The following is a 230686-nucleotide window of genomic DNA, read 5'->3' on the forward strand; positions in this document are numbered from 1 at the left end:
GACTACTTTATCATCTGCACCACTCCAAACATTCACATTGGTGATGAGCACATAAGTATCTTCCTTTTTCTTTTCTTGTGCCAAAAGGCTTGTTGCCATGACAAAACAACTCAGAAGTGTAAGTAATTGAACTTGTCTTAAAGCTTTCATTTTATGGGTTAAAATTAAATATGTGTATTTGAGTTATGGTTTATTCTGTTTTCTGATTTGACTGCGCTTCACCTTCTATCCAAGCTATAAATAGTTTGAACCCTAAAGACAATACAATTGCACCTGTAAATAGCCCCAAGAAACCTGATAATATAAAGCCCCCAATCGCTCCTAAGAAAATGATGAGCATGGGCACAGGAGCCCCTTTTCCTAAAAAGATAGGTTTTAAAACATTATCTGAAAGTGTGGCTATAAATATGATGACAGTCCAGATTGTAGCATAAGTAGCTGTTTGGGTAGAGAATAAATAGATGATTACCCCTAAAGCGACCAATCCAGGACCAATTTGAATGATACTGAGAATAAGACAGACCAATGCCCAAAGCCCTGCAAAAGGAATTTTAGCAAATAAGAAAATGACGCCGAGTAAGGTAGATTGAATAAACGCGACACCTATAATTCCTTTGGTGACATTTCCGATCGTAACTTCCGCTAGTCTAGTAAACTCTTCACTTTGCTTTTCCCCCACTAGCTTTCCAAAGAATTTTTGGGTAAAACTTTGCGTCCCTTTAGTAGCTAACAAACCTCCAGCTATCACAATAGAGATGATAAAAAGCAATACACTTTTCCCTACTCCCAAAGCCTGATTCAGCATCCATTTCCCTAAAGCAGCCAATTGATCTTCGTACTTTTTAAGGACTGCATCTAAGTTTTCGTGTCCATCCAACCACAACTTATATAAGTCCTTTCCTACAAGAGGCCAATCTGCTATACTTTCTTGTGGAGGAGGCAAATGAAGTGATTTGTCTTGTAGTGCTTGCCCTAACACCTTAAAGCTTTCTACTAAAGAACTCACTAAAAAAAAGGACGGAATAATAAGTATCGCGATAAAAAAAAGGACCAACAGCGTCGCACTCAATTTATTACTTGCACCAAGCTTCTTCTGAAACAAGTGATAAATCGGAGCTATGGCCACCGCTATGATAATCCCCCAAATAACTGCCGTTGAAAAGGGAAGTAAAATAAGTAAGCACCATATCAATAACAGAAAGAGTACTCCTACTCTTAAACTAACCTCAATCGTAAGTTTTGTGATTTCATTGATCTTCTGATCCTCCATAGCTGTAACCGTTTATCTCAGTATAAATTTTGAGATTCGTATTTAGCTTTCTGACTGAAATTTTCAATAATTCTTACACTCGAAATAAATCAATAGAAATAGAGTGATTAAACACTATCCAAATAAGTCACTTACCTAAATAGTTGATAACTACACCTCCTTTGCTTACTTTGGCGATACTTAAGGTAAATATGAAATGAATAAATTAACAACACAGCACAATTACATCAGTGCTCTTACTCCTTTGAGAGGTATTGCGGCACTATGGGTCGTTATATTCCATATTGATGTATCGATTTATTACCGAGACCTTGGAGCTTTGGTCTCTAGAGATGCTACAGGCATTTTATCAAAAGGTTATCTATGGGTTGATTTTTTCTTCCTTCTAAGCGGTTTTATCATTTGCCATGTTTATGGTCAGAAATTGATCGAGAATTGGAATTTCAAGACAATCAAATCCTTCTTATGGAGTCGATTTAGTCGGCTTTATCCTCTCCACTTTTTCACCTTAGTCATCCTTATCATTGGTGTTTGGATAACGCCAAAGTACTTTCCTAATGTGATTGATGGGAGTTGGGTCACCTACTTTTCGCCTCAAGCCTTGCCTATCCAATTTAGTATGATCAATGCCATGAACCTTTATCATTTCCTTTCTTGGAATATGCCTTCGTGGTCTATTGGAGCAGAATGGTGGACCTATACAATTGCGGTTTTCATCATCCCCTTGCTTTATCGAAAAAATACAAGAATCATTCTTCTATCGTCAATACTTGCGATTATAGCTCTTGGTAGTTTGGTCTATTTACATCCTAATCAGAATTTAGATATAACTTGGGATTATGGCTTTTTGAGATGTCTATTTGAATTTATCATTGGTATTAATATTTATCAGTTTTATCAAAAGGAACTAGGAAAAGCTATTCTAAAACTAGACTTTATTATCCCTCTTCTTTTTGTACTGATCATACTTACTTTCCACTATCAATTACCCGATCTGATCAACATTCCAATTTTCATCTTACTGATTTTAGCTGCGGCTTATAACCAGAGAAAAGTACGAGCTATATTGGAACGCCCTGTCTTTAGGTTCTTAGGAGATATCTCATACTCTATGTATCTGGTACATGGAATCTGGTTCTTTGTCTTTTGGTTTATTTTTCCACACTGGAAACAAGCGGAAAACATAAATACCCTTTCGATACCTCAAAGGTTAATTTATACACTATTGTTTTTGAGTCTTACCATTCTTTCTTCAGCATTTACCTATTACTTCATTGAAATCAAAGCAAGAAAAAAATTGAGAAGAATGTATTGATAAATAAAAAAGCGACCTCCTTTACGGGAAGTCGCTTTATATATTTTATAGAAGTTATAATTATCTTCTTTCTCTTTGCTTATCTTTTGCTTTCGTTGTCTTTAAAACATCTTTGATGTCTTTACGGATATTATCCTCATAAGCAACAATCCAAGCATCTTTCACCCCCATTTCTCTCATATACTTCTTGAAAGCATCTGCTTCTTCATAATCTCTGAAGTTAGCGATTGTGTATTTCTTTACACCATCTTTATCTTCAACCCAGAAACTTCCTTGATCTTGGTATTTTGAAAGGTTTTTATTTCTGAAAGCACCTACTTGCACTTTATAAACGATACCTGTATCCCAGTTATCTCCAGCAGAAACAGAAGCTTTTGCCTCATCTTGTGCCTTTGCTAACTTAGCTCTAAGATCAGATAAATCAGAATCTTTAGATTTAACTTGAGTCTCTAGTTGAGAGTTCTTTTTCTCAAGATTAGAAATCTCAGACTTTAAGCCAGAAACTTGTCCTTTCAAGCTGTTAAGCTCTTCAGTCATATCTCTCAACTTAAGTGGGTCCATTGATTTCAATTTCTTCTTCCACTTTTTAATTTCTGCTTTTTTCTCTTTTTTGGATTGAGAGTAAGCTGTCGTCGAAGTAAAAGCAACCCCAACAAATAGAGTCAAAACAATTAGTATATGTTTCATGGTTCTAGTTATTTTCTAATTTTATAACTGAAAATATAGTGTATTCTTTATGAAAAATATAATTATTGAAATAATTATTCCTTGTCTTCCTTGACATAGCTAAAAAAATAACGAACAGACATCCATTATCATATCTAATAAGGTAAGTATTTCCAAAAAGGAAAAGGCCAGTTTATCTAGCCTTCTCAGCTTCCTTATCCTCTTCTTCCTTAATGAAATTACCTTTTAAGACATATTGTTCAAGCCATGAATTTGTAATCTCTCCCTTGATATATTTCTCAATCATCAAACGAGCGATAGGCGCTGCCCAAGTACCTCCAAAACCTGCATTCTCAACATAAACTGCAATTGCAATCTTAGGGTTATCAGCAGGTGCAAAAGCCATAAAAATGGAATGGTCTTCTCCATGAGGGTTTTGTGCTGTACCTGTTTTACCAGCTACTTTTATATCTGACATATAAGCCAATCGAGCGGTACCAATTTCTGGTACTTTAGACATCGCTCTAGCGATATAATCTATATAATCTGATTGTACCGATACTTTTTTCTTTTCTTTAAAACGGTCTAATACCTCATTTTCCTCTCCAATTCCTTTGATCAAATGAGGAGTATAATAATAACCTCTATTGGCAATAATTGCCCCTAAATTGGCTAATTGTAAAGGGGCTGAAAGAATCTCTCCTTGCCCAATACTGATAGAATAGACATTACTAATTTTCCACAGGTCATGTTTATATGCTCTCGTATAGAAGTCAGGACCAGGTACTAAACCTGCCTTTTCATAAGGTAAGTCGATTCCCAATCGTGTTCCTAACCCGAATTCATTGACATAAGACTTCCATTTATCTAAACCAAAATGTAAGTCTTCTTTCCAACCTTCTTTTTCATCTTGTAATACAATTTTACGCATGGCCTTGTAGTACCACGGATTACAAGAATGAATGATAGAACCTCCAACTGTAAGCGGTGATGGGTGATGGTGACATCCTACTCTTTCTCCTGAACATGGTAACCTTGTGTAGACAGTATCAATTACACCTTCTTGCAAGCCCATCATTGCCATAATGGTCTTGAAAGTTGACCCAGGAGGATACATAGACTGCATCGATCTATCAAAAAGTGGCTTATTCGTATCTCTAAGCAGCTTTACATAATTTCTGGATACCTTCTTTCCCTTTCCTGTCAAAAGATTAGGGTCATAAGTCGGTGCAGAAATCATCGTTAAGACTTCTCCTGTAGCAGGTTCAATAGCCACAACAGCTCCTTTTTTGTTCTGCATCAGAAGTTCGCCATATTTCTGAAGGTCAAGGTCTATGGTTGAGGTAAGATTCTGCCCAACAACAGGAAGAGTATCTAAAGCACCATCCATGTACTTCCCTTTTTCAAGCCCTTTTACATTGGTAATGACGTGCTTCACTCCTCGCTGTCCTCTAAGGTATTCTTCGTAATATTTTTCAAGACCATTTTTACCAATCATATCTCCCGAATGGTAATAGCCTGTTGTATCTTTATCTAAGAATGCTCTATCCACCTCTTTTACATAGCCCAGTACATTCGCCAAGTTCGTGTGAGGATACTCTCTGATGGTACGAGGTACTCCGTATAAACCTTTATAACGAAGAAGTTTATCCGCCATTAAAGCATATTCATCTTTGTTTAAGTGCGGAATAAATACGGTAGGTCTGTAATACGGACTAGCACTTTTGAGCATCTTACGAAGCTCTTCATTACTTTCAATATTGAGCAACTTACGGAATGCTAAAGTATCATCAATTTCCAACTGATTTCTAACCACCATTAGGTCAAAAACAGGCGTGTTATTGACCAATATCTGACCATTTCTGTCAAAAATAAGGCCTCTAGGCGGGTGGACTACTTTCTTTGCCACCATGTTGGTTTCTGCTTTTGTCTTCCAACCAGCTTCAAAAACCTGGATGTTGAGCAATCGGATTGAAAATATCAAAACGATAATTCCAAAAGCAATAATAATCTGTATCGATCTTGAATTCATGTACTAAAGTCTCCCAAAGATAATAGAGTGATTCCTCTTGATTTGCGTAGAACCTCTCTTAACAAAGTTTGTTTTTATGAATAACACTTTTAAGAAGAAATTAATCTTCAAGAGCATTCGTTAGGAAGCTTCCCTTCGTTAATAACCAAAGAAGGAAAAACACGATTCCTGTAATTAAATAATATTGATAGTAATCTTTTGTATTTACATACTTTCGCTCTTTGATCTCTGATTTTTCATACTCATCAATTCGAGCAAATACACGTTCTAGAGAGTTTTTACTTGTGGCACGGAAAAATTCTCCTTGACCAATTTGAGCCATTTCTCTGAGTGTAGATTCATCCAAACTAGACTCTACATAGCGAGTCTGCCCGAACATATCCTTTCCGTAAGGCACTCGCCCTTCTTTACCCACTCCAATCGAATAGATTTTAATTCCATAGGCATAAGCCAATTCAGCTGCTGTGGTCGGGTTCAAGCTACCTGCCGTATTTTCTCCATCAGAAAGAAGAATAATCACTTTCGATTTTGCCGTAGACTCTCGCATACGGTTTGTAGCTACAGCCAAAGCACTTCCGATGGCAGTACCACTCTTCTCAATCATACTGAAATCAATATCATTGATCAGATTTTTCAACAATGAATAATCGGTAGTGAGCGGTGCATAAGAAACGGCTTCTCCTGAGAAAATCACGATACCAATGCGGTCTTGAAAACGTCCTTCGATAAACTCATTCGCTACTTCTTTTGCAGCTTCCATACGATTGGGACGGAAATCCTCAATTTTCATGGAATGAGAAATATCTAGGGCAAGCATGATATCAATACCTTCTGTCCATCGATCTACATGCTCATCGGTCGTTTGTGGACGAGCCAAAGCAACAAGGAAAAACACAAAGGCTAAACCCAAAAATACAGGAGGCAAGTAGCGCAAAAGACTTACTTTACTAAACTCTACGGCTCCTTCGGGCAATGCAATATCTAAACGTTGTCTGAACTTGTAGAACAACAACCAACGCAATACAAATAGAAATGGAACAAGAGGAATAAGGAATAAAACCCATCCGAACTCCCAAGTGTAAGAAGATAACTGCGAAGGTGAAAGCCAGCCAAAATTAATTTCTGCTAATGTCAAATTATCCATTTTTCACCTCCTCTATTTTCTTTTCATATGATTTCTGTGCGTATTCTTTCAAGAATGAAATGTTTTGTTGCATCTGATCGTCTACCATGTTGGCATAAATGGCACGGTCAAATGTTTTCAAAGGCGTATCCAATTTTTCATTTGGCAATACCGCCTGAATCTCTTTCGTGGTGTAACTCTGTAATGGCAAGTCAATCATTTGCCCTGTGTAGGTTTTCCAAATACCTAATAAGTGCTCTAATTTTGGTGCATCATAAGGTGCAGTTGCATAATTCTCAAAACTAGAATTGAACTTGATATTTTGCTTCTTGAGTTTCTTAAGCTGTAACACTCTTTTGATTTTGCCACCAAAGACAAATACCACAATCACCAACGCGATAAATACCAGTCCTAAGAAGATCAATAAATAAGGATAGTTAAATTCCTCATTTACCTTAGCGAGATTAGTATTTTCCACCAATTGCGGTTGCTCTCCTTGTTGCAGATCAGAAGCTAAACTTTTGACTAAGAAGATGCCGTCTTTTTCAGGGAAAATTGGTTCTTTTTTCCCATTTTCCTGCATGACAAACACAGGAACAGTCAACTCTTGAATGGAATCCATTTCAAAAGTCATCAAAGTATAAACAACACTATCCTTACTCGTTGTGCTATCTGACTGTGTAGGAAAATATTGTCTGCTGATATATTCAAAAGGTGCAAAGCTATGTTTTTCACCTGGGAAGATCACTTCTTCATCAGAAGGGTGTGTATATGTCAGTACATATTTTATTTCTTGACCTACACGTACTTCTTCTCCTAAAAATCGCCCATACGGATTTTCCGACTGTGCCATCAATAGAGCGGGAAACAGAAAAAGAAAAGTCGCGATCAGTCCATTCACATATCTTCTCATTACTTTCTGATTTTGTTTCTAAATTTAAATAAGCGAATGAGTTTGGGTACATAATCTTCTTGGGTGTTGATATGTACGTAACTACTGTTATTTCGAATACATAGGTTTTTCAATTCCGTGCGGTTGCCCTCATAGTATTTGTCAAGCACACCTTTGAACTCCGAAGAAGATGTATTTACCCAAATGGTACGTCCACTTTCTTTGTCGTACAATGGTACAATACCTACTTTCGGGAACTTGGTTTCACGCTCATCGGAAATATGTACCACGACAAGGTCATGCTTTCGAGCTATAGATTTAAGGTTTCTCTCATAGCCTTCATCAATGAAATCGGAAATAACCACAATCAAACTTTTACGCTTGATCATAGACAATGCCATTCCCATCGCTTTGCTCAAGTTGGTCTTTGTAGAACTTGGTTCAAGCTTAAAAATATCATTGATGATTTCATAGGCATGTTTAATTCCCTTGCCTGGTTTTATATATTTTTCTTTTTGGTCTGAGTAACAAACAACCCCTACCGAACTGTCTTCACGGATTGCAGAAAGCGATAATACGCCACAGATTTCTTTGGCAATATCCAACTTCTGACTATTTGGCTTCCCGATCTTCTGAGAAGCACTGACATCAAGAATAAAAAATACGTTTTGTTCTTTCTCCTCCTTGAAAGTTTTAATATAAGCACCGTGTCCTTTGGCAGAAGCATGCCAATCAATATGTCTAATATCATCTCCATATTGATACAGGCGCACATCATCAAACTCCAAACCCGAACCCTTAAATACAGAGTGGTAATTTCCCTGCATTTGAGAATTGATCGCTTTTCGAATTCTGATTTCGTACTTTCTTAATTTACTGACAAGCTCTTTCATAGCAATTAAAATGGCCCTACTTATTCATTCAAATTTAACTTTCATGGACTATACTCAACAGCGAACTTTTTGATTTAACACAATTTAACCGCAGGGAATAAATTGTACTTCTGCTGTTATTTCTAACTTCGGGACGGATTCGATAATTTTGTATTATGAAAAGGATATTGTTTGCTCTAAGTATAAGTTTCATGCTTACCGCTTGTGATTCAAAGCCTGAAGCTCCTGAAGATATTTTGCCAGAAGATAAAATGAAGGCAATTTTGATAGATATGCACTTAGCTGAAGCTAGCGTATCTGTACAAAACCAAGCACCAGCAAAAGGAACTGCCCTTTATGAAAAACTGGAAAAAGAAATTTTTGTCACTCACGCTGTAGACTCTGCTGTGTTTAACAAAAGTCAACAATACTATCTTGAGAATGACCTTGAGGCAATGCAAAGCATTTACAAGCAAGTGACCGATTCATTGAAATCAAGACAAGAAGAAGCTGAAGCATTGAAAAGCAAAAAGAAAAAATAATTTGCTATTTTTGCAGCAGGAAATACAAGAAAGCTCCACAATTACGGTGGAGCTTTTTTGTTGGATGGGCTTTCATCCGAACCAGATTAAGACATCTACTGCTTTATAAAGATAAATGGCTATGGACATCAAGTTACCTAAAAAGTTTGAAGAGCGATTGCGAGGACAATTGGGCGATGCTGATTTTGATAAATTTCAAGACGCATTTTCCAATTTGCCTGCGGTTTCATTACGTGTTAATCCACTGAAACCTACCGATCAGTTTGAGGAAGAAAAAGATGTACCTTGGTGTCCGGGAGGGAAATACCTTCCAAAACGACCATTGTTCGCAAAAGATCCGCTCATTTTTGCGGGTGGTTATTATGTGCAAGAGGCTTCTTCCATGTTCTTGTCAGAAGCACTTCGCCAACATGCTCCGCTAGATGAGGATATCAGAGTATTGGATCTTTGCGCTGCTCCTGGAGGAAAAAGTACGCTTATCGCTTCTTTGCTCTCAGAGAATAGTATGTTAGTTTCTAATGAGCTAATGCCAAAACGTCTCCCTGCCTTACAAGAAAATATCACACGTTGGGGAAATTCAAATAGCTTTATTACCCACAATGAAGCATCACATTTTCTTCCGCTTAAAGATTTCTTTGATGTGATTGTGGTGGATGCGCCATGCTCTGGAGAGGGAATGTTCCGTAAAGACCCGAAAGCCGTAGAAATGTGGTCTCCAGGTTTGATCAATACTTGTTCAAATATCCAAGAAGATATCTTAGGAGACATCATTCAATGTTTGAAACCTGGTGGTATTTTGGTTTACAGTACTTGTACTTTTGCTCCTCAAGAAAATGAGGAAAAACTACAATGGTTAGCCGAAAGTGGTGCTGTTGAACCGCTTCGAATGGAATTACAAGAAGATTGGAATGTAACTGAACTGAAAGTAGACACTGTAGATAATGACTACTTTGGTTACCGTTTTATCTTCCACAAAACAAGAGGCGAAGGCTTGTTCTTGAGTGTATTCAGAAAACACGGAAATCGACAAGCGGCTCAAAAGCCGAAGCTTTCGAAAAAGAGACTTAAAAATCTAAAAGCAGAAAACCGTAAATACATCGGGAAGTATGCAGATTGGGTAAAAGATCATGAGAAATACGAATACGTGATCGAAGATGATGCAGTATGGGCTGTTCCTGTAGAAGTATTTGATAGCTATAGAATGCTTCAGACTGCCGTAAATGTGAAGAACAAAGGGATTGAACTTGGTCGTATGATCAAGGATAAATTACAACCTGCTCATCACTTGGCGATGAGTAAAATCTTCTCCGATAAAATACCTGTCTTCGACCTCAATTACGAAGATGCAATTTTGTATTTGAGAAAACAGGAATTAAAAATTGATACCAACGGTAAAAAAGGTTGGGCTTTAGTTCGCTACGGTCAGCACATTCTAGGTTGGATCAAAATCCTTCCGAATCGTATCAATAACTACTACCCTTCAGAAATGCGATTACGAAAAGAATTTTAATCGGAATCATCAGAAAAACCTCAGCTATTTTTATAAAAATGGCTGAGGTTATTTTTTTAGAAATAAGAGACCTGCCCTTTAGCCCCTCCTAGTCTAGTCAGCTCAAATAGAATATAAAAACACAAAAAGTAGAATATATTTTAAATTATGATTTGAATTTTGTAAAATTAAGATTCAAACTCAAAACATGCGTAACCTCGAATATTCAGATAGAGTAAGAATTGAAAAGTGCCTTAACCTAGGTCTTTCGGTAAAACGGATTGCTAAAATCATTGGTTTTGCCCCTTCTTCTATATATCGAGAAATTAAACGAAATACCTTTAAAAATACGAGCTATAAAGCCAAACGTGCACACCGACTTTACATAGCTAGGAAGAAGCGTGTAGGCAGTATGCGTAAACATTTGATCACTAAGACAAAAAGGAAATATCCGTTTGTTTTGATCAGAGACCGAAGAGAAATTCTTTGGTTTTCAGATACGCGATTAGGTAGAAATAAACAAAGAAGAAAATCAAGATTAAAAGGCATCCGTTTTCGTTCTTACCGCCCCCGACTTGGCTACAAAAAATACTTATACATGAGTGATTATGCTTTATATCTCTTTTTGGAAAAACATGAAGGAGTAAAGCTCAAAAAACTCAAAGTTGATGTTGGTTTCTACTACTACTTCAAGCGAAACCCTATCTTGCCTCCTCATAAAACAATCCTCTTTAGAAACCCCAAGAAAATACGGACTTGGGTTGCCTAACTATACCCCTTACTTTCTTAGCCAAAGGAGTTTAGCTACAATTTTCATTCAGAGTCTTTCTTTCCTAACTAATCAGTCTTATTCATCGCTTTCCTAAACCTAAAAATTCAGCTTAAAACTCCCATCCTCATTTCGAGTTGCATTTGCTCACGAAACAAGTGCTAAAGCAATAGAAATAAAAAAAGCCCCTTAAAAAGGAGCTTCTTTACAGTAAAATAAATTTTACCGATTCAATTATCTGATTAGAGTATTATGTACTATTGATGATGTGTTCTTTTTTTGATTGATAAATAGGCTTAATCCACCTATATAGTTAGTAATTAATAGTTGTGATGTACCTGTAAATTCTATGAAGTCTAAACCTACTTATGTCGTGAAATTTGTAAAAATGGGAAACAAGCCTGCCCCTATAAATTGTAACAGGCTTGTATCAGTCATTTTATTGACAAACAACTTCTCCTAAAGCTGCGGTATGATCCAAAGCAGTTGTAGGAACAGGGTATCCATCAATATATTCTACTGTCTCTGTGGCGAAATCAAATTCATCATATTGGAATACATATTCAGAATAAAATGCATCAGGAAGTGTAACATTCAAAAATGTATTAATCGAACACATATCTAAAGTTGGCTCTACTACATGCTTTGATAATTTCACGTGAACTGCAGCCGTTCCTTCTGTATATGGATTAAAGTCTCCTGAAATTGAGGCCATATCTAATTTAGAGAATGCATCTGCATTTGAAAATGCTACTGAAGTATTCAATACGTCTATCCCCACAAATCCTTTCGTCCACTCACCAAATCCACCAATAGTCAAACTATAAGCGTTGTCAAAATCATTATTGTTGTATGTTTGCACGTAAAGATCACCTTCTTTCAAGCCTTCAAAAGCACTTAATACGGCTCCTGATTCAGCTAATGATCTAGGCTTCAATGTGATTTTTGCACCTTCTACATTATTAAAGCCTTCAAGTAGCTCTAATCCATCAAAACCTTGTAAGGTAATATTTTTATACGTTACACTTGAACCGAATCCAATTCCAAAACCGCCACTCATTACCCCTACTGCCTCAAGTGACTCAAAAGCTAAAAGACTTGTTACAGATGGAAGCGTAATTGTAATATCTCCTCCAATAGTTGTTACATCATTGAAAGTTTCTAAAGCGGTAAGTTCACCTGTATAACCTTCAAAAATAAAGTTGAATTCTTCTCCAACTGTTTTTAAAACATCAAATTCAACTGTAGTTAGAGAAGGATTATTATACAAAGTAAATGAACCACCTACCTCTTCAAGAGCTGGAGCTAAAAGCTCTGTCATAGGTACTAAATGCTCAACCCAAAGGTCTCCTTTTACAGCATAGAGAGATGCTAAATTATATATACCATCTTTGTCCGTAATTGCAGCATCTGGCTCATATCCCGCCATTTCATTTTTAAGTATTAATGATGCTTCAACCACTGTTAAGCTTGGGAGTTCTACACTCGCCAACAATGTATTGTCTTCCAACTCAAAGTTGTTTGACACCCCAATCAAGGAAGGTAGACTCAAAGAAGTCATGGCTGCATTCTCTTTAATAGAAAGCATGCCTACTGTTTTCAAAGCAGCCAAGTCTAAAGCTTCCAAAGCTGTACCATTAACACTAAGACTTCCAGAAATCACCTCAATACTTTGAAGCTTTGCTAAATCATCAGCATTTCTGATAACGACATTCCCCATTACAACAACATTCCCCTCTGTCATACTTTCATATGCAACATCTGAATTCAAGCTACCCCAATAAATAGCATTTTCTTCATTCTGCATTCTATCTGTCAGATCAGACAATTCACCTGTCAAATCTGAATTAGCACTTTCAAGATCTGCAATTTGCTGCTCCAAAGCGGCAATTGCGGCTGCCATAGCAGCTTCTTGAGACTCTTCCAACTCACCTACTTGCTCTTGCAAATCTTTTAGGTCAGCCTTTAGTGCATCCAACTCATCACTATTACAGGCTACTAGACCAAGTAAAGCAGCTCCGATAACATAGTTTTTTAAGCGCATAATTGTATTGGTTTATAAGTAAAAAATGATTAAAAAATATATAAATGAGAGAGGAGGTTTACCTCCTCTCAGCATACTGTGCATTGTTTATTGGACTACAATTCTCTCAACACCAATAGGCCCTTCTGCTGTACTTACTCTCACTAGGTAAATACCCGATGAAAGACCACTGATTTCATAGTCAAACCTTTGCTCATCTGTGTCTGTCAACACTTGTTCATAGCTTCTCAAAATCTGACCTTCAATACTGATAATTTCTACCTTAGCAATACCTCTCGCTTCTGTATGGAAAGTCATTGTAACTTCACCGTCATCAATTAAAGTAGGTTCGACTACAAAGGATGAAGGGGATGCTGATGAGGTATCATCTGAACTCCCATCTGAGTAAACATAGACTACTAAATAAGTGTATGTAAAGCCATTTTCACTTCCATCATCTGCTAAGAAATACACGACTCCAACACCTGCACTTTTAGGAATAATTGCGACTTCCTCACCTCCATAAGCTACGTCTAGAATTTCTGGTGTATCATTTACAGCTCCATACTGAAGTGCATCGCCATCTTCATCATAAAAAATATCAGCCACCTTTACAGTATAAGCAATAGGTTGCTCCAAGGTCATGTTAATCGCCCAAGGATCAATCGTTAAAGGTGCTCTGTTTGCATTCCAGACCTTAACCTTGATCGGGTGAATGGTTTCATTTCCATGTACATCTTTGATACTTACTTTTACTTCTTGCTCTCCTTGGTCGTCATAACTTGGTTTTAAAGTAAGCTTTGCTTGATTAGAAGCACTTTGTTCAATTGTTGCAAAAGTAGAGTCTGCTAGTTCAAAGGTGATTTCATCTCCTTCTGGGTCTTCTGCCAAAAGGTGAACTACCTTTGTTTCATTTTCCTTGACGTTAACCGCTTCACCGTATTGGTCTGGTGAATAAGTAACTTCAGGTGCGCCATTCAGTGTCATTACATAATTTACCTGACTAGTCCCGTTTAATGGATCATCAGAAACGATGGTCGCATAACCTATATTCAAACCATTAGCCATTCTACTTCCTAAAAGACTAGCTGAAATCGTTTGACTATCACCTGGCTCTATCACACCTTCTACCGGATCAAGCTCCAACCAACTTGCTTGGAATGACAAAGCTCTCATTTTCCACACAAAATCTATAGCCTCATCATATGCAGAATGTTCTGGATCTCCAGAGAACCAATCACTAGGTTCTCCCTCTACCATAGGTTGAATCGAAAGAAAATTTCTTGCGAGTACCTCTTCATCTGAAATATCATCATATGCGGCAGAAGCAAACTCTAGATGAGTGATTACCAAATAAAAATCTTCATTACCTGCTATACTCACAGCTTCACTTAACTCCAAAGTCATCCAGTTCAAACTTCCTATGTTCAATTCTGAAGTAGAAGAATTAATATCTTCACGATAGATTAAGTTTCCATCGTCTGGCCACTCTCCTGATGTATCATAAATTTCAACTCTGATAGGTGCATGCTCAGAATACCTCACCATTGCTTTTACATGACTTATCGTAAAACCATATGATGGTGCAGTCATTCTTACAGCTGTTCGAATTGGGATACTACTCAAGTTTGAATAAGACAGATGCGATGTTTCAGCTACATCATAATGTAATGAGTCGAAACTACTCTTTTGATCTACACTATCTTCTTCTGCCAATTGACTGACTGATGATCTTGCAGTGTTACTTTGCGTACTTGCATTACTTACAAATTCATAACCAGCTCTTACCAAATAAGTAAGCGGGTATGCTCCATTATTTTCTATCACAAAATCATGACTCAATGTATCCTTTGTTGTCAAATGGTCTGTGTAATCTTCTGAAACCACATTCATTACAGGAGGAGAAACAACTGAGGCTTTAACAAATAATTCTACTTGACCATTATTTGAAGTCTCCAATACGAGTTTGTCAGCATAAGTCTTTACTTCTTCTGTTTTAAACTCTAGCTCAAAAGCGTGTTTTTCACCAAGGCCGATACTTATCGGTGATAGCAATTCGCCATTTGATCTAAAAGTAAGTCTAGTTTCATTTAAATATAGACGAGCATCTGGTAAGGCTGGTAAAACGATTTGATCTATCGTTACGACCTCAGTACCTTGATTTGATACCTCAAAAGTCTGCTTATATCTCAACGATTGTCTCTCCAAGAAAAATACATCTCCATAGTTCAACGAATCTTCCGAGACCTCCATAGACGCTATTCCTGTTACATTGAAGGTCATTTCCTTTTCAATCTCAGGTACGAGTGTACTATTGGTTTTTACTAATAATGTATCCAAATAAGTTCCACTAGCTAAACGTTCTGCATCAAGTACAAAGTCGTGTGTATTAGACTGATTCCCTGCCAAAACAACATCAATTGCAGGAGTCAAAACAATCGCTTGATAGTCATTAAATGGAGTCTTAAACAGCTCAGACCAATCGTGTCCTGGTCTTCCTAAGTCTACGATATCTTTTCCATTGATGTGCTTCAGACCATACCAAGTTTCTCCATCATAATTGTCTACCAACTCATATTGGAATTTGATCTGACCATTTTTATGAAGAATAGCCTGAAATGTTGCATAACCTGGCATTCCTGGATACTGATTAACAACTCGTTTCCACTCTACAATTAGACGTTCTTCATCTGCTTGTAAATAAATACCTGACTCTGTATCTGCATCGTTATTTTTCCAGTAAGACCATAACGGTGCTACCACTCCTTTTGTACCATCGTCTTCACGGAACGGGCCGTATTGAGGGTCAGAAGAAACTTCTGGTTCTACGGTTGTCAAATATCCATTCTCACATACCCAAATTTCGTTTGTTTCTTGTCCGTAAAAGTTAAACGTGAAAGGAATTTCTACTTTCTTATAACCATCAGTTGGCACAGTCAGTAGATTTTCATTTTTAGCAATTTCTATCCATTCATACCTAACTTGAGCATCTTCATGAGAATCACGGAAAGTGTACGTATTCACTCCCAAACCATCAGTACTAAAACGGGTCAATGGAGAAGGGTAAACGGTATATTCCATTTCCGTAGATGAAATATTTTCTACGGTCAATCGTCCAGTCTTTGTTTCAGCTGTTGTCAAATCAAAACTTGATGTTTCTAAGCTTACTACTGGCTCTGGTGTAGGAATTGACTTCGCTGTAATATCAATGCTTTGTTGGCCTACATCTGTTATAATTTGCCAGGTCTCAGTGAAATTTTCGACCGTGTTTGCGGCATAAATTACTTGAATGTATTTCTTCTCTTTTGCTTCTACAGTAAATGGTACTGCTACATTCACATCAAAGGCTGTAGGGTTTGCATGTAACTGTGTAACTTCAAATGCCTTTGTTCCTGTATTTTCGATGAAGAAGAAGGCTGTATCTTGCTTTCCGATCATTACCGAATCAATCAGTAAGTCTTCTCCAACATCTACCAACTCTGCAAAACCATTTACTGTCAAATCAACCACTACTTGTTCAAAGCCTTTTTGAGTGTTTGTTTCCATAAAGATGAAATCTCTATGTTTCCCATCAAATAACTCATAAGTACTTGGGTCTAGCGTAGCTGTAATTGTTTTACTCTCGCTTGGTTGGAGAATAAATTCATCATCTGAAACTGCTGAGACAAACGGTAAAGCTGTTTCACGTACAAAACGGTAAGATGTATGTGATGCTATCGAACGTCCGGCATCACGCTCTTGTAAGGTATAACCAACAGTCCCTTCCAAATTTTGGAAACCAACCAAAGCACTATCCGCTAATGAGTTTTCTTGCAGTTCATCATACCTAAACTCAATTGCTCCATCTTTGAACAATACGACCTGAGCGGTAACACGTCCTTCTTCTTCATCCCTTAAATTCCCCTTCACATTGTGATACTGTACAATAAATCGGTTACCCAAATTGGCACAATACGCATCTGCCTCACTCGGAATTTTCCAAAGGTAATCCTCTGTTAACTGCATAAAGTCTTCTAAGACTGAGATTGTTCCTAGTCCACCTCCTTCAGCAGGGTATCTATTTATGTTTTCTCTTTCCCATTCATATCTTGGTTCTGTAAAAGCACTAAAATAAATACGTCCTCTTGAGTTAATATTCACATAAGAGAATATGTCATTGAAATAAGGGAAATCAAAACCCAAAGGCATTTCCTGTGTATAAGCATTCAGTACGGAGTCGCGAAGAGAAATACCAAAAGCAGAAATATCTTCAAAGGCACCCGCATTACTGTGATCTTCAGTATAAGTGATTCGCTTATTTGTAGATGAATAATCCATTGGGAAACTCACATTCATCGGTATCGCCCCGTCATTTGAGATTGTGAAATCAACTGTAGTCGTTTCATTCTCGTTTACACTTGCACTGATCATACTAGGTGCTAATGTCGCGATTGGAGGGTCTGTAACTGCGGCCTTAAAAAATACCATTAAGTCCCCAACGTTCGTTTTAATGTAAGCCTCTTTATCAAAAACACCACTTTCAGAAGGAGTTATTGTCACTTCTAATTCAGTGTAAAGATTAGGCTCAACAACTGCCGTATCTCTATTAGCTACTGTTGATAATATTTCTGAGTGAACTGATTCTAGCCCATAAATTTCCAAGTCTGCTAGACCTGAATTTTCAACTCTTACTTTTACTGTATTTGCTACAGCAGTATACAAAGAACCTACAGATTGATTCGGTTCATATTTAGCTTCGGCTACCTGTCCCGTCACATTGACATCGACCATTACTGCCCCAATCGGAAAGTTAGCATCGTTGGTATAAATAGCTGCAGCTGTGGCATGTCCTCCGTCCTTTAAGTTTGTAGCATCTACCACCAAACGAACATTTTCACTGCTTCCTCCTGCTACTTCACCCGAGATTGGATCTATATACAAATAAGTAGCATCTTCACCTGTACTTGCTACCCTTACTTTAGGAATGAGGTAACCACCCAGCGGTAATTCAATACTTGAATATTGGTAAGTACGACCTCCATCATGCGAAGTATAGAAATTACCACCTGGAAAGGCCCCTGTTCGAATGGTTGCCAAATATGTTTCTGGCTCTTTTGGATGGTGGATTTTTACCCAAATAATATCATTACTCTCTAGCTCTATCGGTTTTGCCAAAGACATTTTATGCCAAGCCCATCCGTCAGTGAGTGCTGAACGAGGGTAATATGGCTGCGCATAAATTGTTTCTAAGTCTACTGGCTCATCTCCACCCTTACAAATTTCGATGATGAAAGGATCTTTCATATCCTTCTCTACCCACATTACAGCTTCTACATGTGTCAGTGGAAAACGGTAATCCAATGGAATTTGGAAACGAGTAGCAGAAGAAAAACCTATATTTTTAGAACTCTCATAAACCGCAAAATCATAATAATTATTGTCGTATTCATTATCATGAAGCAAGCCTGCTACATATTCAGTTTGGTCAATTAATGTATCTGTTTTTATCTCCGAAGCTGAAACAGATATACCACCAACTGAACCTACTTCATTGGAAGTATTTGCATATCCGATCTGACCGTTGACATCAAACACCCCAGCAAAGTTTAGCTCTGAGTGTCCTACATTCAATGTTTTAAGTCGAGGACCATTTTCATAGAGACTTAATACTTCTTCTTCTGTTTCGTCCTCTTCTTCTTCCTCAATCAGTTCTTCAGCTATAATTTCACCTAAGTTTTCAACAGATGAAGCCCATTGTAAAGCTGCTTCTCCTGAGTTCGTAATGGTTACAAATTCTTCATGAATTTTCTGGCTTGTTACATCTATATCTAAAGTGATATTTTTAGGAGAAAATGAGAAATGTGGCTCATCTAAAGTCGTCGCATTTACATAAGAAATACTGTTTTTATTTCCCCAACGGTCAACGGCCTGAATGGCAAAATAGTATTCTGTTTGTTTTCTCAATCCACCAATAGACAAGATGGCTTCTTCTCCTGCTAAAATTGTATTCTGAATTTCATAAGGAGGTACAAGATCTAGGTATTCATCAATGATTTCCTCATTGCTCAACCATAAGTTGTAGTAAGAAGGACTCTCATCATCTTCATCCGTTGGTACTGTCCAAACTAAGTCTAATGATGTATGATAGATATTTTCAATCCTGAAATCTGTAAAGTCAGTTGGAGGAATTTTCGCATCATTTTGTAAAGCTGCTCTAGCATTCAAAATACCAACTCCCATCAAACCATTATAATAAGGATTCATATCTGAAGAGAATGGTGTAGCACTCTCCATCAAACGATTCATCAGATCTTCTGGCGTAATATTATCTGCTGGATACTCACTCAAAATAAGCGCAGCAACCCCCGAAACATGCGGACAAGCCATAGAAGTACCCTGCATATATGCGTACTCATTCCCTGGAACAGTACTCAATACCCCACCTATTTCAGCAAAATTTACTTGATCGCCACCAGGGGCTGCAATCTCTGTCCAAGTACCATGATTGGAATATGGAGCTGGCAAATTACTAGGCCCTAATGAAGTTACAGCCATTACATTTTCAAATGCTGCTGGATAATGTAATTCATTTTGGCCATTATTACCTGCCGCAAAAATGGCTAAACCGCCTACCATTGGAGAATTTGGAAAATCTTCTTCATTCCCTGCCTCAGCTCTAAAGTAAGCAATAGCATCTTGTACATCTTGCTCAAAATGACCTGGAGAGGTATATCCCCATGAACTTTGAGCTATTACAGCACCATTGTCCGCAGCATAAACATAAGCGGCTGCAGCTCCCCCACTACTTCCTGATTCTTCAAAAATCTGACAGGACATCAAACTAACACCAGAACTATCTGCTCCATTACCTCCTGCTACTCCTGCTACTCCAATGCCATTATTATTTACTGCTCCTACGGTTCCAGCTACGTGTGTACCATGAGAAGCACCTGTTACCTGTCCATTCGATTTGAAATTGTAACCATGGAAATCATCTACATAACCATTTCCATCATCATCAACACCTTCTTCACCGTTCAATTCTGCCTCATTCATCCAAAGGTTGTCTTTCAAATCTTCGTGGGCTACATCAATTCCTCCATCTACAATGGCTACAATTACTTTTGGTGAACCTGTTTGAATTTCCCAAGCAGCCTCCAAGTCAATATCTGCGTCATTTTCTCCCACACGAAGTCCGTCATTTTCGTAATGCCACTGATCTGCAAGCATCGGGTCATTGAATGTTTCAGCAGTAAGAGTACTTGCTGTATTCAATGTTTTTGCTTTCACATAGGTAATAGCAGAAGTACTATTTGGTAATACTTTTTTATAGATTGGCTTGGCTACATCCACCCCACTCAAAGCACTATAAGCCTCTACAACTTCCATAGGGTCTTGCTCAGTACTAAACTGTACTTCGTACCAAAGGTGTAAACCATGTTTGCGGTGTTTGGCTTCGTGCTTTGCTGAAAATGGAAAAACACGTTTAAAAATAGTGATATTGAACTGTTGGCTAACCGACTCAAATGCCACATCATTTACTGACGCAAAAGATGACTCGGATGAAGTTCTTGCCGAACTCATCACGGAGAGCTTTTCACTCTCAAATTCCTGCTTAAACTTGATGCGTACCTTTCCAAGTTCCACATCATCTAAGCTTTGGGCTTGTACTCCTGTAAAACTCAAGAGTAGAAATGCCACTAAACTATATATTTTTGTTTTTGCGTTCATCTTCTGAGATTCGATTAAAATGCTACTCTTGAATATCTCTGACATACCTCACACTAGAAGCTACACCCCAAGTGAATACAGAATTGAAGACAGCTTCTGAACTTGCAGAAACAGTCATCACATTGATGTAGTCACTCAAAGGATCATCACCATCATGTTGGTACCAGTAATATCCTGCTAGATTAAGATTGTAAAATGTAGTTGAGTTGGTATAAGAAACATACATTCCTCCAAACACTAAATCGATTCCTGTCCCCCCCCCTTCTTTCAATTCTGTTCCGGCATAAGTAGTACCACCATATTGGTTAAATAGCTCAAGCAGTTCATCCCCTGTTGGTAAACGCCATCCTTCAGGAGCCATTTCTTCAGCAGCGATGTAACTATAAAGACGCCCATAATATTTTCGATCTTCTGGAGACATTACTGGCTCCATGCTTATTGTGGAATCTGAATTCTCAATGATACCGTATTTGTCTACTCCAAAGTACCATGAATGAGGATATGAAGGATCACTAAATGGCACGACCATATTGTAGTTCTCGGCCATCCATTCCAAACCATTTACTTTAACTGTACGGTAAGTCTGTCCGTCTGTATCTGTCCAAAGATGATGTCTATTGAAAGCATACAAGATTGTATCTGCATCTGTTTGCCCACCGTGAGATAGCTCAAAACGAAGCTTATAAACTGCGCCACCTTCTCCTTCAAAAAGAGAGTTTGCGTCTGTATCGTTATGCAATCTGCCACGTCCATTTTCAGGATTTTCCAAAATGCTCCATTTTACCGAAGCCCCTTCTTGATGATTTGGATATAACGTCCCGTATAACAGTCCATCGCCATAGGCAAGATTATATAACTGATCGCCACCAGCATCGGCTCTTAAAGAATCAAATACAACATTAAAAGTTGTCGAATCTTCTTTGGAGCCATACGCTACTTTCCACTTAATTTCGTAAGCCGTATTAGGCATTCCTACAAACTTCGTGATACAGCTATCTTCTTCCACAAAGTAAGCGTCTTCAGCTACAAGATTGTCATCGCTCCTATCGGTCACTTGATAAGACCAATGTCCTTCTCCACCATATTTCGTTCCGTTAGCATCTAAGCTTAGTGTAAAGCTAGTTTTCAATGTATCAGCGATCATCTGGTTCGCTTCAGCTACTTCAAATGAAGGGTCTAAGGCTTTGAAGGAAACATCCATGATATCACTTTTGGAATGCGCTCCTTCAGAGATTGTCCATTGTAGCGTGTAGATTTCTCCTGGCTCTCCACTAAACATTGACTCTGGATTATTGGCATCTTCAATAATGCCATTATCTCCTCTCAAAATTGACCATTGTCCAAGCTGTCCTTCTTTTGCAAGAGAAGCATCCAATTGAACTTCATAGCCAAAGTTTTCTATATCTAACATACTATCGCCCACCGATACATTCAATCGGGGGATAGTATCTTCCGTATCTGAACATGAGTTTCCCAATATCAAAACTGATACTGACAAAGCCCATAAGCATCTTTTTAATCTTTTCATTTCTATTTTTCTCTTAAAAAATTAGAATAGAAGGGAGATCAGATCTCCCCTCAAAAAGTGCTGTATATTAGTATCCAATATTTTGGTCTGCCTCTGTTAATGCCGTGTTCGCATCAATCTCATATTGAGGAATTGGGAATGTCAGACGGTAGTAGTCTGCATCATTTGGTCCAAAATCAAATTTCACCCAATGGTCTCCTTCTCGCTTGTAAGGCTGAAGACGACGCTTAATATCGAACCAACGGAAACCTTCCCCGAATAACTCCCTACGTCTTTCATCCAAAATCAAGTTGATAAGTTCTTCTCCTTCTACACTTGGTCTATCCGCTAGCGAGTTAGAACGCTTGATTACGTTATCTACAAGACTTTGCGCTTGGTTATAATTGCCCAATTCAGCTTCTGCCTCAGCCCAAATCAAATACATTTCTGAAACTCTGATTTTTGTAGATTTGGCATTTCCTACTTGAGAATCATGGCCAAACTTTAAGATCATCCAATTTTTGTCTGGGTCAATTAAAGAACCATCATCCCAAGTCAGATCATTTGCTAGAACATTTCTTCTATAATCAGCAGCATCAAACATCTCAACAAACTTGTCATTGGCTCTTACACTACTGTAACCAAATGCTGGATAATAGAAAGAAGGAATCGTTAAATAGACATTGTTATCTTCAATCTGATAATCAAGCACAAACATGCTTTCTGTTGTCTGATGAGCAAAGCCTGCTACCCACTCCTCTTTGATCATTAGTTCCATTTCTGAACCCTCTTCTCCACTTCCCAAAATTGCCATTTCAGCATATTGAGAAGCCTCTTCCCAATTTTCCATGAGCAGATGTGTTCTTGCCATCAAGGCATGAACGGTTCTTTTATCTAAAAAGCCCTTGTAGAATTCGTCATAGTCAAGCAGTTTCTCTGCTTCTTCAAGGTCTTCTAAAATCAAATCATACGTTTCTTGTACTGTGCTTCTTCCCAAGTCCGGAGATTCCGAATCTGAAGGTGCTGTTCGTAAAATCAGACCTTGAGGAGCTAAAGGATCTGCGATGTAAGCTGGTGCATACATCTGCACCAATCTCAAATATGTATAAGCTCTAACAGCGTAAGCTTGTCCTGTTAAGTAATTGATTTGTTCCTCAGTAGCATCTGCTATTCCTCCTGCATAAGCAATCAAATTGTTTGCATTGTTGATTACCGCGTACCCTCTTCTCCAAGGATTATAAGCATCGTTATAATTTGCCAACACATTTAGCTGATAAGTACTTACAAACCAATTGTAATTTCCTTCCGAATTGATCAGCATGTCATCACCGATTACATCTGCACAGATTACAGAACTTAAACCATCAAAATAATAATGGCTCAATGCATCGTAAGTTCCGACCAAAGCCGCATACGATTTATCATAAGATGAAAAAACATCTTCGGGTAATACTCCTCCAGCTCTTGAAGGGTCTTCCTCTAAAAACTCCTCACAAGAATTCAATGCGAAGAGCATCAGAATGCCAAATAAAATTCTATTTAGTTTCATCGTTTTATATTCTTTTGTGAGTGGATTATAGACCTACGTTTACTCCAAATGTCAGTTTACTTACTCCTGGGATTGACTGACTTGTACCTCCCGAAATTCCTACTTCAGGATCGAAACCTTTGTATGCTGTCCAAGTCAAAAGATTTTCCCCAACCATATACACACGAAGGTTTTGCATACGCATCTTTTTAGAGATATGCAGCGGTAAAGTGTATCCAAGTGTGACATTCTGGAGTTTGAGGTATGAACCATCTTCTAGAAATCTAGTAGAAGTTTGATTTCCTAGATCAGTATTGTTTGTGATATAGCGAGGCACATCTGTATAGCGATTGCTCGGCGTCCATGCATCTAAAGCATCAGTGGCTAGATTTGCTCCAGGATTGGAACCATCATGCATGTTTTGCGCATAATCACTGTTATAGATTTTGTTCCCATAGTTGTAATACAACAGGAAGGAAAGGTCAAAATTCTTGTAGGTAAAACTATTGGTGATACCTCCATAGAACTTAGGTAAAGCAGAACCCGACATTACTCTTTCAGCATCATTGTAATTACTTGTCACCTCACGTCCTGACCCTAACGGGTCTTCATATCCACTTTCCAATGAAGACTCCGAATTCGTGTACCACATTGGCTGACCTGTATCAGGATTTACCCCTGCCCATTCTCTCAAATAGAATTGGTAACGGTCTGAACCTGGCTTCATGATTTGAGTACCACCAATCACCTGATCTTGCCCATCAGCTAAAGCTGTTACTTCATTTCTGTTTCTTGTGATGTTGAAGTTGGTAGCCCAAGTAAAGTTTTGGGTTTGAATGTTTATGGTATTCAATTCAAACTCGAGACCTTGGTTTACAATCTCTCCTGCATTTTGGAATAGACTAGAGAAACCAGTAGTTGGTGATTTTGGTACTGAGTAAAGAAGGTCATCTGATTTGCGATAGTAATACCCAATAACCCCTGAGATATTTTTGAAAATGGTAAAATCTAATCCGACATCTAAGGCTTCATTTTTTTCCCAACGCAAATCCTTATTCTCTAAACCCGCAGGTACCATTCCTGGCATACCGCCATAGTTTGCTCCTAGGCCATACATCGGTAAACTTGAGTACGCTCCAAATGACTGGTTTCCAGAAGTACCAAAACTTGTTCTGAGTTTTAAGAAATTAACCCATTCAACAGATGACATAAAATTCTCTTCTGAGATTCTCCATCCTAAACCTACAGAACCAAAAGTACCCCACTTATTTCCTTCTGAGAAGTTTGAACTACCATCTGAACGAACTGAAGCACTTACATTATATTTCCCTTTGTATTCATAATTCACTCTTGAGAAGAATGAAACCATAGAACCCAAAGAAGCGCCTGTAGAAGTAGTCTGAGGATTGGCAGCACCAGAAAGTTCTGGGTTTCCATCAAAAGCATAATCTGTAGCAACAGCGGTTACAGACTTGGATTCCCACTTATTGGCTTCTTGCCCTGCCATTACATCTAAAAAGCCCTCTCCTATATTTTTATTCCAAGTGAATAGGTTGGTGGTGTTTAGTGTATATACACTTGAGGCTATTGAGGTTCCTCGCCCATTCACTGAAACGCCATTTCCATGAAGCGGATTGGCATACTCTAAGTTATCTACATCTGTATAGTCAACTCCGTTTGTTGATCTGAATTTGATATTGGCTGGAAGTGAAATTTCTGCAAACCCGTTTACAATAGCTCTTTTTGACCAAGAACGATAAATATCTTTTTCTGCTAAACCAACAGGGTTAAAGTCTAAGCTAACTTGGTTTTCATAGTTGTAATCTCCATTTGGTAGTTTGATAGGAGTAGCTGGGTTAAATAACTCTGCTGAACGTACTGGGTTTGCAGCTTCTCCTCCTGAAGGTACTCCATTTCCAATTGAATAGGTAAAAGACGTATTTACTCCCATATTAAGCCAAGAGTTCATTCTCTCATTCCCATTGAATCGGAAGGTGAATCGTTCAAAGTCAGTGCCGATTACTACTCCTTTCTCATTGAAGTATCCGGCCGAAACTAGCATTGAACCACTAGCTGTACCTTTACTAATACTTAAGTTATAGTTTTGCGTAAGTCCAGTCTGATAGACTGCGTTTCTCCAATCTTCATCAACCAACAATTGTGCATTAGGATCTAATTCTGGTGACCAAGTTTCAGCATTGAAACCGATATATGGATTGTAAGGATCATCACTATAGGGTGCATATGGATTCCAACCTGATCGTGCTTCTACATTTAGATTCGCATAATCCATCGCTTCAGTATGCGTAACTGGTGTTGATTCATCAAAAAAGGCACTGTTATATAAACCTACCCAAGTCTGTTTGTAGTACTGAGCCGAGTTCATCAAATCATATCCCGTGTTAGCAATTTGAGAAATACCTGTTGCCGCATCGAAACTGATTTTCGTACTCCCTTCTGTTCCTTTCTTAGTGGTAATGATAATTACACCATTTGCTGCTCTAGAACCATAAAGTGCCGCAGCACTTGCATCTTTCAGTACCGTAGTTGAAGCAATATCATTTGGATTCAAATCTGATATTCCACCATTGAGCACAACCCCATCAACAACATAAAGCGGAGAACTTCCTGCTGACATTGATCCAATACCTCTAATTCTTACAGTCGGCTCCGCTCCTGGCTGTCCAGAACTACCTGTCACCTTCAAACCAGACATTGCTCCTTGGAGTGCTTGCGTAGCTGAAGCCAACGGACGTTTTTCTAAGGTTGCTCCATCAACAACCCCTGCAGAACCCGTAAATGATTCTTTCGTCGTTTCTCCATAAGCAACTACCATAACTTCATCCAGTTCTTGAGAGTCACTTTCGAGTGTTACATTAATAATCGTCTGATTACCTACACTAACTTCTTTTTCGAGCATCCCGATAAAAGAATAGATCAGCACCGTATTTTCATCTTGTACTTCGATGGCATATTCTCCATCCAAATTGGTTGCTGTACCTGATGTTGTTCCTTTTATCAAGACATTTACACCTGGTAAACTTTCTTGAGTGGCAGCATCAGTTACTTTCCCTTTTACTATAAATGATTGGGCAGTGGCTGTAAATCCACTTCCGATCAAGCATAGGAATAAAAGTAGTTTTCTTAGTTGCATGTTTGAATTGGTTTTCTCTTCGTGGTTTATTTTAAAAAGTCTATGAAAATCTTGATTACTGCGATCACTAAAGACAGCAGCATTGCGATGTTTAACTTATGGTGAAGTGCTAACTTCTTCTTTTGCTTCATCTCTTCCATACCTTCAACTTTTTAAATTGATGTTAGGAAATTAGAGAGAATTAGAAAAAATCAAGACTTACGACACCTAAGACGTCTCACCGACACAATGAGACATTAATCACCACTGAAAACCAAACACTTAAAAGAATATGTTTTAAATCATAAATGAAGTACGTACACCTTCATATATCATAAATGAGCCAAACAATAAATAGATTCTACAATGTTATGGGTATAAAAAAAAGGTCAGAACCCTTTCGGATTCTGACCTTATATTTCAAATTATTATATGCCTTAAGCCAATTGTAAATTTCTAAATTCACTTGGTGTCATCTCTGTTCTTAATTTAAAAATTCTATTGAATGTTGCTTTAGAATTGAAGCCTGATGTTTGTGCGATATATTCAATTTTATATTCTTTATGCGCTTCATCTGCCAAAAGGCGTTTTGCTTCTTCTACCCTAAAATCATTAATGACATCGTAGAAGTTTTTACCAAAAGCATGATTTAATACAAAGGACATCCTATGGCGAGTTAAACCAAACTCTTTAGCCAAATCAGGTAAAGTCAACTGATTATTTAAATAAGGCCTTTGGTCTATTAAATATGCTTTTAGCCTATTCGCTTCTTCTTCTAATTCATGATCAACCTCTTCTTCCAAACGAACATTTTCGCTTGTCTCTATCAATGAATTATCACTAAGCTGAGTAAATATTTCTGGTTGCTTTAGTGCATAATACGTAATGAAGTAGGTTACTCCAACTATCGATAAATACAAAATCTGATAAGATCTAAAATGATAATCTTCTTTGCCTAGTAAATCTAACAAAAACCCAGAACTCCCTAAAAGCCAAAGACCTACATTCAGTAGTATTAAATTCTTCAGCCATTTCAAGGTATGAGGTTCTGTATCTGATACTAGATTTTTTATACTCTTTTCGTAACTCTTTAATAATTTAATACTCAATGCCGAGTAGATTAAACCTTGAACTGTCGGTAGTATATCTGAAAATAAACTCGTGAGTTCTAGGTATTCATACAACTCAATAGGAGATCTTTCAAATAGTAATAATCGTTTTTCTTCAGTAGATAAGATATAGTAAGGGATATTCAATATTACATAAATGAAAGACGGTAAATAATGTAATAATGAACGACTTTCAAATCCATTCCCATCTTTTGTAATCTGCTTTACATATAAATAAATAGAAGGGAAAAATGCTCCGACAAATACAGACCCAATTCTAAAAAAATGGGGATGATCATACCAGAACTGATTCGATTGAACAGCAAAAGTCAAACAACAAATCGACCATGATAACGTCATGACTGATAGTATTCTGTTAGGAGTTCTGTTGTTCTTACTTGCAAATAAAAAGCACGTCATCACAAGAGCTTGGAAAGCTCCCATCATGAGTAATGATTTATAATAATCCATAACTTAATCAGATAAAGTGGATTTTGATAATTTGTAATTAACCCTAATTGATGGTTGTCATAGGGATGGTTAATAAAGGTTGTAATTAATATCTCAAGTTAGTTGATAGTTACACTGTAAACACTTACAAGACTGGTTGGTGTGAGCTTGTTATCACACAAAAACCAATAATATTTGTCAAAAGGAAAACTCGAAATAGAATAGTCACAAATATTAAAAATAAATTACAAAATACATATCTGTACCGAAAATAGCTTTCACAAAAGTTATCATCTTATTTGGAGAACGGAATAAAATAAGCACTAGGACATATAATTTCGGAATAAAAATTTACTGTTCTTAGAGTTGCTCTAAGAACTCATAAATGAAGTAGAGAGGCGGACGCAGTTCTTCAGACTCGACTTTATGTGCATTTTTTGAGTCTAAAGACTCTTACTCCCATCAATCAAATTAAATAGCTTCGCAAACTCTAAGGATAGTATTACTCGTCTTATTTTGTCTTAGTACTTAACTACTCTTGAATATAAAAAAGGGAAGCCTGCAAGACTTCCCTTTTCTAAAACTACCTTCTCCAATGCGGTAAATTCTTTCGTTCTTCATCAAAGCTTTTCCACCTTTGCTTCACTAAAACGTGAAGCAAAAGTACAAGTGCCATTCCTACCACAAAGACAGGCATTGTAGCATAGCCTAAAGTTTGGTTAAAAAACACGATAAATGAACCGTAAACTAGACCAAATAGCATGTCTATCGCTAATTTCTTCTTTGCGGAAAATTCTAGTTTTTTATTGCAAAAAGGGCAGGTTTGTGCCACACGAAATGCATAAAACAGAATATTCCAAAACCACCTTTTTGATCCTCTCTGATCTGCTTTACAGTCTACTTGTTGTTTAGCCATTTGGTATATGTTTTTTTAGATAAATAACAGATCTCCTAATTCATTCAATTTCCCGATCTCAGTCACACGTATATCAAACTGATCTAGCTTTAAGCCTTTTGTTGCGTACTTAGAAACATAGATTTCTCTATATCCCAAACGTGCTGCTTCTGAAATCCTTTTCTCAATATGGTTTACGGCTCTTACTTCCCCCCCCAAACCTACTTCTGCAGCAAAACAGATTTGAGAAGAAACAGGATAATCTTCACTTGAAGAAATTATGGAAGCACAAACGGCTAAATCTATGGCAGGGTCTTCTACTTTTAATCCTCCCGTGATATTAAAAAAGACATCTGAGAAATTGATTTTATAGCCAGATCTCTTTTCCAATACAGCCAAAAGCATATTCAGACGTTTGCTATCGAAACCATTGCTACTACGTTGAGGGTTTCCATATACCGAAGGTGTTACGAGTGACTGTGCTTCTGCCAATAGCGGTCTATTTCCTTCTATGATCACGCCAATTGCAATACCACTTAGGGTGTCATCTCTTTGTGAAATCAGAATTTCTGAAGGGTTACTAACTTGGCGAAGTCCGTTGTTTACCATTTCATAAATTCCAATCTCAGAGGTAGAACCAAAACGGTTTTTCACTGTACGTAAAATACGGTAACTCATATGTCGATCCCCTTCAAACTGAAGTACCGTATCTACCATATGTTCCAATACTTTCGGGCCCGCAAGATTTCCATCTTTGGTAATATGCCCAATCATAAATACAGGTGTATTCGTTTCTTTTGCATATCGGATCAACTCAGCGGTACACTCTTTTACTTGAGAAACACTTCCTGCTGCGGCTTCCAATAGTGAAGAAGACAGTGTTTGAATAGAATCTATAATTAGTAAATCTGGCTTTTCTTCTTCAACCTGTGTAAATATCTGCTGCGTATTCGTTTCGGTAAGAATAAGGCAACTTCCACCTTCTTTATCAATTCGCTCCCCTCGAAGTTTTATCTGATGAGCACTCTCCTCTCCCGACACATAAAGAACTTTCTTAGTAGGTAAACTTAGGGCAATCTGAAGCATGAGTGTAGATTTACCGATACCCGGCTCACCACCAATTAGTACAACCGAACCCGGCATAATACCTCCACCCAAAACACGGTTAAGTTCGTCATCAATTGTAGCTACACGTTCCTCTTCTTCAATTGCGATGTCTTTAATCAGAACAGGCTTTCCAACTTTTTTTGTATCACTTACAAACGCAGGACTTTTCCAGTCTCCTTTTTTTTGAGTACTGATGTCTTCTATTACTTCTTCTACAAAACTGTTCCATGCTCCGCAAGAAGGGCATTTCCCCTGCCACTTAGCTGACTCTGTTCCGCATTCTTGACAGAAAAATGCTTTTTTTACTTTCTTCGCCATAAAATCTACCTAAATCAAGAAAAGCAAGACAAACTGCCTTGCTTTCCAAATTTACATATATCTCAGAAAATATTCTATCAAAAATACAAAAGCTGATCAAGCTAACTTCAAGCCGATCACAGTCATATCATCCCGTTGCTTTTCTGTTTTCATAAAATCTTTCATTTCCTTTTCCAATTCTTCATGTATCTCACTCATCAATTTATCTGAATTCATCTCCAAGAAATTTTCAAAACGTTTACGTCCGTACTTCTTACCATTTGCGTTATTCTGATCTAATACGCCATCTGTCAGTAGAAATATAGAATCGCCTTTCTTTAAATCTAAAGTAGAAGAAGTAAATTCTTTTGTCGTCTGAACATGCCCTCCCACTCCTTTTCGTTCTCCTTTCAAACGTTCTAGAACATTCTTTTCAGAGTTATATACATACAAATCAGATTTAGCGCCTGCATATTTCACTTCAAACTGTTCGCCTTCTTTTTCCTCAATACGAATCAGTACCATATCCATCCCATCAGAATTATTACTTTCTCTTTGCTTTAATCCCGATCGCACTTTTTGATCTAAAAGTTTAAGAATTTCATTAGGCTCATAAGAAAGTTTCTTATCTAAAACCTCTTGAAGATAAGCGTAGCCCATCATCGACATAAAAGCACCCGGAACACCATGCCCAGTACAATCTACCGCAGCTAAAAAGGTATATTCTTTATCCTTGACTTCAACTTTTTGGTACCAATAAAAATCGCCAGATACGATATCTCTAGGCTGATAATACACAAAGTATTCTTGAAAAGACTGTCGGAGATCTTTAGCCATCGGGAGAATAGAATTTTGCAGCGTCTGTGCATATTCTAAACTATCTATAATTTGCTTTTTTTGGTATTTTACTTCTCCGTAAGCCATATCCAAACGAGCATTCATTTCTTGAAGTGAAGACTTCTGCTTACGCACACGCTTCCAAAGAATTGACATGGTCATAAAAGCTGAAAACATCACCAAAAATGAGAGTAAATAAGTATAGCCTTTCCTTCTTGCAGACTCAACCTCAGCTTCTTTATCATGCAATTTATTCTCCATTACTTCTACAATTCGCCTCAGAGAAGAAATCATATGGTTAAGAGATTCATTATTCTTGTCGTTTCTATTTTTGATATGGACTAACTCTTCATTGAGCGTACTCAGCTCTCCTTTATATTCCTCAATTGTTGCTTCACTATCCAAAGAGGCTACCTTCAAATTTGCCCACAACTTGAAAATATCTTTCTCTACATCTAGTACATCCTGATTTTCTTGTTCTAGTTTAGAAACATCGAATACCGATTTATACAACTGACCATCTAGATAATCCCTTTCTATGAAAACGGTATCTGGCGTACTTACCTCTATTGTCTGTTGAGCTAGCTGCTCCTCTTGCTTTTCAACGGTTATAATCAATCGATCTAAAATTTCCTCGTAGTCTACATTTTTGATGGTATAACCACTCACATCTATCATTTCAGTAGAAGCATAAAAACTTCCTTTCAATGGTTTTTCAACTTTGATATTTCCTTTTGAGGAAGACAAAAAGTACTCCCCATCAAACAAGGTAAACACATCAGAAATAGCCTGACCGCCTTCATCTATTAAAGCTAGATTAACAGCATATTTCTGCTTTTCTTCAGAGACACTTATTTTAAAATCAGAATGTAATCGATCCTGTTTGAGTGTAAAGCTTTGCAACTCTTTTCCAGGCACCCCAATCTCCCAATAAGTTTCTTGATTATGATTGGCATCAATGATAGTATCAAAAACACCGAAACCATTAGTAGTCATATGATGCCTATTTCCATCTGCACTTATGGCTTCAACTTTCTGATAGATGTAAGGTTTCACTCCATCAATTAACACGGTTCCACTTAGCCTGAAATCTGATTTAGACTCAAGTTGGATACGCATTACATTATTGTAGATTGACCATGTTTTAACGTCTAAAGACTTATCATCAGACGCTACAACTCCAGGCAACATCATCCCTTCTCCTTTATGGAAAATGAAACGCCCTTCTTTATCTGCTTCTAAAGTTTTACCATCTATCAAAATCTTTGCATCAGACTGTAATTTATTTTTATGATAAACCTCAACTAATAACTCATCTGATTGCATGCTAATTAATTCACTTTCTTGATGGTCTTCTATCACACCTTCTTCCCCTACTATCAGACTACTTTTCTCATATTCTGAATTAAAAAGTCTTACGGCTATTCTTTCAATATTTCGTGAATGAAGCTTATCATTTATGTTTACCGCATGAAAATTGGTTTCTTCATCTTTCACTGTCGTAAATGAAAGCTCAACACTACAAAGTTCTTGGTAAATGATTTTATTGTTCTTCTCAATGGTAAAAGTAAAACCCGTATCAATCGGTACTACTGCTTCATATTTCCCATTATGATCTGTTCTTGTTTCAAACACTTTTCCATCACCTTGTATTCTGATGACTGCATCTGCAATATTCTTTTGGTACTTATCTGTTACTTCTCCTTGTATTTTTACCCTTTTAAAGAAAAAGCAATGGTATAAATCTAACAGACCAAAGCCTCCAACTCTATTGGAAGAAAAATAAGCCATATGCCCGAAGTAGTTGAAATAAATATCATCAGCAACAGAGTTTATCGGGAATCCCAAGTTTACAGGTTTATTCCAAGTGTCTTCTTTCTTATTATATGTTGCTTTAAAAATATCAAAACCGCCGAATGAGTTATGCCCTTTTGAACTGAAATAGATTGTTCCATCCTTGGTCACGAAAGGTGCATCTTCATCTAGTTCTGTATTTAAAAGAGCCAAAGAAATAGGCTCAGACCATTCATTATTTTCATCTTTCTCGATATAGAAAAGGTCAAGATCATTATTTTCACCGCCATTCAACCTTGAAGCATAAAAAATTCGATTGCCATCTTCTGTGATAAAACAATGGGTCTCATGTGCTGGTGTATTTATTTCTTTTAAAGGCAAAGGTGATCGCCATTCATTTTTATAAAACCTTCTCCGATACAAATCACCATCGTTATATAAAATCAGGTCTGTATCATTGTGTTGCATCTGAACAGTAGCACTATTTCCATCAGACTTTAAACCTTTCATCAACTCTGGCGTATTCCACTGCCCATGCTCATTTTGAGAAGTTGTATAAATATTTTCTTGATACCCTGAATTTTCATCTTTTGACTGAACAGTGTAATAAATTGTTTGATGGTCATTACTAATAATGACACTATGATCGTTTGCTTCACTATTAATCTTTTCTCCTAAATTCCGAATGACAGTTTTATGCTCTGAATCAGACTCTTTTTGAACAGCTTTCAACTTCATATCTAAAAGACTGAAATCACTTTTCAGTTCATCAGAAACATTACTTGCGATTATATTTAATACATCTCTAGAAGCCTTAAAATCTTCAATTAGGAACAGGGCAGAAGCTTTATACAAATAAAAGTGCTCCGTTAACCTCGAACCACTTTTTTCTAATGCTGCTAAATGCATTAAAGCTTTCTTTGCTTGGTTGGTATTTGTATAGCACGAGATCAGCGCATATTTATACTCAATATTGTTGGGATACCGTTCTGTGAGGATTTCTAGATAAAAAGAAGCTTGAAGATAATGCCCGTCTATAATCTCTCTTTCAAATTTCTTCTTTAGTTCTTTATCTGACAATTTTTGAGATCGCGCAAGAAAGGGTAAACACGTTAATAAAATTAGACAGATTAGGGTATGCTTTTTCATAACAGTTGATGAAGTGTAGGTACAGTTTCAGTCAACCGCAATTTATTTTAGTAAGAATTGAGAAAAGGTTGATAGTTATTCAAAAAAACAGGTAAGTAATAAATGGTCAATAAAGTTATGAAAAGGAAAAAATAGAACGAGATGAAATTACATCATCTTGAATCCGATCATTGTCATATCATCTCTTTGCTCTTCTCCCTCCATATATCTATCTACTTCTCGATTTAGAAGGAAATGAATTTCCTTCATCGATTTTTTTGCATGCTTTGTCAAGAATGCTTCCATACGTCTTCGACCATATTTTCTACCCGATTTTCCATTCTGGTCTAAAATACCATCTGTAAGTAAGAAGATTCTATTTTCCGTAGTTATTTCGAAAGTATTTGAACTAAATTCTTTTTCTTGTTGCTCATGTCCGCCAACTCCTTTTCGATCACTCTTATACTTTAATAAGCTTTCAAAAATTGGGTCATAAACATAGAAATCTGTCTTTGCGCCAGCATATTTTACTTCATAATGGTCATCATCTAACTTCGAAAGTCGAAGTAGAATCATGTCCATTCCATCTGTATTTTTACTTTCCTTTTGACGAAGTCCTTCTCTTACCTTAAGATCAAGGTTTTTCAGAATCACATCTGGTTCATAAGAGATTTTCTTATCTAATATTTCTTGAAGATAAGCATAGCCCATCATGGACATGAAGGCTCCTGGAACTCCATGACCAGTACAATCAACTACAGCGATAAAAGTATACTCAACAAGATTCAATTTTACTCTTGCATGCCAATAGAAATCACCTGATACAAAATCTCTAGGCTTATAATACACAAAGCTATCTTTAAAACTCTCCTTCATATTCTCTCCCATTGGAAGGATAGAACTTTGGAGTGTTTGAGCATATTTTAAACTATCTGTAATTTGTTTTTTCTGATTCTGAACCTCTCCGTAAGCTTCATCTAGCTCATCATTGATTGTTGCTAAAGAAGACTTTTGTTTTCTAACTCGTCTCCATAAAACAGACATCGTAACAAAGGCCGTAAGCATGATTAAAGATGCAATAAGGTAATTATAACCTTCTCTTCTGATGGCTTCAACTTCATCTTCTTTACTCACAAGCTCTCCTTCCATGTCATCAATGACCTTCTTCAAAGATGAATTCATTGACTCAAAAGTCACTTGGTCTTGAGCCATTTCACCTTTAATTCGAGATAACTCACTTTTGTACTCTTGAATTGCACTCATATCAGGCATGGAATCCTTCTTCATTTGAGTCCAAAGTTCAAATATTTTAGCCTCTACTGCTGCTTCATTTTGAACTAGAAGCATTGAATCCAAAGCTTGTTGAGACATTTCTGGGGCTTCAGCTACTTCTTGAGGTTTTTCAACACTAATGGTATCATAAACAACAAGTCGGTCTATAATAACTTCTTTCTCATGAGCTTTAGCAACAACGACAACTCTATTGAGTAATTCTTCATAGAATACTTTTTTGATATCATAATCATGAAGAACGATTAGATTTCTAGAAGCATAGAAATTCCCTTTCAGTTCTTTTTCTACTTTGATCGTTCCATCTTGAGGAGTACGATAATATTCACCATCAAAAAGCGTAAAAACATCTTGGATTGGATATCCAGCAGAATCGACAACTGTGAGGTTGAATGGGAACAATTGTTCAATTTCTGATACACTGATTTTAAATTCAGAATGAAGTTGATCTTGTCTTACAGAAAGACTTTGAATTTCTCTTCCCGGTACTCCTATTTCCCATTGAGGTACTTGTTGATCGTCATTCGCATCTATAATTGTATCAAAAACGCCAAAAGTATTTGTTTTAATTTGATGTAAGCTTCCATCAGGCCCCTTCAATTCAATTGAATTATAGACATAAGGTACTTTCCCATCTACTAATATTGTCCCGCTCAATCTAAAATCGCGTCTTTCTTGGAGCTTAATAGTTATAACATTGTCATGGATATACCATGTTTCTAACTCCAAAAACTCATCTCGTACTTCGACCGTTCTAGGAATTGAAATCCCTTTACCAAGATAAAAATCAAACTTTCCTTCATTATCAACATCAAAAGGTCGTCCATCTACATATATCGTCATTGCTTTAGATGGCTCTCCTTTTACAAATACTTCTGCACTGATTTGATTTACTTCCTCTTCCTTTGGAGCAACTTTAAGGTCTAATACATTTTTTTGTGTAAAAGCTTCTGGAATTGAACGCTTACCAACAATAAAATCACTGCTTTCTTCCTCAGAATTAAAAAGCTTGACGTGCATCATTCCCTTATCTTCCACAAGAGTGGCGGTATCATCTTCACCTGCTACATTTACGACATAAAAGCTCTTTTCTAATTTTTTAGAATCAGTAAAAGATACTTTAATCGCATATTCTCCTCTATGGAAAATGGTATTATTTTTTTCAATAGTGATTTCAAAATCATTGTCAATCGGAACCACTAGCTCATAGTCTCCATTTTTATCTGCTAGAGTTTCATAAAATTTCTCTTCACTTTCTAACCTTACTTTAGCAAAAGGAATCGCTTTTTTAAGTCTATTCTGTACTTTACCCTTTACTTTTACTCGACTGAAAAAGAAACAACGATAGAGATCTAACAGCCCTAATCCGCCATTTCTGTTTGAAGAAAAATAGGCAAGTTTTCCATGAAAATTGAAATAAATATCGTCTGCTACAGAATTGACAGGGTAACCCAAATTGACAGGCTCATTCCATTGCTTTAAAGAATCATTATACGTTGCTTTGAAAATATCGTAACCACCAATTGAATTATGCCCTTTTGAACTGAAGTAAATGTTACCTTCCTCATCAATGAATGGGGAATCTTCATCAAAATCGGTGTTTAGAGTTGTAATTGGGATAGGCTCACTCCATTCATCTTTTTCATCCTTTTCGATATAATATAAGTCTAAATCATCTGTCAACTTATTATTCAATCGAGTAGCATAATAGATTCTGTTTCCATCATCAGTGATAAAACAATGCGTATCGTGAGCAGGGCTATTTACTTCTTCAAGAGGAATAGGTTCTCTCCATCGTCCTTTATAAAATCTTCTTTTATATAGATCACCATCGTTGTATAAGATAATTTCTGTATCATTATTTCTGGCCTGTACAGTAGCATTATTCCCATCAGACTTCAAGCCTTTCATATTAATAGGCTCAAGCCATTCGCCATCTTTTGTCTGAGTTGTCGAATAAATTTTCTCAGTATAACCATCAATAAAGTCTTTCGATTGAACGGTATAATAAATCGTTTGATGGTCGGTACTCATGATCACACTATGATCATTGGCCTCACTATTTATATCTTCCCCCATATTTCTTAACACTACTGTTTGGGGATGTTTATATTCTAGCTGAGCTCTGAGGATTTGTTCTTTTAGTTTTTGCTTATTTTTTACACCAGGTACTTTTGTATTTTTCTCTGCGTGTTCAATATATTTTAATGCTTGCTCAAATGCTTCCATTTGATGAGCGGCTAAAGCTCTATAGTAGTAAAAGTCTCCATTTGAAGAATAGGACGTTCTTTCAAGCTCATCTAATAATGGGATAGCTTTTTCGGCTTGGGATGTTTCTAGGTAAGATAAAATCAGAGAATATTTATAACCGTTATTCTTAGGAAATCTTTTCACCAACGTCTCTAGATAGAAAGCAGCCTGAAGAAAATGTCCATCTGAAAATTCAGCATGGGACTTTTTAATCAATTGCTTACTAGATATTTGTTGACTAAAAACTACCGAAGGAAGAAGCCAGAACGATATGATGAATATAATTTTCTTCATGTATTCAAGCCTAAAAAAAGGCGTTGATAACTTGGGTTACCTTAAAAAAATCGATAAAAAAGCAACTATTAAGTTAATTGAAACATTTACAAACACAATTACAAGAAGTCGTTTCAAACTACGTTATAGCCAATTGTAGTAATAATAGGTAAATAGATTTTCACTGCTTGACTACAGGTTTTTAAATATAAAAAAAACACGACACTTGTTAACTATTGTAAAGTTAAAAAGTCTTACGCGTAAAAAAAATCTCGTATTAAATTTATTACTTTTTCTGTACTATTGCCAACATAAATTGGATCAATTTCTGAAAATTCAGTTTCTATAAATAGATAATACTCAAAATCCGAAATATTATATTGCAAACTCAATTCTTTATCTAAATGACTGATATTGTATCGTATAAAACCTTCTTCTAACGATTTGTCATATTTCTTTACAATATCAAAATGAAGTTTTGAGAATACCGCCTCTAATTTTTCACTTACCAAAACTTCTTCTTTCAGAATATGACTATTTTTTGTCAATAAATAATTCAATACATCTTCAGCTAAATCGAAATATTGAATTCGTTCAATTAATTCATCAAATGCTACCCAAAAGACTTTTTTATAATGATCATAACCAATAGCATATACATGAGGGCAGTTTCCTATTTCTACTTTTAGGTAAAACAAGAAAGGAAGCGATATTACATGCTCTGATTTATTAATGAGATAATCATAAAAGAAACGACCATTAAAGTGTGGATGGATATTCGAAAATTTTTGAAATAGTAAATCTTTCAACTCTAATAATTTCTCTCGAATAACTTCTCCTAAAGTTTGAGTAAGATCAATTTCGCCCCAATTAAACCATTTATCTTCTTTCCATAAATAACCTTTTACCCCCGTAAAATTCAATTTATAATCAAATAAAGAAGGACGATCAAATACATAGCCGATATAATAGTATTTAAGCCCATTTTTTTGAGCATACTCTATTTCCTTCAACATCGTATAAATCCCTAAACTATCCCTATGATATGACTGATCATAAAGCCCTAGAATACTATACATAGATGTCAGACCTTTATCAAAAAAACTACAGGCAATCAATTCCTTGTCTTCATTTAACAAAACAAGTTCCTGTGTATCAATTGGTAGTTTAAACCCATCTATAGGTGACTCAAAAAACCATAAGATAGAATCGGACTGGAAATCCTTAAACCTAACCTTGTGCTGTTGGTATAAAGCCTCTTTTTCTTTATTGATGACCGCAGATCGAATTATGGTCTTATACTTCTTATCATTTCTTCTTAATAGCTTTCGTTGACTCTTACTGAATTCAAACTCAGCTATATTAATTCGAAGGGGGATTATGGTACAGAGTTGGTTGTCATAATACACAATTTCCAACCGATTTAGATAACCTCCATCTCGGGTTCCTCCAGAGGCAAGGAAGTCATCTAAATCTTTGGGTGTAATATGAATGGGTTTATACAATTCGGCTATCATAATATTCGGTTAACCGTCTTATTGACGTTGGGCTGACACAGTAAAGAGCTTATTACCCAGAAATAAAATTTCCTCTTTACTTTCTAAGTGATAAGCCTTCAAAGCTTGGGTTGAATCTAACTGTACCCAAAAGCTTTTATAAGATGAAAATAATTGAAGGTCTTCAAAAATCTGTGCCTCAATACGAGTAATATGATTATTTTCTTTGAATATGGAAAGTTGTCTTACTTTTTCTTTTTCAGATTTGGCTACATAGTCAACTTGTTCTTGTGTGTTGCTTTTTTGTTCGTTGATCTCGTAAGCGCCTTTCAATATTGGTTTATTTATATCAGCTTGTTTTATGAAACTAATTTCTTTTTCCCAATCTATTTCGGCTTTAGAAACTACCTTCTCTTCATTATTTACCGTCAATTTATATTGAAAGCTATCATTATCATTTTCCAATTGAGAGGCTAAAGCATCTGTAAAACTGATCAAATCGAAATGTATTTCCTCTGTATTTTTTTCTGTCTGTAATGGGGCATTACAAGAGTTTAGTGAGAAAAGTCCAATAAGTATAAATGGGAATAATGTTGACTTCATGAATCTGGCGTTTTGTTCTAATTTTTACGTACCCGCAAAAATAAGGAAGATTAGGAGAAAAACACTTCTCCTAATCTTCCTTCTTAACTTATTTGCCAACGCTGTAAAATTCGTATCATCTCTCTTCTCAGTGGGCCTTCTTCATCGGGTTTTGAAATCACGGCTCCAATGATTGGAAGAAAATTTTCTTGGTAATTCAATACCCACCTCGGTCTACCATGATAGGCATCTGGACAGAGTAACCATAAATAATCAGGTTTTTGTATTTCTGCTCTAGCCCCAGAAATTCTAAGACAAGTATAGTATTTGAATGCCAACTCTTTTATATCATTTTCTACGACTGTCTTGGCATTTTTATATTTCGCATCCATGATGGCATAACGAATATCTCTGCCTTTTGAAAGTTCTAACACATAATCGGGAGTATAAACTTTACTTCGCTTATCGACTTTTCCATGAAGTACTAGGTTTGTCTCTTGCGGATAAGTTGTGATTCTAGGATTGAAAATAAAATTCAACATCCACTCATTCCCAACTTCTTTAGAAATAACAGAAAAACATCGGTTCATCAAACCATCATTTTTCTGTTCTACAAACTCACAATTTTTATCAGCATAATACTCTTTTAAAAGGTCTATAATCTGATAGAAATTAAATAGCTCATAGAGTTTATCTAAGAAATTGATATTGAAGAAGAAGTTGTCTTCTGAGTCACCCAAAGAAACACTTCTCAATTGTTGAATCTCAGAAAATGCTTTCCAATAGTGTTTATTTTTCCTAAACTCAGGAGTCACAACCCCCGACTCATTTCTAGCTAAAACACCTGGAAAAGAGCGCTGATATTTATACTTCAGATTTGTCAATTTCTTCCGAAGTAAATCAATCTCATCATAAGCTCTACGAAGCAAGATTACTTTAATAGCCTCAAAAGACGCATATACATTCTCATTATCAACTTCATTTGGTTTCTGAAATTGTTCTTGAAGAATAGTCTCCATCTGATTGATAAACTCATTTACAAAGTCAAATGAACCTAATATCAATTCATTCTCATAAGTTCTCAGATTCTTGGTATACTCTTTTGTTGCTATTCGATCTATAATCCCGTACTTGTGTCCAATTTGAACAGCATTCGGGTCATCTCTAAAAGCTGGATCAAAAATAATTTCATCCAGATTATTCAACAACCAATCAATTCCCTGACTATCTATATGATGAGGTTCGTAAGGTCGGACGGTCAGAACTTCCTCTTCAAATGCTACAGGGTGGAAATCAAACTCAGGATAAAGTGCTTCCATTACATCCACAAAAGAATGTAACCTATTCAAGATTTCCTGTGAAAAAGCTGCAGGAGGATCTGAACTACCGCTTCCTTCATTTTCCCCTTCTGACAAGAATTTCATCAAAAGAGGTTTATTCTTATCATATAGGTATGAAAGCAAATATTCAGCCTCACTCCCTGTAATTTTTGATGCATCAACTCTTACATAGTGCGCTGCATCGCCACAGGTGATCTGAATGAAACCTAGATTATTAGAGAAGTACTGAAAATAATGTGCTTTAATACATTTCTTCTCTGGGATATGTTCTATTAAATCATCTTCAATTTGTTGATCATCAATATATATTGAAAAATCTGTTGGTCGATTTTCATAATAGAAATCCAGCTCATAAAAGAAATGTTCTAGCACTACCATTTCCCCCCCAGAAGGTACGATTTCTTTTCGTACCTCATGAGGCGGAGTAGGTGATCTTTTAAGCGTGAAAATCCTTAATTTCATCGATCAAGCATAAAGTAGTTGAAGTAATTGTGTGAGTAACCTTCTCTTTCTCCTTTCTCAATAATTTTTGATAAAATCTGAGAAGCTCTCGAATCTTTCAATGCAAAATCATTGATGAAATCTAGAAGATTACGAAGTGTATGTACAGCATGACTTCCTTGAACATCAATCTTTGTCAATAATCTTTGAGCAATACAATAATCTAATGGTCTGAATTGCTCTGCCATTACAGACTGGGCTACATTACAGTAGCTAATAATCGACATTTTTACTCTCGGACTTATCTGAACACCAATTTTACTCAACTGCTTTACAACATAATTGAATTTATCTTCAACCTCTATATCGTTAAACTTGACAGTCTGCCCCCCTGTAACTGTTTTAAAATCTTGAAGATTAAAAAACTGGAGTATTTGCTGCATTGTAATCGACAAAGGCTCTCCTTGATAATCATTGATTGGAGATAGTTGCATATTGGATGGTAAATCAAGACGAATGATATTCGCTCGGTCTAACATTCTAGGAGATAAATCTTCTGTGGTTCGATCCATATTGATCGTACCTAAAAAGCGAAGGTTATTGGCATAATGAATTTCTTCTCCATTCCCCAATTGCAGTACCAAACCATCTTTATTATTGACTACACTATCGGCATGATTGTAGAACATTGCCCAATAATGTTCTAGAGGAGACAAGTTGGCTTCATCTAAAAGAGTATATGCGTATGGTGTATCCCAATACCACTCTTCTTTGAACTCTCCGTCCAATTGCTTCAACAGATCATAAAGCCCCGATGCTGATCTATGAAATCTCTTTGAAATAGGATTTGCAAAACCTACAAGGTCTTTTTGGGACGTCCATCCTCTTGCCACAGGAATTTGTAGCTGCCTTTCTGTAGGTGCCAACATTTGCATCAGCATTCTACACAAAGTTGTTTTCCCTGTACCTGGCAAGCCCCAAAATAGGGTTAAATTATTCTGATGGGTAGAAATTAATAAGTTGGCAATGAAATGTTCTGAGTATTGTCGGCCACTCTGCTGAAATGCTTGATGGGTCAAATTGACCAATTCCTTCAAGTCTTTCACTTTTTCTCCTTCAACAGTGAATCTCTTAGGACGCGTCACACCTTCAGATGCTTCTACTTCTGTACGAGCAGTGATCAGGTCAAAGTGTGTTTTGGTTTTTACCAAATCATGTAAAAGTCTTCCCGTCTGCTGCTGCGTATCTATGAAGTCTTTCTTTAAAAGCTCAATACTTTGCTGAATTTCGTTTTTATCAGTTCGTAAAGATTCGATTTCTTGAGCAATTTCAGCTTTCTTCTGATGAAGTTGATAAACCTCTAACTGCTCTCCTTTTTGCTCCAGCTCAGATTGAATCCACTCTAGCTTTTGTTGACCTTCCTTAATCTCTCGCTCAATCAACTCTTCTCGCTCCTTGCGCAGCTCTTCTCGTTTACTTTCTTCATAAGAAATAAACTTCTCTAGTTCTGCTTTCTGATTTTCTAAAGCCTCATCAAGTTTTTGGATTTCTTTCTCTTCTAGCTTTTTCAGATTTTTCAAATCATACAAAGCCTTCTCCATCTCAATCTTCTTACGAGGAAGCTCTCCAAGACTTGACGTAAAGTATTCATTATTCGCTAAAGTCTGAATGAGACTTTCCATCCCATCATAACTGTTCTGAGTGTTCTCGAAAAGATTTTCAAGACGTTTGAATCTAGACGATACATTTCCAACTTTAGAGTTTGAAGTAATGGTATCCCACAATTCTCTCACACTCTCTAGTTTGTCTTTGTCTGAAAGCTGTGTATTTACCCAATCGAAAAGCTCTTCTCTAGTAAGGAAATCAAGGCGATCTTTTACATAGATTTCTATATCCGTATACGACTTAATAACCTTTCTTTTGGGTCCTTTTAAGTCCGTTTGAAGCTCTAAAAAAGCATAATCAGGCAGATCAAAAACCTCAATTTCATGTCTGATACCACCAGAAACACGTATTGATTTATCTTCAGGATTTGTCTGTAAACCAGTAAAGGGTCCCATAATCACCCCTTCTTCACTCTCAATAAAGAAACGCTTACTTTGCTTTACATATATATCTTGAACGAGATTATAAAAATTTCTATTTGGATAAAATAAATGTCGATCTATTTCTAATCTTCCCTTTACTATATCTATTATGGACTCTTCGTATAAATGATTATTCTTATTATCTATATGGGTGATATACTTCGTTAATGAATTATCTAGATTATATTTTTTATCATTGGTCCATTTCGTATTCGTTTTTAAGTGAGTTATTTTAATAAATTCATCAAAAGAAAAATCAGCTTCTAATATTTGTGGTGAGCTCGCTATAAATATTCTTTCACCTAAACTATTGGTATCTATTTTTTCCCATTCATAACCATCGTAATAAAAAAGTGGAATAAGAAATTTTTTAGTAGAACGTCTATTTTGAGGATCTTGAACAGCAACTATATATTGATCTTCACCAAGCCTTGCCTCCAAATCGCTTGATTTCTGATTGTCGAATACGACTTTGATATTCTCAATTTGCATTTTTTCATCATTTAAAAGTTTAATGTAAATTTAATCCCATCAAGTTAAGCAAGTGGTTTATAAAAAGCTAGAAAGGATTAACATACTTCCACTACAAAAAATTAAGATGAACTTCCTACAAATTGCACCAAAAAAAGGCTAGAAAATCATTGTACTATTTAAGGTTGTTTGAGTCAAATCAGAAAAGAATACCATTCGGTGGTAGGTAGATAAAGTGTTTATAGACAAAAAAACCACCTCAGAATTCTGAGGGGGTTTTCCCAGTTCATTGCAATTTACGTTTCCGTTATTGTTGGAACATCTGTTCCATATCTTTAATATTTTTATTGATCGATAACTCGTTTGTAAATAACTCTTATACTAAAAGTTAAACATCATCTTGACAGAAAACAAATTAAAGTCTCCTATTCAAAAAAGAATTAGCTGAAAAAGATAGGCATTGTTATAGAGGTTGAGCTTAAAAGCTCAGTTCACAAATAAACACAATTATTTATGAACTGATCAAATTTAAGTACTTATATATTAATTTTCAAGAAAATTAACTTATCAACAACATATAGTTTTTGTCTTTATCCTGAATATTACCTAGAATAAACATCAGCTCTTCACAATTCACTAATTATCTGGCTCTTACTTTTGATGTGATTTTGTGAATTTCTTATACAAATCAGGTCTTAAAGTCTTTGTTCTCTCCAAAGATTGTTCAAATCTCCATTCTTCAATCTTCGCATCATGACCAGACATTAAAATATCTGGTACTTTCATTCCATTATATTCCGCAGGTCTTGAATAAACTGGAGGAGCTAATAAATCGTCTTGAAATGAATCAGACAATGCTGAAGTTTCATCATTTAGTACACCAGGGATTAATCGTATGACTGCATCTGCAACTACTGCTGCACCTAGTTCTCCCCCAGACAATACAAAATCTCCGATACTAATCTCTTTTGTAATATGAGTTTCTCGAATACGGTGATCAATACCTTTGTAGTGCCCACAAAGAATCATTAAGTCTCCACCTAATGAAAGCTGATTAGCAGTACGTTGATTAAAAGTATCACCATCTGGTGTCATATATATAATTTCAGCATACTCCCTCTCACTTTTCAGTTTTTGAATACACTTATCGATTGGCTCAACCATCAATACCATGCCTGCACCTGCGCCATAGGCATAATCATCAATTTGTCCATGTTTATTGATCGCAAACTCTCTAAGATCATGTACCACAATCTCGGCAAGCCCTTTATCTTGCGCTCTTTTCAAAATAGAGTGTGAAAATGGTCCTTCCAAAAGACTAGGTACCGCTGATATTATATCTATTCTCATTCCAGAAACTATGCTTTATCCTATTTCATTTAATCATTGACCCACAAAGGTACAAATTTGGAAACGCCAATTCGAAAGTAGAAGGTCTTGTTATTTATATTTTTTCACAAAAACTTCTTTTCCAATTCCTTAGCACTAAACATTGAATAGTTGATAAATAATTGTAATTTATACGTAACACTATGACACTAACGATTCAGCTGCTATGAAAACTAAATTTCTCCTTTTTATCCTACTTATCCCTCTGAGTGCTTTTTCACAAAAAATTGACTTTGTCAAACAACTGACATTTACTGACTCTACAAGAGTTAAGGCTAAAATCCCATTCAAACTGATCAATAACTTAATCATTATACCTGTTTGCATTAATGACTCAGACTCTCTAAACTTTATCCTTGACTCAGGAGCATCCTTTACACTACTTAGTAATGCTGCTCTAGCACAATCTTTAGGCGTTCAAAAGGTAAGGTCATACAGCTTAAAGGGGCTTGGGAATAATTTCAATCTAACGGCATGGACCTCTACTTCTAACAAGGTTGAATTACCTTATATAGAAGGCTATAATCAAGATATTATTTTCCCTGAAATTGACCTTAAATTGGGGGAAAATATGGGGATCCCAATACACGGCGTTATTGGCTATGGTGTTTTCAACGATTTCATTGTAAGGATCAATTACTTCAAGAAATACCTTCAACTTTACAAACGCTCATACTATCAGCAGAAAAAACAAGATAAGTTTAGAAAAAAGTACGATGCATTCCCTATCAGTATTGAGGGAAGAAGAGCGTACATTGAGTCATACCTTCTTTCTAATACAGACTCACAAAGAGTAAAATTACTTATTGACTCTGGTTCATCTCATTTACTTTCTCTTTTTAAAGAATCATCAAAAAACATATCTATTCCTGAGAAATCCACTTATACGTTCCTTGGCACCGGGATTGGAGGTAACATCTTAGGACATATAGCGAAGAGCAAAAGCACCCTTTTCGAAAATATAAATATGGGAGACGTTTATATCTCTTACCCAGATAGCAACTTCATTAATTATCAACTCATTAAAAATGACAGAAATGGTAGCATAGGCGCTAACTTCCTAAGACATTTTGATGTAGTGATTGATTATGAAAGTCAAGAGTTACTGATGAAGCAAAGAGAAAAGTTTCGAGATGTCAACAGTTATAATTTGACAGGCTTAAATCTAATTATGCCTTACCCTCCTGTTCGTTTTTATAGTGTTGAATTTGTTGGAGAAAATAGTGCCGCTGCTTCTGCAGGCTTCCAAAAAGATGATGTGATTCTAGAGATCAATAACAAAAGCACTTTTTTTATGGCATTTGAAGAAGTGCAATCTTACCTGAAAATGGAAGGAAAAAAAGTAAACTTTTTAATTGAAAGGAATGAAAAAAAGGTACTGATAACTATGACATTACCAGTACCATCCACCTAAACTTAGGTATAGATTTTAGAAACTATGACGCTTCACAAAATCTCGAAACGCTTCCTTTTCTGAAGGATTTGTAATTGGGCTACTATCTGAAGTCATCTGCATTACTCCAGTATAGGTTGCCCTAATTTGCTTAGACTCATTGTCTGCCCCTAGACATAATTTTCGGAAGCTTCCAATCCATTGCAAGTGCCACGCTCCATTAAATAGATGATTTAAGGGTGCGATCACATCACACATATCTCCTTCCTGTAAGTGGTTAATGATTCTTAGATATTGCTCTTGAAAAGCATTCGTCATTTCCCCATCTGACAAGACCATTTTAGCAAAGTCTTCATGTAGAAACTTGATTAATTCCTCTTTCTTTTCAAACCATCTGAATCTTCCTTTTAAACTTTGTCCTAATGGAGATTCACCATAGCCTAATAAACCAAAACTGTCATCGTTTATTAAGCCTTCAAATTGAATCTGGTCTAATTCTGAAAAAGTAGAGACTATCTCTGAAGTATTACTCATAAAGTATTTAACCATTGTTACATGACTAATTTAGGAAATTAGACCGTAAATGAAGTAAGGTGTGAGATTTTTTTCTAAAAAAATTAGAAAAAAAAAGATGAGCTTTAGAAGCTCATCTTATTTATGATTCAAGAATCAGTTGACTTAAGCCATTGGAGAATGCTCCAAATCAAATGCTTCAGCTACTGCTTCATATACTACATCACCTTTGATGATGTTCAATCCTTTCTTCAATTCTGCATTTTCTTCACATGCTTTTTCCCATCCTTTTTCAGCAAGTTGGATTGCATAAGGAAGAGTTGCATTTGTCAACGCCAAGGTAGAAGTGTAAGGTACTGCACCTGGCATGTTAGCCACACAGTAGTGAACTACATCGTCAATGATAAATACTGGCTCTGCATGAGTAGTTGCCTTAGTAGTCTCAAAACATCCTCCTTGATCTACAGCTACATCAACCATAACTGTACCCGGACGCATGTCTTTCAACATATCTCTTGTAATCAAATGAGGTGCTTTCGCTCCTGGAATCAATACAGCACCAATGATCAAATCTACATCTTTGATCTCTTTACGGATATTGTATTCCGAAGACATCATTGTCTTCACATTTGCTGGCATGATATCATCCAATTGTCTTAATCTTGGAAGACTCAAGTCCATGATTGTAACATCAGCACCAAGACCTGCAGCCATTTTTGCAGCCTGTGTACCTACAATACCACCACCGATTACAAGAACCTTAGCTGGTTTAACACCTGGTACTCCTCCAAGAAGGATACCACGTCCTTTCAAAGGCTTCTCTAAGAATTTAGCCCCTTCTTGAGTAGCCATACGACCTGCTACTTCAGACATAGGAACTAATAATGGTAGACTTCCATCTGCTTTTTCTACTGTCTCGTAAGCCAAACAAATCGACTTGCTATCAATCATAGCTCTAGTTAAAGGCTCATGAGATGCGAAGTGGAAATAAGTGAAAAGCAATTGATTTTCTCTAATTAGACTATACTCAGGCTCAATTGGTTCTTTCACCTTCATAATCATCTCCGCAATACCATACACATCTTCAATAGTTGGTAAGATTTGCGCTCCAGCCTCTACATACTCAGCATCTGCAAAACCACTACCGTCACCGGCTGTAGCTTGTACATATACTTGATGCCCTCTCTTAACTAGTTCTTTTGCACCACCTGGTGTTAAAGCAACGCGATTTTCGTTGTTCTTAATTTCTTTAGGAACTCCAATGATCATAATGTGTAAATTTAGTAGTTAACCAAATGTCTATACTTAAGAAAAAATCATGTTGTTATGGATGCCTGTCAAATATTTAGACCATTAAAGCTCTTGAAGGTTACTTTTAACGTTCAACAAATAGGTTTTAATGCTACTTAATTCATCAATAATTTCAACCGCTTCTTTGAGTTGGGTTTGTTTATTTTGATACACAGCTTTTGCCCCTTCCATAGTATATCCTTTCTCATGTAAGAGATACTGGACAGTCCTTAAAAGAGTTAACTGCTCTTTCGTAAGCATTTTACTTTTATCTGCCTTAACCTCAAAGTAATCCATCCACCTGAGTAATAGTTCTCTTTTGATGGAGAGGGCATTAGCCGCTTCTTCGATGGAATATATTTGATTCTGCATGCACAAAAGTAAAAATTTGGATGAAAATATTAGAAATTATTCAAGAAATAATCCCAGTTGTGTGAAATTAATTTTACACTTGTTTAATTCATATTAATAGATGGGTAAAATAGTACATCAAAAAATCGCTACAATGTGCCTTTGAATTTGTTAATCAGCGTTTTTTTATCCTTTTTTACTTAGCATAAGAGCTTGTGGAATTCTTTTTGCTAGACCTAATCCATAAACTAAAATCAATATCCATGAAAAGATTGCTTATTCTGGTATCCATTATCGTTCTACCTATTGTATTATTTTCATCATGTTCGAAATACAGTAAGAAGAACTCAGCATATTATAACTCACAACGTGCGAAATATGAGGTTTTGGATATGCATGCTGGTTGTCCTCAGCTCAAGAAAAGATAATCTCCACTCGAGTCACAACTAGTATCTTCATAGAATCCTTTTTTATTCTTAAATGAATAAGAAAGGATTTTTTAAATCAAAACAGAATTAACAGATACTTTTGTCAACCCGTATTTCTTGATTAATTTTACCTTTAGTATTTTGTTTATAGAAGAAATTGAAAAAGCATGTACAGAGATTCTATGCAAGAAGAAATAGACGTAACGGATATTAAGAGGCTGACCCATTTCATTGAAAATAAGTATGATTATGACTTTAATAATTATGCTATTTCTTCCTATAGAAGACGTGTTAAAAGGGTCTTAGAACTCTACAAATTATCCTCTGTAGATGACCTCATCAAAAAACTAACCGCTAGCCCATCATTTTTTCAAGAGTTTGTTTCTGAAATCACAGTAAATGTTACTGAAATGTTCAGAGACCCTTCATACTGGAAACTTTTGAAAGAGGATGTTATTCCAGAGTTATTCAATCAACAAGAACGCATAAACATCTGGCATGCAGGATGTTCTTCTGGTGAAGAAGTTTTCACAATGACCATTCTTTTGGAAGAAATGGGACTTCTTGACCGTTCTTATATTGTAGCTACCGATATTGATTTATCAATCATTGATAAAGCCAAGCAAGCTTCAATACGTTTGAAGAACATGGAATTGAATCAACAAAACTACGAAAGGTACGGAGGTAAGAAAAGTATCTGGGATTACTTTACTCAAGAAGGAAATTACGCTAAATTTTCACCATCGTTATTGAGACACACTTCTTTCCGAAAGCACGATTTAGTTAAAGGCCCTGTATTCTCTAAGTTTGACCTCATCCTTTGTAGAAATGTGATGATTTACTTCAATCAGGAATTACAGAACGATGTGCTGACAAAACTGCATGAAAGCTTGTTTAAATATGGTGTTTTGGCTGTAGGATCGAAAGAGTCTTTAATTTGGTGTGATATCTCTCATAAGTTTATCATACTTAATAACGAAGAGAAGATCTATCGTAAAATAAAAGAATAGAGTAAAGTATTAATTTATTGGTAAAAGGTAGAAAAGAGGAGAATGAGATATCAATTATCTGACAGATATAGAGCCATTGTGATTGGTGGCTCTGCCGGTAGTTTTCAACCCATTACAAAACTATTGTCAAAATTACCCTCAGAGTTTCCTCTTCCTATTTTCTTGTGCTTGCATAGATTAAAACACGTTAGACATGGTTTCACTGAAGCTTTATCTATAAAGAGTAACAAAGTCATAGAGGAACCTAATGATAAAGACCCAATTAGAGCTGGAAGAGTCTATTTAGCTCCAGCCAATTATCACCTTCTCACAGAACCCAATAGACAACTATCCTTGTCTACAGAAGAAATGGTGAATAATTCAAGACCATCTATTGACTTAACGTTTGAATCTGCAGCACACACTTACGGAGATCGATTAATAGGAATTCTGTATTCAGGAGCAAACAGTGATGGCGCTGAAGGGATGAAGCTAATCAAAGCTTTAGGAGGAATTACGATTATTCAAGACCCTGAAGAATGCATGATCAATACTATGCCCTTAGCGGCTCAAAATAAAACCCAAATTGATTATTGTCTGGAATCGGATGAAATCATAAACTTTCTATTAGAATTACATAAATACTATCATTTATGAAAAGAAAACAGTTTTGGATAGGTATGCTATCCCTGCTATTTGCTTTGCTTTCTACCTATCTCACCTTTCAATTCTTTTCTTTTCCTGAAAATGTTCTTCAAGAAGTCAATATTACCAACCACAGTACCATTGAAAAGGTAAATAATATCTTCCGCTTCGACTTCTACCTACTGACTATTGATGCCTTACTTCTACTCATACTCTTATATATACTCTTCTCCGCTAGTATGAGTCTGAAGAAAACCGAAATCATTTATATCCCAAAATATTACGGCAAGGCCGATATCGAAAAATACCAACACAAAGAACAACCTCTTGATCGAAAAATAGATACCTTCAAAAATGAAATTGAAGACTTAGATCAATCCTTACCGTCAGAAGATCAGTTACAAAACATTCTCACCCAAATCTGTCATTTTAATGATGCAGTATCAGGAGCATTTTACCAAGCCCAGAATAATGACAAGAGACTAGTCCGCTTTATGTGTGGATTTGCCTTTTCCATTCCAGACTCTCAGTCTCTAACTTTTGAATTTGGCGAAGGTTTGGTAGGTCAATGTGCCAAATCAAAACGACCTATTCACCTCAAGAATATATCTACAGAATACTTCAAAATAATATCAGGCTTAGGAAGTCACAGCCCTTCGAACCTCCTAATCCTTCCTATACTAGACCAAGAAGAAAAAACACTTGGAGTATTAGAACTTGCTTTCTTCAATGAATTATCAGACGAAAACATAGAATTTATAAAAATTTGTGCTTCGATTATGGCAGAAAAGCTAGAAGCTGATTTTACAAATTCACTTGACTAAGGATTTTTAACCCAAACTATATATGTTCTTCTCTACGCTAAAGATCAGAACCAAAATCACTTCAATCCTTCTTCTATTAGTAATACTTTCTGTTTTTTCCATTAGCTACCTCTCATTCATCCAAACGAAGGTTTCAATTGAACAAAAGTATGCTGAAAGTTTTGAAGTCATTAGCAATCTTAAAACTGGACAAATCAATAAGCGATTTGAAGACTTAGAACATCATCTAAAGTTTATCTATAAAAGCGAAAAAGTTGTCCTCAGTGCGAGAAAGCTTAATATGATGAGCTCATTCAACAGCTCATTATACAAAAGTTTGAAGCATAAATTAGACGCTGAGCTTATTCCAAAAGCCATTGTAAACCGATTCAGCAATATTTTATTAACTGATAGAAAAGGAAAATTATTATACAATAGCTACAAACCACCTGTTGGAATGAGTTTAGGAGAGGTCGATAAAAAAATAAAACAGTTTCTACCACTAGCTCAAGAAGAAACTTATTACAGCAGACCGTTCCCTACTTCAAAAGGAGTGTCCATATTCATTGTTTCTCCTCCCATAAAAAATAGAGGACTTTACCTTGGTCACATTATACTCTTATATAATCTTGAAAAGAATATTTATCCTATTCTTGAAGACAGAGTTGGCCTAGGTGAAACAGGAGAACTGTTATTATGTAGGATGCAGTCTGAAAAAATTGCTGAATATATAAGTCCTTTACGTCACAGACCCGAAGCAATTCTCTCTGAAATGGTTTTAATGGGATCTCCAATTTCTACTTCTGTACAAAAAGCCTCACTTGGAGAAGGAAAAGATTTTGGATATGACCAAGATTACAGAGATGAAAAAGTATTGAGCTATTGGAATTACATACCAAGTGTTAAATGGGGGCTAGTAACCAAGATTGATTACGCTGAAGTTAAACAGGGGCTAGACAAACTCTTATTTACCTTCTTACAATCCGCTTTTGTTATTCTTATTATATCCACAACGGTTTCGTTACTCTTCTCAAAATATATTACAACTCCTCTTCTAACACTCAAGAATAAACTTAAACTTGTTGCAGAAGGAATATTACAAGTAGATTTCACCAACGATCAGTTCAGTAAAGATGAAATTGGTGAAATGGCAGATGCCCTCAATGATCAAGTGGTTGCGATTCGGAAAACAGCAACTTTTGCTGAACAAATCGGGCAAGGTCATTACGACGCTTCCTTTTCTCCTCTTAGTGAAAATGACACTCTCGGGAATGCATTACTGAGTATGAGAAATAGTATTCAGGATGCTGATAAAAAAGAAAAGCAAAGATCATGGATTGTGAGCGGAGTTGCTGAAGCTGGTCAAGTTCTAAGGATGCACAACAGTCTAGATGAAATTGGAGATGCTATTATTGGTTTTATTACCGAAAAAATTGAGGCTATTCAAGGCGGTTTCTATACTACCCAAGAGGCTGAAAATGGGGATGAAGTACTGCAACTAAATGCAACTTATGCATTTAATAAGAGGAAACACTTGCAGGCTAATTTTAGGTTTAAAGAGGGCCTTGTTGGTCAGGTTGCTGCAGATAAAAAAACAATGCTCAGAACAGAAATCCCTGAAGGGTACACCTATATTAGTTCGGGTATAATCGGAGACCAAGAACCACACTGCTTACTCATCGTTCCCCTCATAGCTGAAGATAAAGTTTTTGGTGTCATTGAATTATTAGGACTTCATCAATTTACCGAAACACAGATTTCCTTTGTAGAAGAACTAAGTATTGTATTAGCGAGAACAATTCACAACTTGAAAAATGGAGAAAAGACAATAACCTTACTCCAAGAATCAAGAAAGATGAGTGAAGAATTGCAGCTACAACAGGCTACTCTTCAGCAAAATGCTGAGATTATGTCGACCACTCAAGAGCAACTTCAAAAATCAAATGAGAAGTTAGAACAACAAATTCAATCATCAAATAATGTCAGAAAGAGGATGCAATTACTGCTTGAAAATGCATCTGAGATTATCACCATTTACGAAACTAATGGAGCTATAAGATATATAAGTCCTTCGGTCTACCCTATCCTTGGCTTTACCCCAGATGAGCTTATAGGAAGTAATGACTTGAAAAATTTACATCCTGACAGCTTGCCAATTTTCAATTCTTTCTTTGAAAGATTATTAGAAACACCATCTCAAAAACTATCCATACAATATGCTTACACTCTAAAAAATGGTGAAACAGTTTGGTTAGAGGCTACAGGGACAAATTTATTAGATGCCCCTTCAGTACAAGGCATCCTAATCAATTCTAGAAATATTACTGAAAGAAAAAAGGCTGAGAAAGAAACTAGAAAGCGAAATCAGATGCAATCGCTTTCCGAAAATTCCAAAGACCTAATTCTAAGAATAAATACAGAAGGTGAAATATATTATGTAAACCCTGCTGTAAAACAGTTCTCGGGCTTACTACCTTCAAACTATTTAGGTAAAAACTATAAGGAAACAGAATTTGAAGAAAGGTTTAAAACACACCTAGAAAATCTACTTGAAGAGGTAACCTCTTCAGCACGTACATTTCAAGATGAACTAGCCACAGATACTACGAATGGTGAGAAAATCATGCAAGTATTTGGTATCCCTGAGTTTAATGAAATAAAAGAGATAGAATCTGTGCTAATTACAGCTCATGATATCACGGAACGTAAAAAGGCTGAAGATAAGATCTTTGAGAATAATAAGAAGATTCGAGAAAGTATCAATTATGCGCAAAGGATTCAGTCAGCAATTTTACCAACTATAGATAACATTAAAGAGGAGCTAGAAAAATCGTTTGTATTCTATAAACCTAGAGATGTTGTCAGTGGAGACTTCCCTTGGTACATGAAACAAGGAAATACTTTATATCTGGCTGTGGCTGACTGTACTGGACATGGTGTACCTGGTGCTCTGATTTCAATTATAGGATTTTTCTTACTGAATCAGATCGTAAAATTAAACCCAGATGCTAGCCCTGCTGAGATTTTATTCCAATTAAATGAAGAAATGACAAAGGCTTTAAAACAAAATAAAGAGTCTTCAACACGAGACGGCATGGATATTGCCATGATAAAAATGGACAAAAGCAATAATTACATTGAATTTGCTGGTGCCCATAGACCTCTTTATCATTTTGACACTGAAAAAAGAGAATTAAACCAAATAAAAGGAGATAGGTTGTCTATCGGAGGAGGCTTCTATAAAGAAGGAACAAAGTTTACTAATCATGAAATTTTTTATCGTGAGAATGACGAAGTATATGTTTTTTCAGATGGATTAGCAGATCAGTTCGGCGGAGAGAACAATCGAAAATTTGGGCCTCGACGAATACGAAATATAATTACACAACAAGAATTCAAAGACATGAAGGGTGCGAACGAAACTTTTCAGAAGAATTTTGAAGATTGGAAAGGCAATTTCAAGCAAACTGATGACATTTTGCTCATTGGATTTAGATTTTAATAAGATTGTCTTTTAATTAATAATAGTTAAATTTATATTTCGACTCGAATATTCCCCATAGAATAAAATTACACCTAACTATTTCAACTTTTTAAAGAGAGAAACTAGGAAATACCATTGAATTATGAAATACATATATGACTTACATAAAACAATGCTAGACCAAAACCTCATCTTAGTTTATGAGGGTGAATTTACACAGGAGATCACTAAATCTGTTTTGGCCATGGCCGAAAGAAATATGGAATCTCATGGGGAAGCTTCTAGTATTAAAAGAAAAGTATTCAACGTGATGGTTGAGTGCCTACAGAATATTTGTAAGTACGCTCAAAACCTAGAAGATGAAAGAAACATGGTTAACAATGCCATCTTTATGATTGGTAAGCATGACTCTGAATATTTCATTTCTTCTGGAAATGCGATTCCCAACGAAATGGTTGAGAATATTGCAGGACGACTTGAAAAGATCAATGCTTTAGACAAGCAAGGATTAAAAGAATATCATAAATTTGTGCTTAAGAATGGTGAATTAAACGAGAAAGGTGGTGCCGGTCTTGGTTTTATCGATATGGCTAGAAAATCTGGAAAGTCATTGAAATTCAACTTTGAACCAATGAATGATGCACTTACATTCTTCTCTTTAACCACTACAATTCCGAGAGTTGCAAAGAGTAAAAAATCAATTAAAGAAACCGAGGCTATAAAATAAATTGAAATGAGAGTATTAAATCTTGCTGGCACTGAAGATACTCCTAAAATTGTATTGGATAAGGATAACGGTGTTTTTGAAATTTCAGGAAGGTCACTTCCAGAAGATTCTGCAGAATTTTTTCAACCTGTGTTAGACTGGATTGATGAATACAGACAAACATCAAACACTGAAACACGTTTCATGTTTAAGTTGGAATATTTCAACACTGCATCTTCAAAACTAATTTTAGACATCTTGTCTAAACTAGAAGATATTGATGGTACTACTATTGTTTGGCATTTCCATGAAGACGATGAGGACATGGAAGAAGCTGGAGAAGAGTTCTCGGATCTAGTTGATGTTCCTTTCGAATTCGAAACTTATTAATCAAGTTTTTTACACCTCCAATTTTACTTTCTAAATAGTGATTGGAGGTGTTCTTTTTCTATTGAAAGAGTAATCTCTGCCCTCCCTTAAAAAATATCTAGATTTAGTAGCATTTTTATTTCTTAATCCACAATAAAATTACCATTCCATACATTATTTATAGGAGTTGTAATACTGGACAACTATTTTCTAATTTACTGTAGCATTACACTATGAGTGAAGAAATATTAAAAGCCTTAACACAGCTTTTTGCAATCATATCAAGTCAAGACGAAGGAGTAAGTGAAACCGAAAGAAATTTCGTGATTGGATTCTTTAAACAAGAGCTTGATACGCGTACCGTTGAAGAATATGTTGCTCTTTACGATAAATTTATTGCAGACGAAGAGAAGAGAAAGGAACGTAGAAGAGCAAAAGCTGCGAAGAAGATCCAAAATGCAGAAGGAGAAGAAAGCAGAAAGGTTGAAAAAAATGTAAACGTACTTAACTCTGTACGAACTCTTTCACTTTGTAGAAAAATTAATGGTACACTAACTCAAAAACAAAAAGTTATTGTACTAGTCAAACTATTGGAACTTGTTGCTTCTGACCGTTCGTTCACGCCACAACGTATGGAAATCATTCATACAGTAGCGGACGTCTTTAACATCCCAACAGTTGAATTCAAATTATTAGAGAAATTCGTAATCGAGCCAGACTCATCTGAGCTTGACAATGAAAATATATTGATTTTCGACGAGCAAAAACCTGCGGAGGATAGTAAAAATAAATTTATCGACTCAGGTTTACTTGACGGAGAAATCATCTTTGTAGCGGTCAAAAGTGTAGGTCTATATTTTACTAAATACACAGGTAAAGATACGATCTACCTAAATAACCAACCGATCTACAAAGATAGCATCCACCTATTTGCCCCAGGTAGTATATTCCGTACACCTAAAGGATCTCCACTTTATTACAGTGACCTTGTTGCGACATACAATAGTGATGAAATATTAGGATCTGTATCATTCAAAGTAGATGCTCTTGAATATACATTCCCTAATGGCCACAAAGGACTAAGAGGTGTTACCCTTGAAGAAAAATCTGGAGAACTTATTGGTATTATGGGTGCTAGTGGTGCTGGTAAGACAACACTACTTAATGTGCTTGCAGGTTTGGAAGAACCTTCTGGAGGTTCTGTAAAAATTAATGGGTATAACATTCATACTGAAGCAGATCAAATTGAGGGTGTTATCGGGTACATTGCTCAAGATGACCTTCTAATTGAAGAACTTACTGTTTTTGAAAATCTTTATTACAATGCTAGACTTTGTTTTAAAGATATGCCTGAGGATGACCTCAATCAAAAAGTTGATGATGTACTTTCTAGCCTTGGACTTGATCGTATCAAAGACTTGGTAGTAGGTAGTGTTCTTAACAAAAAGATTTCTGGTGGTCAGCGTAAACGTTTGAATATTGCTCTAGAGCTTATTCGTGAGCCTGCAGTAATGTTCGTCGATGAACCTACATCAGGTCTTTCTTCAAGAGACTCAGAAAACGTAATTGACCTTCTTAAAGAATTGTCTTTAAAAGGAAAACTCATCTTTGTTGTTATTCACCAACCATCTTCAGATATCTATAAGATGTTTGATAAAATGGTGATCCTTGACACAGGAGGCTACCCTATTTTCAATGGTAACCCGATTGAAGCCGTTACTTACTTCAAATCTAACTCTGGTCAAGTAGATAGTGATAGAGGACAATGTTACACTTGTGGTAATGTAAACCCAGAACAAATTTTCAATATCATCGAAGCGCAAGTGGTTGATGAATACGGAGAATTTACCAACAAAAGAAAAGTCCTTCCTCAAGAATGGAATAACTTATATAAAAAGAATATCAATATTGAGCCAGTCGAAGAGGTAACGGATATGCCTCCTAAGACGCTTAATATTCCTTCTAAGCTAATGCAAGCTCTGATTTTCACTACAAGAGATTTTAGAGCGAAAATTAGAAATACGCAATATATGATCATCAATCTACTAGAAGCGCCACTTCTTGCACTTCTTTTAGCTTGGATTATCAGATATATTAGTGATGAAGAACCAACATATTTCTTCAAGTACAATGACAATATTCCATCATATATTCTGATGTGTATTGTAGTCGCACTATTTATGGGACTCACCGTCAGTGCTGAAGAAATCATTAAAGACCGAAAAATACAGAAAAGGGAAAGCTTCCTTAACCTCAGTAGAACGAGTTACCTTTCATCTAAATTGGTAATTCTTTTCGCACTTTCTGCCCTACAGTCCTTTATGTTTGTCGTAATAGGAAATGCCATTGTAGGAATCGAAGGTTTAAACTGGATGTACTGGTTAGTCATGTTCTCTGTTTCTTGTCATGCTAACTTAATTGGTTTGAATGTCTCTTCGGCTTTCAACTCGGCAATTACCGTTTACATTCTTATTCCAATTTTGCTTATTCCACAGCTTGTACTTTGTGGTATGATCTTCGATTATGCAAAACTGAATAATTCTATTAGTGAACATGCCAAAGTACCTGTATTTGCAGATGTGATGGCATCAAGATGGGGATATGAAGCTATAGCTGTTGAGCACTATAAGAGCAATAAATATGAAGCTCCATTCTTCGAGTATGACTTACAAAATAGCCATAGTAACTACAAAATGTCTTACTGGACATCGGAAGTAGAAAACCTTCTAAATGAAGCAATCGATTATTCGATGAATTATAGTGATTCTATTGCTCCAGAAATACTAAGACGTACAGATATCATAAAGAGTGAGTTGCTAAAAGACCCATTCTGTAAAGAAGCTATCGGAGAGGAGGCTATCAATGCTTTATTTAAAGAAGAAGGTAGTGCAATCTCTATTGAAGAAGAAAATGTTGTCAGAGGATATATAAATCAAGCATATCAATTCTACTTGATTCAATATAAACAAGCACAAACATCTAGAGATTCTGTAGTAAAAATTGTCGAAGCAGGTTTACCAGAAGATGTAACGCTTAATAGTCTGAAGAAAAATCACTTCAATGATAAATTACATGACTACATCACAAACAGAAGTAGTTTTGATATGACAGTCATTGAGAATGAGAAAATTGTTCAACTTAAAGACCCTATATTTAATATCCCTGAGGCTAATAATGATATTTTAAGTTATAGAACTCATTTCTTCGCACCATTCAAATATGCGTACGGAACATATGTTGACACATTAACTTTCAACGTATTATTTATTTGGACGATGACTTTATTACTTTACGTTTCACTTTATTTCGAAGTATTGGCAAAATTTGTACGATTTTTGGAACGTGTAGGTAGAAAACTATCAAATGATAGATAACATTAATTTTTTGAAGCAAGAATAACCAATTATAAAGAGATCTAAGACATGAAGAAAAATGTATATGCATGGTTGTTTGCATTCTTAATTGGAACATCAGCCAATGTTTTTGCTAAGGATATCGTTGATCCTACTGATCGTCTAGATAAGAAAGCAACGATTGAAGCTCCTACGCAGGATATTGACATCATCAATGAAGTGTTACAATCGATCCCTTCACCATTAGAGATCTCATCACTGATCAAAGATGAGAATGCGATTTATAACAGAAGCACCCTTAGTGTTGCTTCAAATGTATCTCGTTACAATACTCAATTTAAGAAGGCACTTAACCTTGGTATCTACGGTACTGACCTTGGATATTCTAATATCTACGGAAAAACTCAAGATGCTCTTTCTTATTTGAATTCTGTACAAAAACTAGCAGAAGACTTAGGAATCGGTCAATTCTTTGACTACGAACTCATCAAAGAATTAGCGGAAACTTCTAATATCGAAGAACTTGTTCTTCAAACTACGCTAAACTTTGAGAAAATCAACTTCCACTTAAGAGAGCAACGTAGAGAAAATATCAGTTTACTTAGTTTAACTGGTGGATGGATTGAAGCAGTATATCTTACAACAATGGTTAACCAAAGATTGAAGAGTGCTGTTCTTAATGAAAAAATTGCCGATCAGAGAATTGTTCTAGACCAATTATTATTGGTTCTTGATGCATATAGTTCTAAGCCTGACTTTCCTGAGCTTATCAGTGATTTGAATGAGCTGAAAAAGGTTTACGATGCTATTGAGATTGAAGAGATTGAAGGTGAAACAGTTGCTAAAGAGGTAGATGGAATTCTAGTTGCAGAATCTTCTACTGTTTATAATGTAAAAGCTACTGACGCTGACATTCAAAAAATCTCAAGTTTGATCAAATCTATCCGTAGTAAGATCATTCAATAATTTTTTGTTTTATCTGTGAACCTAATAATTTGAATATAAATGAAACATTCACTCATTCTATGTTTTGCAGTTATTGTAGCATTTTTTGCTAGCTCAAACGAAGCAAAAGCACAGTGTAATGCTGAACAATATGTAACCAAAAGTATGAGAGCCTTACAACCAGGCTTCCAATTCTCAAAAAGCTACCGTATAGACGGTAGAAGAGGTACAAGAAAGAAAATTGAGTACACTTGTGTATTCGCTAAAGATACAAACTACCAAGTTACTGTTCAGAGTAAAGATGGTTCTGCGAAAGGAATTGTAAGTACTTTGTACAACAACAAGAGAAAGAAACTTATCTCTAGTTTTCACAATAAGAAATTCCACTCTACGTGGACTTACAAATGTACGCAAACAGGTATTTACTATCTTAGCTTTACTTTTGTAGATTCTAAAAGTTATTGTGGAGCCGCAGTACTTGGTTTCAAGAGATAATAAGGATATTTATTTCATTCAAAGCAGCTCTATTTCACTAATAGAGCTGCTTTTTTATTTATACGTTCTATTGCAATCGACGCTTTATGATCTAATTCTCTTTTATACTGATGCTCCTCTATGTTTAAAACATACTCGTAATAATATCTAGCTTGTGCGATATTCCTCTCTGAAAACTCATAATACTCACCAAGCAGTAAAGCAGAATTTGCTGGATAATATTCTTTGGAGCCTAGTCCAATCGCCAATGTATTTTTATAAAGTGCAGTTGCCTTCTCAATGTCACCTTTTTCATCTAAAATACGTGCTTTTCGATAAGTATATTCAATCATAGTCTTTAATGGCAGCTTCTTTTCATCAAGCTGATTAATAACTTCTAGCGCTTTCTCAAAATTCCCTCCATCAAAAAGTATCCTAGACTCGCAAAGCTCTTTGTCTCTAAAGTCAAAAGTTTCTGAAAAATTCTGAGCATATCGATCTACAGAAGTTATATCATTGCCATATTCAGAAATCATATCAAGGTATCTCCTACACTGCTCATCATTCCCCTCAAACCAATACGACAATGCGATTCTATACAATGCATCCTTTACATACATCCCATACCTATTTCTATCGAAATATGATATAAAAACTTTGCGAGCTTCATTATAGTCTCCTAACATAAAAATCAGATTCCCCTTCAAGTAGGCTGAGATTCCATATGAATTATGGAAGTTATACACAGAAGTGTTCTTCACCACCTCAAGAGCTTTATTTTGCTTAAGGGCTATAAATGCAATTGTAGTTTGAAACACTAAAGGGTATGTATTGAACTTTTCTAAATCGAAATACTGTAAAGCCTTATCTTTATCATATAAAACAAAAGACTTCAACAAAGAATAATAAAGTACGGCATCAGAATTGGGTTCTTGATCAATGACTTGCTCTAGGTATTCTACACCTAATTCTTTATCTCCCTCTAAAGCTAACATAGAACCAATCCATTTATACTTCTCTGGAATAGCAGATAAAACAGTTTGATATATTCCTTCTAATTTTTTGAATGCTAAATTATCTTCTAGATTAGCCTTTCTTAGCTTTCTAACTAGATTATAGCTCTTCTGAAACTCTAGGAATGCATAAAAATAACTCTGATATCTCAGTAAAAGGATGCTACGATGTAATCGTAATTCAGACTCTAATAAACTTCGTCGGACTGAATCTTTAATATCTTTGGTTTTATAAATTAGATCTTTTATTTTTTTATCAGTCTCATTATTCAAGTCTTTATCTGCTTTTAATATCTCACTCAAAAGTATATTCAGACTACTCAAATACAGTTTATCGTCTAGTTTTATATCTGTAGTTAATACATTTCGTTCAACTTCAATAAATTGAAAATTGTATATTTTATCTAAAACTATTTTTGAAGTTAAACCCTGAACATTATTGATATTAAAATTAGTTTGTGCTGAAGTTTTTATAACATTTACCCCTAACTGTAGGTTTAAAAGTAGTATCAAGATTATCCTATATTGCATTTACTCATATCTTTCCAAGTGAATCTATTAGCTAAACTTTTATATTTTCACTCAACAAGTTTTGTTTTACAATCGAAATAAATGTAATATACTCTTAGGCATACCTAATTACATAATTTCCTGACTAAAGAATCCCTTTATGAACACTAAATATTTAATAGAAATAGATTTACCAGAAAACTTAAGCGATCAATTCGAAGATGTTCTTACTCTTCATCATCACCGTATTGAAGAGATGATTATGTCAGGAACTTTGGTCAGTTATTCTGAATCATTTGAAGACAACAAAATATGGTTAGTATTTGAAGCTGAAGAAAAAAGTGAAGCACTCGAATACTTATCAACATTGCCGATCATTGACTTTGTAGAGTTTGATATATTTACTTTATCGGTTCATGAGCAAAAACCGATAGACATTCCTAGTTTTTCACTTAACTAATTCGGAATAAAATATAAGTATTTCAAGAAATTATTGAGCTCACATACTAACAGGGTCTGGTTTTTGCTAAATCTGTAACAAAAAAAGGATTAATTGATTTATAACCTTTCATAAAAATGAGATTTTTTTTCTTTTTGATAGGTACTATCTTTCTCTTGGGTATAGGAGAAAAAACACTAGCACAAGTGGAAAACAACCCGTTCATAATGAAATCACCAAATTATGAATTGGTCTACACTGAAACTAAATTTGATGAAATAGAATTCCCTGTAAGTGAAGTTGAATATTTGACTATAGGTGGAGATAAAACTTTTGCAGCTTTTAAGTATAATAGCGGAGGACAATATTCTCAAACACCTAAAGCAAAACAAATTCTTTATAGATACTTTGAAAAGATAAAGAGTTTGAGAGGTCATACTTTTTTTAAGGGTGAAGATGTAGCTACATTCAATGTTGTTTCTAACGAGAAAGAATATTGGTGTGTAATTCAAGTGTATGATGAAGGAGCTTCTTATACGCTTTCTGTTCTTGAAAAGAAAGATTTCCAAGGTGCAAAAGATTCACAAAGTTTACTTGATAAGCTAACTAGCTCAGGTGAAGTTGACCTTTACATTAGCTTCTCTTCTGGTAGTGCAAACTTGTCTGAGAGTTCACAACAGATCATTGAAGAAGTTGCTAAATTTATGCGTAAAGTCCCAAAACTTTCTATTAGTATTGAAGGGCACACAGATAATGTCGGAGACCATCAGGACAACATGACCTTATCTGAAGAAAGAGCTAAGTCAGTAAAAAGAGCTTTAGTGCTACAAGGTGTTGACCCTAGTCGTATGCAGACAAAAGGTTGGGGAGATACTCACCCTGTCGCTCCTAACGATACAAAAGAAGGACGTTTGAAAAACAGACGTGTATCTCTGATTAAAATAAACTAAGAAGATATTCTTCTTGAAATAAAAAAGCCATTGTAGTCATACAATGGCTTTTTTATTTTCTGATTGAAAATTGACAAACTCTAAACTTTAGTTCTGTTAGTTACAAAGAAGTATCAAACGCTTAATCGTCTAAAAAATCAAAGGCTAACTTAATACACACTCTCCTTCCTTCCCTTTTAGAATTACTCATTTTAAAACTAAAGACTCTTCTTCTCGACTAACTCCCATAAAAAACACCTCTTAGAATGAGATTTCTAAGAGGTGTTTTATTTAACGGTAGAACACTCTACTCTATTTATTTACTTGGAATAACTTCTACCCCTTTCTCAAAACCAAATAGATCTTCTACATTTAACTGCTTCACTTCGCCATATTTAGCTAAGACATCCATTTTCAATTTATCCTTGCTACCTACTACCGCGATATTATACTTTTTCCCTTGAATAAACTCTTTATGGAAAGCCATAACATCATCCATCGTCATATTACTGGCAGCTTCATAAATATCCTTTCTGATATCTTTTTCAAGACCTTTTTTCAATGCATTTTCATAATTGAATAAAACAGCATCTCTCATTACACGCTCACTCTCTAACTTTTTAAGTAATGATGTTTTTGCCATCTCAAATGCCTTTTCTTCTTTTGGAGGATTTTCCAACAGACTAGTCATACCTTCCATTGCACTCTCTAGCTTATCAGCTTGAGTACCAATGTAAGCAAACATATAGTCATTATTTATTTTCTCTGATGCTACAGCGTACTGAGACCATACTGAATATGCTAAAGCCTTAGACTCACGCATTTCTGTAAATACAATAGAACTCATACTTCCTCCAAAGTATTCATTAAATAAAGCTGCTGCTGCTTCACGTTTAGGATCATATCCTTCTGCTTTTGCTAGGAATATCACCTCTGCCTGTACCATATCATAGTCTACCCAGAATACTCGTGGAGAAGCCATATCTAAGGTTGGAAAAACTTTACGTTCTGGTAAAGAAGCTACATCTGTAGGAACTTTATGAAGATCTTTAAGAACTCCTACCAACTCATTTTGCTGACGAGGACCATAATAAAGAACTTTATGTTCCATACTCGTCAACTTATGAAGAATATCGGTCAACTCTTCTGCTTTTAGACTTTTCAGTTGCTCATTTGAAAGTACATTCGTTAAAGGTGAATGAGAACCATATTTCGCATAAGAGTTCAACCCTGTGAAAAGTATCGAACGTTTGTCTTTTTGTGTATCTTCTCTTTTCTTGATAATTCCTGATACCATTTGACGTAGAGCTTCTTCATCTCCAACAGCCTCATTAATTAGTTTTTCAAAAAGAGATACAGCAGCCTCCATATTTTCATCTAAACCATTCAATGAAATATAAACCTTATCATCTCCAGCATAAACATTAAAATTACACCCTAGTTTATAGAATTCTTTCTTAAGATCTGCTGAGCTCATTCCAGGTATTCCAAGATATTCCAGGTATTCTACTGCAATTTTCAAGGTTGGATTATTATTGCTACCTCTATCAATCTGATAGTATAGTTTGAAAAGGTCATTCTCGTCATTTTTCTTAGACCATACAGGAATTTCCTCTCTCACATTACTCACAGCCACATCTTCTTTATAGTTTAAGAATACAGGCTTAAGTTGTTCAGCAGGCTTGTTGATCAAGGTCTTCAAGTAAGCTGATTCTTTATCTCTGTTCAGTTGTACTTGTGTGATTTCTGGCTTTTCAACTTTTTGCTTATTCGGATCTTCTCCTGTTCGCTTATAAGCTACCACATGATTCGTATAATACTTATTAGCAAAGTCAATTACATCTTGCTTTGATAATGATTTCATCTGATTAATATCATCGATGTAGTCAGACCAAGCCAAATCGTTTGTAAAAGCATCTACAAAAAGGTGAGCTCTTGAACCATTATTTTCTAACTCTCTAAGCTTGCTGATCTTAAAGTCATTAACAATAGCATCAATCAACCAATCTTCAAACTCTCCTTTTTTTACTTTTTCAATTTGCTCAACTAGTAAGTCTTTTACTTCTTCTAGACTCTGACCTTCTCTTGGTGTACCCGAAAAAACGTGTACTGAGTGATCATTACTATCCCAGATATAACAAGAAGGGTCTATCACTTTTTGAGATTGCTTCAAGTTCAAGTCAATTAAACCCGCAGTAGCATTACTCAATATCATATCACAAAGCTTTGCTGTCACTCTTTCTTCAGACATATTTCCTGGGAATTTGTAACCTAGAGTCACAAACTCAGCATTAGGACCAAAGACTTCTATTTCTTGATTTGAAGCTAAAGGAGCTGAAGGTTGAATTTTGTAAGGAGTTAACTCTTTCTTCTCCCACTTCCCAAAGTAAGTATCTATTTGCTGGATTGTTGATTCATAGTCTAGATCACCACTCAAACAGATTGCCACATTATTAGGGATATAATACTTATCGAAGTATGCTCTGATTTTAGTGATTGAAGGGTTTTTAAGGTGATCAATAGTTCCGATTACAGTTTGTGTTCCATATTTATGATCTGGGAACATTTTCTTTGCAAGACCTTCATACACTTTCCAATAATCATTATCTAATGATCTATTTTTCTCCTCATAAACGGCTTCAAGCTCTGTGTGGAACAAACGATTCACAATCATGCTAAATCTTTCTGATTCCAACTCAAGCCATTTGTTAAGCTCATTTGACGGGATGTCATTCACGTAAACCGTACGATCTTCAGTTGTATAAGCATTAGTCCCTTTAGCTCCAAAATTGGAAACAAGCTTATCATACTCGTTTGCAATAGCATAATTGGAAGCTTCATTACTCACCTTATCAATCTTTGAATAATATTCTTTTCGCTTAGCAGGGTCTTTAATCGTTCGATACGTCTCAAACATTTGTTCAATACTGTCTAAGAATACTTTTTCCTTTTCCCAGTCTTGAGTACCAAACTTTGATGTCCCTTTAAACATCATATGCTCAAGGTAGTGAGCCAAACCAGTTGCGTCCACAGGATCGTATTTCCCTCCTGCTTTTACAGCAATATAAGTTTGTATACGTGGAGAAGCATTGTACTGACTGAGGTAAACCTTCAGCCCATTTTCTAGGGTATAGATTCTAGCTTTTAAGGGGTCATTAGTTACATATTCATAACTATAACCATTGACATCTGTAGCCGTTTTTGTTTCAAAGCTACTCACACTGTCTGAAGTGGTAGCTTTATCACAACCGACAAAAAACATGCTCATCATAGCGATGAGTAGTAGAGTAATTTTTTTCATTTTTCTAAAAAATAGATAGTGACTATTCTAGGTTGGTTAAGTTTAAATTAGGGAATTTGTTGTGATAAAAAAAGTCATTATATTAATAATAATGAGATGATTACAACTAATCAATAACCCTTTACTATAACTCAAATGTCAAAAATTAAAGAATACACAAACGGTGAAGTTACTATTGTATGGGAAGCTGAAAAATGTATTCATTCAGCGAAATGTGTAAACGGACTCCCTTCTGTCTTTAACCCTGATGCTCGCCCATGGATTACCCCCGAAGATGCTAGTTCTGAAGATATAGTCGCTCAAGTTAAAGTTTGTCCTTCTGGTGCCTTAAAATATTATTGGAATGATGGAAGAAAAGAAGATGAAGCGACTAACGATGAACTGACTAAAGTTGAAGTATTACCTAAAGGTCCTCTTATGGTTCATGGAGAACTAGAAGTCACGCTTCCTGATGGCACGATAAAACGAATGAATAAAATTAGTGCCTTTTGTAGGTGTGGAGCTTCTCAGAATAAACCTTTATGTGACGGATCACATTCTAAAGTTGATTTTGAAGATTAAAAAATACAATCTGAAATGAACAAGGCTACCCTTCAAGTTGAAGGGTAGCCTTGTTTACATTATCCTGATGAGAGTGATATTTTATATAAAATTTCGCACCTAATTCCCTAAGCAGTTACAGGAATTAGATTGAATTTGATATTTACATCATCTGCGTACTCTTCGCCACTCTCAAGCATATCAATATCACTTTCTTCATAGTACCAGTTGATAGTAACCTTACCATTGCTATCTGTTTGGTAATCTTCAAGCATAGTCAAAATCTCAAGAAAACGTCTTGACGAACTCGTATTGAAGTAAGACATTTTGAAATTGAACGTGATTTCACGCTCAGGGGAAGACAAATACTCTTTAAGCCATTCAAACACAGGTTGAAAGAACTCAATTGTATATTCATGATAAGATTCTCCCTCTATTTCAAGAACATTTGTATTAGCATCAAAGTCAATGCGTGGTATGTATGTAGAACTTTCGATGTGGAAATTTTCCATAATTCTGCCTTTTATATATTCTTGTTCACTCTAACGGTAAGTGTAAAAAATGATAATTTATCATCAACTTGCTCCACTCGGACATCGATTGGGTTCACAGATTTACGAACCATTTCAATGAAACCTAAGTTTGCACCTGGTTTATTCTTACGTTGAGGAGCTCGACGTTGTTCTTTATAAAATTGTTTTAACTCTTCAGGAGATAATTGATTAATGTAGTTCGCTCTTTCGATCATTGGTTCTACTACATTATTTTCAACATAATTTCCTGAACAGATGATATGATGTTCTTCTGACTCTCCTATAGCCACAACACCTATACCAATATCTCTTTGTTCTTTTTCAGAGAATACCTTCTCTGCTGAATAATGATGAATGTTTTGAGCCATCTCAACAACCAAACCAAACAATCGTTTACTCAAGATACGGCTATCTGGAGCATTCTTTAACGTATGCCCGATCAATGACAAAACATCTTGAGAGAACATCCCTTGAAATGAAAGAGATAAACGATGTGCTCCAAGTTGTTCTTTAAAAGTTTTGAGACTAAAAAATTCTCTCTGTGTTTCTTCTAATTGCATAAAGCAAAAATTTTATTGTTCCCAGCAAATTAAAGACTTACTACCGTCACCGACATTCAATATTATAATATTTTTTTATATTTCTCAATGAGAGTATCTAGTAGAATAGCATTTTTTATGCCAAATGTTAGATAAAACTGAGAAAATAAGAGAGTTAATCACTTTATTTTCTTTTTGGTTCCCTAATTCAGACACAATAACTACAAATGTAAACTATTATATGAAAACCTTTAATAAAAAATTGATTTATACAGTCTTTTTCAGTTAGTAATATTGAATGTTAACCTCTGAATTTGCATTTTTATTTAGAAAGCTGTCTTTTTGTTCTAGCTACAGAAATAGCTCATCCAGAAAAAAATAATTGTATATCATATAAGAGTATGAAAACAAGTAATATATTCTCCATCAAAAAACTATTCCTAATCGTAGCCTTCTCACTCATAGGATTACAACTACAAGCTCAAGGAAAAGTTGAATTTGAAGAGGTCTCATTTAATTTCGGTGATATTAAAGAAGAAAATGGACCTGTAACACACATTTTCAAGTTTAAGAATTCAGGAAATGCTCCTGTTAAACTTACAAGCGTAAAAGCTTCTTGTGGTTGTACCACTCCGAAATGGACTCAAGATCCTGTTTTACCGAATAAAGACGGAGAGATCACTGTTTCATACAATCCTAAAAAACGTCCAGGGGCTTTTACGAAAACGATAACAGTAAGAAGTACAGGTGACCCTGAATTAACAGTGTTAAGAATAAGTGGTAAAGTATCTCCTAGTCCTAAAGGGCCAAAAGATATCTACCCAATGGAAATCGGTAATCTGAGATTTAAGACAACTTACATCTCTTTCGGAAAAGTTTTCCATGACCAATCAGATACTTCTTCAACTGTGCTTTACAACCAAGGTTCGCAACCTATCAAGATTGATATGGAAGCAACAAAATTGCCTAAGCATCTTACTATGACTAGCGAATCGGATGTAGTTGAACCGAATAAAACACTCCGATTGAGTTTTAAGTATGATGCAGCGGAGAAAGCAGACTGGGGTTATGTTTTTGATCATTTCAAATTAGTCACAAATGATGCAGAAGATGCTGAGAAAAGAATAAATGTAAGTGCTCACATTCAAGAGAACTTCTCTGAGGTAGAAGCGAGTACTGCACCAAAAATTACTTTCAGCGAATTAAGACATAATTTTGGTGATGTTGCTCCACGAAGCAAGAATCACACAATGTTTAAAATTACGAATGAAGGTGAAAGTGTTTTACTTATTCGTAAAACAAAAGCATCTTGCGGTTGTACAGCTACAAAGCCAAATAAAACTGTTTTGAAAGCTGGTGAATCTACAGAAATAGAGGTGACTTACACTGCTGGTTCTCATCCAGGTAATGTAAAGAAAAGCCTTACAGTAATCTGTAATGATCCTAAACAGCCGGAAACAACTCTATGGATTGAGGGTAATATAAAAGAAGGTGGAAAATAAGGTAACTATTCTATCATGAAAAAGGCTATCTGTTTCCAGATAGCCTTTTTTATTTTCAAAATTATTGTGTCTTCTGATTAGTGGGGAGATTGAAAATTAAGTTTATGAAAGCACAAATTTCCAAGTACGGAGATCATTATAAAGCAAATCTCAAGCTGGCTTTACCAGTTATTATTTCACAAGTAGGGCAGAACTTAACTGTAATTGTAGATAATGCCATGATTGGGCATTATGATACTACGTCTTTAGCTTCTGCTGCATTTTCATCAAGTGTATTTCACATTTTATTTGTATTCGGAATAGGATTCTGTATTGGCTTAACTCCATTGGTCGGCGAATCAAATGGAAATAATAAAGGAAGTAAACTCTCAAAGTTATTCAGACATAGCTTTGCCTTGAATATTCCTCTATCTATTATTCTTTTGATCGCATTTCTAATTATTCAGCCTTTGCTATTCCACATGGGGCAACCTGCTGATGTAGTCAATCAAGCTTTACCATATTATAAGTTACTATCATACTCTATTATACCATTATTAGTCTTCTTTACCTGTAAGCAGTTTGCCGAAGGTTTATCGAATACTAAGCCAGCTATGATATTTACGATCTTAGGTAACTTATTAAATGTCGTGTTGAACTATATGTTCATCTACGGAAACTGGGGAGCACCAGAACTAGGCTTAGTCGGTGCAGGTATTGGTACATTGGTCTCAAGGATCTTTATGGCTTTAGGAATGGTGCTATATGTCTTTTCGGCAAAATTCTTCAAATCCCATATTGAAGGGTTCTTCACTTGGGAGTTTGATAAGGCTACAATTAGTCAAATTCTTAAAGTAAGTATTCCTATTGGACTTCAATTTGTGCTAGAAGTAGCTGCATTTGCTATTGGAGCTATCATTGTCGGGCAAATAGGAAGTATTGAATTGGCAGCACATCAAATCGCGATGGGTGCAGTAAGTACATCATTTATGATGGCACATAGTGTTTCTACAGCTGTGACTATTCGTACAAGTATGCTAAAAGGGCAAGGTAATATTGAGAAAATGAGAGAGGCTGCCCATGCAGGTTATCATATTGCTGTTTTCATCATGGGGTTCTGGGCTATGATCTTCCTTATTTTCAGAGATCAGATTATACTTCTCCACACAACAGATGAAGCTGTAATTGCTGTAGCAAGTAAGATGATGTTTATTGCAGCTCTATTCCAATTCTGTGATGGACTCCAAGTAATGAGTGCTGGTGCTCTAAGAGGAATTTCTGATGTAAAAATCCCTACTCTCATTGCGGGTATTGCATATTGGGGAATCTCTCTACCTATTAGTTACTTTTTAGCAATGAATTCAGATCTAAAAGAAATTGGTGTTTGGGTCGGCTTCTTAGTGGGACTTACAGCAGCTTCTATCCTACTTATTACTCGTTTTGAACTAGTCACGAAACGAATGAGCAAAGCTAGAACTGTGGATACTGAAACTGAGGTTTTAAACACATTCGCATAAATAAAGAGATTGTATTTGAGATTCTTCTAAAAAGTCATATCTTTGCGTTTCGGAATTTATACATGATTTTAAGCAATTATAAATAATAGAGTAATGGCTTCTACTAAACTTGTAAGAAAAGATCGTCGTAACAAAATGAGAGCGATCGCTCTTCAAAATACTATCCAAAGAATGAGCGCTAAACCAGTGATCAAGAAAGTGGATATCGAGGAGATCAAAAAATCATTCGAAGCTGCTAAGTAATTAGCATTTTTGAAAGAAATATAGGGCTACCTTTTTATAAAAAAGGTAGCTCTTTTTTTATATCTAATTTTAGATGAAAAAATAAAAAACCTACCTCAAATGAATGAAGTAGGTTTCTCGCTTTTCAAGCTTTATATCTTACTAGAGTTTGTAAGTAACTCTTTTGATTGCTTCCATTGTACGCTCAACATTTGGTAGAGTTGCCTCAATCAATGTAGGAGCATATCCTAGAGGTACATCTTTGTTGTTGATACGGATGATTGGTGAATCTAGGTGATCAAAAGCATGTCTTTGAACGTAGAACCCAATCTCAGTAGCCAAAGATGATAGTGGCCAAGCCTCTTCAACAATGATCAGACGGTTAGTCTTTTTCACTGAATTGATGATTGTAGCGTAATCGATAGGTCTTACTGTCTTAAGGTCAATAACCTCAACATTAATCCCTTCCTTAGCAGCTTCTTCAGCAGCAGCATTTGCTACCTTCATCATTTTACCAAATGATACAAGCGTAACATCCTCTCCTGTTTTAACTACTTCTGCTACTCCGATAGGAATAATATATTCGCTTTCTGGAACTTCACCCTTATCTCCATACATCAATTCTGATTCCATGAAGATAACAGGATCGTTATCACGAATAGATGCTTTCAAAAGACCTTTTGCATCTTTAGGGTTTGAAGGAACAACAACTTTCAAACCTGGAGTATTTGCATACCAGTTTTCAAAGTTTTGCGAGTGCTGAGCAGCCAACTGTCCAGCATTACCTGTAGCACCTCTAAATACGATAGGCACTTGGTATTGTCCTCCTGACATTGAATTCATCTTTGCTGCAGAGTTGATGATTTGATCAATCGCAACTAGAGAGAAGTTAAATGTCATGAACTCTACGATAGGTCTTAAGCCATTCATGGCAGCACCGACACCGATACCTGAAAAACCTAGTTCCGTAATAGGTGTATCTAGAACTCGGTCTGGACCGAACTCATCCAACATACCTTGAGAAACCTTATAAGCACCATTGTATTCTGCTACCTCTTCACCCATTAGAAAGACGCCTTCGTCACGTCTCATCTCTTCGCTCATAGCCTCTCTAAGGGCTTCTCTAAACTGAATAACTCTCATATTGTCACTCGAATTTTAATCGCTTATTGTTATTATCTTTCGTTTTCAAACACAAGTTAATGGTTTCCCCAAAAACAAAAAAATTGTGCTTAGATTTTGGTAATATCTTATTGGAGAAAAAACAGTTTCCCCTTCTAAGAAGATTTGTTTGCTATAATACTAAGGAATAACAAAAAAAGCCTCTCTACTGTTTGTAGAGAGGCCTATTATTTTATGAAAATTTGAAGAATTAGTTCAAAATTTCAGTGAATTTAGCGTCTTCGAACATTGCTCTGAACTCAAGGTCCTCTTTAGCAGCGTCTTTCAAAGAAGAATCAGCTTTAACCGCATCAGCCAAGAATTTAACTGCATCGTCAGCTTTACCTTGTCTTGCAGCTGTAACAGCAGCAACATAGTTAGCATAAGCAGTTGGTTGAGCAGCAATAGCTTCTTTGATTGTAGCAGCAGCTCTTGAATAATCTTCAGAGTTTTCTTTTGAAGATTTCAACAAGTAAGCAAGTGCTTTGTTGTACAATACACCTGAATCGTTACCTGCAGAAGACAATGCTTTGATAGCCTCGTCATATTTACCAGCAACAATGGCATCGTATCCTTTAACAGCATTTACTGTTTGGTTCACTGCAGGGTTGTTGAATGTAGCAGCTTTGTCAGCAGCAGCTTTCGCTCCAGCAACATCACCCATCATCAATTTAACACCAGCAATGTTAGCATAAGCTTCAGCCATTTCTTGCTTCTTAGCAGCTGTTTCAAAGTTAGGAAGAGCTTTCTCTAACATTTCAGCAGTTTTAGAAGCATCAGCTTTAGCCATTGCCAGGTATACAGCACCTAAGTTGTTGTATGCAGCAGCGTCAGCATCTTTCTTGATTACAGCAGAATAGATAGCTTCTTTTTCTTCCAAAGAAGTAGCTACGTCTGCAGCATAAAGCAATTCTGGAGTAGAAAGAGATTCTACGCTTTCAGAACCACTAGCAATCGCTTGAGCTCTAGCTGAGATTTCTTCTGGAGTCAATTTGTCTTTGATTCTCAAAATCTCCGCTCTTGAGTTTCTTAATGGTGGGTAAACATACTTGAATAGTTTCTTGTAAGAACCCAATGCTTGTAATTTCAATTCTTTAGAAACGAAGTCACCAGCACCATTTACGATAGAAAGAATTTCGTCTTTCTCAGTATCAGTAAATTTATCTGATTCGACCAAAAGTTTCTTGAACTCAGTCCAGTTCTCAACTACTGGCTTCACTACGAATTCAGGAGTAGCTTCTCCTTCTTCTGCTTTATATCTGTTTTGAAGCTTCTCGTAATAGCTCTTTACAGCCTCAGGTCTTTGGTTTGCCAACTTAGTGTTAACATCTGTAGGACCTTCAGGAGAGTGCATACCCTCAAGCGTTACTGTACGAGTTGGGTTGTAAGCTTTAACATATTCTTTAAGCTTCTTACCATCCTCGCCATTCATTTCAGACCATCTCAAAGCTGAGCTTCCTTGCAAGAAGAAGAACTCAACAGTTTCAGGATTATATTCTTCAGCAGTAATGTATCCGTGAGGAGCATAATTTGGCATAAATACAGGCTGTACCAATCTTGAAGTAGTAATGATACCAGCACCTCCGTTAGGAGTATCTACCAATGGAGTCTCTTTTGATTTTCCATTAGCATCTTTAGTGATCACAGCTTTGTACTGTACGTGACCTCTCTTGTAAGAATCTTGGTAAGCAAATCCGAAATCTTTTGAAACTTCTGGTTGGTAAGTCTCTGGCTGATTTTCGTAGTCGTCACCTTTGAAAGATACGCGATCAAGCTCTACTGACTCTCCGTTTACTGGAAGGTAAGATAGATCCAAATCATAAGTGTATCCAGGCTTCAACATTTTTGCTGGAAGTTTTGCTTTCGCCGTAAACAACACAGAATCACCGTGTAGCTCTAGTGGAGAAGGGACAATTGTAAACTCTTGCTCATCAGCTAGTTTCTGAACATCAACACCACAGTTAGTGAGCATCAGAGAACCTGCAACCAATACCGAAGACAAAACGCTTGTGTACTTGTTCATAACAGTCTTATTTTCTAATTTATTCTGACTCTAAGGGGATGTAAAATAGTTTGTAGATAATTAGTCTCAACTTATAATACAATTTCACAGCAAGATATTAACTTTTCACACGACCTCAATACCTTTATCCCGCATGGACTATGCTTTTTTAACATTTTTAAAGAAAAAACTCAATTCTTTAAAAAATAATCCATTAAAAGAGAATATTTCAATTCTGATTATTCTAAATATCGGTATTTGACAAAGAAATTGTAGTTAATATTAATTCTTATTATCTCACAAAAAATTCAAGGAAAGATAAAATATTTTATCCACAATGCATCGGACAATTTCCTTTTTTTTAAGCTTTATATAGCTCTATTAGCATAAGTTTAGAAATTGAGGCTAGATGCTAAAAAATCGTTATTTTTTATTGAGAGCAGAGAAGGTTCGAACTCCCTTCGCGAAATACTGATAGACAACTGAAAAATCACTCAATTGCTCATATCCCAATTTTTTATTGGAAGACTTATCATTACGCTTTTTCCAAATTCTTCGGATATATGTGTAGAACGATAAATGAGCTCTAAAAATCGCACTAAAATGTCCGAATTTTCCTTCTACCAAGAATTTCACTCCTGCTACACCATCTAATATCATTCGCCAAAAAATCATTGGAAATAGTAAAGAACCTGGCAAATTTTTCAACAGAACCAATAAACTATTTCTAAAGTTGAAATAAGTCTTTCTAGGACTTTCTTTACTCAACGTTCCTCCTCCTACATGGAAAACTTCACTTTCTGGGGTATAGTAGATTTTATAGCCTCTATTGAGCATTCGCCAACAAAGGTCTATTTCTTCCATATGAGCAAAAAAATCATCGTCTAAGCCACCAAGTCTGTGATATAACTCAGATCGAACCATCATACAGCATCCTGTGGCCCAAAAGATCTCTCCTTCCTCATCATACTGACCATTATCACTTTCCAAAGTTTCAAATAATCTACCTCTACAATATGGATACCCCCATTTGTCCATGAAACCACCTGCAGCTCCTGCGTATTCAAACTTTGATTTATCTGAATAGTATTTAATTTTCGGTTGGCAAGCTGCTACATTGGTGTGCTTTTCCATAACTTCCAATAAAGGGTTTAACCAATTTGGCGTCACCTCTACATCTGAGTTCAGAAGCACATAATACTTTGATTCAATTTTCTTTAACGCATAGTTATACCCTCCACAGAAACCTAAATTTTCCGATATGCGAATAATATCTACTTTTCCAGAATATTGTTTTTCTAAGAAAGGAATCGATTCATCAGATGAATTATTATCTGCTACCACTATTTTTGCGTCACCACTAAACTGACACACTGCAGGTAAAAATTGCTCTAAAAAGTTTTTTCCATTGTAATTAAGAATTACAACAGCAACATCTTTTGTATTCAAAGTAAAATAGGTTATCGTCAAGTGAAAATTTATTCACTCAAAAATACAAAAAAAGACTTGACGCTCGCTGCATCAAGTCTTCTTGTTTTGAATAACTTCTGAAAAATATCAATTATCCTCCAAAGTTCATTCCTGGGATATTTGGCATCATTCCTTGTGTATGCTTTTGAAGTTCTTCTTGAGCTAATCCTTCAACTTCGTCCAATGCCTTGTTGATTGCCGCTACAATAAGATCTTGAAGAACCTCTTTATCATCTGGTCTGCAAAGTTCTGGGTCAATATCCAATTTGATTACTTGTTTTTTCCCATTCACTGTAGCTTTTACCATTCCACCACCTGCTTCTCCGTCAGCTGTAACGTGTACTAGATTGTCTTGAACTTCTTTAAGTTTGGCCTGTACTTCACGCATTTGGCCAAGCATTTTCATAAAATCCATATTAGGTTGCTTTAGTAATTATATGCCTTTGTCTTTTTTCAAGACAAATGATTAAGAAGAATACTTTAGTTTTTGAGCTTCACCTGATGCTTCAAAATGGGTTTTAGCGTATTCTTTATCAATAACAAGTTTTTTCTTCGATTTATCCGATGGAACCTCATACATCGCATCAAGCATAATAGCTTCGCAAATACCTCTCAAACCTCTAGCTCCAAGGTTAAAGTCCATTGCTTTATCTACGATGTAATCGATTGCTTCCTCTGAGAACTCAAGCTCGATATCTTCCATTTGGAATAACTTCTGATATTGTTTTGTCAAAGCATTCTTAGGCTTCGTTAAAATCATTTTCAGAGCTTCTTCATCCAATGGTTTAAGATGAGTTACTACAGGAAGACGTCCTATTAATTCAGGAATAAGTCCGAAATGCTTAATATCTTGAGCAGTTACGAACTCCAATAACTCATGCCTTTCTAGGTCAGACATGATATGAGAGTCTCCTCCAAAACCAATAGGTCTAGTATTCAATCTCGATGCAATCAAATCTTGAATACCACTAAAAGCACCACCACAAATAAATAAGATATTTTCAGTGTTCACCTGAATCATCTTCTGCTCAGGGTGCTTTCTACCTCCTTGAGGTGGTACATTCACAATAGTACCCTCTAGAAGTTTCAACATTGCTTGCTGAACACCTTCTCCACTTACATCTCTTGTAATTGAAGGGTTATCAGACTTTCTAGCAATCTTATCTATTTCATCTATATATACAATTCCTCTTTCTGCAGCTTCTACATTATAGTCTGCTGCTTGTAAAAGTCTTGTAAGAATTGTTTCAACATCTTCACCTACATATCCAGCCTCAGTAATCACAGTAGCATCTGCAATACAGAAAGGAACTTGTAAAGCTTTTGCTAATGACTTAGCTAAAAGGGTTTTACCTGTACCCGTTTCACCAACCATAATGATGTTTGATTTTTCAATCACTACATCATCTTGACTTTTTGGCTGCATTAAACGCTTATAATGATTATAAACAGCTACAGTAAGTACTCTTTTGGCTTTTTCTTGTCCGATCACATACTCATCTAGATGCTTTTTCAGCTCTAAAGGTGGTACTAAATTAAGATCTGAGGGTTTATCTTTCTTAGACTTCCTCTCTTCTAGAAGAATCTGATGAACTTGATCAATACAATTATTACAAATTTGAGCATTTTGCCCTGAGACCATTAATTCTACCGTTTCTCTCGGAGCCCCACAAAACGAACATACATTACCTTTCATCCAATCGAGGTTTATTACGATGGCAGTCCTATACAGGATTACCTTACTGATAACGATTTATTATTTCAAACAGTTTTTTCGTCCTATCCATTTCAATAAACACAGACTCTGTAAACTGGATAACAAAATAACATAAAATTTTGTGTAGTTCCCAGTTTGCAGAGTCTGCATATTAAATAATATTATATGGATCCTTTTTATCCTAAGATTTCGGTTTTTAATTGAAGAAACTTCTCCTTGAGAATAGAAAGGAAATAGGTCTATTCTCTGATTAGAACCTCATCAATCAAACCGTACTCTTTTGCTTCGGCAGAACGCATCCAATAGTCACGATCTGAATCCGCCCAAACTTTATCATAAGTTTGTCCTGAGTGCTTTGCAATGATCTCATAAAGCTCCTTTTTCAACTTTTGAATTTCACGAGCTGTGATTTCAATATCTGAAGCTTGACCTTGAGCACCTCCTAGTGGTTGGTGAATCATGATACGAGAATGAGGAAGAGCAGAACGCTTTCCTTCTGCACCAGCACAAAGTAGTACAGCACCCATTGAAGCTGCAAGACCAGTACAAATAGTAGCTACATCTGGCTTTACGTACTGCATAGTATCATAAATACCTAATCCTGCATAAACAGAACCTCCAGGGCTATTGATATACATCAAAACATCTTTCTTAGCATCAAGAGACTCTAAAAATAGCAATTGAGCTACAATGATATTTGAAACATAGTCATCAACAGCAGTTCCTAAAAAGATAATACGATCTGCAATCAAGCGAGAAAATACATCGATTTCTGCAAATCTTCTTTCTCTTTCTTCAATTACAGTTCTAGTCATATTATCTACTTGACCAAAATAAGTATCCATCTTAATACTAGAGATACCTTGGTCTTTTATAGCAAATTTTCTGAATTCGTCTCTATAATTCATCTGATTCAAATATTATATGAAGAAATATGGTTTCAGCTTAGATTTTTGTTGGATTAAAATAAGTCTCGTAAAAAATAAAACTTATCTAGTTGCCCCTTCTACAAATTTAGAAATTTTGACCTATCAACGAAGCAATAACCCAATGATTCTAGATTTGTTCTACTTTAAGCTTTTTAAAGTAACACTTTAAAGTTGTGATTTCTGAACTTTTATCAGAAATTCAGTATATCGCTTTCTTAAAGCATTAAGTTATATTAAGCCTCTAGTTAAGCAGATTGTAGATTCTGACGTGTTTCTTTAGTAAAATGTTGCAGAATCTAATTTTATTTATACTTTCACATTGATAAGTCCATCACTATCCTTCGAAGAAGAATGAAACACCTATTTGCTCAATTATTCATCATTTTCTTGTGCTTATTTCACCTCAATGGTACAGCCTCTACAGCTACTCCAGAGGATGATTCCAATCAAACAACCAAACTGATTTGTGAAGAAGTGAAACTTACAAGAGACCTCTATAATGGACTTTTAGAGCAATGGGATATCAGAAGATTTCAAAAAATGGCTAAGAATAAGCATAGGATTCTTAATATTTTATTGAGGTATCTGGGTGAGAGTAAAAATGACCCTCAGTCTATTCGACCTTCAAGAGGATTATATCGAAATGTTGGACTCAAAAAGAAGTATCACGAACTTTCAGCAAAAGGAGCTAAGAGCACAAAAGAAGCAATTAATGTTCTTCTTGAAGCCGAACAAATGCTTCTTTATGACCTTTCGGACATCAAACCTCTAGCTGATGATGAGAAGTTAATTGAGGTTTATAATAAAATTGAAAAGCAGACTGAAAAACACATTGAACAACTAAAAAAAATGCAAGGAAAAAATCTTTCAACTTTGGCATTTTCTAACTAAGCTTTCAAATAGTCGTTCAGTTTCTCTTTTAAAACATTTTTGTCAAAGGGTTTAGATATATAATCATCCATTCCCACACTAAAACAACGTTCTGCTTCACCTTTTAAGGCCGATGCCGTCATAGCTATAATCGGGATTTTATTGATTGGATCAGGCATTTGATCTCTGATAAACCTACTGGCATCATAGCCATCTACTTCAGGCATATGAACATCCATCAAGATTAAATCAAAAGGCTTTTCCTTCATTTTATCGATAACCTGTTGACCATTTTCTGAGATTTCGACTTTATACCCCCACTGTTCTAATAAAGTCACAACCAACATTTGATTCACTTCATTGTCTTCAGCCAACAAAATATGATGATGATCAGAAATCTTTTGTTCAATAGGTAATGCTGGTGCTATTGGATTTTCCGCCTTGACCTCAAGCATTTTTGAAGTTTTCCCAAATTTCAGTGAAAATGAAAACGTACTGCCGAGTCCTAAAGTACTGTGTACATTCATTTCTCCTCCTTGAAGCTCCACTAACTTTCTAGAAATCGCCAAACCAAGTCCTGTACCTCCGTATTTCCTAGTCGTGTCAGAAGATGCTTGATTAAAAGCTCCGAATATTTCTTGTAGTTTTTCTCTTTCAATCCCTATTCCAGTATCGATAACATCAAACTTGAGCAGGTAAGAAGTATTGCTTTCTTCAATATTTTGAACTCGAATCGTCACCCCTCCTGTAGCTGTAAACTTGATTGCATTGGAGAATAAGTTCAGTAAAATCTGTTTGAAGCGGACCAAATCTCCTTTTATAATTTGAGGCACATCTGAAGCTACATCTAGAACTACTTTAAGTTTTTTCTCCTCAATTTTACTTTCAAAAGATGCCAAAAGGTTATTAAATACATCTTTTAGAATAATCTCCCCAACTTCAAAAGTCAACTTTCCTGACTCTATTTTAGATACATCAAGAATGTCATTAATAATGACTAAAAGGTGTTTGGAAGAATTTTTAATGATATCTAAATACTTTCTTTGTTCCTCTTCCAATGAAGTTTCTGCCAACAATTCCGACATTCCGATAATCCCATTCATCGGTGTACGGACTTCATGACTCATATTTGCTAAAAACTCCTGTTTAGCTTTTGCAGACATTTCCGCTTCTTCTTTTGCACTCACCAAACTTTCATTTTGGCGTTGAATTTCAAAAAGCATTTCATTGAAACTTTGTACCAAAATCCCTACTTCATCATTTGATCGAGCCTTAAGTCTTATGGAATAATCTTTATTTAATGAAATATCTTTGGTCGCTTGTACAAGCGTTAAAACTGGTGAAGAAACCAATTTTTGCATACTCTGAGCGAGAGAATATGCAACAGCCATTGCGATAAGGAAAATGATTAGAACCACCCCAAAATAGTTGATATAACGCTCGTAAAAATGCTCAAGATCTGAACGTATAAAAACCGTATTCAAGCGAGAACCACCTTCATCATAAGTGGTATAATACACATCTAAGTAGTTTTGAGTTAGTCCAAAATCTACTAAGCTTTCTTGAAATGGAGGGATATAATTACTTTCATCAATCTGCCTTAGCTTATCTGAAACAAATGGTGATTTTCTTTTCGTACTGTCACTCGTTTCTCTTAAAAAATCTGCATTATAAAATGCGAAAATCTCATCTGGGCGCTTGAACACACTCACATAATGAATATGCTCATAACTTGAATATAAAAAATTGTAGAGGTCATTTTGGACAGACAAATTCTGATTTGCTTCAACCGCTATCAAATTATTTTCACTGATAATTTCTGCTATTTTCTGAACATCAGACTCCAATGTTTTTCGATAGTTCAAATAATCGGTGACAATAAAAATGATAAATGATAGAGACAGTGTGATCGTGGTGATCGTCATGATCAAAGAAACGATTTTCCATTGAAGAGAAGATCGTTTAAACCTACTGGTAAGGATCATATGAGATAATTTCAGTAGCCATATTCAACATCTTATTATCAAAGTAAATACCTACTTTATTGGATGATAAGGTGTTGATGACAAAGTAATACTTGTTACCATTCGCGCCAGTAGTGAAATTCAGAATCCCACCTATTTCACAAAATCCATCTATGTTATCACCTACGGTCAGTACTGACGCATTTTTCTTTGAATTGATTTCATCTAAAACTTCAGACGCTTCAGATTTACTCAGATTGCTCATATACAAAATATGGGCACCTCTAAGTTCTTTAATATCTGTGCCGCGTCGAACTTCAAAGTACCTTCCATTGGCAGGACGATTGTGTAGAATCCGATCGATTGTTGTACCAAAAGGATCGTCACCCAAAATGCCTAGTACTATTTTTTGGTCTTCATCAAAAACCTTTGGTGGCCAATGCGAGTATTTCCCAAAAAAATATAGAAGCGTTGCTTTAATTTCGTATTCAGAATTTTGTGCTTTTACATCTGTAGAATGTATACAACACACAGTCACAAACACCATGAGCCAAAGTCTTGATGTTTTACTGAAAAAGTGCTTTATAGATCTACTGTGATTTAGCATATTAATTTGACAATGGTCGGTATAATTTCAATACTACTGATTGCTGAGGCAATTCTGAAAATCCGTTTTTCATTTGCTCTCCATTTTTCAAGAAGTCACATCTCCAATTATAAATCCCATTAGATGATAGGAAATCTATAATTTGATGTGCTAATTCCTCATCAGCTTCTTTTGCTATTTCTAACCTAAGATTCTTCTCTTCCTTCATCAAGGTGGTTATGGTCAGCAATAAATTTTCAACTCCTTTACTAAATTGCTTTTCGTCAGAAAATGTTATTTTTTTCTCAAAAATATAACTTTTCCCTTTTTCTAGGTCAATCTCTTCTGTATTGTATAAAACTCTTTTACCATTGTCACCCTTCAAACCTTCAAGTGCCATTAGCATCTCGGGGTCTCCTTCCAAAAAGGCTTCATCAATCATTTCAATCAGTGGTGTGAAATAGTCATCAACTGCATTTGGTAGGACAGGTTTAACTTCCACCTCCATTAATTGATCAAATTCATTCAAGGTTGTAAAACCATCTTTATCAGTTCGATCAACAATCATTTCCATCAATAACATCAAAGCATCGTAGCGGGTATCAACAGCGCTATTTTTTTCGACTTCATTCATCTTCACGACTTTAAAAGATGACGTTACTGCTGTTACTTTTTCACCGATTAACTGATTTTCAATAAATAATGGTTTGATAAGTAAATCTTGGTTTAGCTCATAATTATACGTGCCTTCAGGAATACTTACTTGTAGCTTATAGATTTCTTTTCCTTCATGGAAAATATCCAAATTATAATTTTTCCCAGGAGATAAAATCATGAAGAAACGCCCTGTTTCCGTATCCGGATTATAAACGTACTTTTCTATTAGCTGATTTTGCTGATCTGTAACCTTGATGTTCAAAGGCATTAATCGCCCTGCCTTTCTTGCAACTATAGTACCTGTAAGTAGGGTTCTTTGTATCTTCTTTTTGGGTCTAAAAATACTGATAATATCATATTGGCCTGTTGAATTTTTTATTCTACGATTGGAACTAAGGTAAGCATAATTCCTACTCGGAGATTCAACGTAAGCAATATCATCTAAACTACTATTGATTGGATAGCCCATATTCACTCTCGGCTTCCAAGCTTTATTTTCATCCTTGGCACTCACAAAAACATCAAATCCTCCCATCGAACCTTCTCCGTTAGAACTAAAATAAATTGAAGAGTTACCTGGGGAAACAAATGGGAAAATTTCGTCTGCTTCTGTATTTATTTCTTTACCAAGCAAGACTGGCTCTGACCAGCCTTTACCATCTTTTTCTGATCTGTAAATATCAAAACCACCATAACCTCCAGGTCTATTCGATGAAAAATAAATCACATTTCCATTCGAAGCTAGATAAGCTCCTTTTTCATAGAAATTAGAATTTATTGGAGATGGAAGCTTCTTAGGTTTTGTCCATCGGCTTTTCTTAACTCTGGTCTCATAAATACCCGACTCTCCTGTCTTTCGGTTAGACAAATTCAGGAGCATATAAGAACCATTTTGAGAAAGATATAAAGGTTGAACATCTGTATCTGGAAATTCGGACAATAAATAAGAATGTCCCCAATTGAGTCCTTTACGATAGGAAATGTAGATATCTGAAGAAACGCTTTCTAATTCTGATGGGATAAAATCGTAATCATCTCCAAAGACAAAATTGTAACTATCCTTTTGCCTACCTGTAGAAAATACCAAGTATTGTTCATTTGCAGAAATCAATGCACCTACTTCGTTGTATGATGAATTGATTGGTACTTCCATGGGCTGAACAGATACATCTTCATTTGAAGAGCTTACTGCTTTCAGTCCAATTTCGCATTGTGCAATTTCTTTCTTGATTTGAAGTTCTTCTTCTTCAGATAAGCCTTGTTCGTATTCTAAATATTCATTGAAAGTATTTATAGCCTCTAAAAATCGTTCTTCTTGATGATATGCTTGAGCTAAGAAATAATAGACCGTATTAGGTGTTTCTTGATTCTTATATTTTGAGGCATATTCTAGATAAGGTAAGGCTTTATAAGAATGAAATGGAGAGTAACGGTAACAATCTGCGATCTTAAATTTTAGAAATGGGTCATTCAATATACGTGTATCGATTTCTAAAAATAAAGGTAAAGCAGTATCAAATTGCTTTGCAATGTATAAACTATCTGCTTTTTGGGTAAGCTGTGCTTCATCAGTCTGAGCTAATAAAGTCAGATGATAAAAACTTAGTCCTAGAAATAAAGATAGCTTTAAAAAAAACTTTAGTATGATCGCACTTCTACCCACCTTAAAAATTTGTTTGGAAATAGTTTGTAGACCAAAAAGCGTCTAGTTCTAATAAATATAGGAAAAGAAAAGGATTGAAGTAGTCAAAAAGAATACTTCAATCCTAAAAGTTTCAAAGACACTACTGCCCTTGTATATCTAATTGGGAAACTAAAATCATTACTTTATCTCTACCACTTGGGCGAGTAAATCCAACGACCACAAAACTTCCGTCTTGCACTTCAATCATATCAACGCCTCTTTGCTCATCGATACCTCCGATTGATCTTTCCCAGATTTTACTTCCAGATTTATCAAATTTCACAAGGTATACATTATGACCTTCTACACTAAGGTTGTCTCCATATTCGTCAGACTTCCAATCTTCAGTGTAGCCAACAGCTGCAAAGTTTCCATCTTTAGTTTTTGTAACAGTGAAGAATTCATCTGTACTCAAACCTCCAAAGTTTTTAGCCCACTCCTGTTGTCCTGTATTGTTTGTTTTCACAACCCAAGCATCGTGACTACCCTCTGCAAAAGAATAAGTGTATCCAACAAGAATAAATCCGCTATCCTCTGTTTGGATTACGTCATTTGCCATCTCATTATCTCCACCTCCGTAGGTCATTTCCCACTGCTTATTCCCCTCTTTGTCGGTATGGAACATCCAAATATCCCATTTCCCTTGTCCCATGGATTCAGTGTTAACAACCATAGCATAGCCTGTTTCGGTTTTCACCATTGCAGCACCATCTTCGTTACTGTCACCACCATATTTCTTCTCCCACTGTTTTACGCCACTTTCGTCAATCTTAGTTACGTAAACATCACTTGGGTTTGACTCCCCTCCAAGGTTATAAGTAGTACCCATGATCACATATCCGCCATCATGCGCTGGGATAATCGCTTTTCCTTCGTCGATACTCGTAGCAGAACCGTAAGTATGTGTCCATACTTGTTTTCCGTTCTTATCTACTTTGATCGCCCAAATATCTTTGATATCTCTTCCAGAACCATAAGAATCTGAACTACCTACGATCACATATCCGCCATCATTTGACTGGATCATTTCGGCAACTTCTTCAGTTTCTCTACCGCCAAAAGTATACTTCCACTCTTGTGTTCCTGTACTAGAAATTTTCCAAAGGCTTAAATCTGTATTTCCAGACACTCCCACTGAACGTCCTGCAACTATATACCCTCCGTCGTGTGCTTCTACAATTGCATTACCTTCGTCAAACCGTCCTCCTCCTAGAACAATCTGAAAACCTGCCAAGCTTTTGACAGCCTTCGGCAAAGGCTTTGAAATACCAGTAGAACATAAAAGTAATAGTACTGGAATTATCAGTTGTTTCATTGATTTCATCATAAAGTCATTTGCAGCATAATACATTCATTCTTGAATGCAATTCGATAACATCAGATTTATAACGACATATTATCATATTTATTCTGCATTCAGAAACTAGGAAGTTAAAAATATTCCTGAAGTAATGCCTTCACCTACACCTCGATACCATTACATCTGTCAGAAATCAGATGATTTAGTTACTTCTAGAAGAATGTTAAATCTTCATGAAAAACTAGCAAAGTTTTACGTAGCTACCCAAGAAGGTTACAGTATAGCTGTACTTCATCAAAATTTCTTGAACATTCGGATCTTTGTAATGTCCATCAAAATCAATGAGGAACCAATACTGGAAACTATCTTTCACTCGCGCAGGACGACTTTCAATTTTAGTTAGGTTAATTCCTTTTTCTCTAAACTCTTGTAAGAAATCAACCAAAGCACCTGGCGTATGAGGTGTTTTTGCCAATATTGTTGTTTTGTCTTCTTCTCCTTTTTGGTTCAAGATATCTTTCGCCAAAATCAAGAAACGAGTTGTATTACTCTGACTATCTTCAATATTATCGTACAATACAGGAAGTCCGTGAAGCTTAGCTGCAATGTCTGAACAAATAGCTGCCGAGTTCGGATTTTCTGTAGCTAGTCTAGCCGCTTTGGAAGTAGAAGCTACCTCTACAAATTTCACATCTGTATCTTCACCGAAGTAATCTTCCAAGAAATTACGACACTGTCTGAATGCTATATCTTTTGAATAGATCGTATCAATCTTTTTGAGGTCATTGTCAAGACCAGCTAAGGCAAAATGAATAGCCATCGGAATTTCAGCTACAATCTTCACATTACGCTCACAAAGCATATCGATTGTTTCTGCCACAGAACCTTCTTGGTTATTTTCGATAGGCACTACCCCAAAACGAACACGTCCTGTTTCTACATTATCAAATACAGATTTGATGGTACGCAAAGAAACATATTCACTCATTGCTCCAAAACGGCTTTCGGCAGCTTGATGTGTAAAACTTCCTTCTGGCCCCAAGAATGCTATTTTCTCTGGTAATTCAATATTTCTACTTACGGCAAATACTTCTTGGAAAAGTGCCGAAATAGCATCACGATTTAGTGTTCCGTTTTCATCCTGACTTTTCGTTGACAGACGATCGATAATCGCTTTTTCTCTTTCTGGTCTGTAAATGATAGACTTTTCATGCTTTTTTAGCTCGCCCACATTCTTCACCACTTCCATACGAGCATTCAAAAGCTCTAAAATATCATCGTCTAGCTTATCTATTTTCTCTCGAAGATTATTCAAATCCATGCTATAATCCTTTTGCAATCACACAACATTAAAAAACGAGGCCATAAGAAATTTTCTTATAGCCTCATATTCCGCAATATAAATAGGAATCAGCGATATTCTACAGAAATATTTAAATTTTGAGCTGTGAAAGTCTATTTTGCAAACTATTTTTCAGATAAACGGTATATTTAACAAACATTTTTAAAATCAATCTTTTTTGTTGCTATGCGTAAAAAAGTACTTTTCATCGACAGAGATGGAACCCTAATCGTAGAGCCACCAACCGATTATCAAGTTGATTCTTTAGAAAAACTTGAATTCATTCCGAAGGTGCTTACGTGGTTAGGAAAAATTACAAACGAACTCGATTATGAAGTTGTCATGGTTACCAACCAAGATGGTTTAGGTACAGACTCGTACCCTGAATCAACTTTCTGGCCTGCCCATGACAAAATGCTAAAAACGTTTGAGGGAGAAGGCGTGACTTTTAAAGCACAGCACATCGATCGTACTTTTGAGGAAGAAAAAGCGGATACTCGCAAACCAAGAACAGGTATGCTAACTGCTTATTTCGATTCGGAAAAATATGATCTTGAAAACTCTTTCGTAATTGGAGATAGAAAGACCGATGTAGAGCTTGCTCAAAATTTAGGTTCTAAATCTATTTATTTCCACACTGAAGCATTTGACGATGCTACTTTAGTGAGTGATGATTGGGAAGAAATCTTTTACTACCTAAAAGGACAAAGCCGTACAGCTCATATCCATAGAAAGACTTACGAAACAGATATCGCGATTCATCTTGATCTTGATGGAAATGGAAAAGGCGAAATTCAGACAGGAATTGGTTTCTTTGACCACATGCTTGAGCAAGTAAAAAAACATGCAGGGATTGATCTTTCGATAAAGGTTAATGGTGATTTGTATATTGACGAACATCATACAATCGAAGATACTGCACTTGCACTTGGCGAAGCATTCTACAATGCACTTGGCGATAAAAGAGGAATCGAAAGATATGGATTCTATCTTTTAGCAATGGACGAAACGCTCGCTCAAGTTGCATTAGATTTCTCAGGAAGACCCTGGTTAGTATGGAATGCGCCGTTCAATAGAGAGCGAGTAGGTGGTATGCCAACTGAAATGTTTATGCACTTCTTCAAATCTTTCTCTGATACTTCAAAAGCAAATTTGAATATCAAAGTAGAAGGCGATAACGAACATCATATGATTGAATCTATTTTTAAAGGATTTGCAAGAGCAATCAAGATGGCAATCAAACGTGATGTCAATAACAACGAAATCCCGAGCACAAAAGGAGTTCTATAAATTGCAATTAACACTGCATTTCGTTTCCAAAAGAAATGTTTGCCTTTCCGACCTAGTTGGAAAGGCTTTTTCTATTTAAAATCTTTCAGCATTCTGAGGTAAAGCTGTTCTACCTTTTCTCTAGCCCAAGGCGTTCTTCTCAGAAATTTCAAACTTGATTTTGTAGTTGGATTACTGTTAAAGCAATTAATTTTGATGCGTTGCCCTAATTCTTCCCAACCATAATACGCCACCAACTCTTCTAATATATCAGCCAATTTCACCCCATGAAGCGGATCATTGGATTGATGCTGTTTCTTGTTTTCTTCCATTTTTCATAGAAATTCTATTCACCCACAAATATATCTTATTTTAACTTGAGAAATAAGTATATATCATAACTACTTTACTTTAAAGCTTTTTTATATTTGATATTCATTTTAGAATGATTAGGAATACCAAAAAAATCACATGTATAAACTTTTTTTCACTATTACATTGGGGTTATTTCTTCTAATTCCCTTTGGACTCAGACTTTTTTATAAAGAACCTTTTCCTGCAGTCATATTACCTAGTGGGCACGGAAAACGAAGGTTAGACTCAAATACCTTAAAAAACATTGAATATGAATGTTTTGCTTATTACAATAGAAAACGATTCAAAATAACGTTAAATAAACTACTTCAACCAATACCCAATCATTACTATAGTTATATACTTAAAAAAAATCTTGGTGCTACAGCTTTAAAAAACAAGACATCTAAAAAATCAAACAAAAGATATTATTTCGACGACTTTCATTTAAAGAAATGGTATTTGAAAAATATAGGGCTAGAAATAGATAGCCTAAAAGTCTTCTATAATCAAAATACACGTTTATTAAATGATGAAACTACTTCTAGCTCCAAAATTTTAAGTATTAAAACTTTCTATTTCAATGATTCAGTTACTTTTAAATATCAATAACCTCTTATTACACCAATTTTCTTCTGCAGCTAAAGTCGATACTAAATCATTGAGGACATATCGTAAATTAGTAGTAATTATATCTCTAATACTATTTTTTCCGAATGTTCTATGGCTTGCCGATTTACCTGACAAATTATTTTCTCCTCCTGAATTATCTTTTACTAGTATCTTAAAAGGATTTCCAAACTATTCAGTATTATTTATATTACACCTAATTACACTTATATCATTAGTTCTATTAGGTCTAAACATACATAGTAGGATCTCTGGTATTACCCATGCTCTAAGTCTTATCTTATTGTATGGTTTACAATTTAGTTTTGGAAAAATTGATCATATTATCATTCTTCCTCTGACTTTTCTTTGTTTATCAATAGATAAATGGGGTATAGAAACTTCAAAAAATACAGTGTTGCCTATTTCAGGAGAAACATTATTGGCTATATTTATAAGTTTTGGTATGTTTACAGCAGGCTTTCCGAAGCTTTTAAACTGGTTTGACCTAGACCTAAACACAAGCGGCTTTTTACATTGGTTTTACCCTGGATACTTCAATTCAAATAGAACTCACTTATTGGCTAATAGTGTTTTTATGTTTCCAACCTTTCTATTAGAAATCATTGATTACACTGCTATTTTATTTGAACTGATCCCTTTCCTTTTATTATTAAGTGGGAAAAAAAAGTTATGGCAACTTTGGCTAATAATAGCCTCTATTTTTCACCTATTAAATACTCTTCTTCTTAATATTTCCTTCAGTATTCATTCCTTCATTTTTATTCTTTACTTATTACCCCAACAAGTCAATAATACATTGTGTATGGTAAAAAATAGAAACTTATCACTATTTATCCTATTTGCTGCTTGTATTCAACTTTTTTCTATTATCCAGTTTAATAAAACACTAGTTCAATGGTTATTTACATCATCCAAATATAGATTAGTATTTGACATGATTTTATGGAGTTCAATCACCATTTTAGGTTTTTTTAAAATCTTTGAGAAAGATCATAACTGTTCCCTTGACTTAAATGAAGGCTAACTCTTTTTGATAAAAAATGAAGTCAAATAAGCTTTAATTAGAGTTCATTTTTAGATTTTCTAATTAAACCAGAAAGGCTTTTTATCTTTGTTTCTGGATTTAAAATCGAAAAGCATGGAAGCATTTTTAGAATCAGTAGCTAAAAAACTTTACGAAGAACACGGAAACAAGATTAGTAGACTTCACATTGTACTTCCCTCAAAAAGGGCTTGTGTATACTTCAAACATTATTTAGGTGAAATGATGAATGAAGGGCAAGTACTGATAGCTCCTGTTATTGTCTCGATGGAAGGCTTTGCAAGAATTTTAGCTCACCTTCAGATACCTGACAGCATTACTTTACTTTTCGATTTATATAAAACCTTCCTCAAACATCATGAAGAAATCACTTTGGATAAATTCGCTCCGCTAGGAAGTGCGATCCTTCGTGAGTTCAATATGATAGACAACAACCTCACCGAAGAAAAAGCGGTAGAGATGTTCGAATATTTGGAAGATGCCAAAGCCATTGATCGTTGGGCTGAAAACCTAGATAAAGATCATGACGAGATCAAACAAAAACATCAACCTCTCACAGAATTTCTTTCTTTTTGGAAAAGCTTGAGAGAAACCTATGTAGAGTTCCGTGCGAATCTTTTAGAAAGAAAAATCGGTTATGGAGGACTCGCCTTCCGTACGGCTTTCAATCGTTTGGAAGAAGCCGTAAAAGAAGAAGGCATTGAAAATGTGATTTTTGCTGGTTTCAGTCAGACTTCTACCATTGAAAAAGAACTGATTCTGAAACTTGTCGATATGGGGATTGCGAAAACCTACTTCGATTGTGATGCCTATTATTTAGATCAACCACACCACGAAGCAGGGCTTTTCCTTCAAGATTTCAAAAAACATCAGCCACAGCTTGAAGACTTCAAACAAGAGCATATCGGAAAGCACAAAATGGATGTAGAAATCATTCAAGTTTCCAATATTCCTACCCAAGCCAAAGTTGTCGGTGACCTTCTTCAAAAAGAGCTAGACGGATTGATTTCTGAAAATAGGCTCGAAGAGTTTACACACAAACTCAATCATACCGCTATTCTTCTGCCCGATGAGAGTTTACTTCAACCTCTTTTACATTCTTTACCCGATGAATTAGAAGGAACAAAGGAAAAAGATATTGCAGCTAAAAACACCAATATCACGATGGGTTTTGCATTCCATCAAACTCCTTTGTACGAATTGGTTGAAAGTATTTTTAACCTTCAAGAAAATCTAAAAAGAGAAGAAGGGAAAGTTGCCAAAGCCTACTTCAGAGATGTAGTCAGAATTGTACGTCATCCATATTTCCAACGAAATGTTAGAGACAAGGAAATAGCGCAAGGAATACTAAAGCAAATTCAACAGGAAAAACATATTTTCTTAGAATTTGAAACGCTACTCGAATGGTCAGATCAAAGTCCGCTGTATCGTGCTGTATTTTTTGATTGGGAAGAAAAACACCCTGCTGCTATTCGTCAACTCAAGCGCATGACGGAAGGTTTGGCTAAAGTCTTCAAAAATGAAGCTCGTACACCCGAAGAAGCTGGTGCAGATTTGGAAGGTGAAAATGCTTTTGAGAACGAACTGTTGCTTAAGCTATTCGGTACACTTAACCGTTTGGATGAAGTATTACCACCTGAGAATATTCAACTGAAGACCTTCCGAATTTTCCTTTTGGAAGCACTTTACAATATCACAATGCCATTTACAGGTTTCCCAATTGCCCCAATTCAGATCATGGGTATGTTGGAAAGTCGTTCTCTGGATTTCGATCACGTCATTGTACTTTCTTGCAACGAAGGGAAGCTACCTGTGAAAAAGAGTGTTGAATCAATCATTCCTTTTGACCTAAAATCACTTTTCGGACTCCCTACATTTAAAGATAACGACAAGTCATTTGCATACACCTTCTATCGTCTGATGCACAGAGCGAAGAAAATGACACTGATTTACACAGACTCATCCAATGAACTTACAGGAGGTGGAGAAAAAAGCAGATTCTTATTACAAATAGAAAAGGAATTAGCGCCAAGATTTAGAGATATGATTTCGGTGAAGAATTCATCTTTAGCAATGCCACTTCCTCAAATCAAAAATGAATTGGTAGAAATCAAAAAAGATGAAGCACTGATCGATCGTATCAAAGAACGACTGACTGAAAAACCGATAAGTCCATCATCAATTCAAAAATACCTCAAAAACCCGCTTCAATTTTTAGAAGATGTAGTCATCAAATTAGAAGATGATGACGAAATAGAAGAGGAATTGGATTTCCGTACATTCGGTACTTTGCTTCATGGAGGATTGGAGCTTCTATTAAAACCATTTGTAGGGAAAACAATGAATGCAGAACAATGGACGGCATTCAAGAAAGGAGAAATCGAATTGGCACTTGATCGCACCATCCGAGAAACAAAAGATCTGAATTATTTCTCTTTGGAAAGTGGAAAGAACTACCTCTTATTCCAAATTGCACAAAAGTTAACTGCCGATTTCTTCACGCAGCAATCCAAAGAGTTTTCAAAAGTAAAGATTGTGGCACTAGAAGATTTCTATCATTCAGAAATTCTGATTACGCCTGATCTTAAAATTAAATTGGCGGGTCAAGCTGACCGTGTTGATCTTGTTTGGAAACATGACGGAAGCATGGCACTAAGAGTTGTAGATTATAAAACAGGAAACTTCACGAAGAAAGACCTCGAATCGAAAATAGGCATTCAAGAAGTGTTAGATGATCCGAAAAAGAACAAAATCATTCAGCTTTTAGCTTATAAATATCTATTGTTGAAAAACTTAAATTCTTCAAAACTATCAAAAGTACTTCCTCCACATGTTGATGTTAGTAAGTTAAAAATCGAATCGGGATTCTACTTCTTCCGAAAACTGAATGATGGTTTTATTCAGTACAAACTAGAAGGAGAGCCAGACACTACAACCGAACGTGAAGCTTTCTTTAAATACACCGAAGAGTTTTTCAGAACAATTGTGTTAGACATGATTTCTGAAGATAAAAATATATCCGAAGAAGCTCCTGTTATTGAGCTAGTCAATGAGTATTAGTTTTTGATATTTCAGAATTTCTAAAAGCTGTTTCTGCCAAAGGAACAGCTTTTATTTTTCTCAGATGAATTAGTATTCTTTTTTTCTGTTTCCTCAACTTAAAAGATAGAATTTGCACCTTATCTATTCCTTTGAGTATTATCTTTTTTAAAGGAAGAATTCATCATGAAAACCTATGTAGACACCATTTTACTGAGCTTTGGCATTTACTTATTAATAGGGCTGATTTTCAGCTTTTTATTTTTATGGAAGGGAATTACCAAAGTTGATCCAAACAGCAAAGGAAGTAGTCTTGGTACTCGACTGATGTTTCTCCCTGCCATGACTGTTTTTTGGATTCTATTTTTAAGAAAATGGTTAACAGCATCATCCAATGACTCCAATACTTAGAAAACTACATTTCAAAATTTGGATTTTTATTAGTCTCACTATTTCCATCATTATCCTTTTTAGTGTCATATGAGCGTAAAATATGTACCTGTTCAATGGAATAGACAAAAGAAAATATACGATAGCATACTTTGGGGAGGCATTCTGCTTTTCATTAGTAGCTATGTTGGTTTTCAGCTTCTATTTCAAACACATATTAGTCTCGAAACACTCATTATTAGAGCTACAGCTCTCTCTGCATTCTTTTTACTTCATCTTATTCTATGTATTGGTCCATTGTCTAGGCTAGATGACCGTTTTTTGCCTCTTCTCTACAACAGGAGGCACATGGGGGTTTCTATGTTTTTACTTGCAGCTATTCATGGAATATTTTGTATCATTCAATTTCATTCCTTAGGCGATACTAATGCGCTAGTAAGTGTGTTCACGTCCAATGAAAAATACAACTCTATCAGTCAATTTCCCTTCCAAGTTCTTGGCTTTATAGCACTCTGCATTTTCTTTATTATGGCGGCTACAAGTCATGATTTTTGGTTAAAAAACTTAGGACCAAAATTTTGGAAATTAATGCACATGCTCATTTACATGGCTTATGGACTTATTATCATGCATGTCGCTACAGGCGCATTCCAATACGAAACTCACCCGATCTACTGGCTACTTCTTGTCTTTGGATTTCTAAACGTTTTTGGATTTCATCTGATGGCAGGATTAAAAGAAATGCGTTACCTCAGAGTTTCTAAAAAAGATGATGAGAAAAATAATTTCTACTTTGTAGCACTAGAAGAAGACATACCCGAAAACTCAGCTATTCAAGCTTTAGTAGAAGGAGAAGACATTGCCATTTTTAAATATGAAAATAAAATCTCTGCCGTCAGTAATACTTGCAAACATCAAATGGGACCTTTGAGCGAAGGTAAAATTGTGGATGGTTGTATCACTTGCCCTTGGCATGGCTTTCAATACAATCCTAAAAATGGACAATCCCCTCCTCCATTTACAGAAAAGTTAAAAACCTATCAGCTCAAATTGATTGGTGATGAAATTTGGATAGACCCGAAACCAAAAGCCGAAGGCACTTACATTGAACCACTAGTACTAAAGTCCTCATCATAAATGGCGAAAGAATTTTTCATAGGCTGGCAAGACAATATGCCGACAAGACAATATCAGTTCTTAAAACAAGTAACTATTACCACGGGGGTTATCTCTGTAATAGCAGCAGGCTTATTTGCCTATTTCCAAAAACCTGTAAAAGATTTTAGTTTTCAATTGGGGAAGCTCTCTAAAATCAAAGGTATTTATTATGATAGACCTTTTCCATTTCTCATTGCTGATCAGACAGATTTACCTCAGCATATTTCAAATGAAATTTTATTGGTTGGCTACGGAAAGTTCGGAGCAGAAAGTACAATGAATCAAATCCAAGAAAAAGTAGGTTCATTACATGGAAAAAAAGTAGAATTAGAAGGCACACTTATTTATGGAGATGGAAAGACGCTGATGGAGCTATCTAAAGATGAAGAATCTTTTATTGCTATTTTAGATAGTAGCTTTACGCCTTCTCCTATAGAAGAGAGTTTGGGAATTCTTGAAACTACGGGAGAGATTTTAGACCCCAAATGCTATTTCGGAGTGATGAAACCTGGAGAAGGGAAAATTCATAAAAGTTGTGCAATCAGATGTATTAGCGGAGGTATACCACCTGTTTTACGCAAAAAGTCTAATCATATAAATCGGTCATACGATTACTATTTACTTCTAGATGAAAATGGAAAAAAGGTAAACCAACTTCTTCTTCAGAATGTAGGTGAAACCATCAAACTAAAAGGAGAAATCCAACGATTTATGAATTGGAGAATCTTTTATGTACCAAGAAACCAATTCTATCAATAATTATAAAAAACTTACCGATAATACCTTAGTGTGAACAGTGTAATAAATAGTTTACAATCAATCATCAACTAACCAAACATACACACATCTTATTTCTGTGCAGCAGAACATAAGTCCTCTCACATTGTCAACGCCTCTTTTTACTACTTTTTTATAAGTGTAATCCTTGACGATTTATATTTTGACACTAAACATTTATCATGCCTCAACAGCTCTAACCAATCTACACATTGTTATTGTTTTGTTAAAAACCACACAATAACACCAAACACATTCACTTACAATTCATTAGTGATTCACTTCTGCTATACCCTACACACCTAATATTGCGGCAAAGACACTATAACTAGATAATTTCATCTTTTTGAATTACTCATGAAAAAACTGACTTTTTTATTGTTAAGCATATCTATGCTTTTCACCGCTTGTGATTCTACTGAATCTGATTTCACTAAAATTGATTTAAAAAATCATTCTACAACTCCACACTTTTTGAAATTAAAGTCTGGTTTTGAAAACCTTGAAGTTTACTCTCTTTTATCTTCTGAAGATAAATTAGAAGGAAGTCCTGACTTTGTGTACGGAAGCATGGCTGATGGAGCAGGTTTATTGCGTAATGCAGATGGCACTTACACACTTATCAACAATATAGAGGCAGATTACTCTATCGCTCGTATCATTCTTGATGAAACATTCAAACCTATCAGTGGCGAGTACATTTTGAATTCAAATGCAACAGCAAATACAGCTCAGTGCTCTGGTACTTTAATTACTCCTGCTGAACACGGTTTCGGACCTCTTTACCTTAGTGGTGGCGAATGGGGAGGTAGCAATACAAATGTTTTCGCTGTTGATCCTTTTAAAAGCGCAAGTGATGCTAGCTCATCTGTAATTCTTGGTGCAATGGGACAATGGACGGTTGAAAATGCTGTTCCTCTTGGAAAAAATGCTTATCCAGGTAAAACGATTGTATTCATCGGAGACGATAGTCATGGCGAAGCTGGTGGACAACTTGCAATGTATATGTCTGATCAAGTTGGTGACTTAAGTGGTGGAAAACTTTATGCCTTGAAAGTTGGTGATGGTACAATCACTGCAAATGAAATTGCTGAAGGTGGTGAATTCGATGCTGAATTTGTTGAGTTATCGGAGTATTCATATGACGCACTGAACGAAGAATGTATTGCTAAAAAAGTAATGGCATTCAACCGTGTTGAAGACATTGATTACCGTAAAGGTTCTGCTGCTGATAACCGTGAAGTCTATTTCAATGCGACAGGTCGTAGCCAATACAACGATGACCGTACTAAATATGGCCGTGTGTACAAATTGGTTCTAGATGAAAGCAATCCTTTGAAAGCTAAAATCTCTGTAGAATTGGACGGTGATGACTTAACAGGAAAAGCAAAAGCATTCCATAGCCCAGATAACATTCTTGTGACTGAAAACTATGCTTACATTCAAGAAGACCCTAATGGCTACGCTGATGATGTAAATAAAGAACATGACGCATACTTATATCAGTACAATCTTAATACAGGTGAATTGAAAGTAGTATTGGAATCTGACCACAGAAGTAATTCTGCCGTTGAAGGTCAGTATTCTTTGGCTGACGATCGTTGGGGTAAATGGGAACTTACAGGTATGATTGATATCTCTGATGTTGTAAACGAAGAAGGTACATTCTTACTTATCCAACAAGCACACTCTTGGTACAACGATGATTTCCTTAATCCTGATGGTGTTGGTAGTATTGAAGACAGTAGAAACGAAGGAAGTATCCTAACGGTAATTAGAGGTTTAGACAGATAATGAGAACATTTTTTGTGTTGAGCAAAGGGGCTATTTTTAGTCTCTTTGCTTTTTTGTTTTGGGGCTGTCAGTCCGAAACAAATGATGATCGCTTAAAAAAAGCATTTCAAATAAAGTTTGAAGCAGATATTCAAAACTGTAAAGAAAGTCTTGAGCTACTTCAGACTCAGAATGAAAGAGATAGTCTTATTTTTTACTTTAAGAAATCTCGCTTAGCCTTCAAGCAGTGCGAACCTGTATTAAGTTTTTATGCTTCAAGTACTTATCAAGCGCTAAATCAAGTCAATCTTCCTAAAATTGACGAAGATGATAATGCAGAAAAAGTTATTAATGCCAAAGGCTATCAAGTTATTGAAGAATTATTGGTAGAAGAGCATTTACCAGTAAAAGATATTCGGAAGCAAATCACGAATATGATAACCTCTTTGGACTTACTAAAAAAGCTACAGCCTTTACAAAAATTTCAGAAGCATCACATTCTTTGGTTGAGTAGAAATGAACTTCTTCGTATCAGTTCATTAGGTATTAGCGGTTTTGATAGCCCAATCCTTCTCAATTCATTAGATGAAAATAAGCAAGCCTTAGAATCGCTCAGAGATTATATGCACTTATCTGAAGTTCTATTTTCAGAAAAAGAACTTCTGTCCCAATGGGATAAGCAATTAAGGGCAGCAAGTGACATGATCACTTCTTATGAGAATTTCAATGATTTTGACCGCTATCATTTTATCAGAGATCATATTCATAGTTTACTTGCCACTTGGGTTCTGATTTGTGAAGACTGGAATATCGAATTCCCATTTGAGCAAAAAATTGATTACAAAACTACCTCATTCTTTTCCCCAAATACTTTTGTAGTCAAACAATTTGCACCTGCATACAGCAGTGAATCCAATAAGGAACTGATTGCACTCGGTAAAGATTTATTTCATGATAAAAGATTCTCCAAAGATGGTAAAATGAGTTGTGCGAGTTGTCATCAAGTAGATAAAGCATTTACGGATGGTCGTCAATTTGCACAAACGAACTCTGGAGGAAATACAAAAAGAAATGCTCCTACGGTACTTTATACAGCACTCCAAAATGCTCAATTTTACGATGCCAGGAGTGGTGGACTAGAAGAGCAAATATCTGCAGTGATAAAAAATAAAGATGAGTTTCATAATCAGATCAAAAACATTGTCGAGGTCACAAAGAAGAGATCTGAATACGTGAACAGATTCAAGCAAAATTATAAGGAAGGAGTCACGGCTAAAACTGTCAGAAATGCTATCGCGACTTATGAAAGAAGTTTGCTGCCCTTCAACTCTTCTTTTGACCAAAACATTTCTAAGCAAGCAAATAATTTATCACAAGATGCCATTACTGGTTTCAACTTGTTTATGGGTAAAGCCAAATGTGGGACATGTCATTTCGCTCCAGTATTTAACGGCACTATTCCTCCAAACTTTAGCCACACAGAGCTTGAAGTTATTGGTGTTCCTCAAAGTGTAAAATGGGAAAATGCAGAAGTTGATAAAGACTTAGGTCGATTTGATATTTTCCCTGTAGAGCAGCGTAAACATGCCTTCAAAACCCCTACAGTGAGAAATGCAAAACTTACTGCTCCATACATGCATAATGGTGTTTATCAAACTTTAGATGACGTCATTAAATTTTACAATCTAGGTGGCGGAGCTGGCATTGGAATTGATTTACCCAATCAAACTTTACCTCCTGATAGTTTAGGTTTGAGTACTCAAGAAAGTGAGCAAATCATAGCTTTTCTTCATTCCTTGACCGATTCTCTGAATAGCTATTAAATATATTTTCTGTAAAGAAAAACCCGTACAGCAGAATGCTATACGGGTTTTGTTATATGTTACAAAAGATGATGAGTCTTTTAATTATCAAAAATAGAATTAAGAATAAATGCGGCTCTGTAGCCTGCGGCAGCTAATCTTTCTTCCATTCGTGGTACAAATTCGTACATATAATCATAAGAAAGCTCAGGTAAACCATTCTCATTTGTCCGATCATACAAGGTATTATAAATTTCTTCCCTAAGTTCCACAGACTCCTCTGCCCAAACTTTTACCTTATCCTTTTCCCATCTAGCTTTATTTGCTGCTTGATTTTTCTCAATCATTAAGGTGTATTCCGAAAAACTTAATTGTTGTTTTTCAATAATATCTGTATCCCAAATCGCATGTAAACTTTCCTTTTCAGAGAAGAACATGACCTTAATTTTATTTCCTCCCAAATCTCTATTTTTCCCTACGTGCATCGGTTGGTGAATATCGCCAACAAAGTGAATCAGAAAAGCTAGAGCTGTTGCTTTAGTTGAATTAGCTAACGATTCTACATTATTTTCCTTCATCAAATTTTCAAAAGCTTGGGTTGCTTTTACATCATCTTTCAAAACTAAAGTCATAAATTCAATGGCCTCCATCACATCTTGGATACCTTCTTTCTCATTTCCTGCATCGATAACTTGCTGTACAGTTTTATCAGAATTTACCGTTGTATAATGCCAACTAAAAGTAAAAGCCCAGTTCTTATTTGATCGGATAAAATCTGGCCAAGTAGAAAGCTGAGTGAGGTAGTAACGATCTAGAATCTCATCAATCTCTATTTTAGATCGATCAGATAGGTTATCATAGCAAATTTGTGCAACAATTCGGTGACCATTTTGCCCCCATGCAAACACTAGCTGTGTTGAAAATAGTAAAAGGAATATTAGTACTAATTTTTTCAAAATATATTCAGTTTTAGAATTCAGATGCAGTATTACTAAGTTTATAATTTAATTATTAACCTATCATAAAATCTGCATTCTGACTAGGTTTTAGTTTATTTTGAATAAACATTTTTGCTAAAAAAAAATGCGATTCGCCAAAGGCAAACCGCATTATTCACATCATAATTATACTAAAGAAAAGCTAATTGCTATTCTTTATTTTCTTTAATTTCAAACACCATTTTTTGGTTACTACCCTTAACCATCAAAAACAGTTTGTCTTTTTTAATTTTGTAATTGGTCACATTTTTTAGAAAATCAACAAACTCCATTTCCCCCTCAGGAGAAACCATCATGGTCATACCTAGCTGATCCGAGATTTCAATTGTTTTTTTCTCTACACTGTTTACTTTCCCGAATATGGTATTTCCATATTTTGCATTCATCGACCATGTACCTTCTTTTTCAGCAAATTGAAGTGTTGCAGGAGTCGATGTTTCATTCAAATCTTTACCACTTTGGTAACCTTTGAATTCCCAAACGTAACTAGCTAATTTTTCAGCATTTGGATGTATATCTTGAGCAAAAGCTGTAGCTATACAGAAGAATAGAGCGGTCAGAATACTAAATTTCTTCTTCATGTTTGTAAGTTGTTATATACATTTATCTTGTTCGGAAATAGGACACAACAAAGGTTCATTTGGTTGTGAAAATTTTTCTTAAGACGGCCATTTATGATGTCTCAAACTAAAAGTCACAACCCCTCCTATTCTAAAATCATCATTATCAATATCTATCCATCGTATTTGGTAATTGGGATTCTCTGGCTTTAGCCCAACTCGTTTTCCTTTTCTAAAGAGTCGTTTTACTGTATGCTCAGTATTCAAAATCGCAATTACGACATCATCATGCCTTGGTGTAATCGATGCGTCTACTACTAAAATATCTCCCTCGAAAATACCTACACCTTGCATCGAATCGCCATACACTCGTACACAAAAAGTAGAAGACTGATTTTTTACCAAATAATCTTCAATGTGAAGATCGTCTTCCATAAAATCATCTGCTGGAGATGGAAAACCTGCGTTTACATCCCCTCGAATTAGCTTTATCATATTATGGTCATTAATAGTTCTTTCTTCAAGAACAGTTAACAGACCGTAAATGAATTACGAAGAGTGAATATTTTCTACAATAAAATAGATTTTAATCTACATCAAATAAAATGAATCCGTCCAATTTCGTACAATAGTGTACTCTTTCCGAATACTACTTTTTTCATCTTGGCACACTTACATCAACACAAAAAACTACATATCAATTAGTTACAAATTAATAGCACAGCTTTGGCATTTTACTTAAGCGTACTACAACGGTACAACTTATTCAGATTCAGTGTCAAAATAACTTATATAACAACCATGAAAAAAACGATTATTACTCTTGCGGCTCTTACTACTCTTTCTATTTCAGCTTTCGCTTCTAACGACCTTTATGATAGCAAAACTGAAAAATATGAAAACTTGAGAATGGAAGTGAAAAATGCGACAAACTCAGATTGGAGCACTCCTTTTAAAGCAGCTCAAGTTTGTCTAAGAGATCAAAAAAATATATCAGAAGCTTATACTTGGATTGAGCAATCACTTAAAGTAAAAGAAACTTCTGAAAACCTAGAATTGAAAGGTGATTACCTTGCTCTACACGGTCTAGATGAAATGGCTTTCGAACATTATCAAAAAGCATTGAGCTTAAAAATTGCGAAAGGTCAAAATGACTTTGAAGCTATTCAAACAAAAATATTAGCATTGAAAAAATAATAGCGGTACAGTCAATTAACTTCATGATCTGCCCTATCCTCCCCAAAAGGATAGGGTTTCTTTTTTACTTAATCTATAAGTCCCCAAAAATCGGCAATCCAATACGATGAATGGAAATCTACATCTTTGGTAAAATTCCCGACATGTCCTCCTTGCATTTTTTCACTCCCTTCATCAATAAATAATGCATGTCCTTCATTCAAGAAAGTAAAGGAAACGAATTGCTGCTGATCTCCCACCTTATAATTGATGCGTTGATAAGGAAACTTTGTATCACGCACATTTAGTGTATCTATTTGAGGAGTCAATTCTGGTGCTGATGCCAATGAAGCGAATAGAAACTGACTGATAATTTGCTGACTGTTTTTAGGCGTTACAATTTGATCTTTCGCTCCTGTAAATACGGCTAACTTCGGTATTTTTTGTTCTAATGTCGAACTCGGTAACAAAGCAGATAAAGCTTCATTGCTCAAGTTCGGAGCTTCTTTCATCACTTGCAAAGCATTAGGCAAGTTGGTTGCAGCTTTGTAAGCAATCCCTGCCAAAACACCACCACCTTCAAATACTTTCGGATAGTTACCTAACAAAATGGTACTCATTGCTCCTCCTGCAGAAAACCCTGTAACAAAAACTTTTTCTTTGTCCACTGAATAATTTGCTTTCGCATATTCAATCATTTCTAAGATGGATTGATTTTCTCCTTGCTTCGGGTTGATATCTCCTTCATTAAACCAGTTGAAACAAGCATAGGCATTATTACTTTTTCGTTGCTGAGGATAAATCACCATAAACTTATACTGATCTGCCAACTCATTCCATCCCGACTCATAAGCATAACTTTCTGCCGTTTGAGAACAACCATGTAAAGCAACAACTAAAGCGGCATCTTTCGCTAAACCATCGGGCTTATAGAAATACATATCCAATTCTCCTTCATTCTTACCAAAGTCGGTTTGCTGTTGCAATACTTGTCCGAAAGAGGAAAAACTATACAAGAATATGGCGATCAAAAATAATGGCTTCATTTTCATCATGATTTAATTTAGCAATGAATAATTAAGCAGTTGTGAAAACTGCCTTTTCTAGAAATTTGTCTGCTTGTAGTAAAAAATCATTTGGTTTTTCTAAATGCGGACAATGTCCACAATCTTTAAATATAAAACTTTCTATAAGGGCATTACTTTCTTGAGCTGATTGCAAGAGTTTTTCTATATCCAAGCCCTTATGGAATTGCTTGTTGGGAATGTATTTATCTTCTGCTCCAAATAGAATTAAGGTCGGGATTCTCAAATCTGAAAGTCTCACCTTCTGCGTCAACATTCCCTTTACCGCCAAATGAATAGCTTTAGAAATAGATGCTCTCTTCTCTGACTTCAAAAATGAGAGGCGGCGATCGAGTAATTCCGTATAACGGTCTTCATAATTATGAAAATTCAATTTGAAATTAGCTGCTACCGTTTCTTCATCCCATGCCAATACTTTTTCATAGCTAAAGAAATACTTCAACTGCTCCGATTCAAAACTTGAAAATTCCTCTACCCCTGCACTAGCTGATAAGACTAAAGCCTCAATACTCACCTTTGATCGTAAAGCTAAAAGCATGGCTAATTGCCCACCCATAGAATGTCCAAAAACAATCAACTTCTCAAAAGATAACCTTGTCACGAACTGCTCTAATATAGAAAGGTAGACTGTAAAACTATCTTCACCTCCAATACTTTCACTTTCTCCAAAACCCGGTAAATCAATCGCTATGCAGCAATAATCATTTTTGTGATGATGAATCAAGTCTTTCCAAGCATAAGCCTCACTCCCCATTCCATGCAGAAAAAGGAGAACGTTGTCTCCCTTCCCTTCTTGGATATAATGAAATCGATTGCCGTCTATTTCTGTATGCTTATACTTCATCTTTCGGACTCAGTTCTTCATTTGCCAATACCTTAATTGCTTTTCGGTCAATCTTGCCTGTATCGCCTTTTGGCAATTCCTCTAAAAAGACAAAATGTTTAGGGTGTTTATATTTAGCCAATCGCTCCTTCAAAAAGATTTCAATCTCGTTCTCATTCAACGTTACCTCTTCTTTCACGATAAATGCCATCCCTGTTTCCCCCCATCGTTCATCGGGAACTCCAACTATCGCTACATCTCGAATGGCAGTATGTGTACGTAAGCTTTGTTCCACTTCTACAGGATAGACATTTTCTCCCCCAGAAATATACATGTGCTTAATACGATCTACGACATAGAAATAGCCTTCTTCATCTTGTCGGAGTAAATCTCCTGTTCTAAACCATTCTCCGTAGAATGCCTTTTCGGTAGCCTCCTCATTTTGCCAATAACCAGGAGTTACAATTTTTCCTTTGATCAAGAATTCTCCGATTTCACCTTGAGCTACATCCACTCCCTTTTCATCTACCAAACGAGTTTCTACATAGAAATTGGGTGTACCAATTGAGCCTTTCTTTCTAATGCCATCTCTTTGATGCAGTGACATTAAGTTTGGTCCTGCTTCTGTCATTCCGTAGCCTTGTCTGATTGGGACGCCTTTTTCAGCCCATTTCTCAATCAACGGAATTGGCATTGCTTCGCCTCCTGTGACACAATATCTCAAACGTGGAAATTTCACCTTCTCAAAGCCTTCAGATTCGCCCATCATTTTGAGCATTGTGGGAACTCCAAAATAATTACTGATCTGATCTTCTTCTATGATTTGCAACACACGATCAGCATTGAATTGCGGCAATAAAGTAACTGTACCTCCTAAAAAAAACAGAGGAGTTAGTAGCACATTCCAACCTCCTGTATGGAAAGGTGGTGTACAAACCAAGGTATGATCTTGTCCGTTCAAATCTAGACGAAGACTTGTATTTATGGCATTCCAAAAAAGCATTTCATGCGTATAAATTGCTCCTTTTGGAAAACCTGTAGTACCCGAAGTATAAAGGATAAATAATGGGTCTTTTTCCTCAATAGAAACTTCTTGATAGTCCTTATTTTGCCCTAATTCCGCAAGATGAATTATATCGGTCAGAAGGTACTTATGCTCAATATTTTCATATTCACTTTGCCCTTTGAGTTTATCTAAGAAAGCAAAATCTGAAAAAATGATTTTAGCTTGTGCATTAGATAAAATGTAATCCAACTCAGCTGCTGAAAGGCGATAATTAAGCGGAACGAGAATTATTCCCATCTTTTGTGCGACACTAAACAGTAAAGTGTATTCTACACAAAACTCTGCTAATACAGCTACCCGATCTCCTTTCTGAAGACCGAGTTGCTGTAAACCACTAGTTAGAGAACCTGCTTTCTGATTAAATTCCGTATAAGAAAGCTGTCTTTCTGTGTCTGCTTCTCGGATAGCGATTTTTTGGGGTTCGTAATCTGCCCATTTTTGTATCCAATCTGTTGTCATCTCATTAAGATTTTAAGTAGCTAAACAAGTTTTTGGAAGTCTTTCTTTTCACCCAAGAAGTCACTTTCACTGAGGAGGCTCTAGTTATTTTTCAATCTGTATTGTTCATTTCTTTGCTTGATCAAAGAAACGAAGACTGCGTCCGCCCAAAAAATCAAGCCTCATAAAAAACGGTCTCCCCACGTGTCCCTTCACCTCCGCTTTTGAGGCTAGCCTCCCACAAAGATTTCTAAATTGATAAAAGATCAACTTCCTCTCAAAAACATACATCCAACTACTAAAGTCTGAATGCTGCAGATCCGAAAGACAGCCCTCCTCCAGAACCGATAAAAAATACTAAGTCTCCTTTTTTCACTTTTTGATTTCGAACTGCTTCATCAAAAGCCATCGGGATACAAGCCGAACCAGTATAGCCGTAATTGTGCATTACTGTTGTGGTTTTCTCCATAGGTACGCCCAACCTGTTCATAGTTTCAACGATACTGTTGATATTAATCTGTGTGAAGAAGAAATGATCTACTTGATTTGGAGATACATTCAATTTCTCACAAAGATTGAGAGCCATTTGTGTCCACATTTCGGGATTCAATTCTGATGGAAAACGTTTCACAAACTGTAACTGATGTGTTCCTTTTTCCAAAACTTCAGCCGATGTTGGCTCATGAGTAGCTCCTGCATAAATTCCCATCCAATCGGCATACTCTCCTTTGGTTTGCAACTCACTTGCTAAAAATCCTTCTTCGCCCTCTGATGCTGAAAGGATAAAAGCGGCTGCGCCATCGGCAAATAAAGTGACTGTTTTTTTGTCTTCTTTATTCAAGTATTTACTCATTGCATAAGCACCAATCACAAGTACTTTATTGTACTGCTCATCTGATCGGATGTACTTGCTTGCAATATCTAATGAAGTTACAAAGCCCGCACAAGCTGAATTAAGATCAAAAGTACCTGCATTTTTTGCACCTAGCTGATCTTGAAGTTTTGAAGCTGTGGATGGTGAAATATATTCGGGTGTATCTGTTGCGATAATAATCAAATCAAGCTCTTCCGCTTTTACATTTCCATTGTGTAAAGCTGTTAATGCTGCTTCTCTACAAAGATCAATCACAGACTGTTCTGGCGCACACCATCTACGCTCATAAATCTGAACATTCTCTCGTAGCCATTCGTCTACATCTTGCTGTAAAAGGTCGTTGAAATATTGATTGGAATATACCTGCTCTGGAACATACATTCCAGAAGATACGATTTTAGCATTTCTCATAGTTGTGTATTCTGTAGTTTGAAGTTTAGGAAAAAGGAATAATTCTAGCCTACCATTCCGCCATCTACGCTAAGTACCGTTCCGTTGATGTACTTGGCGTCATCTGAGGCTAAGAATAGATAAGCATTCGCGATGTCCTCAGGGCTTCCCATCTCTCCCATCGGGATTTTTGCTGTAATTTTAGAAATCACATCTTCTGGAATTTTCTTGGTCATTTCTGTCGCAATGAAACCTGGAGCTACAGCATTTGCCGTAATGCCTTTTCTACCCAATTCTCTTGCCCATACTTTTGTCATTCCGATCACACCCGACTTGGTTGCTACATAATTAGTTTGCCCAAAATTACCGTACAATCCCACTACAGAAGAAGTACTGATGATTCTTCCATAATTACGCTCTAACATCTTCTCCGACACTAATTTTGTACAGTTGAAAACCCCTGTAAGGTTTACGTCAATCACTTGTTGCCACAATTCTGGAGTCATTTTTTTCAGGCTTGCATCTCTTGTGATACCAGCGTTATTGACTAAAATATCGATTTGCTCAAACTCTTGAACTACATGACTTACTGCTTGTATCACGTTTCCGTAGTCTGCTGTATTTACTTTCTGAAAAACGGCTTTCCCTCCTGTTTCTTCAATCATCTGAACCGTTTCTGCTCCTTGTTCTTCATTCAAATCCCAAATCACAACCTGTGCTCCTTCTTTGGCAAAAAGTAAACTTGCCGTTTTTCCGATTCCCGAAGCTCCACCTGTGATAATCGCTACTTTTCCGACTAATCTAAGCATGTTTATTTGTCTTTATTATTTGGTAAATGGTTTAGGTTTTTCTTAAAAAGAGAATGAATGTGTTAAGTAAAATAATGCTGTTTTTAGAGTTGCTCTAAGCACTTACAAATGAAAGCGAGAGTCTGAAGACTCTTATTCTTCCATCGATAAATCCTTGACAACAGAATTAACTCTAAGAGTCGTTTTTATTAGATTAACCTTAGAAAATGTGGGGACTAGCCCCACATTTACACTTTACTAAATTCACACTTTCTACATCCTCTCAGGATTCTTAAACACTGTTTTTATTTCTTATAAGAAGGCAAGTTGATTTTCAACTCCAATGAAATCAATCTTCCTGTAGGTGGTGCTGCCGTAAATTCTCTCATCTCAGTATCGAATACATTAGAAACCATTGCTGAAGCAGTAAACGTTTCATTGAAGCGATAACCTGCACTGATATCAAATGTTGTAAAACCACCTAACGGTCCGTAGTTAAATGCGTTAGCACTTCTTGCACCTTCTACAACTGGTACTCCACGGTAAGTCAAATCTTGTGTCTCTGCTGCAATTTGGTAGCTAGAGAAATAATCATAAGCTTCTACCCAACGTGTGAAGATCGATCCGAAGAATTTCTTTCCACTATAATTTAAAGCTAAAGATGCTTTGTGATTTGGTGCATTCACTAGCAAGTCTAGCTTGTTTACCGTACCGTCTTTGTTGAAATCATTTTCTAAGTTACTCTCATCGATTTCATAACCGAAGTAAGAATAATTAAAGCTCGTACTGAATTCATCTGTGAAATAGTAGTTGATACCTAAATCAGCTCCATGTGTGTTGAATTCACCGAAGTTGATGTAAGTAAATACAAGACCATTGAAAGCTGCATATGCTGATTGTACATCTGCAACATTTTGATCTCCCATTTTATTAGCAACACCAATTGACGTCACTGGGCTTAAGAAATCTCTTGAGATGTTATAGTAAACGTTCGCATCTACAAACAACTTATTCTTCACAGGCTGACCTTTGTAACCCAACTCAATAGTTTGAAGCTTTTCTACTCTTTGTTTTTCAATCATTGAGCCATCTTCTAATGTAAAACCTTCTGCATTACCCAAGATCAAACCACCGAATAAATTTCCATACATATTCAAGATGGTAGGAGCTGCAATACCTTGTCCGTAAGTCAAACGAACTGAGTTTGCCCCAAATGTTTTTACAACAGCTGCTTTTGGTAGCAAGTTAAAACCATATACTTGGTGATTATCTGCACGGAGTGCTCCGACTAACTTCAAACCATTGTCAAACTTCTTCTCTGCTTGAGCATAGGCTCCTACTTGATCGATTGTGATAAAGTCATCCTCATTTTCATCTAGCAAGTAAGTTCCGTGAGAGTTCGCCATATCTCTTTGCCATTGCGCACCAACAGTTACATCTACACCCAAAATATCTCTGTTGTACTGAAGTTCTGCATTCCAACGTTTTGAATCATCGATAAACAACGCTCCCACTGCAGGATCTAAAGCAAACGCACGAGCATCTTGCTCTGACAGACCTCTTCCGATTGCACCATAATATTGTTTGGTATAGTCACTAATCGAATAAGTTGCATCCGTTTTACTAATCGTGTGATATACTTGAGCAAACAATCCTTTGTAAGAAAATTTGGCTTGTGCATAATGTACTTGCCAATCTTTGATTTGGTTACGTCCTACGTTTGTTGGCGCCAAATAAGTACTGTTACTACCCCCATAATTAAAGGTAATATCCATGTCTTCTACAGGAGAATAAATCATAGAAGCTTCACCTCTGAAAAACTCAAAATCACGGTTCAAGTCCAATTCTTCCACAGGGTTTGTAGGAGACAAGTACACTGAATCTATATACTCAAATTCTTCACCTCTTGAATATTCTGCTGTTACTTTGTAAGCAAATTTCTCATTTACCTTTTCCGCATGTCTCAAACGAGAGGAGAACATTTTCTGATTACCCGCATTGAAAGCAATGGTTGTTCCTTCATACTTACGAGGGTCTTTCGTAATTGTATTCATCAAACCGTTGTGAGCGTTTGGACCAAACAGAGCAGCATTAGGACCCAATACCAATTCTACTTGCTCAATATCTTCTTTGATTACGGTATTCAAAGGACCAAGTGGAAGTCCTGTTGCAATCAATGAAGAAAATCTACCATCAGTCACCTGTAAGTTTTTAGCATTGAAGTTACTGTTAAAACCTCTTACGTTGATACCTGTACCAACAACCCCAGCTCTGAAGAAATCTACACCTTTCTGACGCGCCAATAATTCACCAGGATTCAAAGCTGGTAATTCATCAATTTGCTCAAAGCCGATAACCTCAATCGTTGCTGGTGTTTCTGTGAGCTTTTCAGCTTTTCTTGTCCCCGAAATTACTAACTCCTCTATCAGAGTTGTTTCTTCTTCAAGAGAAAAATTTAAGGTTTTATTTTCTCCAGCCTTAAATTCTATCTTCTGAGAAATGGTTTCAAAACCTACACTACTAACTTTCAACGTATAAGAACCTGCTGGAATGTCTACAATTTTAAAAGATCCATTTAGGTCTGTTGTTGCCCCTTTATTGAGTTCTTCCAATACAATAGTAGCCGCAATCAGACTGCTATTCGTATTTTTCTCATTTATTTTCCCTTCCAATGTTGCTAAATCTTGTGCTTGTAGCATACTTGCACTCAAAAGCAGAATGGTAAAAAATACTAGTCGTTTCATCTTCTTTAAAAATGTGTTGTTGTGTTTTTGGTTACCTTTAAATCGAGACTACATGATCTTCTTCTGTAGTAGAAGATACCTTGTGCGATTTTCCTCCTAACGAAAGATGTAAAACACTAGCCATCAGAGAGGCAGAGATGATAGCTAAAGCTGCCGCGATTCCCGGGTTACGAACAGCTCCTTCCATGTAAGGCGTGATTCCACCATAATAAATTCCGAAGTGTACAAACAATGCAGTTAGCGAACTCACCACGACGACAAGCGTACGAATATGAGTAAGAAACAGACCACACAGAACTGGAATGAAAGCAGCAGAGAAATAGGCATATACCCCATTCTGCGCAAATATTCCCACACTTAGGTTAGGTGAAATCAATTGGTCGTAGGAAAACAAGATCGAAATAAGTGCCAAGCAAATAATTACTACACGATTTGTTCTAATCTTCCATTCGGACTTTACTTCTTTATGTTTGAAAAGTAAATTCGAAAGAATATCATTTGTAATGGTCGTTGAAATAGATTGAATCAAACCTTCTAAAGTTGAAAGTCCTGCCGAAATCAAACCTAAGATGACTAACAGCCCCAAGCCAATAGGTAATACTGTTACTACATAAGTAGGCATTACACTATCCAAAGCTATGGCTACACCATCCAAGGTTAAATCTGGAAAATGAATTCGAGCATATAAGCCCACGATCACTACGCTAAAAAATAAGATTTCTGTAATCACTCCTGTCAGCAAATACGTATTCACATCTTCGTCCTTTTTCAATAACAAAGACTTCGTGATAATATGCGGTTGGCAAACCACTGCAACCCCCACAATAAACTGACAGAAAATAATTTCGAAATAATCTCTGAACAACGGGCTTTGCGGATTGAGTGGCGCAGCTAATAATGGATCAATTGCTTTCAGTCTACCTACTACACCTTCACTATCCAAAAAATACTCATACCCCGAAAGAAGTAAGACTACCGCTACAATTATCATTAGAGAAGCTTGAATCATGTTGGTATAAACCATCGAATTTGCACCTCCAAACATCACGTAAGTAAATACAAAAGCTACAATTCCTACTAGAACATACAGCTCATTCCATTGTAATGTACTTGCGATCACTTTGGTCAATCCTACACAAATCAGAACCACAAAAGTGATCAGTAACAAAGAGAGAAAAGCGAAGAACAAGGCAAATGATTTACTCTCATATCTTTTTCCTATCCATTGTGCAATGGTCAAAGACTTCATACTTACGCCTTTCTTTCTAAACTTCTTGGTCAATACAACCAACGAACATAAAGCGCCAAGTGGTAAAGCAAATGCCATTGAGATCACACCGCTTATTCCATAGTAAGCCACAAAACCCGGATTGATAATAAAGGTAGCCGCACTTGTTATTGAAGCTGCTAAAGACAAACCCACCGCCACAGGAGAAAAAGCTACACTTCCTACAGCGTAGTCTTCCATATTGGCCGTTTTCTTTGCGCCTCGAAGTGCAAAAAATGCCATTAACAACATATATCCTAAAATGCTTATCAATCCGTACAATTCCATTACTTCACTCTTTTCTTAACTGATACAAAACTGTGATTCTAGACTTCTCTTGTCTCAGAGATCTAAAATCAAAGTAGGATTTTCAGATTAAGACCTTTTAATTTTCTTGTAAGTGTCATCATTTTTCAGGTGAACGTTCCGAATCTGTAAGGTGAAAAAAAATCATATAGCGTACTTTAAACACTTAAATATTTCTAACCTGAGAATGATCCTAGAAAAAACAAGATGCTGAATTGTAGAAATTGGCTAATGCGTTTTCTTTCAATTCAGCATACATAACCTAGTCGTGCTTTTACACTACAAAATCTTAAAGCATTGCATGATTTCCTCTCGGTAGGTTTTTCCTATAGGAATATGTTCATCTCCTATCAAAAGATGATTGTCTTCTAAACCTGTTACTTTCTCTATATTGACGATATAAGAGCGGTGAACACGATAGAAAGGGGGAATCGGGAGTTTTTCTTCAAGATGTTTTAAAGCATAATTCACCAAAAAATTTCCTGTATTAGTAAAAACAGAAGCATAAATATCGTTGGCTTTGATGTAAAGAATATCCTCAATTTTTAATTTCAGAAACTTACTTCTCGATTTAACAAAAATACCATCCGTTACGGCATATCTATTTTCAGTAGATGATGGAATTTCTACTTTTTCATTAACTTCTTCTCCTTGATGATTATGCACTGCAAGTTCTATGCTTGCCCTTAAAGTGTTTACATCGAAAGGTTTCTTCAGAAAAGCAGAAGGCTTGGTGTGTTTTGCCCGTTCAAAGGTTACATGATCATCCTTTGAAGTTAGGTAGATGATTGGCCCATCAAATTCATTTCGTATTTTTTCGGCAGTAGCTATACCATCCAATTCACCTAATAATTCTATATCTAATAAGATAAGGTCGGTATCCAATTGGTGAATTTGAGCTAATAAATCTTCTCCTTTCCGATAACTAGAACTCACTTCATAGCCTAAGTCTTCTAGCGTGAAAATTAAGCTTTTAGCTACTACAAGGTCGTCTTCTACTATAATTAATTTGAGCGGTGTCATTGCTTAAGTTTTTGGTCGTTGAGTTGAAAAAATGTAATTGGAATATATATATAATTTTATTAATGTCTAAATTACACCTACTAATCTAGTATCCTTTTTATGTATCGATTTTTTGTTTATTCACTCTTTACTTTTTTGCTCATTCCACAATTTTCTTTTGCACAAAACCCTCAGCTTTTATTTCAGTCTGAGATTGTGAAAGAAGAAGGTGAACAGCTAACTTTTTGGTATTTAGAAGATCATAGCCTAAACCTGACACATTCAGAAGCAAAATTGCACTTTGAAAATAACGCCTCAATGGTGATTGATCGATTTAGTGCTACACATCCAAATATACATTGGATAAAAGTCAACATTCCATCAGTGCTTCTGCAAGAACCTTTGTATGTATTGCAATTGAAAAAATGGGGAACCGTTGATATTTGGGATTATGATCAATTGACTTATCTAGGAAAAACAGGACGGCTCACTACAAAAAATGAAGTCGTTTACAGGAATGGAATTCTACTAAAAGGAAACACGCTTGAGCCTCGTCAGCTTCTGATCAGACTTAAAACAGGTGTTAGTATTCTTTCACACGAAAATGCACAAGTAACGCTTTTACCTCATCATCATTATGAAATAGAGCAACTCACCGAACGCTCTATCCAAATGCTGTTCTTAGGAATCATCCTTACAATGGCACTTTACAACCTTCTCATTTATAAAAGTATTCAAGACATCAGCTACCTGTATTTTGTTCTTTCTATCGTAGGAATTGGACTTTACATGATGTTTTTTCATGAATTAAATCTTGAATTTCTGTGGCCATCTGCACCCAATTGGGATGCCCATAGTTTTGCACTCATCGTTCCTCTGACAGGCATTGCCCGAACAGCTTTTACTAAAAAATATCTTCACTTAGACGAATACCTTCCACATTGGGATAAAGCCCTAACTGTTGTCGCTTGTGGTTACCTAATTCCAATTAGTTTAGGCTTATGGAGCTTTTTTACGGATGATGATTACCTTCAAGTAGCAACTCAATTTATTGGAATCATTGGTGCAATTGTACTTTTCAGTATGTTGGTTTCGTCTCTTTTAGTTTATTTAAAAGGATATGCTCCTGCACGTTTCTTCTTCATTGCCAATATCCTCTTTATCGTAAGTGCTTTACTTTTTATTTCTCAAGAAACGAATCTGATTCCCGACTTGCCTTACTTCAGTTATTTCATTGAAATAGGTGTAGTTACCCAAGTCGTTCTTTTCTCCCTCGGACTAGCCAACAGGCTAAAGCGTTCTCAAGAACTTGTACACTTCAATCACTTGGAAAAAGAAAGATTACAGAAGAAAAATATGGAGGAGAAACAAAAACTCATTTCTCAACAAAAAACAGAACTCAAAAAACAAGTAAAAGAACGTACAGAAGAACTCGCTCATACAATCATTCAATTACAGGCTTCTGAAAAGTCTTTGAAGAAAATCAATAATCTGAAAGATCAGCTATTCTCCATTATTTCTCATGATCTGAAAAGCCCCTTGGTTACTTTCGATTCCTTCTTAAACCTGCTTATTCACCATAGCCATCGGATGACACAGGATGAAAAAGAGGAATTAGCCGATGAAACAAATCAAGCCTTAAAGAAACTTTATGATTTATTGGAAAACCTACTCCAATGGTCAAGTTTACAGCTCAAACAAAATCGTATCAATCCCGAGAACTTTGATATTGAAGACTTACTTCATAAAAACGTATCACTCTATACGCTTTCTGCCAAAAGAAAGAATATTCAATTGCGCGTAAATATTCCGAAAGCCTCTAAAAAAGTAAGAGCAGATTATCGTATGATCGATTTCATCATTCGAAACCTTGTCAACAATGCAATCAAATTCACGGATAAAGATGGACTTATTGATCTCTCTTTAGAGCTTCAAGATGAAGCCATAAAAGTGAATGTAAAAGACAATGGAATAGGAATTTCAGAGAAAAACATCCAACATATTCTCAACAAGAATGATGTATTTTCTCTATCGGGAACTGAAGGTGAAAAAGGCTCGGGCTTAGGGCTTATGCTTTGTAAAGAATTTCTTTCATTGCACGACAGTCAGTTAGGAATCAATTCTACCCTTGAGAAAGGAAGTTGTTTTTCTTTCCTACTTGAAACGGTAAAGTAACAAATCACTAAATTAGAAGTGCAACTTTTTAATAAAATTCAAATCATATTTTTAAACTAGAAATTGATATGAAAAAAATCATTCTGACACTGTCTTTAAGCCTGATCTCCTTTTTAAGTATTGCCCAAGATTTTGTAGTTCCTAAATACGAATTTAAATCGGTAGCAGATTACAGCAAATACGAAAAAGAGATTGTTGCATGTATTGACTGGTTATTCGAAACACCAATCATCATAGACAAGTATAAAAGAAAAGCAGCTAATAAATTCTTATTCCAATGGCTGTCTGGTAGTCCCGATGTTCATATCGAGATCAATCCTTCAGTCATTACTTTTATTGAAACCTCACCTGATCTACTCCTTATTTTTATGGGTGGTTGGGCCAAATATGCTATTGAGGCAGAAGGCGCTGAAAACAAATTGGAAGGACAAAAAGCAGGAATCAATGCTGTCATCGATTTCTACACTAAAAATGAAAGCGTCATCAAACAAGATAAGAATGTAAAGAAACTCATCAAACTAAAGAAAAAAGGTAAACTCGATGAATTTCTAGGCATAGATGCTTAATGTGATCACCTCCTAATTTTTAATCACCATAAAGATTAGGAGGACTTTCTTTAAGATTCAAAAGCAAAAAGATGACCTACAAACTTTCCATTTTTATATTCATTGTTCTCTCTTCTTTTCAATCTAGCTCCTTTAAAAAAGATCAATTAAGATACTCTAGGGTCAGACAAGCCTATAAAGAGAAAGAAGCTCATATGCTCACCTTATTACAAAACAAGGAAATTGAAACCGATGAATTGAGAATTTACCTTAGGGCTTTTAAGAAAGAAAAACAGCTAGAACTGTGGGGGAAAAATTCAACTGATAAAACATACCAATTGATAAAAACTTACGATGTATGCCAAAGTTCTGGTGATTTAGGCCCCAAAAGAGAGCAAGGGGATTATCAGGTTCCCGAAGGATTCTACCACATCGATCGATTCAATCCTTACAGTAATTTTCACCTTTCATTAGGCCTAAACTACCCCAATAAATCAGATAAAATATTAGGGGTAAAAAATAATCTGGGTGGAGATATTTTTATACATGGAGCGTGTGTCACGATTGGTTGTTTACCAATCACAGATGAACAAATTAAAGAACTCTATATCTTTTGTATTGAAGCCAAAGAACATGGTCAATCCAAAATATCTATCACCATTTTCCCCTCTAAACTTTCAAAAGCTGAATTCAGTAGGTTAAGTCTCAAATACAAAACCGATTCTGATAAAATTGAATTATGGAAAGAACTTAAAAGTGGTTACGATATTTTCAATCAAACTCATCAACTTCCGACCATCGGATTCTTGTCATCAGGCAGACATCTTGTAAATTAATAATGTTATAGCTGTAAAATATAAACCGCTGATATGAAACTAGAAATTGCTTGTCCAAAATGTGAATGGAAACCCGACGGAGGTGCGCATTGGGTGTGTACTTGCGGCCATGTATGGAACACTTTTGAGACAACAGGAAAATGTCCTAATTGTGGAAAAGTTTGGAAAGATACTGCATGCCCTACTATTCCTGGAGGCTGTGGTGCTTGGTCAAAACATATCAATTGGTATCGAAATTTGGATGATACCATGCGCGATGAAATTGAAGAAATATTGAACGAAGAATCCACTAAAGCCAAACTATCAACCGATAAAAATACTCCAAATACGTAAGTAGGTGGACATATGAACTCAGGTAATTTCGATTTTCACTCAAAATCGATTTTTCACAGTGAGAACAATCTTTTATTGATTTGATCGCAGTCTTCATTTTTTGTCTTGACACAAAAAACGAAGCAAAAAAAGTCAAGTCCCATTCAATCATCCTCCCCGCAAATCAGTCCAAGCTCCGCACGATGGGACAAACAGCCCTCTTAAGCGTATTTGCGGGAAGCTTGCCACAAAAGTGGAGAAGCGAAGGCTAGTGGGCTAAGCGTTTTTTATGTGGCTTGATTTTTTGGGCGGATGCAGTCTTCGTTTCTTTGATCAAGCAAAGAAATGAACACTACACTCAAAATAAGAAAGACAATACCCACTGTGCAAGAATTACAATGAATGAAAAGTAAACTCGTTTTCTTATGTCCTAGTACTTAACGCATAAGACTCACTTGAGTAGATGTGATTCACATTTGTCTCCTATATTTTGAGGATATAAAATATATAGTACATAAATAAGTAGAGACGAGAATAAGACATAAAATAAAAAAGTCGAAAGCCTAGATTGCCAACGATTTTTACGCTTATACTTAATTCTCAATCTATGAAATCTCATTTAAGAATCCACTTTCTTCTATTCCTCTTAGGTCTTCTTACCTTCTCTTGTGACAGCCAAGATGATGATGGAACTACAGTGAATAATTCAACATCTGTTGACTGTAAACTTCAAGGGTACACCAACAATTACAATGAAGTCTTTGACAATGACAGTTACTCAGACTCTGAAGTCTTTACTTACACCTACAATTCAGACGGACAGTTGATTAGTGTTGACGAAAGAGATGCGACTGACTCTACTGATTTTAGTACTCACACACTGAGCTACGACACCGATGGAAATCTTATTTCTTATCAAGAAGGTGACGATTATCAAATGATCCTTTCGTATGATGCCAATGGTCGTTTAGAAAGCATCACAGAACAGGAACACTCTACTCCTAGAAAATCAAACGCCAGACTACATCAAGCTCTTTTTTCAAAATTGGCAAATAACAACGCAAGAAAAGCAGCAACTTCAGATGATGACTATAGCCTTGAATTCTTTTACAACGATGGTGAAAACCTTCCTTTCAAAGCAGAATCAAGCAGTGATGATACTGAGGTCATCTTATACACCTTTAACTCAGATAAAGAACTAACGCAAATGGAAGTTTCCTTTTCGGGCGGAAATGATGACAATGAGACTTGGGCTGGAACTGAAACAATAACTTTCACCTATGGAGACAAATCTTCTCCTGTAAGTGGTTTATTTAAAAACCCTGTCATTTCATCTCCTTTCGGAAGTATGTTCATTGACCTTATTGATTTTGATATTCTGTCTTACAAGAAAAATTTATCTAGCGTTTCCTCTGTTGGTTCTGAAACTTATAATGATGTCACAGAAAACTGGAACGAAGTTTATAACTATATCTACACCTATGATTCTTTAACCGAACTACCTTCATCAATTAGTATTTCTCAAACAGCAGATTGGGGAAACTGGTCTGAAGAATATGTTTTTGAATACGATTGTCAATAATAGACTGAAGAAAAATTAAAATATATTTCATCCCCTTAATCAATAGAGAATTAAGGGGATTTTTTTTCAAAAGACTTAGCCTAAAAAATCTTCACATCCTCTTTTTTACTTTTCCTTTCACTTTTACTATTTAAACCCCAACACTTTTCAATTCAAATTCTTAGTTTCAACTATGAAAAAGATTGGACTTATAGGTGGTATGAGTTGGGAATCTTCTCAGCTCTATTATCAGATCATAAATACTAAAGTAAAAGAAGTATTGGGTGGATTTCACTCTGCAAAATGTGTGATGGAATCTGTTGACTTTTCTGAAATTGAAAAACTTCAGCACGAAGACAATTGGGATGCGCTAGATCAGATGATGGTAGATTCAGCCATAAATCTTCAAAATGCTAAAGCTGAGGTCATCATCTTGTGTACAAATACAATGCATTTGTCTAGTGATTCCATCATAAAACATACAAACATTCCGTTCTTACACATCGCTGAAGCTACAGGTAAGAAAATTCAAGAGAAGAAGCTGAAGAAAGTATTACTTCTTGGTACGCAATTCACCATGGAGAAAGACTTCTACAAGAAAATACTCTCGGACTCTTTTGGCATTGAAGTGATAACTCCTAATCAAGACGATAGAGCTAGTGTTCATCAAATCATCTACGAAGAACTTGTGCTTGGAAAAATCAATCCAGAATCCAAAGATACATACCTAAATATCATTGACAGATCAATACAAGAAGGTGCTGAAGGAGTCATTTTAGGTTGCACAGAAATTCCGCTTCTAATAAAACAAGGTGATGTAAACATTCCAGTTTTTGACACGACAAGCATTCATGCTGAATCTGCCGTTGAATTTGCATTATCAACGTTCTAAAAAACTTAGCTAACAACCATGAGAAACTTCGAAGAAAGACTAAAAGGAGGACATCCAAACTCTTTGGGCAATACCGTTGAAATTGTAGAAGAAGTACTTGCTCAAAATGATCTTTTTGATGAACTATTCAATTGCTATTTCAGCGATGATGAAGTGGTAAGACTGAGGACTTCAAATGCAATGAAACGAGTTTGTAAAAAACAGAAAGTCCTACTCATCCCCTACCTAGATAGATTTTTAACTGAAATTTCTACGATCGATCAGGCATCTACGCAATGGACATTAGCACAACTTTTCGGAATGCTTGAAAAAGAAATGACAGATGCTCAGATTGAAAAAGCTAAAGAAATCATGAAAGCGAATCTAGCTAATCATACTGATTGGATTGTGCTCAATCAGAGTATGGATACATTAGCGAAATGGGCTAAGAAAGATCTTGATTTAAAAGAATGGCTTTTACCTCATTTAAATAGACTCACTTCAGATCATAGGAAATCTGTTTCAACAAAAGCTCAAAAGATGATGGAGAAACTTAGGTAAGCCCCCTTCAATTAAATTGAAATAACTCTCGGTCTTTGATTGTATTATCCTTTTGATTTCTAATAAAATACTAACTTTAGGCAAATTTTGAATTAGAAATAGCACGCTAAAAGATATGAGCAAGACCGTTTTTATTACAGGTATCTCAAGAGGTATCGGTAAAACTATTGCAGAAGAATGCCTTAAAAAAGGATATACCGTAATTGGAACCTGTAGAAAACCCGAATCTGTGTCAGACAAATTGGAAGGCACTGAATATCTTCCTTTGGATATGTCTGATGAAAAAAGTATTGAAGCTTGTTGGGAACAGCTAAAAGATCGAAAAATTGACGTGTTAGTCAACAATGCAGGACAGTCTCAGATTGGCCCTGTAGAAGAAACACCAATGGAAAAATATCGCTATCTTTTTGAGGTCAACTTCTTTGGTATCATCAAATTGACTCAATATTTTTTACCACAGATGCGAGAACGCCGTTCGGGAACAATCATTAATATTGGTTCACTTACAGGTCGTTTTCCTCTTCCATATTACTCTTCATATTGTGCCACTAAATTTGCTTTATCGGGTTATTCTCAATCCCTAAGAAGTGAAATGATCGACTTCGGAGTTAAAGTAGTTTTAATTGAGCCTAACGATATAAAAACGACTATTGTACCAGACTTCAACTGTAGAGAAGAAGCTGAATACTTCCCTTATGCAGACAATATCCGTCAGAGTGTAAAAGCAAAAATGTCTGTTGCGGATAGTACGACTAAAATCTCTGATAAAGTAATGTTTGCTATCGAATCTGCAAAGACAAACCCTGTATATGTAGCAGGAGGAAATGCTTCTTTTATGGCATTTATCCAACGTGTAATTCCTAGAAGTCTTGCTGAAAAAGTGATTCGTAAAACTTATGGTTTAGGAAAATAATTGTCCCCCTACTATAACCTATTGTGTAGGTTATAGTAGGGCCTCAACTACAAGATAGTAATGAAAACGACCAATAAAGAACTAAGTTTAAAACGTATCGAAGACTTTTTTGAGAACCCCAAACTTAAACTATCAAAGTGGCAAAAATACTTACTCATTAGTAGCTTCCCATCCTTTTTTCTTTCCCTTATATTTATAAAAATAAATCCAATCCTCTCCTCTTTGTTTATGGGATTTTTTTCGATTGGATTAATAACCTTTCTATATCTCTTCTTTCATCATCATATAATGAGCAATGAAGACGATTATCAGACTTACAAGGAAGTTGGCTCTATTTGTTTTAAAAATCATACCATAGAAATTGATGATATTACATTTGCCTTAAATCAACTAGATGAGCTAAAATTTAAGGTAGCAGGTTATAATGGTCAAGGAAATGCTTATTCAAAAGTTATTCACGATGGATCTAGAAATTTCATCTCTTTCAATCAAAATGGAGAAACACATATTTTTCAGTTTCTCTTACTCTATCAAGATCAGGTTAAGCAACTTAAAGAAATACTTCAATTATACTATGACCAAGAATTGACAATCATTGAATACTATCAAGGAAATAGATCATATCTCCTGAATAAAAATCTTTCCTACAATGAAATTCAACTATTAAAGACTCGATTTAATATAGAAATGTGGATATAGAAAAACTGAACCAACTTCAACATGATTATTGCAGAAACAGAACGCTTAATTCTCCGAGAATTAAATGTCTCTGACGCTAAAGACTTTTATGAATTGAATACCGATCCCGAAGTTTTAAAATACACGGGTGACTCTCCCTTTTCTTCGATTTCTGAAGCTGAAAATTTCCTCGGAAATTATACTGATTACCAGAAAAATGGCTTCGGACGTTGGGCTGTAGTCTTAAAAGAATCTAATCAATTTATAGGTTGGTGTGGCTTAAAATTGAATGAAGAAAATCTTGTTGACATTGGCTTTCGGTTCTTTCAAACTGAATGGGGAAAAGGATACGCTACTGAGTCAGCCCTAGCGTGTATTGCTTATGGCTTCCATCAGCTTCAATTAAAAAAAATCATTGGAAGAGCTTCAAAGGATAACTTAGCATCCCTAAAGGTTTTAGAAAAAATTGGGATGAAAGTATGGAAAGAAGACTCTTGTGAGGGAATTGAAAATGCAATTTATTACCAAATAGAAGCTAAATAATTGGACATAAGAAAATAGGTAAGACTATCCTTAGATCACTTCGTTAATTCTAAGAACAGTATTTTTAATACTAAAAACATTTGTCTAACGACCTACTAACTTTAACAAGTAAAAGAGCGTAACTTAGCAATCTTTTAAGCTTTAGATCATCATCTGAAAAATGGAACAACTGATTAACTACCTAAAATCATTCAACATCCTCACAGATCAAGATATCGAAGAATTGATCACATCTGTAAAACCTAAAAAGCTGAAGAAAGGTGAACGATTGGTTACTCAAGGACAAATCTGTAAAGAAGGTGCATTTATTCAGTCTGGTATTTTCAGATCTTTCTATTATTCAAAAGCTGGAGAAGAAATCACCTACTGCTTTATATTTCCCAATAGCCTAATCAGTGCCTATTCTTCTTACATTACACAACAAAAAACCGTAGAGAATATTGAAGCAATTACCGATGCCGAAGTATTAGTTTTTCATCGTGATAAAATGCTCGAATTGGAAGATAAAAATATACGTTGGTTGAAATTTTTCAAGATTCAAGCAGAGCAGGCTTACATAGATTTGGAGTATCGTATTTTCAGTCTACAGAAAGAAAAAGCAAACAAGAAATATCAACAATTGCTCGATGAACAACCTCAGTTTCTACAAGAAATCCCTCTGAATTATTTAGCTTCCTACTTAGGAATTACCCAGAGACATCTGAGCAGAATTCGGAAAGAAATGATGAATTAGACAAATGTCCTATTCTAAGAAAAAACGAAGCTTTTCCTTTGTAAAAAATCTACAAACACATGAAAAATATACTCATCATAAACGGACACCCTGATAAGCAAAGTTATAATCGGGCATTGGCTGAAGCTTATCAAAAAGGTGCTGAAGAAGGAAAAGCTAATATTGACCTTATCAATCTTGGAGAACTAGACTTCGACCCTATTCTAAGATACGGTTATAGACAAAGAGTTGATCTTGAACCTGATTTATTAGATGCGATCGAAAAATTAAAGAAAGCCGATCATTTGGTTTGGGTATTCCCGATGTGGTGGTACAGTACACCTGCCATCTTAAAAGGCTTTATTGATCGTACATTTTTACCAGGTATTACTTACGAACTAGTGGAAGGCAAACCATTACCTAAAAAATTACTCAAAGGAAAAACTGCCCGAATGATTGTCACTGCCGACAGCCCAAAGTGGTATGAAAAATTATTTATGGGAAGTCCTTTAATCAATCAATTCAAAAAAGGGACATTAGAATTCTGCGGAGTAAAGCCTGTAAAACTCACCTATATTGCTCCAATCAAAGATTCATCAGATGCTTTCCGTGAAAAGTGGCTAAACAAGGTCAAAGAATTAGGGAAGAATCTTAAATAAACTTCCTCACTATAAATTTGAAAGCTCAATCCTAATGCAAAGATCAGGGTTGAGCTTTTTTATTTCCTCCTCAAGTATTCATAACAAAGCCTAATATTCAATACTATCCTTTTTGACCGTTATTGTCATTGATAAACTCACCCTCTACATTTGTACTATAATTTTGATAGTAACAACAAAAAATATATAAATAAGATGAAAGTAAGTGAAATCTTAAACTGGCGTTATTCAACTAAAGAATTTGATGCGGACAAAAAAATCTCTGAGGAAGACTTCCAACAAGTGAAAGATTTGCTTCGCATGAGTCCTTCAAGTACAAATATTCAGCCTTGGCACTTCCTGATTGCTAATTCTGAAGAAGGAAAAGCTAGAATTGCTAAAGGTGCTGAAGGGTTCTATCAGTTCAATGCTCCAAAGATTTTGAATGCTTCTCATGTTGTAGTGTTCTGTGCAAGAACTGATGCCGATGAAGATTACATGCAACATCTTTTAGAAGTTGAGGAAAAAGATGGTCGTTATCCGAATGAAGAAGTAAAACAAATGATGTATGGTGCGCGTAACATCTTCGCTAATATGCACCGCTATGACTTCAAAGACTTCCAACACTGGATCGAGAAACAAGTATATTTGAATATGGGTAACTTCCTTTTAGGTGTAGCCATGCTTGGCATTGATGCTTTACCAATGGAAGGGGTTGATTTAAAAGCCATCGATGAAGAATTCGGCTTACGCGAAAAAGGATTTACAGCTGTAGGAGTCGTTTCAATCGGATATAGAACAGAAACTGATTTCAATACTACGGATAAGACACCAAAATCTAGATTACCTGAAAGTGAAGTTCTTTCAATTTTAGACTAATCTGAAATATCTCAATCTTTATTGTGCCTGTTCTTGCCCCAAACAAGACAGGCATTTTGTCCATAAAAAAAGAGCTGCCCCAAAAGGGTAGCTCTTTTTTAGTTTATCCATTTTTAGTCCACAATCAACGAACAATTTTTGCCATCAGTATAACTCTTATTGACTAGCTCAATTGAACGAATTCCTCAATTTTTTGATAGATATCGATCTATTTTTATCCGTTTTTCAAACTTCCTTTAAACACTCAAAGCTTTATTTTCTCTGAATACTTGGCAAACCTCAATTGCTGAAAGTGTTGCTTCTGTAATTTTTGCATAATCGAATGCTCCATCAGTATTTTTCTTAAACAACTGACTTCCCATTCCAATACAATGTGCTCCTGCGGTTAAGAACTCAACCAGCTCAGAAGGGTCTAAAGTAATTCCACCTGTTGGCATAATACTAGACCAAGGACATGGAGCCTTTGCCGCTTTGATAAACTCAACTCCACCGACTTGTTTTGCTGGGAAAATCTTAACGATTTCGGCACCCAATTCTTCTGCTTGAGAGATTTCTGTAAGACTGCCACAGCCTGGCATCCAAGACACTTTTCTTCGGTTACAAACCTTTGCGATATCTTGATTCAAGATTGGTGAAACAATAAAGTTTGCACCTAACTGAATGTATAAACCTGCCGTTGGAGCATCTACTACAGAGCCAATCCCCAAAATCATTTCTGGGCAACTCTCTTTTGCATAATCCAATAATTCTTTAAAAATAATATGAGCAGCTTCTCCTCTGTTTGTAAACTCAAAAACTCTCACACCACCCTCATAACATGCTGAAAGTATTTTTTTACATACTTCCACATCCGAATGATAAAAAACAGGAATAACTACTGTATTGTATGATTCTAAGGCGACTTCAATTCTTGAAAATCTTGCCATAATTGGTTTTGTTTTTGGTTTAAATAATTAGAGTTCGCTTGTCATTTCTTGTAACTGATAAGGTCCAACCCACTCGTAAGTTTTCCCATTTGCAGTTACGGTATGTTTGCTTTCTTTAGCTGCATCTTGATTGGCTATCATCAATACCCAACGTTGTGAAGAATTATCTTCCAACATTACGACACTGCCTTCTTCGGTATCTGCCAGTAGTTTCAAATCCTTCAACTGACTTTCTGAGTTCACCGTATATTCTGCATTCGGATTAAACTCACCGTGTGCTTCAATAACAGAAAGGAATGTATGTGCTTTCGCCTTAGGCTGTCTGATCATAAAACCAGAATCTTTTCTCAGATTCACCTCTGGGTCATTTGCACCTAGCTGCGTCATGAAGTATTTCGTTTCAGTATTCGCTACAGATGTCAAGGTGTAGAATCTTTCATTCTGCAACCAAGTAAATGAAGCCAAGTGAGATGCAGCATTTCCTTCTGCCATATTCCAAAGATGTTGATAACCGTGATCATCCCCCATCGTATTCCATTGATTTGAATGAATCTTGAAAGGAATATTCGAATCGATTTTATGCCCCATATAATAGAAAGGCAAATCATACTGATGCTCTTCTTCAGCATTCACTCTGAAAAGATCAATGATCCATGGCTTCTGATGTTCTCCTTTTGAAATCATTGCCATTGTACGTTGCATTTTTACACCTTCATAGGCTGTGGTATCAAGTGCAGAAATGATTTGAACTTTTGGGTCTTCAAAAACCGTAAAGAACATCTCTGAATTAAGCTTGTCAGCCACTTTTTGCTTGCCTTTATAATTTGACTGTGCATCTACAACTACGGTATTATGAGATACCGTTTGCTTTGCCCAAGTTTTATTTTCTGGCAAATAACGTCCACCCTGTTTTTGTACAGTATTCAGAAAACGAACAGCACCATAATCTTGAAGAACTTCTACGCCTTTGTCATAAAGGCTGAAACTCAACTTATCAAAATGCCCGTGCCCCATTCCCGAAGAAGAATATTTCATCAACAAACATAATTGATCTTTTTGATCTCCATCTCTCAAAATACCTAATCCACCATTTTTACCTTCACTTCCATCACTCAACTCAAGCGAACGGTAATTGAAAGGTTTGGCTTTTCCTTCGGCTATAGCTTTAGCAACTGCTACTCCTTCTTCCCCAAGCATCAGCTCGCCTTGTTCTTCAGCAATACTCAACAATCCAGCGTCTTGTCCGAAGTGAGTAAAGGCAATATCCACTCCGTAGACAAGCTCAGCTGTATTATAAGTTTTCTCCTTCAATGCATCATTGATTGGGAAAAAACGACCGTTAGTGTAACTCAATTGCAAGACGGCTTCTACTGCTTTTGGTAGCACGCCGTTTCTGTATTCATAAATTCCTAATTCAGGATTTCTGTGCGAAAGCGTATGCGCATAAAGTATAAATGGCATAAGTGCATAACGCTGATAGTAAGGACCTTCGGTATAATAACCGTCTGGTGAGAAAAGCTCATCCAATTGTTTCAAAAACCCTGATTGTCCATCCAACTTTGAACCTTTCAATGTTTTCTGAACCATTTCTTCATCTCCCATCACATAGCTGATCATTCCGACACCAGCAACCATCCATGTTCCATGATTATGGACTTTGTCAAAATTGACAACATTTTGTTCAGAAAAGAACTTCACAATCGGACGGAATAAGTTCTTTTCAATTTCTTTACGTTCTTTTTTTGTGAGGTAATCATACACACAATCGTATGCCTGACTCACATAAACTAACCACACACTATCGTTTAATCCTTGCCAAAAAAGTACTCCAGGGTTTGAGCTTTTTCTTTCAGGATGTAATCCTAAACTAGGGTACATTGCTGCATAACCTAGCAATTGTTTTTTTACATATTCGGCATAAGCATCATTTTGCTCAATTTGATAAAGCAGCCCTGCCTCATACATTTTTTTGTAATTCTGCTTGTGTACTTCATGCGTATATCCTCCTCCCGGATCTTTCGGAATTGGGATATTAATTTCTTCGTCTAAAGCTTGCAGAACTCTTGTTTTTACTTTGTTAAAAGTCTTATCCAAAAGAGGATACTTACCTAAGTTTGTTCGTAAGTCTTCAACACCTTTGGCTGTCAGCACCAAATTTGGGTGTTCACCTTGACTCCAACCTAAATAAGGAAGAAGTATTAAAAACAAGGTCCAAAGGCTTTTATGATAAAATGCTTTCATCGCTTTTTTCCTTTTGATCCGATGTTTTTGGTTAGCGCATTCACTTCAGACTTGAGAGGTCTGAGAGCGAATGCTTATCCTTAACCAATTAACATCTGCCTAAAAAATCTTAGAAATCACCTTTTGCTAATTCCATAGAATAGCCCAAAGGTCTGCCGTCTTGTGTTTTATCAAGCTCTAAAGTTTCTGAGTGAAACTTCAGTTCGTTATTTGTCAGATTTACTTCTGTGAAAGCTGGATCAAGGTTCAACTCTGCTCCTGCTGAAAAATTACAGTCTTCAATCTTCCCTACAGGTCCTCCAGACGTTACTTTCACTACAAAATCACCTTCGCCATGCCATACCGAACAGTTCACCTTAAAACCTTGTAATCCGTGAAGAGTTACTGCTGGTGTTTCTTTTGAACCTGTATTGATAAATGAACAACGATCCATTGCGATTACTGGTCCCATTGTACTTTCATCCATTCCACCTCTGTAGACATCTACTGCAATACCTTTGATTTCTGTGAAAAGTACATTCTTCATCTTCAAACGCTCCACATTGTAACGTCCTTTATCATCCAACTCAGCATGCATATAAATACCATGTCCATTGATATTTTTGATGACTGAATTCTGTAATTTGAATTCAGCAATCATAGACATTTTCCCACCGTTAAAAATGATAGATTCAGCATTCAGATAATCAGAAAACTCACAGTCTGTCACCGTCAAATAACTAGGTAAGTCTGTAGCCAAAGTCTGAACCGCATATTTCGCTTTTGACTTTCCTACCAATTTCAATCCTTTCAATTCTAGCTTTACTCCTTCTGTTACTTCAAAAGCAGTAGTCGCATATTGCTCGATCAACACTTTTGAATTCGCTGCTTGAATGGTAATATCTTTGTCTATGATTAAAGGCTTTTTCAATCTTAGTTTGGTTGCTGTAATCTTCAACACATCACCAGATTTAGCCGTAGCCAATGCTTTATATAAAGCTCCCGATGATTTTACCGTATGAACTGTTGCTTCTTCATTTTTTTCAGAAGTCCACCATTTCACTCCTGCAGTTTCCAATGTAGCCCAAACCTTTGCCTTCTCAATATTTGATGCACTAACAGCACCTACTTCATTGGAAGTTCTTTCTGACTGACGTTGGTCTTGATAACTTCTTGCATCTACCCAAACTGCTGTGCTTTCCAATACTTCTGATGGATATTTGATTCCATCTTTATCCACCGAAAGAGCAACATTTTTCTTTGTAAATCCTTCTTCTTGGAATGCCTTAATGTTTTCACCAATTACATTTCCACTGAACTGAATACCACTTACATCATCATTGATTCCGAAAATATCTGATCTCGAAGAATGCAAGAATAAGTTGTTACTCAATACCGTTTCAGAAGGAGGTAATGTTCTTTCTTCATCTGAACCCACACCCAATTCAATGTGATCGCAGTCAATGAAAGTATTCTGAGAAATTGTCGATCTCAATACTTGCATGTAACGATTGGCTGGAGAATTCGGGATTCCGTTCATTACAGCCAAAGCAGCTCTAAATCTACGTCCTGTGATACCCTCAAAGTAATTATTAACGACAGTTTGTCCTTCATTAATTACTCTTACACCACCAGTATATTCTACATTATTCCCAATGAAATAATTGCCTTCTACCCAGTTGTTATGTCCGTGTCTCAATACCAAAGAACCTTCACACTCAAAGAAAGTATTGTAAAGGAATTTGTTTTCACAAGACTTGTTAGAAACTACCTCTACTTCGCCATTACAACGTTCAAAGTAATTTTGACGAACTACTGTTCTTGAAGCTTCAAGTGAAGTGAAACTTGTTCCAATTCTTATTGTCTCGCCCCCGTTTGAACCTGTTGTAATTCTGTCTTTAAAATGATTATTATCGATACTATGGTGGTTGTTTCTACTGTTCTCTTCTTTTAAGATGACAACTACCACAGGACCAACATTTGATTTTCCTTCAAATAGGTTATGGTCTAGTCGGTTATATCTTCCGTAAAGTTCTACCCAATGATCTTTGTCTAGCTTTTCCTCTTTGTTATAATAAGAGATAACGCAATTTGTCACTCGGCTATAATTTGCTACTTGTTCTTTGTCTTTGCTAAAACGAATTACAGCTTTTTTGGAAGCCGATCCGTTTTTAAACACCAAACCATCTACCACCAAATAATTCCCTACCAGTCTTAAATCTGATTTCCCTTCTAGTGTAACTTTTCCTTTTGTTTCTGCACAAAGTACAACTGGCTTCTCGGCTGTACCATTTGCTTTAAAAATCAGTTGAGCATCTGTCCACACACCATTTGCCAGCATAAGAGTATCTCCTGCTGCCAATTTGCCTACTGCTGTATTATAATCCTCAACTGAACTCACCTTGTAAGTTTCTGCCGATACACTAAAGTTTATACCCAACAGGAATGCCCCACAAAGCAATATCTTTATGAAATTCTTACTCATCTTACTACCATTTAAAGATGATAAATAACACTGAAGAGATGGCAGTAGGAAGCATTCTTCCTACTGCTCAACTTTTCAGATCACATATCACTTACTCATGAAACTTCTTAATTTGTGTACCCTGGGTTTTGTACCAACTGTCCTCTACTCAAAGTAATCTGAACTTGAGGAATTGGGAACAACAAGTTGTGTGCAGAAATCGGTGAATCAATTCCTTCTGCAGCCAAATGTTCTTTCATCACTTCAATTGCGTTTCCATAACGAAGTAAATCAAACCATCTATGGTTCTCGAATGCCAACTCAATTCTTCTTTCCAAAGCAATTGCTGCATCTAACTGTGTTTGAGATTCAAACGTAAGTGCTGCAAGTCCTGCTCTATCACGAATATCATTTACATACTGGATAGCCATTGGGTCTAAAGCTGTAGCTTGGTTTGCCAACTCAGCATACAACAATAGTACATCTGCATAACGAAGGATTACAAAATCAACTCCTGATTGCTCAATAGAACCTACTGAATTATACTTATTGATAATTACTTTACCGTTATCTTCAGCCATAGAAGCTGCTGCTCTAAGGTCTCCATCTTCATGAATGTTAAGGAATTCGCTTGTTACTTTTACTCCTCCAAATACACCTTTTGAACTAAAAGTATAAGAGAAAGTCTGGTGCTCACCATTTCCTGCATCATAACGCGTCGAGAAGATCACTTCCTGATTCATTTCTGAAGAGAAAATTGATGCATAATCATCCATAAGACTAAACTCACCACTATCGATGATGTCTTTCAATTGTTGCATAGCTCCTGACTTATCTCCTGAAGAAAGAAGCACTTTAGCATAGATTCCTTTTGCAGCCCACTTTGTTGCTCTACCTTCAGCATCACCACCATAAGACGATGGTAAGTTTTCAGTAGCAAAAAGTAAATCTACTTTGATTTGTTCGTAGATATCTGATGCAGCTACATTGTCAAAGAAACTATAGTCGTCAAATGCAATTACATTAGTTACTAAAGGCACATTACCAAAAAGTTGTACCAAGTTATGATAAGCATAAGAACGTAGGAACAATACTTCAGCTTTCAACGCATTGCGCTTTGCTTCATCTTCAATCAGATCTACATTCGCTAACACCATATTTGCTCTAGAGATCACTGAATATGAAAGCCCCCAATAGTCATTCATGAATGATGTAGAAGGATCATTTGTAAACTTATCCAAGTCTCCATAACTACCTTCTGAACCCGGAGATGAGTTATCATCTACCACACCTTCCATTGTCCATGCAATATTTGTCAAATCTTGTAGTGCACTGTAAGTACCTACTACTGCAGCTTCAATCTCATCTTCGTTTTCGAAGAAGTTATTTTCTCCAATTGTACTGTATGGTGTAAGATCAAGTTGCTCTTCACAAGAAGTCATCCCGAAAGTACCCAACATGGAGCATAATAGATATATATATGTCTTTTTCATTGTTTTCAATTTTTAGCTCTTAAAATCCTTTAGAATTAAAAGTCTAGTCTCAAACCTAGGGCAAATGTTCTAGCCAAAGGCATTGCACCACGTTGGTAACCGTAAGTCAATGGGCTATCTGTGTTTGCATTGATACCTTCTGGGTTTACACCTCTGTAGCTATCACCTGTTAGGTAAAGAAGGTTACTTCCCGATACATAAACTCTAGCAGTTCTGATGTATTTTTTAACAGGAATGTTGTAACCAAATGTCAAGTTTCTCAATGAGATATAAGACGCGTCTTCTACAAACCAATCAGTCTCAGTCTTTCTACGAGTAAGTCCTTCATCATCAGCAAAACCGATATCACCATTCTCTCCAGCCCATTGTGTCTCAATGTAGTGAGAGTCAATGTTAAATACTGAAGCACCGTGAGAACCTTGGAATGTGAAACTCAAATCGAAGTTTTTGTACTTGAATTCGTTCGTAAGACCCCAAGTAAAGTCTGGGAATGGCTTACCCAATGTTGTCATATCTTCAGTAGTGATTTCACCATCACCATTCAAATCTTCTACATAAGCATTGTTAGCTTGTACACCAATTGGCCAGTACTTATTGAAAATTTCTTCGCTCAATTCACCCTTCACTTTATATCCGTAGAATTGTACCAGAGGTTGCCCTACGCTAGTGATGAAATAACTTGGACGTTTTGACTCTACTGTAGAGATTAACTCTTGTTGGTCACCAAAGTCAAGTACTTCATTTTGTACCGTTGCAAGGTTAAATCCTGTCTTCCATGAGAAGTCTTTATTATCAATGTTAACTGTATTCAATTCAATTTCGATACCTGAGTTAGATACCTTACCACGGTTCGTTCTAATTTCGTTGAATCCAGTAACTGATGGTACAGGTAAGTTAAGTACCAATTGGTCAGTAGTTGCATCGTAGTATGTTACACCAAGTAAAATACGGTTGTCTGCAAAACCAATATTTACACTAGAGTTAAATTCAATAGTACGCTCCCATCCTAAACCTTTATCTGCAAGATTTTGTAAAGCATAACCTGAAGAAATACCATTTCCAGAAACATAGTTAGAGCTTCCCATTTGACCGATATGGTCGTAGTCACCGATTTGGTTGTTACCAGTAGTACCATAACTTGTTGCCAATTTCAACTCACTAATGATACCTTTTGCTCCTTCCATAAATGGCTCTTCCATTACTCTCCATCCCAAACTCATTGCAGGAAAGAAACCCCAACGATTTTCTGGACCAAAACGGCTACTACCATCCCATCTTGTACTAAGAGAAACAAGGTATTTATCTTTGTAAGCATAGTTTACTCTCGCTAGTGTAGAGATCAATACATTATCAAAAATTCCATTGTCATCATCTCTTACTAATGCTGTAGAACCTGAACCTTGTAAGTCTTGAATCTTGTCATTCAAGAAACCAACGGCATCCAAACCTACAATATCTTCTCTCTCGTATTGGTAAGTAAAACCACCCAAGGCATCAATTTCATGTCCACCAAAGCTCTTCTTATACGTCAGAAGGTTTTCATTTAGAATATTGATTACTCTTCCAATTTCGTACTCTGATGTAGGAATACCATCTCTGTGACCCCATGTAGTTTGGAAGTAGTTTCTTTCCGTTGATCTGAAGTAAGCACCACCTGTTGTTTTGAATTTCAAACCATCTGCAATTTTGAAATCCAAATATCCATTGAACTGACCTCTGTATTTTGTTTCCGTTCTCAAACGACCGTGAAGTTTTGCCCATCCATTTACGTTTGATGTATTTCTAAGGTCAGGAAGTCCTGTTGCATCATAAGCGTCATGCTTATCGTCAAAGTGATCTTCCATTGCCAACGAACCAACTTCTCTACCTGTCATTGCAGCAGTTTGCTCTGTGTGCCAAGTCGGCATCCAAGAAGCACTACGTGCCAAATCATGCATACGAACTGATACTCGATCTCTGTCTTGTACTGAAGCATTTAAGTTTACGCCCAATTTTACACGATCACTCAATTCAGTTTTCAGCTTCACACGCATCGAATACTTCTTATGATTGTTTGTATCAACAACACCTTCTTCATCAATCACTTGTCCAGATACATAATAAGAAGTTTGCTTATTACCACCACTCAAACTCAATTGGTAGTTTTGAGAGAAACCATTTCTGTACAATACATCATTTGCATCGTAGTTGTGACCTAACTCTTGTGCTAAACCAATTCTTGCAAGATCATCTTCACTTACATTTGCTTTCTGAGCTACATAAGCAGCCCAAGAGTCTGGACTATGCAAGTCGTATTCTTTAACTGGCGAGTTTGTACTCAATGTAGAAGCGAAAGAAACTTTCATCTTTCCTTCTTGACCGCTCTTCGTTGTAATCATGATGACACCATTTGCACCACGCGAACCATAGATTGCTGCTGAAGCGGCATCTTTCAATACTTCAATAGATTCAACATCTTGCATATCTACAGAAGATAAATCATCTGGAATAGGGAATCCATCAACTACTACTAGTGGCTTAGTACCTGAGTTGATTGATGCAACACCTCTAATTTGAATTTTAGGTTCTGCACCAGCATCTGCATCAGTAGTCTGAATTTGTACACCAGCTAATTTACCATACAAGGCTTGGTCAACCCTTGATACTGGAATCTCTTGCAAGTTTGAATTTGATACTTTTGAAATAGCTCCTGTCAAGTGAGACTTCTTTTGAGTACCATAACCTGTAACAACGATTTCGTCAAGTACTTGCTCATCTTGAACCAATGTCACATCGATTATTGATTGTGTACCTACAAGGATCTCTTGGGTCTTGTAGCCCACATAACTAAAAACTAAAGACGCATTATCATTATCTAACGTCAATTTAAACTTTCCATCAAAATCGGTTACCGTACCATTTGACGTTCCTTTTATTAATACAGAAACACCGGGTATCACGCCACCTTCATCTGATACTACACCAGTAATAACCCTGTCTTGCGCCCACGAAGGGACAAGGGTGGCAATCAATAATATTGGCATCATTAGTATTGCCAATAAGTAGTTCTTTTTTTCCATGTGTTTAGAGGTTACAAAGAATTAAAAAGTGAACACAAAGGAATTCCTTTAGGACTCTGCTTAAGCTTGTTTCAAAAATAGTATCATCTACACTTAAAAAGCTGTCACACTAGAGCTATTAGCTGACAAAACCGAAAATCTGACTGTAAATATTGTATAATCATTTATAAAATATGTATTATTTACGCTTTATCACTTACTTTTATAAGCAAAATCTCGGAGTTTTATTGTAGAAATAACACATATAAGAGATTAGCATTTCCGATACGAACGCGTTGAACTATGATGGATTTTGGACTTATAAGGAAAAATATCAACAGATGTTGTCCTCTTTTTTTACTTGTTTTTTTGTGTAGTCAATTGGCTATCGCAAAATCACCATACTTTATTATACCTTATTCAGTGGAGAATGGACTTGCACAAAGCACTGTCTATGCAATCACTCAAGACACCCAAGGATTTATGTGGTTTGGAACCCGTGGTGGAGGCTTAAACCGTTTCGACGGACATTCGTTCAGTCAGTACATTCACGATCCCAAAGATAGTACTTCTATACCTCATAATGTAGTTTCAGCACTTTTACCCGCCGATGAAGGGCATATTTGGGTTGGTACTGCTAATGGTATTTGTTTATTCTCCATTCATGAAGCAAAAAGTAAAGTTTATAAAGAGACTGTTTTAGAAGATGAAAGAGAAAACTTCTTCTATTCTTTCTTTAAAACTAAGGAAGGAGATTTCTATGCAGGTTCTGTAGATGGTTTATACCTATATAATAAGGAGTCAGACTCATTCAAATTAATTTCGGAAGAATACAGAGGAATACGTACGATCACACAAGGGCCAGAAGGAAATATTTGGTTCAACTCTGTAGGACGATTGGTTTGTATGAGCCAAGACCAACAAAACTTCAAAGTATTTGAAGAAAAAGCATCTGATCTTCAATCATTGAAAGCCGACAATATTTTGAGTTTGGCTTTTGACAGACATGACAGACTTTGGATCGGTACAAGAAACTCTGGTGTGAATATTATGGAAAATATTCAAGTCGGGAAATTCAAGCAGTATAACACTGAGAACTCACAACTTCCGTCCAATGATATCAGAACACTGCACGAAGATCAAGATGGTGAAATATGGATCGGTACTAAAAAAGGTGTCGCTATTTATCAACACTTTGATCAGAGCTTTGAAATTTTTCAGAGTGATAATTATGATAAAAACAGCTTGAGTCAGAATTCTGTGTATTCATTCTACGAAGATCAGAACCAAAACTTATGGGTTGGTACTTGGAGTGGAGGAGTAAACTTATTCTCCAATAATGCTCAAAAATTTCAGGCTATTCAGAATCACTTCATCAAGAATAAGAGACAACCTATTGGCTCTGTCAGTACATTTTGGGTAGATCAAGAAGGAACATGGATTGGCTCAGAAAATCAAGGCTTAATTTTCCAAGAAAGTAAAGGTTCAACACTTTCTACGAAGCAATTCTTTCCTAAAGAACACATCAAAACCTTATGGAAAGATCATAATGAAGATTTCTGGGTTGGTACTTTTCACGGACTTAAATTTAAAGAGAAAAACAGCCAACACTTCAGAGATATATTAGAAGGAGAAGGTATCTATGATTTGATAGAATATCCTAAAGGCAAAATTTGGGCGAGTACGCTCCGATACATTTACAGAATTGATAAAGCTGATTTCAGTATTAAAAGATACAGTAAAGAAGAAGGCAAACTTAGTTCGACTTACAATCGAGGTGGTATTTTCCACTTAGACAGACAAGGAAAACTTTGGGTTGGTGCTCAAAAAGGACTGATGATTTTCGACCAAAAATCAGATAGTTTCTTGAGCTACGAACCTAAGAAAAATAGCAATCACCTCCTTTTTAAAAGTTTTATCTACGATATCACCGAAGACCAAGAGCACAGAATTTGGATTGGTACTCAAAACGGTCTTTTTGCCCTAAACCTTGAAAACAACGAAATTCTTTCATTCAATAAAAATGAAGGACTGTCAAGTCACATGGTTCATGGTGTACTTTACGATGCAAAAGAAAATACAATTTGGGCAAGTACAAGCAACGGTCTGAACCAAGTATATCTTTCCGATTTCAAAATCAATGCTTTTTCAAGTAGTGAAGGACTTCAAGGAGAAGAGTTTAACCGTAGTGCATGCTTTATCAGCAAAGATGGTCAGATGTTTTTTGGCGGAACAAAAGGTTACAATGCCTTCAATCCTTATGACATACAGACCAACCGTAAAGCTCCCGAAGTTATTTTAGATCAGATTTCATTCTTAGGAAGTAGAAATATTCATAAAACGGATAGCTACAAACTATACGGAAAAGAGAAAATCGAGATTCCGTACGGAGAGTCAGCATTCTCAATCAACTATACAGCTATCAACTACAGCCAACCGAAACAAATTACTTATGCGCTTAAAATATCTGGACATTTCAATGACTGGATTCAGATGGGCAATCAGCGCCAAGTACATCTTGCAAAACTAGAGCCTGGTAGTTACGAAATGAGCATCAAAGCAGCCAATGAAGATGGTGTTTGGGGAAAACCTTCAACTTTAGAACTTGTCATCCTTCCTCCTATTTGGCGAGCGTGGTGGGCAAACTTGCTGTACGTTCTTATGATCACAATTATCATTCAGTTTATCTATAAAGAATGGAAAGTAAGACAGCATTTCAAAAATGACTTACTCGTAGAAAAGATGAGTAAGGAGAAAATGGAATACATTAATCAGTTGAAAATTAATTTCTTCACCAATGTTTCTCACGAACTCCGTACACCTTTATCGCTGATCATCGGGCCGTTGGAAAGAATCATTAAAAAAGGAGATGATATCCCTGCCAGTCATGATTATCTAGCGTTGATGCTCAAAAATGCCAAACATCTGATGCAACTCGTAGATGAATTATTGGAATTCAGAAAAGTACAAAGTGGAAAGCAACGTCTGAAAGTACAAGAAATTCCGTTGGTGAAATTTATCAACGAAATCAGTCTGTCATTTGAAGCTAGAGCACAAAACAGAGACATAGAACTCACTACTTCTGGCAAAGATGACTTGACGCTTTGGGCAGATAGAGCCATGTTCCAAAAAGTAATTCACAACATTCTTTCAAATGCCTTCAAACACACACCTAAAGGAGGAAAAATCCGTCTGAATGTTGAGAAAATATCTAGCTACAATGTCAAAATCAGTATTTCTGACACAGGCGTTGGGATGTCTAAAGAGATGATAAGCCAGATTTTTGAATATTATAGCCATAAAGATTCCACACTCGGTGAAGATAAAGGCGTAGGAATTGGGATGGCACTAAGTAAAGAAATCATAGAGCTGCATCAAGGAGAAATAAAAGTAGAAAGCGAACCCGACAAAGGAACAACTTTCCACCTTATCCTCTCACTCGGAAAAACACACTTTGAACAATTGGATGGTGTTGAATTCTTAGAAGTGGCACTCGACACAGAAAAAAATCAGGAAGAGGAAGAAGGAAAAACTAAAGAAGCTGACAGTTCTATTCCAAAGATTCTTGTGGTAGATGACAATGCCGAATTCAGAACCTTCCTACGAGATGGTTTGAAAGAAAAATACACGATCATTGAGGCTCAAAATGGTGTAGAAGCATTTGAAAAAGCACAAAAAGAGCAACCTCAACTGATTCTGACAGATATCATGATGCCTGATATGGACGGCTACGAATTCTGTGACAAAGTGAAAAGTCATTACGATACAGACCATATGCCTGTTATTTTCCTTTCTGCCAAAGATTCAACCGAAAGTCAGAAAGAGGCACTTCAAAAAGGTGGAGATGCTTATATCTCTAAACCGTTTGACTGGGATTATTTGGAGCTTACCGTTGAGACTACACTTCAAAAATTCGATCAACTCAAACAACGTTACCTCAAAGACCTTTTGAATGATGAAGAGAAGAAAATTGGGGAAATGTCTGAGGATGAAAAATTCACGGTAGAGGTTAAACGAATCATGGAAGAGTATTTAAGTGCTTCTGAACTTTCTGTTGAAACCTTCTGCAAAGAAATTGGAATGAGCCGATCAAACTTGAACATCAAGTTCAAGAGTATTATCGGGAAATCACCGAACGAGTACATCAAGTATTACCGAATGCAAAAAGCAGCAGCATTACTGCTTACGGGTAAAAACTCAGTGATTGAAGTGGTTTATAGCGTTGGCTTTAAATCGCCATCTTATTTCACGAAATGCTTTAAAGAGACATTTGGAAAACTTCCTTCAGAATACACCGAGATGTATCAGAAAGAAGAAGCCAAGTAAATAACCGATTATCTTTCAACTGCCACTCTAATTATTTAGGGTGGCTTTTTTATTCCCTCAGTTTTATATCTCACGTTTGAAAATACACCTCATTTTTTTCCATGAAAAAAGAAATAAAGGTTATTCCAGTCCAGAAAACCGCGTCCCATAAAAAACTCCTCCCAGTAATCATTGCATCTCGGCTTTTGCAATAAACAGCTCACTAAGATAAATACTAGGACAAAAATAAAAGATCATAACTATTCTTAAAGTTAGCGCAGCGAGCGAGTGCAGCTTCTAAGGATTTATTTTATGAACGAAAGAGGCGGGCGCAGTTCTTCAAACTCAAAAAATGTACATAAAATCGAGCCTGAAGACTCTAATTCCAATTTCTTAATTCGTAGATGCAGCACTCTCTCACTTCGTTAACTCTTCAAATAGAATATCTATAATAGTTTGTGTCACCACTTATCTGCTACACAACGTTAAATAGCCTTTTTATTTTTCAAAATTCACCCTTTTCTACGAGACCACACCTCCATCTGATTCTATAAAAAATGATTCAAAAAGTACCCAAAAACACAGATATGACAGCCTTTTAGTCAAATGTGTTAGTCAATTTTTATAGCTACTATGTATAAATCTAAATGTGTTAACTCTACCCTTATTATCCCCCTTACCTTTACATCATCGACAATCAAGTGATCCAAAAATCACTTCTTACTTGAGTTGTAAACACAAAAGATATATGCCTTATGAGCACTAAAACAGTTAGCGAAAACTTTTTAAAGGCGTCTCTTCCTTGGGAAACGCTAGAAGACGGATTGAAACGTCAGTTTCTTGGTTTTGATGACAAAATCATGATGGTAAAAGTAACCTTCAAAAAAGGAGGAGTCGGACAACTTCATGAGCATTATCATTCTCAGACAACTTATGTTGTAAGCGGAAAATTTGATGTGACTATTGACGGAGAAACACAAACATTAGAAGGTGGCGATGCTTTCTACGTTCCTCCTCATGCAGTACACGGAGCTGTATGTCTTGAAGACGGAATGCTGATCGATGTATTCAGCCCTGCACGTGAAGACTTCTTGAAAGACTAATTTTTTATGCTAAATGAGAAGAAAATGAAAATTAAAGGATTAAGATGGTGGATTACTGGTTTAGTCAGTTTTGCCACAATCATCAACTATATCGATCGTAACGCCCTAGCGATCATGTGGCCTACTGTCTCCAAAGACTTAGGCATGACCAAAGACGATTATGCCCTATTGATTACAGCATTTATGATATTCTATGCTTTAGGGCAATCTGTTTTTGGGAAACTATTCGACAAAATTGGAACAAGAATGGGTTTTGTGACTTCTATTCTGATTTGGTCAATTTCTATCGGATTTCACTCCGTTGTAAAAGGAATTACAGGTTTGAGTATCCTAAGAGGAACTTTAGCATTTGGTGAAGCTGGAAACTGGCCTGGAGCAACCAAAGCAAATGCGGAATGGTTCCCTCAGAAAGAAAGAGCGACAGCTCAAGGTCTATTCAATGCAGGAGCTTCTGCTGGTGCAGTTATTTCAGCTCCTTTGATTGCGATTCTTTTTGGTGTTTTCGGATGGAGAAATACCTTCTTATTCGTCAGTGTATTGGGTGCTTTATGGATGATTCCTTGGTTGATATTCTACAAAGCAGCACCAAAGAAACACCCTTGGATTACGCAAAAAGAAAAAGAATACATACTAAGCGGACAAATTGAAAACGAAAAATTAGCAGAAGATGATAAGGGCATGACTTGGCTTGAACTCTTCAAGATGAGAAAGTCATGGTCTGTCATCCTCTCAAGATTCTTCCTAGACCCAATCTGGTGGTTGTTTGTCTCTTGGTTACCAATATATCTCGCAGATCAATTTGGTTTCAATGTAAAAGAAATCGGAATGTTTGCTTGGGTTCCTTACGTAGGAGCTGCCGTAGGTAGTGTGAGTGGAGGACTACTTGCAGGAAAATTATTAAGAGCAGGACGCGACATCAACTTTGCTCGTAAACTTCCGATTGTAATTGGAGGAGCGATCATGTTACCGTCACTACTTGCTACAGCATATGCATCTACTCCGCTTTCTGCTGTACTATTGATCGCCCTAATTCTATTCGGGTTCCAATTTGCGATCAGTAACATTCAGACTTTACCAAGTGATTTCCTTTCGGGTAAGTCTGTAGGATCATTAGCAGGATTGAGTGGTAGTGCTGCCGTTATTGGTGTACTCATCACAACTTGGATCGTACCTGTCATTACAAAAGACTCCTACGTTCCATTCTTTATACTCGGAGCGGTTCTCGTTCCACTAGGTCTATTCTCCGTTTTCTTGAGTGGCGATCTTAATGCTCAGAAAGAAAAACAAACTTCAGAAAAAGAGACTGCTCTCGAAGCGGAAATAGATTAAGCTTTTTATAGATAAAACACATTTTTCAGATACAACAAAAATTTTAAAAAGATGAATTTACAAGGTAAAGTAGCCGTAGTTACAGGTGGTGCAAGAGATATTGGTAGAGCAATTTCAGTAAAATTGGCTGAAAGCGGTGCTAAAGTAGTTGTTAACTACTTCGACAATAAAGAAGATGCAGATAAGACATTAGAGATCATCAAGGAAAGAGGTGGAGAAGCGATCGCTGTACAAGGTGATATGACTAAAAATGCTGAGATCAAAACACTTGTTTCTGAAGCTGTAAATGCATTTGGAGAAGAAATCCATGTTTTGGTAAACGTAGCTGGTGGTCTTGTAGCTAGAAAGACAATCGGTGAGATGGATGAGGATTTCTGGGATTTCTTGATGGATGTAAACTTAAAATCGGTATTCCTAGTAACAAAAGCAGTTAAACCATATATGCCACAAGGCGGATCTGTTGTCAATTTCGCATCGCAAGCTGGTCGTGACGGTGGAGGACCAGGTGCAGCAGCATACGCAACAGCAAAAGGTGGCGTAATGACTTATACTAGAGCCTTAGCAAAAGAATTCGGACCTGAACAGATTCGTGTGAATGCCTTATGCCCAGGTATGATCAACACTACGTTCCATGATACTTTCACAAAAGATGAAGTTCGTACTAAAGTTGCAGGTGGTACTCCACTAAGAAGAGAGGGTGCTTCAAATGAAGTAGCTGATTTGGTGGCTTACTTGGCAAGTGACGAATCATCTTTTGTAACAGGAACAAATATCGACATCAATGGTGGTCTTTACTTCTCGTAAGTAATACCTCAGATAAGACTACATACAAACCGAGACCCCAAATGCTATGCGTTTGGGGTCTTTTTATATAAAAAATGACATAGCTAATTAACCATCTAACTATGAATAACTTAAATATTCAGGCCTAAAAATTCTCATTTTTCATACAAAAAAAGAAGCAAATTAAACTTGTTTAAATTCACTTCTACTATTACATTCGAACGATTTTTTAATATTTATTTTTAAACTTTTAAACACTTTTAGACATGAGAGTTTTCTCATTTATTTTTTTATTAATATCCCTTCAATTGACTGTAGCTACAGCTCAAAACATTGAAAATAGAGTTCCAAATACAGCTGTTCCATTCCTAACGCTTAATAGTAATGCTAGAATTTCAGCCTTTGGAGAAGTTAGTACTGTATCATCTGATTTTTATGGAGATGCAGGACTCTTTCAAAATGGTGCTCTCCTAGAAAAGGGAAAAGGTGCTTTTGGCATAAATGCATCATACCGCCCCTGGTTATCTAGAATTGTAAATGATATGTACATCGGTGATTTTGGCATGTATTATTCGTGGAAGAATAAACATAGTGTTAGTTACACCTACAGACATTTTGACTTAGGAAATATTCTGTTTACAGATGACACAGGTAACCCTATAAAATTTTTAGAACCTAAGGAAATATTCCATAAAGCCAATTACACCTATCATACACAAAATGGGTTATCATTAAATACAAGTATCAAATATATTAGAAGTAAAATACCCAATAATACTTCGCTATCAGGATCAGAAAATGAAGAGCATACTATTACAACTGCTTTTGCATTTGATTTAGGATTGTCCTACCGTAAAAACCTCAAATGGATAGAAGAATGGAATACTCCTATAAATTTTGGAGCGACTCTAAATAATATAGGCTCAAAGGTAGATTATAGATTTGGCATTGAGAATAATCTTCCAACATACCTAAGCTTAGGAGTTCTAGCTGAACCTAGAAAAAAAATAGGAAAATCACTTGAGCTAAATCTTGCACTTGCTTATCAAGTAGATAAAAGTTTAGTACCTCTTGACCCTACTCTTGACCTTAATGCAATTGAAAGTATATCTGAATCTTTAAGGGATACTAATTTTAGTACAGAACTCAAAGACGTTATTCATAAAATAGGGGCTGAAACTCGTCTAGAGTATTTAGATCAAGGCTTTATAGCTCTCCGCCTTGGATATCATCATCAACATGAAGAAATTGGTGACACTAAATATCTTACAACAGGATTTGGCTTAGGTTTTAAAGGATTTAGTATTGACTACTCAAAACTATATCCTACCCCAAGAAACCATCCTTTTGAAGACACTTGGGCTATATCAGTAAGCTATAGATCTAACCTTTTCAAAAACTGATTAGAAAAATAACTACACAGGGAATGATTTTTTCATTCCCTTTTTTGTTTCTACCCACAAGCAAAACCCAAATTACCAACTCAAAGCAGAACTTCTTACCTTCGTGCTATTGAAACCATAGAATCAAAAAGCTAAACATAAACTGTGCACAATGAAAACGGTAATTGGTCCATTTACAGAGATTATTTCTCTCAAAGGACTTCCGCAAAAGGGAGCCTTGCAAGACGAACAACTACAGATAGACTATAATGCTGCCATTGTGGTAGAAGATGATAAAATCATTGAAATTGGTCCATTCAATGGCATGCTCAGAGAACACCCTGAGGCGAAAATTGAAAGTATTGAGGGACCGCACGTACTTTTACCTGGTTTTGTAGATTGCCATACGCACATTTGTTGGGCTGGGAACAGGGCTCAAGATTATGCGATGCGCATTGCGGGTAAATCGTATTTGGATATAGCGAAAGCAGGTGGCGGAATTTGGGACAGCGTTACGCAAACTCGTAAAGCAAGTGAAGCCATTTTAGCCGCTTACACCAAAGCTAGAGCTAAGCGTCATTTGTTGGAAGGAATCACGACCATAGAAGTAAAAAGTGGCTATGCTCTTTCCGAAGAAGATGAGTTAAAAATGCTTCGTGCCATCAAAAAAGCAAACGACGAAAGTAAAGCTGATTTAGTTTCTACTTGCCTTTCGGCTCACATTAAGCCAAAAGATTTTGAAGGCGATGAGGAAGCCTACCTCAACATGATCTTGGAAAAAATATTGCCTGTAGCCAAGGCAGAAGGTTTAACTAATCGTGTGGATATCTTTATTGAAGATTCGGCTTTCAGTACCGAAAAGTCAAAGCCATATTTGGAAAAAGCCAAAGCAATGGGCTTCGATATTACTGTTCATGCCGATCAGTTTACTACAGGAGGTTCTAAAGTAGCGGTTGAAGTTGGGGCTTTAGGTGCCGAGCATCTGGAAGCTACAAGCGATGAAGAAATTGAACTTTTGGCAAATTCTGATACTGTAGCAGTCGCACTCCCTGGTGCATCGGTTGGTTTGGGAGAGCCATTTACTCCTGCTCGTAAACTTTTAGACAAAGGTGCTGCAGTCGCTATTGCGAGTGATTGGAATCCTGGTTCTGCCCCAATGGGTGACTTGCTCACACAAGCTGCTATTTTGAGTACTTTCCAAAAACTAAGTACTGCTGAAGTCTTTGCAGGTTTGACTTTCAGAGCTGCAAAAGCCTTAAACTTGGAAGACAGAGGTACCCTAGAAAATGGTAAACTTGCCGATTTCCAAGCTTATGCCACAGACGATTTCAGAAATATCTTGTACCAACAAGGAAAAATGAAGCCTGCTATGGTCTGGAAAAAAGGTGAAAGAGTGAAGTAAATTTCTATGCCATTTCCCAATAAAAAAAGACTTCAGATTCGTTCTAAAAAAGATTGAATCTGAAGTCTTTTTAAATATAAACTCTTTCAGTTCTTAGAAAGTCTTTCCTTTCAGTTTTCGAAGGAGTTCTACGGTACTATTCACCTTCATTTTTTTCATAATATTGAAACGGTGTGTTTCAATAGTTCGCGCACTCTTATTCAGCTCAACAGCAATATCCTTACTACTTTTCCCCTCAGCTACATGCTTCAATATTTCTTTTTCGCGTTTTGTCAGTTCAGCAGCTAAAGCTTCAATACTATTTTCCTCTTCTGCTACTGGCATCTGTGCGATGTTTGGCGAAGTCAGCTCTTTAATCAAGATTCCTGAAATATCTCCGCTATAAAACTTCTTCCCGTCAGCAACCGAACGAATAGCTCGAATCAATTCATCTTTATTGGCATCTTTAAGAATATAGCCCGAAGCCCCATTTCGCACCGCATGAAGAATATAGTCATCATCGTTGTGCATAGATAAAATAAGGACTTTGGCACTAGGATCGTGCATGACTAATTGCCTTGTAGCCTCCAATCCGTTCATTACAGGCATACGAATATCCATCACTACAAGGTCAGGTGTTGTTTGATTGTATAGTTCTAGTGCTTCTTCACCATTGGCAGCCTCTCCAATCACCTTAAGCTCTTGGTGTTGGCTTAGCAATAGTTTAATACCGTCACGAACTACGGTATGATCATCTACTAGTATAATTCTGATTTGTTTTTCTACTCCCATTTTTACTCAGAAACTGTCCTATAGGATTTGATGCCCCGAATATACAGAAAAAGTTACATGCTTTCAGCAAATAACACCATTGTAGCCTAAGGAATTCGCTCAAATACATACGGTCATCGCTATTTGACAATCATTATTAACTTTTTAAAGTGCTAAAACGTGCTTTTTATATGAAAAAACTCCTTCCCAAGAAATTCTTCAAGGAAAGGAGCTAGGAGAAAGGGTTGAAAATATATTTAACTAAAGAATTATTCTTTCTGACTTAAAACTCTACTCTATAACTCAAATTTGGGAGAAAACCCATCTGAGCAATTTCTTTGAATTGACCTTCAAATCGGTTGTAATATCGATGTGTAGAAGTTTGTACATTGGTTACATTCTGAATATCTAGCGACCAAGTGTGTGTACTTTTTTTCTTGTTGGTAATCAAATTCAGTTGTAAATCTATTCGCATGATGTCATCACCTTTCAGAGAATAAATTTCATCTTCTACAAAAACAGTTTGTTCTTCTCTTAAAGAAGCTTCTTCGTCGATTGGGGTGTAATAGTAACCGCCCATCAGAGCAAACTTACCCCCTACACCAAAAGTCTTACTCTTTCCTTTTTTTGTTTCCCATTGCCATTCTTTTCCACCAACAAGATTTCCAGCATAATTCCCGTTGAAATGACTATTTCTTTCTACGCCATCCAAGGCTGTATATTTAGCATCGTACACAGTACCGCTTAGCAAATAATAATAGCCATTCATAAAGTATTTTTCTAAAGTCAGCTCTACTCCCACATTTCTACCCGTTCCTTCGTTGAGCAATTCTGTCCCCCAAAGTTCATCGCCAGAAGTGATATTCATACTCGATTCATTCCTGTTTTCATCATTGATTACAGGTACGTCATAATGTCTTTGGTAATAGGCTTCAGCCTTAAAATTGAGTTGGTCAGAAAAGAAATGTTGATAACCGATGACATAATGTTCCGACTTTGCCATTCTTAAATCTAAATTCGGTTGATAGGTATTGCCGTTTTCATCAACTACTTGCGTGAGGTAAACGGATAAATCTTCTGCATTGCTATGCAGACCATAACCAATAGATATAATGTCTTTTGCTCCAAGACTGTATTGCAGAGAAAAACGAGGTTCTACAACAGTTTCTTCTGTCTGTCTGAAATGCGTAAGGTGAACTCCCGAATTGAGGGATAGTCTGTTATTGACTGCATATTTCCACATTCCGTAAGTTTCTAGAATATTACTACTTCCTTTATCGTCCAGATAAGTAATTGTTTGATTAAAATCTTTTTCGAAAATAGATACTTTAATATCATAATTGAGATTCTGCCAAAGCGCTCCTACTTTGAACTTATGCTTGTTATTCAATTTATGTGTCAAATCCCACTTCATCCGATACTCAGGTCTGCTTGAAGCATACTCCCCTTCCAAATGCATTTCGGAAGCTGTAGGAGAATCTAACATATACTGAATAAGATCACTCTTTTTAGAGGTCGCTTGAAATGTTGTTTCTAGTTTCGTTTTAGGGCTGATCGAAAGATTATGCTGAAGCCCCACAATACCGAATGAGGTAGTAAAATCAATATCTTCATAGACCAATCCATCCGCTGTTGATTCTTTCTGATCGATGCTATTATAACCTCCCAAACCATAGGCTATGATCTCTCCCTTTTTGCCAAGGTCAAACTTCAGCTTAAAACTTCCATCTTGATAATTCGGAATGTTATCTCCAACAATTCTCAAACCTGCGGCATGTAAAAGGCCTAAACTAGAGTATCTATAATTCACTATGAATGAATTATTCCCTGAGTCGGTAAATGGCCCTTCAGCCGTAAGGTCTGTTCCGAGTGCCCCCAACTCAAAACCAAATTGTGTCTGTTGGTTATTTCCTTCTTTCAATTGAATATTGAAAATACCTGAAGTAGCATTGCCATATTCAGCAGGAAAAGCTCCCATATAAAAATCTGAATTGGCAAGCATAGCGCTATTCAGTGCCGAAATTCCTCCACCTGTACCTCCTTCATTGGCAAAGTGATTCGGATTAGGAATTGGCATTCCTTCCAATCGCCACTGTAAACCTCGCGGCGAATTTCCTCTCACTACAATATCATTATTCCCTTCGGGGCTTCCCATGGTCACTCCCGCAAATGTTGTGAGCATTCGAGAAGGATCAGAAAGACCACCGGGCATACGTTCTGTTTCTTCTACACTAAATGTCCTTGCTGAAACTACTGCAAACTCATTCTGAGAAATAGCTTTATCTGTTTGTGCCACAACATCTACACTTTCTAGCATTTCAGAAGACTCTTTTAAAAACTCGCTGATAACGGCTTCTTTCGCTCTGCTAATAATGATATTGTGTATCAATTTGGGTTCATAGCCTACAAAAGAGATTTGTAATGACTGCCTTCCTAATGGCGCATTGGTTATACTAAATTCACCATCCATATTGGTCACTGCTCCAATAACCGAATGATCAGAGGTCATGATTTGGACACTTGCACCAACCAAAGCTTCCTTGGTATCAGCATCTTTAATTACTCCTCTGACTGTCTGGGCGTGGGTTATCGCCCCTTGAAAAAAGGCAATACAGAAGAGCATCACTAATGGAAAGTAGTGTTGAATTTTCATCTTGGTTTTATGTTTTTAGTTACTTACACTACCAAGTTTCCTTCAGATGAGAATACCCCTATCTCATCTATACTTTTTTTTGAAAATATTTTTTTACAAGCTAAAAAAAGAGTCCTTTTTCAGTACTTAGAATTTACAGACAGAAAGCCATAAATTTTTGAGATTGAAATGCTAAATTTGGGATAAACTTTTTGAGCTGTATTTATGAAAAAATTATTCAAAGGACTTTTTTCGATATTCCTATTTTTGGTATTAACCAGCGGAATTTTATTCGCAATTTACCCGAAGCAAAGCAAAAAATTTCTTTTAGAAAGTATTGCTACAATCACCCCGATTTTAATTAAATCTGATCCTTATCAAGAAAACAAGTACGGTGTTCATCCACTACTTTATCAGAAAGTGGAACAAATGAGACTTCAACTTCAAAAAGAAGGAATTTACATAAAAGTGATTCGTGGGCATCGGAATTTAAAAGAACAAGCAAGATTGTATGCTCAAGGGCGAACAACAAAAGGAGGGATTGTGACAAATGCAATTCCAGGACTCTCATTTCATAATTATGGTTGGGCTGTAGATGTGGTTGTATTTGAAAATGGGAAACCGAAGTGGAATAACAGACATTGGGATAGAATAGGCGAAGTAGGAAAATCTTTAGGTCTTACTTGGGGTGGGGATTGGAAAAAACTTGTAGACCGACCACATTTTCAACTAAAAATAAAAGATATTTTACTAGCTGACTAAGTAAAAAAGCAGCTACTTTCCTTCTAAGTTAGTAACTGCTTTTCATATTTTATTAACCAATAAATTCGGTTACAAGTGTAATTAACTCTTGAGGTTTAACAGCTTGTACCCAATGGTTAGCTCCTTCTACCATCTCGATTCTTACATCACTAAAAATTGTAGGAATTTCTTCCTGATCTTTCTCCAAAATATAATCAGATAGTGTTCCTCCTATAAATAATGTAGGTGTCTCACACGAACTTCCTTCTGGTAATGCTTTCCCCACTTCCTCAATATTATTAGAAATCACATCTAGGTTAATTTTCCACTCAAAACCATCTGAGGTACGAGAAAGGTTTTTCAAGAGAAACTGACGAACACCAAGCTCACTCACATATTGTGCTAAAGCCTTATCAGCCTGTCCTCTACTCTTTATCTCACTCAAATCTAGACTGTGGAGTCCTGCCAAAATACTGTGATGGTGTACAGGATAATATCTCGGTGAAATATCTACAACAATCAGTTTATTGATAAGCTCAGGGTATTTTACAGCAAATAGCATTGCGACCTTTCCTCCCATTGAATGACCAAGAATATTAGGATTCTTGATATCATACTCTTCAATAAATGCCTTCAAATCTTCAACCATCACTTCATAATTCCATTCATCGGCATGTGGCGACTGTCCATGATTTCGTTGATCGACTAAAAAAACACGGTATTTTTCACTCAATATTTTTGTTTGCGGCATCCAGTTATCAGAAGAACCAAACAAACCATGAAGTACGATTAGTGGTTCTCCTTCTCCCGACTCTCTATAAAAAAGATTCATTTTTATCTATTTTTCCAATGACTATTTCCTTGTTACTTCGTTAATAACTTGTGAAAAAATTTTATGTTAGCAACTTAATTAAAAAGATATACTTTTTGAACGCACAATAGTAAACATCTATGACGAATCTGAATATTAAACTATACATAGCAACTAGCTTACTTATTTTGAGTTTCGCCTCTTGTAAAATGAAAACAGCTGAAGAAATTGATGCTCCTGCAGTAAATCGAGAGATAAAAGATCGAAAAATCAGAAGATATAAACCTGCAGAGATTCAGCAAATAGCCTATGAAAGAGGTGTCGAAATCATTAGAGAAGTAAAAAAAGATACCCTAAACTGCAATACTACCACCTTTTCAACTCCCGAAAAATGGAATAACCTAATAGAAAGTATTCATCTTGTCTGTGAAGGTGAAAATTTAGATACAGGTCTAGGAGTAGTAGGAAATGAACTTTGGAAAGCTTATCAAAACCAAAATTTAACCGAACTATTAGAAAAAGGTACAATACAAAGTGATTTACGAAATAAGAATTATATCTTTTCTGAAGCTGTAGCTGTAGAAGATGGCTTTGGTGTAATTTTTATTACAATGAGTAAAAAAGAAGTAGTCAGAAGTATGTACTAATTGCAGACTTTTTAGGACTAATCTACCGAATTCTAAAAAATTGAATTATTCATATAAAGATCTATCACTGATAGCCATAATAAGCGATTAGTGATAGATCTTTTTTCATTAAGATAGGATTTTTTGAACTTTCTTAGTGAATGGAAACAAAATAGCGCTCTGAAGTATTAAATAATAGTAACGCAAGCGTAAATTAATCATCTATACATTCATCCTCAGTTTTTTACATGTTAATCATTGCGTATACTTAACCATAAATAACTATCACTAAAAGGCAGTTTAACTGAGGAAAAGTTTTCTGTCTGACTCCATATGCGATCGGCGAAAACACTGCCTGTAACTCAGAACGCTATATGCCAAAACGATATATCAACGACATCGACCTATATTATGAAGAATATGGAAGTGGAGAACCCCTGCTTCTAATTCATGGCTTAGGCTCTTGTTCGGGTGATTGGGACTATCAAGTATCAGATTTTCGTCATCATTATCGCTTGATTATTCCAGATTTGAGAGGGCATGGAAACTCTAGCAAACCCAAGACGCCTTACAGCATGCGTCTTTTCGCACAAGATATTATAAGCCTTATTGAACAACTTAACCTTGAAAAAGTAAACCTAGTAGGCCTGTCTTTGGGAGGAATGATTTCTTTCCAAATAGCTGCACTACGTCCCGACCTCGTAAAATCTATGGTGGTTGTGAACAGTACTCCATCTTTCAAACCATCCACTTTTAGAGAACAATATAGCCTTTGGCTCAGACTTTCAATTTTACGCCTTTTTGGTTTAAGATATGCTTCTAGATTGGTTGCCGTAAGAATGTTTCCTAAACCAGAGCATGTTGCGCTCAAACAGCGTGTATACAGAAGATTAATCAATAACGATACACATGCCTACAAAAACTCAATCAGAGCTATTGTGCGTTGGAAACTCTCCGATGAACAGCTTAGGCATATGCATTTACCAATCTTGATTGTGACAGGAGATCGGGATATTTATTCGGTAGCTTACAAAGAAGCTTACACCACAAAATTACCCAATGCAAAACTTGTTGTCATCCCTGATTCTGGACACGGAACCCCACATGATCAGCCTTTACTCTTCAACAAGGAAGTCAAAGATTTCTTGGAAAAACCTAAAGTTTCTACCTCTGTAGCTTCTTAAAGTTTGCATTTAAAGGTATTTCTCTCTAAAATTCTGAAGAATTACTTGAATAATTCTTAAAAAAATCTTTTCTCATTTTTTGGAACGAATTCAAGCCTTAGATTCGTACTTCTATCAGATACACCACTTTTTCGATAAAAAAAATATTAGAAAAGGATATGTACATTCAGAATGAATTTTTGACAGCTTCATTTAATGCTCGTGGAGCAGAGCTTTGTAGCTTGAGAGATAAAAACGGTAAAGAGTATATTTGGGATGCACAAGCTGCTCATTGGGCTAGACATGCTCCTATTTTATTTCCGATTGTAGGGAAGTTGAAAGACAACAAAATGACTTACAAAGGAACCGAATATGCAATGAACCAACATGGATTTGCAAGAGATAGAGTTTTCAAAATGCTCGAAAAAACAGCTACAAGTATCAAATTTGGATTGAGGCACGATGAAGATACACTAGAAGTTTTTCCTTTTGCATTTACTATACATATCATTTACACCCTCAAGGAGAATCAGTTGGAAGTAGCATATCATGTGAAGAATCCTGATACTGAAAAACTATACTTCTCTATTGGTGCACACCCTGCCTTCAATTGTCCTTTGGAAGACGGAAAAAAACGTTCGGATTACCAATTTGTATTTGAAAAAGCGATTACGGCAGATACCTACAGAATTACGAACGGCAATCAGAACGGGGAAAAAGAACGTGTTATTACTAAGAAAAAGGAGCTTCAGATCACTGACGATCTTTTTGAAAAAGATGCATTAGTATTTAAGAACTTCCCTTCTAGCTCAGTGGGTATTGCTGAAGTTGGCAAAACGCCTTATGTAAACATGCACTTCAAAGGCTTTCCATTCTTAGGTTTATGGTCTGCTTCTAAAGATGCGCCATTTGTCTGTATTGAGCCTTGGTTGGGTATTGCAGATACAGTAGAAGGACAAGAAGATTTCTCTAAAAAGGAAGGTGTAATTGAAGTTGCCCCTAAAGAAGCTTTCGACGCCTCATATACTATTGAAATTAATGCTTAATTTTAAGCTTTAAAATATATAATCATAGGGTTGCTTCACGGCAACCCTATTTTACTTTTATAGCGCAATGTATCCTCCAAAACACTATCAAGAAACTGACTTTTCAAACATCATTGCTTGTATTCGTCAATTTCCATTTGCCACACTTATTTCTGTAGAAGAAGGTGAAAGTTACATCACACATCTACCATTGATGTACAAAACAGATGATCAGGGGAATGGGAAATTAGTAGGACATCTAGACCGAAATAATCCGCATGCTGCATTTTTCAAGGATAAAAAAATAAAGGTGATTTTTCATGGACCTAGTGAATACATCTCTCCTACTTACATGACAACCTCACAATTACCGACTTGGAATTATGTAAAAGTTCATGTGGAAGGCACAACAAGAGAGATCACAGCTGCTGAAGATGTAAAAACACTGATGGTAGAAATGACTGAATTTTTAGAGAAATCAGATCAACCATTTGAACTCGATTACAATGATCCTCGAATGGAAAAGTACTTGCCTTACATCTTGGGTTTTGAAATTTCTATTGAAAAATGGGAAGGTAAATTCAAACTCTCACAAGATAAAAGCCCTATAGACCGTCAGAAAACAAAAGAAGCTATGTTTGAAAAAAGCACAGAAGGTCTGAAAGAATTCTTGGATACGGTCTATGGAGAAGAATAAAAAATAACCGCCTTGTTTCACAAAGAAAACAAGGCGGTTTTTATATCAAATCAATATGAAATTGATTAGTAAGTCACTTTAACTTTTGCGATATCTTCGATACGCTTCATCGCGATCTCGATAGCTACCTCTTGTGTATTTTTGTTCTCTGCAGCAGAAGCTTCAAATACCTTCAATGTCTGATCATATACTTTTTCACACTTGTATTGGCTCCAATCTTTAGTCGTACCAATAACCTCCGCATAAACGTTGATTACTCCACCACAGTTGATCAAGAAATCTGGCGCATAAAGTATTCCTTTCTCCAAACAAAGGTCTCCGTGTACCTTCTCATCTGCCAATTGGTTGTTTGAACATCCAGCAATGATATCACAATTCAAACGCTTAAGTGTATCATTATTTACTGTTGCTCCCAAGGCACATGGAGAATAAATATCTACATTTAGGTCATAAATTTCATCTAAACCTACTGCTTCTACTTTGTAGTCATTTGCAATTTGCTTCAAACGGTCTTCATAGTAATCAGTCACATAGATCTTACATCCTTCTTTTTCCAAGAATTCGATCAAATATTTCCCTACGTTACCTGCTCCTTGTACAGATACAGCTTTTCCTTCCAATGAATCTGAACCGTATGCTTTTTTAGCAGCAGCTTTCATACCCATATAAGTAGTATACGCTGTAAATGGTGATGGATCACCCAAACCACCTCTAGCCTCTGGAAGACCAGAAACATGCTTTGTTTCTGCAAAAATATGCTCCATATCAGAAGAAGTCATTCCAACATCTTCTGCTGTGATATATTTACCGTTCAAGTTTTTCACAAAACGGCCAAAAGCACGCATTAAAGCTTCAGTCTTATGCTTTTTAGCATCTCCGATAATTACTGCTTTTCCTCCACCAAGGTTAAGTCCTGCAATCGAGTTTTTGAAAGTCATTCCTCTCGAAAGACGGAGAGCATCATTAAGCGCTTGTTGTTCATTCTCATACATCCACATACGAGTTCCTCCAAGAGAAGGTCCAAGCACAGTATTATGAATACCAATAATCGCCTTTAACCCTGTTTCTTTATCATGACAGTAAACAACTTGCTCATGCCCCATGGCAGAAACCTTATCAAATACTGATTCCATTATGTATCAAATTATATGTGAGTAATTAGCCGAGTTACAACCGCGCTCAGCATTGTGTTATTTTTAATGTTTAAGATGCAAAAATAGATTATTTCATGAAAAATCCTCCTCCCATATTTCCTTCCGTACGCATCTTAAAATTATGACATAATTAACCTAATGAATATCTACAAATAATACCCATACAACCCTGTATTTTTGAAGAAAATAATTTGGGTAATATTGAAAGAATCCGAATTATATAAAAAGTGTAAATTTTACGTAATTTTATTTTTTTAACGTCAAATCATCAGGCTTTTATGAACTTTTGAGGTCTTCTATTGCCTATTGTCAAACCATTGAGCAAATTTGTTGTTCTGAAAGGAGGGTATCATTGCCTCCAAAAAGTAAACACGGAAGCTAAAAGTTCATGTCAGAACAGCACAAGAAACAGAAGAAGAAGTTAGATCGCCACATATTAAAGCGCCTTTTCACTTTTGCCAAGCCATACAAAGTACATTTTGTAGGCTTAGTCCTTTTAACTGTCGGGTTGGGAGTATTAGCTCCAGTCCGCCCTTTTTTAGTTGAAAAAACGATTGACCAATACATTGTACCAGGAGATTTTGAAGGCTTGAACTTCATGCTTATCCTCTTGATTGGACTTACCTTGTTCCAAGCATTGGTACAATTTTCCCATACCTATATCTCAGGTTGGCTAGGGCAACACGTCATTCGTGATATCAGAGTAAAACTTTATGAGCATATTCTGAAACTCAAACTGTCTTTTTACGATCAGACTCCAATCGGACGTTTGGTTACAAGAACAGTTTCTGATATCGAGACGCTTTCAGAAGTTTTCTCAAATGGTGTCGCGGCACTTATTGGAGACTTACTTCAGTTATTCTTCATTTTACTTCTGATGTTCTATACAGATTGGAAACTTACTTTGGTTTGTCTTTCTGTACTTCCAATTCTTTTGTATTCGACATACATTTTCAAAGAGAAAATCAAGTCTTCCTTCCACGATGTGCGTACTGCCGTAGCGAACTTAAATACCTTCGTTCAAGAGCATATTACAGGAATGAACATCGTTCAGATTTTCAACAGTGAAAAAAGAGAGCAAGAGAAGTTTGAACAAATCAACGAAGAGCACAAAAAAGCAAACCTTCGTTCTGTAATGTACTACTCGGTTTACTATCCTGTAGCAGAAGTCATTTCGGCTAGTAGTACAGGACTTTTGGTTTGGTATGGAGCCAGAGAAGTGCTGAGCGCAGATATTCAAGTGGGTACAATGGTTGCCTTTATCATGTATATTGGTCAGTTCTTCCGCCCAATCCGAATGATTGCTGACCGTTTCAACACGCTTCAGATGGGTGTAGTAAGTACAGAACGTATTTTTGACTTACTTGATATCAAAGACGCTGTTCAAAGTGAAGGAAAGCAAAAACCAGAAAAAATAGAAGGACATATCAAATTTGATGAAGTATTCTTTGCATACAATGATGAGAATTATGTACTAAAAGACATCAACTTTGAAATGCATCCTGGAGATAAAATTGCCTTTGTAGGAGCTACGGGTGCTGGTAAATCTTCAATCATCAATCTACTGAATCGTTTTTATGAAATTCAGAAAGGACAAATCTTCTTGGACGGAAAAGAGATTCATGAGTATGATTTGAGTTACCTCAGACAACACATCGGAATTGTATTGCAAGATGTATTCTTATTCTCAGATACCATCAGAAATAACATCACGCTTGGCAATACGGACATCACTGATGAACAAATCATGAAAGCTGCCGAATTGGTTGGAGCAAAAGATTTCATCGAGAAATTACCAGGAACATTGAATTATAATGTGATGGAAAGAGGTTCTACACTTTCTGTAGGACAACGTCAGTTGATTTCATTTGTGCGTGCGATGGTCTACGATCCTAAAATCTTGATTTTGGACGAAGCTACCTCATCAGTAGATAGTGAAACAGAAGAGTTGATCCAAAGAGCAGTGCATTCTATGATGGAAGGGCGTACTTCTATTGCGATTGCTCACCGTTTAGCAACTATCAAAGAAGCTGACAAAATTATCGTTTTAGATAAAGGAGAAATCAAAGAAGTTGGTTCTCATGATGAATTACTTGCCAAAGGCGGTTTCTATGCTCGCCTTTATGAAATTCAGTACAAAGAAGTAGTCTAGAAGACCAGATCTTTAGCATAAATACGAAATCCCATTCTGATCGCTACAGAATGGGATTTTGCATTTTAAAGCAAATCGATCAATTGATTCAAATTCTTGATATCTGCCAACAACTCTTCTTCATGATCTTTTTCATCGGGATTAAAAAAAATAGCCTGAATACCCGCTCCTATCGCTCCTTTAATATCTGCATTCAAGTTATCCCCAATCATAATTGACTCTTCAGCCTTGGCATTGGCTAAGTTCAAGGCATAATCAAACATACTTTTGTTGGGTTTTGAGAAACCAGAACATTCAGCCGTTACTACACTTTCAAAATATGAATCAATATTACTATGACTCATTTTAATGTGTTGTACATCTTGAAAACCATTCGTCAAAATATGAAGCTGGTAATCATCCTTCAAGTATTCTAAAACTTCAATGGTCCCTTCTATCAAATTTGCCTTTTTAGGACATCTTCTTAAATACTCCTCTCCCATACCAATTGGTGAGTCTGCTGGGTTTGCACCTAATTTTTCAAATACCAAAGGGAAACGCTGCTCTCTCACATACTTTTTCGTGATTTCTCTATTATCGAGCTGTGCCCAAAGCGAAAAATTAACTTTTCGGAAAGTTTCTACGAAAAGTTCAACAGGAGCATTCATTCGTTTTTCAAGTTGAAAATCTTTGTAGAGTTCGATTAAAGTCTCTTCCGAGCTCTTTTCGAAGTCCCAAAGTGTATGGTCAAGATCGAAAAATATATGTTTGAATAAATTACGTTTCACAAAATTTAAAATTAGAGTTCTTAAATATTCGCAATAAATTAATGTAGTAAAAAGATTTTGATCAATAGAATTTGGATACTTAAAGATAGTTATTATCGTCATGAAGTGTAAAAAAGTGCATGTAATTAATTGGATTTGCGGTTACTTCTTTTTTACATTCGCTATAATGGGCAACCAATTTTTCATGCCACATCTTATTATAACACAATAGATTATCCAGTTAAAGGACTAAAATATAAAATATTATCATATGGGACTTGTTGAGATGGTAATGCCAAAAATGGGAGAAAGTATTATGGAAGGTACAATTCTCTCATGGTTAAAAGAAATCGGCGACACAATTGAGCAAGACGAGCCAGTACTTGAAGTAGCAACAGACAAAGTTGATACTGAAGTACCTGCCTTAGAAGATGGTGTCTTAAAAGAGATCTTAGTTAAAGAAGGAGATGTAGTAGCTGTTGGTAGTCCAATCGCAATTATTGAAGTAGAAGGCGCTGGAGAAACTGCTGCTCCAACAACGACAACTTCAGAAGCTCCCAAAGAAGAAAAAGTTGTAGCAGAAGCTACTCCTGTAAGCCCTGAAGCCACTAATACTACCCCACTAGCTGAAGGTCAGAATAATGGTTTTTATTCTCCATTAGTAAAAAATATAGCTAAAACTGAAAATATTGCTGTAGATGAACTGTCTAGAATTCCGGGTACAGGAAAAGAAGGACGTCTGACAAAAGATGATATTTTAGCATACTTAGAAAACCGTTCGGCTGCTCCTGCAGCAGTTTCTACACCTGTTGCTGAAGCTCCAAAAGCAGCTCCTGCTCAAGCACCAAAACCATCTGCTCCTGTTACTCCAGTTTCATCTGTAAGTGGAGAGCATGAAATCATTCAGATGGATCGTATGCGTAAGATGATTGCAGAGCGTATGGTTGAATCTAAACATACTTCACCGCACGTTACATCATTCGTTGAAGCAGATATGACCAATTTGGTAAACTGGAGAAATCAGTGGAAAAATGTATTCAAACAACGCGAAGGCAGTAACCTTACATTTACGCCATTGTTGATTCACGCCATCGCAAAAGCATTGAAAGACTTCCCAATGATGAACGTTTCTGTTGAAGGAGATAAAATCATTAAGAAGAAAGATGTAAACATTGGTATGGCTGTAGCATTGCCTAGCGGTAACTTGATCGTACCAGTTATTCACAATGCAGATCATTATAGTCTTTCTGGCTTGACATTGAAAGTAAATGACCTTGTAAAAAGAGCTCGTGAGAATAAACTTACGGCAGATGATCTTCAAGGCGGTACTTACACTATGTCTAACATCGGATCATTTGGTAACATTGCAGGAACACCAATCATCATGCAACCGCAAGTAGGTATCATGGCATTTGGTTCTATCGATAAAAAACCTGCTGTAGTAGAAACTCCTCAAGGAGACTTCATCGGAATCCGTCATATGTGTATCCTTTCTCACTCTTATGATCACAGAGTTGTAGATGGTGCTTTAGGAGGAATGTTTGTTCGCAAGGTTGGAGACTACCTAGAGCAATGGTCAATGGATACTACAGTTTAGTTTATCCTTTCTCACTCTAAGAGTTTAAGAACTGCTTCAAGAAATTGGAGCAGTTTTTTTTTAGCCCCAATCAAAACCTAATTTTACTTTTTTACACCCTTTTTTGTTAACCTAATACCATGAGTATAGAGAAATCCCTCGTTATTGAATTACCCGAAGGTCCGCTTGTAAAAAATGAACAAATATTTGAGGAGATCTTTCAGGGGAAAGTCTCCAATGGCATACTGGAGTTTGACAATTCCTTTGGAAAAGGAAAAATCGTACATCACACTTTAGATAAAGGACTTGAGGTCACTTTCTTTTCTGTTAACTTCAAACGTGCTATCAGTCTAAAACGAACAGAACAAGATGCAGAGGATAGTCTCAAAGTTGTAGTTTTGCTCCCATCTGATTCAGATCAAGTGGTATCTACCAAAGGTACATTTTACCGATCGGGCGTTTTACTCACCTACTCGGGCTTAGATCATTTCATAAATATTCCGAAAGGAGAATGTACTTGGTTTACCTATTATTATTCTATTGATAAGTTGAGAAAAGGAGTTCAAAATGACGCAACTCGTACTTGGTTAAAATTCATTGATGAACACCCCTATGCACTACTTTTTGAACAGATAAAATCTCCGATAGAGAATCTAATCAAAGAATTCTTGGATTATCTAGATGACAATCGAATGCTTTTTAGGCTCATGCAAAAAAGTCTATCCGTTCAAATTTTCATTCTGATTGCTAAATATTTCAATGATCGGATCAAAGACGATAATGATATCAAGCCTATAAATTCTACGGACTTGCATTCCTTATTTAAAGTGAAAGCAAAACTAGAGAATTCAATAATGGATGGAGCTCCTAGTATCAGTCACCTTGCAGAAGAAGTAAATATGAGTCCTCGTAAACTACAACGTATCTTCAATCAAACTTTTGGAACTTCTCCTTCATTATATTTTCAATCATACAGAATGGAAGAAGCCTTGCGTCTCATTCGAAAGAAGAAATACAACCTCACAGAAATCGCATTTATGCTTGGTTTCTCTAGCCTTGGACATTTCTCCTCTATGTTCAAGAAGTATCACAAAATCACACCAAAACAATACGAGCAACTTAATATTGATTAAGCTTTACAAGCATTTAGGACACCTTAAAATGTAACTAACTGCTAATGTGCACATAAACAATCCGATTTGTCCGATTTCCATAACGAGCTGTCCGAAATTTGTAAATAATAACGAGAAAATCCCGCCATATTTGCAATGCAGAAATCAAAAAAGCTAAAACATCTCAGATGTAACTTATAATAGGCATCTGTGAACAAGATTAGTAAATGTGAATATTGTGCGGTGTATTAGTTTGTCTACTAATACAATAATAGGTAAGTAATAAGGTGAAAATCCCATTCAGCATCTGAATGGGATTTTTTTTGTATCATTTATAAATCTTTTGAGCAAAAGAAAGTAAATCTTCAGCAGTTTTCTGAGGTGCTTCAAGCATTCCCATATGCCCTACATCCTGATAAAAATGTACCGTATTGTTTTTGGCCAAATGACACTGCTTTAAAGAGTCATCTAAAGAAACAGCTTGATCTTCATTTCCTATCAAGAATTGAATTGGTATATCTGTTTGTTTTAACCATTCAGTCGAATCATCTCTATCTCTCATTGCAAGCATCGTTTGCTGTGCAGCTTCAAGCGCTGTTTCTGAACTATTCTTAATGGTCTGATTGATCAAATACTCCTTTTCTTTCTTTGTTTTTGTACTAAACAAACCTCTAAACATAGAAGTGGTAAACTTTTCTACTCCTTCATCTGCTAAAAATTGGACAGCTTTAGTTCTCGTATTTTTCTTCTCATCACCATCTTCAAAAACGGTAGAATGAAAAAGTGTTAGCCCTGCAACTTTTTCGGGATATTGTTGAGCAAAAGAAAGACTCACATAGCCTCCTAGAGAATGTCCGATAATGTGTATCTTTGAAATATCTAATTGATCTATAGTATTTTTTATAGAATTAGCCATTCCTGATATTGTCGTTTTTTCTAACATCGGACTACGGCCAAACCCAGGGAGATCAATAGCTATAACCCTGAATTCATCGGACAAATAAGGTATTATATCATCCCAAATATCTGCTGTTTCACAAAATCCATGAACAAGCAATATTGTATTTGTCCCTTTTTCGGTGTCTTTAAGCGAAAGCATATAAAAAGATTTACAAATTTGACGAATTGATGCAACCTCTAAGTGAAAGAGGCATCTTTTGTACAAAATGAGATGAAACGAAGATGATTATTTTTTTGAAAATAATTCAAATTTAATCGAAAACTAAGCAATCATCTTCCATAAAGTTTAGCAATAAATACCATATAAAACCAAATAGATATGTTTAGAAGAAGTATACAACGAGTCTTTATTTTTATTACTCTTTTGATTTCCTCTTTAACGGTTTCGGCTCAAGAATTTAATACAGATTCTGTAAAAGTAATTTTTGCTGATGGAGCAACTTTGAGTTTCCAATCAAAATCAGGAGAGAAATTAGAATACAGTGATATCATAGAAGTTCTTATAGGTATAGAAACTTTAGCTGACTCAGCTGACCGCTACAACGGCTTCTACCAATTGGATAAATCATGGGGTAAATTGACCGTAGATACTAGAGTTGGACGTGATTTTTCTTCAGAACCAAAAGTAGTTACAAACTCTTCAAAAGAATCTGATTTCTGGAATAAATGGGACAACGACTGGGATAGCGATTGGGAAGAGTCTGAAACAATCAATGTGAAAGGTGACGACGGTATCTCAATCAACTTTGGACATAGTAACAACGACGGTCAGAAGAAGACCAAAAGACGTACTAGATCATATTGGAACATGGATTTAGGTTTGAATACATACGTCGAAAATGGTGAAATACCAGGAAATGTCCCTTACAGACTCGATCCTCTTGGTTCAAGATATGTAGCCTTCTCTCATAACTGGAGAACTCAGATTGGTAACTTAGATAAATCTCCATTCTTCATTAAATATGGTTTATCAATTTCTTGGAACAATTATATGTTCGAAGACGATGTACTCTTAAGTGTTGAAGGTGAAGAAGTAGTTTTTGGAGAAGTTCCTTCAGATTGGTCTTCGGTGAAAAAGAATAAACTTGCTGTCGCAAATATTGGCATTCCGATCATGCTTCAGATTGGTAGAGATAAAGGTTCATTCCAATTCGGTATTGGAGGTTATGCAAACTATAGAATCGATAGCTGGCAAAAACACAAATTCACTAGAGACGGTGACACGGAAAAAGAGAAAGACCATGATCCATTCAATATCCAAGATTTCCGTTATGGTTTAAGTACTGAAATTGGTATTCCGAAAGCTGGATTCAAAATTTTCGCCAATTATGAGCTTTCTCCATTATTCAGATATACAGATACAAACCCTGAGTTAAATACAATCATGTTTGGTATAAGATTCTAAAATAAACGACCTTAAACCAACAATAAAAAAGTCCTTGGAAACACTTCCAAGGACTTTTTTATTGTCATTCTTTTTTAACGTCTAAATCATTTCGATTTTTCAATTTCTTGTCAACAACATGTTGGTTTAGAAAGTCATTGAGTTGTTCGATGGTGTAAGTACTTTCGATTTCTCCAGAGGAGTTGATACGAATGTCAAAGCCATCCAAGGCAGGATTCACCTTTGGCTTCTTTTCTTTTCTATACTTCATAGCGAGTTGACGTTTAAATACGTGCTGGTTGTTTTTGGGTATCTGCGCTTTTTAAAATACAGACACTTCAAAAGTAAAGTACAAAGTAACAATAATTCCCTGTTTGTCAAGAAAATACAAACAAAATCCGTTTTCAATGTACCATTTAACACCTTTTGCTATAAATAGTACTATCTTCTAAATCAACTTATTCTGATAGAGAGAAAGGTTTTCAGCATCAAAACAGACAAAATAAACTTCCATTGTAGAAGTTGTTCTTAAAAACAAATTCACTGTGTTATATGCTATCTCTACAGCTTTTTCTTTAGGAAAGCCATAAACTCCAGTACTGATATTGGGGAATGCGATGGAGTTTAATTTTAGGCATTCAGCTATTTTCAAAGAATTGAGGTAAGCAGAAGCTAGTAATTCTTCTTCACCCTTTGCTCCTCCTTGCCAAATAGGCCCTACGGTATGAATGATGTATCGGGCTGCTAATTGGTAGCCTTGGGTATATTTCGCTTGCCCAGTAGCACAGCCATTCAAGGTTTTACACTCTTCAAGCAACTTTGGCCCTGCAGCTCTATGGATTGCACCATCTACTCCTCCACCTCCCAATAAGGATGTATTGGCTGCATTTACAATGGCATCCGTTTTCATCTGAGTGATATCTCCTTGAATGACTTTGATAGGCATAAATCTATTTTTTATCGTAAAGCTTTAAATTTCTGCATGAGCTTATTTGCCAAGATAAAGTCATGCAATGCTTTCTCATCAGAATCAAGAATAGTTTCATTACTACCTTCCCAAACTTTATGACCTTGATACATGAACAAAATGTACTGACCAATTTCCATTACAGAGTTCATATCGTGAGATACGATAATGGTCGTCAGGTTATATTCATGTGTAATTTCTTGAATAAGATTATCAATGACAATCGAAGTCTGAGGGTCAAGTCCTGAGTTTGGTTCATCACAGAAAAGGTATTGTGAATTCATGACAATAGCACGAGCAATACCAACCCTTTTCTGCATACCTCCACTAATTTCAGAAGGCATTTTATCAGCAGCAGCGGCAAGCCCTACTCTTGAAAGGCAAAATTCAACTCTATCTTTTTTTTCTCCTTCAGACATTTTTGACATCATGTCCAAAGGGAATTTCACATTCTCATAAACTGTTTTTGAATCAAAAAGAGCAGAACCTTGAAAAAGCATCCCTATTTCTCTTCTGATTGCTTTCTGTTCTTTCAAACTAGAATTGTAGAAATCCCTGCCATTATACTCTATCGTTCCAGAGTCGGGTTCTATCAAGCCTACAATCGTTTTCAGCAATACACTTTTACCTGTACCCGATGCACCAATAATCATATTGGTTTGTCCTTGCTCAAACTTTGCACTGATTCCTTTCAGTACTTCCTTTCCTTGGAAAGCCTTTTTGATATTTGTTATTTCTATCATGTTCTCCGAATCAGATTAAAAGTTGAGCTAATAAGAAGTCCGCTACCAAAATAGCAATACAGCTATTTGTTACTGCTTTTGTACTTGATCTTCCAACTTCCAAAGCTCCTCCTACAGTATTATAACCCAAGAAAGAAGAAATTGTAGATACCAAAAAGCCAAAAACTAAGGCTTTGATGAGTGCAAAAGTGACATTGAACGGAATGAACTCGAATCGTAATCCGTAAATATATTCTTCTGGGGTAAGCCATCCTCCTAAAATAGAAGCGACATAACCTCCGTAAATCCCTAGAAAAGCGGCTAGCGTGGTTAGCATTGGCAACATTGCGACACAAGCCAAGACTTTTGGAAGAACCAAATAAGAAACGGAATTGATTCCCATTACTTCAAGGGCATCAATCTGTTCCGTAATTTTCATGGTTCCGAGTCCTCCTGCTATGTTGGAGCCTACCTTTCCGGCAAAAACAACCCCAATAAATGTAGGTGCGATTTCCAACAACAGCATGTCGCGAACAATCAAACTCACGATATATTTTGGTACAAACGGGCTTGTCATGTTATTGGCCGTTTGTACAGCACTTACAGCTCCTACAAAAAATGCCACGATTGACACAATGAAAATAGAATCTAAGCCAATACGAATACATTCTTCAAAAAATAGCTTTCCGTAAACTCTGGGCGATTCTCTGTTTACAAACAGCTGCTTCAAAAACAGCGTGAAACTTCCCAATCTTTTAATCATAGTATATCTTTTAGATAGCTCTATTTCTACTCCTTAAAAAGTAACTTACAAATATAAAGATCTGAATAGCATTCAAACTTCAATATTTGATTTTTGTCTAATTTAACAGTTTTCTTTTTCTGCTTTCTTCTTCCTAATTTTTGTCTAAATTCGAAGGTAAATAATCATAACAAAAACGAATAATTATGATAGTTGTTACAGGGGGAAGTAAAGGAATTGGTAAAGCGATCATTGAAAAATTCGCACAAGCAGGTCACAACATCGCTTCATGTGCTCGAAATGCAGCGCAATTGAGCGACATGAAAAAAGAAATTGAAGAAAAATATAAAGTAAAAGTATATATACAAACAGCTGATCTGAGTGTAAAAGAAGATACTGCTACGTTTATTGATTTTGTGAAAAGAGTGGGTGAGCCTGTAAAAGTTTTAGTGAACAACACAGGTGTATTTATTCCGGGTGCAATCCATGAAGAAGAGGATGGTATTTTGGAACAAATGATCGAAACCAACCTTTATAGTGCCTACCGTCTGACAAAAGGGTTCATCAGAGAAATGATGGACAGAAAAGAAGGACATATTTTTAATATTGCTTCTGTAGCTAGTTTTATGGCTTATGCCAATGGTGGTTCATACTCTATCTCAAAACATGCCATGCTAGGGATGTCGAGATCGTTGAGAGAAGAAATGAAACCATTCAATGTAAAAGTAACTTCAATTATGCCTGGAGCTACTCGTACAGCGAGTTGGGATGGTGTCGATCTTCCAGACGACCGTTTCAGTAAGAGTGAAGATATTGCTGAATTGGTATTTGCGAGCTACACACTTTCTCAAAATTCTGTGGTAGAAGATATCGTGGTTCGTCCACAATTAGGAGATATATAATCTTTTCAGGTAGCAGTGTAGTCCAAATGCACTGCTACTTTTTTGTTACTTACTCACAACTACAGCTCATTTTATAAAATCCAAAAACACTTCATTTCATGGGAAAGAAGATTGACCATATCACTCCACAACTTCAAGAATTCATCAAAGATCAGCATATCTTTTTTGTTGGTACAGCAGCCGATGAAGGTAGAGTAAATGTTTCTCCCAAAGGCGGCGATTCCTTCCGAGTGATTGACCAAAATAAAATTGTATGGCAAAACAAAACGGGGAGTGGAAACGAAACGGCTGCTCATTTGCTCAAAAATGATCGGATGACCATCATGTTTTGCTCCTTTGAGAAAAATCCACTCATTTTAAGGCTTTATGGAACAGCAAAAATCTATCATGATAGAGATCAAGAATTTCATGATTACATCGGGTTATTTCCTCAAGCATTAGGCTCACGTCAAATTATTGAAATGGAAGTTGACTTGGTACAAACTTCATGTGGTTTCGGAGTTCCTTTTATGGACTTCAAAGAAGACAGAGAAACACTGGATGTTTGGGCGGAGAAGAAAGGACAAGAAAAAATAGAGACTTATTGGGAAGAAAAAAACACCTTGAGTATTGATGGTTTTGAGACTAAAATCAAATAATACGTCTTTTCTGATCTATCTCACTCGGTAAAACTTAGCTACATTTTCTTCAAAAAGTTAAATTGTTAAGACGTTAATCTTCTGTATGCAATATTATCAAATCAGCTGACTTTTACGTAGTTTTGTCTTTAATATTGGCTAAAACATAGCTTTTTGAGATAGAGAATATACAATTATTGACTTATACCGAGTGAAGCCTACGCTTACTTTTTTCCTATTCCTAATTTTGAGCATACCCAGCTTAGCACAAACTTCGGAGAATTCTAATCTTCGTAGAAAGTGGGTTTATGCCCAAAATCAAACGCTCGATAAGCTCCTTGTAGACCCTAGTTCTTTCCAAGTTCTACAGATTGTAGGTGAGGCGAAAAACGAAAATATTCTTTTCGAAAATCAGCAGTTGATATTCAATGCTGACAGCTCCTTGATTGATTCTGTTTTGGTAAGCTACAGAGTACTAGATTTTAATAGTATTCAGACCAATACAACCTATTCTTCTTTTCACTTTAAGTCAGATACTACTTCCAATACATTTTCAAACAGAAGACGAAATAATCGGAAAAGCTTCAAAAGGGAATCCTTGTTTGACACAGGAGAAGTACAAACTATGGGTAGTATTAGCAGAGGATTTTCGATTGGAAGTAATCAAGATTTTTACGTGAATTCGGGGCTGAATTTACAATTGCAAGGAGCGATTACGGAAGATATTCTCTTGGAAGCGAGTATTACGGATAGTCAAGTACCTTATCAGCCTGAAGGAAATACGCAGAACATTCAAGACTTTGATCGAATCTTAATAAAACTAAGTCATGAAAAAGGAAGTTTGAGTGCTGGAGATGTTCAGATTATGGATGATAAAATATCTGCTTTTCTCAGATATACCAAAAACGTACAAGGGCTTCAAGCAACCGCTAATTTCGGGAATGATAGCAGCAAATATCAGTCAAAAACTGTAGCTAGTATTTCGCAGGCAAAAGGACAATTCCACCGTCAAGAAATTGTAGCCTTAGAGGGTGTAAAAGGCCCCTACCGATTACTAGGACCTCAGAACGAAAATAATATTGTGGTAATCGCAGGTTCTGAAAAAGTGTATATCGATGGAATTTTGATGAAAAGAGGTTTTGACCAAGATTATGTAATTGATTATAACTTGGCAGAAATTACTTTTACCGCAAAACAGGTGATTACTCAAAACAGTCGTATTCGGGTAGATTTTGAATATGCGGTACAGTACTTTGCACGAACAATCTCTCAAGTAAGTCATGAACAGCGAATCGGTAAATTCACTTTCTTCACTGATTTTTATCAAGAGAAGGATAACAAAAATACCTCACTGTTTTATCAACTTTCTGATGAGGAAAAAAGGCTGATCGCAAGTAAAGGAGATAACATTGATGAAATTTATGTCAACTCCATTGATACGGTTTCAACTTTTGATCCGAATAAAATTCAATACACCTACAAAGATTCGATTGTTAACAACGTCCCTTATACAGACATTCTTGTCAGAGCAGATAATTCTGCGGAACTGTTAGTTCAAGCCAATTTCACGAATGTAGGTACAAACAATGGTGACTATGTTTTTTCTACCCAAGAAGGTGGAGGACGAGTATATAAATGGGTTGCTCCAATCAACGGCGTACCGCAAGGTGATTTTGCTCCAATCCGAAAATTGTATGCTCCAAACCAGAAATCACTTTGGGTATTTGGTGGTGAATTCAAGCCTCGAAAAAACGATAAAATTTACGCTGAAATAGGACTTTCCAATCAAGACCTCAACCTTTTTGCCACGACAGACAAACATGATGACAATGGCGCTGCCTACAACTTTGGTTTTGAAACGAATAATAAATTAAATCAGAAAGTTGATTGGAAATTATATGCTGACTATCAACAAACCTCTGATAATTTCAAAGCGATTGATCCTTTCAGATCAGTGGAATATGATCGGGATTGGGGCGTTGTCATTTCTGAAGATGAGCAAGACAAAATTCTATCTACAGGAACAAAAATTTCATGGAAAGAAAAAGATTACCTGTCCTATGACTTCTTGAAAAGAGATCGGGGATTAAGTGTAGATGGTATGCAACATCAGCTCAAACTTTCTACAAATCCTGTCGGAAAATTGCAATTGGATGGACAAGCTTTTCTCATGGAAAATCAGATTTTAAAAGATACAACTGTAGCCAATTGGGAAAGATACCAAGCAGATATACGATGGAATGGCGCAATTCTTCAACCGGGTTATACCTACAGAGAAGAGAAAAATACACTCGCTAAAGGAGCCGACAATGAAACGCTTTCATCTGTAGGTTATTTTGAAGAACATACCGTTTATATAGAATCTGGAGATAGTATAAAAGCAAAGATCAGAGCCGATTATACGCAAAGAGAAGATTATTATGTTTCTGAGGGAGCCATTACGCCATACACAGAAGCAGAGATGGTGGGTTTCAGATTTTCGAATAAAGGGAAAACAACCAATTGGGTCGGGAGTATAAACTACAGAGAACTGACCTATAAAAATACAAGTGATGATCTTGTTGAGAAAACATTGACAGCAAGGCTCGATTTGAATAAACATTGGTGGAAAAGAAATATCAACACCAACTTTTCTTACGAAACGGGTACAGGACAAGAACTGAAAAAAGAATATGTTTTTCTTCAAGTAGAAGCTGGTAGAGGTACTCACACTTGGCGAGACGACAATGGAAACGGAATACAGGAATTGGAAGAGTTTTATCCTGCCCAAAATCCCGATGAACGAAATTATGCAAAATTCTATGTTCCTACAGGAGAATACATTCCTGCATACAGTACTTTATTTCTTTTCAACCTTAATATTCGAACACCTAAAGCTTGGCTAAAAGAAAAAGGAATAAAGAATGTTTTGGCTAGACTTTCGTTGGTTTCTTCCATTAACTCAGATCGAAAAACAACCTCTGAAGATCTTCAAGAAAGATTTCTTCCATTTACGCCTATAGCAGAGGCTGATCTGATTTCTCAGAAAGTATTTTTCAAAAACTCTTTGTTTATCAATAGAGCAGACCCGAAATGGGGAGCGGAAGTGAAGGCTAATTTTTCAGATGCAAAGTCGTTGCTTAGCAGCGGATTTGAACGAAGAATAAATGAAGAATATATGCTCATTTCTAGATTGAAACTGACAAAAGATTTTTCATTCCAAAATACACTTGCTGAAAAAATAGTAGATCAAGAATCTGACTTTTTAGAAGAACAAAGCTATGATTATACCGAGTGGCGAGTGGCTCCAGAATTGATTTACCAACACCGAAATGATTTCCGAATTTCGGGACAATATTCTTACAAGCATAAAAATGCACCATTGGTTGGCGAAAACGATGGCGGAATAGCCCTTTTCCATAAAGGTACTTTTGAGATGCGCTGGGCAAAAGCCATCAAGCGTAGTATTTCGGCTTCTTTAGCGCTGACACATATCAATTATGAAGGTGAAGTAAACACTCCTTTGGGTTATGAAATGTTGGAGGGACTAAGAAACGGAGTCAATTACCAATGGAATATCCGTTGGACGCAACGTCTTGTAGGAGGGCTTCAGATGAATGCTCTTTACGATGGACGTAAGTCAGAAAATCAGAAAATGATTCATACTGCCCAACTTCAGCTTACAGCCCTTTTCTAACCCAAAACCAAATAATCAAATCTTAGATTTCTCCACAATTTTTCATCCACATTTTCAGCTTTTTAAAGACTACAAGAATACTTCACGTTCGTAACAATTTAAACATGAAATGTTAACCCATACATCGAACTATCTTAACCTTTAAAAGCGTACTTCCCAATCCTTTATAAACAACTATTATTCATTATTTTACATCACTTTTTTTCACTGAAAAAATGAAAAAAACCTTTACTTTTCTGTTAGGTTTATGCCTAATGCTAGCTATCGCAAATGTATCATTTGCACAAGTAAGCAATGGAGATTTTGAATCTTGGAGTGGGAATACACCATCGGATTGGACAACCATTGATGGTAGTATCAATGTAAGCAGAAATACGTCTATCGTAAAAGAAGGAAGCTCATCTGCAGCTATTTCTGTAAACACAACGACACAAAGTAGCACAGACTTCAGACAAACTATTACGGTTACACCAAATACCAACTACACATTCTCTGCTTGGGTGTATCATACGGAAGGGAATGTAAAAGCTAGATTGTATGTAAATGGTTACCAAAACTATTCAAATAACAATCTGACAAATCAATGGCAACAAATCTCTTTCAACTATACGCCTACAAGTTCATCAATTGAAGTAGGACTTCGTTTCTACGATCAAAGTGGATTTGATGGTAGTGAGATTGTTTACATTGATGATTTTCAACCAAACAGTAATCAAAGCGGCGGTGGCGGTAATCCTGTAAACTGTTCAGATACAGAGGTAACTTTTGATCTCACTACAGACAACTATGGTTCTGAAACTTCTTGGGAATTAAAAAATAGTACTGGAACTGTTCTCTACCAAGGAGATTCTTACGCTAGCAATAGCAACTACTCTGAAACTTTCTGTTTAGCTGATGGGAATTACTCGTTCACGATCTATGACAGCTACGGAGATGGTATTTGCTGCAGTCATGGAAATGGGGCTTACAACATCAAAAACGGAAACACAACGCTAGCATCTGGAGGTTCTTTTTCATCTTCTGAAACCAAAAGTTTTTCAATAGGAAATTCATCTGGTGGAGGAGATAACCCTAGTACTCCTGACCTTTCAGGCTATTACCAAAATGCAAATGGACTTTCGGGTTACGCCTTAAAAACTGCCCTTCATGGAATTATCAAAAATGGACATTCTAACCAAGGTTATGGCTCACTTTGGACATTTTATAGTAGCCACGAAAAAGATTTTTATTACGAAAATGATGGTAGTATTTTAGACATCTATTCAGAAAATCCAAACGGCTCTGACCCTTATAATTTCACTCCTTCGTCTGATCAGTGCGGCGGTTACAGCGGAGAAGGCAGTTGCTACAATAGAGAACATTCTTTCCCAAAAAGTTGGTTTGGCGGTACCGTTGAACCAATGAACTCAGATGTCCATCACATTTTTCCTTCTGACGGATATGTAAATGGCATCAGAAGTAGCTATCCTTACGGAGAAGTAAGTTCATCAACTTTTACCTCAAATAATGGAAGTAAAAGGGGGACTGGACAATCTGGATACAGCGGTACTGTATTCGAACCAATAGATGAATTTAAGGGAGACCTTGCCAGAGCATATTTCTATATGGCTACTCGTTACGAAGATGTTATTGACAATTGGGAAAATAATAGCTTCTACGGAAATGCAGTACTAGACGGTAGCGACAACAAGGTTTTTGAAACTTGGGCTTTAAATCTTTTGATCGATTGGCACAATTCAGATCCTGTAAGTCAGAAAGAAATTGACAGAAACAATAATGCCTACAATTATCAAGGTAACCGAAATCCATTTGTTGATTACCCAGAATTTGTGAGCTTAATTTGGGGATCGGGTAATTCAAGAAAAAGTAATGTTTCAATTGAAGAACAAACATTTTCTTTCATTTATAGCCAAGAAACACTTCAAATAAAACTCGGAAGTTCTAAGGTTGCGGACATTCAGATTTATGATCTAACAGGGAGAATGATTTTCCAAAAAACAGTATCTGAAAACACCTCAATTCCTTTACAATTAAATAAAGGCGAGTTGTATATTTTTAGAAGCTACACAACCAATGGCGTAGATATTCAGAAGTTAATATTCTAGTGTTGAAAGACACGTTTAATCATATGAAAGCTAAGGTATCTGAAAAGGTACTTTAGCTTTATATTTTTATATCCTTAACAACTTCCCAACTGGCTTCATTTTTAACAATTTAAAATCCTTATTTGCCAAATATGAGATAAGAGCAACAGCTATTCACTTCCTTTCAACTTTTTTTAACGCTTTTGGGTCTTAATAGTAGTGTAAAATAGCCTTTATAAATTTATATTTGGGTTTTAAAATTGATTAAAACTAGCCATATGCTTAATAAAAAAATTAGTCTTTATTTAATTTTGGCGCTAAGCCTTGGAATCTTCTCATGTAACGATGATGACGATGCCTTTGAAACTTTGCCGCCTATTTTATCTTCAGACTTCCAAGACCTAGAGTTAGAAACAAACACATTCTTCATGGATACTGCGATGACTGGCAATCAGAGCGGAAATCTATTTACTTCAGAATTTACGACTGGAGAAGTTACGCTAACACATACTTATGAAAATGTTGGAGCGCCTTCAAAAGCACAACTCAACAATTTCACTTATTCTAACCGTACAGATTTCAGCGAGAATGTAAACACTGATACTACTGGTTTTGGTTACAATGTTTTTGAATATAGCATGGTTACTCCAGCCAATACTTCAGAAGCAAATAATTATGGAATTGCATATGTTGATCCTGTTGAGAATAAACTAAGAATCACATTTGACAAAACGGTTAGAGCTTGGAATGTTCAAGTTTCTAATGTTGGGACTGCTATTCTTGCCATCGAAAATGGTGATAGCAACGCTCGAGCATTTGAAGAAGGTGATTTCTTTGATCTTGTAATTACAGGTATCTTGAATGATGAGATTGTAGGTGAAAGATCAATTAGACTTGCAGATTATACAGAAGGTATATTTGAGCCTTACAGACAACCATTAAAATCTTGGGAAAATGTAGACTTGAGTTTACTGAATGAAGTAGATGCTTTAGAGTTTAGTTTTGTTTCTTCTGATTCAACTGCTGAGGGCGTCATTAACACGCCTACTTACTTCGCTTTTGACAATTTGAATATCGTTCAAATCGACTAATCTAATCTCGATACAGAGATTTTAATCATAAATTCAAGAAAGCCTATTACTTTAGACAAAGTGATAGGCTTTCTTCTTTAAAACTTATTTGCATTTCTCTATTAACTTGAGTTGCTTTGTGAAAAGTGTCAAATACTTTACATACAGCTTGATGGCTGTCTTTTTACAAAACTATTACTCATGAGAAAGTACAATTACGAGAAGTATATTGCTATACTTCTGTTTTTTTTACTCACGTCTACCATTTCATCAATAGCACAAGAAACCAATTCTAACGTCAATAAAATGACAATGTGGGCCAAAGAATTAAAAGATTCTCCACAACCTAACATTGATGGTAAGCTTGATGACGAAGTATGGAAAAGTGCAAATGCAGAAAAAACTGTTCATTTCACTCAACGCTCTCCCGAGAATGGGGCACAATCATCTCTTGAAACGAAAATCAGTCTTTATTACAATGACGATGCAATCTATGTTGCTGCTTGGCTTTATGACGATGAAGTAGAAAAGATTGGTCGAGAATTAGGAGACAGAGACTCTGGCTTTGGAGTAAACTCTGATTTCTTTGCCTTATACTTTGACACCTATCAATCTGAAATCAGTGCTGTAAGTTTCGTTGTTTCTGCATCTGGTGTTCAAACTGACCGAATACTCATTAACGGAGATAATGACAATAGCTGGAATGCCGTTTGGGAAAGTGGTGTATCCAAAGATGAAAACGGTTGGTATGCCGAATTCAAAATTCCTTATGCCGCCTTACGTTTTCCGAAAAAAGAAGTACAAGAATGGGGTGTTAACTTCATGCGTCGTTCTATCCGATTAAATGAATGGTCTTTTTGGAATCATATCGATAGAGATATTGCAGGTTTTGAAAACCAATTTGGAGTACTTAAAGGTATTAAAAATATCAAACCTCCTTTAAGACTTTCCCTTTCTCCTTACCTAACAGGTTATGCTCAAAATTTATCAGACGATACAAAATGGAGTAGCCGAGTTACGGGTGGTATGGATTTAAAATGGGGAATCAACGAGAGTTTCACTCTTGATATGATGATGATTCCTGATTTTGGACAAGTAAGAGCTGACAATAAAATATTGAACCTCGGTCCTTTTGAAGTAAGATATGATGAAAACAGACAATTCTTTACAGAAGGTACTGATCTATTTCAGAAAGGAAATATTTTCTACTCAAGAAGAATTGGGCAAAGCTTCGATATCTTAGAAGAAAATACGGTAAGTGATGAAGAGGAAATTATTGACTCTCCATCTGATGCTCCAATTATAAATGCCGCCAAAATTTCTGGAAGAACAAATGATGGTATTGGTATTGGTTTTCTGAATGCTGTAACTAATCAAACTTACGCTACTGTAGAAAACACGACAACAGGTGAAACAAGAGAAATAATAGCTGACCCAGTTACCAATTTTAATGTCTTGGTGGTAGACAAATTATTACCAAACAACTCTAATGTCAGTTTCACAAATACCAATGTTTTCAGAGATGGGAAAGGTAGTCGCTCCAATGTTTCGGCAGGTCAACTGTCTCTCAATTCAAAGGATAATACTTACTTCTTTAACTCAACAGTAGCCTACAGTCATGTTTCTGATTGGGATGATGAGGAAAACATTAGAGAAGTTACTCCAGGTTTCAAACTAAATATGGGAGCTGGTAAACAAAGTGGTAAAATCAGATATGGTTTGTGGAGTAATTTGGAATCAGACACCTACAACCCAAATGATTTAGGATTTCTTCGTAGTCCTAATGAAGTATCTTTTGGTGGCGAATTTGGTTATGTAAACAACAACCCTAAAAGTGACTATTTAAACAGCTTTAGAAGTTGGACTAATATCAGTCAATCTTCACTTTATAAACCATTCAAATATCAAAGTACTGAAATCAGCTCTAACTTCAGAGCTAGAAATAAATCATTCTGGACTGTTTTCGGATTTATGAACTGGGAAGTAGGAGATGGTTATGATTACTTCGGTCCTCAACAAGATATTGAAAAAGGATATTTCTATGTCAGAGAACCTTCGTTTGTAGTCAATACAGGTCTGGAATCTGATAGTAGAAAAACGTTTTATTTTGAAACCAATGCAGGTATGTGGAGAAGACCTTCACGTAACCAAACAGATAATTGGTTCAACCTAGAACTTAACTTCAGAGTTAATAATCAATTCTCTTTTGTGATTCAGCAAAACCACAGCTGGGCAAGAGATGAAGAGGGTTATGTAGATGAAACTTATAATACTGCTGGAGAACTAGAAGATGTGATCTACGGACAAAGAGATATCCGAAATGTCACATCATCTATCAGAGGTAAATATTCTTTTACGCCTACTATGGGATTGAATTTCAGAGTTAGACATTATTGGAGTAAAGTAAATTATGAGAAGTATGCCAAACTTGGTACCGATGGTTACCTTTACCCTACCAACTATTCTAACTTCGATGAGAGTGGAGTAGATCAAAATAACCGAAATTATAGTGCCTTCAATACAGAAGTTACGTTCAACTGGTATTGGGCACCTGGTAGTGTTTTGAGTCTGATGTGGAAAAACCAATTAGAGTCTGATCAAAGCGTACTTTCAAAGTCTTACTTTGATGAGGTGAATAATATCTTTGATCAATCGCAGGACACGATTTTCTCCCTAAGAATTCTTTACTTCCTAGACTATGCTTATCTATTTTAGGGTATAAAATTAGATAAATATAAAAAGGCTTTTCCATCACTTTCATGGAAAAGCCTTTTTCATTTCTAGCCTTAAAAACCTACTTGAAGTGTCAACCGAGAACGAACTTTCAGTGCATTTTCATCATGTTGAACACCACCACTCACAAATAACTGAGGGGAAGAGTCGATTCGTTTCTGAAAATATGTATCCCAAACAATCACTGTATTTCCAAGTACTTTATAGCGAAACCAAACAGGAATCGAATGTACATTGGTTTGTTGTAAATCATCTGAATTGAAAGCGGCTATCGTAGCATCAGATTCAATATAGAAATACCCCAACTCTACACTCCAATCTTTGTCTTCTTTTAATCGTCCATATCGGACTAAAAAACCTGCACCTACATTTTCTTTATCGGCATAGGCATCTCCTAAAGAAGCATCTTTTTTGGCTGCTAAATTTACCACACCCTCAGCCACAACTCTCCACTTATTATGTCTCCAATAAAAACTAGCTCCTACAGAGTTGTAGTTACTAAAAAAACTAGTAGAATCTGTTGGAGAAAGACGATTTGTTTTAAAGTCTGCATCGAGTACTCCGTTCTCAATTCCTACTGCAATTGCATCTGGTTTATTGTAGTAATAATGAAATACACCAAATCGCAATTCACCATTTCTTTTAATATCATAATTTATCCCATGCGCATAAAGCGTACTTCCAGATATCTCCTGAGGAAATAAATCCCTCAACTCCACCAACATGAATTGCCCTGCTATCAACTCCCAGTGTCCAAGCTTAAATACTTCTGCTATTCCCGAAACTTGTACATCACCATCCCAAACCAACTCAGTAGGTCTAAAAATTGGGTTTGAATTAGAACCTAATCGAAGTTGAAATTTTTCAAGGTCAAGATTAAAATATACCCGATCCAAAGAAACAGGATCTCTATTAAAGTCATCACTGAACGAACTCCAACCCGAGGGTGGATATGTAGATTGCCCTGTACTAAAACGGAAACCTGCTGTAAACCATTTTTTAGGATGATACTCTGCTCCAAAACGTAACCTTACACGCTCTCGGAAACGATGTGTATCATTTTGTGTTTCATCATTTTTCGCAAAGCGCTCATTCAACATATACTCAGCACGCAAACCAACTTCTCCTTGAAAAGTAAGGTTGTTTGTCACTTCAAACTCCAATACAGGATAGCCCCAAAAAGATGTTGAATCTGAACTCAACTCAATTTGAGCTTTCAAGGCTTGAGAGTATAATATTAAAAGGAATAATAAAAGTAGTTTAGGGCTTTTCATATTGGGTTATTCTATACCAAAGTACGTGAGCATACCAGCTTTACCATACATATCAACCATTTCCTTCATCCCTTTCAATGACAATTGTAAAGCTTTAAGCTCTGCATCTATTAGCTTTCCTTCTCTCACATTGACATAAAAAACGGTGCTATTTCCTTGATTGAATTTCTGGATTTCAGCTTGACGCAAACGTTCATAATTTCCAACCATCTTCATTTGTTGACGATGAAGTGCTCTGTAGTTTTTAAAATTGGTAATGCTCAATTCCAAGTCTACCAAAAGCTGTCGATCTAAAAACTGCTTCTTCAATTCAAGTTTATCTATCGCTACCGTATTCAATTTGAGTGCAGCTCTTTCTTTGCGAAGAAATAATGGCATCGTAAGTTTTACTCCCCAATTGTAATTTTCTTGAAGGCTGTTAAAATACCATGACTCTTGCTCTCCAAATGGGTACATATATTTATAAGAAACAGAAAAATAGGGCTTAAACTGCTGCTTCAAGATTTTCCGCTGGAGTTGCTCTTGAGAAAGCATTACCTCATTTTCAAGTAGAAAAGGGTGATTCGTTTGTATATAACTCTTTAATTTTTCTAAAACCTCAGGACTTATTTGATCTAAACTTACTTGTTGAGGATATGCTTTTTCTGCTAAAATGATTGGATTTTCATCTTCATTCCATAAATGCTGAGACATTCTTAATCTTGCATTATGAAGTACAATGGCTGCATTATCTTTATCTATTTCTCTTTGCTGTACAATGATGCCCGATTCTACAGAATCAATAGCAGCTAATGCTCCTTGATTTATTCTTGCAATAATTGATTGATGTCGGAATAGAGCTAGATCGTAGGCTTTAACTAATAATTTATTTGCATTCCAAGCATAGTGCCATTCCACATAATTCTTTGCAACAGTCCAAAGCAGCTTGTTTACCTTTTTAGTTTTCTGCACTTCCGATAAACTTTGAAGTAAAGTAGCCTCCTTCTGTATCCAACTCCGCTTATCAGCCATTTCTTTTCGCCCTAAAGGGACTTCAATACCAACAAAAGACCAACCACCACCATCATTGGTTGTCAACTCAGAATTTAGCTTTGAACCATCATTTTGTTCTAAGCCCATCTTGAATTTCAAACCTTCAAAACCCGAGGGCAATTCTATGTAAGCTCCAGACTTTTGGTAAAGGGTCTTATCGTTAAATGCTTTTTCGGAAAGTGAAGCCTTTAATTTAGGGTCTAAAAAACCTCGTAGTTTCATGCCTTTCCATTTTGCTTTTTCAAGCTCAAGGTTCGCCTGCTTACCTATCGGATGATACTGAACTACCATCTGAAAAACTTCTTCAATAGAAACATGGATATCCTCCTCTTGTGCAAAGACAGAAGTAAAACCAATTGCTACAAAAAGAAGAGTATAGATAAATCTGTATATCAGTAGCTTTATTCTACTCATCCTTTTTTAGCCATTTTGGGAGCTTCATCTTTACTTTTCTGCTTAGGTGGGAATCCATTCAACTGTCTCCAGATTTCAAACCATGTAGGCACTTCATCCAACAAAATCCAAGCTTTAACCCCTAATCCCATTCGTAGTTCTGAAGGCCAAGCCTCATTCATTTCCAATGGGTCAGGAGTAACCAAGACTCTAAATTTTCCATTTTTCCCTATCACAGAATCAATTACTTTGATTTCACCACCAAAAGTCCCCACGGCAATATCTGGTCTACCATCAAATTGCATAGCTGGCCAGCCTTCAAACTGTAGGCGTACATGTCTATTTTTACCGATAAAAGGAACATCTTTCGCATCCACTTCCAATGCTACCGCTAAAGAAGGTTTATCGGGCATAAAAGTTAGTAATGGCGAACCTAATTTGACTGTCTCACCTACCCCACTCTTTTTAGCATTGATGATATACCCATTTTGAGGAGCACGTACATTCTTGTATTCTGCCCGAATTTTCAAATTGGAAAGCTCATTTCTCAACTTAATCAATGAACCTTCAGCTTCGGCCATTTCAGCAATAGCAGCAGTTTGCTCAGACTCAATCTTTGCAATTTTATCCAAAACACTAACTTGAATTGCATTATTCTCCAAGCCTAATATTTTCCTTTCATTCCTAGAGACATCCAGCTTTTTCTGCTGAACCAAAATCTTAGCTTCTGCCTTCATTCTTTTACTTTTGCTAGCCTCTAAATAGGTCAATGGAACGAGCCCACTGTCATAAAGAATTTGGTTAGAATAATATTGGCGTTCGGCATTTTCGAAGTCTACAATTCCTGCCATCCAAGCAAGACTATCACTTTCGACCTTAAAGGTTTGCTGAAGAATTTTATTTTCGTTTTGACGTAGCTTAAGAGCCAGTCCATTTCTGAGCAATTGAATTTGTTGATTATAAATATCTATTTTCTTCTTTTTGGCTTTAATAGCATCTTCCTTTGCCCCTATGACTTCTTCCTTTCTTTGGATTAACTTTGGATCAAAGAACTTATCCTTGATTTCACTAACCACCACTAAGACTTCACCTTCTTCGACATAAGAACCTTCTTGAACCAACCATTTGTCAACCCTTCCATCTATTGGAGACGGAATAATCTGAGGTCGATCTTGAGGAGACAATGCCGTAAGCTCTCCCATAGCTCTAATATTTTGTTGCCAAGGAAGAAATAACACAATAAAAGCCAATATACACACCCCCATTAGCCAATAAGAAAGTAGCTTAATAGAAGCAGGAGAGTACAAGGTTTTGAGTGAAAGATACTGCTTATTTATTGCCTCCTTTTCTCTTCGTTCCAAAGGAGATTCTGGAGATAATTCTAACATGAAATTATAGTAAAGAGTTAGTTATTTGATTGAGGTTTAAATTGGGTATTCTTTTCTGTATTTTGGAGAACCCACTCGGATTGGGCTTCTCTAAATATTGGGTTTTGAAGCATTTCTTCATAAGAGCCTTGCCCCACGATTTTGCCATCTTGCATAAACAAAATTCGGTCTGAAAGCGAAAATATGAGAGGGTCGTTCGTGATGCACATCATTGTCCAAGGATTTTCTCTATCCATGATTTTCCCTAAAACTTTCAGTTTATCATGTTTGCACATATCTTGGAAAATATCATTTAGGATAAGCATCTGAGGACGTTCAGCTATACTTCTCGCGAGCGTAATCCGTTTGGCTACACCCGCAGAATGGCGTTTTTCTGTTGCCAACATCTGAGAAAGTAATCCTTTCGGTAGTGCATTGACATATTTATCCAGATCAACACATTCTAAAGCCCAGATCACATCTTGATACGAAACTCTTGTTCGCCCCATACTGATGTTCTCCATGATTGTGCCATCAAAAACATTATCTTCCACTACATTTTTAGATACATTATCTCTTAAATGGCTCAAGTTTATATCTCGGACAGATGTGTTATTAATGATAATATTTCCTTCAAAGGAATCAACCATTCCACTGAGTACCTTCGCTAAGGTATTTTTCCCTGCACCATTATATCCAGCCACTGAAATTCTTTCTCCCGATTTTATGGACAGATTGATATCCTTTAGCACATAGCTTTTAGAATTTGGGTATTTGTAATTAAGGTTTGAAATTTCATAGAAAGCACCATTCACATCTCCTTTAGGCAAAGAGACTCCTCCTCGTTTTTCAAGAGGGAGATCTGTAACCTGTCCTATTTTTTCTACGGCAGTAAGCATGTCATAGACAGTATCCGCTCCTGCGACAAGTTTCTCCAGTGCATTTAAGACAAGAATGATAATAATTTCTGTTGCCACAAACTGCCCTAATGTAATCTTACGCTCAATCACCAACCAACTTCCCACAACTAATAACCCACCTGTGATTAATGTTCGGAAAAGAACCACACTAAAGAATTGTTGGATGATTTTGGAGAAATATTTTTTCCGATAAAACAGATAATTGTTCACAAAGTTATCCATCCGCTCTACCGAAAGATTTGAGTGTCCTGCTAATTTGAATACATAAAGCGTTCTTGCTACTTCTTCAAGCCAATGAACTACTTTGTATTTGTATTTTGAGGTTATCAATTTAGCTCTCAAACCTTGTGGTCCTGTGAATAACAAGAGTATGATTACTCCAGAGATTAGGAAAACAGTGAGTAAAATAAAGGTCGGATGATAGAAAGAGAGTAACATCAAACCAAAAATGATTTGCAAAGCTGCACCTGTCATCTCCATAAGAAGTTTTGGCAAACCCTTCTGAATGGTCAGAACATCAAAAAAGCGATTCATCAATTCTGGAGCAGACTCACCTACCAAAGACTCCATTTTCACCCTAGGCAACCTAAAACTCATTTCAAAAGCAGCCTTTGCAAATAGTCTCCGTTGAAGAAACTCAACCATTGACCTCTGCATAACTTGCAATACGCCAACCACCAAAGTGGCTATCAGAACCAAAGAAATAAGTAAAATGATGGAATTGAAAACTACCCCTGCTGAAATCAATTCTATGACTGCTTGTATACCGACTGGCAATGCCAAACTAATCACAGAGATAAGTACCCCGTAAAACATGATGAGTACAAAATCTTTACTTTCGGACTCAAATAATCTGAAAAGGCGAGATACAGGACCTACTACTCTTGTAGTAAGATTGTCATCACTACTGACCAATGGATGCATAGATAATGGAACAGAAAAGAAAATCTGTCCCTCTTCATTCTTTGCTAAATGGTCAAGTTGATCGGGTTGTACTTTTGTCTTTTTTTCTTCCTTACCGTGATAGCTGTACACCGTAATGTTTTCCTCTTTCTCATCTCTGAGTAGAACTACAGGAATAAGCGTAGAGGTTTGTAGAAATGCTAAAACAGGGTGATTAGCTTCTAGCAGATAAGCCGTAAATTCATCGGGGGCGAGATCCTTACGCACTAAGGTCATCTCTATCTTATTCGCTTTATCGTTTAATCCTTCGATAAAGGTTTGCCCATTCTCTCCAAAATTTTGGTTGTCACCATATTCATCTTGAAGATTAAATAATTTGTACTTATGCTTGATAAGTAAGGCTAATCGTTTACAAATGGGTATAAATTGGGTTGAATCCATAGAGTCTACTAATGCTCGAAAAAAGAATCACTTCGAGAAAACTAGACTTCTAATTCTGTTACAGGGTCCCAAAACAGCTCTTTAAACTTGAGCACTTTATTCGATTTCACCTCAATTCCTTCTGCCTCTAGTAACACTTTCATTTGTTCACCGCCAAAATGAGCTGCTCCAGAAAGCATTCCCACTCTATTCACAACTCGATGTGCAGGAACGTCGGCTTTCATGTTAGACTGATTTAATGCCCAACCTACAACCCTTGCACCTCTTGCTGTTCCTAGATACTTAGCGATGGCTCCGTAAGTTGTCACTCTTCCCTCTGGAATAAGTTTTGTTACCTCCCACACCTGTTCAAAGAAGTCCATATTCTCGCTTCCAATTTAAATGATTCTCTTCTCCAAAAAATGAGCACTAAAGTCTCAAACATCACCTACGTCTGATAAGTGTTTCTTTGCGAAGTTTCTGTTTATATTTTGTGTTTTCAGTCTTAGATAAATATTTCAATGGTATGACTAAAGCAATATTCCATTCTATTAATTTATCATTCCCATCTACACTCCCCAACTCAGAAACATTGTCTAAATAGTCTGTAAATGGATTTATGTATCTGAATTGTGTATCAATTCCAAAACCGTTCGGTAAAGTGTAAGACAGACCAATGCCAAGAGGTAAGGTAAATGCGTAACGACCGTATTCCTCTTCGTTTTCTGTTCTAGTCACTTCAACATCTCTTAATTTTATGTTTCTATCACGTAAAATCCGTCCATCACCGAGTTCTCTATAAATATCTCCTATCGGATCATATTTCATTCCACCGACACCAACACGAGCGTATGCTTTCAAGGATTTTGTGATAAACTTCTGATAACCCAAAAACAGTTCTGTACTTAATAAGGTAGTTCTTACATTCGTAAACCTCATCTCTGGACGCACATCCCCTGTAAGAGCATCGGAAGTTCCTGCGGCTATCTGACCATACCATAAGTTAATTCCCCAGTTTAAGTCTTTGTGAGCATTAAAATTCAGTTCGGCACGAGCTGCACCTTGCCAATCCGAAAAAGTTGGGCTAAGATCTCCTTTGTAACTAATTGCACTTCCTCCAATTTTCAAGGTTGTTTTAGCTCCTTGTCCGAAAGTCTGTGAGGATAATTGTATAGAAAATAAAATAAATAAGGTTATTACTAATCTCTTCATCATCTGTTGATTGGCAATATTTTTCATTCAGAATAAGATAAAAAAACGCTAGCGGCTTCTTATCCTAATTTAGTACGAAATATACATTGAAATAACGCATATATTTAGATGGTATTACAAAAAAGCATACCTCTATTAATAATTCATAAAGTGTTTTGCTTACAATTTTCCATTCTTTATATTGTCTTCATAAAACACTACATTTTTTTGAGACGATACAAAAATCGCAATCTCAGAATTTAATTTTTTAAGTTTCAATGATTGCACTTTATGAACATTCTAACACTACCCTCCATGAGTGAACAACATAATTACTTTCTGATCACATCCTTAAGAGGACAATGTATGTTAAAACTTGATCATAATATGAAAGGATTACAAAAAAGAGATGGTAAAATCTCTAATCCTAGAAATTATGCGCAAAATGTTTTATCTGATGCATCCGTTCAAAGAGACAAAAATGTCATGGTTTACATGACTAATGTTAATCCTAATGACAAATATGTTAAGGGTTGGCGATTTGATGTAGAACACGACCTTCTATATCCAATTTCGTCCTTTGAATGGCAAAGTATTTGGAACAATCATTCTTAAAAAAGTAAAGCGGCTGATGTATCTTACACCAGCCGCTTTATTTTTCTTTCTTGAGAGAAAATTACTTTTCTGTAGCTTCTCCTCCCTTAAACAGTGAATCGACAAAAGCTGCTTTATTAAAAGCTTGTAGGTGATCTACGCCTTCGCCCACACCAATATATTTTACAGGAATTTTAAACTCATCTGAAATTCCGATGACAACCCCACCTTTTGCTGTTCCATCAAGTTTAGTAATTGCCAAAGAAGTAACTTCTGTAGCTTTCGTAAACTCTCTCGCTTGGATTACTGCATTTTGCCCAGTACTTCCATCCAACACAAGCATTACCTCATGAGGTGCATCTGGAATTACTTTTGTCATCACACGACGAATCTTAGACAATTCGTTCATTAAGTTGACTTTTGTATGCAAACGACCTGCAGTATCAATAATGATAATATCTGCATCAGCCTCTACTCCTCTCTTCACAGCTTCAAAAGCCACTGCTGAAGGGTCTGTATTCATTCCTTTAGCTACAACTTCTACGCCTGTGCGTTCACCCCACATCTTCAACTGATCTACAGCTGCAGCTCTGAAGGTATCACCTGCTCCAAGAACAACTTTTTTACCATTTGCCTTGAACTTCGCAGAAAGTTTACCGATTGTAGTTGTTTTACCAACACCATTTACACCAACAACCATCAAAACATATGGTTTTTTCCCTTCAGGGATATCAAAACCTTCCACATCTTCCGATTGATTTTCTGCCATCAATGCAGCAATCTCTTCTCGCAAGATTTGATTAAGTTCTTCGGTATTGAGGTACTTGTCTTTTTCTACACGAGCCTCGATACGCTCAATCACTTTCAAAGTTGTATCAACTCCTACGTCTGAGGTTACAAGAATCTCTTCTAGATTATCTAGTACATCATCGTCTACTTTAGACTTACCAGCAACAGCCTTACTTAACTTATCGAAGAAAGATCCTCTAGTTTTTTCTAGCCCTTTATCTAAATCTTGTTTCTCTTCTTGAGAAATTTCTTTGCCCTTAAATAACTTCTTAAAAAAGCCCATTTCTTTAAAATTTAGAGACGACGAATGAATACTGATTTATTGACTACGCAGAAAATAAGAAAGATCCAACTTCACAGATATTCAAGAAATACCTACAGTGCAATCATCCTGTCGTATTACAAACTCAATTGGTAGCAAATTAATTGATCTTATCTAATACAAGAACGAATTTATTGCTTTTTTTTGCTCGCTTGCTTTAAACATAAAAAAAACCCCACTTATTGAGTAGGGTTTAAGTCAGTGAATAATATCTCTGAGAGTATATTATTTCGCCAAGACCGCTTTAACTTGGTCTTCTGGTACGATTTCTTCTTTGAAAGAATAAGCTCCAGTTTTTGGTGAGCGAACTGCTTTGATCACTTTAGCAAACTTTACACCACCTTCTTTCTTCAGAGTTGCAACTACTTTCTTAGCCATAATTACTTAATTTCTCTGTGAACTGTATATTTCTTTAAAACTGGATTGAACTTTTTAAGCTCCAATCTTTCAGGATGATTTTTTCTGTTCTTCGTAGTGATATATCTAGAAGTACCAGGCATTCCTGTTGCTTTGTGCTCAGTGCACTCAAGAATTACTTGAACTCTATTTCCTTTTTTTGCCATGACAAAAATAGAAGTTGTTGGACCTTAAGGACAGCTTCCCCGCTGTCGGTCAGAGCCGTGAATACTTTTTAATTAATTAAACAAGAACGTTTCCGTTTTTGCGTGCTTTGTTCAACACTGCACTGATTCCGTGCTTGTTGATAGTTCTAAGAGCCGTTGTAGAAACCTTTAGAGTGATAAATTTATCCTCTTCAGGAATATAAAACTTCTTTGTGTGAAGATTTGGGTAAAATCTTCTTTTTGTTTTATTGTTGGCATGAGAAACGTTGTTACCAACTCTAGCTCTCTTACCTGTTATATCGCAAACTTTAGACATTTTAATATCAGTTTTAATATCGAGTGTGCAAATATCTGAAAATTAAGAGAAAATCCCAAAATCTCTTTTCAGATTTTGAACGAAATCTCCCCTTAATACTGGAAGCTCAGCATTTCTACACAAACAGAAGTCGAGAATATTTTACGTAAAAAAACCCTCTAAATCGCATCTTGTTTAGAAGGTTCTTTTGAGCCTCTTGCCGGGATCGAACCAGCGACCTACTGATTACAAGTCAGTTGCTCTACCAGCTGAGCTAAAGAGGCTTTTCGTTGTACAACTATAAGATCTTATTTGGAGCCTCTTGCCGGGATCGAACCAGCGACCTACTGATTACAAGTCAGTTGCTCTACCAGCTGAGCTAAAGAGGCTTTTCAATTGTACAACTATAAGATCTTATTTGGAGCCTCTTGCCGGGATCGAACCAGCGACCTACTGATTACAAGTCAGTTGCTCTACCAGCTGAGCTAAAGAGGCTTTTCATTGTACAACTAAGATCTTATTTGGAGCCTCTTGCCGGGATCGAACCAGCGACCTACTGATTACAAGTCAGTTGCTCTACCAGCTGAGCTAAAGAGGCTTTTCGTTGTACAACTAAGATCTTTTGGAGCCTCTTGCCGGGATCGAACCAGCGACCTACTGATTACAAGTCAGTTGCTCTACCAGCTGAGCTAAAGAGGCTTTTCGTTGTACAACTAAGATCTTTTGGAGCCTCTTGCCGGGATCGAACCAGCGACCTACTGATTACAAGTCAGTTGCTCTACCAGCTGAGCTAAAGAGGCTTTTCGTTGTACAACTAAGATCTTTTGGAGCCTCTTGCCGGGATCGAACCAGCGACCTACTGATTACAAGTCAGTTGCTCTACCAGCTGAGCTAAAGAGGCTTTTTTCTTCTGTTTTTCAGAAAAGCGATGCAAATATAGTACTATTTTCAGTGAATGCAATACACTAGCATAAAAAAGAATACTTTTTTCAATAATAATTTATCAAGATGATTTATTAACACACCAAGCTATATTTTTAGAATAATATTTTACTATTTTCGTCGGTTTAATTATTCTCAACTTGCACTTTCATTCTAAGAAATGTCCATAAAAAAGTTCCTTCGAAAGAACCAAAAGTCACTTCTCAGTATGTTACTTTTTAGTATCATCCCGATAGTGAGCAGTTCATTCCTTAGCTATTTTATTTACACACAAGAGACCTTATTTGAGAGCTTCACTCTTTTTAACTGGTTCCTTTTCTATCTAGGGACAGTATTCACAATGGGTCTGGCCCTTACTCCTACTACAGTTATTGCAATTCTTAGTGGATATTTACTTGGAGCTTTTAGTATTATAGGAATAATACCATCCTATTTACTAGCATGCATTTTAGCTTTTTACTTGGCTAAACTGATTGATAGAGGAAATTTCACTACATCTCTAAAGGAATTTAAAGGAGCAAAAGAGTTATTGGATAATCTAAAAAATGATGAATTGAAGGTTGTCATATTCAGTAAAATGTCTCCTATTTTGCCATTTGCTGTAAGTAATTTTTTGCTTTCAATAGGAGGCGTTTCATTGGCTAATTATGTTCTAGGTTGCCTGATTGGAATGTTACCTCGAACACTTATTAGTATTTGGATTGGTTCCGAAGCAAAAAATATTCAACATGTTTTAGAAAGTGGAAGCGGAATGGAAGTCAAAATGATCATTAGTATTCTCATTTTACTGTCTGTCATCGGTCTTTTCAGAGTGGTTCAGAAAGCTATAAATAAAAATAGGCTTGCTCCATAAACTGAAACAAGCCTAATTATTTCGATATTTTCGATCTTACTTTTCTAAGCCTAAACGACCTCTATAGTTCTTATATAACTGTTCTGCGATCTCTCCTCCCTCTGAAACGGCTTTAACATACGATTCTGTTGCGTTACATAACAAACCATGCTCTTCATACATTTGAGCCTGTAGAAGCAATGCCATTTCGCCATCTTGTCCCTCAATAACTGAAAGTTCTTCTTCCAATTGTTCGTGCTCTTTAGAACTAAGTCTAGTCAGCATAAAAGTCTCAGGCTTAACTCCATCAACCCCTAGAGGTACTATTTCATAAAGTACATTTCTCTCTTTTCCCAAACCTACTTCATCTAGGTTTATAGTAAGGCTATTCGCACTTACTTCTTTCTCTAAAAGAACTTTACGTTTAGTGCTTCTAAAAATCACCTTGTAAGCGTCATAGCTATTTTCTTTAGCTTCCCAACGCAGTACGACATCAGACAACACTCTAGTCCTTTTCCCTGCCAAAGGATGAACCTCTCCAATCCCTCGGCTTACAGAACCATACTTTGCTTTTTTAGAATTCACATTACTTTTACTTCCTGTCAATTCACTTAGAAGCAAAGCAGCGTATTTATCGGTTACACTTTTCTGTTTAGTATCTATTTTTTTAGTTAGATCACTTATTGAAAACTTCCCGCTATTCTTTAATTCTATTGTTCTTCCAGAGTTATGAACAAGACCTAAGTAAGAATTTTCTTTTAATTCTAAATTCCCTTTTAGTTTCAATTTTGATCCAACAAATACTTTCTTTCCATCAAAAGTAACATCTCCTTTTTTTCCTAAGATCATAAAGGAGTAATCTTGGGCTGTAGCAACAAAATATATTAGACTAAGGAGTAATGTAAAAGTCAGTTTTAGTATTTTCATTTTTTGATTGGTTACTTACAATTGCAGTATTAACAACGAAAAAAATATTTATAAGGTTATACTGTTTAGGAGTCATAAAACAGTAATGGTGCCATTCTTAATACTCTACGTACAAATCGAACTATAATTTCCACAAAGATTTCAGTTAAATCTCCTGATAATAGTATTACTAAAAAAGCCAAAGAGAAATTAACTTCATAATGATATTCTGCGAATAACATTATAGATAAGTATGTTACAATTATCGCTTCAACTAACTGAATAGTTTTTGATATCGCATTGTACCATACTGCCATTCTTTTAAATCTGACAATTATGGTAAAGACACTGACGTTAAAAAAACACAAAAGAACAGCTATTAGTAAACTTAAATTCTGAGGCATTGCATCAATGTAAGTATCATTTAACATCATTGAGATGATATTAGCGTGCACCACAACCCCGTACATATCTGGAAAGCCTCTACCTAATAGATTTTTATTTAAAGGTGTATAGAATTTATCTTCTGCAAAGAAATAATCCGTATACTCATCTCCCATGTAGCCCATCAACACAATCTTTCCTTTGATAGCCGCTGTATCAAACTCCTCTAAAAGAACTTGCTTAGGGTCTAATTTAAGATACTTATCAAGATTCCCTTTAAAATAAATCGGTTCAATGATACGTTCTCTTTTTAAAAGATTCTTGTATTTTTCTTCATCAAACTGCCTAACTACTTCAGCTGCTAAGCTAGGCTCCAATTTCCCTTTATTATCTACGAATACAGGAACTTCTCTCCAAGTTGTGAAATCTGCATACTCATTTCCAGTATAAACATGCCCTGTTGAGATCACGCTATCATTCGCCAGAAATAATTCATAAGGCATACCAATAGAATCAGCTGTAACAATATTTTCCTTACGCGTAGGTTCCAAAGGCGTTGAAGCAAATACAAATTTATTTGACTCTGCAACAGCTTGAGCTAGTAAAAAATCCCCCATAGGGTCATCTTCTTTAGGTCCAGCAAAAACTGCATCTATTCCAATAACGGCAGGTTCATATTTATTTAAAATATTAATCTGCTCAGCAATAGCTCTACGTGGAAGGTGCCCAATATTCACAAGAATCACATTTTCTTCAAAAGTTTCTTCTTGAGGATTTCGGATATCTCTGTAATAAATATCAGTTAACTCAAACTCTTCAAAAACAGATTCAAAAACGTTAAAAATTTCTGTTTGCACTCCTACCAACTGTAATAAATACATGAAAAGGAATACAAAAACAGTTCCTGCAAAATGTATAGGATGAAAAAATTGTTTTAGTCCTTCTAGTAGCAAATAAGACCTTTTAGTTTTGTCTTCCATAAAATTAATTTTGGATATCAATTATTGCGGCAAAAATACAAATAATCAAATAGAGTTCCTTAAGAAACTCCTTATAATACAATGCATTCTAAAACTAATTCTATTTTATAAACTTGTGTGATATTATAATAATCCAATTTAAAATAATGCATAAAAAAAGCCTTGACCCGAAGGTCAAGGCTTTATATTAAAAAACCGCATTGATTCTTATCTAGAGTAAACGCTTCTGCGTTTAGTCTCTGCAGGAGATGCACCTCCCATCAATTGTTCATATTCTTCTCTAGAACCTACACGAATATCTTGGAAGGCTCTAGCACCTGCACCTGCTGGAATTAAGTGTCCAACAATTACATTTTCTTTCAAACCTACCAATTTATCTACTTTACCTCTGATAGATGCTTCACTCAATACCTTAGTAGTTTCCTGGAAGGAAGCTGCTGAGATAAACGATTTAGTATCCAAAGAAGCTTGTGTAATACCTTGAAGAATTGGTCTCGCTCTAGCAGGCTCTGCATCACGTACTTTAACGATTTTCTTATCTCTACGCTTCAACGATGAGTTCTCATCACGAAGTTCTCTTGGAGAGATAATCATACCCGCTTTCATACGATCAGATTCACCCGCATCAGTAACTACCTTCATATTCAAAATCTTGTCGTTTTCTTCTCTGAATGAGAATTTATCAACAACTTGATTCCCTAAGAATGTAGTATCTCCACTGTCTTGGATGAATACTTTTTGCATCATCTGACGAACGATAACCTCAATGTGTTTATCATTGATTTTTACCCCTTGTAGACGGTATACATCTTGAATTTCATTTACCAAGTAAGCTTGTACAGCTGTTGGTCCTTTAATCGCCAAGATATCTGCTGGAGTAATTGCTCCATCTGACAATGGCATTCCCGCTTTCACGAAGTCATTCTCTTGTACAAGGATGTGTTTAGAAAGTGACACTAGGTATCTCTTCTTAATTCCATCTTTAGACTCTACGAACAACTCTCTGTTACCACGTTTGATACCACCGTAAGAAACAACACCATCAATTTCTGCTACTACAGCAGGGCTTGAAGGGTTACGTGCTTCAAACAATTCCGTTACTCTTGGAAGACCCCCGGTAATATCTCTTGACTTACCTACTGAACGAGGGATTTTCACTAGAATATCACCAGCTGATAGACGTTGACCTTCTTCAACAATCAAGTGAGCTCCTACAGGAATGTTGGCTGAAGATGTTTCGCCATCATCTTTACGGATAATGATTGTTGGGTTCTTAGTTCTATCTCTTGATTCGATAATGATTTTCTCACGGTAACCTGTTTGCTCATCGAACTCTTCTTTGTAAGTAATACCGTCTTCGATGTTTTCAAATTCAACTGTACCGTCGAATTGAGCAAGGATTACTGCGTTAAATGGATCCCATTCACAAATCGCTGTTCCTTTTTCAACAACATCACCTTCTTCGACTCTCAAGTAAGAACCGTAAGGAATGTGCGTATTGTAAAGTACTTTTCCTGAATCGTCCAAAATGTTCAATTCAGCAGTACGTGCCATAACTACTTTTGCAGGATTTCCATCAGCATTCTTAGAAGATACTGCTCTCATCTCTGTAAACTCTACTTTACCACCTTGTTTAGCGATTGTAGTGTTTTCAGCAGAAATATGGGAAGCCACACCACCGACGTGGAACGTACGAAGTGTAAGCTGTGTACCTGGTTCACCAATAGATTGTGCAGCAATTACACCTACTGATTCACCTTTCTGTACTTTACGTCCTGTTGCTAGGTTTTGACCGTAACACTTCGAACAAACTCCTTGCTTAGTTTCACAAGTAAGTACTGAACGAATCTCCATTTTCTCGATTCCAGCTTCTTCGATCTTGTTTGCAATAGCTTCTGAGATAAACTCACCAGCTCCTACAATCAACTCTCCAGTTACTGGGTTAGAGATATCATGAAGTGAAGTACGTCCAACAATTCTTTCACCTAATGATTCTACGATTTCATCGTTATCTTTAAGTGCTTCTACCTCAAGACCACGAAGCGTACCACAGTCAGTGTCGTTAATTACAACATCTTGTGCTACATCTACCAAACGACGAGTCAAGTAACCCGCATCGGCAGTTTTCAATGCTGTATCGGCAAGACCTTTACGAGCACCGTGAGTAGAGATAAAGTATTCCAATACATCCAAACCTTCTTTAAAGTTTGAAAGAATTGGGTTTTCGATAATGTTACCACCAGATCCACCTGCAAGGTTTTTCTGTGGTTTCGCCATCAATCCACGCATACCACCCAACTGGCGAATCTGCTCTCTAGAACCACGAGCACCAGAGTGCATCATCATGTAAATAGAGTTAAATCCTTGTTGGTCAGTCTCCATACGCTCCATTAGCGTGTTTGTCAACTGGTTGTTTGTACGCGTCCAGATATCAATTACCTGGTTGTAACGCTCGTTGTCAGTAATAAGACCCATCATGAAGTTGGTAGTTACCGTCTCCACTTCAGCCTTAGCCGCTTCAACTAGAGTTACTTTTTCAGCTGGAATCTGAATTTCGTCAAGACCGAAAGACAAACCACCTTTATATGCTGATTGGAATCCTAAGTGCTTAATATCATCAAGGAAGTGAGCAGTACGTGCCATTCCTACTACTTTAAACACTTTAGAAATTACTTTTTGTAGTGACTTCTTCGACAATAGCTCATCTACATAACCTACCTCTTCAGGAACGAATTGGTTAACGATTACACGACCAGCTACTGTGTCTACAATCTTAGTCTCTAACTCGCCTGTTTCATCGTTACGAACTTTTGTTCTTAACTTGATATAAGCGTGTTTAGAAATTGCACCTTCATTAATACCGATGATTACTTCTTCAGCACTATAGAAAGTCATTCCTTCGCCTGGTACTTTTTCTTCAGGAGTAGTGTAACGTCCTTTAGTGATGTAGTAAAGACCCAATACCATATCCTGAGATGGTACCGTTACAGGATTACCATTTGCAGGGTTCAAGATATTGTGAGAAGCAAGCATCAATAAAGAAGCTTCCAAAATAGCCTCATGTCCTAGAGGAACGTGAACCGCCATCTGGTCACCATCGAAATCGGCGTTAAATGCCGTACATACCAATGGGTGAAGTTGGATAGCTTTACCTTCAATCAATTTTGGTTGGAAGGCTTGGATACCCAAACGGTGAAGCGTAGGAGCACGGTTAAGAAGTACAGGGTGTCCTTTCAATACATTTTCAAGGATATCCCAAACTACAGGATCTTTACGGTCTACAATTTTCTTTGCAGATTTCACCGTCTTAACGATACCTCTTTCAATCAACTTACGAATGATGAATGGCTTGAATAGCTCGGCTGCCATATTCTTTGGCAAACCACATTCGTGAAGTTTCAATTGAGGACCTACAACGATTACCGAACGACCAGAGTAGTCAACCCTTTTACCCAAAAGGTTTTGACGGAATCGACCTTGCTTACCTTTCAGCATATCTGAAAGTGATTTCAACGGACGGTTACCATCAGCTCTTACAGCGTTCACTTTACGAGAGTTATCGAATAATGAGTCAACAGCTTCTTGAAGCATACGTTTCTCATTACGAAGGATAACTTCTGGTGCTTTAATATCGATCAATCTCTTCAGACGGTTATTACGGATAATCACACGTCTATAAAGATCATTCAAATCTGAAGTTGCGAAACGTCCACCATCCAATGGTACCAAAGGACGCAACTCTGGTGGAATTACAGGGACCATACGAATAATCATCCATTCAGGACGGTTTTCGATATTGTCTCTTGTATTTGATTCACGGAATGCCTCAACTACTTTCAGACGTTTCAAAGCTTCCGCTTTACGTTGCTGAGAAGTATCATTTGAAGCAGCATCTCTCAATTGGTATGAAAGTTCATCCAATTGGATTCTTGACAAGAGCATTTCCAAAGCATCTGCCCCCATTTTAGCGATAAACTTATCTGGGTGGTCATTGTCTAATGCTTGGTTTTCTCTTGGTAATTTATCAAGGATGTCTAAGTACTCATCCTCAGTAAGGAAGTCCATTTTTTGAACTCCATCTTCCGCCTTGATACCAGGTTGGATAACTACATATCTTTCATAGTAGATAATCTGGTCCAATTTCTTGGTCGGAAGTCCCAATAAGTAACCAATCTTGTTCGGTAGAGATCTGAAATACCAGATGTGAGCAACAGGAACTACCAATGAGATGTGTCCCATACGCTCTCTACGTACTTTTTTCTCAGTAACTTCTACCCCACAGCGGTCACATACGATACCCTTATAACGGATACGTTTATATTTACCACAGTGACACTCCCAGTCTTTTACTGGACCAAAGATTCTTTCACAGAACAAACCTCCCATTTCAGGTTTATACGTTCTGTAGTTAATCGTTTCTGGCTGCGTCACTTCACCATGAGAACTCTCCAAGATGGACTCAGGAGAAGCCAAACTAATCGTGACTTTAGTAAAGTCCGTGTTAATTTTCTTGTTTTTTCTGAATGCCATTTGCAATTTGCGGTTTTTCTAAGCTTGCAAATATACTGATTAAAAGTATTTTTTCTAATGCTTTGTATATGAATTTTATTTTTAGTAAATAAAAACCACATAGCTGCTTTCCAAGTCATTCCTAATACTTCCTTTGCAAGGCTATCAATCTTCCATTTCTGATAAAACAACTTAGGATAAGAACAAAATCCTTAACAGGCAGATCGTTTCAATCTACAAATGTTAAATATTCTAAAAAAAGAATTATTTTAGTGTAGATTCTCACTTCTCATTTTTCTTGTCTTAGATGCATCTTACCTTACACTAGCTAAGACTAGTTTATATTAATAACATGAAAAGAATTCTTTTTACACTTCTATTTACAGGAGTAATGAGTACCACGTATGCTCAAAATCCTACACGAATTATAAGTAATGTCTTAAAAAACACTTCTTTTAAGATTGCTTATGGTACTATATTAGATACACCTGACGACTTCGATTATAAAGGTCGTCAAACCAGCTTTGCACTTACTTATCAGCCAGAATTTTCATTAGGGGGAGGGCAATTCACTTTCAACCCTGGTATTAGTTATGTACATGACAGTTATTTTTTAGATGACTTTACGATCAGAGAGAACCCTACAGATAATAACAAAACCATTATCGTTCCTGTCGGAGACATCTTTGAGGAAGCTACAGATATCAAGAAAAGTAAATTAGCAGTCAATAGTTTCGATGTCCCACTTGAGTTTCGCTACAGAACTAGTGCAAACCGTAAAGGTTTTGTTATTGGTCTTGGAGGATACTTTGGTTTCATCTTCGACACACATACTAAAATCAAATACGAAGATGGACAAGGCAGTAATGTAATTGCTAAAGAAAAAAGAAATTATAACATCAATCGATTCCGATATGGTGTAATGGGTAGAATAGGCTTGAACAATATCAACCTATTTGCGACGTATAATTTGAATGAATTCTTTGAGAACAATGCTCTAGATGGTATTTCTTCAAATACAAGGCAATTAGCAGTGGGTATTTCCTTTAGAGGAATATAATCCTTGATGAAAATAGAAACTATTAATAATTAAGTAAAGGGCTATTCTGAAATACAGTATAATCTTTACGAATTTATATCATATCTTTGCAATATTTTGAGTCGGTGAAAATACAGGGATATTATCCTTGAATTTTTCGCTCTCAATAAGCTAGAATTAATCAATCCATACGGTTCGAAGAAATGGAATTAAGTGTAAATCAAATTGCTCAAATCATAAAGGGTGAAGTTGTTGGGGATGGAGAGAAAAAGATCCACAATATTTCAAAGATTCAGGAAGGTACAGAAGGCACTCTTTCATTTTTAGCCAATCCAAAATATGAAGAACACATTTACAGCACTAATGCTTCTGCTGTTCTAGTAAATAAGGATTTCAAGCCTAAAAAAGAAATAGCCTCAACACTCATTTATGTAGAAGATGCTTATGTAGCCTTCACAGAGTTGTTGACAGAGTATCAAAAATTGATTCTAAGCTTAAAAGTAGGAATCGAATCACCTTCTTTCATTGATGATTCTGCTCAAGTAGGAGATCAAATCTACGTAGGTGCTTTTGCTTACATTGGAAAGAACGTGAAAATCGGTAATAACGTAAAAATATACCCAAATACATTCATTGGAGACAATGTTACGATTGGAGACAATTGTACACTATACGCAGGTGTGAAAGTCTACAATGACACAATCATTGGAAATCACTGTACGCTTCAAGCAGGAGCAGTTATTGGTTCTGATGGTTTTGGCTTTGCTCCTCAAAAAGATGGCACGTACAAAACGATACCTCAAATTGGAAATGTAATCCTAGAAGACAACGTAGATATTGGAGCCAATACAGTAGTCGATTGCGCTACTATGGGATCAACAGTTGTTAAGCAAGGCGCAAAATTAGATAACCTTATTCAAGTAGCACATAATGTGGTGATTGGCAAAAACACTGTTATTGCTTCTCAGACTGGTGTTTCTGGTTCAAGTACTATTGGAGACAACTGTATGATAGGAGGACAAGTAGGTGTTGCTGGACATTTATCAGTTGCTAACGGCACTCAAATTGGAGCTCAATCTGGTCTTGCAAAATCTGTAAAAGAGGAGAACACCAAAATCATGGGAACTCCAGCTATTTCATTTGCTCAGAATTTAAAAGCTTTTGCAGTTACTAGAAACTTGCCTGAATTGGCAAAAACTGTGAAGCAATTGGAGAAAGAAATTGCAAATCTGAAAAAAGATTAAGGCTATTTAGCAGATTTAAAGTCAATTATTTGTTAGATAGGTCATATTATTTTCATATTTGCGACTTGAATTTTTATCTCAAAAGTCGTCTGTACCAGATGTGTAACCTTTTTAACAGACTACTAGAATACGTTTTCAAAATTTAAGCGAAGAATGTATACAAAACAGCATACAATACAAAAGGCCGTAACAGTTTCTGGAGTGGGTATTCACACTGGAGCTACAGCTTCAATGACTTTTATGCCAGCCGAGCCTGATCACGGTTATAAATTTCAAAGAACAGACCTACCTAATCAACCTATAGTTGAGGCAGATGTTGATAACGTTGTTGATATCTCTAGAGGTACAACAATCGAACAAGATGGAGCTCGTGTTAACACAGTAGAGCACGTTTTAGCTGCCTTAGTCGGACTAGAAATCGACAACGTTCTAATCCAAATTGATGGACCTGAACCTCCAATCATGGACGGTAGCTCTATCATGTTTGTTGAAGCTTTAAAAGAAGCTGGGTTAGAAGAACAACCAGCACTAAGAAAATTCTTTGAAGTTCCGAACAGTGTTTTTTATCAAGATAAAGACCGTAAAGTAGAAATCGCGGCACTTCCATTAGATGATTATCGTCTTACTGTAATGGTAGACTACAATTCACCTGTACTTGGAAGCCAACATGCTTTACTTTCAAATATTTCTGACTTTGAAACAGAAATTGCTTCTTCTAGAACATTCTGTTTCTTACACGAAGTACAAGCGTTAAGAAAACTAGGTTTAATTCAAGGTGGAAACTTCAACAATGCAATTGTCGTAGTTGACCAACTAATTTCTGAGCAAGAATTAGATGAATTGGCTGATGTATTCGACTTACCAAAAGTAGAAGTTAAAGAAGAAGGTATATTAAACAACGTAGAACTACGTCACAATAACGAACCTGCTCGTCACAAACTTCTAGACATGGTTGGAGATTTAGCTCTTGTTGGCCGTCCAATCAAAGCTCAAATTCTTGCGGCTCGTCCTGGTCACGCTGCCAATGTAGAGTTTGCTCGTAAATTGAAAAAGCTAATGCTTAAGACAGACAAGGATAGTAATGTCCCTGCTTACGATCCTAAGCAAGAGCCAATCATGGACATCAACGAGTTGAATCAACTTCTTCCTCACGCATATCCATTCTTACTTGTTGACAAAATCACAGAATTGACACCGAACTACGTTATTGGTGTTAAAAATGTAACTGTCAATGAGCCATTCTTCCCAGGGCACTTCCCAGGAAATCCTGTAATGCCAGGTGTTCTTCAGATTGAAGCTATGGCACAAACTGGTGGTATTCTTGTGTTGAAAAACATGGAAGAGCCTAAGAATTATTGGACATACTTCGTAGCAGTTGATGACTGTAAATTCAGAAAAATGGTAGTTCCAGGAGACACTTTAGTTCTCAAATGTGAACTGATCATGCCTATTCGAAGAGGTATTGCCAAGATGAAAGGGCAAGCTTATGTTGCTGGACAACTTGTTTGCGAAGCAACAATGACAGCCTCTTTGGTCAAAAAAGATCAATAATGTGTTATAAAGAAAGGAATCTCATAAGAGGTTCCTTTCTTTAGCTCTAAAAATATTTGTTTTCAAACAAGACTGACAAAAACGAATGATAAGTCCATTAGCGAGCATAGACCCTAATGCTAAGATTGATGAAGGTGTAGAAATTGGACCTTTTACCACTGTCTATGGAGATGTTGAGATTGGTAAAGGTACATGGATTGGTCCTAATGTTACCATTATGGATGGCGCTCGAATTGGTGAGAATTGTAAAATATTCCCTGGTGCAGTGATTTCTGCAGTTCCTCAAGATCTTAAATTTGAAGGAGAATATACTACAACCGTTATTGGCAACAATACTGTACTTAGAGAGTGTGTAACGATCAATAGAGGTACGTCGGATAAAATGATGACCAAAATTGGCGAAAACTGTCTTCTCATGGCCTACGTTCACGTTGCCCATGACTGTATTATTGCAAACAACTGTATCTTCTCTAATGCTGTACAAATTGCTGGTCATGTTGAGATCGACGAGTTCACTATCGTAGGTGGTACAGCTGCCATTCATCAGTTTGTTAAAATAGGAAAGCACGCTTTTGTAGCTGGTGGTTCTCTTGTTCGTAAAGATGTTCCTCCATTCGTAAAAGCAGCAAATGATCCATTGAGCTATTGTGGTGTAAATGGCGTAGGACTTCGTCGTAGAGGATTTAACGATGAAGAAGTTCGTCAGATTCATGAAATGTATCGCACGTTCTATGCTAAAGGTCTTCGTAAAGAAGTAGCTATTCAGCAAATAGAAGATGAAGTACATGACTGTGAAGCGAAAAACATCATTGTAGACTTCTTGAAAAATGCCACAAGAGGCGTTATCAAAGGATACTAAAAAATACTATCAAAAGGTTCCGAGTTTTGTTTTCACAAATACTCCGAACCTTTTTTCTTTCTTTCCCCTTCTCTCCAATGATTCAGATCCACGCAGAAAACATCGGTAAACGTTTTGGACGAAATTGGATTTTTAAAAATCTAGACTACACTTTCGAAGCTGGAAATTCATATGCTATTACTGGGAGTAATGGTAGTGGTAAAACAACTTTCATTCGAAGTCTTGCAGGAATTCTCCCTCTCTCTAAAGGAAAAATATCATACCACTTAGATCAATCAGAAATTCATCCTGACGACATCCATAAATACCTATCACTTTCAGGACCTTACACAGAAGTTATTGAAGAATTCTCATTACTTGAGTTAATTCATTTTTACCAAAACTTCAAACCCCTACAAGTAACTCCTGAAGAGTTGATCGAGATTATGGAGCTTAAACACTCGAAGAAAAAAGCAATTAAAGATTTTAGTTCTGGAATGAAACAAAAGCTCAAATTAGGTCTTGCTTTTTTTGGATTTGATCAGATATTAATCCTTGATGAACCGACCTCAAACCTTGATCATCAGAATATTGAATGGTATCATCAACAGATTGAAAACATAGACCGTTCAAATAAAATTATATTGATTTGTTCCAATCAGCCTTATGAATATGATTTTTGTACAAATCACCTCAATATTTCACATTTTAAATAGGCGATCACAAAAGAAATTCGTAGATTGACAACGGATTTTGGGCAAACTCATTTTTTAAAATTTTTTCTAATTAAAAAATTAAAGCCAAACATGAGAAAATTAATCAAGCTGAGCTCATATGTTCTAGCCCTTATCGCTCTTAGTTTTATGACTAGTTGTGGAGGAGAAGACGAAAGTAATCCTGATCCATTAAACTATGCATCAAGCTCTGTTACTCAAACAGGTAGAGAATTCCTTATCGAATCAGGAGACCTTCAATTTACATTGACTTTTAGTGCTCCAGATTATTCTAAAGGAACTATTGAAACTAGTGTTTCAAGTACAGCTCAAGAGCTAGGTTTAGATCAAATTGAACAAGTACTTGGTGTTGCTTTCGACGATATTAGTGGTAGCTTCGATGCAAATGCTAATACTTTTGGAAACAACATTACAGCAACAATAACTAGTGTTTCTGTTGGCGCTACTTCTGTAAGCCTTACAGTTACACCTGCAGATACAGATGCTAAAGGTACTGAGCCTGTTATTTTGAACTTCAATGTTCAGTAATTAAGCTTGCTAAAAAATTAATTATAAGCCTCCTTCAAATGAAGGAGGCTTTTTTATTTCTTTAAGCTAAGTGATCTACTCTATTAAAATCTTCTAAAGAAAACTCTTGAGTTTCCTCATCATAAACGACCGTTGTCACTCCTGTATTTTTAGGAATATAATTCTTCATTTCTACTAAAGGCTTTTGCAATAAAAGACATAATAGAATTCGAATAGCTCTACTATGCATACACACTAACACATGCTTTTCCTCCTTTTGAGAAATTATATATGAAATAGCTTCTTTCTGACGATCTTGTACATCTTGAGGTGATTCTCCTCCTTCCGCTTTTGCATCCACTTCTCCTCTATTCCAAGCATCATTTAAGGCCATTACAGTGTCATCGATAGGATTACCTTCAAATGCACCATAATCCATTTCATCTAAGCCAGATAACTTCTCCCACTTTAGATCACCTTGTAAAAAGCCGTCTACAGTTTGCCAAGTTCTCTGTAAGGTTGATGTATAGCATTTATCAAAGTATTTATCTTTATAGAATTCAAAAAGTGCTGAAGCCTGTTCTAAACCTTTTTCGTTTAACTCTGCATCAATTTGTCTCCCTTGTACTAATTCACTCTTATTGTAATTAGTCTGACCATGCCTTACGATGTATAAATACTTCTTCATTCTAACCTATTTAACTGCTTCTAATTGTTTGAATTATTCAAATTTACTCAGTAACATTCAAAGAATCTGCCTCTTCAGTATTAATTAATAAGTCTTCTTCTTTTAAAAATCTGATAGGAATCACAATTGAGCGTCTATCCCAAATTGCAATCAGATTACAACCATAAAACTCATCCGTTTCCTGTAAGAAAATACTGAACTGCATAAATACATATGGAGACTTAAAGGCAGGAATTTTCATACGAGCGATATCATACTCTTGCCTGTACTTAAATGTACCCCATTGCCCCAACTCTTTATTTACAATCATAGTCCACTCAGCTGTATCTGGAATTGCAAACAAAGCGTAAGTACCCGTATTCAAGGTATCTTCGCCAAAAATAACTGGTTTTGTAAACGTAATTTCAGTTGCATCATCATCACCAAAACGCCACAATTTCCTCCACGGAACATTATACCCAAAAGGGTGATGACGTTCATGCTTCATCTTAGGCCTACCATAAGTTACTTTTACATAATTTTCACCATCTCGAAAGTTGACAAGACCAACTTCACTTTTTCTAGGTTTATGCTTGAGTTCTTGGCCATAAATAATCGTTGAACTCCAAAGGGTAAATAGAAGAATACAAATATTTAGAATCGAAAACTTTCTCATTATATCAAATAACAAAACAAAAAGTAAAGTTACATATTATCATAACACATAGAGTATGATACGCTACAAAGCTAATAATGTAAACAATCAGAAAAAATAATTAAGAAGCTTACAAGTCAGTTACTTCGATTCCATTATTGTAGATTCTTCAGACTCTTGCGCCGTACAACTCAAAACTACATTTAGCATTTGCTGTAATCTACCTTCTATTTGAGCTGCAGAAATATTCTTTTCACTACATTCTGTTCCGATAGCCTCTTCCCTAGTTAGTATTACTTGATACTGTTTTTCCTCCTCACTATCCACTCCATAACGAACAAATAGATAGAATTCACCTTGATAGTTTTCAATAGCAAAATAAACATCTTGATTATTGAAAGTTTTATAGAACTCCCAATTCTTTTCTGGAGGATTTACATCAGGTAATACTGTTTGTGGAATCAGTGTTAGCGAGCAAAAAAATATAGTAAGAGCAAAACAGATAGTTAGGGTAAGTATTCTTTTCATAATTTGGTCTTGATTTGTTTGTTAGCCTTAAGTCACTGTCAAAACCCTAATTCAAAAAATTAAATTCATTCACATACGTAGCAGTATGTAACAATATAAAAATAGTCATAAAAAAAAGGTCTGTTCCTATTATAGAAACAGACCTTCCAAGAGAGGTTTATTCGGTATTAAGGATGATCTTTAATCCTAAATACACACTTCACAAAGCAAAAAATATAATGAAATTTAAAAAAATAGAGATCGAAAAAATTGCTAAAAGAGGGTCAATCAATATAATCCCTCTCGGGATTCATGTACTTCATAATCAACAGTTCAAAGGTAAGTGATTTCTTAACGTTGTCAAATCAGATCTAAAAAAATTAAAAGGCTACAGTTAATATTCTTGATATAAAGAAAGATAATCTTAGAATAATACTATTTAAAGATTAATGTTTCGACTTTATATCAAAAACACAACTGAAAAGTTTTTTATTCCCAATAATAGAAGTATAAAATTGAACAAAAATAAATACAACATGTTATTAAACGGTGAATCAAATCCATTCAATAGCTATTGAATTAGGTTGAAATATCATCACATATGATATTAACTAATATTTTAATTAAATAATCACACTGATAAACAACACCTTAAATAGTAATCACTAGATTAAGCATGAAAGATATTTTATTTTCTCATAGAGGCTCGTATATTTGCACTCGCAAAAGACAAAAGGTCTCGTGGCCGAGTGGCTAGGCAGTGGTCTGCAAAACCATGTACAGCGGTTCGAATCCGCTCGAGACCTCTTTCTTATTCTCACCTCATCTATTCTAAATAGACATCCAAATTCCCCACTAACATTTTCAACTTTACCAACATGAATCTTTACTGGAGATTACTTGCCCTACTACTCAAATTACCTTTCATAAATACTTCTGATGAACTTAAATGGACACAAACGTTTCGTGTTCTACCTTCAGATTGTGACATTAATATTCATCTTACCAATTCTAGATATTTTGCATTTGCAGACTTAGGACGTACCTACGGTATGATCAAGTTTGGACTATTCAAACATTTAATCAAGAATAAATGGGCTGCAGTAGTTAATGCTCAAGAGATTACCTTCATTAAACAAATCCCTCCTTTCGCTAAATTCACCTTAGAAACAGAATTAATTTACTGGGATGAAAAATACTGGTACATTGAACAAAAATTCTTATTAAACAGCAAAGTTGCTGCTATTGCTAAGTTTAGAGGTGTTTACTTAGAAAAAGGGAAAGTTATTCCAAGCTCTAAAGTATTAGCCGCAAAAGGTATTTCACTAGAACAACCACCTCTTACAGATAAAATATTAAAGTGGAAAGAGATGTTGGATCAAAAAAAACAGGAATCTTTAGCCCTTCAAAAAAGCTAAGATTGAAATAATAGAGTTCAAATATTACTCAATTGCCCCTCCAATTATTTACTTTTCTACTAAAAAATAGAGATCTTGCTATTCAAATAGAATAAAATCACATTATCTATATTTTTATTCTATAAATTTTGAATATAAGGTCTCTTTTTTGATATGAATCAACTGAAACAAGCGGTAAAGGATAGATATATTATTTTTAATAAAAAGGCGAATAGAGTCACCTACCTACCTTATGGGAAAAGTCGGAGTTTGAGCAATCCAGAAGAACTTGTTCAACTAAAAACTTTTTTAGCTCTTATCTATAAATACAAATATCCAGTACATCGTATTCAGGTCTGTGTTCCAGTAAAAATGGGTTCATCTACAAAAGAGGCTGATATTGTAGTTTATCAAGATGATGAATGTAAATCGCCACTTATCATTGTAGAATGCAAAAAAGAACAAATTACTCAAGGAACTTTTATTCAAGCTATTGACCAAGGTTTCTCTTATGCCGCAAGTACTTTGGCTAAATTTGTTTGGGTGACTAATGGTCATCAAAATGCATTTTACGAAGTTTACCCAGATCGAATTGGAGAAAGGAGAGAAAATAAACTTCCTGTTTTACCAACTTACCAAAAAGAACGTTCATTCTTATTCGGAATACATAAAGGAATATTCTTATTTCTAACAGCCCCTTTACGTTTAATCAAAAAACTATTTTCAAAATCCTTCAAACACCCACAATGGATAGAGGTCTTCATCATATCTGTGATGATGCTTTTCTTCACTTTAATCTTAAGTAAAGGAGCAGTCACCTATTATGACGAAATTCATGATCTGACAAAAGTCTTATGGAAAAAGCATGGGATGCACTTTGGATGGATATTTTATGTCATTACTGTTTGTTCTTCCTTGTTTGCTCTGCTTTTAAGTTCTTCCTTGGAACTTGTTCCTATGCAAAAGAAAACTCGTACTAAATATATCTTTTTCACTTTAGCACTTATGATGATTCCTATTTGGTACGTAGAAAGTAGCTACACCCTTAGTTGGTGGAACTGGAAACATTATAAAAAACTACCACATAAAACATGGGTTTACCTCCAACCACAGCTCGTAGCCTTACCTTTCCAAATGGGATTGCTCTTCTTTTCATTATGGATTCAAAAATTCAAGCTTAAGAAAGATTCTATAGAAAGGACCAAACGAAGAAAAAGAAGTTAATTTAAAAATTAAATTCAGTTTAATGATTTACAAAAAGCTTGCACTTTCTAACTAAAGTACAAGCTTTTTACGCTTTAGAAGCAGTTACTTTAACGATCTTTTTTCTACGAACAGGTAGTGTGAATTTTTGTAATTTCTCAGGACTATCTTTGTAGATAAAATTCGCTATTTTTTCAATATTTCTAAGAAGTAGATAAATTTCATTCAATTTCTTTACCCGAAGTTCTGTCATTTGTTTCCGATCTCTTCGAACTACATCTTGCATAAGCACTGCTGTTCTCAAATCTAAAATGACTTGTTCTAAGTTTGACAATAAAACCGTACTCTGACAACCTATCTCATCCAAATGCTCTTGATTTATTAAAACCTGTTCCTTTATAACCTCAAGAAAGACAATCATTTTCTGAACATTTGTTCTCACTCCACCATATTCTCTCAAACCAAATTGCTGATAAATACTCTGATTGTCTGCAAAAGCCTTTCTAATAAAAAAAGAGAGTGTACCATACAATTCTCTTCCTTGCCTCATCAGGTTTGCTACTTTTTCGGTAAGCTCAGCTTGCTGAGTCACAAAGGTCACATCTGGCTTAATTGAGGAAAGATCATTTAAGAGTTTGGCAATTTCTAACGGATATGTCAAATCAATACTCTGATCAAATACTGTAAAGTCAGTTACAAAAGTGCGAAGCTCTTCTATAAAAAGGTTCGCACTTGTAACCAATTCTGGGTCAGGTATAGTGTAGAGTCGGTTATTAATGGGCATTATATAGGTTATCTGTATAAAGAATAATGGGTTGATAAACTACAAAGTGGTATAGCTTATAGCAAATAGAGGGTTAATAGTTGATTTTGTCAGTTCATGTAGTAAACATAGCTAGCATAAAACTCACAATAGAATAAGGTATTATTGGTTTATGTTACAATCTAGTAATACAGTAATCATTTAATTTTTTTTAGCGAAAAGAAATTAGTATCGAAAACTTGTCGCTAAAACCTGAAATCTTTTCGCTGTTGGAAATTCTCATTATTTGATTAAAAAAGAAAAGTAGCATATAAAAATTTAGAGATCTTCTTACTTGAATGATATTTGTTTATCAGAAGATCCAAATTGTATTATTTCAATTTGAGACACCATTCTTAAACAGTTTAGGGCTCAAAATTAAACATCATAAAATAAACTAATTCAAGCTTCTAATAATACAAACATTCACAGGCAACAACCTCTACCAAAAATTAAATACAGACAAGTAACCAAAATTGAAATCAGTAGTAGTTAGTTAACAACCATAAATAGCCTCAACGTATTCTATCAGCAAGTGTGTCTAATTACTTAACTAAGGGTTCAATCTTTAGACCTTATTGGTTGTGGCAAGTGAATTTTAATGGAAAGACTTTGGCTATGAAGAGAAAAAAAGTTGAAAAATAGCCGTCCAATCTGATTTCCGAAATGCTTTTTTATAATTACATTTTTGAATATGCTTTCTCCACAAATCACCACAACTTTTGATAATGGATTGTCATAACAAACAATTTAGAATACTCAAAAGCTTGCTTAACTCAGCATGACATTGAGTATTCGATTATTTACTTCAATGAATTACTATTTCAAACACCTTTTATTTATCCTCTTATTTGTCATTGGGATAAATATATCAACGAATGCTCAAGAAAATATTAAAGCAGATTCAACTGCTCTACTTCAAGAAACCGACACTACTAAACAGGAGAAAAATTTTAGGTTTAGTATTCTCGGAGGGCCAGGCTATACCCCTGACTTTGGTTTCCTAATTGGAGGAAGTATGTTATTTACTTTCAGAACTGAAGATGATCCAGACCTGAAGCGTTCAGTTGTTCCTTTTGCCTTTGCCGTTATGTTTGAGGGAGGACTAAATCTTTTAACCCGTCCTCAATTATTCTTCAATGAAGATCGCTTTAGACTATTCGGAAACTTCTCTTATGTAAATATTCAAGATAACTACTACGGAGTTGGTTTCGAAACAAATAAAAATACAGAAAGAAGTTCTAGTACTACCGAATTTAGAAGAACTGGTTATCAAATCAATCCTATATTCCTATTCAAAATAGCTGATTCAGATTTTTACATAGGACCATCCTTAGATTTCCTTCACTCAACCATGGATAATCCATCTGAAGGAGTGGTAAACGACCCCAATTACATTGAGCAAGGAGGTACAGAAGATGGTATAAAATATTATAGTTCTGGTATTGGTCTAAATCTCTCATATGACACCCGAGATATTCCAGCCAATCCATACAAAGGAATGCTACTGGAAGCTAATGCCACTTATTATGCAGATATTTTTGGTGCAACGAACTCATATTCCGTTTACACCCTACAGTATCGTCAATTTCAATCGTTGCCATTCATAGGAGAACGTAAAGTATTAGCTTGGCACGTAAAAACCCGATTAACTACAGGTGATGTCCCTCTTACCTCTCTTTCTATCGTTGGTTCTCCTTTTGATATTAGAGGATACTATGCAGGCCAATACAGAGATGCAAATAGCCTACTTGGTGTTGTGGAGTACAGACATATGTTTAATACTCCTGGAGGTACAAAATTCTCTAGATTGCTTTCTAAAACAGGATTTGCTGTTTGGGGAGGGATGGGAACAATAGGCCCTAGTTTAGATGAACTATCAGAAATATTACCCAACTATGGTATAGGTCTCCGAATTGAAGTTCAACCCAGAATGAATTTTAGAATAGATGTGGGTAAAAACCCTATCAACAATCAAACATTACTTTACTTCAATATGACTGAGGCTTTTTAGCTTTCTCTAAAGCTGTATTACCATAACAGACTTATAAACTATAACTAAGAAAAATGAAACTAAGACCAATTGTACTGATACTATTTGTGCTTTCTGTAGCTTGTAAAAGCCAGAAAAAAAATACAAATGAACAGCAAGTGCTAGAGCAAGCTTGGAATACCTTTTATCAGACAATAAGTGAGATCGAAGATAAATATTTAGCTACAAAGGTTTATGAAATGGACTCTGTCCATAAAGCAGGGGCTTACGAATTACTTCAAACTCAAATTGCAGCACAATTATCAGGAGCCGTTTCGGGAGGTGATGGTTCATATCCACATTTTAGAAATCTTTTAGATCCAGGAAAAAGAATTGGAATAGACAACCCTGATACATATTACAGAGCTGCTAATATTTCTAATTTTGATGGTAAAACTGTATATCGGATATACGGAAACAGAGGTAATACTGCGGACTTTTTATTAGAAATTTTCTTTCCCGAAAACCCTAAAGGAGCTATTTCTGTAATGGATGATGAAGAAATTACTTTTGATGAAAATGGTAATTTCGAGGTATATATAAGTGCAAATAAAACAGGTGAAAACTGGATCGAATTCCCAAAATCAGATAAAGTATATATGATTATTTCCCGACATAGCCATGCTAATTGGGAAAAGGAACTATCAGGAAATATTTATATTGAAAGATTAGGAACAGAAGGTAAACCATCAAAGAATTCAAGCCCTACAGTTCTTGCGAAAAGAATAACAGCTGCCGCTAACATTTTAAAGTATCAAGGAGAGTTTTGGCCAAGTTTTCAGCGTAAAATTAAATTGATAGGAAAAAATAAAGCAATAGCTTTTAAACCAACTGGTGAGATTGGTATTCTGACACAATACAATTCTGTTGGTAGCTTTGAATTGGAAAATAATGATGCATTGGTCATAAAAATCCCTGAAATAGATGCCGAATATTGCGGCTTTCAATTAACAGATTTTTGGGCTGCTTCACCTGATTGGCCTAACAGACAATGTAGCCTTTCTTGGGGCAGAAATGGAAAAGCACAAGCCTATAAAAGTAAAGACGGTTACTATTATTTTGTAATCTCAAAAGAAGATCCTCAAATACAAAATTGGTTAGACCCTTGTGGTATGACTGCTGGAGTTTTTGTAATACGTCTGCAAAGTGTAAAACAAAAAGACGTAAAGAAAATAAAGCCTGAAACAACCCTCGTTAAACTAAGCGAATTAGACACTGTACTCCCAAGAGATATTCCTAGTTTTAATGCCGAACAACGAAAGAAACAGATTTCTATAAGACAAGAACATGTCAAAAGAAGATATCAAACATGGTAAAATAATGAAAGGCTGCTCGGAAATCCAAGGCAGCCTTTTCAAAACTGTGTATGAGAAAAACAAGGTTTTGTTCTTCGGTTGTTAAGCGGAATTTGTTTCAAAACAGATATATTTATATTTGTTTACACATTAATATGAGAATATTTTTTCACAATCACATCATATGAGCGGAATTATTTTATCTTTTATTCTATATAAATAACCTCATGAATAACATTATTAGCCGAAGGTTTCATTTTAATCACTTCAAATTCTATTCTAAATCAACTTTATTTTATCTTTGAAAATTGCAAAGTCATTTTTCTCTTAGGTAGAGAAGATATTTTTATCAATTAAGGTATCACAATGCGCGAGAAAGTTTTAGAGAATTTCAAAGCCCACTTGTTGGAGTACTCACCAAGTATTGAGGAGATATGGGATGAGATTGCCTCGTTGGTCGAGGTTAATGTTTATCCTGCGCATGAGATACTTTTAGCGCAAGATGAAGTCTGTCGTCATTTATATTATGTATATGAAGGACTCATTCGTGTTTACTTATATGCCAAAGATAAAGATATAACTCTCTCTCTTATGCGTGAAAATATCTTCACCTCTGAATATGATAGTTTTGACTCAGAACAACCTAATGAGTTAATTTTCGAAACACTCGAAAAAACAACAGTTGTTTCAATGACGAAAGAGGTTTATCTACACCTGTTAGATAAACATCAAGGATTTGGCTCTGTGATGGGACGTTTCTATAAACAGCGCATGAGAGAACAATTTCACTTCAAGAATACATTCTTAACACTCACACCTTATGAAAGGTATGAGTATCTGATGGAAAAGACGCCCGAATTATTTCAGCGTGTGCCTCAACAGTATTTAGCCTCATATATAGGAATGACTCCTGTCTCATTCAGTCGTATCAAAAAGAGATATGCGGAAAATAACCGTTCTCAATCTTAGCTTTCAAGTACTACTCTACTATTAAATCGAAAGAAAGTATAGGTAAAAAACCTATAGATAGCCACTTATATTGTCATCAAAAAAGGATGAAATTGTAACTCTTCAATAAGATCAACTTAAAAAGGAGAAAGTTTGTGTACAAGGGCGTTTGTTGATTTGAAAGATATGACACCATGTCTTTTATTTTCAAAAAACTAATAATCAAACTTTCATCTTATGAAAAAGTTATTTGTAATTATTGGAACACTACTATTTGCTTTAGCTTTCACACTAACAGCTCAAGCACAAACTCGAGGAGCCTACCTTACAACTTCAGCAACTGCTGAACTTGACCAAAGAATTAAAGAAATGGGCGAATGGTGCGACAAAAACTTGGAGCTATCACAAGACCAAAGAACAAAAATCCAACAAGCAAACAAGCAGTTGGTTACTGAAATCAACACGCTGAATGAAAGCGAAATGGATTCAAAAGAAAAGTCAAAGAAGATTAAAGATTTGGCTGAGAAGCGTAAGGCTGATATGGAAGTCATCTTAGATGAAAATCAGCTAGAAAAAGTAACAGATTGGTCAAAAGAACAGAAAAAAGAAATTGACAACCCTGACGATAAAGTTCAAATGCCTAAAGTATCAAAAACATTGATTGACGACTACGGTAAAATCACACACGATGCCGTCAACTTACTTTTAGGACTATAATTCAAAAAGTCATAAAAAGAGAAAGGGAAGTAGTTTTAAACTACTTCCCTTTTTTCTATGCTTGGTATACAATCTCTTCTTTTATGATAAACGTTTCACAGAATTCTTGGAATAATGGAATGTTATCAAGCTCGAGGTAATTACCAATTGCTATAATTTTTTCATGCTCAACCTTATTAATTGTTCTTTGATTGAGTAGATCATCTTCTTCATCAAGGAAAAGGAATGACAAGAATTTCACAAAAATGTATGGTGCATTTAGGATATCTATAGTGAAATCACCTGTAAGTGATGCAGGATTTTTCAAAGAGTCCAAAATCACATCATTCTTCTTAAGTGATGAGTGCATTGTTAACTTCAATACCTCATAAAAACGGTTTTCCCATACATTGAAGCGTCTTACCAAAAACTGCAATGCAGGAGTTAATGGGTCATGTTTCTGGAAGAAGCTTTTACGTGAAAGTTTTCTCATTTTTTTATTCAATGAGAGTTCTTCAAAAAGACTAACTGAACCATTGGCTAAAGCAACTCCAACTGAAGGTGCTAACATAATGAGAGCAATAAAGTCATCATCTCCTAAGTGCATAAATGATGATGCTTTCATGAAATCTTTTTTCAATTCCATGGTTGCCTCAAATACTTCATCGTTACGAACAAGATTTACGAGCTCACTACCTGTGATCATAATTTGCTGTTTATTAGTGATTAAGAAGAAAACGCGGGGCTGACAAATCGTCAATATAAAAATTCATTGAGTCAGATGAGAAATAAGGCCTGAGTTTCTTCGGTTAAATAGGTCTAGCAAAAATAAAAAAGGTTAGGAGTATATTCCTAACCTCTTAATGAACGAAATTATTAAATAATTGTTCTATTTATTCTTTGTCTTTTTTCTTTTTTTTCTTCTTCTGTTTATTCTTTTCAAATACAGAGAAGTGTACATATCTGGCAGGATTTGCCTTCAAATCAACAAATAAGCTATCCAAATCTTGAAGCGTTTGAACCATTTCTGTGTGTAATTCATCAGACTTTACGAGCTGTCCAATACTACCTTCACCATTGTTGATTCCTTCCAAGATTTCTTTCATCTCAATCACAGATTTATTGGCAGCCAATAAAGTAGATTTAAGATTCGCGTCATTCAAAGAATCGGCTATCACACTCATTTTAACCAGTAATTGATCTAAGTTTTCTTGAGTTTTTGTCAAGTTCCCTGACATATTCTTCACGTTGATCATCGTCTCTCTGATATGAACACGATTTTCCTTGACCAACTCCTCTGTTTGAACAATTGTGTTTTTCACATGAGGCATTGTCGAATTAAGAATCGAAATCATGATCTGTAAAGAATCAATTACAGAAGCCGCTTTAGAAATTGCAGGCTCAGCTTTAAGTTGTAAATCTTCAACCAAACCAGGTTTGATTGTCCCAATAAATTGTGCTCCCATATCCACAACAGGAGAACCATCATTAGGAATGTGAAGCTCAATTGCCTTACCTCCAAGTACATCTTGATCAATGAGAACGACAGATGTATTCTTGTTTAGCTTGACCTCATCTTTGATTTCCATGATGACTTCAAGCTTATTGCCTTGGTCTTGTAATAAATTAATCTCAAAGACTTTCCCTACAGGATATCCATTGATTACTACAGGGTTTGAAGATTGTAAACCTGTTACCCTATCAAAAATCACACTATAAGTCTGTTTAGTTGATAATGGATTAATCCCTTTTAGATAGTTAAAACCAAAATAAAGAATTAGCCCTGAAATCAATGTAAATAAACCGACTTTAACCTCTTTCGTAAGCACGGAATAATATATTTTAATTTGCAAAAAAAATCTGCCTATTCTAGAACGCAACATTAGATAAAATTGAGTTGCTAAAATTCGACCAAAGATAGAAATTTTGTTTTTTGAATTCGTTTGTAATGTTCTGTAAACAAAACATGTGTGTGTATTTTAACTTTTTCTAGCATTTTTGATTAACCTTCATGCATTTCTTTATGCGCCTTATATCGTATAATGGCATAACATAATGAAGTAGCAAGCTGTATTCGCCCTTTTTCAGACATGAGCTTTTGTTCGTCAATTGTATTGCTTAGAAAACCAAGTTCTACTAACACACTCGGTACAGTAGTTTGTGCAAGCACTAAAAAATGCGCCTGTTTCACTCCTCTGTTATATTTACCGTCATAGTATCCCAATTCTTCTTGAATGAGCCTTGCTGCATTCATACTTTCTTCCAAATGCACCGAAAAATAGTTTGCCATCATTATCTGTGCTTCGGGTGAAGATGATTGCCACTTTTCATAGGTTTCTTCATAATTAGATTCTTGCTCAATAACTGAATTTTCCAATTCAGCTATATAATCTTCATAAATATCACCTCTGAGACCAAGTACAAATGTTTCACTGCCTCTGGCAGTTCTACTTCCTTTTGGTGCAGAATTACAATGAATCGACATGAAAAGATCAGCGTTCTCCTCATTGGCTATCTTCGCTCTTTCTCTTAGGGGTACAAACGTATCATCTTTTCTTGTATGTATGATTTTAGCTGAAGGCAAAAAAACCTTTAGCAACGAATCTAACTTTAATGATACATCTAATACAACTTCCTTCTCAATCCCTTCTTTACCATGTGCTCCGGGATCTTTACCTCCGTGCCCTGCATCAAGGACAATGACAAATGAAGAAGCCTCTTGGGCAAAAACCTGATTGAAAAAGAGCAGTTTGAGAGTCGTCAAACCTATCATACAAAAAAATCTAAGATGTCTAACGGTTAGCATACCTTCTAAGAACGGAAAAAAGCCTTGAGTGTTTTATAATTCCATGTAAACTAAATATTATGTCTACACTTTGAGTACTTATCTTAAGAGTACATAAGCATAGACACTGTAGAAAATAGCAAAATTTCCTCCGATTACAAAGATGTGCCATATGGCATGATTATAAGGTAACTTGCGCCAAACATAAAAAACTACACCGATACTATATAAAGCACCACCTATGAGCAACCAATCGAAACCTTCTCCTAGATGGTTTGATAATTCTTCATATTTGAGAGCTCCTAACCATCCTAAAAATAGATACAGCATCAAAGAAAACCGTTTGTAACGATTAAGCAGAAATACTTTATAAAGAATTCCCCCAAGTGCAAAAGCCCATACAAAGGTCAGTAAATACAAGCCTTCCGATTTCTCAAGCGTAATCAATGTATAAGGAGTATACGTACCTGCGATCAATACAAAAATGGCTGCATGGTCTAGAAGAAGAAAAATATATGTCAGTTTATGATTATAAAAAATATGAAGAAGGGTAGAAAATGTATAAACCAAAATCATACTCAGACCAAATACCCACACACTAATTAGTTTCTTCGTATTTTGATCTTCCACTACATAAAGCATCTCTACCAAAGCCCAAATACTAAGTACAATTGCAATTCCATGAGTTATTGCACTAGCAAGCTCTTCTTTCGGTGAATCTTGGTAAATTTCGCTTACTTTTCTTTGTGCATTCTGAATTACATGTTTGGCTTTCTTGTCGAGTCTTTGCTGTTGCATACGTATTGGATTTTGTCTTGATTTACCAGTTCACCTGTTGAAAAAATTACAGATATTCTGATATTTCATAAAGAATCTTACTCATTAACAAGGAAGACTCTTCTCAAATTCCAATTTGAAGTTAGTCTATGACTAGACATTAAAATAGTTCAATAAAATAACGATTTTTAAATCTGATTTCTTTGATACTTCACATTAGCTAAATGATAAAACAAATCTAGATAAATGTCTATAACGGGAATTTTATAGCGAATAAACTTGATGATTTAGATTTTTAAAATCCAATTCTTTAAAACCAAGTTTTGGTACAACTACATAAACTCTTTTCTTTGTGGAATAGCGACAGTTCTAATACATACAAATGAAACAGGTAACAAGTAATAAACTTTTTGGGATCAATAAGCAACTTCTCATCCTTACGGTTGTGGCTGCTATGCTTTGGGGAATTGTATATGTTTTCTCAGATATTATTACTTATCTCGTCATTTCATATGTACTCACTACTATTCTCAGACCTGTCGTCACCTACCTACAAAGCTTTCAAGTACTTTCGGTAAGGATTCCTAAATCATTGGCTATACTCCTTGCATTTACTTTACTTATCGGTTTTGTAGCACTGTTTATTGATCTTTTTGTACCCCTAGTTTCTGAACAGATAAAAGTTATTTCAAATCTGAATTACACATCTTTTATTGGGAAGATTAATAAACCCATTGACTTCGTTGAAGAATTCCTTATTTCAAATGGTGTTTTAGATCAAGAAAAAGGATTTATCTGGAAAAATATACAGGCTAAATTTACGGAGTGGTTTGATCAAGGAGAGATTACGACTTACCTAAATAATATCTTTTCATTTACAGGAAGTCTATTTGTCGGACTAATGGCTGTTCTGTTTATTACCTTTTTCTTTTTGTATGATAATTTGATCTTCAAATCTTATCTAATTTCTCAAATCCCAAATCGATATTTTGAGGTTTCTATTGTCGCCATCAGTAAAACAGAACATTTACTCTCCAACTACATGTTAGGGCTATTTACCCAAATGATCATCATATTTTCTATGATTTCTATAGGAATGATCATTGTTGGTGTAGACTACGCCGTAATTATCGCTGTATTTACTGCCCTTGCAAACTTAATTCCTTATTTAGGTCCAATATTGGGGGCTGCATTTGGTCTTTTTGTAGGTATCTCAACAACTACTTTAGTTGGTTCTGAAAACTACCTTTTCCTTAGTTTTGAAATTCTTTCAGTTTTCGGAATCGTACAAGTCACCGACAATATTTTTATTCAACCACTTATTTTTTCTAGGAGTGTAAAAACTCACCCTCTTGTAATATTCTTAGCCGTATTTATCGGGGCCGAACTTGGAGGAGTAGTCGGAATGATTATCGCAATTCCTTTCTTCACAATTCTGAGTGTGATTTTAGGAGAATTCATTCGTGGATATAAAGAATATCAGATATTCAGAATCAATACTTAAAAACAACTACTTAGCTACTTGTTCAGTAATAACCTTGACTTCTTTACTCTCATTTTGGTGCCGATCTAAACTTGTAATCTTATAGTTATACTGATCGATTGAAGTTGCATCCACATCTAAAAATTGAGTTTCGGATGCTGGAATAATTCTCAAAATATCTGCAGGGTTCTTCACATTAGGCTCTTTATCATTATTGGTACAGTAGATCACATACCAATAAGGTTCTTCTCCATCTTTAGCCTTTTGTGGTTTTTGCCAAGAAAGAGTAACACCTCTTGGAGACATACTCACTACAGCATTTGATGGTTCCAAGGGCGCGACACTATCAATCCAAGACATTGTTGGCAACAAAGCAGGATGATAAAAATAGTTTTGACGTAATGTATCTACAATATGCCCTTTGTTACGAATTAAAGAAGTGGAATTGTATAAAATCGTCCCTTCTACCCTTTCTCTCCTATTGTGTAAAATCTGATCTGATAACTCATAATTATCCTTCCACCCTGCCTCTAAACTATTGTGCAAACGGTAAGCCGCTTGACCAACATAAAGATGACAACCTAACTCTTTTGCATTTTCAGCCCACCAAGTCACCAATGGTTTGTACGGGATTTTATCATGTTGTGTACTTTGGTAAACTTGAGGTGCAATATAGTCTACCCATCCATTTTCCATCCAATGTCTGACATCCGCATACAGATGATCATAGTTTGTATAACCTGAAAGCGTCGGTGACCCGTATGGACTTTCTCTTTTATTCCTCCAAACTCCGAAAGGGCTTACTCCAAACTTTATTTTTGAGTTATAATTTTTAATAGTCTTATGAGTCATATAAATCAAATCATTAATATTCTCACGACGCCAATCGGCTAAGCCTTGCCCCTTTTCCCTATATTTATAATACGCTGAACGATCTTTCAACACTTTTCCATATTCAGGGTATGGATAGAAATAGTCATCAAAATGCACCCCATCTAAATCATAATTCTTGATTAGATCTAAAATAATATCGCAGACATAAGCCCTTACTTCTGGAATTCCAGGGTTAAATAACTTTAGAGTTCCATAATCTAGAAACCAAGAAGGGTTTGAATAAATAGGATGATCTGAACTAACCCTAACCTTTTCTGTATTTGTTACAGCCCTAAATGGATTAATCCAAGCATGAAATTCCATTCCCCTTCGGTGAGCCTCTTCAATCATAAAAGATAATGGATCGTAATAAGGATTTGGAGGCTGTCCTTGTGTACCAGTAAAACAAGAAGACCAAGGCTCAAAGCGACTATTATAAATTGCATCTCCAGCAGCTCTTACTTGTACAAAAACAGCATTTAATCCATCTTCAAGATGATGGTCTAAAACTTCTATAAACTCTTGTTTTTGCTCATCTGATGAAAGTCCAGGCTTAGAGGGCCAATCAATATTATTTACTGTAGCAATCCAAACGCCTCTGAATTCTCGTTTAATACCCGATTGTGCAAAACTTGATAAATGTTGAAAAATTAAAAGCCCCAATAAGAGCTTTATAGAAATGAGCAATCTCATAATTCCGTCTACCTGTTTTAGTCTTTCTGCTACTAGTAAGTCTCTCCTTTTTGTGAGTTTGTGACTTCGCAAAGTAAAGAATTAAAACAAAATATTAGCCTCCTAACTAAGATTTCCGATATTCTTTTAGAAGGAATATTATCGTAATTGATGGTATTATTTTAATTTTATGCGATCATTAGTTCTGATAGCAATACCGATATATGAAAAATATAAACTTGAAGCATTCATTTACTCTTTTCTTAGGCCTATTGTTAATGCCTATCTTTTATAGTTGCTTCCCTGAAGATCTTAATAACCTTCAAATTTTAGAAGAGCGTTTAGATGCAGGTACATTATTAAATGTTGAGAACGTTGACAACAACTTCTTAGATTCATTGTATAGCACACCTCCATCTGACTCTGTTTTATTGACGATTAATATCACATTAGATAGTCAACTAGAACTTGAGCGTTCTATCATCAGAACCGTCACATCTGACTGTTTATTTGTCCAGTTTGACGCTATAGATATCAATAACGTAAAAAGAGATTGTACCCTCGCAAATATCGATACAGCATTAGTTTATATTGGAAGCTTCAGTACTGATAGAGAAGTACTTGTTGGAATGAACCCGATCAGTAGCAAGATTATTAAAGTTGGTAAAAAGTTTGAGTTTCCAGTTGTAAATCCAGATCCAGTTTCTCTAAAAGAAATCATATTAAATAGTGAAGCAAGACAAGATAGTGTAGATATAAGTGACGATATCTTCTTCAGAACAGAACTTCGTTTTAAGGATCGAGTTTTTGTAAGTTATAATCCAATTATCGAATACTACGTCAACTTAGAAAGGAACTCGAAGTAAGTCGCTACACAACTACTTCACTACGTAAAACACTTTTAATACACAGCTATTAAAAGTGTTTTTTTATTTATAAATACAGAGGAAAAGAGCTTACCCCATAAAAGGTAAGCTCAGACATAAACACAAAAAAATCCCTTTAACATTTACTCTTTAGTATTTTCTTGAGCGGCTTGTTCTGCTTCAGATTTTTCTTCTGGGCTTATCCAACCTCCACCTAAAGCCTTGTAAAGCAATACATAATTAGAAAGTAATTGTTGCTTTGTTTGAGCGAGGCTTAGGCTAGCATCAAAAGCTTGTCTTTGCGACTCCAAAAACTCCAAATAACTAGTCACACCTTTATCGTATCTGAATCTTGATAACATTTCAGCATTACTTGCTGCCCTAACATGATCTTCCCTAGCCCTAACCTCATCTTTCAAGGTTTCTATTCCGATAAGGGCATCTTCTACTTCTTGAAAAGCCACAAGTACATTTTGTTCATAATTCAGAATTGTTTCTTGTAATCGATATTCCTCAATCCTTACTTGGTCTTTTAATTGCCCCCACTGAAAAATTGGACCGGTAAAATCACCTAGTATATTCCAAGCGGGCCAAGAGTCTGTTATAGACGACAGCTCTGTACTCGCTAATCCTAAAAGTCCAGTTAGACTAATTGCAGGAATTCTATTTGCCTTAGCTACTCCGATCTGATAGTTTTGAGCTACAATTTGTTGCTCTGCTTGTAATATATCAGGACGTTGGCTCAGAAGTTCTGATGGAAGACCTTCTGGGATGTCGATCATGACTTCTTGTTCATAAAGCTCAAACTCAGGTAAAAATCCTCTCGGGTTTTCCCCAATCAAAATACTCAAAGCATTCTCCTGCTGATACATCTGTCTTTTGTATAGAGGCACGGCCCCTGCCGCAATCGCTTTCTGAATTTGAGATTGATTAAGATCTATTTCTGCTACAATTCCTTTATCAAATCTTTGTTGAATAAGGTTTGTCGAACTATCTCTAGAACTAAGAGTACTTTCTGAAATACGAAGTAATTCTCTCAATTCAAGAAGTTTAAAATAACTAGTAGCTACATCTGATATCAACGAGATTTGAATAGCTCTCTTAGCATATTCGGAACCTAATAAGTTTGCTTTTGCAGCTCTATTTAAACTTCTGAACTTTCCCCATATATCCAATTCCCAACTTGTACTCACAAAACCTGTATACAAGTTAAAAGCATCATCTCCGGGAAGTCCTTGAACAAAATTCCCTCGTCCTGCCTGTAACTGAGTTCCAAACTTTGGACGTAAGTCTTTTTTTGTAATCGACTGTTGTTTTCTAGCTTGCTCAATTCGTTGGCTCGCAATCAACACATTTCTATTATTCCGAAGTGCAGTTACAATTAGCGTATCGAGATATGAATCGTTAAAGATTTCCCACCAACTCAATAATTGATATTCCTCTTCTTCCTCTGTCTTCAATCGTTCTTTTTCAACTTCTTGAATATCCGAAAAGCGATAAGCATCTGGAGTGAGAACAGGTGTTCCGTTGTACGGTTTACTAAACATACAAGCAGATAAGATGCTCAATATCGATATGTAAAGTATTGATCTAATCTTCATCTGGGTCTGTTTGAGTGGAATTATTTTTAGCTGTAGCCTTTTCCCTTTTTTGTTCATACTTTCCAAGTTTCCCAATTAGGATAAAAAGCATCGGATAAAAGAAAACCCCTAAAAGGGTAGCTAGCCCCATACCTCCAAGCAGTGTCATTCCCATAACCTTCCTAGCTTCTGCTCCTGAACCTGACGCAAAAATTAGCGGAAGGATACCAAGAATAAAAGAGAATGCTGTCATCAAAATTGGACGAAAACGAAGCTTTGCTGCATCTATTGCTGATTCATAAAGTTTTAGACCTTCATCAAACTTAAGCTTTGCAAATTCTACAATAAGGATTGCATTTTTGGCAGCCATCGCAATGAGCATTACAAAAGAAATTTGAGCGAAAATATTATTCTCATAACTCGGGGAGAACAAGCGAGCCAACCATAGAGCTGCCAATGCACCAAAGATGGCAAATGGAGTTCCAAGCAAAATACTCATTGGTAGCGACCAACTTTCATATTGTGCAGCCAGGATAAGGTATACGAAAATCAGTGAAAAGATAAACACCGAGTAAACTGAACCTGATGCTTTCTTTTCTTGGTAAGACATCGCATTCCAAGCATAACTCATATTGGATGGCAATACTTCTGCAGCAACTTCCTCAAGTGCATCTAGTGCTTGGTCAGAAGAATAACCCGGAGCTGGACTTCCTGTCACCTCTACCGAACGCAAGAGGTTAAATCTATTTATAAATTCAGGGCCATTAATTTCTTTGACTTGTACAAGGGTACTCAGCGGTACAGAGTTACCATCTTTATTTTTCAGATAGAATAAATCTAAACCAGACTCATCTTGCCTATACTCTGGTTCTGCTTGTATATATGCCCTATACAAACGTCCAAAACGGTTGAAGTCATTTATATATGCCCCTCCTAAGAATGCCGCAAATGTTGTATAAACATCTTGTAGTTGAACACCAGCCTTTAAGACTTTATCCGTATTTATTTCAATATACCTTTGTGGAACATTTGCTTGGAAAGTGGTGAAAGCTTGACCTATTTCAGGCCGTGCATTTGCAGCTTGAATAAACTTCATCGCGTTTAATGCCAAGTATTCTGGGTCTTCACCGGATCGATCTTGAATCATAATACTGAAACCTGATCCATTACCCAATCCAGGAATTGCAGGTGGTCCAAAGGCAAAAGCTTGTGCTTCTATGATATGTTGAAAAAGAAGCATATTGACTTTTTGAACCACTTGTTTTGCAGTCAATTCCCGTTTATCCCAATCTTTCAGACTGATAAACATGAAACCTGCATTTGAGGACATACTACCCGAAATCATACTGAATCCGGATACAGCTGTGACCATTTCAATTTCTTCAATGTCTTCTAAAATCTTCTCAATCTTTTTATTGACTTCATCTGTCCGTTGGAGTGAAGCCGCATTTGGAAGCTGAACATTGACAAAGAAGTAACTCATATCTTCTTCAGGAATAAATCCTCCAGGAACAAATTTCCCTACAAGTCCTATCCCTAAAGAAACAACTACAATGAAGACGACTCCTCTTGCTATTTTTCGACAGACAATTTTGGTAAGCCCAGTATAAGAGCCTGTCACTTTATCAAAAGCTTTATTAAATACATTGAAAAAAGCGCCTAATGGTCCTCCTATCTTTTCGGGCTTTTTCATCAGTATCGAACAAAGAGCAGGCGAAAGACTTAATGCGTTTACAGAAGAAAAACACACCGAAACGGCTACCGTAATCGCAAACTGCTGATAAAGACGACCTGTTATACCGACCATTGCAGCAACAGGAATAAATACAGCAACAAGTACCAAAGTTGTTGCAATGACTGGAGCGGTTACCTCATTCATTGCATGTGTTGTTGCATCTTTAGCATTCATCCCCTTTTCAATATTTACCTGAACCGCTTCAACTACCACAATGGCATCATCTACTACAATACCAATGGCGAGTACTAATCCTAAAAGCGATAATACATTTACTGTAAAACCAAGTAATGGGAAAAGCATAAATGCCCCGACTAATGATACAGGAATTGCCAATGTTGGAATTAGTGTTGCTCTCCAATCTTGAATAAAGATATACACAACCAAAACCACCAGTAAAAGAGCGATCACAAGTGTTTCTACAATTTCCTTAATACCCGCATTAATCGGTTTAGTAGTATCCAATGAAATAGTATAGTCAACACTAGTAGGAAAACGTCCTTTCAATTCATCCATTGAAGCTCTAAGCTTTTGGGCCAAATCTACCGCATTTGAACCTGGAGCTTGATAAACAGCCAAGATTGCTGAGCTTTTTCCATCAAGTCTACTAAAAGCATTGTAGGTTTCAACACCAAGCTCTATTCGAGCTAAATCTTTCAACTTCACAGTACTTCCATCAGAATTTGTTCTTACGACAATTTCTCCAAACTCTTCAGGTGTTTGAAGTCGATCTGGAAGCCTTACAGTATAGGTATATTCAGTCCCTTTAGGAGCTGGTTCTGCACCAAACTTACCTCCAGGGTTAATCACATTCTGACTTTGGATTGCATTTGTCAACTCAGGAATAGTGATTTTCATTTTGGCTAAGATATCTGGCTTTACCCAAATACGCATTGAATAATCACTGGCTCCTAATACATCTACACGACCAATACCACGAATCCTAGAAAGAACATCCTTGATATTGATCAGCGCATAGTTTCCTAGAAAGTTTTGATCATAGCGACCATCTTCAGAAGTAAGTGCAATCAACATCAAGATATTAGGTAAGGACTTTCGTGTACTTACCCCCAAACGTTTTACTTCTTCTGGTAATTTTGGGGTAGCAGATGATACACGGTTTTGAGCAAATACCGTATTCATATCAGGGTCTGTACCAATCTCAAACGAAACATCTAAAGACATCTGTCCATCATTGGAATTTGTAGATTTCATGTAAATCATGTTATCTACACCATTGATTTCTTGCTCTAAAGGTGCCGCAACAGACTGCTCTACATTGAGGGCATTCGCTCCTGTATAATTTGAGCTTACGCGAACAACAGGAGGTGTTAGTTCGGGATATTGCTCAATAGGAAGACCGCTCAAAGAAACAATACCGACAATGACCGTAATGATGGCTATTACGAGTGCCATAATAGGTCGTTGGACAAAGAAATTATGTTTTTCTATGGACATCGTAACCTATTCTTGTTCTTTATACTGAGATTCAAACTTGACTTTGGTAGGCACAACCTTTCCGCCATCTCTTACTTTTTGCAAACCTTCAATAACTACCAGTTCACCAGTTTTTACACCTTCCTTAATAATAAGGTAGTCATTGTAAACAGCACCTTTCTTTACCTCTCTTTGCTTTGCTACATTATCTTTTCCGACAACGTACACAAAATCTTGCCCTTGCAATTCAGTGATACTTCTCGAAGGCACAACAGTAAACTCTTCGTGGCTATCTACAACCATTCTAACTTTACCAAATTGTCCTGGTCTTAAAATCAACTCTGGGTTAGGAAAAGAAACTTGAATCAAAATAGAACCCGTACTAGGGTCTACCTCTCTATCCATAAAGTCAAACTTTCCTAACTGATCAAATTTAGTCCCATCGGAAAGATATAGTTCAATAATTCCTCTATCGTCATCGGGTGTTTCTTCTCCCGAATGTGGTTTTCGTTTGTAGCGGTCTAAATATTTTCTATACAAACTCAGATACTCATTTTCAGAAATAAAATATTGTACAAGCATCGAATCTGTACGAGATACATTATTTAAGATGACAGGATTGGGGTCACGTCCTACATATTCACCAACTTTTGCTTTTGTCTTACCAATAATTCCTCGAATTGGAGAATAGATTTTGGTATAGCTAAGATCAATTTGTGCCATTCTAACAGAAGCTTCAGCTGCATCTACAGAAGCTAAAGACGCATCATACTCTGCTTGGCGTGCATCCAAATCACTCTGACTGACCGCATTTATTTCAGCCAATGGAATATATCTATCTAAATCGCTTTTTGCCTTTGTAGCTTTTACTTGTAATTGGGCTAGGTTACTTTGTCTTTCTGCCAATGCAGCGACAAAAGGCTGAGGATCTATCGTATATAATAGCTGTCCTTTCTTGACCATTGAACCTTCATTAAAATGTACGCCTTCCAAGTACCCATCTACACGAGCCCTGATCGGAACATCTCGGACACCATAAAGCTGACCTACAAAATCTTTATGCAAAGGAAGGTTCCTTTTTTCAACAGCCACTACTTTCACTACAGCAGGAGGTGGAGCCTGCTGTTCTTGTTTTTTACCACAAGAAAAGAGGAAACTATATATGATAACAAGTACAAAAAATCGGGTTGAGTATTTTTTGTTCATAGCAATATTGTGATTTCAACAATGCTACAATCTATCTCTTTTTAGTGGTTTAGAGCCATGGTTTAAAGCCACTCTAATTATTCAAAACTGAAATCAGGAGTGCCTTTTTTATAAGAAATAAGTTTTTTCAGAAAAAAGGAAACCTATTTATTTGAATGAAAATTTCACAACCTCTTTTTGAGCGCCATTTTCGAATGGAAAGAACTCCTATTTAGATAATTTTGAGAAATCACACATATGTATGTTTTTTATTCTGAACATTACCTTTTAGGCTACTGAAAAATAAATACAACTTGTATTTTTTCAAGAATTGATCTTAAATTGTAAAGATATTATAATACGACACATAGAATTTCAAAACATAACTAAGACTATGAGAAACCGCGGACGTTTAGTACTGATCTTTATAACCTCAGTTCTAGTCATTTTTTGGGTTACCTACATTCAACCTTCTTTAAAAGTAGCTACGGGCTATGCTGCTAAATACATGTGTTCATACACTTTTCTGTCCAATGTTTCAGAAAAAAACATTGATAATGCATTGCAGTTTTTCCCGATGGCTTATGTAGATTTTGACATAGATAAAGAAAACAAAACAGTTAAAACTTCCATTTTTGGTATCGCTAGTCAACAAGCTAATTATTATGAAAATGGCTACAACTGTGGCTGTGTATTAGGAGAACTTGACGTTGAAGACATTACAACTGACAAACAAGATTTAGCATCAAAACTTAAAGCTCAAGATACCCTTGCTTGGCCACAAGGAAACTTAGTCAACATTTCAGACTCAAGCCTATTTGATCATGAAAAACTGAGCACTGATCTGGATAAGATCATGAAAGATAATCCGAACACATTAGCGATTGTAGTTGCACATAAAGAAGAACTTATTGCCGAAAAATATCAGAAAGGGGTTAAAGCTGACTCTAGACTATTGGGTTGGTCTATGACTAAAACAGTTGGTAGTGCGCTCTATGGCACTATGAATGCTCAAGGAGTGCTCAATGCTGATGATCCTTCAGAAATAAAAGAGTGGGAAAATGATGAGCGAATCAATATTTCGATGGGAAATCTGCTTCAAATGAGCAGTGGACTCGATTGGTTGGAAGACTATGATCAACTTTCAAGCGTAACAAGAATGCTTTATCTGGAAGAAGATATGCCTGCTTATGCAGTAAAATCAAAAGCGACAGCAAAACCAAACGAGAAATGGTATTACTCTTCGGGTACATCAAACATCTTGGCAAAAATAATGCGTGAGAAATTGCCTAATTATTCTTCTTACGCCAACTATCCATATGAAAAACTTTTCCATGAAATCGGGATGTATTCTGCCACAATAGAAACGGATAACAAAGGAAATCATGTGCTATCTTCTTATGGTTGGGCTACGGCAAGAGATTGGACTCGTTTTGGTCTTCTTTACCTTTATGAAGGAAATTGGTTTGGTAAACAAGTTTTCACCTCTGATTGGGTAAAATATAGTACAACTGATGTTGAAGACTCAAAAGGAACATATGGTGCTCAAATTTGGCTCAATAAAAAAGGCGATGCGATTAAGAATGTTCCTACAGATGCTTTCTATGAAGATGGTTTTGGAGGTCAACGTATTTTGATCATTCCATCTAAAGAAATGGTAATTACCGTAATGAGTGGAAATCAGAAAGGATTTGACTTTGAAGGCTTGTACGAAAAAATATTTGCAGCTTACAAAGGCTAAGTTCTTAATTCGTTAAATACAGAAAAGAACCTTTTTCTTATTGAGAAAGGTTCTTTTTTTATGATTCAGGAACTTATAAATGCTTAAATAAAGGCAACTTTCAAAACTGGGAAGCTGTATCCCAATTTAAATATGCCTACTTTTGCCCTTCACTTTGAAAAAATTGCACAGCCTCTGTTCTTATAAGGGGAAATAAATAGATGATAAATGAAATTTGTAGAGCTTAAACTGATCGATCCAATTCTAAAAGCATTGGAAGACAAACAATATTCCCGTCCGACCCCTATTCAAGAACAAGCGATTCCTATTATTTTGGAAGAGAATGATGTTTTAGGTTGTGCGCAAACAGGGACAGGGAAAACAGCCGCTTTTTCTATTCCTATCATCCAAATTCTTCATAAACGTAGAAATGGACAGATTGGGAATGAGCACAAACTAGAAGCTCTAATCGTAACACCTACGCGTGAACTTGCTATTCAGATTGAAGAAAACATCAGACTATATAGTAAATACACCAATCTGAATCACACTGTAATCTTTGGAGGTGTAAAGCAAGGAAGTCAGGTCAAAGCTATCGAAAAAGGAATTGACATCTTGGTTGCCACTCCTGGTAGATTGTTAGATCTTATCGGACAGGGTTATATTAGTCTTGATGACGTCAATATGTTTGTATTGGATGAGGCCGACAGAATGCTTGATATGGGCTTTATCCAAGACATTAGAAGCATCATTCGTTTACTTCCTACAGAAAGACAATCCTTGTTCTTTTCAGCTACTATGCCCGAGAAGATTGTCTACCTTTCAAAGCAAATCTTGAAAGACCCTAAAAAAGTAGAAGTCGCTCCTGTTTCATCAACAGCTGAAACAATAGAACAATACGTTTATTATACCAATAAATCTTCTAAAAGAGACCTTTTGCTCTACATTCTGAGCAATGATAAATTTGATAAGGTTCTAGTCTTTAGCAAAACTAAGCATGGCGCTAATAAGATTTCAAAAGCTTTAGAGAAAAGGGGGATATCAGCTGAAGCAATTCATGGAGATCGTAGTCAAAACCAAAGACAAAGAGCCCTAGAGCGATTCAAATCTGGTGAAGCTAGAGTGTTAGTTGCTACAGATATTGCTGCAAGGGGTATTGACATTGACAAGCTCAGATTCGTTATTAATTACGATGTTCCAAATATTCCAGAGACTTACGTACACAGAATCGGGCGTTCTGGACGTGCTGGAGAAGACGGTTTAGCCATTTCTTTCTCTGAACCAGAAGAAAATGAATTTATACTTGAAATTCAGAAACTCACAAACACTGAAATCAACGTAATCAGAGATAATCCTTATCCTCAAACGGATAAGCCGATGACCTTTAAAGAGAAAAAAGAGTTTGAGAAGGAAAAGAATAAGAAAAGAAAAGAATTCTTGGATAGTCTCAGACGAAAAAGGCATGGAGGAGGAAAAAGTGGTTCAAAACCTAAAAGAAAACCATCTGCAGATGGCAGAAAAACTTCTTCACCTAAAGCTAACGCACGACCTAAAAGAGGAAATTCAAAACCTGCTGGAAGTGATGGAGGAAACTTCAAACCAAAAAGAAGAACTAAATAATAAAGAAAGAGATGTGACCACTTCACATCTCTTTTTTTCTTTTAAAGAATAATCCTTAAATGATTTAAAGCTTCCATTACAATAGTTGTACTTTTGTATGCTCTAATTAAACGTGATCAAATTTTATGGCTGGTATTTATATTCATATTCCTTTTTGCAGACAAGCTTGTTATTACTGCAACTTCCACTTTTCTACCAATACCACAAGAGTGGAGGATATGACACATTCAATAGCCAAAGAAATTAACCTCCAAAAAGATTACCTATCTGAGAAAAAGCTTGAAACGATTTATTTCGGCGGAGGAACACCTTCTATTCTTTCTGAAGAACAACTCAACCTTATTTTAAAGGAAGTTCATAAACACTTTGAAGTAGCTAAAGATGCAGAAATCACATTAGAAGCGAATCCTGACGACCTGACACTTGAGAAAATAAAGAGCTTAAAACGCAACGGGATCAATCGCCTAAGTATCGGAATTCAGTCTTTTCATGATCAGAACTTGAAAAGTATGAATCGTATTCATAGCTCAGAGGAAGCGATTAGGTGTGTGAAAGATGCACAAAGTGAGGGTATCGAAAATATCAGCATTGATCTTATTTATGCCATGCCTTCCGTAGATCACAAGCTGTGGAAAAAGGATTTAGAAATCGCAATGAACCTGAATGTTCCACATATTTCTTCTTATTGCTTGACTGTTGAAGAAAAGACCGTTTTAGGAAACTGGACACGAAAGGGGAAATTTCACCCTATGGATGATGACTTTGCTGCCGAACAATTTGAGATATTGGTAGAAACACTCATGCAAAATGGTTATGAGCATTACGAGATATCAAATTTTGCGAAACCCAATTGGCACTCAAAGCATAATAGTAACTATTGGAAACAAGTACCTTATTTGGGTGTAGGACCAGGAGCACATTCTTTTGATGGAATAAACCGACAATTTAACGTATCGAATAATGCTCATTATCTGAAAGCATTAGAAGAAAACAAGCTGCCTTTTGAGTTGGATGAGTTGAGTAAAGAAGATAATATCAATGAATATATCATGATTAGCCTTCGTACAAAATGGGGGTGTGATTTGTCTTATTTAAAAAATCAGTACCAATTCGATCTTCTTTCTCATTTTGAGAAAGAGCTAAAATCATATAATGAAGGAGGATATATCAGAACAGAAAATGATACATTATTTCTTACTGAGAAAGGAAAACTCTTAGCTGATCAAATTGCAGGAGATTTATTCTTATAGATGTTCAAAAAGTAAAATCCCACACCTTTCAAATAAAAAGTGTGGGATTTTTTATACTTAATCTTTTATTATTTCTGACGAATGTCTTTTAGAAGCATCTCAATAAATTGCCCTACTTCTCCTTTATCACTAGCCTTCAAAAAGCTTTCCGTGAATGTTTCCTGCTTTACTTTACAAACCGAAATCGCCTCATCCTTTTCTTGCATAAGTTTTTCTTTTGCTCGTTTGAAAAGCTGACGACAATTGTCTTTTTTCTTCTCCATCAAATCTGTCAACTCCGAGTAGTCAAAGTTGAAAAACTCTCTCAATGAAAAAACCGCTCTTTCTGAAGGACTGAGTTTCTCTAACATTCTCTTTACAGCTTCCTCAATTTCATGAAGCTTATCAGTATTTAAAGAAAAGTCAGAAGAAATATGTAGATTATTCAGATACTCACTTACATTGATGTTTACAAGTTGATGTTTACGTAAGTTCTGAAGATGTGTGATACAACGATTGGTGATTGCACGAGTTAAATACTGCTTGACGTTCTCAATCTTTGAGAAATCAACATGCATGATTTTCATCCATGTGTCTTGAACAAGGTCTTCCGCTTCTGCTACAGACCCTACCATACGGTATGCAATGGAAAAAAGTAAAGGCTGATATGACGTAATAAGATGTTGTGTAGTCATGATTATTCCTTTCGAGTACAGATTCTGAATGCTAAGAGCTTAAAAAAATGAAGGTAAAAAGTCCTCAATATTCAATGCTCCATACATTACTAACTAGTTACACTACTTAATTTTGTACGCCTTTCCACTTATAAGTTTGTGAAGGCATACATTCTACGTTAATTAATTTATATTTTAGCAGAGTGCTAATGAAAACAAATATAGTTCTTTTTAATTTTATAATCTGAGAAATACAATTCATAATCATAATAATCATGAGAAAAAACACCTTGAAAGT

General features: G+C 36.0%; 178 protein-coding genes and 8 tRNA genes (2 of these 186 cut by a window edge). 86 read left to right on the top strand and 100 right to left on the bottom strand.

Features of this window, described 5'->3' with window-relative positions; all coding sequences use genetic code 11:
• Both BC781_RS05055 and BC781_RS05060 read right to left on the bottom strand, forming a co-directional pair.
• Positions 1-150, bottom strand: the beginning of a protein-coding gene (locus BC781_RS05055; protein WP_109616131.1) for an amidohydrolase family protein. 1203 nt of this gene lie to the left of the window's left edge; the window shows 150 of its 1353 coding nt (coding positions 1-150); it begins with the start codon at positions 148-150; its stop codon lies off the left edge, out of view.
• A 40-nt stretch (positions 151-190) separates the two neighbouring features.
• Complete coding sequence (locus BC781_RS05060; protein WP_109616132.1) at positions 191-1270, bottom strand: AI-2E family transporter; 1080 nt, start codon at positions 1268-1270, stop codon at positions 191-193.
• A 196-nt stretch (positions 1271-1466) separates the two neighbouring features.
• Here BC781_RS05060 and BC781_RS05065 point away from each other — a divergent pair, with 196 nt between their 5' ends.
• Entirely contained in the window at positions 1467-2585 is a 1119-nt protein-coding gene (locus BC781_RS05065) for an acyltransferase family protein (protein WP_109616133.1), read from the top strand.
• Positions 2586-2645: 60 nt separating this feature from the next.
• Here BC781_RS05065 and BC781_RS05070 read toward each other — a convergent pair whose 3' ends face one another.
• The 5 genes from BC781_RS05070 to BC781_RS05090 all read right to left on the bottom strand — a co-directional run bounded on the left by BC781_RS05070 (position 2646) and on the right by BC781_RS05090 (position 8191).
• Positions 2646-3272 carry an SPOR domain-containing protein gene (locus BC781_RS05070; protein ID WP_211323667.1) on the bottom strand — a complete coding sequence of 209 codons (627 nt, stop codon included), beginning with the start codon at positions 3270-3272 and terminating at the stop codon, positions 2646-2648.
• Between the two features lie 172 nt (positions 3273-3444).
• Positions 3445-5283: a penicillin-binding protein 2 gene (mrdA, locus tag BC781_RS05075; RefSeq protein WP_109616134.1), complete on the bottom strand. Its 1839-nt coding sequence runs from the start codon at positions 5281-5283 to the stop codon at positions 3445-3447.
• Between the two features lie 100 nt (positions 5284-5383).
• A complete protein-coding gene (locus tag BC781_RS05080) occupies positions 5384-6427 on the bottom strand; it encodes a vWA domain-containing protein (RefSeq protein WP_109616135.1) in 1044 nt (347 codons plus the stop codon).
• On the bottom strand, positions 6420-7319 hold the full coding sequence (locus tag BC781_RS05085; RefSeq protein WP_109616136.1) for a hypothetical protein: 900 nt from the start codon (positions 7317-7319) through the stop codon (positions 6420-6422). Before BC781_RS05085 ends, BC781_RS05080 begins: the two co-directional genes overlap by 8 nt.
• Positions 7319-8191, bottom strand: coding sequence for a DUF58 domain-containing protein (locus tag BC781_RS05090; protein WP_109616137.1), 873 nt, complete (start codon positions 8189-8191; stop codon positions 7319-7321). Before BC781_RS05090 ends, BC781_RS05085 begins: the two co-directional genes overlap by 1 nt.
• Positions 8192-8346: 155 nt before the next feature.
• Between BC781_RS05090 and BC781_RS05095 the strand changes: the two genes are divergently transcribed.
• The 3 genes from BC781_RS05095 to BC781_RS05105 all read left to right on the top strand — a co-directional run bounded on the left by BC781_RS05095 (position 8347) and on the right by BC781_RS05105 (position 10970).
• Entirely contained in the window at positions 8347-8712 is a 366-nt protein-coding gene (locus BC781_RS05095; protein WP_109616138.1) for a DUF4296 domain-containing protein, read from the top strand.
• A 121-nt stretch (positions 8713-8833) separates the two neighbouring features.
• Positions 8834-10222 (top strand): methyltransferase RsmF C-terminal domain-like protein, encoded by a 1389-nt coding sequence (locus BC781_RS05100; protein WP_158281395.1) that lies wholly within the window; start codon positions 8834-8836, stop codon positions 10220-10222.
• Between the two features lie 187 nt (positions 10223-10409).
• On the top strand, positions 10410-10970 hold the full coding sequence (locus BC781_RS05105) for a helix-turn-helix domain-containing protein (RefSeq protein WP_109616140.1): 561 nt from the start codon (positions 10410-10412) through the stop codon (positions 10968-10970).
• 439 nt (positions 10971-11409) lie between these two features.
• On the opposite strand, the gene BC781_RS05110 is transcribed toward BC781_RS05105, so the two are convergent.
• The 15 genes from BC781_RS05110 to trmD all read right to left on the bottom strand — a co-directional run bounded on the left by BC781_RS05110 (position 11410) and on the right by trmD (position 46068).
• Entirely contained in the window at positions 11410-13014 is a 1605-nt protein-coding gene (locus BC781_RS05110; protein ID WP_109616141.1) for a hypothetical protein, read from the bottom strand.
• 87 nt (positions 13015-13101) lie between these two features.
• Complete coding sequence (locus BC781_RS05115; protein ID WP_158281396.1) at positions 13102-20703, bottom strand: S8 family serine peptidase; 7602 nt, start codon at positions 20701-20703, stop codon at positions 13102-13104.
• 22 nt (positions 20704-20725) lie between these two features.
• Positions 20726-22231, bottom strand: a complete 1506-nt coding sequence (locus BC781_RS05120) for an FISUMP domain-containing protein (RefSeq protein ID WP_109616143.1) — start codon at positions 22229-22231, stop codon at positions 20726-20728.
• A gap of 67 nt (positions 22232-22298) precedes the next feature.
• The gene (locus tag BC781_RS05125) at positions 22299-23759 is read right to left on the bottom strand and encodes a RagB/SusD family nutrient uptake outer membrane protein (RefSeq protein WP_109616144.1); all 1461 of its coding nucleotides are present in this window, start codon (positions 23757-23759) and stop codon (positions 22299-22301) included.
• Positions 23760-23784: 25 nt separating this feature from the next.
• Positions 23785-26892 (bottom strand): SusC/RagA family TonB-linked outer membrane protein, encoded by a 3108-nt coding sequence (locus BC781_RS05130; protein ID WP_109616145.1) that lies wholly within the window; start codon positions 26890-26892, stop codon positions 23785-23787.
• A gap of 416 nt (positions 26893-27308) precedes the next feature.
• The gene (locus BC781_RS05135; protein WP_109616146.1) at positions 27309-28451 is read right to left on the bottom strand and encodes a helix-turn-helix domain-containing protein; all 1143 of its coding nucleotides are present in this window, start codon (positions 28449-28451) and stop codon (positions 27309-27311) included.
• A gap of 562 nt (positions 28452-29013) precedes the next feature.
• Positions 29014-29346, bottom strand: a complete 333-nt coding sequence (locus BC781_RS05140; RefSeq protein ID WP_109616147.1) for a hypothetical protein — start codon at positions 29344-29346, stop codon at positions 29014-29016.
• A gap of 15 nt (positions 29347-29361) precedes the next feature.
• A complete protein-coding gene (gene radA, locus BC781_RS05145) occupies positions 29362-30750 on the bottom strand; it encodes a DNA repair protein RadA (protein ID WP_109616148.1) in 1389 nt (462 codons plus the stop codon).
• A gap of 96 nt (positions 30751-30846) precedes the next feature.
• Positions 30847-34440 (bottom strand): SpoIIE family protein phosphatase, encoded by a 3594-nt coding sequence (locus BC781_RS05150; RefSeq protein ID WP_158281397.1) that lies wholly within the window; start codon positions 34438-34440, stop codon positions 30847-30849.
• A 216-nt stretch (positions 34441-34656) separates the two neighbouring features.
• The gene (locus BC781_RS05155) at positions 34657-38322 is read right to left on the bottom strand and encodes a SpoIIE family protein phosphatase (protein WP_109616150.1); all 3666 of its coding nucleotides are present in this window, start codon (positions 38320-38322) and stop codon (positions 34657-34659) included.
• A 233-nt stretch (positions 38323-38555) separates the two neighbouring features.
• Complete coding sequence (locus BC781_RS05160) at positions 38556-39818, bottom strand: hypothetical protein (protein WP_109616151.1); 1263 nt, start codon at positions 39816-39818, stop codon at positions 38556-38558.
• An 18-nt stretch (positions 39819-39836) separates the two neighbouring features.
• Positions 39837-40400, bottom strand: coding sequence for a hypothetical protein (locus tag BC781_RS05165; protein ID WP_109616152.1), 564 nt, complete (start codon positions 40398-40400; stop codon positions 39837-39839).
• A gap of 83 nt (positions 40401-40483) precedes the next feature.
• Complete coding sequence (locus BC781_RS05170) at positions 40484-42181, bottom strand: hypothetical protein (protein WP_109616153.1); 1698 nt, start codon at positions 42179-42181, stop codon at positions 40484-40486.
• A complete protein-coding gene (locus BC781_RS05175; protein ID WP_109616154.1) occupies positions 42178-44739 on the bottom strand; it encodes an ATP-binding protein in 2562 nt (853 codons plus the stop codon). The genes BC781_RS05170 and BC781_RS05175 overlap by 4 nt, the downstream gene beginning before the upstream one ends.
• 630 nt (positions 44740-45369) lie before the next feature.
• Positions 45370-46068: a tRNA (guanosine(37)-N1)-methyltransferase TrmD gene (gene trmD, locus BC781_RS05180; RefSeq protein WP_109616155.1), complete on the bottom strand. Its 699-nt coding sequence runs from the start codon at positions 46066-46068 to the stop codon at positions 45370-45372.
• Positions 46069-46273: 205 nt separating this feature from the next.
• On the opposite strand from trmD, the gene BC781_RS05185 reads away from it, so the two are divergent.
• Positions 46274-47521 carry an aspartyl protease family protein gene (locus BC781_RS05185; RefSeq protein ID WP_109616156.1) on the top strand — a complete coding sequence of 416 codons (1248 nt, stop codon included), beginning with the start codon at positions 46274-46276 and terminating at the stop codon, positions 47519-47521.
• Between the two features lie 15 nt (positions 47522-47536).
• Here BC781_RS05185 and BC781_RS05190 read toward each other — a convergent pair whose 3' ends face one another.
• The 3 genes from BC781_RS05190 to BC781_RS05200 form a co-directional block, all read right to left on the bottom strand.
• Complete coding sequence (locus BC781_RS05190; protein ID WP_146201626.1) at positions 47537-48049, bottom strand: hypothetical protein; 513 nt, start codon at positions 48047-48049, stop codon at positions 47537-47539.
• A gap of 129 nt (positions 48050-48178) precedes the next feature.
• A complete protein-coding gene (ald, locus tag BC781_RS05195) occupies positions 48179-49282 on the bottom strand; it encodes an alanine dehydrogenase (protein WP_109616158.1) in 1104 nt (367 codons plus the stop codon).
• An 84-nt stretch (positions 49283-49366) separates the two neighbouring features.
• Entirely contained in the window at positions 49367-49675 is a 309-nt protein-coding gene (locus BC781_RS05200; RefSeq protein ID WP_109616159.1) for a MerR family transcriptional regulator, read from the bottom strand.
• Positions 49676-49917: 242 nt separating this feature from the next.
• On the opposite strand from BC781_RS05200, the gene BC781_RS25465 reads away from it, so the two are divergent.
• From BC781_RS25465 to BC781_RS05245, 10 genes are all read left to right on the top strand, one after another.
• A complete protein-coding gene (locus tag BC781_RS25465; protein WP_158281398.1) occupies positions 49918-50082 on the top strand; it encodes a hypothetical protein in 165 nt (54 codons plus the stop codon).
• Between the two features lie 167 nt (positions 50083-50249).
• Complete coding sequence (locus BC781_RS05205) at positions 50250-51092, top strand: CheR family methyltransferase (RefSeq protein WP_245935581.1); 843 nt, start codon at positions 50250-50252, stop codon at positions 51090-51092.
• A 42-nt stretch (positions 51093-51134) separates the two neighbouring features.
• The gene (locus BC781_RS05210; protein ID WP_109616161.1) at positions 51135-51728 is read left to right on the top strand and encodes a chemotaxis protein CheB; all 594 of its coding nucleotides are present in this window, start codon (positions 51135-51137) and stop codon (positions 51726-51728) included.
• Positions 51725-52540, top strand: coding sequence for a GAF domain-containing protein (locus tag BC781_RS05215; RefSeq protein ID WP_109616162.1), 816 nt, complete (start codon positions 51725-51727; stop codon positions 52538-52540). The genes BC781_RS05210 and BC781_RS05215 overlap by 4 nt, the downstream gene beginning before the upstream one ends.
• Before the next feature lie 22 nt (positions 52541-52562).
• Complete coding sequence (locus tag BC781_RS05220; RefSeq protein WP_109616163.1) at positions 52563-56021, top strand: PAS domain S-box protein; 3459 nt, start codon at positions 52563-52565, stop codon at positions 56019-56021.
• A 124-nt stretch (positions 56022-56145) separates the two neighbouring features.
• Positions 56146-56730 (top strand): SiaB family protein kinase, encoded by a 585-nt coding sequence (locus tag BC781_RS05225; protein ID WP_109616164.1) that lies wholly within the window; start codon positions 56146-56148, stop codon positions 56728-56730.
• Between the two features lie 6 nt (positions 56731-56736).
• Positions 56737-57099 (top strand): DUF1987 domain-containing protein, encoded by a 363-nt coding sequence (locus BC781_RS05230; RefSeq protein WP_109616165.1) that lies wholly within the window; start codon positions 56737-56739, stop codon positions 57097-57099.
• A gap of 212 nt (positions 57100-57311) precedes the next feature.
• The gene (locus BC781_RS05235) at positions 57312-60452 is read left to right on the top strand and encodes an ATP-binding cassette domain-containing protein (protein ID WP_109616166.1); all 3141 of its coding nucleotides are present in this window, start codon (positions 57312-57314) and stop codon (positions 60450-60452) included.
• Positions 60453-60500: 48 nt separating this feature from the next.
• Positions 60501-61397 (top strand): hypothetical protein, encoded by an 897-nt coding sequence (locus tag BC781_RS05240; protein ID WP_109616167.1) that lies wholly within the window; start codon positions 60501-60503, stop codon positions 61395-61397.
• Between the two features lie 39 nt (positions 61398-61436).
• Entirely contained in the window at positions 61437-61871 is a 435-nt protein-coding gene (locus BC781_RS05245) for a hypothetical protein (RefSeq protein WP_109616168.1), read from the top strand.
• A gap of 29 nt (positions 61872-61900) precedes the next feature.
• Here the strand turns inward: BC781_RS05245 and BC781_RS05250 are convergent, their stop codons facing one another.
• On the bottom strand, positions 61901-63394 hold the full coding sequence (locus tag BC781_RS05250) for a tetratricopeptide repeat protein (protein ID WP_109616169.1): 1494 nt from the start codon (positions 63392-63394) through the stop codon (positions 61901-61903).
• 139 nt (positions 63395-63533) lie between these two features.
• Between BC781_RS05250 and BC781_RS05255 the strand changes: the two genes are divergently transcribed.
• Positions 63534-63833: a muconolactone Delta-isomerase family protein gene (locus BC781_RS05255; protein WP_109616170.1), complete on the top strand. Its 300-nt coding sequence runs from the start codon at positions 63534-63536 to the stop codon at positions 63831-63833.
• A 206-nt stretch (positions 63834-64039) separates the two neighbouring features.
• The gene (locus BC781_RS05260; protein WP_158281399.1) at positions 64040-64762 is read left to right on the top strand and encodes an OmpA family protein; all 723 of its coding nucleotides are present in this window, start codon (positions 64040-64042) and stop codon (positions 64760-64762) included.
• A gap of 295 nt (positions 64763-65057) precedes the next feature.
• On the opposite strand, the gene BC781_RS05265 is transcribed toward BC781_RS05260, so the two are convergent.
• Positions 65058-68042: a M16 family metallopeptidase gene (locus BC781_RS05265; protein WP_109616172.1), complete on the bottom strand. Its 2985-nt coding sequence runs from the start codon at positions 68040-68042 to the stop codon at positions 65058-65060.
• A 135-nt stretch (positions 68043-68177) separates the two neighbouring features.
• Here BC781_RS05265 and BC781_RS05270 point away from each other — a divergent pair, with 135 nt between their 5' ends.
• Complete coding sequence (locus BC781_RS05270) at positions 68178-68603, top strand: (4Fe-4S)-binding protein (protein WP_109616173.1); 426 nt, start codon at positions 68178-68180, stop codon at positions 68601-68603.
• Positions 68604-68710: 107 nt separating this feature from the next.
• On the opposite strand, the gene BC781_RS05275 is transcribed toward BC781_RS05270, so the two are convergent.
• Together BC781_RS05275 and BC781_RS05280 are read right to left on the bottom strand one after the other, a co-directional pair.
• The gene (locus BC781_RS05275; RefSeq protein ID WP_109616174.1) at positions 68711-69094 is read right to left on the bottom strand and encodes a DUF1987 domain-containing protein; all 384 of its coding nucleotides are present in this window, start codon (positions 69092-69094) and stop codon (positions 68711-68713) included.
• A gap of 11 nt (positions 69095-69105) precedes the next feature.
• On the bottom strand, positions 69106-69675 hold the full coding sequence (locus BC781_RS05280; RefSeq protein ID WP_109616175.1) for a SiaB family protein kinase: 570 nt from the start codon (positions 69673-69675) through the stop codon (positions 69106-69108).
• A 380-nt stretch (positions 69676-70055) separates the two neighbouring features.
• Between BC781_RS05280 and BC781_RS05285 the strand changes: the two genes are divergently transcribed.
• The 3 genes from BC781_RS05285 (at position 70056) to BC781_RS25570 (ending at position 72895) form a co-directional block, all read left to right on the top strand.
• On the top strand, positions 70056-71156 hold the full coding sequence (locus BC781_RS05285; RefSeq protein ID WP_109616176.1) for a DUF1573 domain-containing protein: 1101 nt from the start codon (positions 70056-70058) through the stop codon (positions 71154-71156).
• A gap of 104 nt (positions 71157-71260) precedes the next feature.
• Positions 71261-72652, top strand: coding sequence for an MATE family efflux transporter (locus BC781_RS05290; RefSeq protein WP_109616177.1), 1392 nt, complete (start codon positions 71261-71263; stop codon positions 72650-72652).
• A 93-nt stretch (positions 72653-72745) separates the two neighbouring features.
• Complete coding sequence (locus BC781_RS25570; protein ID WP_170123101.1) at positions 72746-72895, top strand: hypothetical protein; 150 nt, start codon at positions 72746-72748, stop codon at positions 72893-72895.
• Positions 72896-73036: 141 nt separating this feature from the next.
• Here BC781_RS25570 and BC781_RS05295 read toward each other — a convergent pair whose 3' ends face one another.
• The 6 genes from BC781_RS05295 to BC781_RS05320 all read right to left on the bottom strand — a co-directional run bounded on the left by BC781_RS05295 (position 73037) and on the right by BC781_RS05320 (position 80132).
• Complete coding sequence (locus tag BC781_RS05295; RefSeq protein WP_109616178.1) at positions 73037-74017, bottom strand: pyruvate dehydrogenase complex E1 component subunit beta; 981 nt, start codon at positions 74015-74017, stop codon at positions 73037-73039.
• Positions 74018-74246: 229 nt separating this feature from the next.
• Entirely contained in the window at positions 74247-76058 is a 1812-nt protein-coding gene (locus BC781_RS05300; RefSeq protein WP_109616179.1) for a tetratricopeptide repeat protein, read from the bottom strand.
• A 402-nt stretch (positions 76059-76460) separates the two neighbouring features.
• Entirely contained in the window at positions 76461-77486 is a 1026-nt protein-coding gene (locus BC781_RS05305; RefSeq protein ID WP_109616180.1) for a glycosyltransferase family 2 protein, read from the bottom strand.
• A 112-nt stretch (positions 77487-77598) separates the two neighbouring features.
• The gene (locus BC781_RS05310) at positions 77599-77922 is read right to left on the bottom strand and encodes a YbaB/EbfC family nucleoid-associated protein (RefSeq protein WP_109616181.1); all 324 of its coding nucleotides are present in this window, start codon (positions 77920-77922) and stop codon (positions 77599-77601) included.
• Between the two features lie 51 nt (positions 77923-77973).
• Positions 77974-79203 carry an ATP-dependent Clp protease ATP-binding subunit ClpX gene (gene clpX, locus BC781_RS05315; RefSeq protein WP_109616182.1) on the bottom strand — a complete coding sequence of 410 codons (1230 nt, stop codon included), beginning with the start codon at positions 79201-79203 and terminating at the stop codon, positions 77974-77976.
• 260 nt (positions 79204-79463) lie between these two features.
• Positions 79464-80132, bottom strand: coding sequence for a ClpP family protease (locus BC781_RS05320; protein WP_109616183.1), 669 nt, complete (start codon positions 80130-80132; stop codon positions 79464-79466).
• A gap of 372 nt (positions 80133-80504) precedes the next feature.
• Between BC781_RS05320 and BC781_RS05325 the strand changes: the two genes are divergently transcribed.
• On the top strand, positions 80505-81044 hold the full coding sequence (locus BC781_RS05325; RefSeq protein WP_109616184.1) for a DUF2202 domain-containing protein: 540 nt from the start codon (positions 80505-80507) through the stop codon (positions 81042-81044).
• Here the strand turns inward: BC781_RS05325 and BC781_RS05330 are convergent.
• From BC781_RS05330 to pheA, 5 genes are all read right to left on the bottom strand, one after another.
• Positions 81041-82948 (bottom strand): response regulator, encoded by a 1908-nt coding sequence (locus tag BC781_RS05330; RefSeq protein WP_158281400.1) that lies wholly within the window; start codon positions 82946-82948, stop codon positions 81041-81043. The genes BC781_RS05325 and BC781_RS05330 overlap by 4 nt on opposite strands.
• Positions 82949-82991: 43 nt before the next feature.
• On the bottom strand, positions 82992-83534 hold the full coding sequence (locus tag BC781_RS05335) for a YfiR family protein (protein WP_158281401.1): 543 nt from the start codon (positions 83532-83534) through the stop codon (positions 82992-82994).
• A 61-nt stretch (positions 83535-83595) separates the two neighbouring features.
• Positions 83596-85893 carry a PD40 domain-containing protein gene (locus BC781_RS05340; protein ID WP_109616187.1) on the bottom strand — a complete coding sequence of 766 codons (2298 nt, stop codon included), beginning with the start codon at positions 85891-85893 and terminating at the stop codon, positions 83596-83598.
• 121 nt (positions 85894-86014) lie between these two features.
• The gene (locus tag BC781_RS05345) at positions 86015-87229 is read right to left on the bottom strand and encodes a hypothetical protein (RefSeq protein ID WP_146201627.1); all 1215 of its coding nucleotides are present in this window, start codon (positions 87227-87229) and stop codon (positions 86015-86017) included.
• Positions 87230-87455: 226 nt separating this feature from the next.
• Positions 87456-88535, bottom strand: a complete 1080-nt coding sequence (gene pheA / locus BC781_RS05350) for a prephenate dehydratase (protein WP_109616189.1) — start codon at positions 88533-88535, stop codon at positions 87456-87458.
• Between the two features lie 207 nt (positions 88536-88742).
• Between pheA and hisB the strand changes: the two genes are divergently transcribed.
• Entirely contained in the window at positions 88743-89846 is a 1104-nt protein-coding gene (gene hisB / locus BC781_RS05355; protein ID WP_109616190.1) for a bifunctional histidinol-phosphatase/imidazoleglycerol-phosphate dehydratase HisB, read from the top strand.
• A gap of 71 nt (positions 89847-89917) precedes the next feature.
• On the opposite strand, the gene BC781_RS05360 is transcribed toward hisB, so the two are convergent.
• Positions 89918-90157, bottom strand: coding sequence for a VF530 family protein (locus BC781_RS05360; protein WP_109616191.1), 240 nt, complete (start codon positions 90155-90157; stop codon positions 89918-89920).
• Positions 90158-90762: 605 nt separating this feature from the next.
• On the opposite strand from BC781_RS05360, the gene BC781_RS05370 reads away from it, so the two are divergent.
• The 7 genes from BC781_RS05370 to BC781_RS05400 all read left to right on the top strand — a co-directional run bounded on the left by BC781_RS05370 (position 90763) and on the right by BC781_RS05400 (position 100814).
• Entirely contained in the window at positions 90763-91836 is a 1074-nt protein-coding gene (locus BC781_RS05370; protein ID WP_109616193.1) for a hypothetical protein, read from the top strand.
• Positions 91837-91950: 114 nt separating this feature from the next.
• Positions 91951-94914 carry a PD-(D/E)XK nuclease family protein gene (locus tag BC781_RS05375; RefSeq protein ID WP_109616194.1) on the top strand — a complete coding sequence of 988 codons (2964 nt, stop codon included), beginning with the start codon at positions 91951-91953 and terminating at the stop codon, positions 94912-94914.
• Positions 94915-95079: 165 nt separating this feature from the next.
• Positions 95080-95304, top strand: a complete 225-nt coding sequence (locus tag BC781_RS05380) for a hypothetical protein (protein WP_109616195.1) — start codon at positions 95080-95082, stop codon at positions 95302-95304.
• A 69-nt stretch (positions 95305-95373) separates the two neighbouring features.
• Positions 95374-96420, top strand: a complete 1047-nt coding sequence (locus BC781_RS05385) for a Rieske 2Fe-2S domain-containing protein (RefSeq protein ID WP_109616196.1) — start codon at positions 95374-95376, stop codon at positions 96418-96420.
• Positions 96421-97200 carry a hypothetical protein gene (locus BC781_RS05390; RefSeq protein WP_109616197.1) on the top strand — a complete coding sequence of 260 codons (780 nt, stop codon included), beginning with the start codon at positions 96421-96423 and terminating at the stop codon, positions 97198-97200.
• A gap of 375 nt (positions 97201-97575) precedes the next feature.
• Positions 97576-99012 carry a phosphatase gene (locus BC781_RS05395; protein WP_109616198.1) on the top strand — a complete coding sequence of 479 codons (1437 nt, stop codon included), beginning with the start codon at positions 97576-97578 and terminating at the stop codon, positions 99010-99012.
• A complete protein-coding gene (locus BC781_RS05400) occupies positions 99012-100814 on the top strand; it encodes a cytochrome-c peroxidase (protein ID WP_109616199.1) in 1803 nt (600 codons plus the stop codon). The genes BC781_RS05395 and BC781_RS05400 overlap by 1 nt, the downstream gene beginning before the upstream one ends.
• Positions 100815-100894: 80 nt before the next feature.
• Here the strand turns inward: BC781_RS05400 and BC781_RS05405 are convergent, their stop codons facing one another.
• The 3 genes from BC781_RS05405 to BC781_RS05415 all read right to left on the bottom strand — a co-directional run bounded on the left by BC781_RS05405 (position 100895) and on the right by BC781_RS05415 (position 102846).
• Complete coding sequence (locus tag BC781_RS05405; protein ID WP_158281402.1) at positions 100895-101749, bottom strand: S1/P1 nuclease; 855 nt, start codon at positions 101747-101749, stop codon at positions 100895-100897.
• 191 nt (positions 101750-101940) lie between these two features.
• Positions 101941-102372 carry an META domain-containing protein gene (locus BC781_RS05410; protein WP_109616201.1) on the bottom strand — a complete coding sequence of 144 codons (432 nt, stop codon included), beginning with the start codon at positions 102370-102372 and terminating at the stop codon, positions 101941-101943.
• A 78-nt stretch (positions 102373-102450) separates the two neighbouring features.
• On the bottom strand, positions 102451-102846 hold the full coding sequence (locus tag BC781_RS05415) for a LexA family protein (protein ID WP_109616202.1): 396 nt from the start codon (positions 102844-102846) through the stop codon (positions 102451-102453).
• Positions 102847-103152: 306 nt separating this feature from the next.
• Between BC781_RS05415 and BC781_RS05420 the strand changes: the two genes are divergently transcribed.
• Positions 103153-103548 (top strand): hypothetical protein, encoded by a 396-nt coding sequence (locus BC781_RS05420; RefSeq protein WP_109616203.1) that lies wholly within the window; start codon positions 103153-103155, stop codon positions 103546-103548.
• 68 nt (positions 103549-103616) lie between these two features.
• Here BC781_RS05420 and BC781_RS05425 read toward each other — a convergent pair whose 3' ends face one another.
• The 8 genes from BC781_RS05425 to BC781_RS05460 all read right to left on the bottom strand — a co-directional run bounded on the left by BC781_RS05425 (position 103617) and on the right by BC781_RS05460 (position 114331).
• Entirely contained in the window at positions 103617-104573 is a 957-nt protein-coding gene (locus BC781_RS05425; protein WP_158281403.1) for an extracellular catalytic domain type 1 short-chain-length polyhydroxyalkanoate depolymerase, read from the bottom strand.
• Positions 104574-104604: 31 nt separating this feature from the next.
• Positions 104605-105456, bottom strand: coding sequence for an alpha/beta fold hydrolase (locus BC781_RS05430; protein ID WP_109616205.1), 852 nt, complete (start codon positions 105454-105456; stop codon positions 104605-104607).
• Complete coding sequence (locus BC781_RS05435) at positions 105446-106960, bottom strand: class I adenylate-forming enzyme family protein (RefSeq protein WP_109616206.1); 1515 nt, start codon at positions 106958-106960, stop codon at positions 105446-105448. Before BC781_RS05435 ends, BC781_RS05430 begins: the two co-directional genes overlap by 11 nt.
• Positions 106961-107237: 277 nt before the next feature.
• Positions 107238-108224 (bottom strand): 3-oxoacyl-ACP synthase III family protein, encoded by a 987-nt coding sequence (locus BC781_RS05440; protein WP_109616207.1) that lies wholly within the window; start codon positions 108222-108224, stop codon positions 107238-107240.
• 44 nt (positions 108225-108268) lie between these two features.
• On the bottom strand, positions 108269-109012 hold the full coding sequence (gene fabG, locus BC781_RS05445) for a 3-oxoacyl-[acyl-carrier-protein] reductase (protein ID WP_109616208.1): 744 nt from the start codon (positions 109010-109012) through the stop codon (positions 108269-108271).
• 284 nt (positions 109013-109296) lie between these two features.
• Positions 109297-111735: a TonB-dependent receptor gene (locus BC781_RS05450; RefSeq protein ID WP_109616209.1), complete on the bottom strand. Its 2439-nt coding sequence runs from the start codon at positions 111733-111735 to the stop codon at positions 109297-109299.
• A gap of 37 nt (positions 111736-111772) precedes the next feature.
• Complete coding sequence (locus BC781_RS05455; protein WP_109616210.1) at positions 111773-113290, bottom strand: sodium:solute symporter family transporter; 1518 nt, start codon at positions 113288-113290, stop codon at positions 111773-111775.
• A 297-nt stretch (positions 113291-113587) separates the two neighbouring features.
• On the bottom strand, positions 113588-114331 hold the full coding sequence (locus BC781_RS05460) for a LytR/AlgR family response regulator transcription factor (RefSeq protein ID WP_109616211.1): 744 nt from the start codon (positions 114329-114331) through the stop codon (positions 113588-113590).
• 99 nt (positions 114332-114430) lie between these two features.
• On the opposite strand from BC781_RS05460, the gene BC781_RS05465 reads away from it, so the two are divergent.
• The 13 genes from BC781_RS05465 (at position 114431) to nfsB (ending at position 125534) form a co-directional block, all read left to right on the top strand.
• Positions 114431-116485: a sensor histidine kinase gene (locus BC781_RS05465; RefSeq protein ID WP_109616212.1), complete on the top strand. Its 2055-nt coding sequence runs from the start codon at positions 114431-114433 to the stop codon at positions 116483-116485.
• A gap of 68 nt (positions 116486-116553) precedes the next feature.
• Positions 116554-117051, top strand: coding sequence for a hypothetical protein (locus tag BC781_RS05470; RefSeq protein ID WP_109616213.1), 498 nt, complete (start codon positions 116554-116556; stop codon positions 117049-117051).
• A 194-nt stretch (positions 117052-117245) separates the two neighbouring features.
• On the top strand, positions 117246-117866 hold the full coding sequence (locus BC781_RS05475; protein ID WP_245935582.1) for a L,D-transpeptidase family protein: 621 nt from the start codon (positions 117246-117248) through the stop codon (positions 117864-117866).
• A gap of 33 nt (positions 117867-117899) precedes the next feature.
• Positions 117900-118199: a hypothetical protein gene (locus BC781_RS05480; RefSeq protein ID WP_109616215.1), complete on the top strand. Its 300-nt coding sequence runs from the start codon at positions 117900-117902 to the stop codon at positions 118197-118199.
• 586 nt (positions 118200-118785) lie between these two features.
• Positions 118786-119760, top strand: coding sequence for a hypothetical protein (locus BC781_RS05485; protein ID WP_109616216.1), 975 nt, complete (start codon positions 118786-118788; stop codon positions 119758-119760).
• 172 nt (positions 119761-119932) lie between these two features.
• Positions 119933-120631 carry an aspartate/glutamate racemase family protein gene (locus BC781_RS05490; RefSeq protein WP_109616217.1) on the top strand — a complete coding sequence of 233 codons (699 nt, stop codon included), beginning with the start codon at positions 119933-119935 and terminating at the stop codon, positions 120629-120631.
• Positions 120632-120649: 18 nt separating this feature from the next.
• Positions 120650-121171 (top strand): hypothetical protein, encoded by a 522-nt coding sequence (locus BC781_RS05495; protein WP_109616218.1) that lies wholly within the window; start codon positions 120650-120652, stop codon positions 121169-121171.
• A gap of 115 nt (positions 121172-121286) precedes the next feature.
• Positions 121287-122084 (top strand): SDR family oxidoreductase, encoded by a 798-nt coding sequence (locus BC781_RS05500; RefSeq protein ID WP_109616219.1) that lies wholly within the window; start codon positions 121287-121289, stop codon positions 122082-122084.
• 288 nt (positions 122085-122372) lie between these two features.
• Positions 122373-122783, top strand: a complete 411-nt coding sequence (locus BC781_RS05505; RefSeq protein ID WP_109616220.1) for a hypothetical protein — start codon at positions 122373-122375, stop codon at positions 122781-122783.
• A gap of 21 nt (positions 122784-122804) precedes the next feature.
• Entirely contained in the window at positions 122805-123305 is a 501-nt protein-coding gene (locus BC781_RS05510) for a GNAT family N-acetyltransferase (protein WP_109616221.1), read from the top strand.
• Between the two features lie 160 nt (positions 123306-123465).
• Positions 123466-124038, top strand: coding sequence for a Crp/Fnr family transcriptional regulator (locus BC781_RS05515; protein ID WP_245935583.1), 573 nt, complete (start codon positions 123466-123468; stop codon positions 124036-124038).
• A gap of 59 nt (positions 124039-124097) precedes the next feature.
• On the top strand, positions 124098-124676 hold the full coding sequence (locus BC781_RS05520; RefSeq protein ID WP_109616222.1) for an NAD(P)H-dependent oxidoreductase: 579 nt from the start codon (positions 124098-124100) through the stop codon (positions 124674-124676).
• Between the two features lie 195 nt (positions 124677-124871).
• On the top strand, positions 124872-125534 hold the full coding sequence (gene nfsB / locus BC781_RS05525; protein WP_109616223.1) for an oxygen-insensitive NAD(P)H nitroreductase: 663 nt from the start codon (positions 124872-124874) through the stop codon (positions 125532-125534).
• Between the two features lie 236 nt (positions 125535-125770).
• Here the strand turns inward: nfsB and BC781_RS05530 are convergent, their stop codons facing one another.
• From BC781_RS05530 to BC781_RS05550, 5 genes are all read right to left on the bottom strand, one after another.
• Complete coding sequence (locus BC781_RS05530) at positions 125771-126460, bottom strand: bifunctional 4-hydroxy-2-oxoglutarate aldolase/2-dehydro-3-deoxy-phosphogluconate aldolase (RefSeq protein WP_109616224.1); 690 nt, start codon at positions 126458-126460, stop codon at positions 125771-125773.
• A gap of 27 nt (positions 126461-126487) precedes the next feature.
• On the bottom strand, positions 126488-128701 hold the full coding sequence (locus BC781_RS05535; protein ID WP_109616225.1) for an alginate lyase family protein: 2214 nt from the start codon (positions 128699-128701) through the stop codon (positions 126488-126490).
• A 109-nt stretch (positions 128702-128810) separates the two neighbouring features.
• Positions 128811-131165 carry a polysaccharide lyase 6 family protein gene (locus tag BC781_RS05540; protein WP_109616226.1) on the bottom strand — a complete coding sequence of 785 codons (2355 nt, stop codon included), beginning with the start codon at positions 131163-131165 and terminating at the stop codon, positions 128811-128813.
• A gap of 107 nt (positions 131166-131272) precedes the next feature.
• Positions 131273-132637: a RagB/SusD family nutrient uptake outer membrane protein gene (locus BC781_RS05545; protein WP_109616227.1), complete on the bottom strand. Its 1365-nt coding sequence runs from the start codon at positions 132635-132637 to the stop codon at positions 131273-131275.
• Positions 132638-132672: 35 nt separating this feature from the next.
• Positions 132673-135696 (bottom strand): SusC/RagA family TonB-linked outer membrane protein, encoded by a 3024-nt coding sequence (locus BC781_RS05550; protein ID WP_109616228.1) that lies wholly within the window; start codon positions 135694-135696, stop codon positions 132673-132675.
• A 282-nt stretch (positions 135697-135978) separates the two neighbouring features.
• Between BC781_RS05550 and BC781_RS05555 the strand changes: the two genes are divergently transcribed.
• The 6 genes from BC781_RS05555 (at position 135979) to hutI (ending at position 145979) form a co-directional block, all read left to right on the top strand.
• Positions 135979-140001: a two-component regulator propeller domain-containing protein gene (locus tag BC781_RS05555; RefSeq protein ID WP_109616229.1), complete on the top strand. Its 4023-nt coding sequence runs from the start codon at positions 135979-135981 to the stop codon at positions 139999-140001.
• Between the two features lie 734 nt (positions 140002-140735).
• Positions 140736-141083, top strand: coding sequence for a cupin domain-containing protein (locus BC781_RS05560; RefSeq protein ID WP_109616230.1), 348 nt, complete (start codon positions 140736-140738; stop codon positions 141081-141083).
• Between the two features lie 24 nt (positions 141084-141107).
• A complete protein-coding gene (locus BC781_RS05565; RefSeq protein WP_109616597.1) occupies positions 141108-142412 on the top strand; it encodes an MFS transporter in 1305 nt (434 codons plus the stop codon).
• A 51-nt stretch (positions 142413-142463) separates the two neighbouring features.
• Positions 142464-143216 (top strand): SDR family NAD(P)-dependent oxidoreductase, encoded by a 753-nt coding sequence (locus tag BC781_RS05570; protein WP_109616231.1) that lies wholly within the window; start codon positions 142464-142466, stop codon positions 143214-143216.
• Between the two features lie 245 nt (positions 143217-143461).
• Positions 143462-144598 (top strand): PorV/PorQ family protein, encoded by a 1137-nt coding sequence (locus BC781_RS05575; protein WP_109616232.1) that lies wholly within the window; start codon positions 143462-143464, stop codon positions 144596-144598.
• Positions 144599-144749: 151 nt separating this feature from the next.
• Positions 144750-145979: an imidazolonepropionase gene (hutI, locus tag BC781_RS05580; RefSeq protein WP_109616233.1), complete on the top strand. Its 1230-nt coding sequence runs from the start codon at positions 144750-144752 to the stop codon at positions 145977-145979.
• Positions 145980-146072: 93 nt separating this feature from the next.
• Here the strand turns inward: hutI and BC781_RS05585 are convergent, their stop codons facing one another.
• Together BC781_RS05585 and BC781_RS05590 are read right to left on the bottom strand one after the other, a co-directional pair.
• On the bottom strand, positions 146073-146750 hold the full coding sequence (locus tag BC781_RS05585) for a response regulator transcription factor (protein WP_109616234.1): 678 nt from the start codon (positions 146748-146750) through the stop codon (positions 146073-146075).
• 262 nt (positions 146751-147012) lie between these two features.
• Positions 147013-149382, bottom strand: a complete 2370-nt coding sequence (locus tag BC781_RS05590; protein ID WP_109616235.1) for a TonB-dependent receptor — start codon at positions 149380-149382, stop codon at positions 147013-147015.
• A gap of 204 nt (positions 149383-149586) precedes the next feature.
• Here BC781_RS05590 and BC781_RS05595 point away from each other — a divergent pair, with 204 nt between their 5' ends.
• Positions 149587-150123 carry a M15 family metallopeptidase gene (locus tag BC781_RS05595; protein WP_109616236.1) on the top strand — a complete coding sequence of 179 codons (537 nt, stop codon included), beginning with the start codon at positions 149587-149589 and terminating at the stop codon, positions 150121-150123.
• 52 nt (positions 150124-150175) lie between these two features.
• Here BC781_RS05595 and BC781_RS05600 read toward each other — a convergent pair whose 3' ends face one another.
• Complete coding sequence (locus BC781_RS05600; RefSeq protein ID WP_109616237.1) at positions 150176-150934, bottom strand: alpha/beta fold hydrolase; 759 nt, start codon at positions 150932-150934, stop codon at positions 150176-150178.
• 188 nt (positions 150935-151122) lie between these two features.
• Here BC781_RS05600 and BC781_RS05605 point away from each other — a divergent pair, with 188 nt between their 5' ends.
• The 4 genes from BC781_RS05605 to BC781_RS05620 all read left to right on the top strand — a co-directional run bounded on the left by BC781_RS05605 (position 151123) and on the right by BC781_RS05620 (position 154424).
• On the top strand, positions 151123-151560 hold the full coding sequence (locus tag BC781_RS05605) for a hypothetical protein (protein WP_146201628.1): 438 nt from the start codon (positions 151123-151125) through the stop codon (positions 151558-151560).
• 353 nt (positions 151561-151913) lie between these two features.
• Entirely contained in the window at positions 151914-152723 is an 810-nt protein-coding gene (locus tag BC781_RS05610) for an alpha/beta fold hydrolase (protein ID WP_109616239.1), read from the top strand.
• A gap of 158 nt (positions 152724-152881) precedes the next feature.
• Positions 152882-153748 carry an aldose 1-epimerase family protein gene (locus BC781_RS05615; RefSeq protein ID WP_109616240.1) on the top strand — a complete coding sequence of 289 codons (867 nt, stop codon included), beginning with the start codon at positions 152882-152884 and terminating at the stop codon, positions 153746-153748.
• A 67-nt stretch (positions 153749-153815) separates the two neighbouring features.
• The gene (locus tag BC781_RS05620) at positions 153816-154424 is read left to right on the top strand and encodes an FMN-binding negative transcriptional regulator (protein ID WP_109616241.1); all 609 of its coding nucleotides are present in this window, start codon (positions 153816-153818) and stop codon (positions 154422-154424) included.
• A 65-nt stretch (positions 154425-154489) separates the two neighbouring features.
• On the opposite strand, the gene BC781_RS05625 is transcribed toward BC781_RS05620, so the two are convergent.
• On the bottom strand, positions 154490-155557 hold the full coding sequence (locus tag BC781_RS05625) for a Glu/Leu/Phe/Val dehydrogenase dimerization domain-containing protein (RefSeq protein WP_109616242.1): 1068 nt from the start codon (positions 155555-155557) through the stop codon (positions 154490-154492).
• A 409-nt stretch (positions 155558-155966) separates the two neighbouring features.
• Between BC781_RS05625 and BC781_RS05630 the strand changes: the two genes are divergently transcribed.
• Positions 155967-157730 (top strand): ABC transporter ATP-binding protein, encoded by a 1764-nt coding sequence (locus tag BC781_RS05630; RefSeq protein ID WP_109616243.1) that lies wholly within the window; start codon positions 155967-155969, stop codon positions 157728-157730.
• 65 nt (positions 157731-157795) lie between these two features.
• Here BC781_RS05630 and BC781_RS05635 read toward each other — a convergent pair whose 3' ends face one another.
• Positions 157796-158497 carry a YjjG family noncanonical pyrimidine nucleotidase gene (locus BC781_RS05635; protein WP_158281404.1) on the bottom strand — a complete coding sequence of 234 codons (702 nt, stop codon included), beginning with the start codon at positions 158495-158497 and terminating at the stop codon, positions 157796-157798.
• A gap of 250 nt (positions 158498-158747) precedes the next feature.
• On the opposite strand from BC781_RS05635, the gene BC781_RS05640 reads away from it, so the two are divergent.
• Positions 158748-160073: a dihydrolipoamide acetyltransferase family protein gene (locus tag BC781_RS05640; RefSeq protein ID WP_109616245.1), complete on the top strand. Its 1326-nt coding sequence runs from the start codon at positions 158748-158750 to the stop codon at positions 160071-160073.
• Between the two features lie 119 nt (positions 160074-160192).
• A complete protein-coding gene (locus tag BC781_RS05645; protein ID WP_109616246.1) occupies positions 160193-161185 on the top strand; it encodes a helix-turn-helix domain-containing protein in 993 nt (330 codons plus the stop codon).
• 307 nt (positions 161186-161492) lie between these two features.
• Here the strand turns inward: BC781_RS05645 and BC781_RS05650 are convergent, their stop codons facing one another.
• On the bottom strand, positions 161493-162263 hold the full coding sequence (locus BC781_RS05650) for an alpha/beta fold hydrolase (protein ID WP_109616247.1): 771 nt from the start codon (positions 162261-162263) through the stop codon (positions 161493-161495).
• A 180-nt stretch (positions 162264-162443) separates the two neighbouring features.
• Here BC781_RS05650 and BC781_RS05655 point away from each other — a divergent pair, with 180 nt between their 5' ends.
• Positions 162444-163529: an outer membrane beta-barrel protein gene (locus tag BC781_RS05655; protein WP_109616248.1), complete on the top strand. Its 1086-nt coding sequence runs from the start codon at positions 162444-162446 to the stop codon at positions 163527-163529.
• Between the two features lie 64 nt (positions 163530-163593).
• Here the strand turns inward: BC781_RS05655 and BC781_RS05660 are convergent, their stop codons facing one another.
• From BC781_RS05660 to BC781_RS05675, 4 genes are all read right to left on the bottom strand, one after another.
• Positions 163594-163779, bottom strand: coding sequence for a hypothetical protein (locus tag BC781_RS05660; protein WP_109616249.1), 186 nt, complete (start codon positions 163777-163779; stop codon positions 163594-163596).
• Between the two features lie 177 nt (positions 163780-163956).
• Positions 163957-164454: an O-acetyl-ADP-ribose deacetylase gene (locus BC781_RS05665; protein WP_109616250.1), complete on the bottom strand. Its 498-nt coding sequence runs from the start codon at positions 164452-164454 to the stop codon at positions 163957-163959.
• Positions 164455-164465: 11 nt separating this feature from the next.
• Positions 164466-165218, bottom strand: coding sequence for an ABC transporter ATP-binding protein (locus tag BC781_RS05670; protein ID WP_109616251.1), 753 nt, complete (start codon positions 165216-165218; stop codon positions 164466-164468).
• Positions 165219-165228: 10 nt separating this feature from the next.
• Complete coding sequence (locus BC781_RS05675) at positions 165229-165957, bottom strand: MlaE family ABC transporter permease (protein WP_109616598.1); 729 nt, start codon at positions 165955-165957, stop codon at positions 165229-165231.
• Between the two features lie 188 nt (positions 165958-166145).
• Between BC781_RS05675 and BC781_RS05680 the strand changes: the two genes are divergently transcribed.
• The 6 genes from BC781_RS05680 to BC781_RS05705 all read left to right on the top strand — a co-directional run bounded on the left by BC781_RS05680 (position 166146) and on the right by BC781_RS05705 (position 177003).
• Positions 166146-166841 (top strand): SDR family oxidoreductase, encoded by a 696-nt coding sequence (locus tag BC781_RS05680; protein ID WP_109616252.1) that lies wholly within the window; start codon positions 166146-166148, stop codon positions 166839-166841.
• A 98-nt stretch (positions 166842-166939) separates the two neighbouring features.
• Positions 166940-167479: a pyridoxamine 5'-phosphate oxidase family protein gene (locus BC781_RS05685; RefSeq protein WP_109616253.1), complete on the top strand. Its 540-nt coding sequence runs from the start codon at positions 166940-166942 to the stop codon at positions 167477-167479.
• A 226-nt stretch (positions 167480-167705) separates the two neighbouring features.
• Positions 167706-171134, top strand: a complete 3429-nt coding sequence (locus BC781_RS05690) for a hypothetical protein (protein WP_146201629.1) — start codon at positions 167706-167708, stop codon at positions 171132-171134.
• Between the two features lie 215 nt (positions 171135-171349).
• Complete coding sequence (locus BC781_RS05695; protein ID WP_109616255.1) at positions 171350-173239, top strand: endonuclease; 1890 nt, start codon at positions 171350-171352, stop codon at positions 173237-173239.
• A gap of 257 nt (positions 173240-173496) precedes the next feature.
• Positions 173497-174309 carry a DUF4465 domain-containing protein gene (locus BC781_RS05700; RefSeq protein ID WP_109616256.1) on the top strand — a complete coding sequence of 271 codons (813 nt, stop codon included), beginning with the start codon at positions 173497-173499 and terminating at the stop codon, positions 174307-174309.
• Between the two features lie 180 nt (positions 174310-174489).
• A complete protein-coding gene (locus tag BC781_RS05705) occupies positions 174490-177003 on the top strand; it encodes a DUF5916 domain-containing protein (RefSeq protein ID WP_109616257.1) in 2514 nt (837 codons plus the stop codon).
• 71 nt (positions 177004-177074) lie between these two features.
• Here BC781_RS05705 and BC781_RS05710 read toward each other — a convergent pair whose 3' ends face one another.
• The 6 genes from BC781_RS05710 to BC781_RS05735 form a co-directional block, all read right to left on the bottom strand.
• Positions 177075-178295, bottom strand: a complete 1221-nt coding sequence (locus BC781_RS05710) for a putative porin (RefSeq protein ID WP_109616258.1) — start codon at positions 178293-178295, stop codon at positions 177075-177077.
• A 6-nt stretch (positions 178296-178301) separates the two neighbouring features.
• On the bottom strand, positions 178302-179741 hold the full coding sequence (locus BC781_RS05715; RefSeq protein ID WP_109616259.1) for a TolC family protein: 1440 nt from the start codon (positions 179739-179741) through the stop codon (positions 178302-178304).
• Positions 179738-181108 carry an HlyD family secretion protein gene (locus tag BC781_RS05720; RefSeq protein WP_109616260.1) on the bottom strand — a complete coding sequence of 457 codons (1371 nt, stop codon included), beginning with the start codon at positions 181106-181108 and terminating at the stop codon, positions 179738-179740. The genes BC781_RS05715 and BC781_RS05720 overlap by 4 nt, the downstream gene beginning before the upstream one ends.
• A gap of 17 nt (positions 181109-181125) precedes the next feature.
• A complete protein-coding gene (locus BC781_RS05725) occupies positions 181126-183351 on the bottom strand; it encodes a peptidase domain-containing ABC transporter (protein ID WP_109616261.1) in 2226 nt (741 codons plus the stop codon).
• Positions 183352-183392: 41 nt separating this feature from the next.
• Positions 183393-183713, bottom strand: coding sequence for an MGMT family protein (locus tag BC781_RS05730; protein WP_109616262.1), 321 nt, complete (start codon positions 183711-183713; stop codon positions 183393-183395).
• A 61-nt stretch (positions 183714-183774) separates the two neighbouring features.
• On the bottom strand, positions 183775-184545 hold the full coding sequence (locus BC781_RS05735; protein WP_158281405.1) for an outer membrane beta-barrel protein: 771 nt from the start codon (positions 184543-184545) through the stop codon (positions 183775-183777).
• Positions 184546-184836: 291 nt separating this feature from the next.
• Between BC781_RS05735 and BC781_RS05740 the strand changes: the two genes are divergently transcribed.
• The gene (locus BC781_RS05740) at positions 184837-185136 is read left to right on the top strand and encodes a hypothetical protein (protein WP_109616264.1); all 300 of its coding nucleotides are present in this window, start codon (positions 184837-184839) and stop codon (positions 185134-185136) included.
• A 61-nt stretch (positions 185137-185197) separates the two neighbouring features.
• Here BC781_RS05740 and ftsY read toward each other — a convergent pair whose 3' ends face one another.
• From ftsY to BC781_RS05795, 11 genes are all read right to left on the bottom strand, one after another.
• Positions 185198-186187 carry a signal recognition particle-docking protein FtsY gene (ftsY, locus tag BC781_RS05745; protein ID WP_109616265.1) on the bottom strand — a complete coding sequence of 330 codons (990 nt, stop codon included), beginning with the start codon at positions 186185-186187 and terminating at the stop codon, positions 185198-185200.
• 264 nt (positions 186188-186451) lie between these two features.
• Positions 186452-186604 carry a DUF4295 domain-containing protein gene (locus tag BC781_RS05750; RefSeq protein ID WP_109616266.1) on the bottom strand — a complete coding sequence of 51 codons (153 nt, stop codon included), beginning with the start codon at positions 186602-186604 and terminating at the stop codon, positions 186452-186454.
• 2 nt (positions 186605-186606) lie between these two features.
• Positions 186607-186789 (bottom strand): 50S ribosomal protein L33, encoded by a 183-nt coding sequence (rpmG, locus tag BC781_RS05755; protein ID WP_109616267.1) that lies wholly within the window; start codon positions 186787-186789, stop codon positions 186607-186609.
• A 76-nt stretch (positions 186790-186865) separates the two neighbouring features.
• Positions 186866-187105 (bottom strand): 50S ribosomal protein L28, encoded by a 240-nt coding sequence (gene rpmB, locus BC781_RS05760; protein ID WP_109616268.1) that lies wholly within the window; start codon positions 187103-187105, stop codon positions 186866-186868.
• Positions 187106-187295: 190 nt separating this feature from the next.
• Positions 187296-187368, bottom strand: a tRNA-Thr gene (locus BC781_RS05765).
• A 29-nt stretch (positions 187369-187397) separates the two neighbouring features.
• A tRNA-Thr gene (locus BC781_RS05770) sits at positions 187398-187473 on the bottom strand.
• Positions 187474-187503: 30 nt separating this feature from the next.
• A tRNA-Thr gene (locus BC781_RS05775) sits at positions 187504-187579 on the bottom strand.
• 27 nt (positions 187580-187606) lie between these two features.
• Positions 187607-187682 (bottom strand) — tRNA-Thr (locus BC781_RS05780).
• A gap of 25 nt (positions 187683-187707) precedes the next feature.
• Positions 187708-187783: transfer RNA gene (locus BC781_RS05785), tRNA-Thr, on the bottom strand.
• Between the two features lie 25 nt (positions 187784-187808).
• Positions 187809-187884: transfer RNA gene (locus BC781_RS05790), tRNA-Thr, on the bottom strand.
• A gap of 25 nt (positions 187885-187909) precedes the next feature.
• A tRNA-Thr gene (locus BC781_RS05795) sits at positions 187910-187985 on the bottom strand.
• Between the two features lie 249 nt (positions 187986-188234).
• On the opposite strand from BC781_RS05795, the gene BC781_RS05800 reads away from it, so the two are divergent.
• Positions 188235-188879 (top strand): TVP38/TMEM64 family protein, encoded by a 645-nt coding sequence (locus BC781_RS05800; protein WP_158281406.1) that lies wholly within the window; start codon positions 188235-188237, stop codon positions 188877-188879.
• Between the two features lie 36 nt (positions 188880-188915).
• On the opposite strand, the gene BC781_RS05805 is transcribed toward BC781_RS05800, so the two are convergent.
• From BC781_RS05805 to rpoC, 3 genes are all read right to left on the bottom strand, one after another.
• On the bottom strand, positions 188916-189785 hold the full coding sequence (locus BC781_RS05805; protein ID WP_146201630.1) for a hypothetical protein: 870 nt from the start codon (positions 189783-189785) through the stop codon (positions 188916-188918).
• A 65-nt stretch (positions 189786-189850) separates the two neighbouring features.
• Complete coding sequence (locus BC781_RS05810) at positions 189851-191128, bottom strand: CHASE2 domain-containing protein (protein WP_109616271.1); 1278 nt, start codon at positions 191126-191128, stop codon at positions 189851-189853.
• Positions 191129-191335: 207 nt separating this feature from the next.
• The gene (rpoC, locus tag BC781_RS05815; protein ID WP_109616272.1) at positions 191336-195658 is read right to left on the bottom strand and encodes a DNA-directed RNA polymerase subunit beta'; all 4323 of its coding nucleotides are present in this window, start codon (positions 195656-195658) and stop codon (positions 191336-191338) included.
• A gap of 331 nt (positions 195659-195989) precedes the next feature.
• Between rpoC and BC781_RS05820 the strand changes: the two genes are divergently transcribed.
• The 6 genes from BC781_RS05820 to BC781_RS05845 all read left to right on the top strand — a co-directional run bounded on the left by BC781_RS05820 (position 195990) and on the right by BC781_RS05845 (position 201571).
• The gene (locus BC781_RS05820; RefSeq protein ID WP_109616273.1) at positions 195990-196697 is read left to right on the top strand and encodes a porin family protein; all 708 of its coding nucleotides are present in this window, start codon (positions 195990-195992) and stop codon (positions 196695-196697) included.
• 182 nt (positions 196698-196879) lie between these two features.
• Positions 196880-197920, top strand: coding sequence for a UDP-3-O-(3-hydroxymyristoyl)glucosamine N-acyltransferase (lpxD, locus tag BC781_RS05825; RefSeq protein WP_109616274.1), 1041 nt, complete (start codon positions 196880-196882; stop codon positions 197918-197920).
• 153 nt (positions 197921-198073) lie between these two features.
• Positions 198074-199471 (top strand): bifunctional UDP-3-O-[3-hydroxymyristoyl] N-acetylglucosamine deacetylase/3-hydroxyacyl-ACP dehydratase, encoded by a 1398-nt coding sequence (locus BC781_RS05830; protein WP_109616275.1) that lies wholly within the window; start codon positions 198074-198076, stop codon positions 199469-199471.
• 85 nt (positions 199472-199556) lie between these two features.
• Complete coding sequence (gene lpxA, locus BC781_RS05835; protein WP_109616276.1) at positions 199557-200330, top strand: acyl-ACP--UDP-N-acetylglucosamine O-acyltransferase; 774 nt, start codon at positions 199557-199559, stop codon at positions 200328-200330.
• A gap of 77 nt (positions 200331-200407) precedes the next feature.
• Complete coding sequence (locus BC781_RS05840; protein WP_109616277.1) at positions 200408-201025, top strand: ABC transporter ATP-binding protein; 618 nt, start codon at positions 200408-200410, stop codon at positions 201023-201025.
• 90 nt (positions 201026-201115) lie between these two features.
• Complete coding sequence (locus BC781_RS05845; protein ID WP_109616278.1) at positions 201116-201571, top strand: hypothetical protein; 456 nt, start codon at positions 201116-201118, stop codon at positions 201569-201571.
• A gap of 61 nt (positions 201572-201632) precedes the next feature.
• On the opposite strand, the gene BC781_RS05850 is transcribed toward BC781_RS05845, so the two are convergent.
• From BC781_RS05850 to BC781_RS05860, 3 genes are all read right to left on the bottom strand, one after another.
• The gene (locus tag BC781_RS05850; RefSeq protein ID WP_109616279.1) at positions 201633-202238 is read right to left on the bottom strand and encodes a histidine phosphatase family protein; all 606 of its coding nucleotides are present in this window, start codon (positions 202236-202238) and stop codon (positions 201633-201635) included.
• A gap of 43 nt (positions 202239-202281) precedes the next feature.
• Positions 202282-202893 (bottom strand): DUF2911 domain-containing protein, encoded by a 612-nt coding sequence (locus tag BC781_RS05855; protein WP_109616280.1) that lies wholly within the window; start codon positions 202891-202893, stop codon positions 202282-202284.
• Positions 202894-203013: 120 nt separating this feature from the next.
• Positions 203014-203400 (bottom strand): hypothetical protein, encoded by a 387-nt coding sequence (locus BC781_RS05860; RefSeq protein ID WP_109616281.1) that lies wholly within the window; start codon positions 203398-203400, stop codon positions 203014-203016.
• Positions 203401-204114: 714 nt separating this feature from the next.
• On the opposite strand from BC781_RS05860, the gene BC781_RS05865 reads away from it, so the two are divergent.
• From BC781_RS05865 to BC781_RS05875, 3 genes are all read left to right on the top strand, one after another.
• Positions 204115-204185 (top strand) — tRNA-Cys (locus BC781_RS05865).
• A gap of 72 nt (positions 204186-204257) precedes the next feature.
• The gene (locus BC781_RS05870; RefSeq protein WP_109616282.1) at positions 204258-204797 is read left to right on the top strand and encodes a thioesterase family protein; all 540 of its coding nucleotides are present in this window, start codon (positions 204258-204260) and stop codon (positions 204795-204797) included.
• A gap of 153 nt (positions 204798-204950) precedes the next feature.
• Entirely contained in the window at positions 204951-206000 is a 1050-nt protein-coding gene (locus BC781_RS05875) for a type I restriction enzyme HsdR N-terminal domain-containing protein (protein ID WP_109616283.1), read from the top strand.
• 67 nt (positions 206001-206067) lie between these two features.
• Here the strand turns inward: BC781_RS05875 and BC781_RS05880 are convergent, their stop codons facing one another.
• A complete protein-coding gene (locus BC781_RS05880) occupies positions 206068-206763 on the bottom strand; it encodes a hypothetical protein (protein WP_109616284.1) in 696 nt (231 codons plus the stop codon).
• 799 nt (positions 206764-207562) lie between these two features.
• Here BC781_RS05880 and BC781_RS05885 point away from each other — a divergent pair.
• From BC781_RS05885 to BC781_RS05900, 4 genes are all read left to right on the top strand, one after another.
• The gene (locus BC781_RS05885) at positions 207563-208795 is read left to right on the top strand and encodes a BamA/TamA family outer membrane protein (RefSeq protein ID WP_211323668.1); all 1233 of its coding nucleotides are present in this window, start codon (positions 207563-207565) and stop codon (positions 208793-208795) included.
• Positions 208796-208848: 53 nt separating this feature from the next.
• Positions 208849-210129, top strand: a complete 1281-nt coding sequence (locus tag BC781_RS05890; RefSeq protein ID WP_109616285.1) for a DUF1214 domain-containing protein — start codon at positions 208849-208851, stop codon at positions 210127-210129.
• A gap of 345 nt (positions 210130-210474) precedes the next feature.
• The gene (locus tag BC781_RS05895; RefSeq protein WP_109616286.1) at positions 210475-211077 is read left to right on the top strand and encodes a Crp/Fnr family transcriptional regulator; all 603 of its coding nucleotides are present in this window, start codon (positions 210475-210477) and stop codon (positions 211075-211077) included.
• A gap of 216 nt (positions 211078-211293) precedes the next feature.
• Positions 211294-211773 (top strand): hypothetical protein, encoded by a 480-nt coding sequence (locus BC781_RS05900; protein ID WP_109616287.1) that lies wholly within the window; start codon positions 211294-211296, stop codon positions 211771-211773.
• A gap of 55 nt (positions 211774-211828) precedes the next feature.
• Here BC781_RS05900 and BC781_RS05905 read toward each other — a convergent pair whose 3' ends face one another.
• From BC781_RS05905 to trhA, 4 genes are all read right to left on the bottom strand, one after another.
• On the bottom strand, positions 211829-212458 hold the full coding sequence (locus tag BC781_RS05905; RefSeq protein WP_109616288.1) for a hypothetical protein: 630 nt from the start codon (positions 212456-212458) through the stop codon (positions 211829-211831).
• 187 nt (positions 212459-212645) lie between these two features.
• Entirely contained in the window at positions 212646-213581 is a 936-nt protein-coding gene (locus BC781_RS05910) for an MlaD family protein (RefSeq protein ID WP_158281407.1), read from the bottom strand.
• Between the two features lie 173 nt (positions 213582-213754).
• Positions 213755-214525 (bottom strand): N-acetylmuramoyl-L-alanine amidase family protein, encoded by a 771-nt coding sequence (locus tag BC781_RS05915; protein ID WP_158281408.1) that lies wholly within the window; start codon positions 214523-214525, stop codon positions 213755-213757.
• 111 nt (positions 214526-214636) lie between these two features.
• On the bottom strand, positions 214637-215335 hold the full coding sequence (gene trhA / locus BC781_RS05920) for a PAQR family membrane homeostasis protein TrhA (protein WP_109616291.1): 699 nt from the start codon (positions 215333-215335) through the stop codon (positions 214637-214639).
• Between the two features lie 361 nt (positions 215336-215696).
• Here trhA and BC781_RS05925 point away from each other — a divergent pair, with 361 nt between their 5' ends.
• Positions 215697-216818, top strand: a complete 1122-nt coding sequence (locus BC781_RS05925) for an AI-2E family transporter (protein ID WP_109616292.1) — start codon at positions 215697-215699, stop codon at positions 216816-216818.
• Between the two features lie 6 nt (positions 216819-216824).
• Here BC781_RS05925 and BC781_RS05930 read toward each other — a convergent pair whose 3' ends face one another.
• On the bottom strand, positions 216825-218363 hold the full coding sequence (locus BC781_RS05930) for a glycoside hydrolase family 10 protein (protein WP_109616293.1): 1539 nt from the start codon (positions 218361-218363) through the stop codon (positions 216825-216827).
• A gap of 203 nt (positions 218364-218566) precedes the next feature.
• Between BC781_RS05930 and BC781_RS05935 the strand changes: the two genes are divergently transcribed.
• A complete protein-coding gene (locus BC781_RS05935; protein WP_146201631.1) occupies positions 218567-219208 on the top strand; it encodes a hypothetical protein in 642 nt (213 codons plus the stop codon).
• Between the two features lie 143 nt (positions 219209-219351).
• On the opposite strand, the gene BC781_RS05940 is transcribed toward BC781_RS05935, so the two are convergent.
• The 3 genes from BC781_RS05940 to BC781_RS05950 are packed head-to-tail and all read right to left on the bottom strand — an operon-like array spanning position 219352 to position 225166.
• Entirely contained in the window at positions 219352-220809 is a 1458-nt protein-coding gene (locus BC781_RS05940; RefSeq protein WP_158281409.1) for an efflux transporter outer membrane subunit, read from the bottom strand.
• Entirely contained in the window at positions 220799-223981 is a 3183-nt protein-coding gene (locus BC781_RS05945; protein ID WP_109616296.1) for an efflux RND transporter permease subunit, read from the bottom strand. The genes BC781_RS05940 and BC781_RS05945 overlap by 11 nt, the downstream gene beginning before the upstream one ends.
• Positions 223982-223987: 6 nt before the next feature.
• A complete protein-coding gene (locus BC781_RS05950; protein ID WP_109616297.1) occupies positions 223988-225166 on the bottom strand; it encodes an efflux RND transporter periplasmic adaptor subunit in 1179 nt (392 codons plus the stop codon).
• Positions 225167-225539: 373 nt separating this feature from the next.
• Between BC781_RS05950 and BC781_RS05955 the strand changes: the two genes are divergently transcribed.
• From BC781_RS05955 to hemW, 3 genes are all read left to right on the top strand, one after another.
• Positions 225540-226886, top strand: coding sequence for a serine hydrolase domain-containing protein (locus tag BC781_RS05955; protein WP_109616298.1), 1347 nt, complete (start codon positions 225540-225542; stop codon positions 226884-226886).
• A 207-nt stretch (positions 226887-227093) separates the two neighbouring features.
• The gene (locus BC781_RS05960) at positions 227094-228485 is read left to right on the top strand and encodes a DEAD/DEAH box helicase (protein ID WP_109616299.1); all 1392 of its coding nucleotides are present in this window, start codon (positions 227094-227096) and stop codon (positions 228483-228485) included.
• Between the two features lie 125 nt (positions 228486-228610).
• A complete protein-coding gene (gene hemW, locus BC781_RS05965) occupies positions 228611-229735 on the top strand; it encodes a radical SAM family heme chaperone HemW (protein ID WP_109616300.1) in 1125 nt (374 codons plus the stop codon).
• Positions 229736-229803: 68 nt separating this feature from the next.
• Here hemW and BC781_RS05970 read toward each other — a convergent pair whose 3' ends face one another.
• Entirely contained in the window at positions 229804-230409 is a 606-nt protein-coding gene (locus tag BC781_RS05970) for a sigma-70 family RNA polymerase sigma factor (RefSeq protein ID WP_109616301.1), read from the bottom strand.
• 254 nt (positions 230410-230663) lie between these two features.
• On the opposite strand from BC781_RS05970, the gene BC781_RS05975 reads away from it, so the two are divergent.
• On the top strand, positions 230664-230686 hold the beginning of the coding sequence (locus BC781_RS05975; protein WP_109616302.1) for a YceI family protein. It continues 676 nt past the right edge of the window; the window shows 23 of its 699 coding nt (coding positions 1-23); the start codon lies at positions 230664-230666; the stop codon falls past the right edge of the window.

This window comes from Sediminitomix flava (genome assembly GCF_003149185.1).
Taxonomy (GTDB): domain Bacteria; phylum Bacteroidota; class Bacteroidia; order Cytophagales; family Flammeovirgaceae; genus Sediminitomix; species Sediminitomix flava.

Coding starts and splice junctions, on each gene's coding strand:
- BC781_RS05925 (WP_109616292.1), top strand. CDS start 215,697: ATGAAACAGGTAACAAGTAATAAACTTTTTGGGATCAATAAGCAACTT.
- BC781_RS05260 (WP_158281399.1), top strand. CDS start 64,040: ATGAAATCACCAAATTATGAATTGGTCTACACTGAAACTAAATTTGAT.
- BC781_RS05420 (WP_109616203.1), top strand. CDS start 103,153: ATGAAAAAAACGATTATTACTCTTGCGGCTCTTACTACTCTTTCTATT.
- BC781_RS05955 (WP_109616298.1), top strand. CDS start 225,540: ATGAGAAACCGCGGACGTTTAGTACTGATCTTTATAACCTCAGTTCTA.
- BC781_RS05905 (WP_109616288.1), bottom strand. CDS start 212,458: ATGATCACAGGTAGTGAGCTCGTAAATCTTGTTCGTAACGATGAAGTA.
- BC781_RS05550 (WP_109616228.1), bottom strand. CDS start 135,696: ATGGAAAAAAAGAACTACTTATTGGCAATACTAATGATGCCAATATTA.
- BC781_RS05125 (WP_109616144.1), bottom strand. CDS start 23,759: ATGAAACTAAATAGAATTTTATTTGGCATTCTGATGCTCTTCGCATTG.
- radA (WP_109616148.1), bottom strand. CDS start 30,750: ATGGCGAAGAAAGTAAAAAAAGCATTTTTCTGTCAAGAATGCGGAACA.
- BC781_RS05300 (WP_109616179.1), bottom strand. CDS start 76,058: ATGAACAAGTACACAAGCGTTTTGTCTTCGGTATTGGTTGCAGGTTCT.
- BC781_RS05930 (WP_109616293.1), bottom strand. CDS start 218,363: ATGAGATTGCTCATTTCTATAAAGCTCTTATTGGGGCTTTTAATTTTT.
- BC781_RS05740 (WP_109616264.1), top strand. CDS start 184,837: ATGAGTGAACAACATAATTACTTTCTGATCACATCCTTAAGAGGACAA.
- BC781_RS05265 (WP_109616172.1), bottom strand. CDS start 68,042: ATGAAAAAAATTACTCTACTACTCATCGCTATGATGAGCATGTTTTTT.
- BC781_RS05685 (WP_109616253.1), top strand. CDS start 166,940: ATGGGAAAGAAGATTGACCATATCACTCCACAACTTCAAGAATTCATC.
- BC781_RS05100 (WP_158281395.1), top strand. CDS start 8,834: ATGGACATCAAGTTACCTAAAAAGTTTGAAGAGCGATTGCGAGGACAA.
- BC781_RS05380 (WP_109616195.1), top strand. CDS start 95,080: ATGAAAACCTATGTAGACACCATTTTACTGAGCTTTGGCATTTACTTA.
- trmD (WP_109616155.1), bottom strand. CDS start 46,068: ATGAGAATAGATATAATATCAGCGGTACCTAGTCTTTTGGAAGGACCA.
- BC781_RS05155 (WP_109616150.1), bottom strand. CDS start 38,322: ATGAAGAAAATTATATTCATCATATCGTTCTGGCTTCTTCCTTCGGTA.
- BC781_RS05730 (WP_109616262.1), bottom strand. CDS start 183,713: ATGGACTTCTTTGAACAGGTGTGGGAGGTAACAAAACTTATTCCAGAG.
- BC781_RS05935 (WP_146201631.1), top strand. CDS start 218,567: ATGAAAAATATAAACTTGAAGCATTCATTTACTCTTTTCTTAGGCCTA.
- BC781_RS05400 (WP_109616199.1), top strand. CDS start 99,012: ATGAGAACATTTTTTGTGTTGAGCAAAGGGGCTATTTTTAGTCTCTTT.
- BC781_RS05805 (WP_146201630.1), bottom strand. CDS start 189,785: ATGAAAATACTAAAACTGACTTTTACATTACTCCTTAGTCTAATATAT.
- BC781_RS05560 (WP_109616230.1), top strand. CDS start 140,736: ATGAGCACTAAAACAGTTAGCGAAAACTTTTTAAAGGCGTCTCTTCCT.
- BC781_RS05455 (WP_109616210.1), bottom strand. CDS start 113,290: ATGGAATTGTACGGATTGATAAGCATTTTAGGATATATGTTGTTAATG.
- BC781_RS05430 (WP_109616205.1), bottom strand. CDS start 105,456: ATGAAGTATAAGCATACAGAAATAGACGGCAATCGATTTCATTATATC.
- BC781_RS05570 (WP_109616231.1), top strand. CDS start 142,464: ATGAATTTACAAGGTAAAGTAGCCGTAGTTACAGGTGGTGCAAGAGAT.
- BC781_RS05515 (WP_245935583.1), top strand. CDS start 123,466: ATGGAACAACTGATTAACTACCTAAAATCATTCAACATCCTCACAGAT.
- BC781_RS05285 (WP_109616176.1), top strand. CDS start 70,056: ATGAAAACAAGTAATATATTCTCCATCAAAAAACTATTCCTAATCGTA.
- BC781_RS05620 (WP_109616241.1), top strand. CDS start 153,816: ATGTATCCTCCAAAACACTATCAAGAAACTGACTTTTCAAACATCATT.
- BC781_RS05890 (WP_109616285.1), top strand. CDS start 208,849: ATGAAACTAAGACCAATTGTACTGATACTATTTGTGCTTTCTGTAGCT.
- rpmG (WP_109616267.1), bottom strand. CDS start 186,789: ATGGCAAAAAAAGGAAATAGAGTTCAAGTAATTCTTGAGTGCACTGAG.
- BC781_RS05310 (WP_109616181.1), bottom strand. CDS start 77,922: ATGGATTTTATGAAAATGCTTGGCCAAATGCGTGAAGTACAGGCCAAA.
- lpxD (WP_109616274.1), top strand. CDS start 196,880: ATGGAATTAAGTGTAAATCAAATTGCTCAAATCATAAAGGGTGAAGTT.
- BC781_RS05425 (WP_158281403.1), bottom strand. CDS start 104,573: ATGAAGCCATTATTTTTGATCGCCATATTCTTGTATAGTTTTTCCTCT.
- BC781_RS05860 (WP_109616281.1), bottom strand. CDS start 203,400: ATGAAAAGAATACTTACCCTAACTATCTGTTTTGCTCTTACTATATTT.
- mrdA (WP_109616134.1), bottom strand. CDS start 5,283: ATGAATTCAAGATCGATACAGATTATTATTGCTTTTGGAATTATCGTT.
- BC781_RS05170 (WP_109616153.1), bottom strand. CDS start 42,181: ATGAAATTAAGGATTTTCACGCTTAAAAGATCACCTACTCCGCCTCAT.
- ald (WP_109616158.1), bottom strand. CDS start 49,282: ATGATCATTGGAGTTCCTAAAGAAATTAAGAACAACGAAAATCGCGTT.
- BC781_RS05885 (WP_211323668.1), top strand. CDS start 207,563: ATGACATTGAGTATTCGATTATTTACTTCAATGAATTACTATTTCAAA.
- BC781_RS05215 (WP_109616162.1), top strand. CDS start 51,725: ATGAAAAGAAAACAGTTTTGGATAGGTATGCTATCCCTGCTATTTGCT.
- clpX (WP_109616182.1), bottom strand. CDS start 79,203: ATGAAAGGTAATGTATGTTCGTTTTGTGGGGCTCCGAGAGAAACGGTA.
- BC781_RS05475 (WP_245935582.1), top strand. CDS start 117,246: ATGCTCACCTTATTACAAAACAAGGAAATTGAAACCGATGAATTGAGA.
- BC781_RS05735 (WP_158281405.1), bottom strand. CDS start 184,545: ATGATGAAGAGATTAGTAATAACCTTATTTATTTTATTTTCTATACAA.
- BC781_RS05110 (WP_109616141.1), bottom strand. CDS start 13,014: ATGCGCTTAAAAAACTATGTTATCGGAGCTGCTTTACTTGGTCTAGTA.
- BC781_RS05270 (WP_109616173.1), top strand. CDS start 68,178: ATGTCAAAAATTAAAGAATACACAAACGGTGAAGTTACTATTGTATGG.
- pheA (WP_109616189.1), bottom strand. CDS start 88,535: ATGGATTTGAATAATCTTCGAGAGAAAATAGATAAGCTAGACGATGAT.
- lpxA (WP_109616276.1), top strand. CDS start 199,557: ATGATAAGTCCATTAGCGAGCATAGACCCTAATGCTAAGATTGATGAA.
- BC781_RS05320 (WP_109616183.1), bottom strand. CDS start 80,132: ATGAATTATAGAGACGAATTCAGAAAATTTGCTATAAAAGACCAAGGT.
- BC781_RS05295 (WP_109616178.1), bottom strand. CDS start 74,017: ATGAGAGTTATTCAGTTTAGAGAAGCCCTTAGAGAGGCTATGAGCGAA.
- BC781_RS05245 (WP_109616168.1), top strand. CDS start 61,437: ATGAAACATTCACTCATTCTATGTTTTGCAGTTATTGTAGCATTTTTT.
- BC781_RS05165 (WP_109616152.1), bottom strand. CDS start 40,400: ATGAAGTCAACATTATTCCCATTTATACTTATTGGACTTTTCTCACTA.
- ftsY (WP_109616265.1), bottom strand. CDS start 186,187: ATGGGCTTTTTTAAGAAGTTATTTAAGGGCAAAGAAATTTCTCAAGAA.
- BC781_RS05210 (WP_109616161.1), top strand. CDS start 51,135: ATGAGATATCAATTATCTGACAGATATAGAGCCATTGTGATTGGTGGC.
- BC781_RS05535 (WP_109616225.1), bottom strand. CDS start 128,701: ATGAAAGCATTTTATCATAAAAGCCTTTGGACCTTGTTTTTAATACTT.
- BC781_RS05135 (WP_109616146.1), bottom strand. CDS start 28,451: ATGGATTATTATAAATCATTACTCATGATGGGAGCTTTCCAAGCTCTT.
- BC781_RS05070 (WP_211323667.1), bottom strand. CDS start 3,272: ATGAAACATATACTAATTGTTTTGACTCTATTTGTTGGGGTTGCTTTT.
- BC781_RS05330 (WP_158281400.1), bottom strand. CDS start 82,948: ATGACGATCACCACGATCACACTGTCTCTATCATTTATCATTTTTATT.
- BC781_RS05450 (WP_109616209.1), bottom strand. CDS start 111,735: ATGAAACGACTAGTATTTTTTACCATTCTGCTTTTGAGTGCAAGTATG.
- BC781_RS05495 (WP_109616218.1), top strand. CDS start 120,650: ATGAGAAACTTCGAAGAAAGACTAAAAGGAGGACATCCAAACTCTTTG.
- BC781_RS05800 (WP_158281406.1), top strand. CDS start 188,235: ATGTTACTTTTTAGTATCATCCCGATAGTGAGCAGTTCATTCCTTAGC.
- BC781_RS05530 (WP_109616224.1), bottom strand. CDS start 126,460: ATGGCAAGATTTTCAAGAATTGAAGTCGCCTTAGAATCATACAATACA.
- rpmB (WP_109616268.1), bottom strand. CDS start 187,105: ATGTCTAAAGTTTGCGATATAACAGGTAAGAGAGCTAGAGTTGGTAAC.
- BC781_RS05500 (WP_109616219.1), top strand. CDS start 121,287: ATGAGCAAGACCGTTTTTATTACAGGTATCTCAAGAGGTATCGGTAAA.
- BC781_RS05845 (WP_109616278.1), top strand. CDS start 201,116: ATGAGAAAATTAATCAAGCTGAGCTCATATGTTCTAGCCCTTATCGCT.
- BC781_RS05565 (WP_109616597.1), top strand. CDS start 141,108: ATGAAAATTAAAGGATTAAGATGGTGGATTACTGGTTTAGTCAGTTTT.
- BC781_RS05750 (WP_109616266.1), bottom strand. CDS start 186,604: ATGGCTAAGAAAGTAGTTGCAACTCTGAAGAAAGAAGGTGGTGTAAAG.
- BC781_RS05120 (WP_109616143.1), bottom strand. CDS start 22,231: ATGAAAAGATTAAAAAGATGCTTATGGGCTTTGTCAGTATCAGTTTTG.
- BC781_RS05465 (WP_109616212.1), top strand. CDS start 114,431: ATGTATCGATTTTTTGTTTATTCACTCTTTACTTTTTTGCTCATTCCA.
- BC781_RS05370 (WP_109616193.1), top strand. CDS start 90,763: ATGATTCAGTTACTTTTAAATATCAATAACCTCTTATTACACCAATTT.
- BC781_RS05945 (WP_109616296.1), bottom strand. CDS start 223,981: ATGTCCATAGAAAAACATAATTTCTTTGTCCAACGACCTATTATGGCA.
- BC781_RS05335 (WP_158281401.1), bottom strand. CDS start 83,534: ATGGTGTTTGTGACTGTGTGTTGTATACATTCTACAGATGTAAAAGCA.
- BC781_RS05250 (WP_109616169.1), bottom strand. CDS start 63,394: ATGCAATATAGGATAATCTTGATACTACTTTTAAACCTACAGTTAGGG.
- BC781_RS05390 (WP_109616197.1), top strand. CDS start 96,421: ATGGCGAAAGAATTTTTCATAGGCTGGCAAGACAATATGCCGACAAGA.
- BC781_RS05480 (WP_109616215.1), top strand. CDS start 117,900: ATGAAACTAGAAATTGCTTGTCCAAAATGTGAATGGAAACCCGACGGA.
- BC781_RS05105 (WP_109616140.1), top strand. CDS start 10,410: ATGCGTAACCTCGAATATTCAGATAGAGTAAGAATTGAAAAGTGCCTT.
- BC781_RS05435 (WP_109616206.1), bottom strand. CDS start 106,960: ATGACAACAGATTGGATACAAAAATGGGCAGATTACGAACCCCAAAAA.
- BC781_RS05185 (WP_109616156.1), top strand. CDS start 46,274: ATGAAAACTAAATTTCTCCTTTTTATCCTACTTATCCCTCTGAGTGCT.
- BC781_RS05970 (WP_109616301.1), bottom strand. CDS start 230,409: ATGACTACACAACATCTTATTACGTCATATCAGCCTTTACTTTTTTCC.
- BC781_RS05065 (WP_109616133.1), top strand. CDS start 1,467: ATGAATAAATTAACAACACAGCACAATTACATCAGTGCTCTTACTCCT.
- BC781_RS25570 (WP_170123101.1), top strand. CDS start 72,746: ATGGCTTCTACTAAACTTGTAAGAAAAGATCGTCGTAACAAAATGAGA.
- BC781_RS05255 (WP_109616170.1), top strand. CDS start 63,534: ATGAACACTAAATATTTAATAGAAATAGATTTACCAGAAAACTTAAGC.
- BC781_RS05115 (WP_158281396.1), bottom strand. CDS start 20,703: ATGAACGCAAAAACAAAAATATATAGTTTAGTGGCATTTCTACTCTTG.
- BC781_RS05280 (WP_109616175.1), bottom strand. CDS start 69,675: ATGCAATTAGAAGAAACACAGAGAGAATTTTTTAGTCTCAAAACTTTT.
- BC781_RS05130 (WP_109616145.1), bottom strand. CDS start 26,892: ATGCAACTAAGAAAACTACTTTTATTCCTATGCTTGATCGGAAGTGGA.
- BC781_RS05585 (WP_109616234.1), bottom strand. CDS start 146,750: ATGGGAGTAGAAAAACAAATCAGAATTATACTAGTAGATGATCATACC.
- BC781_RS05820 (WP_109616273.1), top strand. CDS start 195,990: ATGAAAAGAATTCTTTTTACACTTCTATTTACAGGAGTAATGAGTACC.
- BC781_RS05545 (WP_109616227.1), bottom strand. CDS start 132,637: ATGAAAAAGACATATATATATCTATTATGCTCCATGTTGGGTACTTTC.
- BC781_RS05665 (WP_109616250.1), bottom strand. CDS start 164,454: ATGCCTATCAAAGTCATTCAAGGAGATATCACTCAGATGAAAACGGAT.
- BC781_RS05875 (WP_109616283.1), top strand. CDS start 204,951: ATGAATCAACTGAAACAAGCGGTAAAGGATAGATATATTATTTTTAAT.
- BC781_RS05830 (WP_109616275.1), top strand. CDS start 198,074: ATGTATACAAAACAGCATACAATACAAAAGGCCGTAACAGTTTCTGGA.
- BC781_RS25465 (WP_158281398.1), top strand. CDS start 49,918: ATGAAAAGATTGCTTATTCTGGTATCCATTATCGTTCTACCTATTGTA.
- BC781_RS05410 (WP_109616201.1), bottom strand. CDS start 102,372: ATGAAGAAGAAATTTAGTATTCTGACCGCTCTATTCTTCTGTATAGCT.
- BC781_RS05080 (WP_109616135.1), bottom strand. CDS start 6,427: ATGGATAATTTGACATTAGCAGAAATTAATTTTGGCTGGCTTTCACCT.
- BC781_RS05650 (WP_109616247.1), bottom strand. CDS start 162,263: ATGCTTTCGCTTAAAGACACCGAAAAAGGGACAAATACAATATTGCTT.
- BC781_RS05615 (WP_109616240.1), top strand. CDS start 152,882: ATGTACATTCAGAATGAATTTTTGACAGCTTCATTTAATGCTCGTGGA.
- BC781_RS05200 (WP_109616159.1), bottom strand. CDS start 49,675: ATGCAGAATCAAATATATTCCATCGAAGAAGCGGCTAATGCCCTCTCC.
- nfsB (WP_109616223.1), top strand. CDS start 124,872: ATGAAAGTAAGTGAAATCTTAAACTGGCGTTATTCAACTAAAGAATTT.
- BC781_RS05725 (WP_109616261.1), bottom strand. CDS start 183,351: ATGGATTCAACCCAATTTATACCCATTTGTAAACGATTAGCCTTACTT.
- BC781_RS05060 (WP_109616132.1), bottom strand. CDS start 1,270: ATGGAGGATCAGAAGATCAATGAAATCACAAAACTTACGATTGAGGTT.
- BC781_RS05275 (WP_109616174.1), bottom strand. CDS start 69,094: ATGGAAAATTTCCACATCGAAAGTTCTACATACATACCACGCATTGAC.
- BC781_RS05855 (WP_109616280.1), bottom strand. CDS start 202,893: ATGAGAAAGTTTTCGATTCTAAATATTTGTATTCTTCTATTTACCCTT.
- rpoC (WP_109616272.1), bottom strand. CDS start 195,658: ATGGCATTCAGAAAAAACAAGAAAATTAACACGGACTTTACTAAAGTC.
- BC781_RS05705 (WP_109616257.1), top strand. CDS start 174,490: ATGAGAAAGTACAATTACGAGAAGTATATTGCTATACTTCTGTTTTTT.
- BC781_RS05510 (WP_109616221.1), top strand. CDS start 122,805: ATGATTATTGCAGAAACAGAACGCTTAATTCTCCGAGAATTAAATGTC.
- BC781_RS05230 (WP_109616165.1), top strand. CDS start 56,737: ATGAGAGTATTAAATCTTGCTGGCACTGAAGATACTCCTAAAATTGTA.
- BC781_RS05375 (WP_109616194.1), top strand. CDS start 91,951: ATGGAAGCATTTTTAGAATCAGTAGCTAAAAAACTTTACGAAGAACAC.
- BC781_RS05880 (WP_109616284.1), bottom strand. CDS start 206,763: ATGCCCATTAATAACCGACTCTACACTATACCTGACCCAGAATTGGTT.
- BC781_RS05470 (WP_109616213.1), top strand. CDS start 116,554: ATGAAAAAAATCATTCTGACACTGTCTTTAAGCCTGATCTCCTTTTTA.
- BC781_RS05950 (WP_109616297.1), bottom strand. CDS start 225,166: ATGAACAAAAAATACTCAACCCGATTTTTTGTACTTGTTATCATATAT.
- BC781_RS05220 (WP_109616163.1), top strand. CDS start 52,563: ATGTTCTTCTCTACGCTAAAGATCAGAACCAAAATCACTTCAATCCTT.
- BC781_RS05645 (WP_109616246.1), top strand. CDS start 160,193: ATGAGTATAGAGAAATCCCTCGTTATTGAATTACCCGAAGGTCCGCTT.
- BC781_RS05415 (WP_109616202.1), bottom strand. CDS start 102,846: ATGATAAAGCTAATTCGAGGGGATGTAAACGCAGGTTTTCCATCTCCA.
- BC781_RS05485 (WP_109616216.1), top strand. CDS start 118,786: ATGAAATCTCATTTAAGAATCCACTTTCTTCTATTCCTCTTAGGTCTT.
- BC781_RS05700 (WP_109616256.1), top strand. CDS start 173,497: ATGCTTAATAAAAAAATTAGTCTTTATTTAATTTTGGCGCTAAGCCTT.
- BC781_RS05915 (WP_158281408.1), bottom strand. CDS start 214,525: ATGATAGGTTTGACGACTCTCAAACTGCTCTTTTTCAATCAGGTTTTT.
- BC781_RS05670 (WP_109616251.1), bottom strand. CDS start 165,218: ATGATAGAAATAACAAATATCAAAAAGGCTTTCCAAGGAAAGGAAGTA.
- BC781_RS05595 (WP_109616236.1), top strand. CDS start 149,587: ATGAAAAAATTATTCAAAGGACTTTTTTCGATATTCCTATTTTTGGTA.
- BC781_RS05090 (WP_109616137.1), bottom strand. CDS start 8,191: ATGAAAGAGCTTGTCAGTAAATTAAGAAAGTACGAAATCAGAATTCGA.
- BC781_RS05225 (WP_109616164.1), top strand. CDS start 56,146: ATGAAATACATATATGACTTACATAAAACAATGCTAGACCAAAACCTC.
- BC781_RS05810 (WP_109616271.1), bottom strand. CDS start 191,128: ATGGAAGACAAAACTAAAAGGTCTTATTTGCTACTAGAAGGACTAAAA.
- BC781_RS05575 (WP_109616232.1), top strand. CDS start 143,462: ATGAGAGTTTTCTCATTTATTTTTTTATTAATATCCCTTCAATTGACT.
- BC781_RS05520 (WP_109616222.1), top strand. CDS start 124,098: ATGAAAAATATACTCATCATAAACGGACACCCTGATAAGCAAAGTTAT.
- fabG (WP_109616208.1), bottom strand. CDS start 109,012: ATGCTTAGATTAGTCGGAAAAGTAGCGATTATCACAGGTGGAGCTTCG.
- BC781_RS05190 (WP_146201626.1), bottom strand. CDS start 48,049: ATGGTTAAATACTTTATGAGTAATACTTCAGAGATAGTCTCTACTTTT.
- BC781_RS05680 (WP_109616252.1), top strand. CDS start 166,146: ATGATAGTTGTTACAGGGGGAAGTAAAGGAATTGGTAAAGCGATCATT.
- BC781_RS05540 (WP_109616226.1), bottom strand. CDS start 131,165: ATGAGTAAGAATTTCATAAAGATATTGCTTTGTGGGGCATTCCTGTTG.
- BC781_RS05160 (WP_109616151.1), bottom strand. CDS start 39,818: ATGATAGCCGAATTGTATAAACCCATTCATATTACACCCAAAGATTTA.
- trhA (WP_109616291.1), bottom strand. CDS start 215,335: ATGCAACAGCAAAGACTCGACAAGAAAGCCAAACATGTAATTCAGAAT.
- BC781_RS05940 (WP_158281409.1), bottom strand. CDS start 220,809: ATGAAGATTAGATCAATACTTTACATATCGATATTGAGCATCTTATCT.
- BC781_RS05625 (WP_109616242.1), bottom strand. CDS start 155,557: ATGGAATCAGTATTTGATAAGGTTTCTGCCATGGGGCATGAGCAAGTT.
- BC781_RS05240 (WP_109616167.1), top strand. CDS start 60,501: ATGAAGAAAAATGTATATGCATGGTTGTTTGCATTCTTAATTGGAACA.
- BC781_RS05840 (WP_109616277.1), top strand. CDS start 200,408: ATGATTCAGATCCACGCAGAAAACATCGGTAAACGTTTTGGACGAAAT.
- hutI (WP_109616233.1), top strand. CDS start 144,750: ATGAAAACGGTAATTGGTCCATTTACAGAGATTATTTCTCTCAAAGGA.
- BC781_RS05440 (WP_109616207.1), bottom strand. CDS start 108,224: ATGAGAAATGCTAAAATCGTATCTTCTGGAATGTATGTTCCAGAGCAG.
- BC781_RS05710 (WP_109616258.1), bottom strand. CDS start 178,295: ATGAAAAGCCCTAAACTACTTTTATTATTCCTTTTAATATTATACTCT.
- BC781_RS05140 (WP_109616147.1), bottom strand. CDS start 29,346: ATGGCTAAACAACAAGTAGACTGTAAAGCAGATCAGAGAGGATCAAAA.
- BC781_RS05695 (WP_109616255.1), top strand. CDS start 171,350: ATGAAAAAAACCTTTACTTTTCTGTTAGGTTTATGCCTAATGCTAGCT.
- BC781_RS05960 (WP_109616299.1), top strand. CDS start 227,094: ATGAAATTTGTAGAGCTTAAACTGATCGATCCAATTCTAAAAGCATTG.
- BC781_RS05555 (WP_109616229.1), top strand. CDS start 135,979: ATGATGGATTTTGGACTTATAAGGAAAAATATCAACAGATGTTGTCCT.
- BC781_RS05205 (WP_245935581.1), top strand. CDS start 50,250: ATGTACAGAGATTCTATGCAAGAAGAAATAGACGTAACGGATATTAAG.
- BC781_RS05360 (WP_109616191.1), bottom strand. CDS start 90,157: ATGGAAGAAAACAAGAAACAGCATCAATCCAATGATCCGCTTCATGGG.
- BC781_RS05460 (WP_109616211.1), bottom strand. CDS start 114,331: ATGACACCGCTCAAATTAATTATAGTAGAAGACGACCTTGTAGTAGCT.
- BC781_RS05385 (WP_109616196.1), top strand. CDS start 95,374: ATGAGCGTAAAATATGTACCTGTTCAATGGAATAGACAAAAGAAAATA.
- BC781_RS05895 (WP_109616286.1), top strand. CDS start 210,475: ATGCGCGAGAAAGTTTTAGAGAATTTCAAAGCCCACTTGTTGGAGTAC.
- BC781_RS05345 (WP_146201627.1), bottom strand. CDS start 87,229: ATGAAACAACTGATAATTCCAGTACTATTACTTTTATGTTCTACTGGT.
- BC781_RS05640 (WP_109616245.1), top strand. CDS start 158,748: ATGGGACTTGTTGAGATGGTAATGCCAAAAATGGGAGAAAGTATTATG.
- hisB (WP_109616190.1), top strand. CDS start 88,743: ATGCGTAAAAAAGTACTTTTCATCGACAGAGATGGAACCCTAATCGTA.
- BC781_RS05095 (WP_109616138.1), top strand. CDS start 8,347: ATGAAAAGGATATTGTTTGCTCTAAGTATAAGTTTCATGCTTACCGCT.
- BC781_RS05290 (WP_109616177.1), top strand. CDS start 71,261: ATGAAAGCACAAATTTCCAAGTACGGAGATCATTATAAAGCAAATCTC.
- BC781_RS05175 (WP_109616154.1), bottom strand. CDS start 44,739: ATGCAAATTGAGAATATCAAAGTCGTATTCGACAATCAGAAATCAAGC.
- BC781_RS05630 (WP_109616243.1), top strand. CDS start 155,967: ATGTCAGAACAGCACAAGAAACAGAAGAAGAAGTTAGATCGCCACATA.
- BC781_RS05720 (WP_109616260.1), bottom strand. CDS start 181,108: ATGTTAGAATTATCTCCAGAATCTCCTTTGGAACGAAGAGAAAAGGAG.
- BC781_RS05900 (WP_109616287.1), top strand. CDS start 211,294: ATGAAAAAGTTATTTGTAATTATTGGAACACTACTATTTGCTTTAGCT.
- BC781_RS05610 (WP_109616239.1), top strand. CDS start 151,914: ATGCCAAAACGATATATCAACGACATCGACCTATATTATGAAGAATAT.
- BC781_RS05085 (WP_109616136.1), bottom strand. CDS start 7,319: ATGAGAAGATATGTGAATGGACTGATCGCGACTTTTCTTTTTCTGTTT.
- BC781_RS05850 (WP_109616279.1), bottom strand. CDS start 202,238: ATGAAGAAGTATTTATACATCGTAAGGCATGGTCAGACTAATTACAAT.
- BC781_RS05395 (WP_109616198.1), top strand. CDS start 97,576: ATGAAAAAACTGACTTTTTTATTGTTAAGCATATCTATGCTTTTCACC.
- BC781_RS05715 (WP_109616259.1), bottom strand. CDS start 179,741: ATGAGTAGAATAAAGCTACTGATATACAGATTTATCTATACTCTTCTT.
- BC781_RS05600 (WP_109616237.1), bottom strand. CDS start 150,934: ATGAATCTTTTTTATAGAGAGTCGGGAGAAGGAGAACCACTAATCGTA.
- BC781_RS05590 (WP_109616235.1), bottom strand. CDS start 149,382: ATGAAAATTCAACACTACTTTCCATTAGTGATGCTCTTCTGTATTGCC.
- BC781_RS05660 (WP_109616249.1), bottom strand. CDS start 163,779: ATGAAGTATAGAAAAGAAAAGAAGCCAAAGGTGAATCCTGCCTTGGAT.
- BC781_RS05605 (WP_146201628.1), top strand. CDS start 151,123: ATGAAAACAGCTGAAGAAATTGATGCTCCTGCAGTAAATCGAGAGATA.
- hemW (WP_109616300.1), top strand. CDS start 228,611: ATGGCTGGTATTTATATTCATATTCCTTTTTGCAGACAAGCTTGTTAT.
- BC781_RS05235 (WP_109616166.1), top strand. CDS start 57,312: ATGAGTGAAGAAATATTAAAAGCCTTAACACAGCTTTTTGCAATCATA.
- BC781_RS05325 (WP_109616184.1), top strand. CDS start 80,505: ATGAAACACCTATTTGCTCAATTATTCATCATTTTCTTGTGCTTATTT.
- BC781_RS05505 (WP_109616220.1), top strand. CDS start 122,373: ATGAGCAATGAAGACGATTATCAGACTTACAAGGAAGTTGGCTCTATT.
- BC781_RS05870 (WP_109616282.1), top strand. CDS start 204,258: ATGAATCTTTACTGGAGATTACTTGCCCTACTACTCAAATTACCTTTC.
- BC781_RS05490 (WP_109616217.1), top strand. CDS start 119,933: ATGAAAAAGATTGGACTTATAGGTGGTATGAGTTGGGAATCTTCTCAG.
- BC781_RS05655 (WP_109616248.1), top strand. CDS start 162,444: ATGTTTAGAAGAAGTATACAACGAGTCTTTATTTTTATTACTCTTTTG.